Genomic DNA, 173628 nt, shown 5'->3' on the forward strand with positions numbered 1-173628 from the left:
TGCATAGCCTGCAGCTTTTTCTGCTTCTGTTGCATCACGAAGCACCACATTACCATTAGCATCATACTGATAACCAGACTTGATGACACGGTCGCACCACTCCTCTGTACCGATAAAGAGCACTTTATCACGATCAGGATCAGGAGCTGTACCATACGAACCATTATAGGTTCCACCTGTAATAGCAGCCTGTCGCTTATAGTCAAGCAGTTCACCCGCACTCATCCAGTCGGTCAGCGAGTGCAGTGTACTCCAGCTGAAAGTACCATCGTAATTGATCGTAACCTTACCTTTAGCCCCCTTCTTCGTATTCACGAGAATGACACCATTCGCACCACGCGAACCATAAATAGCAGTGGCAGAAGCATCTTTAAGTATCTCGATACTCTCGATATCACTTGGCGCGATATCCGATAGCGAACCAGCTGTAAACGGTATACCGTCTACAACGTATAATGGTGCATTATCAGCCAACAAAGAACGACTACCACGTATAAGTACACTTCCCAGTTCACCAGGACGATTATTTGAACTTACCTGTACACCAGGCGCCTTACCTTGCAGTGCCTGCAATACATTTTGCACCGGGCGTTCTGTCAGCGTTTCGCTGTTGATCTGTGTCAAAGCACCCGTCAGGTCACTCTTCTTCTGCTGACCGTAACCCACGACCACCACTTCTTGCAAGTGATTTAGATTTTCAGATAGATTTACGTCGATACCCTCATTGGTCAGTTCGTACACATCTACCTCCTCTGGATTATATCCTGTATACGAAATAAGAAGAACAGTTGGTGTATTATCCACCTTCAGACGAAACTTACCATCGATATCTGTAACCGATGTCAGCTTATTCGCACTTTTACCTTTTACACTCACCACTGCGCCGATAATAGGCTCACCGGTATGAGCATCACGAACAGTACCTATAATATCTTGCGCCCAGGCTGATAGTTGTACCAACAGACCAGTCAGCAAAATAAGGTCCCTCTTAAGTTGTTGTAGTTGTTGTAGTTTTTTTACTTTAAATTCCATACGCTAACACTTAGATTTATAAAGTTATTCGCAAGCAGTTTATAAATGCTTTTTTCGGTGGTGCAAAGGTACGGCTGTCTGTTTGCCCACACAATCCCGTTGACATGGTAAATTATATCGCTATAATTTGGTAAAATAAAATACCACAAACTAGTTATGACGTTTTCTTTCTTCGTTGCAAAAATCATGAATCAACCGATGAAACATCATCGTGTAAAAAAATATTTTTGTAACTTTGTATCGTTTTTTAGTAAATATGAATCATGATGCCACAATACACTGACAAGGTCTTAACTATCGCTCTGCTAGTAACCTTTTTCCTCGTAACCTCTTGCCGTACGGTTAACCATACTTCCATACCTTATCAGCAGATAACGGGATGGAGCAGACACAGCAATGCTCAGGTAGCCCACTTCCTACAAACAACAGACACGATGAAAAGTCGTAAAGTAGCAGTATTCGATTGTGATGGCACACTTATCGGACAACGTCCGTATTATCTCAACGATGAGGCCTTATTCTCTTATATGGCCGCCTACCGAGGTAAAACTGACGATTTTTCCAAACAGAAATATGCACTCTTCGAAAAATTCTGCAGCGAAAAAGAAACGCTTACTGATGACGAGTATTATCAATATTATGCCCGCATGCTGAGTGGCATGACACGAGAAGAGGCTCGCCAAATCGGTATCCGTACCTATAACCGGTGCTACACTTCTAAAGTCTTCACCGATATGCAGACACTTATCACCAATCTGAAGCGCCACAATTTTGAAATTTGGGTGGTCACAGGTTCTCTAGAACTCCTTTATCAGCAGGTATGTGCCGAAGCCTTTGGTATTCCTGAAGACCATATTATCGGCATACGCATCAAAGAAGGTGCTGATGGCAAACTCATGGACGAATGTGAACGTCCACTTTCGCTCGAAGCTGGCAAGGTGAATGCTATCAAGAAGTATATAGGTGTAAAGCCACTGTTGGCTGCAGGCAATAGCCGTGGCGATTTAGAGATGATGCAATATGCCCAATCGCTAAAGATTATTCTTAATCCGAACGATACTCGCGCTTTAGACGTGCTCGGAGGAAAAACACTCAAAAAATATTGGCAGGCAGATCCTAACTGTATCGTAGAACAAGCTCTCGATATCGACGATGGCTATCCGTATTTCTGCCACACCATCAACCTTCCTCAAAATTAAGAATAGACAAGAGATTTGATACTCTTGATTATCTTCTCGTGTGAAGCAAATTCAAGTCCATTGTCAGTAATGATTTGTTTTATATAGACTTAATTACCTTACATGGGTTACCTACTGCAATAGAGTTCGAAGGTATATCTTTCACCACTACGCTTCCAGCACCTATGGTAACATTGTCTCCAATAGTAACCCCAGGTAGAATGGTAACACTTCCACCAATCCACACATTGTCACCGATGCGAACAGACTTAGACCATTCACGGCGACTATTACGTTCCACAGGGTTGGTACTATGACAAGCCGTATAGATGCTGACATTTGGTCCTATAAAGCAATCATCGCCAATTGTTACTGGAGCTTCGTCGAGCACTGTAAAATTGAAATTAGCAAAAAACCGCTTGCCTATCCTTATCTGCTTGCCATAGTCGCAGTAGAAAGGCTGGATAATCAGAAAATCGTCATCAGCGATGTATCCCAAGAGTCCTCTCAGTATCTCTCTTGCCTTCTGTTTCTCCGAGGGTCGTAATAAGTTATAGTCATGAATAATCTCCTTTACTTCAGTCAATTCATTTATCAGCTGAGGGTCAACGGCAGAATAAATCTCACCAGCCAGCATCTTTTCTTTCTCTGTCATACTCATTATATATTATCAGAACACAAAAGTAGTAAAAAAAACTGAACCGTATGTAAACAGACGCTGCTATTTTAACCTAATCTTCTGTCTTGATATACTTGGAACAGAATATGGTAAGAGCTACAACGATGATAAATATCGTGAGAATGAAAGTCATTTCGCGGATATGATTTAAAGGTTCAACCCATATCTCATTGAAAAAGCCATTACGGGCCATAATCTCCACAAATGTCCAGAACACGATAACGGTTGCCAATGCATAACGTATATTGCGCCCCCAGGCTGCAATATGCAATTCTTTCTTCAGCATCAATATAGAAAATGCCTACACGGATACCACCTTGCAGGTTGCTAAATCTGCGATTTCTTGGCAAACAATGATTCTGCAACCAGTTGATAAAGTCGCATCCCGTCTTAGTGCAGAATACGTAAAAAAGCATGACAACCACCCACGGTCAAGATATCCCCCCTACCCATCGTATGATTGTAAAGTGCGCGAACACTATTCTGAACATTACTGTATGAACGTATATCGAGATTCTGTGAACGTTGCAGTGTCGACTTATCGTACTGATCGAAAGCATATGCCAACTCAACATAGTCATTATCAGTAATGGTCCATTCGCCCTTTATGCCAGCCGAGAAATCGCGATATCTCTCAGGTTCATTGGTTACTCGCGGAACTTGACGAAAATAGTAACTTGCATGTGCCGAAACTTTTAGCCCATCTGTAGAACGAAGCGTAAACTTGTCTTTTACACTGACCACACGATTGCTATAGATCTCACTGAACACACGTGTAACAGGACTAAAGTTTCCCACTTGCCATTTTATAGGCTTTTTCAAATGATTGTATCTTGTAATTTACAGATAAACAATTCATTAACATTTTGCAAACGTAAGTTAATGCTCTATATCAATAGTCTGCTACAGCATCTAATGGTGACAAAGCAAGTAGGATTGCTTCAAGCTCATCAACAGTCTGTGTACCTTCCATCAAATTCTCCATGGTATCAGCCACATTGATGCAGAGTTTTACTGCCAACACGTTAAGCAGATTCTTGATGATCTCCAGTGTACGGCGCCATTGAGTGAGCTCAAACAATTCTCGTCTTGTCTCACGGAACAACTCTCCAAGTGCTTCATACTGGTTGAACCGCTGGCCCAATGTCAGCACCATGTGCGTCATAAGACAGAGCGTGCAGTCGGCAATTTGCTCGTCGAAATCTGTACCCTGGTATGAGCCAAGTCCAAGATATTGCCGGCACTCCTTTATCAGCACTTCTATATTCCAGCGTATTTGGTATATCTCAAAGGCTTCCACAAACTTCATGTGGGTGTCCGTCGTGACAATAGCGTCCCAATTCTTATTCCGTCCGACTCTGATGAAGAATATCTTCACACATGTATCCCCCATCATCACCCGTTGCTCGAAATACATGCACTTATACTTGCGGCACACAACAGCCTCACGCTCGTGCAAGGATATAAGCTCATGAACATTGTATCTGCGTGAGCCGACTGCATACTTGTCCTTTCCCATGGCAAGACGGCCTACGACATGTATCGCTCCACCTGCTATCTTCCTTATAGCGCAAACCAATTGAGGCTTCACAAACCACGTGTCCATCAGTGCATAAGCAGCACAAATGCCAAACTTATAAGCCCTCTCTATCATTTTGGCTACGTTGTCATTCTTCTTGGCATCCAGTTCCTTAAAACGCTCATAGTCAGGATTGCTTTCGCTACGCTCTTTGTGGAACTGCATGGAACGTTCTTTCTTTGAGAGGCTGAAGTCTTCTTTCTTTCCTGCTTCCCGATGCATAGATAAGTCTACTGTATATGTACTGCGTCCATCGAAGAATGCGAGCAGGAGCAGCTTGTAACCGAGTACACACTTGCCAAGGACATGGTCAAACACTCGACTAAGCCCCTCGAAGTGTAGCCCGGTTTTGGTCACAGTTGTGTCATCAACAATATAGCATTTCGGCGCTTCGGTCTCCTCTGCATTTTCTTTGCGTACTATGCTTTGAAAACGCCGTGCCATAGATAGCTGCAGAATCTGCCAGTTCATTTCCGAACGAGCCAACAGACGGTAGAAGCAATTTTTGCCGACCTCAAGAACACCATGGAACTTTGTTAGTGACAAGGAGCCTATTGTCTCACCAAGAATACGGAAAACCATCATGGCCAGAATCTGCTCTGCCATATCTCGCCCGCGCATTTTGTCCAAAGAGTGTTTGGAGAGGATTCTGCCTATGCCAAAACACCTCATGAAGTGCATTATTGCGTCACTAGTCTCACTTTTAACACTCAATATCTTGGTCAACTCACCGATTTTGTTTAATTTTGCAAACATATAAGGAATGTTTAATTGTTTATGTATCAATGATTTATTTGCACTACAAAGATACAAAAACTTTTGGACATTCCTTCTTTTTTCCTTGTGTTTTAAGGCCTTAAGTACGATTTATATGCAAGTGGGAAACTTTAGTACCATTATTGCCTATGACAAAGATCGTACATATCAGGCGCTTTCCCGTCAAGGGTGGTTTCTATGCCATCAACCTCTTCAGTATTATCTTCACCATACAGGAGCTCAGTGCCGTGGAGCTTAACCATGAGCGCATTCATACCGCCCACCAACGGGAACTGTTCTTTGTCGGATTCTATCTTTGGTATGTTGTCGAGTGGCTCTTCCTCCTTGTCAAATTTCGCAATGGCATCAAGGCCTACTTCAACATCCGTTTCGAAAAAGAGGCCTACAACCATCAAAGCGATTTGAACTACCTGAAGCATCGGCATCGGTACCACTACCGATAAGAACAACTCCTCATCAATTAAGTATGAATACTTTTATGAACTGAAGACGATAGCACCTCATTGCAATATAGGAGAAAGATATTTGGCCATGAGATAACCGCCGACAATCAGCCAACCATAGAGGACTGCGGCTAAAACAAACGGTTTGAATCCGGCTTTCTTGAACTTGTCGATACTCGTTTCAGCACCGAGAGCCGTCATGGCCATGGTGAGCAGGAAAGTGTCGAAGGTGTTGATGAGCGACACAGCATTGGAGGGTAGCAGGGAGAGCGAGTTGAACCCTATGACAACAAGAAACAGCAGCGCAAACCATGGTATGGTGATAGTGCTCTTCTGCGCGCCACCACCACGGCTGCGCACGCCACGAGCCACGAAGAAGGCCACGACAAGCAGAACGGGCACGAGCATCATAACGCGGATCATCTTCACGATGATGGCCGTGTTGCTCACCGCCGTACCCATGGCATTGCCCGCACCCACCACGTGGGCTACCTCATGAATGGTGCTGCCGGTGAAGATGCCCATCTCATCGGGTGAGAGATTGAAGATGCCACAACGGTACAATATAGGATAGAGAAACATCGAGAGCGTTCCGAAGATGACAACAGTGGCCACAGCAACAGCGGTCTTATACGGTTTCGGACGTATGGCGCCGTCGACACCCATCACCGCCGCAGCACCACAGATGGCACTGCCACACGATGTGAGCAGGGCGATGCTACGGTCCATCTTCAGCAGTTTGCCGATGATGATACCGAGGCCGATGGTTACCCCAACGACGATGGCATCAATGACGATGGCAGGGATTCCCACCTGCATGACATCCTGAAAGCTAAGCTTGAAACCGTAGAGGATGATACCTAATCGCAGTATACGCTTACTACAAAAGCTGATACCCGGTACCCACGTGTCAGGCAGGTTGTTGCGCAGACTGTTGGCATAGAGCATGCCCAAGACAATACCCACGACCATTGGACTCAGCGACAGAGCCTTGACCCAGTTCATGTCGCCAACATAGAAAGCGGCACACGAGAAGAGTGCCATCAGCAGCACGCCGTGAAGCATACTGCTACGTTGTTCTGATAATCTCATTTTTCTTCTTACTTTATGAATTTTCCGCCTGCAAAGGTAAGAAGAAAAAGCCGCTGACAATTATACAGAATAACTATGACTTATAACTTGAAGTTATGAAGTGCTTGAATTTCGACTGCAACTTTGGTGAGGCTCCCTGTTTCTCAACGAAGCAGAACTGGCGTTCAAATTTCAGATGTTCAATGTCCACAATCTTGAAAATGTTGGCATATATCTGGTCGCGCACCGCCTGTATGCTGACAATGCCCATCGCATCGGTATGCTCCACGTAGTGCTTGATGCCCTCGGTAGTACCAAGGTTCATTTCTATATTCAGATCGGTGAGTGCAATGTGCTTTGTCTCAAGTGCTTTCTGTAACACATCTAGGGAGCCCGAACCGAACTCGCGCAGTACGAGCGGTACTGTCCTAAGTCGCTCCATTGTGATGGTGTCGTACTTAGCCAAACGTCCGCCAGTCCTGACAATGGGCACAAGCTCGTCGTCCATAAACGGATGGTATTTCAGCTCAGGCCGTCTGACAATACCCTCAACCATGCCTAAGTCGATGCGCCCCTCGCGTAGGGCAGTCTCCACCTCCCGACTGTTGCCGCTGAGCATTGTGATGCGAATATCGGGAAAACGCTTGTGGAAGTCGGCGATGATGCCCGGCAAGACATACTGCGATATCGTGGTGCTGGCCCCAACGCGCAGTTCGCCGGCTACCTTCTCTTGTAGGGAGTTCATGTCGTAGTCCATCTGCTGATAGTCCTGCTGTATTTTTCTTGCGTGATCAAGGAGTAGCTGACCGGCATGGGTGAGCTGTATGCGGTTACCCAGTCGGTCGAAGAGCCGGCAGTTATACTCCCGCTCCAGCTCCTGGATATGCTTACTGATGGCGGGCTGACTGATGAAGAGCTCCTGTGAGGCCTTAGTGAAGCTAAGGTTCATCGCCGCGCTTAGGAATACTTTTAGACGTATATCTATCATGTCTCAACGGGTTTGGTTTCTGTGGCAAAGGTAAACATTATTCCAGTGATAGAGGTAAACTTTTCTGTTATTATCGTCTCCTACAGTAATTTTTTGTGGTTTGTCTGTATTTCTTTGTATTTCAACACTATAAAGTTACAACAAATTTCGCTAATCACCAAATTTATAAGCACTTATAATTCATCGAACTCACGTTAACTTATGTTTGCAAAATGTTAAATCATTGATTATCTGCAATTAACGAGATTACGTCATTGGGAAAAGCCCATAAAATGGGAAGTGGGAAACTTTAGTAACAGGATTCGCATTGCTGTTCACCTTGTAGTTATCCATATCACTGAAATTGGTAGAGAGCGTATTAGACCAGTGGTTACGATACATGCTGAAGATGCCTCCATAACGCTGACTGTTGTGGCAGCCCCATCGAGCATCGAGATGCAAATTAAAAATATAAAAAGTGTTAAATCGTTCAAAACGTAACATATGTTACCATCCAATAAATACATAAAAATTACTTTTGCGCCATCTTAAAAAGTTAAATAGGAAAAAAGATGACAGAATTTAAACAAGTAATCAATGAAGCTCAAGAATGGCCTATGAACAAGTTGGTAAACTACATTATAAACAATTACCACGAGGGATGCGTGATGTATGTAGATGCAATGCGACGTGAAGCAGATATGTTGAAAAATTTAGATGGTACCGTAGATATGCAGCATGTGGTAACTCTTTTGAGTGAGAGTTTCAACGACCTATCAAACCATTTCCAGAAGGAAGAGAGCATACTTTTTCCATACATTTGTAAACTCCAGACAACTATAGACAGCGGAAGTGAACCACAGGCATTTCATTGCGGATCAGTACAATATCCCATCCGCGTAATGATGACGGAACACAGTGGAGAACTGGAGCGTTATGATCGTATACTAGGCATTATGAACCAGCAACTAGAACCGTTTGCATCATCAGAGCCATGCATAATGCTTACCAACAAATTGACAGCTTTTGTAGCATGGCTTGGAGAACACATTAAACTGGAAGACGAAATACTTTTTCCTCGTGCCATTGCTGCAGAGGGAATAACAACAATAGAATGAATAAATGCATGAACTGAAGATAAAACGAATCTATGAGCAGGTAGAAAAGACAGACGGCTATCGAATACTGATAGACCGTTTGTGGCCTCGTGGTATCAGTAAGAATACTGCTCATTTAGACGAGTGGGCTAAAGAGGTTGCCCCTACTCCAACACTTAGAATATGGTTTGGGCATAAGGAAGAAAATTTCGAAGAGTTTAAAACTCGATATGAAGAAGAACTGGCAAACAATCCTACAGTCAAGGCTTTTGCCTATCGGTGTATTGAGCTATTACACAATACAGATATAACTCTAGTTTATGGCGCACGTTCCAAGACATGCAACCACGCTATCATCCTTCGTGACTGGATATTGAGATAGGACTTCCAACTTCATCGACATTGTTGCAGATTGCAACAAACTAAACTCACCTCAGTACAATAGAATAGGATGTATTATATTTATAAATAAATATTTAAATACATATGAAAGCAAAAATATTTTTCCGAAAACAACATAAATGGATAGGCATAGTTGTATGCCTATTCATACTTCTATTTTGTATATCAGGCATCATACTGAACCATCGCAAGGCATTTGGCAATGTAAATGTACCTAGAAGTTGGGTACCAGAACAGTTTTAGTATCAGCACTGGAACAACGGTTTGCTTCGAGGTACACTACCATACGCTGATAATAGCGTATTGATATATGGTAAAGGAATCCACGCGGTTATGCAGGTGACCCGGAAAAACACTCAAAAAATATTGGCAGGAAGACCCTAACTGTATCATAGAACAGGCTCTCGATATCGACGATGGCTATCCGTATTTCTGCCACACCATCAACCTTCCTCAAAATTAGGTTTAATTTTATTTTACAAAAGGTGACGTGAGATTCGCATATTATCCACGAATCGTAAGTAGGGAGTGAAATACGGGAATTATGACTGCCTTTATAAACACCTATCAATCAGTGACTTGTATTTTCTTTACATTCTTAATGCTCCAAAACCCAAGGTTCTAGGGGTCAAAACCTAAGAGTTTATTCGATAAGACCATAGAGTTAACGAGGTAAACCCATAGCTAATGGAGGTTAGGAGCTTGGGTTTTAGAGCACGACTAAAAAAAAGGGATACATCTGTAAAGATTCTCTTCTATAAAAGCTCCATTTTTTCTTCTAGATGAGTAGGTTGAGAAGAGGCCTTTTTTTTGATTTTTTCTTTTCAATCTGCAGGATAGCAAGGTTGGCACAACGAATAATATGTGTCTAAAATTAGTTATTTTCGATTACTTATCAAGTTTAGTAAAGGAAAGAGTTCATAAAATGCTTAACCTATTATGCACGAAATATCAAATAAATACTTTACTTTTGATAAAAATAAGTACCTTTGCAAGGTTATAAGTGAGAATTTATACAGGAATGGAATTAAACTGAATCATTCAACCTTAACAAGAATATAACCATATGAAGAAAAAGACATTACTCTTAGTTCTCTACCCTTTGCTGGCCACCGCTAGCTGGGCACAGAAAGTCGTATTTTACACCCCTAACACTGTCCGCATCATCAAGGACAATGGTGTAAAAGAGGAAAAGAAATCACTCGTAGTCATCGCACAACCTAAACCGGTGAAAGTAACCCAAACCAAGAAAGGAACCGCCACCGTGTATCAATCATCAGCTCTCAAAGTTACAGTGCAAGATGGCAAGGTAACCTTTGCCGACAACAAAGGCAATATTCTCACCAGCGAAGGAGAAACCACATTCACCCCTATAACCACGAACCTCGACCGCGGTTCGTTTAAGGTAAAACAAACTTTCGCTGTCGATGCAGACGAAAGTATTTACGGAGTTGGCCTTTTACAAAACGGCAAGATGAGTCAGCGCGGCGAGAATCGACGCATGATACAAAGCAACTTGGAAGACTTTGCCCATTTTTATCAGAGCATCAAAGGCTATGGTATCTTTTGGGATAATTATTCACCTACCCAGTTGATTACCCCAGCCGAAGGAGAAGCAGGTCATGTCGTTTTGGAATCAGAAGTGGGCAAACTCGCCGACTATTACTTTATCTATGGTGGCAATGCCGATGGAGTAATTGCTGAGATGCGACACCTTTCTGGAGAAGTACCTATGCTCCCTCTGTGGACATACGGTTTCCATCAGAGTAGAGAACGCTACAAGACCCAACAGGAGCTGCTGGATGTAGTACACAAGTATCGCGACCTCAAAGTGCCTTTCGATGGTATAATTCAAGACTGGCAATACTGGGGCAGCAACTACACTTGGAATGCTATGGAGTTTATCAACCCAGACTTCGATCGCGCCCAACAGATGATTGACGAGGTACACAAACAGAAAGCTCACATGAGCATCTCTATATGGGCTTCTTTCGGACCCGAGACTAAGGCTTACCGAGATATGAAGAAAAAGGGACTCCTGCTCGACTTCGAGACATGGCCTCAGAGCGGTCTGACACAATGGCCTCCACGCATGGACTACCCAAGTGGTGTACGTTGTTACGATGCCTACAGCAGTGAGGCACGTGATATCTACTGGAAATATCTCAGTAATCTTTACAATATGGGTATTGATGCTTGGTGGATGGACTCCACCGACCCCGACCATCTCAGCTACAAAGAGAGCGACTTAGATCAGCCTACATCCATGGGCTCTTATCGCAGTGTCCGCAATGCGTACCCACTCATGACGGTGGGCGGAGTTTACGACCACCAACGCGCCACAACCCGTGATAAGCGAGTATTCATCCTCACCCGCTCTTACTTTGCCGGTCAGCAGCGTTATGGTGCCAACACCTGGAGCGGCGATATCAGCTCTTCATGGGAGAGTTTTCGTAAACAAGTACCTATCTGCCTCAACTATACCCTCACCGCCAACCCTAACGTGAACACCGATATCGGTGGGTTCTTCGCCGGTTCATATAATACGCAAGGCTTCAACTCAGCCACTCGCAACCCACAATATCAAGAACTTTACGTTCGCTGGATGCAGTTTGGCGCTTTCACTCCGATGATGCGTAGCCATGGCACAGACGTCTATCGCGAACTCTACTATTTCGGTAAATCTGGCGAACCTATTTACGATGCTTTAGTAGATGCCGTGAAACTTCGCTATCGCTTTCTTCCTTACATCTACAGTCAGTCATGGCAGGTAACGAAATACAACGATTCTTTCATGCGAGCTCTTTTCATGGATTTCAAAGATGACAAACAGACATGGAACAACAACCGCCAGTATCTCTTCGGCCATAACGTACTCGTCTGCCCTGTCGTTAACCCACTCTACACCACAGAGAAGATTGTACGCACCGACCCGTTGGGTGGATGGGACCGCAAAGACGGAAAACGCGAGACTTACGCTGCAGTAGACTGGAAAGCGAACAAAACCTTCAGCGTCTATCTACCCGCAGGCGCCATGTGGTACGATTATTGGACCGGTAGACGCTACAATGGTGGACAGACTCTCACTGCCAATGCACCTATCAGTCATTCACCACTTTATATTAAGGCCGGTTCAATCCTTCCACTTGGTCCCGACGTGCAGTATGCCAACGAGAACCACTATGACAATCTTGACATCGTGGTTTATCCTGGTGCTGATGCCTCTTTCACTCTTTATGAAGACGAGGGCGACAACTACAACTACGAGAAGGGTATCTACTCTACCATACCACTCACTTGGAACGACAAAACGAAGACGCTCACCATCGGCAAGCGCAAAGGAACCTTCCCAGGCATGCTACAGACACGCACTTTCCGCGTGAAGGTGATTGGTGGAATAGAAAAGACCGTTACTTACACAGGTAAGGGGATTAATGTAAAATAGAAAGATCTACAGCTATCGAAAACGTCAAGATCAGAAGCAGCTTTTGGCATTTCCACAACAATAGCTAGCGTTAAATTTTATAAAAATAGTTATATAGTATTTTTTTGATTTACAGATTATGTAAATCAAAAAAAAATATTTGTACCTTTGCAAAAAATTTGAGAAGAGTGAAAATATCATTTGGTACAAAAAAGCTTGAAGACTATGCCTCGGACGAAAAAAAACGTATCAAGAAACTCGGCCCATTAAGAGCTCGTTTGTATAAGCAGAGACTAGATGATCTCTACACAGCCAGCACTTTGGAAGAGGTCAGATACTTGCCAGGTCACTACCACGAACTAGTTGGCAATAAAAAAGGCCAATGGGCATGCGACCTGGATCAGCCTTACAGACTAATTTTCACTCCAACGGCACATCCTATTCCAACGGATTCTAACGGCAAGTATATTTGGATAGAGATTGATAGTATTGAAATAGAAGAAATAGACAACTACCACGGCAAATAACATTTAAAACAAAAAGAATATGGCAACAAAGAACTTATATATCCCAGAAAATGTTTCTCACCCAGGAACTACCTTAAATGAGAAAATGAAAGAAATGGGTATGTCTGTTAAGGAGTTCGCAGTGCGCACTTCTAAACCAGAGAAGACTATAATTGCCATTATTAAAGGCATCAGTTCTATTACCCCAGAAATGGCTGTAACTTTCGAAAGCGTCACAAAAATTCCTGCTAATTTCTGGATGAATAGGCAACGCATATATGACGAATGCCTTGCTCGATCAAAGCGTCGAGAGCAAATTGCATCTTTTGCGGAATGGGCTAAAAAATTTCCATATACAGACATGGTCAATCAAGGCTGGATTGAAAAGAAAACTGTTCAAGATGAGAAAACTGCAGTCATTCTTGACTTCTTCGGAGTAAGTTCACCCAGTGCTTGGGAGAATTACTATATGAATCAGCAATTAAAAGTTGCTTTTCGCATTTCCCTGGCTACAACAAAAGAACCGTATGCCATTTCTGCATGGTTAAGAAAAGGTGAACTTCAAGCATCGGAGATCAACATAAAAGTTAAATACTCCGAAAATTTGCTACGAAGTAAACTATCAGCTATGAAAGAACTTATGCGAAAGGAGCCTAATAACTTTCCAAAGCAACTACAATCCTTATGTGCAGAATGTGGAATAAAGCTCATCTACACTCCGTGCCTGAGAAAAGCCCCAATCAGCGGCTCAACAAGATGGATTAACAATATCCCATGCATTCAACTTTCAGGAAGAAGCAAAAGATATGATACATTTTGGTTCTCTTTCTTCCATGAAATAGGACATATTCTCCTACATGGAAAGAAAGACATATTTCTTGAAGACATCGATTATAATGAAGAACAATTGAAAAAGGAAAAACAGGCCAATGAGTTCTCATCAAATGTCTTATTGACAGAAAAGGAAACCAATCTCATTATTGCAAGCAACGATTTTGAATCAACAGCCCTAAAGCATTATGCGGCAACATTCAATACCCACCCTGCTATCATTGTAGGAAGGTTACAGCATCTAGGAATTTTACCATTTGCAATGCATGTAGAAAGTTTCGAACTATTCAATTAGAAAGTAAAGCTTTTTATCAAAGGCAGGAATTTGATTTCCTGCCTTTTTTACTATAATGAGCAGATAAAAAAACTCATCTAGACTTATAATTCTAAATTAAGGAATTGAACAAAATCAGCAGATTTTAATAAGAAATTATTGCTGTCCGCTAAAACTTTTTAATCCACATAAAAATTAAGGTCGGTATCCTCGCTTGGATTCCGACCTTTTTGTTATCTTTGTTTTTGCGACAAAACATCAATAACATGAAAACAAGTTGTGTATCAATAGTCCTTTTTACGTTGATACACGGCTTCTTTGGAAACAAACAATCACCCCAAAAGTTGATTTAAAAATAGGCAAAAGATAATTTATCAATAGTTTTTTGTACCTTCGTATCCAATTTTTAGTTATTAACTCATTTTTGAACCTCAAAACAATTTAATATTGGTAGATGGACAAGATAAAACCATGTCCATAGATTTCTTCAATTATAATACAAAAACCAAGGTTTATTCTGTTCGATATCATGGCAACCCCACATTCTACCATTATGAATGGCATAGAGTAAAATGGATAAAACAAGCTAAAATATTCGAGGGTGAAAAACATAAGGTCATTTACAAAGGTAAATTACTTCAAAATATTGAGTACATTTCATTCTTTCTTGTTAACGGGAAAAAGTATTTTCATGTTAAATTCAACAACGGGAAAATTTTACCGATGTGTGGATTAGAAACTGTAAAACAATGCTTAAAAGATAAGCATAGTCGTGAGGTTTTTACATATTTAATGGAAATAGCATCTTGCAACCATCTTGGTCTTTCTAAGATAACTAATGATGAAGACCAAGAAGCAGAAGATAATTTGGAAAATAACAATATTCTATTAAATTATTATAATGATATCAAAGAAAAAGGTATCGAAAGATGTTTTTTCAAGAAGAATATCAAAAAAAAGAAAAAGCCTATCCACCTAAAATCAAAGATTGGATTAATTCTGGTACCTCACGGTTATTGGAAGCAACGGGCCAGCAGGCCTATTACCGCCATGTGGGCGGGATAGTAATAGTAGAAGAACTTGCCGAGCCACTTCAGCCGTCCTCGCTGGCCGTTGTACATCGCCAGCAGCGGTACTGCCAGCCAGCAGGCCAGGTGGACCATGCCGTAGGTGGGACTGTGGAATATGAAGAAGGCGACGGCGTAGAGCGAGATGATGGCCATCATCCAGAGCATCTGCTTGTGGAAGCAGCCCCGGTTCCGGCCTATCATGAGTATGGCCAGCGGGGCGGCACAACTCCAGTCGGAGGTGCAGGTGAGCAGGCAGGCCACCAACGTAACACCGACCTTCTGCCATCGGGCAAGTCGCTCCATGTCCCATACTTTCAGCAGTATCAGCCCCCAGAGCAGCGGCCAGGCGATGCTCGTGGCATTGAAGAGCAGGTTGCCGAGCGGGTTGAAGCCCGACATGTTGAAATAGCAGAAGGCGAAGTGGCTCACCACGGCCAGCATGAGCAGACGGCGTAGGTAGCGGCGGAAGTCGTGCGTGTGGTGATAGCCCTCGGCCACGAAGAATATCATCATCGGTGCCGTCAGCCGTCCGATGCAGTGCAGGAATATCTGCGTCGGCGTCTCTGCCTGCTCGTAGGTCTCAATGCCCACCCAAGCCAGGTGGTCGATCGTCATGGCGACGATGGCGATGACCTTCAGTGCGTTGCCGCTCAGTCCTTTTTCCGTCATTACTCTAATCATAATGTTTACGATGTTATCCAGTTCTTCATTTTTATGAAAGGAAACGGGGATGTACCCCGTCTCCTCGTCGTGATAGTTATTACTTGATAGTTATCTTTTGTCCGTGATGTATATACACGCCAGGCTGCGTGGGCTTGCGACCTATCTTAAAGCCTTGGAGGGTCCACCAGTCGGAGTCGTCATTGTCGTCTGTGACAATCGAACTGATGCCAGACAGCGCACTGCTCAGGTCTAGGACGTAAGGCTCCCACGATGTGCCGATGTTAGCATCGCTGACGTATGTCTGCGTGTTGTCGATGTCGATGATCTTGCCGTCGATGCAGGTGCGCAGCACCATGGACTGTCCGGCTCCGTCGCCACTGATGACAAGGTAGTAGAGGGCGTTGTCGCTGGCGCGTGTTGCACCGCGGCACTCGTCACCGATGAAGGCGGCCACCTCGGCGGTGTCAACCACAGCGTCTCCGTCACGCAGCTGAATGGCCATCGTCATGTTGCTCGGATAGAGGCCCAGGGGCACGGGATTGAAGATGCGCAGGTCTTCGGTTGCACCCCGTGATGCTGCCATGCGGGTATTTACCCTTGCAGCCGATGCTGCCGTTTCCGTCGGATAGAGGAACGACTTTGTGTCGTTGGCGTTGCTGTAGTACAGGTAGCCGCGTCCACTCTCCAAGGCCTTCAGACTGCCTTCCCAGCCGTATTCGCTGTAGATGGCCACGCCCGTCTGCGACTTCACGATGTCGCCCTTCTGCGGATTGGCGGCAGCCAGCGCTTCATCCACGGTCATCGTCGTCAGCGGTGTGTAGGCTATCCAGTTCCAGCCCTTCGCCAGCGTGACGGCCCTCTCCTTGTCCTCCTTCAGCTGTCGGCCCGACACGGCGAGCAGGCTGTTAGGCTCATCCTGCTTCGTGGTTGGCAGGCGGTCTATCTTCAGCTTGTACATCTCGTTGGCCTTCGCACTCTTGAGCGTGCCGCCGCCCCACTGGGCACCGTTGTAGTCGTTCCAATTATCACGGCTCTTGAGCAGCATGCTCCACTCCGCGTATGCGCCGAACACATGGTCGAGGTAGGTGCTCTGCGGCTCCACGCCGAAAGCTATCCAGTTCCAGTTCTGGTGGATGGGGATGAGCTGCTCCACGTTCTCGCTCTTCGTCCAGATGGCGGGCGTGTCGAAGTCACCCAGTATCTTATCCTGGCCGAAGATGACGGTGGTCACGGTGGAGTCCTTCATGGCAGCGGTCTTCACCGTCACGGCGATATTGGCGTCGGTGTAGGCCACGCCCTTCGATGCATCCCAGATGCGGAAGCTCACTTCCTTGCCCATGTCGTACCGCTTGTTGTCGGTGCCATAGACGTTCATCGTCACGTAGGCCGCGCCGCGCACCTTCTCGGGCGATGCCACGCCTCGGCACTCATTGCCGATGAAGGCGGCCACCATGCTCTCCGGGTTCTCCATCAGGATGCCACCGATATACACCTGTCCGATAATCGACATGTTGTGGTCGTACTTCGTCGGGTCAACGGCCCACTGCGGTTTCTCGCCGCGTACCTTCATCACGATGCGCAGCGGTTCCAGAATGCCGTTGTTGCCCAACAGACCGATGACCACGTCGTAGTTGCCCACGGGCACCAGCGGGTTCACCTCGAAGCGCAGCGTCTTCGTCTTCAGCGGACTCACGTCGTCCGTGCGTTCGCTGTCGACGAGCGAGAGCCACTGCGGCATATTATATAAGGTATATAGCTCGGTGCTGCCACTCTTGTTCTCGATGTCCACGTCGAAGGTATAGTCGTCGCCGTACTTCTTGATGATGTTCACCGAGTCCTTCATCCACGTCAGCGTGTTCTGCTGCACGTAGGCCGTCCAGCGGATGGGCAGCGAGGTGTTGCCGTGCAGGTCGCGGATCTGGTCCACGGTGATGTTGAGCGTGGTGCCCTCGATACGGCGCAGCCGGCTATTCTCTCCAGTGAGGTTGATGATGAGCTTGCGCTCCGAGGCGACGGGTGTGGTGTTAATGGGTGTTTCGTCGGGAGCGTTCTTCAGGGGCGGTGCGAAGCGCGAGAAGGTGGCGAGGGTGGTGTCTATCACGGCGGGTAAACCGCTGAGCGCACTGGGATGAGCCATGTTCTCCAAGGTCTGCACCTTCGTGGAGACACCATTGTCTTTGCCCGTCTTCTCGAAGGGATAGTAGGCCACAAGGCCGCGACTGTAGATGTCGGCGGTGTCGATGGTGTTGTACATGTTCTGCTGCAGACGGCTCTCGCTGAGCGAGGCGTGCCAGATGCGCAGTTCATCGACCCAGGAATCCTTGGCATCCTTGCCCACGACGAGCACGGAGCCTTCCAATGGCGGCACATCGGTCTCGGCGATGACGGCTGTGCGCTGGCCGTTGAGATAGAAGCTGGCTGCCTGGCCGCGCACCACGTTGAGTGCCAGATGACGCCAGTCCATGACTTCGGGGAAGTCCTCGGCACTGGCCACCATGATGGAATCCTTGTCGTAGTTGAGAATCAGGTTCTTCTTCCCGTCGTAGTGCAGCTTCAGTTTGTTGTGCTGCTGCTGGTCTTTGCCTTGGTTGGGCGTGGTCGTCTCGAATACCACATCCTTGCCGTCATAGTCGCTGATTCGATGCCACAACTCTATGGCATAGCTGTCGCCGGGCCTGGTGGTGATTTGTGTGATGTCGATCTTCGCACCCTCGTTGTCGTCCATGCGCAGGCCGTAGTTCACGTTCTCCAAGAGCCAGCGGTCGGGAACGGAGAAGTCGTGGGTGTGGCGCTTGTCGGCGGCCGTGAAGCCGTGGCCCTCGTCAAATGGCCAGTAGTTGGCCAGTCCATAGACGTAGCTGTCCTTGGCTTGATCCTTGGTGGCGGTGGCCTTGTGAACGTCGCGATAGATATTGTAGAGGCTCAGCGAGTGGATGTCGGCGTCGATGCCGCCGAGGTAGAGGTGATAGTCATCGGTATAGCTGAAGGCCTCCAGGTCCTTCAGCTCCACGGGGCGGTCCTCGAACAGCATCACGTTACCGGCCTGGTCTGCCGACGCCTCCATGTCGAAGGTCATGGTACTGGCCTTGTAACTCAGTGCCACGAAGGTCCACTCGTCCTTGGGCATGGGGCGGTCGCTCACATGCTGTGTCCCGCCCACGGTAGCCACCACGTAGCCGTCGTCGCGGACGTTGAGTGCAAATCTCGAATTTGTCTTGCCTAAGGACAAGAGCGTGCCGCTGTCACGGCGGTAGAGCCAGAAGTCGATGGAGAAGTCGCCCTGCAGGAACACGGGGTTCACCGTGCGCGGTGCTTCGCCGAAAGGCATCAGCTGCAGTGCCACCTCATGGTCCACCTGCGTGTCGTTGAGCTTGGCGGTGACGATGACATTGTTGTCGCTCACGTAGCCCGGCACGATGTCCTCGTTGAACTCGATGACCAGCTGGTCGCCGTAGCCCAAGATGCCGTTAGCAGGTGTAGGTGTGAAGATGTTGATGGGTCGGGTGATGTCCTTGACGACGTTGATGACGTCGCTATAGACCTGCACCTGTTCGTTGCCGTAGGGTGTGGTGGTGAAGGCGCGGAACTCGTAGTTGCCCTCGGGGTAGCTCTGGTCGCTAATCATTTTAAGTTCCAGCGGCAGGTCGCCCGTGGCAGGCAGCAGGTTGTAGTTGGCATTGAGCGAGTCGGCCTTGTTGGTCACCCACGTATGCAGGGCCGTCCACTGCGTGTTGCCCTGGAAACGGTACTGCACGCCCACGTTCTTCAGGTTCTTGAACTGGCGGTTGAAGCCCTTCACCTTCATCTCCAGACGGGCACTGTCCGTCTGGCAATTCACCACCGGCTCGGTGATTGCCAGTTCCACGGGCGATGACGAGGGCTTGAAATGTACGCTCAACTTAGCGATATCGTGAATCTTGATGGCCTGATATGCTGACGAGAACCACAGTTCGATGTTCTCATAGTCGAGCACGCTCTGGTCAGTCTGTCGAACGGTGATTACCTTCTTCACCGTCTCGCCGGCGGGGATGAATATGCCTCGTCCATTGGCAGGCACACCGTCCATCAGTATCTCCAGTCCATGCTGGTTGGTGCCTTCCGCAACCGACAGATTATAGGTAAAGTCGAAGCCCTGTGTGGTGGTACTGATGTTCGACAGATGCAGGGTAAACTGCCCTGTCTGTCCGGCGGGTATGTCGGTCAGTACGGCACTCTTGACAGCGATGCCGCCGTCAGTGCTGATTTGTATGTCGGGATTCTCCATCTGTTCCGTTCCGTTGGAGAGAATGTGCTGTCCCGGCTCGTAGTACTGGGTCTTCTCTTCCTTCTGATAGGGATTGTAGCTTTGTCCGCCGAAGATACTGAAGATGTCGCTCCAGCCCGTAGGCGACTTGTAGATATCCACTGAGAAGTCGGTGCCCTTGTTGCCGTCATCAAAGGTGTAGTCGAACTCGGCATAGTCCTTCGTATTCTCGTCGTAGTCGCTCTCAGTGGTGGAGTAAGCCCAACCGTTCTCTGTGTCGACTGACATCTTCGTCTTGAACTGTATGGAAGCGGCCGTGTTTTTCGTTGAGAAACCACCCTTTACGATACCTCCCAGATTGTGCGAATAGTTGTGTTTCACCACTTTGGTCGTATCATTGCGGGCTGTGTAGGAGTAGCCCGATCCACCATCGAACGAGATGTTGCGCTGCCAGTATTTGTCGCGATTCTCAATAGCCGTCACCTTGTCGTATTCGTTGTTGTAGAGGACCTTTTGCCAGCTTTCTATCTGATTGTTGCACCAGGCCACCTTGTCTTCGGCCACAAAATCTGTGAGGCTCTCCCATGCGGCGGGTGTCACCTGCACGTAGGTGCCCTCCTGTCCGTAGCTTGTATCATCCTCCTTGACCCATGTGGCATAGAGCACCTCGCTCGTGTTATTCACGAAAGCGCGGGCTTCGGCCTCAGTATCGAAGTGCTGCGTGAGGTAGCCATTGCGTGTCTCCCGCCACTTCGGAATCATCACCTCTTCAATCTCGTAGGTGGAGTACATGAACTTTGTTGTCACGCTGTCGCCCAGGCTGGTAGCCACATCGTCTTTCAGTTCGAAGGGCGCCGTCTCGTTGTCGCGGAAGAATCCCACCTTGCGGCATTTGCCCATGAGCAGGTTGGTGCTGTAGCCTATGAAGACATCGCCATTCGATCCGCAATAGTCCTTAGTGGCACCGGTGGATACCTGCTCGGTAGCGGTCAGCGTCCACGTCTTTTCGGTCGATGAGTTCTTGTTCCACGTATAGTGAATGCCACCGCCTATATCAGAGGTATTGTCAAGGTCTGTGGTCTCGTAGTAGAGTCCGAAGCCCGACATGAATCTCACCTTCGCACCTAAGTTTGCCTCATACATTATCTTCTCGCTGCCATAGCCTCCGCTGGTGGAACTTCTCACCTTCGTCTTGGTCGAGCCAGTCTTCCACACGGTCTTCGACTTAGCGCCTGGCGGGTCGCGCAGCACCATCAGCACCTGGTCGGGGCCATTGGTGACGAAGTTGTTGCCGATAGGAAGACTGCCCACGACGATGGCATTTATGCCATTGGGGGCGTAGGTACGTCCTTTGCGCTCCAGCGTGATGCCCAGATGACGGGTGTACGGACTGACGACGTTGGGTGCTCCGGCATTCCACTTGAAGGCGTAGCGTCCCAGTGAGTCAAGCATCAATTGGTTCTTCTTCAGGTCGTACACCTGGCCCAACCGGTATTCGGTTTCACCGGGCGGAAGCACGGCCACGATGGTCTGGTCGCTCGACATCTCGTTGGCCACAGTAATAACCTGGCCGGCGAGGGGGATGGTGTCGTTGGCAGCCTCTCCGTTGTCGTAGTTCGTATAGACCTCATAGCCGTAGAGTTCTGTGTGATATTCATCGCCCATCTTATAGATAGGATAACCGTACTTGTAGCTGACGGCACCTTCATCCGTGCGTGTCCACAGGTCGCTGACGGTAAACTTGCCCAGTTCGTCCTCACCCTTGTATTCCTGTATGCCGAAGACGTCCTTGCCACTCTTGGGCTGGCTGATGTCCACCTGAGGTGTGGCAAAGTAGGTTTGCACAAGTTTGGTGTGGTACTTATACTTGTTTAGCACGGAGTCGCCCCGTTCATCCACCTGCCACAACGAGTCGATCTGCTCCTTCAGCACGTTGCTCAAGTCTATCTCTGGCAGGATATTGAACTCTATGTCGGGGTTCTTAGGTATCTCGATGTTCTTCACGATGTACTTCAGCGGTGGCAACTTGGCCGAGAACTCGCCCGTCGCGGGGTCGGTATTGATGAATATGTAGCGTGCGTCGCCGCCTTCGAAGCCTGTCCATGCCGTGCTGTTGATGCTCACAGTGTCGCTCTCCCACGTGCGAATCTGGGTAGCCGATGTTTGGGGCTTGCCCTCCACGCGGTTGAACGATAACGATTCGTTGTTCAGTTTCAACGTGATGGTGGCCGTGCCAATGTTGTTCTTCGACGCTCCGAAGCCCACGGCCAGTGTGTCGTTACGTTCGCCGCCACTGACGCGCCCTACAAAGTTCACGAGTGTGGAATCGGAAAAATTATAGGTCACAGGGGCATTGAAGTTACGCTTACCTTTGATAGGGAAGCGGCCCTGATTGACCATCTTGTGATTGCCCAGCTTGGCTTCGACAAAATGCTCGCCTATAGGAACGGAGATTCTGTAGCGGCCTTGTGCATCGCTCTGCTGAACTTCGCCATCGGTGGTCAGCAGCTGACCATCCACATAGAACTGTATGCCCTCGGCAGGAATGTTCGTGCCGGCATAGTAAACGTATCCCTCCATGGGGAACGACGACACATCCTCGAAGTCGATGTTGTTAGCCGTCAGCGAGGTGGGGCTGACGAACATCGAGCGTGTGACGGGATTGAACTGATGCACGCCGTACAGCGGGGCAATCTCGTAGTTGGTGCCGCCTTGCTGGAACGGAATACCGCGTATGATATAGTTGCCATTCTTGTCGGTCACACCGTAGAGACCCAACTGCTGCGGCACGGTGGCCGACGGCGTGGCATTAAGTCCAACCTCAGGATGGTTCAGCTGGTAGATGCCGTCCTGACGGGCCACGTCGAAGGCATAGTCCTTCACACCGAGTCCCTCGTCGAGCGGCCAGTAGAGCACCAAACCGCCCTCCGTACCGCCGAGGATACGGGTGTAGTTGGCTTCCACCTCTTCTTTGCTCAGGGCTCTGTTCCATAGGCGGATGTCGTCAATATAGCCGTTGAAGAACTGGCCCATACCTGCGTACATGCTTTCGATGCCGCCCACAGCGAGGGTGGGATCGCTGCCAATGTTCCAGTCCTTATACTGAGTGCAATCGAGTGTGTACGACAGCAGCGAGTCGGTGCCCACATAACAAGTCAACATGCCGTGGTCATAGACGGCGGTGACGTGGGTAAAGTCGGTGGTGCTGAACGGCAGGCTCTTATTGAAGTGATGCGAGTTCAGCCTATTGTCATAGTGGATGACTCTGTTCAGATAGAAATGTGTGCCGTCGTCGCTCCTCACGCCCAGCTCCAGTCCGTTGCCTAATCGCAGAATGGTTTGGTTGGCGGCTCCTCCGGCATCCACGCTCTTTGGCCGTGCCCAGAACTGTATGGTGAAGGTGCCGTCACCGCTGAGCACGTTGGCGTACTTCTCCTTGTTAGCAGTCGTCCACTGCAAGCCCTTGCCTGCACCCTCGATGTAGCGCGAGAGGAACTGCGGCTGGTCGGTCTGCTCGTCGGCACTGGCCTTGACGAGGTTCACCTTCACGCCATCGACGGCTGTTCCCGAGCCGTAGGAGATGTGACCAGTGATGGTGCCTCGGGCTTGCGAGAAACCAGGGGCGATGACCTCGTCGGTCTTCACGATCTGCTCGTCGCACTTCGCGCCGTAGGCCTGCACGGAGTATTCATAGTACGAGCCGGCCAGCGGACGGTCATCGGTATAGGTGTATTCCGTGGCCGTGCCATGAATCTCGTCGGTGAGCAGCGTCCAGTCTGTATCGCCAATGACGCGGCGCAGCACACGGAAGTAGATATCGTTTGTAACATCGGCCCGCGCCACCTTCCACTTCACGATGACGGTCTTCTCCTCCGTGCCTGTCGATGCCTTCACCTCGCTGATGTAGCTGCCAGCAGGCAGGTTGCCAGTATAGACGTTAGAGTAGAAGTCGCGGTTCATATAGGTGGTTTTTACACGATAGTCCATCATGTCGCACACCGACCCTTCGGCATCGAAGCTGGCCTCCGATGCCTCCGTATCGACCATCATGCTGCTGTCGAGCACGCGCCAGGCACTGCCTGTCTCTGCCGGACGGTATTCAATCGTCCAGTTCTCGCCCGTGGGGGCAGCGCAGTATTCCCACTTCAGGCGCACGGCTCCGTCGTAACTGCGGTCCTGTGTCAGCTTGATGGGCATCTCAAGCTGTGTGCTCACCTGCTGCTCTATCCAGAAGTTCGTCAGTAGCCTTTCGGGGTTTGCCAGCACGCCACTGGTCAGATGGTCCTTGTCGTATTTGTCTGCCAGCACGACGGGCAGGAAGATGACGCGATAGTTGTAGCGTTTATCGTAGTCGATGTCGCTGTCCTCCACCTTGAGGTCGGTGGCATCGCCGTTCATCTCGGCAATGAGGGTGTAGGTGTCTGCTGCCTGACCATCCTCATAGCGGATGACGTACCACTTGCCGTCCGTGCGGCAAGGGCGTGTCACCATGCATTTCACGCCCCTGCCGCTTTGCTCCTCGTAGCGTGTCCAGCGAATGGTGTTCTTCCTGGTCCATTTGTCAAAGTCCACATTGAGGCTCTTTGCGCAGGTGAAAGGGTCAATGATAATCTCTTTCGTCGGCCGGGTGAGTGTGACAGGCGTGTTGCTCAGGTTGTTGGTATTCCCATACGGTGCATATTCGATGGTGGGGGTAAAGCGAATGCCCATCGGATGGAAGTATGCGCCACATATCAGGTGGTGCCACCTTGCAACAGCGTTTCTTTCAACATCTATCATCCCTCCGTGTTCGCCAGTCACAGTGAAGTCAGATACATTCATTGTTTCGTTGATGTATCTGCCGTCATTGACTTTGTCGCCACTAACTTCCCTGTATGTTGTGTAATACTGCTTGACATTGTTGTTCTGGTTGCGCTTGTCATATACGTTCCTGGCCTTGAGACTGATGCAGTAGTCATCGCTCCAGTCCACCTCCAGGTCGGGTATGGGTTCGTTGTCGGCAAACGCCATGTTGAGGTCCTTCTCATATCGGATGTCACCCTGAGGTACATTCTCATGGATATAGTTTATCCACTCCCATATGTCGTATTCCATCCTGATGCGCTTCACACCATCGTCGAAACACCTTTGTATGGGCTTGAACTGGAGGGTCATGTTGCCGCCGGTACTGGCCAAGTCGTAGCCGCTTACCATGACGATGTTACCCCAAGACTCATCCTTGACACTGAAACTGACATTGTTGCTGTTGGAACTTTTGTACCATTCGGCCACCGTGTGCCACTTGTTGTCGCTCGTCTGCAGGTATATCTTTCCGTGATTCTCAAAATAGGCGTGCTGCATGGCCTTGAACTGAAACTCCCAGTAATAGCGGTCGTCAGCAAAGCTAAAGGTCTCGGTGGTCTTGAAATATTCTTTTATATCTTTTACCCCCTCAGCGTTGGTCCAGAAGGTGTAGGTTCCTCCACCGGGGTCATCGTTGGCCCACGTCGTCGGGCTTCCCCCGATGAGCATCACGAGCAAGAGCATCAGCACTTGCAGCCCGAACGCCCTGCGTCCCAACCGCCTGAATCCTTGTTGTTCTTTTGTCTTCATGGTCTTTATCTTTTTGGTTTATTTCATTGCAGTATTTCTGTTATTCTCGGCACAATCTGTTTACGTGATAGTTCTTCCTTGGAGTAGGTTACACCTTCACGGAGCGACGGTCCGAAGATGGCCTCGGCCACAGCCTGAGTCCCTTCACCGTAATAGATGAAATAGGTGCCGTCTTCCACGAAAGGCGTGTCAGGATCGCTCTCGTCGGGATTGGGTACAAGATTATCGATCTTGGCAAACAGCATGTCGCGCCTGTTGTCGCACATCACCTGGGGCATCACGCCCAACATACGGCTGATAAAGTCATCCATCTCGCTTGCCTTGCAATTAAGCGAACCGAAACCGATAGCCTTGCCACCTATCTCATACTCCTTATAGTCCGAGAGAAAGATCTCGCCATCGCTCATGCCATCGTAATTATTGGCGGCATCGGCCATCTGGCGGTTAATCTCTGCCACTTTGTCCTCCAACTGCAACTGGGCGACCAGCGCCGTCCATGCCACGGAGTCCTCATGCTGAGTGGTAGTCTTGGTGAGATTACGTGTGTCCGACAGCAATCCGGCAAGCAGAATGCGGGCAGTCTCATCGTCGATGTCGACACCTGTCTCCCTGTACATCTCGTAGATGATGGTGCAGGTGGAGCCAATCATCTCTCTGCGAACGTAGGGAATGCCGCTGTCCTGAATGTCGCCCTCTACGTGGTGGTCTATCTTCTGTAGGATGATAGCCTCCCTGGCACCGTCCACACACTGGGCATAGTCGGTGTGGTCGGTCAGTATGAGCCGTGTCTGCGGCACCACACTGCTCTTCAATTCGGGCAGTTCAAAGCCGAACACGCCAGAGATATAGGCTGTCTCGCGGTTGGTCGCACTCGACACCTTTGCCTTGCAGTTGTAGCCCAGCGCATTCATCAGCTTGGCATAACCCAACGACGAACAGACGGCATCCACGTCAGGCGTTTTGTGACCATACACGAATGTCGTGTCTGCTCCCCAGTCGAGCGTTTTCAGCATAGCGCGAAACGCCTTCCCCTGTTCGGGTATCACCAGAGGATCGTCTTCCGACGAGCATGAGGTGAATAGTCCCAAGCCACAGACGAGGATGGTGGCCATCAGCCAAAGTCTATTCTTATTCATAGTCTTTATCTTTTTCCTGTTATTGTTTTGTAAGTTTCAGCCCCGTGGCATCCACGTATTCTCCTTCAACGAGCGTGGCATTGGCCGTGCCGCTATAGGTATTGCCGTTGCCATCACTGACGGTGAAGTTGAAGGTGCTCTGCGCGGCGGTGGGCAGCAGGGCGACATAGACCTCCGTCTGACCAGAGGCAGTAATCGTGAGGGGCGCTGTGATATCTGCACCCGTTGCATGGACATCATTCTGCGCCGTATTGACACCGATGGCCACCGTAGCCGACTGCGGATATTTTCCGTTGTTTGAGTCACCAGTGCTATAACTAATGCTGAGTGACTTGATGGGGATGGCATCGCCCGTATTCTTATCCTTAAACGAGAACTTGCACACCGTCAGCAGGCTCTTCATCTTCCCTATCGTGGCGTTGGCCGTCATTTCGGTCACCTCTGTCACGGTTGCCTTGCCAAAGACGTAGTGGTAGTTGGTGGCGAGCTTGCTGAGCGTGCCGTTCTGTCCCGTGAGCGAGATGGTATAGCTATCGTTCGTCTCGAAAGTCGTGGCTGGATAGACCACCGCCAGGTAGTCACCAGCAAGGCAATACACGTCGCCTGTAAACTGCGAGGTGGCAGCAGTGGAGTTGGCTATCAGCAGGCCGCTGTAGGGCGCATCGCTATTACCACGATCCACTCTGCTCAAATTGCAGTACGTCAGCCCGTCGTCCGCCGTCCACAAGGCGGTGAGGATGCCGTCACCCTCAGCAAGCGAGGCGCGAGTCATTATCTGCCGTGCCGCCTCCTCCTCGGTCTCCGTAATGGTAATGTGTCGTACCTTGACGCCGTCGTCGGCCGTCTGCGGCGCGCTGCCGTCTGTGGCCGTGTCGTCGTCGCCCGAACAGGCCGCCAGCCCGGCCAGCATCATGCCGCCGAGCATCCAAAGCATCAGAAATTGTTCTTTCGTTCTCATAATGGATTAACGTTTTCGTTTTTTTTTTACTTGCTTCAGTCATTGTCCCAGATGCCGCGGCTCTGTGGGGCGTTGCTGCTGTCGCTCTCGTCCTGACTGAATCCGCTACTCGACTTCTGATACCCAGAAATCTCTCCACTCATGCCGAGCAGATGATGCCGCTGCTGGAGGGCTACCACCCTCATCGCCGGTTTCGTGTACGCTTTCTTCATTGTGCTATCTGTTTTTTGAATGTTATAAAAATTGCAAACCTCCAATTCCCCAATTATCAGAATAAAAGAATCAAAAGTGGACGTCCAGTCTTTATGTCCTATTGTGTCTTGCTATGGTGGCATACTCATATATTTTGGTTTTAGGGTTCAACAATATATTCTGTCTATGACAAGTACTCTACAGGCTCATAACATGGAATCTGTGATTTCTCGAAGTCACTTATATTCAGGCACTTGCAATTTGAATCTAATTATTAACTGCGGATATTAGATTTATTATTGTTATTATTATTATTATTATCATTATCAGCAGTGGTGATCACAAATATGTATGGGCAAAAAGCAATCTTCGGTGCAATATACAAAAAATATTGTAATTATGCTCCGATACGGAAGAAAATCTTCTTAAAAGGACGCATTTTGAGGTACTTATGCCTCATCAGTCTGTCATAATGCCCCCTATCTACACGTTTATGAAAGTTAAATACGTTAAATCTGCCCTCACAAGCCAAGGTAAAAAACACACAGAACCACTTTTCTACTGTTTAAGATTTAAATTGCTGATTATCAGCGTTTAAAGTATTCAAGTGTTGATTTATGAGCATCAAATTCAAGAATTAAAAAAAGATTTGGTCTGCATATCATCTCCCTGATAGTTATAATTGTTGTAATACAAGTTTCCTTGACTCCATCATATCTACTATTCCTGATGTACCACAGACCATTCTCAGAGAACATTATCGTTGTCATCCCAAAATAATCAACTTTTGTAATCAAGAATTTTATGATGGAAAACTTATCATCATGACAAAAGACCGAGGCGAAAAAGATGTACTTATGGCTATTATGTCATTACCCTCTTTATATGCTCATTGGCGACATAAGCTCATTACCTCAAAAAGAACACGATTTTGTAATGCATGATACTACTCATCTTGATTTTCTTATTTATGATAAGATTAGCCACCAAACAGTACTCGTTGTTGAAACAGATGGCTACACTTATCATCACGAAGGTACTAAACAAAAAGAACGCGATGACATTAAGGACCGCATTTTAGCTTCTTACAATATCCCAATACTTCGACTTTCCACTAGAGAAAGTGGAGAAAGAGAAAGGATTGTAGCTAAACTTTCAAAAGTATATGCCTAGTTTATAACTTATCATGCATGAGCGAGTTGAACAAATATTCTATTTCCATTATAAGTAAGCTATTAGGCATGTCCAAGTCAACATAAAACGACACATAATTGATAACAATATTTTTTTTTCGTACCTTTGCACACATGAAAAATCCGAAATATACTCACCTGTTCATCGACTTCGATGATACACTCTATGATACTCGTGGTAATAATTCAATCGCTCTACGCGAACTTTACGAGCTCCGTTCTTGGTCTAACATGATTCCTGATTTCGATGCATTCGTTACTGCATACTGGACAACTAACGAGGATGTGTGGGCACGGTATACCCGCAAAGAGATGACACGTGATGTGCTCATCGTAGAACGATTCAGACGCCCTATCCTTGAATGTTGCCTGCCTGGCACAGATACAAGTTGGCTAACTGACGATTTCTGCCGTGAGGTGAGTGACCAATATCTCAATCTCTGCTCTTGCAAACCGGGTACCGTGGAGGGAGCACACCATTTAATGCAGTATCTTCGTAACGAGGGCTATCATCTGTCTATCTGTAGTAATGGCTTTCATGAAGTACAATATAAGAAGCTGCAAGCTTCGGATATGCTCCAGTATTTCGACCATATTATACTCAGTGAAGATGCAGGAGAAAACAAGCCTGGCAAGGGTTTCTTTGATTATGCACTTCATATTACGGGAGCTGACAAGGACTCCACACTCATGATTGGCGATAATTATAATACGGATATTCTTGGTGCACTTGGCTATGGGCTCGATGCCATCTGGTTCAACCGATGGAATGTGCAAAAAGATATGGATTCGCATATTCTGCTGACGACTGATAAACTCAGCCAAATACAAGAAATGCTATAATCCTTAGTTTTTGCACTCGAAATATATACTACTTCGTATATTCCAGCCAATCAATATCTACATATCCCCCTATCGCTCTTCAAAAATTATCAAACATCTATTAAATAGAAACAATTATAACCGTATTACTTTCATTTCAATAGCCAAATAAAAGACAAAGCTATCATTTTGTAACTACTACAAGATATTTAATAAATTATTGCCAATTAACAACGTAAATAAATAACATATTGATTACTTTTGCATACATAACATAACAAAAGAACACATAAACAGCGCTAACACCTTGCACTATGAAAGGTAAACAGCAAATAAAATTAAAAAGAATAAAATAGACTATTCGTTTAACCATCGGAAGAGTGGAAGAAGCTAGGCTTACTTAACAGATTGCGAAGCAAAACATACATAAAATTTCTATTTATAATCATATACCATACTTTTGGTATTAGAATGTAACATAAAAAAGCTATTTTCTAACAAAAAAGAAGAAAAATATTTGTATGTTTAATAAATTTGATTTATATTTGCAACTGTTAAGGATCAAATCGTAAGAATCTTGCCGATTTTGTCTACCTTTATTACTACTTCTGCAAGATGATTTGAGAGAGAAAATGTGAATAATACTTATAACTAGAACATTTAGTTTAAAGAGAGATTTTATGGAAAAAAGACTTACGACAATTTTGGCGTGCTCATTCCTCAGTTGCGGAATAGCAATGGCACAAACACAAGTCCAGGGTACCGTAATTTCTAGCGAAGATGGCTTACCAGTAGTTGGTGCTTCTGTCATCGTCGCTGGAACTAAAACGGGAACACTTACCGATGTTGATGGTAAGTTCTCGTTATCAGTACCAAGTGGTGCAAAACTCGTTATTTCGTATTTGGGAATGCAGCAAAAAACAGTAAATGCCTCTGGTAACTTGCGAATAAGCCTAGATCCAGATAACAAATTATTGAACGAGGTTGTAGTTACAGCCTTAGGCGTTTCTCGTGAAAAGAAAGCACTGGGTTATGCGGTCAGTGAGGTAGCTGGTTCTGATTTGCTGAAAAGCCGTGGTGGTTTGAGCAACCCTGTTAATGCACTTCAGGGTAAAGTAGCAGGTTTGAGTATCTCATCTGGTGCTGGTAGCATGGGTGGCTCGTCTAAGATTTTGATTCGTGGTAACAACTCACTTTCTGGTAATAACCAGCCTCTTTTCGTTGTAGACGGTGTGCCTATCGAGGGTACTGATTACAACAGCACAAGTACCGCTCGCGGTGCTGGTGGTTACGACTACGGTAACTTGGTACAGGATATCAACCCTGATGATATCGAAAATATCTCTGTATTGAAGGGTGCTGCTGCTACAGCTCTTTATGGTAGCCGTGCTGCTAACGGTGTTATCATGATTACTACAAAGCATGCCAAGGGTAAAGACTTACAGGTAGACTTTACTTCAACTGTCGGTTTTGAGTCTGTTACTAAATTGCCTAAACTGCAGAGCGAATATGGTGGTGGTTATGGCGAAGATGATTTCGGCACAGCTATTATCAATGGTAAAGAATATACTACTGTAGATTACGGTATGGATGAAAGCTGGGGTCCAAAACTCGATGGCCGACAGGTACTTTCATGGTATGATCTTGCGAAATGGGAAGCAAATGGTAAAGTAGGCGATCCTACGACATCGGCTTGGAGTCCTGCTTCTTCTGACTATCGTGACTTCTTTAATACCGGTGTTTCTTTCACCAATAATATTGCCGTATCTCAGGCTCTAGACAATGGTTCTTTCCGTGTATCTTATACCAATACTGATCTGAAGGGCTATTTACCAAACAGTAGTCAGTATAAAAATACACTGAATGTTACAGGTAACGTAACCAGCAAGGATAAGAAACTGAATATCTTCACGAATGTGAACTACTTTAATAACCGTACCAAGGGTCGTCAGGATACAGGTTATGGTGATAATAACATCATGGTTAAGTTCACACAGTGGGGTCAGCGTCAGCTAAATATGAACGAGCTGGAAGAATACTATATGTATCCAGACGGAACACAGGCTACCTGGAACCGTAATAGCGTAGATGATCCTACTCCAGCTTACCACAACAATGTATACTGGAGCCGCTATAAGACTTATGAAAATGATGTTCGTAACCGTATTTATGGTAATCTAGGTTTCAGCTATCAGATTCTTCCTGAGTTGAAATTCCAGTATAAGGCTAATCTTGACTTTTATGTAGACAAGCAGTATGAGCGTAATGCTGTCGGTTCACAAGAGGAGTCTAAATATTCAGAGTATAGTCGTCAACAGTATGAAATCAACCACGAGTTTATGTTGCAATATGCTCAGAAATTTAAGGATTTCAGTTTGAGTGCCAATGTCGGTGCCAATATCATGAAGCGCCACTATGAGTATCTTTATGGTACGACAAAGGGCGGTCTTGCTATCGCTGACTTCTATAATCTAGCCAACTCTATATCTACACCAACATCAGATAACTTAAAGCGTGAAAAGGGTACTAACTCTCTCTTTGCTGATGTAACAGTGGGCTATAAAGACCAACTTTATTTGGAGGCTACTCTTCGTGGTGATAAGTCTTCTGCTCTTCCTTCTAGCAATAACACCTACGTATACCCTTCTGTATCAGCCAGTTGGTTGTTCTCTGAGGTTTTGAAGGAAAAAGCACCTTGGTTGTCATACGGTAAGATTCGTGCTGGTTTCTCTCAAGTAGGTAACGATACCGATCCTTATCAGATCTATTCTACCTATACACAGTATACCAATATCGACAGTAATACTCCAGGTTATCGCTTACCTAACACATTAAATAATGCCGACTTGAAACCAGAGTCTACCACTTCATTCGAAATCGGTCTCGAGGCATCGTTCTTGAATAATCGTTTAGGTTTCGACTTCACCTACTATCATACCAATACTAAGGACGAAATTCTTCCTTTGTCTGTATCAGGTACAACCGGTTATCTGTATAAGATGATCAACTCTGGTGAAATCTCTAACAGCGGTATTGAGTTCGCACTCCATGCTACACCTATCAAGAATAGAGACTTTGAGTGGAACACCAACCTCACCCTCTCTTCTAACAAGAACAAGGTGAAGAGTCTTACCGATGGTGTAGATTACTATCGTATCGCCAGCGCTCCATTCGCAGCTGAAATCGGTGCTGTTGTTGGTGAAGAATATGGTGTCATCCGTACGAAAGACTTCCTCTATGATTCAGAGGGTCACAAATTGGTTGATCCAGAAACAGGTCAGTATTTGGCTACCGATTCTTACGTAAGTGTTGCTAACATCTTCCCTGACTTTACAGGTGGATGGAACAACACATTCCGCTATAAGAACTTCGATGCAAGCATACAGTTTGACTTCTCTAAGGGTGGTCACTTCTTCTCTACCACACAGATGTGGGGTACATATTGCGGTATGTTCGAAGAAACTGCAGCTAATGGTGTTCGTGAGAATGGTATCGTAGCACAGGGATATGTTGCTGCTGTAGATGAAAGCGGTAACCTCATCAAGAATGCTGATGGTACATACAAGAGTACTGGTGTAAATACCAAGACTGTAGATGCACGTGATTACTTTGAGAACTATTATACTGGTCCTGGTGCACAGAATGTATTACGTTCTGACTACATCAAACTCCGCGAAATCAACCTGGGTTACACTTTCAAGTTGAATCCAAACTATTTTGTAAAGTATCTTCGCCTCTCTGCTTATGGTCGCAACTTGGCCGTATGGGGTCCTGATACCAAGCACTTTGACCCAGAAATGATTGTCACCTCATCTGGTAACGTTCAGGGTATCGAGGGTGGTGCTACTCCAATGGTAGCCAGCTATGGTTTTACTGTAAATCTCAAATTTTAATTGATAGGGAGAAATGACAATGAATAAGTTTTTAAAGTATATATATGCAGGATGCATCGCTCTTTCTGCCACTGCGTGCAGCGACTTGGAGCAAATGAATGTGAGTCCTAACAATGCATCGGCTGTTCCATCTAATATGTTGATGGAAGGTGCTCAAAAATGGACTATGGATAATATCTACGATGTATGGTTTAGTGGCCGACAGTGTTTGGCTTATGCACAGCAGTGGAGCCAGATTAACTATACAGAGGAAGACCGTTACCAGATTCGTGAATCTGTAAACAACAGTTACTTTAATTATCTGTATCAGGGTATTGCTAACTTTGATAAGGTAATCAAGGAGAATCAGAATAATCACGCTGCTACAAACTCTGCATATGGTGCTAATGCCAACCAGATTGCTGCTGCCAAGATTATGAAGGTGTGGTTGATGGATGTCATCACTGATACATGGGGCAACGTACCATACTCTGAAGTGGCGAAACTGGAAGACGAAGGTATACTCTATGCTGCTTACGATGATCAGAAAGATATTTACACGAATATGATCAATGAATTGACTGAGGCTGTAAATATGATCGATGAGAACGAAGTAGCTTTTACATCGGGCGATATTATCTATAACGGTGATGCATCAAAGTGGAAAAAGTTTGGTAACTCGCTGAAATGCCGTTTGGCCATCCACCTCTCTAAGGTTGATTCTAACTGGAAAACATATATCAAGGAGGCTCTTGCCAGTGGTGTGATGACAAGCAATGATGATGCTGCTAATTTTAAGTATGTAAGTTCTGGTACCGACTATTGTAAGTTATACGAGGGTTACTTCGTTGACAGACGTAACGACTTCAGCTTGAACAAGACTCTTGCTGACTTGCTAAAAGGTCAACCTGATACTTTGAACCAGAAATCACATCCATGGGAAGGTGTAGTAGATCCACGTTTGCAGATTTACTCTTCTCCTAACGCAAATGGTGACTATAACGGTATGGCTGTAGCTACTCAGACTGGTATCCAGGCTAAACTTTATTCTCAGGATAAAGTTACCAGCTGGTACTCTAACCCACCATTGTGTCTGACCAAAAACTTTGCAGTACCATTGATGACTTATGCAGAACAGAAGTTTATCGAAGCAGAGTACAATGGTTATAACAAGAGTGATTACGAAGAAGGTGTACGTGCATCTATCGAATACTGGTCTAACTTAGCAGGTGGCGTTATCTCTGCCGAAGATATAGATACTTATGTATCAGCCGTTTCTGGCAGAGTTGATGCTGAGACCGTAGCTATCCAGAAGTATCTTGATCTCTTCTGCAATGGTACTGAAGCATGGACTGAGATTCGCCGTACAGGTTATCCAGAACAGATTGTTCGCCCTAATGAGTATTCTGCAATACTAGGCACTACCAAGTATAAATTCTCTCCATTGAGCGAAACTAAAGGGGATATCATTTCTCGTGTGAAGTATCCTACCAACGAAAGTACATTGAACGGTGCTAACTGGAAAGCTGCTGTTGCAAAGCTCCAGGATGGTACCAATAATTACTACAGCAAGATGTACTGGGATGTACGTACTTCTACATATGATCACCCTGCTAATAAGTAATCAAAATACTCAACACATCAATTCTATTGATAACGTTGAAAGGCATGAGATGATTATCAAAAAATTATAAATACGAAAAAATTAAATTTCTTAATTATGGAAATTTAATCTACTCTACTTAAAAAGGAGATTGGCAGTGATGCCAGTCTCCTTTAAGTGTATTTATGATTACCGATAATATCACCTATAATCCTCGCTTAATAAGATATACCGTAAACATGGTATATTTTTACATAACAGATAAAAAATAACAGAAAAGCATTTCAATATGAAATCTTTTCAGTAATTTTGAAATCAAAATGCAAGAGGGAAATTACATAAAACCACTGAGTCTTGACGTTATCCATCGATGGGACAATGCAGCGCTAACCATGCTTTATAGGCATTTCTATAAGGCTATGGTTGCTTATGCCATGCAGATGGTGGGTGGTAGGAATATTGCTGAAGATATCGTTCAGGAAACTTTCTATGGATCATGGAAAAATAAAAATACATTCAAAACGATAGGTATGTTGAAGGCCTATCTATTTAATGCTGTGAGAAATGAGAGTATCACTTATCTGAGACGTCAACAGGTTACGCAGAAGCATGCAATCCATGTGGAACAGATCTATCGGGAGATGCAGACAGATGATAACGGTGATTTGGTTCAGCACAAAGAGGAACTGTATCGCCAGTTATTCATGGCACTTGATGAAATGCCAGAAAAACATCGCGAAGTTTTTCTACATATCATGGAAGGAAAAAAGAATCACGAGATTGCAGAGGCGATGCAGATAAGTGTCAATACTGTGAAAAAGATTCGTCTGAGGGGAATTGAGAAAATGCGCAAGTCGCTCTCTCCCGAGGCAGCAGCACTGATGATGATTATATTTGCTTGATTTTTTTTGCACAAACTTGTACCCTTTTTGAGTGTTCATGCGTATAGAGATAAAAAAGGGTTTATATGAACAAAGAAACGCTAGATAACTTGCTCCATGATATTCAAGAACATTGTGGGGAAGACGAGGATCTCGTCAGACGCTACGATGACTATGCCGCGACAGATGCAGAGAAGGCGCTGAAGCAGATGCTGATGAGAACGGGAACCATGACCAGAAGTCCCCGTCTGGAATTATGCAGACGCTACCGATATGCCATGGCTGCCGCTGTTGCTGCGTTTTTGGTATGTGGCCTATTTTGGTGGTGTCAATACACTAAAGTTATCCCACCAACGGTGTCTGAGGAAGTACAGCACGCCATAGCAATGAGTCAGAAAAGTGGTCGACAAGAGGCTTCTGTAACCCCTTTTGTACAAAATTTGGGTACACAGACAGTAAGTGAGAATCTACGCTCAACCTACCATATCCAAGAGGATGAAGTGGTGGAGCAATTGCTTACTGCCAAGCAAGTAACCACGCGTAGTAATAAAGAATTTTGGCTGACACTTCCGGATGGCTCGTTAGTACATCTTAATTATAATACGCACATTATATATCCCGAAAAATTTGTAGGTAATACTCGTGACGTGTTACTTGACGGCGAGGCCTACTTCATGGTAGCCAAAGATCGTCTTCATCCCTTTAGAGTCCACACTCCACATGGTATGGCAACTGCTTATGGCACAGAGTTCAACGTCTCTACGCGAGGCAAGAATAGCACGGAAATCGTTCTCGTAAACGGCTCTGTAGGTGTAACCCCTTCAGGTAGTTCAGAACAACTCATGCGCCCCAAGCAGAAATGTTCAATAAACGATAATCAATGTCTAATGGAAAATATCGATGTAGAGCCGTACGTTGCTTGGAACACTGGACATTTTGTTTTTGAGGACTGTCAACTTTGGCGATTGATGGATGTACTTTCCCGTTGGTATGGCATGAAGGTACAGTTCCTTAGTGAGCCGAGTCGTGAGATTTTGTTTACTGGAATTCTGAGTCGCTACAATGAAATAAATGCCTCGTTAGAGGCTATTGCCACTGTGGCTGAGGTTGATATTCGTACTGAAGGAAATGTGATAACCATTAAATAAATAAAAGATGCAAGTTAAGACAACTATGAGACGGCTTGTATTGGTCTTGATTCTGTTGGCGGGTACGGCGACTTTGCTGCCCGCTACGGCTCAGACGCTCAAAAACAAGCCCGTGACCTTCACCCTGACTAAAGTTGGAGTGAAGGAATTCTTGGCGGAGATGAAGAAACAGACGGGGCTCGACTTCGTCTGTAGCTCAGAACTTATCAGGCAACTGCCGTTGGTGACAATCAGCGTGAAGGATGTGTCTGCAGAACGTGTGTTGGGCGATGTACTCAAACAGCTAGGGTGCAAATACACCATCAATGGCAGTATCGTCACCATCACCCATCGCGACCAGAAAGGGCGTACCCGCCATATTGAGGGCGTGGTACGTGATGATCAGGGTGAACCACTGCCAGGTGCTGTTGTCAGAGTGAAAGACAAGGGTATACAGACGGTAACGGATAATACCGGTCATTACGTCATCAATGCCCCCACGACAGTCTGTCAGTTGGAGTATGCTTATTTGGGCATGCAGACTCACACGTCAGATTTCGCACAGGGAACGGTTGACATAAAACAGAATATCAGGATGATATCAGACAACCGCCTGAATGAGGTAGTTGTAACAGGTTATCAGACCATTTCGAAAGAACGGGCAACGGGCTCATTTACTATTCTGAAGCATAATGATATCGAGAAACGCCATACTGGAAACCTTTCTTTAGCCCTTGATGGACTTGTAGCCGGTATGCAGAGTGTGGTTGATGGGCGCGGTGGTAAAACCTTCACAATCCGCGGCACCTCAACGATGAATGCTGACTATACCCCTCTAGTGGTCATCGATGGCTTCCCTGTGATGGATAATCCCAGTAGTGGAGCATCGACCAACCCTAATTTGAATGCGTTGGAGCGTATCAACCCAAAGGATATCGAGAGTATCACTTTCCTAAAAGACGCCGCTGCCGCCAGTATCTGGGGAGCGCGTTCTGCCAATGGCGTTATTGTAATCACAACAAAGAAAGGTCAGAAAGATGGACAGTGGACGGTGGAAGGCTCTACACAGTTAACGATTGCTAAGAAACAGAATGTACATCAGCTGACTAATCTTGCTTCTGCTTCACAGACGATTAACTATGAGAAATGGCTCTTTGAGAAGAGTATGATCAGTTCGCCATATTCTCGTAATATCACTAACCTCTATTCAGGACTTACCAAGTCTCAGTTACTTCTATATCAAGGATACAACTGGGGAACAATGGATATGGCTGAGATGAATCGTCAATTGGCAGATTTGGCTTCACTCGACAATACGAAACAAATCAGGGACAATCTGTTGCAACGCCCCCTTCAGAGTATGACCAACGTAGCTCTCAGCGGTGGCATCGGCCAGTGGGGAACGCGGTTCTCGGTAGAGTTTATCCATGAGAAAGGGGATTTTCTGGGTAGTCGCAACAACCAGTGGAAAATGGACTGGCAGAACGAATACCAGATTAATAAATATGTCAGTCTGAATCTGGGGCTGAATCTGGTGAATGACAATCGTCACTCTTCACAAATAGGAATCAGCAATCTGAGTATCCTGTCTCCCTATGAAATGCTACTGAACTCTGATGGTTCTTACGCCTGTCACTTCCACGGCAGTTATAACAGTGATGTGCTCAATATGTTCGACTGGAGTGGATTCACTTATCACAACATGAACTACAACCTGCTTCAGGAGGCTCGAAGTCGTCGGCAGCGAGTGAACAACACCCAGTTCCGCTTGCAGGCTGGTTTACAAGTGAATATTATCGACGGACTGCGCTTTAATTCCAAATTCCAGTTTGAGTCAAGTCGTTATACGCAGAAGCGTACAAACGATGAGGAGAGTTTCTATACACGTTACTATGTGAATTACTACACTCCCGGTGACATGGATGGCAATGCCCTGGGCATCTCTGCTGTACCGGCGGGTGATCTCGTCATCAATGACAAAGGTAAGAATCACAGTAACCTTTTCCGCAACGACCTCACCTTTGATAAAGTTCTGGGAGAAAAGCATGCCATCAATGCCGTGATTGGTAATGAGATTAGTAACTATTACTACGAGTCTTGGACGAATCCCTATCTTTGGGGTGTGACGGCAACCAATGGTGGCACTGTTGGTCAAGAAGGCTATGTTGATACGATGGATGGCTCTCAGAGCAGCATCATGGGTGTGCCTCAAAATGGTAAGGAGCATGTCTATGACTCATGGAATCACAACCGTTTCGTATCGTTCTATGGTAATATCGCCTATATGTTTGACGACCGTTATGGTGTGTCGTTCTCTGCTCGTAGCGATGCCTCAAACCTAATAACTTCGAAACCAAAATATCGCTGGAGCCCCCTCTGGTCAGTGGGCGCGATTTGGAACTTGGCCAATGAGTCGTGGCTGAGTAAAACTGATCTGGTAAATCGCCTGACGCTACGTCTCACCTATGGCCAAAACGGAAATGCTGCCACGGCATCTTCTGCGCATACAACGGTCAGTATCTCCTCATCAAGCGTTGACGAGTGGACAGGACAGTACCCTGGCAGTATCTACGACTACGGTAATCCTACCCTGCGCTGGGAGAAGACCGCTATCACGAATATTGGCCTGGACTTTGCTTTGTTGAATAACCATTTGTTCGGTTCTGTTGATGTCTATAACAAAAAGAGTACTGACGTGTTAGGTTCTGTGAATATCGCTGCTGTCAACGGTACGTCGTCGGCTTCCTTCAATAATGCAGAACTGACCAATAAGGGTATCGAACTCTCGTTGGGTGCTCAAGGGGCTATTGGCGATTTTACGTTGAGCGGCAACCTGACGTATAGTTATAATAAAAATGAAGTTACGAAACTGTATACGGAAATAAATAATGTGAGCGATTTCCTCAATTCCAACTATATTCCAGGCTATGCCATGAGCCCGATTTTTACCTTTGAGTACGGCGGTTTGAATAATGGAGTACCTTGTGTGCTTGATACAGAAGGCAATAAGTATAGCATCAATGATGAGTCGCTGTTCTATCTGCCCTGGAAAAGTTTGCTTCACTATCAGGGTACGACGATTGCTCCTCATACGGCAGGATTGAATTTTACCGTACAATGGAAAACCATCTCGCTGAGTGCCTATATGAATGGTCGCTTTGGTGGTAAGATGACAATGCCGCAGTTCAACTATAATTATATCACCAGTTGGGGTGAAAAAAGCAATGTACTTGCTCAGGTTGGTGATCTGATGGACTCTTCGGGCAGTGTGATTACCACTCCGACGAACATGATGCCACTGCCCACCGTCGATGACGATGGGAACCCCATCAGCCTGATGAGCTACTCGGGGTGGAGCATGTACCCACGTTCACTCAACATGGCTGTGGAGGATGCCTCCTATATCTACCTGAGTGAGATAGACCTGAATTATCAGTTGCCTCACAAATGGCTCACTGGACTCTGGCTGAAAGATGTGTCCGTATTTGGAAAACTGGAAAATGTCGGGCTCATTTGGGCGGCCAACTCCAAGAACTATCATCCAGACTATCTGCCTGGCAGTTACCGTCCGGAACTGACATGTACAATCGGCGCAAGTATCAAATTTTAAACAGTATCAGATATGAAGAAAATTATATATTCCATAGTTGTCTCAATGATATTTGTCGCTTGTAACGACTATCTCGACACGGTGCCGAGCAAAGGGGATAATGAGGTAATCAACCGTTCTGAGCAGATTGAAGCCCTTCTCAATAATAGCAGCATCTTTAATGCCAAAACATCTGTTGTTGTTTCATCCTCAGACGACATCGGTCTGACAATTGACATGTTAGATCAGATTGGCTGGCTCTCGGAAAGTTATTTAGGAGGACTGGTTTTCTCTGTTGACGATATTGCCAACAATCAGTGGGGTGATGAAGTTTGGGAGGACGGTTTCAAGAAGGTCTTTACGGCCAACCTTATCCTAAATGACCTCGACAATGTAGAGGATCTGAACGACCAGTCACGGCAGGCTTACATCGCTGAGGCCCGATTCATGCGGGCTATGGCCAACTGGAACTTGGTGCAGACTTACTGTGTGCCTTATGCTCAGGAGAACCTTAACGAACTTGGTCTGCCGCTGAAACAGTCAACGGACTATGAAGAGTCCATGATACGCTCATCCATCCAGGATACATACGCCTTTATTTTAGCCGATCTTCAGGCAGCCCTTGAGACACCTGTCAGTGATGTTGATCTACGATGGCGAGTCAGCAAACCTGCCGTGCAGGCCATGCTGGCACGCTACTATCTCTTCACACAGGATTATGCTCAGGCTGCGCAGTATGCCCAGGAGGCTCTAAAAAGTACAAAGGCAACTCTGCAAGACTACAACTCCCTGAAACTCGTTGAAAACAATCTCTGGAATCCTTCCAGTGGAAAGGAAAATAAGGTTTATTATTCCGAACTGTATCAGTATGCCCCCAACCAGATGGCTGACTACCAGGAGAACTACTATTCACAGTATTTCGCTGTCAACAGCGGCAACTATCTGATTCCCTCAGAGAGTCTCATTGCTCTCTATGATCAGGAGAACGACCTGAGATTCAAGCAGTTCTTTGTGAGATATGGACTATGGGATACGGGATTGAGTGGTTTCGGAGACGATATCCTTTATTGTAAGTTTAAACACTATATCAGTGGCGATGAGGTACAATCGGGTCCCACCGTTCCTGAAATGCTACTGACAGCCGCTGAGGCACTGGCCCGACAGAATAAGGTCTCAGAGGCCATGCAGTACTTGAATAAGTTGCGTCGTGCCCGTATTCGTCAGGGGGCTGAGCTGGTAGACTTGTCTGCTGACAGTCAGGATGAGGCCATCAGTCTGATTCTTGAAGAGCGCCATCGTGAGATGCCCTTTGTGATGCGCTGGTTCGATATCCGCCGCCTGGCTTTTAACGAAACCACTGCTGACGATGTGACGGTAGAGCGCACTTTCTACGCAGCATCCAACAATGTTATTGACTATAGCATGGTTTACAAATACACCCTACCTGTTAAGTCGAAGCGCTACGCTATTCCCCTCACCAACCTCGAAATCACCCGTAGTGGTAATCAGTTGGTGCAGAACAACTACACCGCCGGCGATATCCTAAAGGAGAAAGTTGAAATCAATAAAGACGAAGATGATGAAAGAAATGAAGAAGATTGGAATTATGATGAATAGATTCTACTATATTTCAATGTTTGTGCTACTGGCAACTCTCTCTCTTACAACCAGTGCACAGAAGAATCAGAGTGAGCGTTTTACGATTCCTAATACCTATGATGCTCAGGCTCTGATGGAATATATGATAGCTCAGTTGCCTGAAACAGACTTTGTGAATGGCAATGACTATTTCAGGGAAATGCTGAAAGTAGCTGACCAAAAGTTGGAAAATGTAGAGTGGCGTGAGCGCATCAAAGGCTTTATCGCTACCGACCTGATACAGATGACGACCACCGAGGATCCCAAGCCTATCCTTGATATGTATCTAGCTGCCAGTTCCACAGACTCTATCCGTCAGAAGGTGCGGAATGCCTATGAAGAAAGTGTCCGCCAGAATAGTGCCCTCTATTCTGGCAAACCAGCTCCCGACTTCACATTTACTGATGAAAAAGGAAACATACTTAAACTGACTGATTTCCGTGGCAAATTGCTGTTTATAGACATCTGGGGAACATGGTGCGTGCCCTGCATTGAGGAAATACCTTTCATAGAAAAACTCCAGCAGCGTTACAACCATTGCAGCGACGTACATATCATGAGTATTGCATGTGATAAGAAACGCGAGCGTTGGACGGCTTTCCTTGCCAAACATCCCACTTCATGGCATCAATATCTGGTTACGCCCGAGGGCGATGAAGTGCTCGATAGCACCTATCACGTGATAGGTATTCCACGTTTTATCATCGTCGACAGGCAAGGCCGTTTCATCACATCCGATGCGATGAGACCGTCTTCCCCTGAATTCAATGATTATTTCGATAAACTCGTAAAGAGTAAATAACATGAGATTATTTTCCATCGAAAAAAATTAAATTTCTTAATTATGGAAATTTAATCTACTCTACTTGAAAAGGAGATTAGCAGTGATGCTAGTCTCCTTTAAGTGTATTTATGATTACCGATAATATCACTGACAATGTCATCGATGATATTAGATATATTTGATAACCGGCACATCTAAACATAAAAACACTAGCACATGAATAGCACAACTAATTATAAACAAGAGTTAAAAGAATAGTTAAAATATATGAAGTTTTTTTTATTTCGATAATTAATATTTACTTTAGCATGTCCCTTTTGAGGAACGTTTTTTGCCGATAAATACAAATTAACCGACAATAATTAAATATAAAAAAAACACCAAATTGCATCTCTGAAATCAGTTATGAAAACCTCAAATTTAATTATTTCCCTTTTGGTCATATCGCCTGTAACTCTGTCTGCTCAGGAACAAAAGATTGAGGGAATTGTTTACGATGACAACGGAAATGTCGTTGAATTTGCGAATGTAGTGCAAGTCGATTCTTGTATGCATTTTGTTACAGGAACAACAACGTCCCCAAAAGGAACTTTTTCTTTACCCATTCAAAGAAAGAAAAACACAGGTTATCTTATAACTTCTTATGTAGGTATGTCGTCTGACACCATCAGTTTAGCGAAAACATTTCAACAGCCTCTACATATTATTTTGAAAAATAAATCAACCGAGATAGGAGAAGTTGTCGTGAAAGGAAAGCGCAGTCTTTTTAAAAATGAAAATGATATCATTACTGCAAATGTTCAAAACACGATTTTAGCTAAAGCTGGCTCGCTGGATAATTTAATGAATCAAATACCATTTGTCTCAGGTGGTGGCGGCGAGTACAATATATTTGGTCGTGGTGGGGCTGTTGTTTATTTAAACAATAGTAAAGTTTACGATGCAAATATCCTTAAGACCATCAACTCTGACCGGATAAAAAAAGTGCAGGTGATTACAAATCCCGGATCTCGGTATTCTTCAGATGTGAAGGCGGTTATCAAGATATTTACAGTTGACAACCCAGATGGATTGGGAGGAAATGCATATACAAGTATTACTAAAGGTAGAAAATTCTCCAACAATGAGGGTGCCTCTGTAGTGTATAATTCCGGTAAGTGGCAACTCACAGGAGGAATAGGTCATGCCAACTATAAAACTCAGGAATACACCGAGGATAGAACTTCTGTTATTAGCGAGCCTAATCTATTGTATACCAATAATACGACATTAGACTATGACATGACTTTTCTTGATGGTAACTTAGGCATTACCTATCAACCTTCAGCGCGGCAAACCATTGGCTTCAATACAAGGATTACAAAATATGAGCATAACCATACTATTGATGATGCTATAATTAATCATTACACGGATGGGGTTAATGATTTTCATACAGATGGAGTAAATAAATCAAAAAATGTCCCGATTCAATGGCTTACGAATACATTTTACACTCTTTCTCTTGGCAAGACAAGACTTGACTTTACGGATGATATCTTAGTCGGAACGCAGAGTAGAAAACTATTCTACGGGGAACAAAATGATGTAGAGGTCTCAACGAAAAATAAGTCTCATTATTTGATGAACTCCTTTGTTGCAGACATCAATACTCCGATAACAACCAAAGTCTCTCTTAATTATGGCGGAGAATTCACCTATTCACGCTATAAACAAACTTTCGATTTCAATGAAAATAATATCGAAACAGAAATGAAAAATGCGGAGAATAAAAATGAACAAATTCTTGGAGCTGCTTATGCGAATCTAAATACCCAGATAGGGAAATTCTCCATGAATGCAGGATTGCGTTATGAATATGCTAGCTGGCAGTATTTTGTCGGAAATATGAAGCAGAAATCTCAAAGTCGTGATTATAATGATTTGTTCCCATCATTGAATATATCCTATCATCCAAATGATGTCTCTAATATTTCTTTGGGCTATAGACAAACCGTCAGAAGACCTAACTATGGTGAACTGAATGATAACATAGAATATCAAAGCCGCTACTACTATGTCCAAGGAAATTCCAAGTTAGATTATTCTTATACGAATTCTATTAATATGTTAGCATCGTACAAGAACTTACGCTTGATAGGTTCATTAGATTTCGTTAATGATGATATCGCCATGAAGAGAAGTTTATTGGGAGAATCAAAAGATATCGTATTGTCTCAAGCAACAAATATTTCAAATTATAAACGATGGAATGTTGGAGTAAACTGGTGGCAACATTTTGGTATCTATACGCCGTACCTTGAGATTGGATTAGGTGGGCAAACTTTCTCATATACCTATATGGATACTCCTTATCATTTCAATCATCCATATGTGAATTTCAAAGTGCATAATACTTTCGAGTTGAAAAATGACTTTAGTATCACGCTGTTTGTAGACTACTATGGCAAGAACTATTCTCTCTTTAGGGAGGTTACGGAACAATGGAACACTCAACTCTCTCTTTCAAAAAATATAAAAAGCTGGTTTTTCGAATTATCAGTCAATAACGTTTTGTGCCCTCGCTCACGTACTAGCACGACACGATGTGATTGGATAAATGATGCTTCATACAGCAATAGGGATAACAAAAATGTTTTCCTTTTGGTTTCTTATTCATTTAATTATAAACAAAAAAGACATCAAGCAAATACGAAGTCAAATGAAATACGTCGATTCTAATAAACATAATATGATGAAAAATTCAATAGTTATCATGCTGGCTGCCCTTCTGTTATCAGGATGTGCAAACTCGAATTTCGATTTTACAGACTCTTCAGAGTTAAGTATTCAAGAGAATCCATATGAGATTATCAATTCTAAAACGAATATTAAATATCCGCTGAGGGAAGATTTACTGTCTCCGAATTATACAGGTGGTTATAAGTTGAATTTTATTAACCAATCGAATTATAATCATCAGTATGCAGCTTATGATTTAATTAAAGCAAGCATCAACCAATTGCCATTTAAGAACAAAAGAGTAGAATTCGTATTTGCAGATAAATTCATGGTTTTAAGACTTGACAAAGATAATCATGAATGGGCACCTAACTATTCTTTGAATATCAAGAGTGACTGTGTCGTAGAATTACCAGGTGAGTGGAATAGTAATCGTAAATTGCAGAATGAAGATTTTTGGCGTAACCTTATCATTTCGCCATCGAAAAAGCGAGTGTTATGCGTTGACCGCGTAATGCTGAAAGGAAATTACTACGCTATTGTTTATATTATCCAATCAGATAAAAAGAGTTACCCTTTCCCTGCTCTATATCACTGGGACGCAACACAACCAGAGTTGCTCCCTAACACCTGGATAACTCTTGAGGGGTTTGCTGATATGACTAGAAAAATAATAGTAGCTAATCGATAAAGGGAGGGGATGTGTAAAACGAAAAGAGGTTGTGTCTGCTACTTTTGACACAACCTCATACATATCTTACAATATAAGAAAGAACTGTAGCTCTCCCCTACATATAATATTTATTATTCCTCAACTGGAGAAAAGTCTCCCTTTCCTACTCCACAGAGCGGACATACCCAATCATCTGGAATGTCTTCAAAAGCTGTGCCAGCTGCAATACCACTATCAGGATCACCTACTTTTGGATCATAAATGTAACCACACACATTACATACGTATTTTTTCATAATGTTTTGAATTTAAGGGTATAATACTATTTTTATTAATCTCATTATTGCAAATATAAAAGATTTTATTAATAAGTGCAGAAAAAAAGTGTTAAATAATAAATAAACGATATAAATGTTTTATATCTTTGCATAACATTAACTCATCATTACTCATATAAAAAGAATATTACGATAACATCATGTACGCTCTATATCATCTTATCTGGAGTGTTGTCGGCATTGCGTGGTTGTTAAGTATACTATGCATTAACAAGATGTATGCACAGACATATCGGTTACGAAAGGTAAACGACAGTCTATCTTATTTACAACTCCAAACCGACTCGTCACTCCATGAGTGGCCACTGCCCTATCCGATATATCAAATGCAAACGGCTGATATAGACAATAACGGTACAGAAGAAGTTCTTATCGGAGTGGTCAAAGGTACCCGATTCTATCCCCAGAAAGCTCGAAGGCTCTTTATCTTTAAGAATGTCAATGGTAAAATTCGACCAATGTGGCTAGGATCCCGTCTGGCCGGTAGTCTACAAGATTTTAGATGTGTAAATCATCATATCAGAAGTTTGGAGAAACGGGGGGATAAATGGTTGGTTGCCGAGTTTAAAATGGGACCATTTGGTCCTTCCTTTATCAGATATCTGATTTACGATACTACAGAACAAGAAGCTAAAAAACAATTTAAACGATAATAGTTATGAGAAAACTAAATGCTACTATTCTCACGCTGACCATACACCTCATACTGGGTGTAACCGCAATGGCACAAGGGATTATACTCCCAGGGAAAGCCCACATCAATGTAGAAAAACTGAAAAAAAGCATTGATCTAAATATGGATTTAAGTCAGCTCAATGTATGTGAACTGCGAGTTGTCCGCAATGCCTTCGCAGCCCGACAAGGCTATTGCTTTAAAGATGCTACTCTTCGAGGAGTCTTCAGTAGCACTACCTGGTATAACGATACCATGATGGGACGATTCTTTCGAGAAGATGGCGGTCAAAAACTGCCTTATCATTACTCAAAGGCTGAAATGGACTTTATCAATAGGGCTAAACAGCGTGAAGAGGAACTCTTAAAGAAAAATTTTGTCGCGTCTAACGGTTATCAAGTAAATCTAGATAACCTCATCAATCCTTTCCAACTGGATAAAAGACCTGACAATCTGATGGACAAGCTCGGCCGATACGGCTTTGCTGTCTCACCGGCAAATTATGACCAGCTGTTTCATATTTACGAGAATAATGATTATCGTACTTTCCCTTCTTTTATTACAACCGATTTATTTTTGCAACTTTATCATCTTTACTTCGATTGTGTTTTAAGAGATATCGAACAGCAAAGGCTGTATCCTGCTTTACAGAAACTTTGTCTACTCGGATTCGAGTATTTCGATAAAGCACAATGGAAACAAGCCAATACCAATCTGAAAGCAGGCAGTAAGGAAGCGTTTGAAATCATAGACGATGCTGAATGGTGCAAAACCTATTTTGCAATAGCTCTAGAGCTCTTGAAAGGAACGGCTCCTGAATATGTCAATTTCAAGTCGTATCGCCTCAACGAAAAATACTTACAACTGGCTAAAGAGGAATATTTACATGCCAACAGCAATAGTGATTATCCTAGTCTGTTTCTCGGACCAGACTATTACAACATCAACTTCGCTTACAGTCTTTTTCGTCCACGTGGACACTACATGCGAACAAAGAATCTAGAGTATTACTTCCGGACAATGATGTGGCTGCAAACCATACCGATGGCTGCCGACTATGTAGAGCAAATGCGTAGAGCAATTCTGTTGGCTCAGGCTCTAGAAACACCAGCTATCAAGAACGCATACCAAACCATTGCGGAACCAATAACCTATCTGATGGGAAAACCTGACCATGTGACCATAGAACAGGTGGGGATAGAATGGAATAAACTTGGTCAAAAATTGAGTAATAAGAAAGCCGTTCGCAAAGTAAGTAACATTATCAAAGTTCTAGCCGATAAGCAGATTCGTATACGTCCTCTATTCCAAAAAACAAGTATTTACAAAATTAATCTGATGCCTCAACGCTATCAACCGGATGCCGAGGTTATGCTGAAAATGGTAGATAACAAAACTTTTCCATGTAAACGAGAACAACCAAACGGATTGGATATCATGGCCTCGATGGGATGGGAAGCCGCTGAGAATATTCTTCTCAACGAACTTCAAGAAGCTCAGAAATGGAAGGGATTCACGACAGCATTACAAAGCGCCAAACAAGTGATGCAGACCGTCCCTTGGGAGGCTACAATGACGAATCAGTGGCTCCATATACTCCCGACACTTAGCAAGACTCAAGGTATGCCTTACTTCATGCAGTCACCTCAATGGCAGAAAAAATGCCTGAATAGTGCATTGGCTTCCTGGGCGGAACTGAAACACGACGCTATACTTTATGCCAAACAACCTGCTGGGGCTGAATGTGGAGGTTACGGACCTGACGATCCTATCACCAAAGGCTATGTAGAACCAAATACTTATTTCTGGGAAAATGCTATCGCGTTACTTGATAAGACAGCAAACTTTTTCAAACAGTATAACATGTATACCGAAAAAGTACAAAATGTGACTGAGAGAATACGCGAAAACATGGAATTCTGCCTGAAAATCAGTGAAAAAGAACTGAAAGGAATCGAGCCAACCGACGAAGAGTATGATAACATCAAGGTGATGGGTAGCACTGTGGAATATATCTCCATGGACCTGCTACGACAAAATGAAGAAATACAAGATTGGAATGATATCGTGGGAGCAGACAAGAAAGTCTCGATTGTGGCAGATATCTTTACCAGCAATGGCGATAATATCGAAAACAAACATGTCGTCTATGCTGGTGTTGGACCAGCTTATGAAATCTATGTTGTCGTAGAAATCGGAGGTAAGCTATACCTTACCCGCGGAGCTATTCTTTCTTATCGGCAACTGAATATGCCTTCAGACCTTCCTCGACTTACAGACGAAGAATGGCAAAAAGAGCTGGAGTCTAATCCAAACAAATTTGTTCCAGAATGGATGCAAGAGATTAGTCTGCCTTCACTAAATATGGTAAAAGAAAATGAAGAGATATTTTATAGCTCTGGCTGTTAGCTTATTCGGGGGCCTAGCCTCTATTCAGGCCAAGGTCTCTGCAGACAGTCTTCGAATTATTCTTACCGGCGATATTTTGCTAGATCGCGGTGTGAGACAAATTATTGAACATGCTCCATCGATCGAAATTGCTTTCAACAAACTGCTTGATATTCGCACGGATAGCCTGTTTCATCATGCAGAAAGGGTTATCGGCAATCTCGAATGTCCAGCAACCTCTATCAAACAGCCAGTTTTCAAACGTTACATGTTTCGGGCAGAACCAGAATGGCTTGGCCAATTAGCTCGACATGGCTTCACACATATCAACCTGGCTAACAACCACAGTATCGACCAAGGCAGAAAAGGACTGACTGATACACAAATGCAAATCAAAAAATACGGGATGATTCCTCTTGGAGCCGGACTAAATATGGAAGAAGCCCTTCAGTCCGTCTGCATTGCCGAGTATCCCCGTAAAGTATGGTATATCAGTAGACTCAAGATGCCACTTGAAAATTTTGCCTTTCTTACCGACCGGCCTTGTGTGGCACAAGAATCTATTGACTGTATGGTACAACGAATAGCATTATTACGAAAACAAGATCCAGAAGCCTATATTATCGTAAGTCTGCATTGGGGACAGGAACACACACTAACCCCAACGCTCAACCAACGCAGACAGGCCCACCAGATTATCGATGCCGGAGCCGATATTCTGGTGGGCCATCATACCCATACGCTGCAAACGATAGAAAATTATCATGGACATTCTATCTACTACAGCATCGGAAATTACATATTTGATCAACAAAAGAATCTGAACAGCAAAGCATGTATGGTAAAAATTGTGGTGAAACCTCAAGATGCAGAAGTAAGCACCATACCTGTAAACATCATGAAATGCTGTCCCAAGATGTTGTAATTCCCTTTACAGTTTCATCGATATAACTTATTGTACAATCGCTTCAACAAGATAATATACAAGAGGTATGGTTACAAAGAAAATACCAATGAAGTCGATATAGGCTCCACTCTTGATCATCTTGGTTATTGGAACATAGCCACTGGCATACACGATAGCATTTGGCGGAGTTGAAACTGGAAGCATAAAACCTAATGATGCTGACAATGCTATGGCCACCGATACTGGAACAGGACTAAAGCCAGCACTAATAGCTGCAGTGATGGCAAGAGGACCGATCATGTTAGTAGCTGCTGTATGCGAAGTAAGTTCAGACAATAACAACGCCATTACTGCAAATACAGCGATGAGAACAAGCTGGTTATTGCTGCCACCAATTCCTGCAATAATGATATTGCCGATCCACTCACTCAAACCGGTGGTATACATCATTCCTCCCATGGTAAGTCCACCACCAAAGAGTAACAAAGTACCCCACTCTACGCCATGCACTGCATCTTTCCATCCTAATGTACGTTGACCAGTTCCATGCTTTATAGGCAGGAAGAAAAGCAACAATGCTCCTACCATAGCAGCTACGGACTCTGGAATATATTTATTATACGATTTAAGAATCTCACTATCAGAACCTAAACAGATGCTCAGTATGCCCGGTGCAATCCACAGAATAACAGCCGTAGAAAAAGCGATAATTGTATTCTTCTGGGCACGAGTCCATGGACCAAGTTCGTCTACCTTACTCTGAATAAACTCATGTGCACCCTCGATATGATCACAATCTGACGGATACAATCTACTCAGTACTACATAGGCGATAACGAAGTAAATAATCATCGCTATAAATCCCCAAATCATCCACTCAAAGAAGCCGATATGTATCTGTACCATCTCATCCAAGAACCCCATCATAATCAAGTTAGGTGGAGTTCCGATAGGCGTAAGCACACCGCCTACAGAACATGCATAAGCCGTCATCAACATCAGGCCTGTGGCATACTTATAATTGTGTAAGTCTATATGCTTGCCATTAGCGGCTTGCATCTCACGAATCGCTTCGAGTAAACCCAAAGCGATAGGGAACATCATCGCTGCTGTAGCAGTATTACTAATCCAACCGGAACAGAGCATACAAGCCAAACCGATGGCTAAGAAAATGCGCCTTGGATTATCTCCTACCCACTTCATCGACACAATGCCATAAGCAATACGTTTATCGAGTCCATTTACCATCATAGCCTTCGCCAATATAAAACCTCCCATAAAGAGGAAAATAATCGGACTTGAAAAGGCTGCAAAGGCCGATTTGACTGGTGCTACGCCTGTAAGGACGATCAAGATAGGTGCAAGCACTGATGTTACGGGGATAGGAATAGGTTCGGTAATCCACCATGTACCAATCAGTGCAAGAATGGCAAGCAAATGATGTGCCTCCGGACTTAATGCTTCAATAGGTATAAACCAGGTAAACAAAGCCAAAACTGGCCCCACAATAGAACCTATAATACGTCTCTTTTTATCAAAAGAAGATCCTGAATTTGGTGCCGGATTCACAGTTGCATTTATGTGTTTCTCACTCATAAGCTAAAATTTAAGTTTATAATGCGACAATACACGCAAAAAAATCAGTTACGTTTGATACGATTTGTAGTTTAATGCGTTCTTATGAATAAATACAAACTTAGTAATTTTTAATGATAATGTAAGAGATAAGCAAAGTTTTTCTTGTTAATTATTGTTAACCAATAAAATCCTATGATATACATATTAACTCAGACAAACAGAAAATACCCCTGCACAAAGCCGCAAAAATTGCGTTTTATGCAGGGTTGATAAATTCTTGTAAGTTATATATCTGAAGTTTTTATTTCAAATGTGACCAAAACACATCATTTCGAAGTTCATTTACTTCCAACAATCTTTCTAAGGGCGATAACTAACTTATCCACATCTTCACGAGTATTGTAAAGAGCGAAAGTTGGACGAACGCTCATTTCATAGCCCAAAGCACGCAACGCTGGTTGGGCACAGTGATGTCCAGCACGGACTGCAATACCTTCTTTGTCCAACAAGGTTCCTGTTTCAGGTACTGCGATACCATCAAGTACAAAGCTAACCACCGAGACACGATGTTTAGGGTTGCCGATAAGTGTGAGTCCTTTGATTTGAGCCAATTGCTCTCTTGCATATTCTGTCAATTTATGCTCATGAGCTTCGATATTACGGATACCGAGGTGACGTACATAATCAAGAGCAGCACCCAGACCAATAGCGTCTGCCACATTAGGTGTACCAGCTTCGAAACGAGCTGGTGGCACATTATATTCCGTATGCTCTATAGTAACGTCTGTAATCATGTTTCCTCCACCCTGCCACGGTTGCATCTTGTCGAGGATATCTTTGCGCCCATAAACCACTCCGATACCATTAGGACCATAAATCTTATGCCCACTGAACACAAAGAAGTCAGTACCGAGCTGTTGCACATCAACCGGCGTATGAGCAATAGACTGTGCACCGTCTATCAGCACAGGGATATTATGCGAGTGAGCGATTTCAATGATACGCTTTACATCGTTGATAGTACCAAAGGTATTATTCACATGGCCCACGCTGACAAAACGCGTACGAGGTGTTATGAGCCGTTCGAACTCCGAGAGTACCAAGTCGCCATTCTTGTCTGTCGGTATGGCCTTCAATGTACACCCTTTCTCCTGACAAATACGCTGCCAAGGCACAATATTAGCATGGTGGTCGAGCTCGCTAACAATAACTTCATCGCCAGGTGTAAGATACTGTCTACCATAAGTTTGCGCCACAAGATTAATCCCCTCAGTGGTGCCACGAACAAAGATAATTTCTTCAGAACTAGCAGCATTAATAAAGTGCTGCACCTTTTCGCGAGCTTCCTCGTAAGCATCAGTGGCACGAGCTGCCAACGTGTGGGCACCGCGATGAATGTTCGAATTATACGTCTTATAATAATCCGAAATTTTATCGATGACTTGCAGAGGTTTCTGCGTCGTGGCGCCGTTATCGAGCCATACCAGGTCATGCCCATTCACTTGCTGATTGAGCACGGGAAAATCCTTCTTGATTTCCTCAGAATTCAGGGTATCGACCTCTTCATAGTGCAAAGTTCGGAGTTTATCCGACTCTGGAATACCGATACCGAAACCATTGTCTTGAGGAAGCGTTGTCGTGACCGACTGTTCAGCAGGACTCGAGACTGTTGTATCGTATAGTCCTATCAATGCTGATAAATTCAGTTTTTCATCAGGAATAACAGTCCTTCGCTCGCTTTGCCACTCCTCGGGACAATATTTCTGAGCCACCTGGCGAAGTAACTCGAAGCCAGAGTCATCAATATTATATCCACTTATATTATTGATATCAATCATTATTTCTCTATTTTGTTACGATATTGGTAGTCATGATAGTAACCTACCTCTACGTTCTCAAGAACAGCGATAGCATCGTCGGTGAGTGCGGCGAGCGAGAAATACTTGGTAAGCAAGTAAGAAGCTACACCAAACTTATCGAGACCCATCAAACGGGCACTGAGCGATGGTGCTATTTCACCAGGGATACCACTCTGATGTAAACCGATAACGCCCTGATTCTGCTCACCGGTACGCACTAGAATAATCTTTGTCGTGCCTACACCACGCCCTGTTAGATATTGTCCTTCAACTTCTACCTTATCACTCGGAATCAGTGGAACACCACGCCACAAAATAACCTTTGTACCGAAAAGGTCGGTGGTCACAGGAGGAACTCCTCGCCAAGTACATTCGCGTTCGAAAGCCGCGATTGCACGCGGATGAGCTATAAAGAATGCAGGTTCCTTCCACACAAGACTCAATAACTCGTCTAAATCGTCTGGCGTAGGTGAACCGTAGCGTGCCGAGATACGGTAAGCAGGATTTACAGCTGAAAGCAGACCGAATTTTTTATTATTGATGAGCTCCCATTCCTGACGTTCCTTTATACTTTCAATGGAGAGGCGCAACTGTTCCTCCAACTGGTTGTAAGGATTGTTATAAAGGTCACTAACACGAGTGTGTACTCGAACTACGGTCTGCAGGGTATTAAGACTATACTCTGTAGGATTCTCTTCATAGTCAATATAGGTCTCAGGGATAACGTTATCCTCTTCATGACCGCTCAACAGGTCAATATGCTTCTCACCATTATCGTTAACAGAAGCCTTCAGGCGCAACTGCTTATCGACAGCCTTATTGAAAGTTTCACGAAAATCGGGAACTTCTTTAATAACCTTGATGAGTTCATTCAGTTTCAAGCCAAGAAACGTTGTAGGCGTGACTGCACGAACACTGACTGTTGATATCTGCTCATCGAGAATGTCAGCCTCTCCAAAATACTCACCGTCGCCCAAGAGAGCTATTCGGAGATCTTCGCCATGAGGACCCTTGCTGATAACTTCAGCTTGTCCACTTGCCACGATGAAGAAACGCTGCTTATCCTTACCTTCTTCCACGAAAAATTTATCTACATTCACCTCCTTCGTCTCGAAAGAATTTACCAAGCGGTCTAATGTTTCGTCATCGAATTCTGAAAACAGCGGAATGGCTTTCAAATCCTTGGCCGTAAATGACGGTTGACCGTAGACGAACTGAATAGGCAAACGGTCATTCTTACGAAGCTCTACCTTCGTTCGGTTTACGCGGAAAGTACCGCCGCTCACCTGCACCCAAGGTAATAGTTTAAGTAACAAACGAGGAGTGATACTGCCCATCTGTGGAGCAGTCTTAGTAGTAGTAGCCAGTCTTCTGGCGGTAGCAGTAGTCACACTGCGCTGTAGATTTGATTCTGCCATGTCCTTTTATTTTTTAATGATTACTTTATGAGTAGTCCCTTCCACGTGTTCTACGGAAAGTACGTTATAACCTTGTTCTTTTGCGTTGCGCGGAACATTATCGAGAGGTTCACCCTCAGCCAGTAAAACTTCAAGAATATCACCCGGACTGAGTTTTGATAGTTCAATCTTTGTTTTTACGAAGGTCATCGGGCAATGCTCCTTCGTAATGTCTAGTGTTTTTGTTGCCATAAATGTATTTCCGATTTATCATTGGGTTAAATGAATAATGTTCTTCCGCCTTCAGAAAGTTTCAAGAACGTTGCTACGCCAAGTACATCCTTCACTTCAGAGATAAAATCCTCTTTTTTCAAGCCAAGCACGTGCATGGCCATCTCGCAAGCATAGAGATTGATACCGAGTGCTTTAGCAGCCTCAACAAGTTCTTCAAGTGTCGCAACATTATTTTTTCGCATCAGATAGCGGAATATCCTGGGACCTATACCACCAAAATTGAAACGGCTTGTTGGGGTCACCTTCAGACCGCCCATCATGAAGCCGAATAACTTCGTTAATCCGTTTCCGCCCACGAACGAACGTCCCTGCTTTTTCTTAATCGCATCCAGCCCCCAGAACGTGAAGAAGATGTTTACTTCGTAACCCACTGCTGCCGCACCTGTTGCTAAGGTGAATACTGCAGTTAACTTGTCGAAATCACCGCTAAAAGCGATAATGCTTAGTTTTTTTTTCAATTCAGGATTCATAATTCGCAATTTATAATTATAGGGTGTACTTATTCTGATCAATACTCTATTACAACGGCAAAGGTACAGTGATTCCGGGGTATCTACAATAGCCCATTTGTGGCATTTTAGATACCCATGATATAGTATACCATGTACCATCCATAAGGGAGTATGTGGGGAGGGAAAAAATGAGATATAGCTACTAAGAAAATGTACTATAAATCTAATTCCATGATAATATCGCAACGGTCATAAGTGCTACCGTCCAAAGAAACTTCTTTGAATCCTAAATTTCGATAAAGATGAATGGAAGCAGCCAAATGGGTGTTTCCTTCCAGATAAAGTCTTTTGGCACCCAGTTGACGGGCATATTCTATGAGAGCCAAACCCAACTTGTACCCGATGTGTTTTCCTTGAGCTTTAGGTGAAACGGCCATTTTGGCCAACTCATATATATTCTTTTCTGGATGATTGATTAGCGCGCAACATCCCACAACCTTACCACAACTGTCATCAATAGCAAGAAATATCTGTCCACCATTGTCCAAGATGTAGCTATCGATATTGGCAAAAGTCCGAAGGTCAGACTCCTCCAAACGGAAGTAAGTCTCGATCCACTCTTTGTTCAAGCGAATGAAATCAGCCTGATACTGCTCATGATATGTCTTTATCGTAATCATTTCTAACTTTTTAAACTATTTATCCCGTATCGGTTACATACTTGCAGGGATAAAATATACATTACGAGTGTAAAGTTAATGATTTTCTATAGCTTATGTCAGATTATGCTCATAAAAACATTTATAAAAGCCATTTCAAACCGCAGAATACCTAACTTATGCGAGGAAAAAATCAAATTTTCACATGAATAAAGCAACCTCTCTTGATACGCAACTTGCGTAATATTAAATTACGTCGAACACACATGAATTTAGTATATAAATATTACAATTCTATTAAAAAAACAAAACAAAATATTTTTATATTATTTTATTTATTACTACTTTTGCAACAAAATACGAAAGTATGGCTATATATTATAGCTAAACCATAAAAATATTTACTAAGAGCAATTACCAAATCAGAGATAACAATATGAAAAAATGCTTACTTCTATTCGTTTTTGTCCCGTTGTTTACAATTTATAATAGATAGAAACGATGAATTACAGTAGATTTGAATACATATTAAATGCTATACATTATTGTATTTGGCGCGGTGATATAAAATCTGGAATTGTTATTGATAAAGTTATTCATGCTCTTCTTTCTCCCATACCAAAGTATCTTTTTACGAAGGAATATAAAAAGAAATATTACGAACGTTTTCCTAGAGAAAAGAAGTTACTGGATAAATATTTATATGACAAAGAAAACGGATTTTATATCGGGAGGGCGAACTATATATTTGGCTTTTTATATTCTGGATACCCCTGTTTTTTTTCGTTTATTTTAGGTGGTCTAGAGCTTCGTTTTTTTGAAGACAAATATCCTTTGTTGAATATAATTTTATTAGGTATCCCAATTGGAATAGGATATATCCCAGCGTACAGAGCAGTCTTTACCAAAGATAAATATCTGAAGTATTATAAAAAGTTTGAAAAAAAAGATGCATCGTGGCATAAGAAATGGAAATGGATTACCATCGCTTTTTTCATAGGTTCTTGGATTATGATGGCTATGGGTTGGGCTGTCGCCATGTGGGGTATATTATTACTTTAAAAGCTGCTATTGTTGTCAGCTGATTAGGATCAAATTGTATTGATTATTTCTATGCCTTGACAAGACCAAAGCAAAAATCAGGAGAAGCACGGTGATGTATAGCTTCTCCTGATTGTAATGCCACGCGAAACGCTTTTCGCAGGGGGGTTAACCTAATTATGCCTTAATAAATGTCTATTCTTCCCAGTTAACCATTTCTTCCATCCAGTCGTTGATGGCATGCTGCTCCGTATTATTTTTGCGTTCCTTGTATAAGAAACCACGAGTATGCCATGTACGTTCGTTTTCACGATATTCATACCAGATCGTAAATGCTTTTTGCTCAGGATAATATTTACCACCTCCCTTTATCAAATCGAACTTATCCCAAGATGTAAGTGTTAGTGTATTGTCTGAATGAATACTAATTTTGAATGTGTGAGTAGGACGGTAATCGTTATTTGCTCCTTCTTGCCACTCGTTATTGTAATGGAACATTCTTACGGTTTTTCCATCGTCGGTAGCAACAAGTTGTCGTGGCATAACATATACCAATGAATCATCTGGATTATCTACATTTTTAATAACTCCATTCATATAATATTGGCCAGAGTATTTATTTACGAGATGCAAATTAACCAGAGCAATAGTATCAATCTTTGTTGCCTCGTATGCAGAAGTATTAGTAATCCTGAACCCAAGCATGTATAATGAATCGCATTTTAATTCAGCTGGCTTTACGTAGATAGGAAAAGTCTTATATATTTGTCCTGCTTTTACTGTCACATCGTTGGATGGAATCGTGTAAACACCCTCTGCTAAATGGCGATATTGACGTGCCTGTGCCGAGACTTCGCGCTGGTTATAGTTTTCTATTGCTTCCGGGCATTCAGCAAGGGTAACAGTTACGTCACGATCGAGGGGTCTGTTACCACTTACCGTGAGTGATAAATTGACGGTATCAACATCGTAACTAAGGTCAAGGTTTGCATCTATAATGCGTGAATGTGCTCCAACAATATATACTGTTTGAGGATAAAGATCTGTGTCCATAGGTGCCTCGTCTGCACAGTTGGTTAGCATTATTCCAACTAATGCAGCAAGCGAAAATGATAATAGTTTTTTCATAATGATAGTAGTTTAATCGTTCCAACCAGGGTTTTGACACAAACGAGCATTACGTTGTAGAATAACCTTAGGTATTGGATAGAAATACATTTTGTTTTTAAATACACGTTTCATGGTCTTTTCGGTATTCCATACACGAATAGTATAGAAACGTTCACGTTCAGCCATCTTTGCGCTTACATCAAGACCTGTAACAGGTTTATTCATTGCTTCTGGAGCATCTTTCCAGCGACGAAGATCATAGTAACGATGGTCTTCAAAGGCAAACTCTATCTTCCACTCTTGCTTTATGATTTCTTTCATCTTGTTATAGTCAGAAGCATCTGCGATAGTTATGCCAGGTAAACCTGCACGATAACGAATCTGGTTGAAATAATAAACCATTTGTTCAACATCACGACTAACGGTTATATTGTTTTCTTCATCGGTATATGATTCCGTCATTTCATTCATCGCTTCTACATATCCTAAGAGCACTTCGGCATAGCGCATAATAGGATAGGTTTTGGCCTTGCGTGAACCTTGCCAGTTCATGATGTCTTCCTGATTAACATATTTGCGACAAGTATAACCCAATCGGTTATAGTCAACTTTAACTGTTCCAGTAGGTTGACTATTACCATCTTTGTAATATGTAGCAACAAAGTTCTTTTTAGCCTCAGTACCAGTATATGATGTTGAAGGCCATACACAATAGTTGAAACCTATGCTTGCATAATAACGTGGTTCACGATTATCATCACGATGAGCTCGTTCTGGCGCAAGGACATAGTTTTCCGAAAATGTTTTTCCTTCACCAACTGCTTTCCATGACTTTTCTTCGTCTGTAGCTTCACTATATTGGCGACCATCTGCCATGCGATAAGATTCTATCATATCAACCGTTACAGAATAGCCATTAATTCCACCAAGAGGATTAGGATAGAAAGTCCAGTCGTCAGCATCGCTACGTGGGCAAAAGTATATTAGCTCTTTATTATGCTCTGGTTCAATACTGCCATCAAATATAGACTTATAACTACGATAAGGATCTATATCACCTGCACCATTAGGGAAAGGCTCGCTAGAAACGGTTGCTGGCAAAGGTAATGTTCCTGCGGTACGTGCTGTAGATTGGATTTTTTCGACCGTATTCAACTGATATTTGCCCATGTCAATAATTCGCTTGTAAAGAGCTGCCACTTTACCCCAACGACTCTTATCCTCAACTTGCGAAATAAAGTTGGTACCATCTGAACGTTTCCAATTAGCATAGTAAGTGTTGCCGTTAAAGAGAGGAGAAGCCCAATACAATCTAAGACGAGCTTGAAAGGCTAAGGCAGCACCCTTTGTTGGCAGATACATAAATGCTTTCTCGCGTTGATTTGGAAGTAACTCTGCAGCTTTTTCAAAGTTTTTACATACATACTCCACACAATCATCGTAGCTTGAGCGTTCGTAAGAGGCATCACCCGTTTGGGTGTCGCTGGCAAAAGCCTCATCAGGCAAGATAGGCACTGGTCCATATAAACGCATGAGACTATAATAGAAATATGCACGCAAGAAATATGCACGTCCCATATAGTCGCGTAGTTCAAGGTCGGATAACTCCTTACATTCAGGGATACGTTGAATGAGGACGTTTGCTTTACGAATACCTTTGAATAGATTTTCCCAGTTATCATAACCTTTTACATCATTTACCGAGACCTCATCTATCATGAGGTAAGAACCACGATGGTTCCAATCGGCCCATGGTACGATGGCTTCGTCGGCAGCCAAACCACTTGGAGAATAGGAGCCAGATGAGAAGATTTTTGATTCATCAGGGAGAAAAGATGCGGCACCATTAATGTATTGTAAAACACGTGTTTTGGAAACAAACACGGAGTCGATAGTTACCTGATCGTTGATGTATTCATCAATATCGAGAAAAGACTCACATGATGTAAATGAAAACAAAGCAGCACCGGCAAAAAAAGGTAGTACTATTTTGCTTATTTTCTTTATATGTTGTTTCATTTTTCTTGGAATTAGAATGATACGTTTATTTGAAGAGTAAAAACTCGTTGTAAAGGATAAGCAGCTCCATTACCATTTGCCTGTGATGGATCGAAGATTCCATCTCCGTGATCCCAAAGTGCAAGGTTTTCACCAATAAGGCTTATTGAGGCGTCTGACATACCAACCTTTTTAACAAGTTCTTTGTCGAATTTATATGCAAGCTGAACATTTTTCAATCTTAGATATGCTCCATTGCGAAGCCAAAAGGTAGAATAAACCATAGAGTTGGCATTTTGACCATACGAAAGACGAGGGAATGTTGCGTTAGGATTCTCTGTTGACGGATCGCCAGAGAATGATGCAGCTGTCCAACGATTACGTTGGTCGGCAACAATTTTGAGAATGTTACCTGTTTCGCGTTGCTCAAAAGGAACATATCCAGAACCACCAGCATAATATTGAACGTGTGAAACTCCACCGAAGAGCACACTAAGTGTCCAATTCTTCCAATAGACCTCGGTAGCAAAACCATACTGAATCTCAGGAATACCACTATATTTAAGTGGAATCTGGTCGTCGTAGTTTATGACACCATCTCCATTTACATCTTTGTATTTAATATCACCAGGGAGTACCTCGCTTGCAAAGGTCTGTCGTGGAGAATTACGTATTTCCTCTTCATCTTTGAATAGTCCTAAAGCAACCAGACCCCGCTGAATACCCCATGTGTAACCTGCTGTATATTGATATGGGTAGCTCTTGATAGACTCTTCGAATTCAAGAACTTTATTCTTTGATTGAGTAAAGTTGGCACGAAGAGTAAGTCCAGCTTCTTTTCCTATTGGTTGAAAATAGGTAATATGACCATCAACACCCCAACTCTTCATCTTACCTACGTTAGCATAAGGCATTGAGGCAAGACCCATCTCGGCAGGAATACTTGCACGTTTCTGATAGATTCCTGAACGAATATCTTTAAAGAAATCAACAGAAAGATCAATTCGCTCATTAAAGAGTTTCATATCGATACCTAAATTCTGTTTTACAGCTTTCTCCCAACGAAGGTTGTTACTACCAACCTGAACTTCTGTTATTCCTTCACCTGAATTCCAAGGACCTGAGTTACCACTACCCATTAGCGAGAGATAAGGGAAACGTGACCCCGATATCTGATCGTTACCTACTTCACCATAAGAAACACGGAATTTCAAATAGCTCAACCAAGGTATAAGTTTATGAATAACTTTATATTGAGTTGGAATCCATCCTCCAGAGATAGCAGGAAATGTACCGAACCTATGACCTTTTTCGAAAGCCTCAGAACCTGTATAACCTAAGTTTCCTTCAATAAAGTATGTGTCTTTAAATGAGTAGGTTAGACGACTCGAAAGACCAATGTATCGTTTTGGGATAGCAGTAAGGAGAGTAGTATTGCCTGATGATTTGTAGTCTGACATATAGTAGTGAATAAGTCCACCTACACGATGATCCTTACCAAATAGTCGATCGTAATTAAGGTGTGCCTCAAAATAGTATTTGCGATCAACATATTGACTGTTACTATATTGTTGGCTTTGATAATCACGAACCTTATTAAGATCGAGTTCGCCATCGCGTTTACGCTTTGTTGCATAGAAAAGTGATGGCCACTTTGTTCTATTCTCAGAAAGAGAAGAATTCGTGTCAAAGTTGAAGAGTAATGTTGCAGATAATCCCTTTGTAATACTACTTAAATCTTGATTATAGGCAAGGTTCATCTTGGTGTTGTTACCATAATACTGGCGACTACCAGTCATGTTTAGCAATACATAAGGGCTAATTTTGTTGTTGTCAGAACCATAAGCAGGATATACGCCTGAAGAATAAACCAGAGGAACAGTTATAGGTGTGAGGGTAGAACAAGCCTGCCATAGGGCATCAGAACTATCACCATAGCCTGGATAATTACGATCTTGGATAGATGTTTCAATACCCAGAGTGAGGGTTGATGTTCGAGTGAGGTTTACATCAATATTTGCACGGAAGTTATATTGGCGGAATTTTACATTAGAACTACGTTCTTTGAGTTTTGAATCCTGTTTGAAAATACCATCTTTGTTTAACATACCCAAACTAAGATAGTAACGTGCTACTTGTCCACCACCAGAAGCGCTAAAGTGTGCCTGCTGATACCATGTGTGATGACGAAGAATGACATCATGCCAGTTTACATTAGGATGCAAGTCCGGATCCATTCCATTTTTGAAAAGTTGCATGTCAACATCATTGAAAATAGGGTCAAGACCACGAGAAACAGCCGCCTCGTTAGCTAACGACGCATATTCGTAGGCATTTACATATTCAGGCATGCGAGGAGAATAAGAATAGTTGAAATTAACTTTACCATCAACACGTAATTTTCCTGCTTTACCTCGACGAGTGGTTACAAGAACAACACCATTAGCACCACGTGTACCATATACAGCAGTTGCTGATGCATCTTTTAGAATAGAGAAACTTTCAATATCTTCTGGGTCTAAGCGATTTAGGTCGCCTTCAATACCATCAATAAGTACGAGGGCACTTGAATTTGCACCAAAGGTGCTGATACCACGAATCCAGAACTGTGAATAGTCGTTACCTGGTTCACCGCTACGTGTAACAGATATGATACCAGGAACTCGAGAGCCCAACATATTTGATACTGATGTGGCTGGAACATGGAGGTCTTTCTTGTCTACATTAGTGATAGCACCTGTAACAGAAATCTTTCGTTGGGTGCCTTGACCGACTACTACGACTTCATCCATATTGTCAATGACTTCGTGAAGAATAATACGCATACGTTCGTCGCTCTTGGTTATCTTTTGCTCGTATTTTTTATAACCAATGTACGTAACTACTAGTGTTTGACCTGATTTTATTTCTTTGAGCTTGAATCTACCATCCAAGTCGGTTACTACTCCTTTGCCAGGAACTTCCTTTATACTTACCGTAGCTCCAATGATTTCCTCACCATTTTCCGTCATTACCAAACCGCCAACATTCAGATCGGTTTGAGCCTGAGCGTAAAGAAAAGGGCATAAAAATGCCACTATAATAGCAAATAATATTCGTTTCATTTGATGTACTTTGCTTGATATTATTCAATACTTAGTTTTCTGATTGTTCTGTCCCAGCCACCTGCGATATAGAAATTATCTTCGCTATCAACCGCTATATCCTGTGGCGAATTGAAACGGGCATCAAGAGGTTCTGAATCTGAATTCACCTGACCGCTTTGGCCTGGAGCACCTGCAACGACTTCTACTTGGTCGCCTGAGATACGACTAATGAAGTTTCCTGCGCGATTAATAACATAGATATCACCGTCTGAGGTTACCGTCAAGCCATAGGGCTCTATGAATTGTGCATCTTTGAGCCTATGCCCTGTATTAGCTCCATTACCGTTGAAGCCTGCATATTTTTCAATGCGCCAAGTGTGGTCTGTGTCCTCGTATATTTTGTATATACCAGCCATCTGATAGAAAGATGCGAAGAAACAGTGATGAAATTTGCTATAGATCATCTGACAACGATCACGAAAATTGGTTGGTTTGTCGCCTACAAGGGTTATTATGCGATAGCTTAAATTTTCAAGGTCAACTTCACAAAAATTACAGTTGGAATCAAGATAATAAAGATGGTTGTCGTCATTCTCTCGGAATGCTCCAGACCATATCTGTCCGTTCATATCATTTTTAGAGATATTAATGCCAGTATTCTTTTCAGCATAGTTTTCGGTACGCGAATACGAATAGACAACACGATCGTCAGCCCAATGCTGAACAAGATAGAATTTTTCACGTGTGTTGTCAATCGCTGGTGTACCAAAGCTATGAGATGTAGAAAGTGTCACCACCTGATTGTCTTCTGGCGAAACAAGGCTTACGCGACTATTCCACCACGATTCAACAGCAATAATATTGTCAGAATTGTTACCTTTTACAGTAGCAATATTCGACACCTCTTTGAAACGAGCTGTGTTCAGATCTCCATCTTGATACTTTTCATCACCAAAAGCACCAGCAAGAGTTTTTAGCGACTTAGTTTGCTCGTATTTGAAGAGCACACCATCGCCAACAATACTGTCTTTACCGCAAACAACAGAAATCTGTTGCTTACCTGCGTTAAGTTTAGGTACTAGTCCTAAAATGCTACTACCATTAGTACGAACAAGTACAGCATTCTTTTTTCCAAAATAAACTTTCATTTGAGAAAGACTGTCTCCAAAATTTCCGGTTACAATAAAAGGAGTATTGATGCCACCATATAAGGGCGAAATAGCATTCAGCTCATACCCTTTACTTGCATCATACTCATTTGTGACCGTCGGAAATAATGCAATGTCTTCTTTGCTTTCGCACGAAGCAAATAAAGCTAAAGACAAAGAAAAATAGACAAAACTTTTCTTCATGGTTAGAGTGTTTTTGTTAATAATTAGATAATTAGATTATTCATATTGAGGCCAAAATTACACTTAATATCTACCCTTAACATAAAATTTTATCGAAGAATAATGGCAAAATATCGTCAAATATTATCGTAAGTGCGTTTGCCTTAAAATAAAATAAAAATATACCTACTTTTTATAGGATTTTTGCTTAACTTTGAACATCCATAAATGAAAAATTACAATCTATAACTATATATACTATTTATTACAAATGAATCATTCTATTAAACGTTTACACTTATTAACTCTAAATGTAGGATTTGCACATCATGAAGCCGATTGGAATTGGAAATCTGTTCAGAGCCCCTTTAATCGTCTTTATCTTGTTACAGAAGGTGATGCTTATGTTCAAATAGGCACTAAGGAAATTCATCTAACACCAGAACATCTTTATTTAATACCTGCTTATATGACACACAGCTATAAATGCATTGGGCATTTCTGCCTCTATTATGTTCATATATATGAAGATAATGAAGCAAACCAAAGTATTATGGAAAATTATGAATTTCCTTACGAAATTAAGGCTGATAAACACAGCGAGGAGATGATGAAGAGGCTATGTTATATTTATCCCTTTTTGAAATTGCCAGAATCCAATCCTGATAGCTATAATAATTACAAATCGATGGTAAACAGTATTCAGAAAAATAATGAATGTAGCATGTGTGATAATATTGAGGCACAAGGGATTTTACTGATCTTGATTTCACATTTCTTTTTTCAGGCACGTCAAAAGAACGATGTAAAAAATGATTATATAGCGCAAACTCTTCACTTCATACGCCAAAACCTAGATAAAAAGATAGATATTCAGGAACTAGCAGATAAAGCATGTATGAGTAAAGACTATTATATAAGGTTGTTTAAACAGCAAGTAGGTTCTACGCCTAATGCATACATCACAACAAAAAAAATCGAAAAGGCAGAATTGTTGCTTGTCACCACAAACAAACCGATAAATACATTAGCCTATAATCTTGGATATGATAATTGTTCTTATTTCATTCGGACATTTAAGAAAATAACAGGATACACTCCTTTGCAATATCGTCAAATGAAGTAAGAAACGTTCGAATTATCTCTCTAACAAACAATATAAAGGTACCCCTTATTTGCCAACACGACAAAAAAGGAGTACCTTTTTCATTGGTACATCATGATATGAACTTCTTACACCTAATTCTTATCAACAAATACCATAGCATTACGCTCATCAGCAACAATACAGAGATATCGGTCGTACTCTCGAAGAACATCAGCAATAATCTCTTGCTGACTTAAATACTGAATATCGTTACCCGTACGTCCATCTGTATAATAAGTTACTGGCACATACTGCATACCATTATCTACGTCTGGAGTATTATCCTCATCTATCAGATAATCAGAGAGTTGCTGTTTTTCTGCTGCCACACCATAACGGAAATTGCGAATACGGTCATGTGGAATGTTTAGCTCTATTGAGAGTGGACCGTTCTTTCCTCGTAAGATTTCTGCTTGAATACCATATTGCATAAACTCTTCCTGCAAATCCTTAAAGGCTGGTTCTACTTTTTCGTTGAAGAATCGCTTTATATCTTCCTTTTTGTGGAATGTCACAATCTGCTGCAAACGTAGTTTCCAGTTTTCGCCATTCCAATTTCTACTACCATATGGCATATGAGCCGAATTATAGAGTTCATCAGTACGTAAGGCTTTGAACAGACAGAAACATAGTACGAGCATGATCAATCCAAATGGAAGTGCAGATACAAGGGTCATAGACTGGAGCGATTGTAGTCCGCCGGCATAGATCAAAGCCATCGTGATAACGGCCATAAGTATGCCCCAGAACACATTCTGCCACTTAGGCGAATGAGGATTATTAGCTGTTGAAATACTATTCATAACCAGAATTCCAGAATCAGCTGAAGTGACGAAGAAGATTGCAATCATTGCTATTGCCATCACACAAATAGCCTTTGCCATTGGAAAACTCTCAAAGAAGGCAAAAAGTAAAATATCTGGCTGATGAACCAATTTACTGAGTGCACCATGCAATACATTTCTATCCATCCATATCGCACCATTACCAAATACAGTCATCCATAAGAAGATAAAGAGCGAAGGTACTAACAATACTGCCAGCACATATTCTCGAATTGTTCGCCCTTTAGAGATACGAGCAATGAAAAGACCGACGAATGGTGCCCAACTAATCCACCATGCCCAATACATTACAGTCCAACTGGTAAACCATCCACGACCTGCCTTCTCAAAAGCAAATGTGTCGAAGGTTAAACTGGCGAATTTTTGGATATAATTACCTACTCCTTCTGAAAAAGCGCTCAGCAAGAAGGTTGTAGGACCTAAGAACAATACAAAGAGAAGCAATACAATAGCTGCACCAAGATTGATTTCACTAAGTCGCTTTACACCTTTATTCACACCAGCTACAGCCGACATCGTGGCCATAACTGTAACGACCAAGACTATAATACATTGGAAAAGGAAGGTTGACTGATGAAGAACACCTAAATGCACGAGTCCGGCATTGAGCTGCATCACACCAAAGCCCATAGAGGTGGAAATACCAAAGAATGTACTTATCAATGCAAAGATATCGACGACATCACCCACCCAACCGTGAATTTTGTCACCAAGTATAGGATACAATCCACTACGAATACTCAATGGTAGCTTATAACGAAATGAAAAATAAGCTAGAATAAGTCCCATTACTGCAAAAATGGCCCAGGCATGCAATCCCCAATGAAAGAATGTAGCCAACTGTGAATCCTTGGCATGATTTGTTATTTCTGGTAGAGCCGGATACACATAATGTGACATTGGTTCGGCTACACCGAAATACATCAGTCCAATACCCATACCCGCAGCAAAGAGCATGGATATCCATGAAAAAAATGAGTATTTGGGTTTGGAATTATCGGCACCTAGTCGGACATTTCCCATTTTACTGAATGCCAAAATAAAAAGGAATATCACGAAGAAGGATACCAACAATATATATACCCAACTGAAATCTTTATATATTTTATTCTGTATACTTGTTAGCACACCATTTACCCCATCAGGAAATAATGCAGCTAAAAATGATAAAAGAATTAATACTAGTAAACCAGGATAGGCTACTTTTTTTGTAAATGTTGTTTTAATATTTAATTTGTTCATCATATTTCATTTAATTGTAAGTTAATGAAGTGATGTATTTTTGGATAGAAAGAGTTTTGATGCGTTTCATTTCACAATTATCACAAATATATAAAAAAATAAAAATTACCTTATTGTGGACAAGGTACTTTAATTTTTATTTGTAATTGATAACAGACTCAAGAAACGCTTTACTTTTCTCTAACGAAAATAAGTAGCTTTCGATTATCATCAGTTGCTTCATATCAACCATGACGATATCAAACATACTGTGAATAAAAATCAGAGAAAAAAAATAAGAGAAGGTCTATACCTATATGCAAATAAGCCGAGAAAATTCTCGGCTTATTTGCATATTAGCGTGCGGCTTATTTGCCTGCAGTGATATTCTTATTTACATTTACCGCCATAACTATTGCGGTTACCACTACTGCTAATACAATCACTAATGCTGTCATAATTATTATCCTTTCTACAAATCTTATGAGTAAGCCACTTGGCTACCCTTACATACCTTATAATCCCTATTTTCGAATGCAAAAGTAAGTCATTATTTTGGGAAAAACAAGAAAAAACATGTTATACAACATAAAATAAGCCATTTCTTGACCTTCATCAAACGGATTGAGGACAAAATGAAGTGATTATACGTTTTAACCTAATAAACGTATATACGCTATTCAAAATATGAAATCAAGAATCGTACTGACTACCCTTTTATTGGCCCTTGTTGTGCAACTTCAAGCACAATGGAATGTACCCACACATATCGAACCGATACAGGCTCCATTCGATATGCCTCAACTCTATCGTCCTACATTTGCTGCCTATAAAGTCAATATCCGAAAGATGGGGGCTAAAATCGGCAAGCTATCTACCAAAGCCATCCAGCGAGCTATTGATAAGGTAAGCAACCATGGCGGCGGACATGTCATCATTCCTGCAGGAAAATGGTATACAGGCCGACTTATCCTAAAAAGTCATGTAGACCTACATCTTGAAGCTGGAGCCGAACTACACTTTTCTGGTCGCATTGCAGACTATCTACCCGTGGTGGCTACACGCAATGAAGGTGTAGACCTCTATTCTTTAGGTGCCATGATTTATGCCAACGGAACTGAAAATATTGCAGTTACCGGAAAAGGTAAACTGGTTGCTCCAGATATAGACTGCGAACTCATGCAGCATACAATGCAAGGAGTCAGCGAGGAGTTGCAGCAGATGAAAATGGAAGAACGTATATTTGATGGACAGAAAAAACATACGATAGACCATCAAGAGAAAGCAGAAATATGTCTGCCTACCTTCTTTGGTCCTGTCAACAGCCGTAATGTTTTACTCGAAGGTGTTACTCTCGAACGTTCCGTATTTTGGAATATCGTACCAGTATATTGCGAGAATATCATCATAAGAGATGTAACCGTCAACAGTTTCGGACACGCTCGTACTGATGGCATCGACTTCGATTCTTCTCGCAATGGACTTGTAGAGTATACGACACTTGACTGTGGCGATGACTGTTTTACGCTTAAATCTGGCCGTGGCATGGATGGTGTCAAACGCAACCGCCCTACTGAAAATATCGTGATACGTCATTGCAAAGTAGTTAATGCTGCAGGTGGATTTACCATCGGAAGCGAGACAGCTGCCATGATTCGCAATGTCTATGTCTACGATATCGAAATGGAGCATCCTCGCTTTGCTCTCTATTTCAAGTCTCGTCGTCCTCGTGGTGGTGGTGCAGAAAATGTCTGGATGGAAAATATCCATGCCAAACAGACTAAATATACTGCCATAAAATGGGACTTGCTGGGTTCTCCTGAATATGTAGGAAAACTAGCCGAACGTTTTGCGGTAAAAGAACCGAATGCACTCACGCCTAAATTCCGCAATATTCACTTCAAAAATATCAGCATAGATCAGTGCCCTACTCTGATTAAAATGGTAGGACTTCCAGAACAGCCTATAGAACAGGTTACATATGAAAATGTAAAAGGCTCATCCATGGAAACAATTCTGCAGGATGCAGGAACTGTTTCCTTTAAATAAGACAGAGGCACAAATATAATCTTTTATTGATAAACTCGTATTTTTCAAAAAGATTATGTATTTTTGTCGCACGAACAACAAACAATTACACAAAAACATGATGAAAGTACTACTAGTTAGCGGAAGTGCCGTAAAGAACGGCAACACATTTATCGCGTTATCAGAAATAGCCAAAACCCTTGAAGCAGAAGGTATTGAGACAGAGATTGTAGAGATTGGCAACAAGCCCGTTCGTGGTTGCATTGCCTGTGGTGCCTGCGCCCAAAAAGGAAATAACCGTTGCGTATTCAACGACGATATCTGCAACAGCATTATCGAGAAAGCAGAAACAGCAGACGCTTTTGTTTTCGGTTCGCCAGTTTATTATGGTCAACCTAATGGTGCCCTTTTGGCCCTTATTCAGCGTATGCTTTATGCAGGAGGCAATGCTTTCCGCTTCAAACCCGTTGCTAATGTAGCTATTTGTCGCCGTGGTGGTGCTTCAGCTGCATTCCAGACCTTAAACATGGCGTTCGAAATGATGAATATGCCACAAGTTCCATCTCAGTACTGGAACATCGCTTATGGTCGTACTCCAGGTGAGGCTGCTCAAGATAAAGAAGGTATGCAGACCATGCGACAGCTAGGTCGTAACATGGCATGGATGCTCAAAAAATTCCATGGTGTAGAAGCTGCTGAAAAACCTGAAACTGAAACTTGGAATCCAATGAATTTTATTCGATAATCACAGTTCTTCTTAGATTCTTTTATCGAAATAAGATTCTTTCCTTCAATATATATGGGGAAGAAAACGTTAACATATTCTTCCCCATACACGTTTATACAAATTCATGTTATTAAGTTTTCTGCTTAATAACTCTGATTCATAAAATCGGTTGGCGATTTACCGTAAGTTTGCTTAAACATACGAGCAAAGGAAGAAGCATTACGGAAGCCACAAACGCGCATGACACGCGACACATTATAATGATGCTCTGCTAAAAGTCGAGCCGCTTGTTGAAGTCGTATCTTGCGAACAAGAGCATGCGGAGTGTCATTTGTCATTTCCTTCACCTTACGATACAAGTGGCCTCGACTTATGCCCACACCTTCTGACAAGGTTTCTACTGTCAATTCTGGGTTACTCATGTTATTGCTAATCACAACTAAAATATTTTCCATCAACTTCTCATCATGCGTCTGCAAGTTGATTTCTTGTATGGCTTTTCCTTCTATTTCTCTCACAGCATACTTTTTGATTACAGTATTATACTGACTGATAAGACTATGTATACGTGTACGAAGCATGATAAGCGATACCGACATACAAAAATAATCACTGGCACCTGATGCCAAACTATCTAGACGCTCCTGATCCGAAGGATGATCAGAGAGAATTATAACAGGAATATCATTGACATTAAAATTATTTCGTATACAGGTACAGAGTTGAATACCATTCATAGTTGGCAACTGGCTATTCGCTATGACCAGTGCCGGCTTATGTTCCAAAATCTGTAACATCGCTTTTTGTCCATCTTCACACACTATCACCGGATATTCTTCAGCCAACTGAACCAAACATGAAGAAGTATAGTGACTTTCATCAGCTACAATCACAATTTTTTCAGGCTGTAGCTTTACCGGTTTCTTTTCAGCCTGAGCCTCAGCCGTCACACACTCTTTCTGTGGAAACTCTTCCCGTTCCACACCAAGCATCGAAGAAAAAAATGAAATCCAAGTCATTCGCTAAGTCTATTTTATTGTATAATTCACAAAATTAACCAATAAATAGATGATAAACATAAGTAATCTATTAACTGGTCGATTTTCTCAGCAAACATGAAGAGATATGAAATATATACCAAAATCTACAACATTTAAACACATTAGCCAAGAGCAAAACTCAACTTTTCAATACCAAAAGAGTGTTTTATGAAGAATATAAACTAAATTTGCACTTGCTTGTTGAATTCGCGTTTAGTTACTTTAAGTGAGAACATACAAAAAGTAGCTATGGTATTTATTATTAAAATAGATATATAGACATATTATCATTATAAACGTATTATCTGCCTTTATGGTAAGATAAGATAAATGTATTCTATTTTTTATGAAATCATATAAAGATATAATCAAATGTGTAAAAGATTAAAGAAAATCTCGCAAAGCGCGCTAAGACGCAAAGTTATTAAGAATATAAAGCCTCTACAAAAAAAATCCGTATGTCTCCACAAAATAACGGATACTCTAAAAATCTTTGCATCCTAAAAAAGCTTTGCGTCTTTGCGTTCTTGGCGTGAGATTTTACATCAACTACTCTGTAACTTGCCTATTCGACGCAACTATGCCGGAAAAATATCTTGGACAAAAGAAATTCTCGCAAAGAGCGCAAAGACGCAAAGATATTAAAGAGTATGAAGCCTCTACAAAAAGATACGGATGTATCCACAAAATAAGAGATATTCTTAAACTCTTTGCATCCTAAAAAACTTTGCGGCTTTGCGTTCTTTGCGTGAGATTTGATACTCTTAAACTCTTCGCGCACTAAAAAAACTTGGCGCCTTTGCGCTCTTGGCGAGAATTTTTGACATAATCGGCTCTGTAAGTGGCGAATTCGTCGCAGCTGTGCTGGAAAGACTTAAATTCGCGAATTTTACGGCAGTTTACATCTGCCTGATTATCAGGAGGTTACGCAGTACCATTTTTTTCAATTGGAAAATGGGTGGCAAAACCCAAGCTCCTAGGGGTCAAAACCTTAGGGTTTACTCGATAAGACCTATGACTTTACGAGATAAACCCTAAGCTTTTACACCCTAGGAGCTTGGGTTTTGCCGGAGGTGGGCGTTAACTGCAGTCGCCAGGTAGCAAATGGGCTGACCAAAAGTTGAAAATTTTGAGCTAGATGACGATTTTTCGTGACACTGTTTTTTGTCAAATGATTTAACAAAACACCAGTGTAGAAAATCTCATGCTAAAAAATCTCACAAAGATTACATTTCTGACTGCATGCATTCGAATCCTGAACGTATGTACACTATGCACAATCATAAAGACACCATGCACACACCTCTATCTCTATCAGCATAACCAATAGATTACGAAGTATAATATTGACCATCTAAAAGTATGATGTTTACGTGATAAAAGTATAATGTTTACGTGACAAAAGTATAGTGGTTACATGATCATACTTTTATAGGGCACTTACATAGCTTTGAACAAAAAGAAGAATAAAGACACATAAATTTACTGCAAAGTAACACTTTTCGACACATAAATTCGCTGCAAAGTTACACTTTTCGACACATAAATTTACTGTAAAGCTACACTTTTCGACACATAAATTTACTGTAAAGCTACACTTTTCGACACATAAATTTACTGCAAAGCTACACTTTTCAACACATAAATTTACTGTAAAGCTACACTTTTCGACACATAAAAAATTAAATTGATAGGTATACAATCGACTAATACAACAAAAAAGAAACCGAATTCCTTCTATTCGAAGAAATCCGGTCTATATATTTTGTTTTTAAGAATTTGCTTGTAAGGCTGTCATATAACATCGACAGCTACTTTACCTTTTTTTACTTGTTAGCAGCGATATTGTTGTTTACGTTTACTGCATTTGCTGCTACTGCTACTACTACTGCTAAAACTACCATTAATGTCATCATAATTATTATCCTTTCTACATCTTTATGAGACCCCTATTGGTCTCGTTATACTTTCTTTTATTTCCTTTTTACACTGCAAAGATACGCATTGTGTACGAACACACCAAACAATTCTATGTTTTTCAGCACATTTTAGGTGTATTCTTGACATGTATCAAGGATCAATAGTTATTTCGACTTAAAAAGGGGGTGAGGATTAATCATCCTCACCCGTTTCAGCTTTCTTCATCTCTGACAATATATAATAAGCTCCATTCAAAGCAAACTGTGCATGAAGACTCTGTTTATCTATCAGTTTCAGCTCTACATAGCCGTTTTCTTCTTTCCCCGTGTTTATCTCTACTGGATGAAAAGTGTAAGAGCCCTTACCTCTACTTACCGTAAAGGCATAGGTTTTACCTGCATCAGAGACTATACCCTCTGTAGACAGGGCATACATCTTGTGCGCATCAGAGGCTATTTTTCCACAAAGATAGAGCCCCTCAACAAACTCACATTTCGGTCCTACTATCGTAGCACGCACATGAGCTGCTTTCGGACTATTGTCGAATATTCTGCCTACAGAAGTTATCTTGCCCGTAAATTTATCGCCACAGCCAGACTTCAGTTCGAAATTTACCTTCTGCCCTACTCGTATCTTGGGCAAATCTTTCTCGAATACCAACAGATCTGCATAGATATTACTAAAATTCACAATATGAAACATCGTCATCTGGTTATCGACATACTGTCCGATTTCAGCCGAAATCTCTTCTATAGTACCGGCAATCGGTGCCCGAAGGGCGATAGCTGTTACTGTTTTACCACGGACTATAGATGCCGGATGAATGCCCATCATGCGAAGTTGAGCACCTGTCGTACGAAGTTGTCCCTGAAGCAGACGATACTCTGAAAGAATCTGTTGATAATCTTTACCCGAACCAATCTTCTCACTGTAGAGTTTACGCTGACGTTCATATTCCTTACCTACATAAATAAGACGATTATAGGCGTCAAGATAGCGGTTCTGCACGTCGAGTAAATCGGGATGAGAGAGCAGTGCCAATACCTGTCCCTTGGTCACTTGCTGTCCTTCTCGTACGAGTATCTGTTTTACATTACCACCGGTATAAGGAGATACCGAAGCTTGACTTTGAGGAGCCACAGCCAACTTGCCATTGGCTTCAATCTCTCCTGAAAATTCATGGGTAGGTAAAGCACCAAAAGTTATACCCAACTTCTTCACTTGTGCATCGGTTAGGGTAACATCTGTTACTTCTGACTCGATTTCGGAAGTTTCCTCTTCTTCCACTTTATTCTCCTGATTAGATGAATTGGTACAACTTGTCCATGTCATGGCGGCAAGTGTCATATATAGAAATATTTTTTTCATTTTGATAACTTAATAATATAGCATATTCATACGGTTGCTGAAATATTCGCGATAGGTATCCCAATAGTCAAGTTGCACCTTGATACCCTCCTTTATATTTTGGATAAAGTCCATATACGAGATAGCTCCCTGTTGGTAAGATCGGATAGCGACACGTTGTAATTCATTGGCCAAGGGTAATTCCACTTCACGATAATAGTTCAGTTGCTCACTCCATTTTTCATCACTGGCCTTGAGGGTCTGCAGTTCACTTTGTAACTGCAATTGGGTTTGTTCCAGACGAGCTTGCTCGGCTTCACGCTGCAATTGCCCTGATTTAGCTTTTGCACCCCGAGTTTTGCTAAATAGCGGCAGGCTCACCCCTACTTCATACTGCCAGTAACCCGACTTATCTCCTATTTTTTGGGCGCCACCCTGTACATACAGTTTAGGCAGAAACTCTGCTCTTTCAGCTTTCATCTGCTGCTCAGCAAGCCTTACTTTCTCACGAGCCAGACTCACACTGGGGTGCTCTGCTAATCGAGCATTACTTTCATCTGGCAGAATGAGTTCTTTCGGACAATAGGAAGCCTTTTCACCTAACCAACGGTTTAGATTTTGCAGCGCTATCTTCTCATTCATCAGCGCCTGTCGCATCGCCAACCTATTTTGAGAAGTCTGCTGGTGAGCACTGATATATTCCAGTTGAGAAGTTGCCCCTGTTTCATATCTCCATTTAGCTGCCTTTTCGAAGTCACTATATATCGAATCCAGATGCATATATACCTGTGTACGATGGTGTGCCACCAATGCATGAATATAGTCAATACCCACCTGGCGCATGATCTCACGCTCCAACACTTGCTCTTCAGCTTCAGCCACCTTGACCTGTTGCTGTAGGAAACTTTTCTTGGCTCCAATACTAAAGATATCGAAATTTTGTCGCAGAGCAATAAGCGTGTAAGTTGCTTCGTTACCTTTACCGATTTCTTCACCCCCTGTAGAGAGTTCGGTTTCACCCAGATCGAAAGCTGATGGTGTAAGCGCCTGCTGACTCTGCGTATGGAGTCTAGCAGCTCGCATCGACGGATAATTTTTAAGAGCAATGTCTTGAGCCTCTTTCAGTCCGATGCTTTGGATACTGAGCCTATTTTTATCCAAGGTCTGAGCAGATAATCCGAGGCCAGCAACGAAGAAGCCCCCCAAGAAGACGATAGCCTTCAATATTATCTTATGATATGTTAATACAGAATACTTCATATTTTTTTGTTTTTACCGACTTTTTCTTCGAGTGTATATAATATAGGAACAATGACCAGTGTGAGAACAGTAGCCGTCAAGAGTCCACCGATAACAACGGTTGCTAATGGGCGCTGCACCTCTGCTCCTGCAGATCCGGAAATGGCCATAGGTAAGAATCCGAGCATAGCAGCTGTAGCCGTGATTAGGATAGGTCGTAATCGCTCACGAGTACCCTGAATAACGCGCTGGCGAATATCGCTCATACCTTCTTTTTGCAAAGTGTTGAAACGGTTGATCAAAACCAATCCGTTAAGCACTGCTACACCAAAGAGTACAATAAAGCCAACACCAGCCGAGATACTAAACGGCATACCTCTTAAAGCCAAGGCCAAAATGCCACCGATAGTAGCGAGTGGTACCGCTATATAGATCATGAGAGCTTGCTTCACTGATTTTAGGGCAAAATAAAGCAATACAAAAATGAGCAGTAGGGCTATCGGCATCACAATAGTCATACGATCGCGTGCATCCTGAAGATTTTGGAATTCACCTCCGTAAGTAATATGATAGCCAATAGGCAACTTCAACTGTCGGTCTATCTTATGTCGTATTTCGTCTACAAGCGACTGTACGTCTCGACCACGCACATTCACCCCCACATAGATGCGTCTCGAAGCTTTGTCACGGCTAATCTGCATAGGTCCAGGCTCATAACTGATATCAGCAACTTCTTTCAGAGGAATGAGCGATCCATTGGGCAGGTCAACATACAGATTCTTAATATCCTCGATGCTCTTGCGTTCTTTCTGATCCAGACGAATCACCATGTCAAATCGCTTTTCGCCTTCAAAAATAACTCCAGCTTTGGCTCCAGCAAAAGCTGCACTTACATAGTTGTTAAGTTTGTCAATGTCAAGTCCATAACGGGCGATACGTTGTCTATCGTATTTCACTGTGATCTGTGGCAAACCGGCTGTTCGTTCTAGAGCGACATCTTCAGCACCATCTATCTTTGAAACAATATTAACAATCTTTTCGCCAATAATATTCAGCGTATCGAGATCATCGCCATATACCTTCACTGCTATATCTTCACGCACACCAGTAAGGAGTTCATTAAATCGCAAAGCCACTGGCTGTGAGAAAGAATAGTTCAATCCTGGAAGGGTATTTAACTTCTCAAGCATTTTCTTGATTAGTTCTTCTTTTGTCTTGGCATTTTTCCACTTACTTTTATCCTTTTCGAGTATCACAAATGAGTCGGTATAGTCGAATCCCATCGGGTCGGTCGGGATATCAGCAACACCAATACGGGCACAGATTGTCTTGATTTCTGGGAAATGCTTTAACAACAGACGCTCCACTTCCTCCTCACGCTTAATGGTTTCTTCAAGCGAACTACCAGGACGGAGAAATGTCTGCATAGCGATATCACCTTCATCAAGCTCTGGAATAAATTCACCTCCCATCCGACTAAAGATAAAGCCTGATAGCGTAAAGAGGGCAATAGCTATACCTAACACGAAGCGATTATGCGAAAGCGAAAAATGAAGTACAGGTTCATATATACGCTGTATACGAAGCATTATACACTCACTGCAATGTTTCAAACTATTCTCCATACGCACAATACTGTTGCGAGAATGCCCCACCGGTCTGAGCAAGAGACTACTAGCCACTGGTACATAGGTAAGACAGAGTATTAGAGCTCCGAGCACTGCAAAAGCGAAAGTGTACGCCATAGGCTGAAACATCTTGCCACTTACACCTGTAAGAAATAATATTGGGGTAAAGACGATAAGGATAATAAGTTGTCCGAAAAAGGCAGACCCCATCATTGTGGAAGCCGATTCATAACTAATATGGTCCATATATTTAGAATCGACTTTTTCACCGTGATGATGTACAAGATGGTCTATCTTGTGTACAATACCTTCCACAATAATCACCGCACCGTCTACGATGATACCGAAGTCGATAGCACCCAAACTCATCAGATTAGCCGAGACATGAAAAATGCGCATCAAAATAAATGCAAACAACAGGGCCAGTGGAATTACTGATGCCGTAATGATACCACCTCGTACACTACCCAACAACAGTACAAGTACAAAGATAACAATAAGTGCACCCTCTATAAGATTTTGAGCAATGGTACTGGTAGTACGCTCTATCAAGTTGCTACGATCAAGAAACGGTTTTATCTGAATATCAGCTGGCAAACTCTTCTGAACTTCCTCGATACGGGCCTTAACAGCCTTGACTACCTGATCAGAATTAGCATCCTTAAGCATCAAGATCATACCACCTACAGCCTCGTGTCCGTTTTGGGTAAACGCGCCATAGCGAACCTGATGCCCGAAACGAACATCCTCAGCTACATCACTAATAAGCACAGGTACACCTTCCTCATTTTTTACAACGATATTTTTGATATCATCAATCGATTTCACGAGTCCTTCGCCACGTATGAAACTCGCCATGTGGTCTTTCTCGATATAGGCGCCACCAGTATTCACATTATTTTTAGAGAGAGCTTCAAATACCTCTTGCATCGATACATGACGAGAATTTAACTGTTCTGAACTAAGGGCAATTTCATACTGTTTGATACTACCACCAAACGAGTTGACATCTACCACTCCAGGAATCATAGCAAGTTGTCGCTTAATCACCCAATCTTGCATTGTACGCAACTCTTGAGGGGAATATTTTGCGGTATCTTTAGGTACAAGGGTATATTGATATATCTCGCCCAAACCGGTGGTAATCGGTCCCATTTCTGGTTTACCGAACCCTTCTGGTATCTGTTCTTCTACTTCATCGAGTTTCTCCTTCACCAACTGTCTTGGTCGATAAGTACCCATGTCTTCGCGAAAGACAACCGTTACCACAGACAGACCAAAACGGGATACAGATCGGATATCCTCTACACCCGGCAGATTACTCATAGCAAGCTCTACAGGATACGTTACAAATTGCTCGATATCAAGCGTTGACAGATTAGGTGATGACGTAATCACCTGCACCTGATTATCTGTAATATCAGGCGTTGAATCCACATGAATGGTACGCATGCTGTATAGGCCGCCACCGATGATAGCAACCAATAAGAGCAGTACCATAAACTTGTGGTTTATGGAAAAATGAATGATTTTAGTAATCATATTTACTGCTAAAAAAGTATTTCAAATAGTTTTTATCGTATATTCACGCACATGCTATCACATGTACATTCTACAATTAAAACTATAACGGAGGAGCCCGTAAAGAATGGAAGCCCCGTGTATGGGGAGAATGGTAAAAAGTTGATACTTCTGCATATGCCACTCGGACTGCAGGCTGCATCAAGGCTTTCCGTGATAAAGTTCGGAAAAAGGCATAAAGGGGAACAAAACGCACTGAAACATGTGTCTGTCTCGACACAGAATCATCGGCCTGAATAGTAAGCATATGCTTGATGCAACTCGAATCATGCTCTGCCTTATGATCAGCATGTTCCACCTCTATACATATCTCATCATCATGATGGTGATGAGGTATCACTGTGGTTAGCAACATCAAAAAAGTTGCCAACACCAGATGGTATATATAGAGAGCCTTTTTCATTTTTCGATTGCAAAGATATCATTTTCTTTTTGCAACTCGGTTGCAAAAGGCAAAATAGATGATAATAATCATATATCTTCTACTTTATTCTCTAAAATATTTGGACAGAAGAAAATATATATATAATTTTGGAAAAAAATATAAGAACTGTCTATTCGTCTTCCGATTAAACTTTATATACAGCAAATTACTCGGACTTAATAATTATAAACCAAGATGAAATCGATTATACGAACTATTTTACTGATGCTCTGCCTTTTATGCAGTACATCGTGCGACAAGTTAGAAGATTCGGGGGCCATTAATGATGCCCTACCCGGACTTTGGATACTTGATTACGAGTTGCTCAACAATGATACATCGATAGAAGTAGCCTACCGCTACATCGAATTTGACGAAAATGGCAAAGTTACTTTGAAGGGTGACAACACAGAGGCTACGGGAACCTATCGAGCTGGTGATGCAGCCATCTTTATCACCTATCAAGAGAGTGATGGATCTGAACGTAAACTGGTATGGACTATTCTATCTTTTTCAAATGAACAGCTCATAGCCGAAAGCGAGATTACAGCAGACAACGGAAACACTTATGATGCCGTAGTGACACTAACCAAATAATCTACAGCTCTTTTTCCTAAAAAATAGGCACTTGTTATTTGTGATTATTGATGTAATCAATTATAAAAAGTGTAACTATATCGATAACCAATAAGCTATAATTGAATATTTTTGCTTGTCTACATTTTGCTATCATTTCCGGTTCATCTCTTAGCCTATCGTATTCGTTAAAAATTTCTCTATATCTCTCATTTCGGAATAATACTATATATTTGAATATCATACATAAAATTACACATACCAAGATTGATACTTTATTTAAGAACCTCGGTATGTTAAAGAATAGATGCATAAAATAATCTATTCCATTTATAAATACTAAAGATAACCCACTAATAATTCCGAAAGCATATATAATCGAAGATTCACTGGTTTCTAAATGTCTTCTGTAGTAGCGATATATTACATAATGTATGATATAATAAAATTCCATCATTTGTTATATTTTTATATTATTTGTTCCAAATATCTAAGTCATTATACTCCTTTGCTACCATTGAAATGAAATGCGCTTTCATACAATACATTAAATTCCATCCGTATTTTATTTATTCATGATTATTAAGTTTACCAAAACAGTAAATGTATTTTACGATAGTTATCTGCTTCAAAGGTACTACACATAGCAATATGTTGTTCTTTTTGATTAGATATTTTCACCTATATAACATAAATTATACTCTATTAATATATAATGACTGATTCATATATTTGTTTTCGTACTGTAACTACTCAGCATAGTTAAAAGTGCATACCTCATTGCTATCCTATAATGCAAGGATGGAGAAATATGTTAAAGAAACCAATTTTTTAAAACAAGATTTTTTGTTTAATATTTTTTTGTTATATTCGCAAAAAAAATAGAAACTTTAGTAAACGATTAATGACTATGAAAAAGAAACTATTATTTTTTGTATTTCTTCTTGTTAGTTTACAAGGAAAAGCACAACAGACCATAACATGGGACAGCGATATCGACTCTGTTACACTTGCGTACCCTATTATATTTGTTGATGGTGTTGAAATTGGTGATGAAGATATGGCTAAAATAGATACAGCTGATGTTGTTTCTATAAATATATTGAAAGATGGACCAATCTATGACTTAGTAGCACCTCGCACGGGAAAAATAGTTATGGTAAAAACGAAATCTAAAATTTTTCTAAAGCAGTGGCTACTGAGAAAGCAGTTCATAGATGATATGTATAAAAGAAAACAAGAGAAAATACATCAGAAGGGAATTGTTATAAGGTAAACCATCTGTCAACCCTGTATCCGTCAAGGGTATATTGTTATACCTTTGGCGGTTACCCATGCTCTCTAACTAAGCCTTGATTCTTCCTTGTTGCAATCATAATGTCAATGTGAGGAAAGTGTGACAATTTAGTTCTTATTTGTTGTGTTAAATTACATAAATCTATCGTTTAAAAAGTTAATTAAAAAAAGGGTAAACTTATTTTTTTTGCATAGTTGTTTATTTTTATTACTTTTGGTTTGATATTTGATTTTAAGTAATCTAATGATATAGAGTAAATTTTAATTATCTTTCTTTAATACTTGATATACATGTTAGCGAAGCGTTTTCTGATTATATATTTATTGTCATTACTACTATTTAGTTGCAATTCTGATCATTCATATGACACTTTGGAAGAAGTGGAAACGTTGTTGGATCGTGACGAACTTGATTCGGCTTCTATTACATTAAACCTTGTTTTGAGTGTTGATAGAGATGAAGATAGGGCATTATATAACCTGTTGAAGACAAGAATTGATTATCTTCAAAACAAGGATATTAAGAATGACAGTATGATTAATTACAGTATAGCTTATTATGACAAAATAAAGGACAATAAAAGATTAGCAGATTCGTATTATTATAAAGGTTGTATTTATATTGTTAACGAGAAATATAACATTGCCCTTGAGAACTATAAAAAAGCAGAACTATTGTCTCGTGATATTAACAATCTTTCTTTAAGACATAAAATTCTTGAAGGATTGGCTTATATTAATGAATCAATGGGGGCAAATAAAATTGCAATTTGTTATTCCAAGGAAACCCTTAAGTTGTCTAAGGAATGTAAGAATTTCAATTGGATAGCTTATGCACTGGGAAGTTTAGCAGTCGAATACTATAATATCGGCAGAAAAGACAGTATGAAATATTATCTAGACCAAAACGAGCCTATGCTTAAATATATACCATTAGCTGATCAAGCCTTGTTTTTGGCAAATATTGGTTCTTTTTATCTTAATATTGACCCTCATCTTTCAGAGATGTATTATAATAGGTCTCTAAAACTTAAAAAGAATGCGCCTGCTTATGTTGGCTTATCTAACGTCTATCAAGATGATATGGCAAAGTCGATTAGTCTTCTTAAAAAGGCATATCCTTTGGCTGAATCTAGTGAGAAGATAAAAGTTCTGCAAAGTATCGCTTCTCGACTCAATGATCGAGGGTATTCTTCTGATGCTTATTATTATATGTGTCAGGCTTTAAGTAAAAGTGATTCTATCAATCAGAAAATACAGAGCGATAATATTAGAAACGTTCAATCATATTATGATCTTGTATTTTTAAAGATAAAGTATAGAAGAATTATTCAATTAATTATTATTCTGTTTGTCGTATGTGTTCTAGTATTAATTATATTGTTAGTATATCGAAAATACAAATATAACAAGAATCAGAAACAACTTATGCATGATCAATTATTAATCAGCATGTATAATCAACAAATAGAAGCCTTAAATGCTAATGATAGTGAGAGCCAAAAGACAATTACTATTCTGAAACATAAAATCGATAGTATTCAAAACGATAATAAAACAGTCCTATACAAAGGAAAACAGTTGTATGAGTCTATGAAGAATGAAAACTTTACTGTCGTAAAATGGGGACATAATGAGTTTGTTTGGTTTATTGAGTATTATAAATTGATAGATCTTTTCTATGTAAATCATCTTGAGACAGACTACTCAGGTCTTACGGTAAAGAACCAGTTTTTTCAAATATTATATCATATGGGTAAGAGTGATAAGGAGGTGCAATATATTATGGGAATAAGTCCTAGTACAGTTAGATCCAATAAATCTCGAATAAAATCAAAGAAATATAAAGTTGCAGAGTAGCTATTTGAAACATAAATTTTGAAAAGCTCGAATAATCTTTTTGATAAGTTCATTTGGTAATATATTTTTGTAATGGTTGAGAAACTTAGTACGATTTGGTATGGATTGTTTTTTTATATTAGTAATTTTGATTATATAAATGAATATTAGATGTAGCTTCTTATACAGTATTGAGTAAAATATTTACTAATCTTAACCACTTAATATAAAAATATCAGGTCACTTTTGAGGAACGTCTTTATTAATATTGTAATTTTATTGTTCGTATATTTTTAATTAGAGCAAAATATTTTTTTACTTATAGTAATTATTACCTTTTCACTTTTGTAGCGCTTAAATTAAGTCCGATGCATTTTTGCAACAATCTTGTAAGTTGTTGAATATTAGTTATATATGTTTTTTGTGGAATGCAACATGGTAAATGAAATATTTAAATAATTTCTTGCTTTTAGAGAAAGTTACAATTATTTTTGCAATGTCATCATAACGATAATAAAACCAATTTCAACTTAATTTATGAAGCTTAAATCATTATTAATTATTATATGTGCAATGTTTAGCATGAGTACATTCGAAGCTAATGCAGAAGGTAATCAACCAGACAACAATGTAGTAATTGTCAAGTTGCCTTGGGTCAAGAGAACTCCCAAACGTCAGCAGCCTATAGTACTATCTTATGATTATATCACTAAGAAGGCGAATTTGCACATAATTACTTCATTAAACAATGTTGTTGTTGTCCAATATAAAGATGGTTCACTGTATGATGTAGTCTCTTTGGGTGATGTCGATAGTGCTGATTATCAGTTCAATTTGTCTGATATTGGAACTTATGGATTTGAAGTATATTCTTCTTCAGAAATAGTTTTTCAAGATATTTTAGAGGTAGAAGACTAAGATGCAAAAAGAAGCCTTTACCTGGAATTAGTCAACTGATTACTATATATCGAGTCAACTTGGACTGGAAGATTTCTAAATGGAACAGCAGTGGTAAACAATTTAGGTTGTAAAGTAAAAAACAAGTCCGTGTTTAAATAATGAAATTTTCATATATAATTGACTTCATAAAGGAATTCTTTATGAATGTACATATTGATGGCATCATGCTAACTGGTAGCAGGGCAACTGAAAAATATACAGAAGATTCTGATACTGATTTAGTCATTGTTTCAAAAGATGTTGCAAGACAAACATCAGAAAATTTATTTTATGACAACAAGAAGTTTCATATTATTCTAATACCATTAAATAAGATAGCTTCTGTTATTTTTTCAGATATTTTAAATAGTGAATTCCTCTTTTATCATATGTTCAAAACAAGCATTATTATTTATGATCCAAAGGGGATTTTGGAACATATTAAAACTACGTTAGATAAGAGAGATATATCCTTTGATAATTCTAGTTTACTAATTTTTAGAAGTCAGATAACAGATGCTCTTGAATATATAGAAAAATCAAATGAAACACCTTTATTCACAATTTCTTTTATCATTTCTCTATTGGGTAAATATTACTATCAAAATAAGTATGGAAATGGTAAATATGAAGATAAATCTGCAATAAAACAGCCTTTTTACTATAAGAAATTATATAGTATTTTGCAAAGTTATCTTAATAGCAAGAATAAAATAGATTTTATTGAAGAAATAGATAAAATGCTTGTTCCTTTAGGTGGAAGATTGAAAAGTAGTTCAACAATAAAGTCTACTTTACTTCCCATAAATAAGGATAATTTATTAATATACATACCAGAAGTGCATCCATTCAAGACGAAGAACATAGATGTTAAGGAAATGTACAATATATTTAAATCTTATACATGTGAAATCTTTTATATAGGACAGGCTCAGTTTATGCCAAGAGGGTTATATTTCCGGGTGTCTAACAATTCTGATGATGCAGATTTCTACAAAGTTATTCAGAAATCTATAATTTCCTTAAGAAAGAGACTTAAACATCATATTTGTTTTCCATTTCAGTCTTTTTATAGCGAAGTGTGCTTTTGGGGAAATCAAAATTGTAGCTCAGAACTTCAAATTATTTTTTCAGAACTTTCTGACTATATCGTGAAAGAAAATAATAATGATATAATTTTATTAATATCGTATACCTTTACATATAATCTGCTTTTATTATTTCCTCAAAAAGATTTTGTTGAAGAGTTTATTATGCGACTTTTACCTGAAGTAACAGATACTTTTGGATTATACAATGTATCCCAAATAGTAGATCGAAAAGAAACTATCATTTGTGATATGAGAAATAAGTATAAATCATCGAAGTCAAGATTAAAAAGCTTGGTCGTTAATAATAATGACATTTTTTTAAAGCAAAAAGCATCAGAATTAAATCAAGTTATAGAAAAATACAAAGATTGTGAATTATTTAATAGTTTTTCTTTCTCAAACCCTTTACATGCATTAAGATTTAATGTTTTAAACCATGTACTAGGTATTTATGGGTTGGAATCTGTTGAAAAATTATATATAGTATATAATACTTTCAATTTAATCAAATAGAATGGCATTATTTAATAAATTTCCATATACACATCAGTTAGAAAGCAAAGACTGTGGTCCTTCTTGCCTACAATTAATTTGCAAATTTTATGGTCAATTCTTTGAACTTGAATTTCTACGGGAAATTTGCGGTATAAAAAAAGCAGGTGTATCTGTTTATGATTTAATTAAAGCTGCAGAAAAACTAAATTTGAGAAGTTCTGCTTTCAAATTATCCTTTTGGAAGTTTCGTAATCAAGTACCTCTACCATGTATTGTTCATTGGAAAGGACATCACTTTGTTGTTGTCTATAAAATAACGGATAAACACATTTATGTTTCAGATCCACAGGAAGGGCTTAAGAGATACAACTTAACAGAATTTGCATCAGCATGGCTGGCAAATGTCGAACCAGAACCTGGAAAAAAAACGAAAAAGGGCATCTGTATTGCTGTTGAGCCAACAAATAAGTTCAACAGCGTTGGGAGTACTATAAAATCAAATTCATCAACTTTAGATGTCGCAAAATTCATGTGGGATTACATGAAACTTGATAAAAGAAGCATATTTAAGGTATTTTTACTAACGTTAGTAGTTACTGTCATCAGTGTCTTCTTTCCGATAATAACCCAAAATATTATTGATGTAGGAATTCCTACCAAAGATTATGATTTCATAACTCTTTTAATGGTGTCAAGTCTAGTCCTTACATTTAGCAATTCTTTAAGTTTATGGATAAAACAGTTGATGAGCACTCATTTTGGAGCAAAAATTAAATTGTCTATGCAAGCAGATTATATATCAAAGATGTTTAAACTTCCTCTAAATTTCTTTGAAACACGCTTGATGGGTGATATAATACAAAGGAATAATGATTATGATAGACTAGAAGCATTTATAATGTCTACAGGCTTTGAATTTGTTTTGGCCTTTTTTCAGCTGATTATTTTTGGGATAATACTGGCATATTATAATTTTACGATTTTTATCGTATTTCTCGCTTCTAGCTTAATATATATTATGTGGATCCTATTTTTCTGGTCGATAAGAAAAAAAATGGATATTAGATATTTTGGAAATATTTCCAAGAATCAAAGTGAATGGATAGAGATGCTTTCAAATATGTCAGACATCAAGAGTTACAATTATGGAAATTTTAAGCGTTGGCAATGGGAGAAAATCCAAATAAAATTGTTCAAGACAAGAATCAAGATGCTAAATGCAGACCAGATGCAGAATATGGGCTCTTCATTAATTAATTCTATTAAAAAATTATTATTAATATACATTGGAGCTATGTTCGTTTCCAAAGGACAGATGACAATGGGTATGCTTATTGCAATTCAGTACATACTAGGTCAGTTGGTAACACCAACAGAAAGCCTAATTCAATTTATCGTAAATATTCAGCTAGCAAATATCAGCTATATGCGTGTGTTTGAAATACTTAGTAAAAAATCTGAAGATGAATTAATGCCAAAAGTTGATAATCCAAAGCTAATCGATTTTGATAATGATATCATTTTGGATCATTTATATTATAAGTATGGTGCCAATGATGATTATGTGCTAAAAAATATTAACTGTATATTGCCAAGAGGAAAACTTATAGCGATTGTAGGAGAAAGTGGATGCGGAAAATCAACGTTACTCAAACTCGTATCAGGTTTATATATGCCATGTAATGGTAAGATAAAAATCGGCTCATTAAATCTTAGTTCAATACCGGTTAATGAATGGAGAAGTCGAATTGGTGTTCTAACCCAAGATAGCCAGTTATTAAATGAATCGATACTTGATAATATCGTTTTTGGCCGAGATTTTAATGCAGAAGAGGTTAAAAAAGTAACCATGATGGCAAACGTTCTTAAGGATATAGAGAGCAGGCCTATGGGCTTCGAAACTTATATAAGCGAAAATGGTAAAGGTGTTAGCGAAGGACAGAAACAGAGATTGCTTTTAGCTAGAGCTCTTTATGGTAGTCCACAGTTTTTATTTTTGGATGAATTAACTAGTTCACTTGATTCTAATAATGAATTCTCTGTCATATCCTCTATCAAGCAGTTATCAAAACATCCAACAACCCTGTTAGTAGCTCATAGGATATCGTCAGTAAAAGCAGCTGACTATATTATCGTTATTAAGGATGGTATGATAAAGGAAACAGGTTCCTATTCCAATCTTTTCAAAAAAGGTACATATTTTTATGAACTTTTCAAAAATCAAGAATTTGCACAACAGTACACCAATATCGAACAAAAATCACAGTCTAAAAACACTTCAAAAGAGGCCTTGAAAGAATTGATTTTACAAATGAACATGTATAAAGAAATGAAAAGAAATGAATAGTGAAAATTTACATACAGAGGAATTTTATGACGTTGCTAGAAGAATACCGGAATCCTATACAACATATGCCATATATGGCATCACCATTTTTATTCTTTTAATTTTGACATTAAGTTTTATTATTGAAATTCCAGAAACAGTAATGGCAGAAGTAAAAGTAACTTCTGTAAATCCTCCTATAACGCTCAAAGCAGAATCAAATGGAAAAATCATGTTGCTAAGTAATGACAGAAAAAAACGATGTAAGAAAGGGGAATATCTAGCAGTTCTTGAGAATTCAGCTAACTATAAAGATGTGTTATATCTTAATAAGTGGCTCGCTCAGCATAACATATGGGAGAATAAAAATGATATTTTAGAATTGCTGGAAAGACCATTATTATTAGGTGATATAGAGCATTCGTTTTACACCTTTAAACTGGCCTATATTAAATATCATCTTTTATTAAGTAATAAAAATGACTATGAACATTCTGCCAATATATTGGGAAGTGAACTCATAAAGAATTATCAGACATTAACAAATAGAAAAAAATTATTAGAGTCATATAAGGAAGAGAAAAGAATCAAAGCTAAATATGTGAAGCAGGATTCAATTCTTTATCGACAACATGCCATCACTAAAGATGACATGGATAAAAGTATTCTTGATTATATGAATACACAGAACAAGATAGTTTCGCTTGAGAATGAGATTACTACAGCAGAACTGAATATTACGCAGGGAGGGGCTAAGATTAATCAAGTAGACGACCAATATTATTCAGCAAAAAATGATGCAAAGATTCAATTAAGTGAAAGTTATCATAGTTTGATAATTCAGATTAAGAACTGGGAAAAGTTATATGCCTTTATTGCTCCTGGAAATTGCGTCATTGAATTGGCAAATATTATTTCCAACGGATCATTTATTACTGTCGGAGAGCCTGTATTCAATGTAATTTATGAGAATAGCAAATTCTACGGAACAGCTATGCTTCCAGCTGAGGGGGCAGGTGATGTAAGGTTAGGAGACTCTGTAAATATAAAAATGGCCCTTTATCCTTATCAAGAGTATGGATCATTAAGGGGGTGTGTCAAAGATATTTCTCTTAACTCTATAGACAAAAGTTATCTAGTGTATATCGATCTTCCATTTGGGTTAGTAAGTGATAATGGTATACGTTTGTCTTTTGCTGAAACAATGTATGGACAAGCAGACATAATTACGCAAAAGAAAAAGTTGATATTAAAATTATTCAATCGGCTTAAGGGGGCTACGTCTGCCAGTAGAATAAAAGAGGAACAGCGTGTTAATGAAAAGCAAAAAAATGATAGTCAGCAAGAAAGTTGCGGACAATTGAATAATGATAGAAAAAACATTAACTTTTAAACAATGAAAACAAAAGCACCTAATCTGAAAAAAATACTGAATCTCTGTAATGAAAATAATTTTTTTGATGCAGACACTTTGTATCTAAAACAGAATATCAAAAGCAACATATTCAAATTAATAGCTGTCTGCGGAGATAATGGATTTAAAGGTAAAAAAAAATATAAAACAGAAGATGATGAAATCATAGTTTATTACATTAGCTACAATTCATGTATGAGTCTTATGTTAAATAAAGATATATTGTTCTTTGCATTGTTTTCATCCGTGGTATGTCTCAAGGATGATCTGAGTGCATCAAGAGCATTTTACCAAGCCTTAATCCCAATAAAAAAATATAATAACCTGAAAGGACGTATAAGTTTAGATAATTTGTGGAAAGATAACATATTGAATCGTAAATATGAAGATGAGTTATCTATTCAATTCAGAAATATCTCAAACGAAAATGAGTTTTATCATAATATTTTAATACCTCTATCTTCTTCATTTAAAAATTTACTACATCATAATTCTTCATTGTTACAATTTGAAGAATGTGCAGGGAAATTAAATGCTACTTATACGTTGAAACTCAAAGAAAAAGATAACTATAATAGCATATTAAATAGATTGATTATATATCTTTATAAATACTCTCCGGAATTAAATTTATCTAGAATAGCAATTCCGTATGTTAGAATGAGAAATCGTATGTCTATGGATAGGAAATTATCTTGCTTAATAGCTGATGTTATTACGCAAATTCAGACTGAGATTTTCAGTAAAAAAAATAATGAAGGAATTTCTTCAAATACAGTTATTACAACTTTAATGTATGCATTTATTATTGCAGGTTGTATAATGTATAAAAGTAAGGCTGATTTTAATAAAGTAGTAGAAAAAATCTATAAGAAATACTCTTTCATGGCAGAATCAGATGTGCAAAAATATATGTTATCTTTAGTTGGAATAAATACTGTTCAAAAAAAACTATTTAATGAATTGCATGCTCTTTGTATATCAAATGCTGTAAAACTAAATGTAAACTATGGCAATATAATGAATAAATGGAAAACTTCTGATTTTAATAATGATTTTAAAGATTTTGTTGACCTAATGAGGGAACTTAACGATTATATATTATCAGAGGAATGTTCATTTACAAAAGATCAAGTTTTTGAAGAACTTACAAAAGAGTTATTTCATAGCTTTAATATTCATAACTATTATAAATCATTTATTCTATTCTCGATTAAATTTTTAGCAAATGAAATTTGATGTCAATACATTAAATAAATATGTCGAAGAAACTATTGTATGTTGTGAGAAACATCCAAATGCTGATTTATACATATATGGTTACTATAGTAGTACAGATAAGCCTACAGTATGGGATGAGATAAGTATACACTGTAGAGGTATGATTGTAAATGGCCAAGGTGAAGTGATGGAGCATCCTTTTACAAAGTTTTGGACTTATAAACAGTATCTAAATAAATATACAGTACTTTTGAATGATAATCAAATATTTAAGATTCCTAAAGGTAATTTTCGCATATTAGAAAAAATAGATGGTACAATGTGCACATTATACTGGATAGGTGAAAAACCCTATTTAGCTACCCAGCGTTCCTTTACCAATCCCAAGGCGATAGAAGCTACAAAAATTCTTTATGAGAAACATTCTGATGTAATCGGTAAACTAAATAAGAATTATACATATATTTTTGAAGCAGTTTATCTAGAATCAGATGTTTTAATTGACTATGGCAACACTCGTGATATTTTTCTAATTGGTATGATAGATAAGGTAACAGGAATGCCAATAGAACTCCCTGATCTTGGTTTCCCAAAAGCAAGGGATTTCACTAAAAAATATGGGCATATAAGGGATTTTGATGAATTAGCTGCTCTAAATCTGCCAAATCAAGAAGGATTCGTCTTGTACTTTGAAAATGGCCAAATGATGAAATTAAAATTTCCTTGGTATCTTGAGGCGCATAAATCATTGGATCGAATGGTTGCAGGCGATTTCAAATTATACAGAAATCAGCTATTATTAAAGCAACAATTGGGATTAAAGGAACATTATATCTGCAATTTAGATATTTGGAAAGCATTGAAAAATGGAGATCAAGAACTTCATTCAATTACCAGTCAAATTCCAAGCTATTATTATCTTATGAGTTTTGAATATTGGCTGAAAAAAACAGAGAAAAGACTTAAAAAAGACTTCTCACAAAAAAAGGATTGGAACCTATGTAAACCAAAAGTGGTAGATATATTTAATATAGATGACCGTATGGATAAGGCTCATATTTATGAGTCAACAGTTTGGAACTGGAAAAAAAGATATTTAAAATAATGGAACACATATCTGCAGGTTTATTAGTTATTCGTGATAATAAAATCTTATTAGTACAACAGAAAAATGATCATGATAAACTACATTTATCTATTCCAAAAGGATTAATAGAAAAAGATGAAGATCCACTTGATGCAGCAATAAGAGAGACATATGAAGAGACGGGGTTAAAAGTTTACAGACGTAATATTATTAAAACACCCTACTTAATGAATATAGATAGCTCTTACATAAAGCGACGAATTATTTATTATGTTGCTCATATTCACAGTAATGTGGATGTATCTCCCATTGACAAGGCAGAAATTGAATGGGCAGGTTTTGTAAGTTATGGTTATGCCGAAAAGCATTTACAACCTACGCAGTTGTCTATATTGATACTGTTAAATCCTTTAAAATTATCAAAAAGGGCTATGAATTGGTTGTGCAACTGTGGCTATATAGAGTGTGATTGGCATCCTGAAAGAAGAATTAAAATATTTAATTATACCAAGAAATGCAAAACCGAACAATATTGGGATGAAATTACATTATGGTCACGTGGTTTGATTGCTGATGATAGAAATAACATTTTATATCGGCCATTAAAGAAATTCTTTGAACTTGACCAACTTTATCAGTTTTTCACACCTCATGAAGATAATGGGTTCAAGCTATTTGAAAAAAAGGATGGAGCCCTAGGTATTATGTATTGGATAGAAGATCAACCTTATATAGCTACAAGAGGTTCCTTTTCAACCTCACAAGCCATAATTGGAACAAGACTACTTTATACTAAACATTATGAAGACTTCTGTCACTTCAATAGAAATTATACTTATCTATTTGAGATTATCTCACCAAAAGATAAACATATAATAGATTATGGCGATATTGAGGAACTATACCTCATTGGAGCCTACGACAATAAAAGAATGAGGGATATTTCGTCCGATGAAATACATAACTTAGAAACATTTAAGAAAGTTGAATATTATTCGGAGCATGGTACCATTGAAGCTTTAAGCAGTGAAGACCAGCCTAATCGAGAAGGATACGTAGCCTTGTTTCCAGACGGGAATAGACTAAAAATAAAATTTAAGACATATAAGGAAAACTATGTTTTGCATTATAAAAAATAGATTATTAGCCACTTTGGGCTTAATTTTATTACTCTGCATACATATAAATGCAGAGAAGAAGATATATACCCTTTATGATATTCTTTCCTATAATAAAAAGACAAATGATTACCGTGTGGTTATGGATGACTCTATTATCAATGAACTAAACCACAAGATTTTTACCACAAATCTTTACCCTCAAATTAGATTAAATGCAAATTTACCGAACTATGAAAAGTCAATTAGCTTAACGTCTCAATATGATGGTACATATAAATATAGAAGCCGAACATATGCAAATTCAGAGGTCAATCTGCAGGTTATCCAGTTGATACCCTGGACAGGTGGTACAATGTCGTTTACAACTGGAATTAATCGATTAGACAATTTAACCAATGAGAATAAAACATTTTCATATTATTATAATATCGGTCAAATCACAATAAAGCAAAATGTTTTCGGCTATAATTCATATAAATGGGCTAAAAAACAGGATGAGGCAAATAAGATAATTGAAAGAATTCAACATCAACAGAGTTTGGAGAAAATTAACTATAAACTTGTGGAATGCTTCTTTAATCTATTGATGGCTCAAAGAAGGCAGGAACTTAATAAACAAAATCTCATCCTTTCGAAAGAAATTTATGATCATGCAAAATTGCTGTTCAAGGAGGAACGATTATCAGAACCTGATTTTATTGATACTGAGATAGAATATCTAAAAGAAAAAATGCAAAATAATAATTTGGAAATCAAATTTGCACAGGATGAGTTCAATAAAATTCTACAGTTGCATACAACCGATAATCCAATAGCAGAATTTGACGATACGACAATGGTATTTAATCCCCTTTCATTTGATATTAATGAAATTGCAGAAAAATCAGTTGAGTACAATTATAGTATAATACAGGATTCAAAGGAACTGGACCAAATTATTCAAATTAAGAAAATAAAGGAAGAATGTAGCCCCTCGGTTACTCTTGAATTAGGTGGTGGTTTCAACTCTCAGTTTGAAAAGTTTCGCAATGCTTATGATAACAAGTTAGATAGTCGTCAAATTGCTCTCACCCTAACTGTGCCAATATATGATGGTGGTAAGGGAAAAGCAAAAATAGCTATTAGCAAATATCAGCTATCAAGAATCAAAAATCAATATAATATTGATCGTGACGATGCCAAGAATGGATATATTAAGGATTTGCTCAATATCAATCTAATTATTGAAGCAATCAATAATTATAAGAACACACTTGGACTAATTGATAATCAGATGAAACTAATAAAATATAAAATTGATGGAGATAGACTAAACGTAGAACAATACCTACGTGTAAAGTCTGAAAAAATGAAGGCTTTTGTAAATTATTACGAATTAATTAAAGAATACTATATGTATATTTTTAAGTATAGAAGCCTTGCATTATACGATTTACGCAGTAATAAATCATTGTTAGCAAAGTAAAATAAGTCAATATGGCAAAATTTTAACAAATGAAACAAACAGTAATGTAAGTTTCAATTAATATTATAATACACTACTGTCCCGTTAAAGTGGACTAATTGCTCTTTGAAATAATTGAAATTCAGTCTATTAAGCAGGTTTTTGAAATAAAACGGACTTGATTTTGTATTTTTGCGGCCAAATACAATTGACTGCTATGTTCCAAGACAAATACGTTTTTGCTCAACTAACTGCTTTTCTGAACAGGATTCAGTTTAACAACTACGTTCGCAAGTATGATGGTAATCGCTACGTGAAGCATTTCACCTGCTGGAACCGACTGCTTGTAATGATGTTCGATCAACTGAGTAATCGTGAGAGTCTTCGTGATTTGATTGTTGCTTTTGAAGCACATCGAGCCAAGCAGTACCATCTTGAATTAGGTCGTGAACCTATTGCCAAAACGACTCTTGCGTCGGCCAATCAGAATCGTGACTACAGGATCTTCGAAGACTTTGCTTTTTACATGATGATGGAAGCTTGTGAGAAACGAACGACCAACATCTTGAATATTCCAGAAAAAAATATGCTTTTGACTCAACTACAATCCCGTTGTGTCTGGCAACATTCCCATGGGCAAGATTCAGAAGAAGAAAGGTGGTATTAATGCCCATTTGTACGCACATTTAGATACTTGTTATGTAAAGCAAAAATGAGAAGTAGAATCGTTACGCCCTAATAATCAGATATAATTTTTATGACTTCTGTCACTGATATACTTGTCATATTGGAACGCTCGACCTATGAAGTCTTGCAAATCCTCAGCATATCACTTACGGACAATACTCACCTACGAGACCTGTTTGATAAGACAAATTTCAACGATGTAAAAGATCAATTTGGTCCCCTCATTCCGGGGCTATTTGATTAATATTTAAACTCGTCCCATTTTAACGGGACACAAATGATTATATTTAATAATTTAAACAAATTTAAAATGAAAAAATCTTTAAAAGATTTAGAGCTATCAATGCCAAGTCTTGATAGTTTGAGTGCGAAAACTTTAATGGGTGGTGATGGTTATGCAAGTGAGCTGAATGACACTAATGGAAATTGGATTCCAGAGGTTGTTGTTTATCCAGAAAATATACAATCAGATTTTCAGGATTCTGATGCAGACTTGTTGGAACCAGATAATGGTGATGATTATAATAATAATCTAAATAATTATTATACATCTGATAGTAATGATCCCCAAGTTCATCAAACATTAGATAAAGATAAGGTTAAAAATAGTGAGCCTCAGGTTGGAGCACTCTGTACATTTGCAGCATTGAATGCAGCATTAAATGGTTATGGTAAGGAAAACTCATTAGGAACCCTTGGATTATATGCACAATATACTGGTACTCTAGAATTTTCAAATTTTAATGGCTTGTCGGGCCAAGAATTTGGAAATCTTATAAATGATTATTTTGTGACTACAGAATTGCAAGGTAAAGATGGACTAATCAGTGCACTGGAGGATAATTCTGGTGTATTAGGATACTTGCTATTAGGAGAAGATGTAAATAATGATGGAATGTTGAATGATGGTCATGCTGTTCTGTTTACTGAATATGATTCCGAATCTGGAACATTTGAATATTGGGATCCAGAAACAGGTAATTTAGAAAAAGGTAATGGAGATGGTTTCATCATGGGATGGGATCTTGAAAAAGCTAAATAATATTTTTATATTACTGTATGCACTATTGCATGCTGGAAAAAGCAATTTGTAAGTATGAAAAAGAAACTATTATTTTTTGTATTTCTTCTTGTTAGTTTACAAGGAAAAGCACAACAGACCATAACATGGGACAGCGATATCGACTCTGTAACACTTGCGTACCCTATTATATTTGTTGATGGTGTTGAAATTGGTGATGAAGATATGGCTAAAATAGATACAGCTGATGTTGTTTCTATAAATATATTGAAAGATGGACCAATCTATGACTTAGTAGCACCTCGCATGGGAAAAATAGTTATGGTAAAAACGAAATCTAAAATTTTTCTAAAGCAGTGGCTACTGAGAAAGCAGTTCATAGATGATATGTATAAGAGAAAACAAGAGAAAACACATCAGAAAGGAATTGTTATAAGGTAAACCATCTATCAACCCTGTATCCGTCAAGGGTATATTGTTATACCTTTGGCGGATGTTACCCATGCTCTCTAACCAAGCCTTGATTCTTTCGGTAATAGCGATATATTACATAATGTATGATATAATAAAATTCCATCATTTCCCAATCCTGTACTTAAATCTGTATTGACATTGCTTATAGTTGACCACCAACGGCTCTCTTCAAGGATGGCTTCTCATATTCTGTAATTGATTGACAGTTCTAGAGATTCATCGGTACAGACTCTGAAGAGACCACCAATAGTTTCATATGACTCAAATCGTTTGACGAAAATCTGCATACATATTGGATGATAACCTGTGATATTGAGGCTATTTGTGATTATTGATGTAATCAATTATAAAAAGTGTAACTATATCGATAACCAATAAGCTATAATTGAATATTTTTGCTTGTTTACATTTTTCTATCATTTCAGGTTCATCTCTTAGCCTGTCGTATTCGTTAAAAATTTCTCTATATATATTATTTCGAAAGAATATCATATATTCAAAAATCGCCCCAAGTACAAAACATACCAAAGCAACAGGTTTGGTAACATGAAGTGGAGTTTCTAGAAATAAACACACGAAATAATCAATACTTCCTATTAATATAAATGATAAAGGCATAAGTATACCGCAAGCACGCCCCATCGACATCGTACGGCTCTCAAGATTCTTTCGGTAATAGCGATATATTACATAATGTATGATATAATAAAATTCCATCATTTGTTATATTTGTATATTATTTGTTTCAAAAATCTAAGTCTTTTAGACTCCAATGCCCTTTTCCCTAAAAAATAGGCACTTGATACTGCCCAACCATAGCCAGGAGTAATAGTAAGTTGATTATAATTTTTTATTTTCAAAAAAAGTTCTTTTATCATTAAGATATATATAAGTTAATCTCACGCATTTTTTTACGGTATTTATACTTTACTCTGCAAAGGTAGAAAAAATAATTAAAAAAAAGTACAAAATTCACACAATTATGCTTACTATCTTGATCTTTTTTATTTACTGAGTCCCCTTTAAAAAGTGACACATTTTGATATTACTAGAAATTTCCGTAAATTATGAGACTCATAAATTGATAGCTACAATTTTAATGGATATAAAGAGTATAAACAGAAAACAATCGATACTTTTCGTTTTGGATTATAACCAATCAGGTATCTCTATAATAGAGATACCTGTCAGGATAAGTACACCCCATTCACTCTCAATGGGATATGATATAAAAAGGACTAAATTTTATTTTTGGAAAAGCGGTTGAGTACGAAACGACCGGCAAGACTAAGAATAAGCACAATAATCGTTAGGACTACGGCTGCGGCATAGGCTCTGTCCTGCACTTCTTGCTGTGGAGCACTCAGCTGGAAAAATACACTCAGTGGTAAAGTTGCTGCAGGACGTGAAAGACTATCGGGTATATTATCAGAAAAGCCTGCTGTAAACATTACCCCTGCAGCATCACCGATAGCCCTACCGATAGAAAGCAGGGTGGCTGTTGCTATCGCCGGTGCAATCTGACGTACCACGATACCAATGGTTTCCCAACGGGTAGCACCTAACGAGAAACTAGCTTCGAGCAAATCTTTCGGAATACTCTTGGCTACCTCGTCCATAGATCGGATGAATATTGGAATGATAAGCAACGTAACTACGATAATACCTCCTAAAAGTGAAGCACGAAGACCCAAGAGTACCATGATGGTAAAACCGAAAGCACCATACACGATGGAAGGGATACCGAAAAGCATATCATAACCTAGACGGGCGATAGAACCAAACTTACTGTCTGGTTTGAGATATACATTGAGATAGAATACTACTGGTATAGAAATCAGTAAACCGATAATGGTAGACCCTCCTACTATATATACAGAACCCATAATGGCATTAAGAAATCCACCCTTACCGCCAATATAGAAGCCACCACCCGGAGTTGAAGTTATCATTTCCCAAGTAAGTACAGGCAGACCTCGACTGAATACAGAGAAGATTACACTCAGCACAAAATAGAGTATCAATACTGCCGACAGATACATCAACAACTTGGCTATTTTTTCTTCTATGACACTACGAATCATAAACTTTCACTTTTTAAAAATGCATAATAGGTTACTGTTTAAACTTGCGGAGTACTAATCGTGAGAACAGATTAAATACAAGAACCACAAAGAAGAGTATGAAGGCCGCAAACATGAGAGCTGACTCATATAATGGCATGGACATCATCTCGCCATAGGCATTGGCTATAAGCGCCGGAATCGGATAGAAGGCATCGAGTATCGAATTAGGTACGATAGCCAAGTTTCCGCAGACCATCAGCACAGCGATAGTTTCACCCAACGTACGACTTACAGCCAATACTATGGCGGCTATAATACCCGGAAATGTTTTACGCAAAATAACGTGGATGGTGGTTTGCCAACGAGTAGCACCTAACGAGAGAGATGCCTCACGATACTCATTACCCACATTAGCAAATAGTTCGATAAAAAGACTTACCAATAGTGGTAATATCATTACACCGAGTACTACTGCGCCTGCCAACACCGTATATCCACTGGAAGAGCGTCCCAACGCTGGAGCTACGACACCAGACACCCAAGGCACGATGAGCAGCGTACCCCATACACCATAAATCACAGATGGTAAACCTGCTAGAATATCGAGCAGAGGATAGATAAATCGTCGCACCACACTGCGGGAATATTCTGTAAGATAAATAGCCATGAAAAGCGATATCGGTAGAGCGAACGCTACAGCCAGCAGGGTTACGCTGAGGGTTCCCATCAGAAATGGGAAAAAACCAAAGCGACCACTCATCGGTTTCCATTCTGACGATGAGAGTAAAGTCCATACAGACTCCTTTTCGAGAATAGGCACCGACTTCAGGTAGAGCCCTATTCCCATCGCTACGACAAGAAACAGGGAGGCGATGGTGAGTACTGCCATCACCTTACCTGCTATTTTATCTTTCCATAATCGTGTATTATTCATCCGTAATAAATATAATAATTTACTGTGTATCCGATGGCCAATGTAAATATGGCCTTGAAGAGTACGCTTAAAAACTGTTTCATATTTCGTATAGGCTTACTGTATGGCTACATCTAGTGGGGTGTATAAAAGTAGCCTTATTTGAGTTTCTTCAAACTGCTCTGCAGTTTTTCCTGGCTAATGGTGATATATCCTTGACCCTCGTTAGACTTCTGACCCTGCGTAAGCACATACTTGAGGAAGGCTTTTACTACAGGACTTTTAGGTATGCCATGAGCCACCAAATAGAGGTCTCGTGCAGGAGGTGAAGGGTATTTACCATCAGCTATCGCTTTTACAAGTTGAGAACGGTCAGCATAGAAGTTTTCGTCATCATCGATTTTTCCATTTTCGTTAACATCGATTGGCAAAATGGCAATACCTGGATTAAGTTTACCGCTTTTGCTGTCGTAAGCATAACCGATATTGTTAAGACCTATACCATTCTGATCTTTCTGTACAGCAGATGCCACACCTGGATCACCAAACACGCCAGTACCTTTCAGGTCTTCCTGTTTCTTACCTAAGTATTTAGCCCAAGTCTCAGCAGCACCACAAGCATCACTTCGTGTATACACACTCACCGCTACCTTACTGCTATTGCCTGCTACCTGACCCCAAGTTTTAGTCTTACCTGTAATCCACAAATCAACAAAAGTCTGACGCTTGGCACCTTTGACTACTAAATCTTTATATACAGGATTCTTGGCATTTATTGTTGGTACCACTGCATCCTTAGCAACAGCGAACCCTACAGCACCACGCTCAATTTCAGAAGCATCAAGATCACGACTTACCATACCCAAATCCACCACATCAGAAAGAGCATCGGTAAGTCCCTTACCTGCTCCACCTGCAGAGATATCAATGGAAACGTTCGGATGGAGTTTCTCAAAATCGTTAGCCCATTTTACAGCTAAAGGATAGAGGGCAAAAGCACCAGACAAAGAAATATTACCTGATAGCTCTTCGCCCTTATCACCTGAGTTATGCTTACTATTTGTGTTTCCGCCACAAGCTACAGTGCTTAGGCCGATGATTGCTATCCATGCTAAACTGGCTATGTTTACAATAATTTTTCGCATATTTACTTCCTTTCCTAATGATTAAGTAGTACGTATTGGTTTATATTCTATTTACATCGGCAAAGGTACGGCTAAATAAAGGTATACGAAATACCATGGACGAGGTAAACCATATCACTAACGTTTGTTATATCCGCCCACTACATACAATAAGAGCACCTCCCTAGAAGAAGGTGCTCTGTATTTAGTGCTTTTGATGCAAGCCACATTCGCGATGATCAGGATCTTCCCACCACCAACGACCGGCACGTACATCCTCGCCCGGTTTGATGGCACGGGTACAGGGTTCGCAGCCTATACTTGGGTAACCTTTATCGTGTAACTTATTATAAGGTACATGATTGGTCTTGATATAATTCCAAACATCCTCCTCACTCCAGTTGATCAGTGGATTGATTTTGATCTTGCCATGTATATCGTCCCACTCTACCACCTGCATATCTTTACGGGTAACCGACTGTTCTTTGCGTAGACCACAAATCCAAGCATCCACTCCTTCCATGGCACGCTTCAACGGCTCCAACTTACGAATCTGGCAACAACGATGACGGCTCTCTATACTGCCATAGAAAAGGTTAATACCCTCTTCGCGTACCATACGCTGTACTTCTTTATAATCAGGAAAAAATACCTCGATGTTAATACCATAAGTCATGTTGGTACGATCGATAAGCTGGTAAGTTTCCGGGAAAAGACGGCCAGTATCTAATGTAAAAATACGAGCCTTCTTATCTTTCTTCACTATAATATCGAGGAGTGTCTGATCTTCGATACTCAAGGATGAAGAAAGGGCGATGCGCCCTTGAAAATGCTCAAGGAAAAAACCGACAATTTCCTCAGCTGACGCATCGCTAAAACGTTCATTCAGTTGCTGTATTTCTTGTTCACTCATATCATTCAGAACTGTTTTTGTATTCTTATTACTTGATCATACCAGCTCCTACAGTCTCGTTAGTATCGGGATCGATAAAGATAACAGAACCTGTGATACGATTGTCTTGATAACGGTCGAACACAAGCGGATTAGCTGTATGGATGGTAATCTCTGCGATATCGTTCATCTTGAGTTCGCTTACCCCCTGCTCTTTCTCAAGTGTATTGATATTGCGACGGAAGTTAATACTACGTACGATGGCGAGAGTTTCGCTGGTTGTCTGGCGTACGATATATTTCTTGCGTACTTGAGCTGGTGTCTCATTAAACCAGCATACATCCATGGTTACATCCTGTTCTGTCTGGGGCTGTGGCTCATCAGCCTTAACTAGCGTATCACCACGACTGATGTCTATATCATTAGCCAACTGGATATCGATGCTCAATGGTGATGTTGCCTCTTCTAACTCACGATCAGCCTGACTAATACGGGTAACGGTGCTCTCCTGTCCTGAAGGTAATACACGTACCTTGTCGCCTACCTTAATCTTACCACCAGCTACACGACCTGCATAGCCACGAAAATCAGGGAACTTACTACTGATAGGACGGATAACATACTGTACAGGATAACGAAAATATTCTGTCACCTGCTTGTGCTCTACGGGCACCGTCTCGAGATATTCGAGCAAAGCAGGCCCTTTGTACCAAGACATATTATCGCTGTGGTTAACCACATTATCACCGTCTCTGGCGCTGATTGGGATAAATACCACATTCTTAATATGAAGTATCTCCGACATTTTGGTGTAGTCAGCAATAATCTTCTGATATACTTCCTCAGAATAATCTACGAGGTCCATCTTGTTGATGGCTACTACGATATGAGGAATACCCAGCAATGATGATATATAGCTATGACGCACCGTCTGCTCAAGTACCCCATGACGAGCATCAATCAAGATAATAGACAATCCTGCTGTAGAAGCACCTGTAACCATGTTACGCGTGTACTCGATGTGTCCCGGAGTGTCGGCAATGATAAACTTTCGCTTTGGTGTAGCAAAATAGCGATAAGCTACATCAATGGTGATTCCCTGTTCACGCTCAGCCCGAAGACCATCGGTAAGCAATGCGAGGTTAACCTCCTCATTACCTCTACTCTTACTAGCCTCTTCTACGGCTTCAAGCTGATCTTCAAAGATAGACTTGCTATCGTAAAGCAATCGTCCTATTAGTGTACTCTTACCATCGTCTACACTACCCGCTGTACTGAAGCGGAGTAGCTGCATATCTAAATAACCTCTTGTATCTGGCATAATTTTCTATTTAAAGTGAAAGATGAAGTTTGATAGTTGAAAGCTGAATAACCAACCTTCGATTTAGAAGTAACCGGCCTTTTTGCGATCTTCCATAGCTGTCTCTGAGCGTTTGTCATCCGCACGTCCTCCACGCTCTGTAACACGGGTAGCAGCAATTTCGTCGATAATATCGGCTACAGATGTAGCCTTGCTCTCTGTAAGACCTGTACAAGTAATATCACCGATTGTACGGCAGCGAACCTGCATTTTAACAACCTCTTCAGTAGGTTTACGTGGAATTACTGGGAGTGCAGCCAACCACTGTCCATCTCGCTTGAATACCTCGCGCTCATGGGTAAAGTAAAGACTTGGCATTGGAATATTCTCCAAGTAGATATACTGCCAAACATCCATCTCGGTCCAGTTTGATATAGGGAATACACGGAAATGTTCACCCATATTTTTACGACCGTTGAAGATGTTCCACAACTCTGGACGCTGGTTCTTTGGATTCCACTGCCCGAACTCATCACGATGACTGAAGAAACGCTCCTTGGCTCTGGCCTTCTCTTCATCTCTACGAGCACCACCAATAGCAGCATCAAACTTATATTTCTCAAGACTATCGAGCAATGTGGTAGTCTGTAGACGGTTACGACTGGCATAATAACCAGTTTCCTCTTTCACACGTCCCTGATCAATACTCTCCTGTACGCTGCCTATGATAAGGTCTGCACCCAACTTTTCAACGAGGGCATCACGATAATCGAGTGTCTCCTGAAAGTTATGACCAGTGTCGATATGCAACAGCTGGAAAGGAATCTTAGCTGGATAAAATGCTTTGTATGCCAGATAGGTAACTACGATAGAATCCTTACCTCCCGAGAAGAGGATACAAGGATGCTCAAACTGAGCTGCTACCTCACGAAGCACATATATTGACTCTGATTCAAGTTCACGCAAATGGGTTATTCTTTCTTGGTCCATATATACTTTTATTTTTGTCGGTTTATAATTGATTACACATGGTGTTCGCGTAATGCGAACTGTTGGCCTCTGGCCTTGACGATATCTTCTACACGCTGGTGCATGGTAGCCACCACGTCGCCTACAAGCGCTATGAGTGGTGTAGGATATACTCTGATATCAGTAGCCAGCTCACCGATGGTTGTTTCGAATCGCTGTTCGTCTGCATGCGATACATTGTAGACGAGTATTACTGGGGTATCAGCAGATTTACCTTTACCAAGCAAAGTACGGGCGATGAGTGGCAACTTGGCAGCTCCCATATAGTATACCAAGGTATCAGCATTAGGGGTTTCAGGACGATTGGAATGTCCATTGACCAATGCTACACTAGATGATAACTGGCGGTGGGTAAGACTCACCTTGAGACTGGAAGCCATCGCACTGGCTGTGGTGATACCAGGAATAACACTTACGGTTATACCATAACTCTCAAGGAATTCGATTTCCTCACCAGCATGAGCAAAGAGCATCGGGTCGCCACCTTTTAGTCTTACCACTTCCTTACCGGCTTTAGCAGCCTGAAGAAGAAGTTGGTTAATATCCTTTTGTTCTACTGAATGATGCCCACTTCGTTTGCCCACATATACCTTTTCAGCATCAATCTGCTCTAAATAGTCTTTCGAGATGAGATCATCATAGAAAATGATGTCAGCTGCCTCGATAGCTTTAACAGCTTTGACTGTAAGTAAATCAGGATCACCCGGACCGAATCCTACCAATTTTACCTGACCTGGACGGATGGTTGCTTCATTATCTTGCTGCTTGGTTATATTGTGTAATTTACTCATGCTTCGTTCCTTTCGTTCGTTAGTTTTTACTACAGAATAAGTGTCCTCTCTTAGACCTATTCAATATCTAATTCACCGTTTTCTATAGCTTGTTGTATGCGGTTTCTTACTCGTATACTTCGCTTTACATCGCGTGAGTCACTGCCTACTGCTATTGTAAGGTTATCTTGCCGGTAGATCGCTGGCGAGATGAAATCGCAGGCTGCAGGGTCATCACACACACTCGTCAGTATGCCTCGCTTAGAAGCTAAGTCTTTTATCCGATGATTCAGCTCATGGTCGCCTGTTACCACAAAGAGCAGGTTGATGCCGTCGAGGTCTTTTTCGCGGAAGGGCCGCTCTATGGTGGTAAAAGGCAGGGCCTTAATCTCATCAGAAATCTCCTTAGCGATAACCGTTGCCTTATCGGTAAACCGATGTAGTATCTGTGCCTTATGTGTGGCCACCTTACCTCCACCTACAATAAGGATTCGGGCATCTGATATGCGTATTGATATCGGAAGATATTCCATGTATTTTATTGTTATTTACTTCTTCTTAATACTTACCTTCCAGTAGTTGTCTACTTTTTCGGTAGCAATCACCTCATGACCTTCATTCTTAACACTACCTGGTACATTAGCGATAGGCTGACCGTCATCGAGGAGTATCTCGAGTATCTGTCCACTCTGCATTGGTGCCAAAGCAATCTTGGTTTTCACAAAGTTCATCGGACAAGCGACCCCTCTGAAGTCTTTCTTCACATCTGGCTGGATAGCACTCGCCTTTTTGTCGTCAGCAACTGAGGCTGAAACTGTTTTCTTTTCTTCGGCTGGAGCTACTTCTACAGGAGCTGAGGTTGTGGTCTTAAACTGTAACGAATCGTCCATATTCTTATAGAGATCGCTGAGCAGATCGGCCAGTTCATAGATGAGCGCCTTCTCTGATAACAGAGGCTGGTTGTTTCGAGCCTTATCGGTTAGTATCTGATATTTGGCAGGAACAATGCCGGTGTTGATAAACTCGTTAACGAATCCATGATATACGTCATCGTCTGTACGAGGGTCAAGACCGCGTGTTACCAAAAGCATGCGATTCTCAGAGAACACGATATCGTGAAGTATTTTCTCTGTTTCGTCAACACTGATCGATGTTGCTTCATCGAGCTGCTTACGCTTCTGGGCAATGGTATCCTGATCGATATCGATGATATCAAAAAGACCTGCAGAGCACTCAGCCTGACCGTACTTGATAAGACTGAATTTTTCATCGTCATCGAAATCGAAATAGGTATCTGGTTCCTCGCTATAAGGAGGTACCTCTTTATATTTAACCAGAAGTTCCTTCACCACGTTTTTCCCTCGGTTAGCTACATAGTCATAGTAATCAGCATATTCAGCCAAATGGTTAAGGATATCACGAACGTAGTTTTCTACAAATTCTGGTATGTATTTCGCTGCAATAAAACCTTGTTGCAAGTCGATTTCATTTTTACCAGCAGCAGGTAACCATACCGTATAAGCAGGATATGGATCATCTCCTGTACGACCTACACGACCACTGAATCCAAGGTCAGCCCAAGTAGCATTCGCACAGATATTGGTACATCCGGTCATGCTCAATTGAAGGTCAGGTAATGCATCAAAATTAAGATCGCTTGCCAATAAACGCTTAGTAATGGCGTCGATAGCTCCCTTTGGCAGACAGATACCCAATCGACAAGTATCTGCTCCGGTACAAGAGGTAAGCGCATTGATAAATACAGGATAGTCTACCTGATAAGCACCGAGCTTCTTAAAGAGCTGGTAGATATTTGGGAGATAAGCCTCTGGTATATTACGCACCTGAATCTGCTCGCGCTTGGTGAATCGAATAACATCATTACCAAATGCTTGAAGATATTCGGCTACTTCTGCGAAAAACTCCGGACGGTTGTTACCATGACTTACAGGAAGATAAGCATACCAGAAGTTTTTCTTTTTACCTTCCTCATTCGTCTGCTGGTGCGCATAACGCTTTTTCCAAATCTTGAAACTCTCATGCTTAGCTATGCCTTCAGCTGGAGCAAAGTCGGGTGTAAGATGTTCTACCGGCAGAGCAGGTGCATAAAAATCAAGTGAACCGTCTTTCTTCAGTTTGTCAAACTCCTCAAAATAGAGTCGTTTCGCTTCTTCCTCACCATATTTATAGAATACGTAACGCATACGAGCTTTGTGGCGATTACGACGGTTACCGTAAGCATTAAACCAGTTTTTCAGAGCCTTAGCTGCTCTCAGAAGATCTACTTCGGGTAAGAAGTCGAATACTTCCCATCCTACATGAGGATTAGTGGCGGTACTACCAGCAACGAGAACACGGAAACCGCGCTTACCATCTACCACGCGTGCCTGAAGGCCTAAATCTGCCACATAAGAAGAACTAGCATCTTTCACGTTATGATCTACCGCTATCTTATACTTACGAGGCATAGAGAAGGAGTCTTTCTCGGCGATGAGTCGCGAAGTAAGCTCTACTACGTATGGATACACATCGAAAGCCTCATCGCTAGTAAGACCGCTCAAATCGTTGGCAGTCATGTTACGAACAGTATTTCCACCGCCACCCTGTGTAGCAAGACCTGCCTTCTCCAGTTTACGCAGAGCAGGAATAGCATCGAGGATATCCACATTATGAATCTGAATCTCCTGACGAGTGGTGATATGCAGATGGGATGTAGAAACCTGCTTGCCCACCTGAGCGACAATAGCCAACTGTGCAGGAGTGATAATACCGCCTGTACAACGAATACGAAGCATGTGGTGCTGGTTTTTACGCTGTTCGTAGATACCCATTGGCACACGATTAGACTTCAACTGGCCAGCAGTAATTTCGCCTGCTTTAAATTTTTGTATAAGCTCTTCCGTGTAGCTGATATCGCCAGCTAGCGTTGATGGTATTCTATACATATCTTGTTCCTTTCTAAAATTCTAATATTATTACTCTTCAGATGGTTCCTGTGCGAAATGCACTTCCTTATCGATGACCTCTCCCTCGCGAATGGCAAACGAATTGATATGAATGCCCTCAAAGAGCGAAACGATAGCGTAGCGGATACGTGGATCGAGTGCCATACGAATATCTTCTTGCGATGGTCGTGATGGTGATGCTGGATGAGAATGCCAGTTGGCTAAAATTTTCAGTCCTTTACTGCGTGCATACTTGAGTGCAGCAAACTGATCTTTCGGTGCAAACGAGAAATGTTCTTCGCTATGATCGATATTTTCCATCCAGTAGCTTTCGGTTACCACGTCGTCATTGCCCATCAAATAACCACATGTTTCAATTGGCGCATCTTCTTGAGCCTGTAGTATCATGCGCTCTATTACATCTTCATTGATTTTCATTTTTTCAATTCCTCCTTGACGGGTTTGTATTCGTGAATCGTTAGATTCTATATTAATGGTTTTTCAGATCGCACGCAGCCTGCTCATAATCTATCAAATGATCTATTGTAGGATGACTGCCACAGATTTCGCAGGTATCACGTTTCTTCACGTTGATGGTACGGAAATTCATCGTCTTCGCATCGAAGGTAAGGAGACGGTTGGTCAACAGATCACCTACACCAAGGATGTATTTCAGAGCTTCTGCAGCCTGAATGGTTCCAAGCATACCAGCAATGGCGCCAAGTACTCCGGCCTGACTACAGGTTGGTACGGCTCCTGCTGGAGGCGGTTCCTTAAAGAAACAACGATAGCAAGCAGAACCTGGTATATGAGTAAAGGTTTGACCATTGAAACGGAGGATACCACCATGACTGAAAGCTTTATTTTCAAGGATACAAGCATCGTTGATAAGGAATTTTACAGGAAAGTTGTCTGTTCCATCGATTACAAAATCCCATGGCTTGATTATTTCGCGTGCATTATCAGAGTAGAGAAATTCGTGATAAGTAGTTACCTCTATATCAGGGTTAATGGCGAGCATTTTTTCCTTAGCACTCTCTACCTTCTTTACACCAACATCTTTCGTGAAATGGATAATCTGACGTTGAAGATTACTCAGATCTACCACATCGGCATCCACGATACCGATATGCCCTACACCGGCAGCAGCCAGATACATCGCAGCAGGAGCACCCAAGCCACCAGCACCAACGATGAGAACGCGGGCATTATTTATTTTTTCCTGGCCTTCTACGCCTACATCTTGAAGCAGAATGTGGCGCGAATAGCGTTCTATTTGTTCTTCTGTAAGTTCCATAACAATCTTTTTTTTCGAGATTTCTATTTATGCCTGTCCGCCACCCATGAAGTAAAGGAAGTCTACCTTATCACCTTCCTTGAGTTGTGTGGCATCATAATCTTCACGCTCTACAAACTCTTCGTTAATCTGTACAGTAACCATTTCTGGCTGAAACACACGATTAAGTTTAATCAATTCCGAGAGATTAAGAGGAAGAGTAACTTCCTGTACTTCGTCGTTAACAATAATCTTTGCCATAACTTTTTATCTGTTTTATTGGTTTATATTTCACATGATTTAGAACCGCCGCATATACCTTATAATAACCTTTGCGTTTGTATTTTCGCTAAATATAGAATTCGCTTGTATCTACCAGTCCTGCTCTGAAAGCATATTTTACAGCCTCGTGTGCCGTATTTACTTTGAGCTTTTTGAAGATATTCTTACGATGCGTATTAATCGTGTGTATCGAACTATATCGCTCTGCAGCAATTTCTTTGGTAGTTTTACCTTGAGCGATGCTTCGAAGTATTTCTATCTCCGTACTTGTCAAGTTAGTAGCAGGTTCCTCCTTAAGTTGCGAGTCTATAAGTATCTCGGTAGCACGGTGGCAGATATATCTCCGTTTCTGAACAGCATCCTGTATCGCCTCATGGAGATAACTAATCTGACTATCTTTAAAGATGATGCCTATATTCTTAGACGAACAAATCACTTTACGCATGAACGACTCTGTGAGGTCATCGGTTATCAACAACCACTGCGAAGTAGGGAATCGGTCGCAAAGAATAAGCAAACTCTCTACATCGGTAAAGTCGAAGAGCGTATAGTCTAACAGTATAACGCTGTCGGGAGCTTTTTCAAGCTGTTCTATCAATTCTCGCTTATAGGAAACAATTACGCTGCTATGGGGTTCTACCTTATTAATAAGAGCAGTTAGTCCTACCTGCGTAAGTTCCTGATTATCGGCTATTATAAAATTCGTCATATTATCGTCTTTCTTTAATTGAGAATAATCAGTGGCTTAACTCTGGTGCAAAATTATGACAAATATTGGGGTTGTACAATAAGCCAAATATGGTATATGGTATACCATACATTAGGTATACTAACTAACACATTAGAAACACATACCTAACATATGGTATCAAAATGCCTATAAAATGGTATTTTGAGAATCATTTTTATGCTTTACCTTTGCAACCGTGAACCAAATAATTAGACAAGGAATTATGAACATAGCAATATCATCAGTTACTAATAAAGTATTCGGGCTTGCCCCAAGTTTCGGATGGAACAAGACCGAACATTTTGTAGTAAACGCAAAGTTTAAGCGCGAGCAGAATGTTAATCTTTCGACTAAAGGATTAAACGTATCTGTAAAAGGTGCAAAGATATTGAAAGACGTAAATGTAGAAATACCTCAGCACAAAATTACCTGCATTATAGGTCCAAGCGGTTGCGGTAAGTCTACCCTACTCCGTACCTTCAATCGTCTTAACGATGGTGTAGAGGGGATGAAGATATCAGGTGAGGTTATTCTAGGTGAACACAACATATTAAAGGCATCGAGCAGTGAACTTACTCAGCTGCGTCGTAACATCGGATTGGTTCCACAGCGTCCTTGTCCGCTACCGATGAGTATCTACGACAATGTAGCCTATGGCTGCCGTATTCATGGTATCCGTGGTAGGAAAAAGCTCGATGCTGTTGTAAAACACTATCTACAGCAGGTAGGTTTGTGGGATGAGGTTAAGGATCGCCTGCATAGTCCAGCCAACCGTTTGAGTGGTGGTCAACAGCAACGTCTATGCCTTGCCCGCAGCCTAGCTGTAGAACCTAGCTATCTGCTGGCCGACGAGAGTACAAGTGCTCTCGATCCTATCTCGAGCAAAAAGGTAGAGTCACTCTTCACAGAATTAAAAAAAGATTATTCTATCGTTATGGTAACTCATACTCTTCGACAAGCCCTTCGCTTAGCAGACTATGTCGTCTTTATGTATCTAGGCGAAGTGATTGAAGCAGGCCCTGCCGAGCAGGTGTTTCACCATCCTAAGAATGAATTAACCAAGAAATATTTAGAGGGAGCTTTTAGTTAAAGCTTTCTCTTTTTTTTGCGACAAAATATTCGTCATAATTTGCATATTATTCAGACAGATCTAATGCGCGTACTCAAATACAAGAATTACGAATAGTCTTGATAACTAATGTCGGAGCAAAACTCACGCTCCTGAGTTAGCATCCCCTAATACGCATTTTGTAACTGTCTTAGTGACAATTACCGAATGAACAGTTACCATAGTAACCCCATTCTGCTCCTCCGTATAATTCGTCGGCCTGCTCTTCGTTCAAAATAATGCAATCTTGATCGATTTCTTTCAACATGGACTCATCAAGGAGCTTTTTTAAATTAATTTCTGCCATAAGGCTAAAAGTATTTAATAACGTCTACTCTTTTAAAGATTTTCGACATCCTCTTTATCTTGTACGTGAATTTATATTTATCTGCTACTTCGTAGTTGGCACAATGCCTGCATCAGTATCAGAGTTATGAATACGTTGGTTCACCTCAGAGCCATGCTTTCCAAAGTTCAGGTTGAAATGAAAGTCTATGCCGAAAACTTTACATAGATTTCTCGACCATACCATTTGATTGTAAGGAGCAAGGTGGGAAAAATTTTCTACAGACATTTCATAACGTGAACTGAAGATGTTCTGCAACTGGAGTTCTATACCCCATTTTTCTCTATTGTACCCAAAGACTATACTATGTGATTTCTCATTTTTGTTAAGTGTCTCCCCCCACAGGCTATGAAAACTTGTCTCAAGATTGGCTCCTATGTACCAATTCTTGTACATTCCCATTAAGTTGGCGCGTACCCCCCAGTTGGTATGTGCATGCGTATAAGTATTGCCATTACTGATATAGCGATTGACAAATGGGGCTAATTGAATGGATATATAATCCTTCCAAGGTCGTATTTTTAGATTTATTTGAGAGTTCAGTCGATGGAAGCCTCTTTGATTGGCATAACTCCTAACATAGAGGCCATTCGTGTAGATTGTTTCTTCCATATATGGCTTGTTGTCATAGCTGTAACGGGTAAACCATTCTGCACTGATATACTTTGTTCCTACGCTAATTGATAGTTCATTAGAGAAAAAACTGACCGCCTGTAGATTTGGATTTCCACGGCGTATTTGGTAAATGTCTATGTGCTGTTCAACATCGCTTAATTCGGCAAGTGAGGGTGCGTACCCTCCCATGTAGGCTTTGTAGCGTATTGACAGATAATTGTTGAAACGGTATCCCAGCTGAATAGTCGGGCGAAATATATATTTTACCTGTTTTGCATTTCCTTGGCTGGCATAGGTCCTCATTACACCAATACCTACCGTATAATCCAGTTTCCCTAACGTTGAAGCCCATTCTCCAAAAGCATAACTCTCAGCTGTATTCATCTTAACGCTTGAGGATGTGTTTCCATCATATGCGTTTTTTGTGTACATCTGCTGATGTCGCAGACCGAATGACAACCGCGAATCCTTGATTTTCTGCTCGTAAATAACTTCAGCTATGGCCGAATATTTATTCCCATCGACATGGGAAGTTATTTCCTGCACAGCATTCCCCTGAGATTGGCGATATAAACGGTCGTTTTTAGTATAGATATATGTTCCTATCAGGTCAAAGAACAGATGCCTATCCTTGGTAAACTCATGCTGATAATAAATATCTAACGATGGATTGTTGCTCCTTGACTTGGTGCGGTCCTTGATATCGAATGTGTTGCTGGCCTGAATAAGCCTGGAGTTTCTGTCAGATACCGCATGAGGGGTATTGTTATATAAATCACGAAAAGTAACACTCAATATGTTTCCGCTATGTATGTAATCGTAGCCAATGGATAGATTGATGTTATCGTATCGTGCCTTTGTCTTTTGCCCTATCTCATAGTTGCTGATACCGGGTGTCGTTGCATTGAAGGCCTCCATGTTTTCACGTAACCAGTTTACATTACGCCGATTCCAGTTTACAGATGCCTTGAAGTTTGAATTACCTACATGATAATTACCCGATAGCTGATAATCTCCTATACCTAAAGGATTGATAGTGTTCATCAACTCTCCGGAGATGCTTCCTCCATTCTTCTTTTCCTTTAAAATAATGTCAATTACGGCAGCTACATTTCCGTATCTTAGACCAGGATTATCATGATATTCTATTTTCAATACATCTGCCGGCAGGAGAGCCTTCACCTCCTGTATCTCCGCCTTTACGCCATTAATACGCAATTCTACGGCATCCCCCATAGTAGTAGTTACCTTACTGTCAAGCGTATTTACTGAGATGCGTGAAAGCTGAAGATGCTGCAACAAACCTAAACCATTGCTTGATGTTTTTCGCTGAAGCTGATTAGGGATGATAATTTGTCGGTCAGCTTTTTGTGTTACGCTATTGGCTGTCACGGTTACACCATTAAGCATCTTACTGTCCGGTTCCAACACTATTGTACCCAACGATAGGTGTTTAGAAATGTTTTGGCATTTAACTTCCTGCGTAGAATACCCTACAAAGGATATCCTTATTCTATAGTTCTCTCCTTCATGCGTATTCAGTTCAAAGCCGCCATTTATATCAGTTACCACTCCACTAATCATCTTATTTTCGCTTTCACGAAATAACGAAACCGTTGCAGCTGGTAATGGTTGCTTGTTTTCATCTACTACCGTTCCCGTAGTTTGTGCAACAAGGATACCGGAGCAGCCAGACATGAGCAATGTGAGAAGTTCCTTTTTCATAAACATTATCTTATTTATTATTATTTATTATATGCATTGTCTTATTATAATTTTGGAGTCGGCATCATGATATGCCGACAACTTTTCTTGTCTTTCGATGTTGCAAATGTATTGTCTTCTCCAAATCTTTTCACTACACAAAAGTGTAATTCTAAGTTTATTGGCTTAAATATTACACAAAAGTGTAATCATACAGCCTTGCAAAGTTCACCATACTTTGAAAAGAAACCCTTGATACCTCTTTTACTGGAACATACAGGAACGGTCTCCGATGTCAGGTAGTCTATGGATTTTCCTATTTGGCGTGTGCCAAATCCCAAGACCTTCATTACTTTCAATAGTTTGCTGTCAATCTCTGCAATCATATAACTGTACTTGTCCTCTACTATCGGCTTTACAGCCAATGCCATTAACCGCTTGAACAAAGTCAATGTAGATATTCCCGAATCTTTAGCAATAGCAAAGCGTCCAATATGCCAATATTCCGCATATTTTTCATGAGATATTGTCTTTAAAGGATTAATACCATACATCTTTTCTATAGGAAGTTCTTTTTTTCTATCCCATTTGAAAACTCTTATTGAACCTATTATTTTATGATCATATCGAGCTATATATATATTTGATGTATCGGAATATAATGCCTTTTCTTCATTATATACAGTCATGATGTCCGATTCCAGTTTTTCCTTACTTGGAGGATTTGTTGAATGATGCTTGTAGTTCTCTTCAACGACAAAACGAGATAATTCTTTTAAGCATTCCTGATTTGCAATGCTTATCTCATACTTTGGCATAACATTAATAATTTTCTCCATACCTAAAATTTTTCTCCAAAAGTATAGAGAGATTAGCACTTTTTCACTACCCGAAAGGGTAATTAGGTTAAAACTCCTTTAATATTACCCTTTTGGGTAAATACCACTTGATATTATAGATTATTTTTTTTTATCTTTACACCCAAAATCATAATCAAATGGATATTAGAGTAGAGGATTTCTTTATAGAAGCAAACTCAGTAGATTCTGTAACAGAAGAAAATTACAGAGATTTGGATGTGTTACTTCGAGGCGTGGATTCATTTTCGCGTTCGACTTATCAAAGTGTCTATGTAATCGACTACTTTAAGAAGGGATTTCTTTATGTATCTGACAATCCACTTTTCCTATGTGGATATACTCCTGAAGAAGTGTTGGAAATGGGCTATTTATTTTATATCAGCAATGTGCCTAAAGAAGAACATAGCATGTTAGCAGAGATAAACAAGTCTGGATTTAATTTCTTTAATAAATTCCCACTAAGTCAAAGGCGGAAGTGTATTATCTCATACGATTTCCATATTCTGAATGGAAAGCACTCCACATTAATCAATCATAAGATAACTCCTCTCGTTATGACGGAAGATGGAAGGACATGGTTAGGGTTATGTGTTGTCTCATTATCACCTCACACTTCCGCCGGACACATAGAATTCCGTATGTCTGGCGATGATCGTATATGGGAGTATTCTCGTCTCTCACACAAATGGAAAGAAAAAGAGAAAATAGAACTAACTTCCGAAGAAAAAGATGTATTGGTTTTGTCGGCACAAGGATTTAACCGTGACGAGATAGCCGATCACATGTGCAAGTCTGTAGATACAATTAAATTCTATAGACGCAACCTTTTTGACAAGTTAGGTGTAAAAAATATCACAGAAGCATTATCATACACTACAAGCTACGGATTGTTGTAAATTATAACCAACTCAATTCCTATCTTCCAATAATGAAGATAAATAGAACTTAGGAAAGTACTTCACTTCCTTACCTGTCGCTAAATTGTACATGGCATTTACGCAAAAACCAGCCGTAATCCATGAGGCAATAGCCAGTTGGGGAGGAGGTAGAATATCCTTTTCTTCTTTGTATGTTTCAACTATTTTTTCTAACCATTCTTTAGAATCATGCCAAAATGCTCCATAGCCAGTGACATAATCAGCAACTTTCAATTCAAAACCGATTGGCGAATCAGAACTTTTATTCAATTGCGAAAGTTGTAATCCGTCTGGCCTAACGATTGACATAAAACCTGCCCATCCGAAATTGTAAGGATGTAACACTGGGATATTTTGTTCTTTACAGATTTCATCAAAAACAAATGGCGTCTCATCTTTAAAATCCAAAGCATTAATAGCAATGTCACAGTCCTTCATAAAATCTCTCACATTTTCTTTCGATAGGAATGTTGTGTGATACTTGATCTTTGCTTGTGGATTAATTGTAAGCAATCTTTTGGCTAAACTCTCAGCTTTGTATTCTCCAAGATCATTCTGTGTGTAGTTTTGCCGATTCAAGTTGCTTAGTTCAACCTTATCTCCATCTATAATCGTAATGTTCTCAAAGCCGAATCGCAAGGCACATTCCGCAATAATACTTCCAATACCAGCCCCACCAAAAAGGAGTTTGGTATTCCTTACTACTTCCTGTTCTTGTTCACTCACATAAATCCGATTTCTGCTATACCTTTCTTCCATTGTGTATTATTTAAATTTGGATGCAAAGGTAGATGCATAAAATGAAATAATCACTACCCGAAAGGGTAATAATTGCTTGGAATCTTGTTTTTAAAAGATTTTATAACAGGTTCTGGATAAGTGTGATTTTTAGGAACCTCAATACGTTTCATAGTCCTGGGTATTTCTGGCGCTTCTTGAAGAGAGAAGGTAAGGTGTTCTGAAATGTTCTTAGGCTGCTGACTTCACAAATCCTTTAGTCGTCCACTTTAATGAGCGCCATCTACGCTTCAAGATAATACCTCGAATATTTTCATCGAGCGCAAATCCTACCCACATACCTATAAGTCCGAAGCCCATAGGTATACCAATAACATAACTTACACCTACGGCTATACTCCACTGGAAAATGATACCAATTATAACCGGATAGACAGCATCACCTGTAGCACGAAGTGTTCCACAAGCAAAGATATTAGATACACGACCGTATTCCAAGAATAGATCTACTACAAGCACCCAAAAGCCCATAGAGATGATGTCTGGATTATTGGTCAGCATCGAAAATAAGGGCTTACCAAAAATGGCCATAATAGCTGAAGCTGAAAGGGTTACAACCAACGCCAAATGGTAGAAATAATTACCTAACACGAAAGCTGCACGATGGCGTAACTGCCCCACGAGATGCCCAACTAGTATATCACCAGCCTGTGTTATGCTTACGCAAAAGAGATAAACGAACATGATGATGTTGACACAATAGGTACGAGCTGCAAGGGCTTCATTGCCTATCTTATTGATAAAATAGGTGATGGCTACCTGGGATAAACCGTAGGATAACTCCTCACTCATCGCTGGCACACCGATATGTAGCAAATTCTTAAACTCACTCCACGGAAATGGTCTGAAATAGCTAAACGGAAATTTTGGAATATGCACCCGAAAATGGATGGTTGCCAATAGAAGTGTTGCGATAGCACGACTGATGGCTGTTGAAATCGCTGCTCCTTCTACACCTAACTGCGGAAATCCCCATTTTCCGAATATCAGAACATAGTTACCAAAAATGTTGAGAATGTTTACTATACCCGTTACCGTCATCGGATATACTACTTTTCCGGCACTTCTAAGCGAAGCTGAAAAGGTGAGGGATAATGCCTGAAAAAAGGATAATGCACCTGTTATTTTAAGATATACCAGTCCATCGCCCATCAGTTCCTGACGTAGTCCCATCAACTGTAGCATCTGTGGAGCAAAGAAATACAGTAGTATACTTACAGATAACCCTAAAAAGAAATTCACTAGCAACGCTACACCTACGACCTGAACCAACCGCTTCTGCAGATTAGCTCCTATATACTGAGCACATAGTATAGCTGCACCCATAGAGAAAAACTGATAAACTAGAAATATAAGCGACATCAATTGATTGTCGAGTCCTACAGCTGCTACACTGTTGTCACTATATCGACTTAACATCACCGTATCAACGGCTCCAAGCAACATAACAAGGGCTATTTCAATAAAAACAGGTACAGTCAACACCTTAAGCTGACCTTTAAGCGATTTCTGCGATTTCATTATCCTAAAAACACATATTCAATTTACGGTGGCAAAGTTACCACTTTTTATTATAATTCACTATCTTTGCAGATGTTAAACAAAAATAAATAAATAAATATGAATATGAAGAATGTTTTGATAGCTGTTTGCCTTCTGGCTGCTTCTACCATTCAAGTTCAAGCTAAAATCGAACGCCCAAAATTGGTTGTGGGGCTGGTAGTCGACCAGATGAGATGGGATTATCTGTATTATTACTACGACAAATTTCAGGAGGGCGGATTAAAACGCTTGGTTGACCAGGGATATAGTTACGAAAACACAATGATAGACTATATTCCGACGATTACAGCTGTTGGCCATTCTTCTATCTATACAGGTACATGTCCAGCTTTTCACGGTATTACCGGTAACAATTTTCATGTAGACGGTAAAAATGTGTACTGCTGTACTGATACCAATGTACAGGGGGTTGGCAGCAAGAGCAAAGAGGCTCAGATGTCACCTCATCGCTTGAAGTCTACAGGTATTGGTGATATGCTTAAAATGGCAACTGATCAGAAGGCCAAAGTTATCGGTGTTGCTCTGAAAGACCGTGCTGCTATTCTTCCTGCAGGTTTCAGTGCTGACGGTGCTTACTGGTGGGATACTTCAGCTGGACACTTTGTTACCTCTACATATTATTGTCAGGAATTACCTGAATGGGTAAAGAAAATCAATAAAAAGATAGGTACCAAACCAGGATTCGATGTCAAATCATCGAATATGGGCGTTACCAAGACTTTTGAGATGGCTGAAGCTGCTATCGAAAATGAACAAATGGGACAAGATGATATCACCGACCTTCTCGCTGTAAGTGTCTCTTCTACCGATGTCATCGGCCATGCTTACGGCACTCGTGGAAATGAGAATGAAGGGGTATATATGGAACTCGATAAGCAACTGGCTCATTTCTTTGAAATACTCGACTCTAAAGTGGGTAAAGGTAACTATCTACTCTTCCTTACTGCCGATCATGGTGCAGAACACAATCATAACGTACTAAAATCGCATAAGATTCCTGCAGGCGGCCTACAAACTAAGACTTTCATTAAAGAAGTGAATAAGACTATAGGTGAACAACTCGGAACGAGTGAGCAGATTATTAGCGATGAAATTGCTGGTAGCGTGTATCTGAATCATTCTGCTATCGAGAAAACAGGCAAAACTGTCGATGAAGTCAAAGCGATGGTAATTGCTGAGTTTAACAAAAATCCAAATATTCTCTTTACTGTAGATTATAATAAGATATTAACCTCGCCAATACCTCAGCTGATTCGTGAGCGTGTTATCAATGGTTACATGCCTTCTCGAAGTGGTGATCTGCTCTATATTGCACGAGAGGGTTGGGAGAATGTTTCTAATAAACCTGATTATACTGGTACTACACACGGTATGTGGAACCCAAGCGATTCTCATATCCCATTCATACTTTATGGCTGGCATGTAAACCATGGCGAAAGCTCAGAACCTACGAAGAATGTAGACATCGCACCTACTATCTGTGAGATGCTTCACATACAAATGCCAAATAGCTGTGTAGGTAACGCGAAATTATCGCATAAATAGGGATTATCCACCTTTTTGCCCCTTTAATCCACTTCATAATAAGGTTTATATTGTATCTTTGCCAGTAGAATTCATATAAATCTAATATAATCAATTAAACCTAAATTATGATACGAAAAGGATTACTTTTCTCAGCTTTGCTGGGTATGACAACTCTGACTCAGGCGCAAGTAAATATTCATATTGATACTCAAAATCCTGGGGTCAGAGTTTCACCAAATCTTTATGGCATTTTCTATGAAGATATTAATCATGCTGCAGATGGCGGTCTGTATGCCGAACTGGTAAGAAACCGTTCTTTCGAAGATAATGATAAAACAGTAGAGGCTTGGAAAACTTATCAAGGGGCTACTATGACCTTGGTTAATTCGGCCAAGAAACAACTAAATCGAGCACAGAAAAATTATCTGGAAGTCAACTTTACCGGTAAGGGTACCTCGGGTATCAGCAATGAGGGATTCTGGGGTATCAATGCCGTTAAAGGCAGAACTTATAAACTCTCTTTTTGGGCTAAGGGTAAACTGAATGGTAATCTGAAAGTTTATCTGGGCTGTAATTGTGGAAAAAAGATGTTTGCCGTTGCCAACATCAATGAAAAGATTACAAACAAGTGGAAGAAATACACTGCTGAGTTTACTGCAACGACCAATCATGAAAAGGCTCGTCTCTGGATTACTTCTGAGGGCAAAGGTACTGTAGATTTTGATGTAGTAAGTCTCTTCCCTCCTACCTTTAATAATCGCGAAAATGGATTGCGACCAGACTTGGCTTCTATGCTCAAAGCACTTCATCCCAAATTTTTCCGCTTCCCTGGAGGCTGCTTCGTTGAAGGGCAACAGAGTCCTGATAATGCTTTCAGATGGGAACGTACTATCGGACCTATCGAACAGCGTCCTGGCCACTGGAATGTAAACTGGGGGTATCGTACTACCGATGGTATCGGCTTCGATGAATATCTACAAATGGCAGAAGACCTTGGCGCCAAACCGCTCTATGTTGTAAATGTCGGTATTTGGCATGGAGGATTCACACCCGTAGACAGCATACAGCCATGGATAGATGAAGCGCTCAACGCACTCGAATATGCCAATGGCGATGTTACCACAAAATATGGTGCCCTCCGTGCTAAAAACGGTCATCCAGAACCATACCATATCGAATATATCGAAATAGGTAACGAAAATAATCAGGAAGATCCTACCCAGCAGAGCGACCAGTACTACAAACGTTACCAACTCTTCCGAGATGCTATTCTAGCTAAATATCCGAAAATGCATATTATCGGCAATGTGGTAGCGTGGGGTAATGATCATCCAAAATGGAACTCTGATGAGCAGGTAGAACTCTTGGATGAACACTACTATCGTAACCCGGCATGGTTTGCTAATAATTTTCATAAATACGATTCATATGAACGTGGTAAACACGATATCTATGTGGGCGAATATGCTGTAACACAGGGATTCGGTGTAAACGGATCACTTGATGCTGCGCTTGGTGAAGCGGTGTATATGATGGGCATCGAAAATAATAGTGACGTGGTAAAGATGGCAAGTTATGCCCCTATTTTCGCGAACCTTAATGATTTAAAATGGCGCCCTGATATGATTCAGTTTAACGCAAAAAGTGCTTTTGGTACACCTTCTTATTACGTACAAAAGATGATGGCTGATCACATCGGAACACGTGTTCTCCACGTTGCTCAGGATAATCCATATCAAACTGATCTCGAAGCTAAATTGGTTTCGCCAGAAAAGAGTAAACTGGGATTCGCAACATGGGCTACTCAAGCTTCATATCAACTGGTAAGTGTAAACGATAAACCTGTTGATCAGAAATATACAGCCCTAAAGGGTGACTGGCACCATGAGGACAACATCATCAGCCAGAAAGGCAACGGAGAATCTTGTCTGAATATCGGCGATATGTTAGTAAGCAACCACTCTACCATTAAATTGCGCGCTCGTAAAGATAGTGGTGCTGAGGGCTTTATGCTGGTATTCAATTATATCGACGAAAACAACTACAGTTGGGTTAATTTCGGCGGATGGGGAAATACTCAACATGGCATCGAACAAGTGGTTAACGGTGCTAAGATGCAGATTGCCACTAAGACTGGCAAGGTGGAAACCGGTAAATGGTACGACATAACCTTCGAACAAGATGGCGACAAACTCAAAGCATGGCTGAATGATGAACTCATTTTTGATACTAAACTACAACAAAATACTACTCCAGGTATTTTCTCGACGGCTACACTTGATGAACTCCAAGGTGATGTTATCGTGAAAATAGCAAATACCAGCGAGGAGAACACCACATGTCAAATCGATCTTGATGGCTATCAGGTAAAACAGGGTGAAGTTATCCGCTTGTCATCAGCTAAGGGCATTCATGAAAATTCTATTGACACCCCTACTCTGGTCGTGCCTATGTCTGAAACCGTTTCTCCACATCATGATAAACTACAACTGACGATTCCTGCATTCTCTCTCAATATCGTGAGATTGAAGAGATAATTAATTCACCCATCGGCCGTAAGGTCGTTATGAGCGTTTCAGGACTAGCGCTGACAGCATTCCTTCTTTTTCATGGTGGTATGAACTTGACATTGGTTTTCTCTGAAGAAGCCTACAATACTATATGCCGCCTACTTGGCGCTAACTGGATACTACCATTTACCATCGTCGTGGTATATTACATGTGTGTTAATATCAGTATGATCTTTAAATAAAAAAACATTTATACATCTATATATTTATAACAAATGGTGAGGGGCAGACTTCGGTTTGCTCCTCATTTTTATTTAGAAAAATACCAACATTATACACTTACATAAAATTAAAATCATAATTTTTAGGTAAAGTAACAGTAACAGGTAATGGTAGTGTATCTACCGTCAACAAAAGTGCTTATAATGGCTTTGCTGTCAATACCCAACAGATGCAAAACTCGACCAAAACCTTGAGCGATGCCTTACGACAGATACCTGGATTAAAACTACGCGAAACTGGTGGCGTAGGTGGTTCTGCTAATATCATGCTCGATGGTATGGACTCGAAGGGTGAAAATGATTGCACATGAAACATCCGTCATTTACAGAATAAAAAGAGCCATTAGTTGAAAGTATTTGAATAATCAGACTGAAAACCTTTACTTTGCAACGAAAACAGGTGATCAAAACAAGATTGACATAATATTTATTAGAATAAAAATAATACTGAGAGTTATGAAGAAATTAATGATGACAATGCTTGCAGCCATGATGATTGTTGCTGCATCAGCACAGCAGGTAAAGACTAATATTAAGGTTAACGGTTATGAAAGCAAGGCTAAAATTGAAGCTGCAGCCAAAGCCGCTCCAGGTGTTAAGCAGGCTATATATAATGCCAAGACCAAAACTGTAGTAGTGGTATATGACAAGAAAAAAACTGCTCCTGCGAAAATTCGCACTGCTGTCTTGAAGGTAGACAAGAAACCTGTTGTTCAAGCCAAGAAAACTGTAGCCAAGAAGAAAGTAGTAAAGAAGAACATCAAAAAATAAATGCTGAAAGCATTATATAAACTATCATAGGGAGTTAATCCTATGTGAAGACACGACATAAATTCATAGGATACAAAACTTATGATTTCTAAAAAAAAGCATTAAAATCTCCCCCTAAAATATAACTTGGGGAGATTTTATACGTTATAATAAAAAAGGTCCTGGTAGGGTCCTTGCCATATTCTCAAAATATGCAGAATTAACACCAATATACCATAACTACGATATATTCATGAAAAAAATGTAACTTTGCATCACTATATGGAGGATAATTTCATCGTATTGAATATAGGACATGCACAAACCGTACACAAATGGATGAATGAGGATATCTCATCACCATTTGTGCGATTATTTTATGTGATAGGATTTTGTTGTATTCCTAATAGGACAAAATAGGCTTAATCAACTTATATCGCATGATTTTATAGGATATTTTTTCACTTTCCCGATTCTTATCGTATTTTTGCATTTATAAAAATATTAACGACCGAAATGATTAAAGATTCCAATAAGATTGCGATTATCTCACGAGAAAAACAGGTTACGTTCTCGGAGTTGCTCGAACATATTTATGTGTATGCACAAAAGAATCCTAGGGCAAAAGGCGAAAGAACTTTGATTTTTGCCGAAAATAGTACCGGATGGATTTATGCCTTCTATTCGATATGGGCTAACGGAGGTATCGCTGTACCTGTAGATGCTTCAGCTACCATAAGCGACGTTGCTTACATTCTCAACGACAGTAAGCCTACAAGTATCTGGACGAATGCCAAACGAGTGGAAATCGTACAAGCTGCACTACAAGAAGTAGGTCAAAAGGCAGATATCTTGCAGGTTGAGGATTACGAGTCAGAAACTGCAAATGGAGAAAAAGCGAAGATCGCTTACCAAGAAGAAGACACTGCTGTGATTATCTACACTAGCGGAACTACCGGTTCTCCTAAAGGTGTTATGCTATCCTTTAAAAATATACTCGTCAATATTAAGGCTGTAACCCAAGAAGTACCTATCTTCACACCAGACCGTCGCACTCTCGTCTTACTACCACTACATCATGTATTACCACTTGTCGGAACGGTAGTGATGCCACTATTTGCAGGTGGCGGCATTGCCATCTGCCCTTCTATGTCGGGTCCAGACATTATGGATACCCTTCAACGGGGTAAAGTTGCCATTATGATTGGTGTTCCTCGCTTATGGCAGACCCTTTATGGAGGAATCAAAAAGAAAATCGATGAGAAATGGATTACCCGTAAGTTGTTCGATTTCTGTGCAAAGGTGAACCAGGTAAGTTTCTCACGCTTTATATTTAAGGCCGTTCATCAGAAAATGGGTGGAAACATTCGTTATTTTGTCAGCGGTGGTGCACCACTCGACCGAGAGATAGCATTGGGCCTGCAAACACTAGGACTTGAACTTCTGGAGGGATACGGTATGACCGAGGCTGCACCAATGATTGCTTTCACTCGACCAGGCGACTTAGTACCTAATTGTGTCGGACTCCCACTTAACGATTTAGAGTGTAAAATTATCAATGGTGAGATATGTGCCAAGGGACCAAACATCATGCAGGGCTATTATAATCGACCTGAAGAGACTGCAGCTGTTATCGATCAAGACGGATTCTTACATACAGGCGATTTAGGAAGAATAGATGAGAAAGGGCGCATCTATATTACTGGCAGAAGTAAAGAGATTATCGTACTTTCCAATGGAAAAAATGTTCAGCCTGCTGAAATAGAATACAAACTCGAGAAGTATACCGAGCGTATCAAAGAAGCTGCTGTTGTACAAGATGGTGACTTACTCAAGGCAATCATTGTTCCACAAAAAACATGGGCTGAAAACCTTACGGATGAAGTGGTAGAAAATGCACTGAAGCGTGAGGTTCTGGAACCTTATAATCGTAGCGTAACCAACTATAAGAAGGTTATGAGTCTTATGGTGTACCGTGGCGAATTACCTCGCACGAAACTAGAGAAACTGCAACGATTCAAACTGAAGGATATTCTTAGTGGTGCAAAATCTGTCACTACCGAAGTCACCATCGATGAACCCAAATCAGAGGAATACCAGATACTCAAGGATTACATTCAAAGCGAAAAGAAAATTCAGGTAAAGCCAACCGATCATATCGAGACCGACCTAGCCTTAGATTCTCTTGATATGGTAGCACTCGAAGGTTTTATCGAGCACACGTTCGGCACTCATATTAAAGCTTCTGTTTTCCCTTCCTATAAAAATATAGAAACTTTGGCACAAGCCATTGCCGAGAGCAAAACCCGTATGGATGTTGAGAAAGAAGACTGGCACACCTTCCTTCATTCAGACACAAGCGCTGTAGAGATACCTAAAGCATCCTTCCTACTTCCACTGTCTAGAGGACTATCTAAAGCCTTTTTAAAATGCTATAATCGAATGGAAGTAAGAGGTATCGAAAACCTACCACTCGACCATGCCTGCATCATTGCACCTAACCATCAGAGTTTTCTCGATGGACCATTGGTAGCTGCTGCCATACCTACTCAAGTACTTTCACACTCTTACTTCTATGCTAAAGAAGATCATGTGAAGAATGCTTTGAGCAAAGCATACGCTCGCAATACCAATATCATTCTCATGGAAAGAAGCAATCTACGCAACTCTCTGTTGAAATTAGCTCAGGTACTAAGGGATAATAAAAATTTGATTATCTTCCCTGAAGGTAGCCGAACTCACCATGGCAAAGTGGGAAACTTCAAGAAGAGCTTTGCGATATTATCTACCGAACTTAACATTCCGATTATTCCGGTTCGTATTACAGGAGCCTACGAAGCCTGGTCACGTTCCAGTCTCCTTGTGAAACCACACAAGATTATTTTGGAATTTCTGCCTGCCATCATGCCAGAAGCCAATAACACCTATGAGGAACTAGCCGACCGAGTAAAAGAAGCAATAGCTAAAGGGATATCGTAATTATAGTTAATTATGATATCCATAAAATAAACAACATTTACCTACATAACCTCGTAGTTATGTAGGTAAACTAAAAAGCAGACAAACTTCACAGTTTGTCTGCTTTTGCAAATTTGATAACATAATTTATTCAAAACGAAATTTTATTTCAATCGGCGATAACCATAGGCAGCAATCTCACCAAGCTCTTCCTCGATACGGATAAGCTGATTATATTTAGCCATACGGTCTGTACGAGAAAGGGAACCAGTCTTGATTTGCCCAGAGTTTGTAGCTACAGCTATGTCGGCTATCGTAGTGTCCTCTGTTTCACCAGAACGGTGAGAAGTCACTGTGGTATAGCCATGACGATGTGCCATTTCTATAGCTTCCAAGGTCTCTGTAAGCGAACCAATCTGGTTCACCTTAATTAATATCGAGTTTGCAGCTCCCATCTTAATTCCTTTCTCCAGGAATTTCGTGTTAGTTACAAATAAGTCATCACCTACAAGCTGACAACGATCACCTATTTTCTCTGTCAGTTTTACCCAATTATCCCAGTCGTTCTCATCAAGACCATCCTCGATAGAATCAATAGGATATTTGGTAATCAGCTCTTCAAGATAAGCTATCTGCTCATCAGCAGAAAGTTTCTTGCCATTAGGATCTTTCTTTGCACCATTCTTAAGCTGGCGATAATCATAATACCACTGGCCATCTTCGCAAGTAGCAAACTCAGAAGCGGCACAGTCCATAGCAATCTTCACATCCTTGCCAGGCTCATAACCTGCTTTCTTAATAGCCTCAACAATCGTATCGAGTGCATCCTCGATACCATCGAAATTAGGAGCATAGCCACCCTCATCACCTACAGCCGTAGAGAGGCCACGTGCTTTCAAAAGCTTAGCCAAATGATGGAACACCTCAGCACCCATACGGATAGCCTCACGCTCACTGCTGGCACCTACTGGACGAATCATAAATTCCTGGAAAGCAATAGGAGCAGCAGAGTGAGCACCACCATTCACGATATTCATCATCGGAACTGGAAGAGTGTAAGCATTGCTACCACCGATATAACGATAAAGTGGCATATTAAGTGCTTTAGCTGCAGCCTGTGCACAAGCCAGTGATACACCAAGAATAGCATTGGCACCCAACTTAGATTTAGTAGGAGTACCATCGAGAGCCAACATCTTGTAATCAATAGCACGCTGTTCAAAGACGCACTCGCCATGCAATGCAGGAGCAATCACTTGATTCACATTATCGACGGCCTTGAGTACACCCTTACCTAAATAGCGGTTCTTATCACCATCACGAAGTTCGAGAGCTTCATTTTCACCGGTAGATGCACCAGAAGGAACGGCAGCACGACCCATAACACCATTTTCAAGAGTTACCTCTACTTCTACTGTAGGATTACCTCTTGAATCAAGAATTTCTCTTGCATGAATTTTTTCGATTTTCATATCTGATAGTATTTTTTGTTTAATACAATTTTCGCTGCAAATATAGATATTCCCAGCGAAAAAAACAATACCTAAAAATAATGAAACTGCATCAGTTTTTTTAAAAACAAATATAAAGAAAAGGTATCAATATCCGATTGTTTATAAACATTTTTTAAAAATTAACGTTTTAATAAGCCTTTTCGTTTTTTTTATTACCTTTGCACCTGATATAATTTAAAACTCATGAAACAACTTAAAACCTATTTTCTAACATTAACTGCGCTGGCATCGACTACGACTCTCTCAGCACAGTCACAAAAACAACTATTCGATTTCGGTTGGAAATTTACTCACAATGGAACCACACAATTGGTAGACTTACCTCATGACTGGGATATTCTTGAAGGTCCCCACTCTGGCAAAGGAGCCACAGGTACCGGTGGTGGATGGTTCGAAGCCGGTAAAGGTGAGTATCGTAAGTTATTTGCGTCACCTAAAGGCGAAGTGGTAAAACTACATTTTGAAGGTGTATATCAAAAATCAGAAATCTTCGTCAACGGACAGAAAGTGGGCCAACACCACTATGGATATACACCGTTTACTGTAGATATCACTAAGATGTTGAAAAACAAAGGCATGAACGAGGTAGTTGTCAAAGTAGACAACAGCCAGCAACCTAACTGTCGATGGTATTCCGGTTCGGGTATCTATCGCCATGTCTGGTTAGAAAGCATGCCTGCCCTGCATATCGCTGAGAATGGTGTCTTTGTGACTACGCCTGAAGTTTCAGATAATCAGGCACTGGTACAAGTAGAAGTAAGCGTTGCGAATGAGTCACCATCCAACCGTAATGCCATAATAACAATCGGCGGAAAGGAACTAACGGTTAACCTTGCTGCAGGAGAGACCCAAACAGTACGTACCCAATTCACCGTGAATAACCCAAGTTTATGGTCAACGGAACATCCTACACTCAACAACCTTAGTGTGCAACTCAAGGAGAAAGGCAAAATTCTTGATACGCAGACCGTGAAATATGGTATACGCTCTTTCTCATTCGATGCAGAAAAAGGGTTTATACTCAATGGAAAGAAGGTACTCATCAATGGAGCCTGTGTTCACCACGACGATGGAGTACTGGGAGCAAGCGCTTTCGACGATGCTGAAATACGAAAGGTACGTCAGATGAAGAATGCAGGTTTCAACCTCATCCGCACGAGCCATAATCCTACTACACGTGCATTTCTCGATGCATGCGACTCTATCGGAATGCTCGTTATCGACGAAGCTTTCGACGGTTGGCGCACACAGAAAAATCCATACGACTACTCTACCGTAATCGACTCCTGTTTCCGGAGCGATATACAGTCAATGGTGTTGCGCGACCGCAATCATCCAAGCATTATCTCCTGGAGCATTGGTAATGAAGTGATTGAACGTAAGGATATCCGGGTGGTATATACTGCTCGACAGATGAAAGCTGCTATTCATGAAAAAGATACCACACGTCCTGTCACAGAGGCCCTCTGTGCTTGGGATAGCGACTGGGAAATATATGATCCTCATGCAGAGGTGCTCGATGTTGTGGGCTATAACTATATGCTCTTCAAACACGCCGATGACCACAAGCGCGATCCGAAGCGCGTAATATGGCAGACCGAGAGCTATCCTCGTGATGCCTTCAGAAACTGGGCTACAGTACACGATTTCCCTTATGTAGTAGGTGATATCGTCTGGACGGGCTTAGATTATTTAGGCGAAAGTGGTATCGGCCGTACCTATTATAAAGGTGAACGCGAAGGTGAATCATGGATCAAAGGTGGACAACCAGAATGGCATGGCGCACCATGTGGCGATGTCGATATCACAGGTTGGCGCAAACCAATCAGCCACTATCGTGAAATGCTATGGAACGAAAACACTCCTCTTTATATGGCAGTGAAAGAACCAGAGGGATATCATGGCGAAATTAAACAAACCATGTGGAGCGTATGGCCTACCTATGAATCTTGGACTTGGAAGGGTTGGGAAGGAAAGCCTGTAGAGGTGGAAGTTTACACCCATCAACCAAAAGTGAAACTCTATCTAAACGATCAACTCATTGGTACCAAGGAGGTAAATCGCAATACTGAGTATAAAGCAGTATTCACTGTACCTTACCAAAAAGGAACACTTCGTGCAGAAGCTGGCGAAGAAAGCGTTACGCTGAAGACAGCTGGCGAACCAGCTCGTTTGAAACTTACTCCTGATCGAACCGTCATGAGAGCTGATGGTCAATCACTCACCTACATCATTGTCGAAGTAGTTGACCAAGACGGCAACCTTGTACCTGAAGCAGAGATACCATGCGAAGCTACCGTGAAGGGAACCGGAAAACTTCTGGCATTTGCTTCTGCTAACCTGAAAGATGAAGAGCCTTATCCATCAGTACACAGCAAGACCTGGAAAGGACGTGCAATGCTCGTGGTTCGCAGTTCACAAAAGAAAGGCACTGTCAATGTAAGCATCAAGAGTAAACTGCCTATCGCAACACTCTCGCTGAAGACCAAATAAAGATCTTAAAATAGATACATCAAAATTAATAATCCGATATTTCTGCTTTGGGTAGAAATATCGGATTATATGCTACAAGGATAATCAACAAAGACAGTCGTGAATACATCGAAGACATGCATAAGTGGGCAAAAGCCAATGACTGCCCAGAAATTCGTGAAGCATCTGCTGACTTTGCCAAGACTTTTTCTTGAGGAAGCTGAAACTGAAGTAAGTAAAATTAGAGAAAAGCTGGATAAAGATACCTATTCTTTACTCCCTATTTCATACATTGCCAAAAATTATTTCGGCAAAAGCACAGCATGGCTACAACAGAGAATTAATGGCTACAAAGTTAAAGGCTCATATGCTTAAAAAATATTAATTTCTGAGATATTTAACACTATTCTAAAAAATAGTGAACATATATTTCGTAGCAACAAACTACTTTTGTTGCAAATTAATAATTTAAAAATTATATATATGAAATTCACTGATTTTACGGGATTATATTCCCTTTCCAAAACATTACGTTTCGAACTCAAACCTATAGGTAAAACCCTTGAGAACATCAAGAAAGCAGGTCTTCTTGAACAAGATCAGCATAGAGCTGACAGCTACAAGAAAGTAAAAAAGATCATTGATGAATACCACAAAGCATTTATCGAAAAATCTTTATCAAACTTCGAACTGAAATACCAAAGTGAAGACAAATTAGACTCACTCGAAGAATATTTGATGTACTATTCCATGAAACGCATTGAAAAAACAGAAAAAGATAAATTTGCTAAAATACAAGATAACCTAAGAAAACAAATCGCTGATCACCTGAAAGGGGATGAATCTTATAAAACTATTTTCAGCAAAGATCTTATTCGTAAAAATTTACCTGATTTTGTCAAATCTGACGAAGAACGGACATTAATAAAAGAATTTAAGGACTTCACCACTTACTTTAAAGGTTTTTATGAGAATCGTGAAAACATGTACTCTGCTGAAGATAAGTCTACAGCTATATCACATCGCATAATTCATGAGAATCTTCCTAAGTTTGTTGATAATATTAATGCGTTTTCGAAAATAATTCTTATTCCTGAACTCCGAGAAAAATTAAATCAGATTTATCAAGATTTTGAAGAATACTTAAATGTAGAAAGCATCGATGAAATATTCCATCTTGACTATTTCAGCATGGTGATGACACAAAAACAGATAGAAGTTTATAATGCCATAATTGGTGGTAAAAGTACCAATGATAAGAAAATTCAGGGTTTAAATGAGTACATTAATCTGTATAATCAGAAACACAAGGATTGTAAACTTCCAAAACTAAAGCTGTTATTCAAACAGATTCTAAGCGATCGCATTGCAATATCATGGTTGCCTGACAACTTTAAGGATGACCAAGAAGCGCTTGACTCTATTGATACATGCTATAAGAACTTATTGAATGATGGCAATGTTTTAGGAGAGGGTAATTTAAAATTATTACTGGAAAATATAGATACTTATAACCTGGAAGGAATATTCATTCGCAACGATTTACAGTTGACAGACATTTCACAGAAAATGTATGCTAGTTGGAACGTCATTCAAGATGCTGTCATTCTTGACTTGAAGAAGCAGGTTTCACGCAAGAAAAAAGAATCAGCAGAAGATTATAATGACCGCTTAAAGAAACTCTACACTTCACAAGAGAGTTTCTCCATCCAGTACTTAAATGACTGTTTACGTGCCTATGGAAAAACTGAAAACATACAAGATTACTTCGCAAAACTAGGAGCAGTTAACAATGAGCACGAACAGACCATTAATCTATTTGCACAAGTAAAAAATGCATATACATCAGTACAAGCAATACTTACTACACCATATCCTGAAAACGCGAATTTAGCACAGGACAAGGAGACCGTAGCATTAATTAAAAATCTCCTTGACTCTTTAAAACGATTACAACGTTTCATCAAACCATTACTTGGTAAGGGTGATGAAAGTGATAAAGATGAGCGCTTTTATGGTGATTTTACACCTTTATGGGAAACGCTTAACCAAATAACTCCTCTTTACAATATGGTTCGCAATTATATGACTCGTAAACCATATTCACAAGAAAAAATTAAACTCAATTTTGAAAATAGTACTCTTTTAGGAGGATGGGACCTGAATAAAGAGCATGATAACACAGCCATTATTCTTAGAAAAAACGGTCTATATTATTTGGCTATCATGAAGAAAAGTGCCAATAAGATATTTGACAAAGATAAACTAGATAATTCTGGAGACTGCTACGAAAAAATGGTATATAAATTACTACCAGGTGCAAACAAGATGTTACCAAAAGTTTTCTTCTCCAAGTCTAGGATTGATGAATTTAAGCCTAGTGAAAATATTATTGAGAACTACAAAAAAGGAACACATAAAAAAGGTGCCAATTTCAACTTAGCTGATTGCCATAATCTAATTGATTTCTTCAAATCATCAATATCCAAACATGAAGACTGGAGTAAATTCAATTTCCACTTTTCTGACACCTCTTCTTATGAGGATCTCAGTGATTTTTACCGCGAAGTAGAGCAACAAGGATATTCTATAAGCTTCTGTGATGTATCTGTAGAGTATATTAATAAAATGGTAGAGAAAGGTGATCTATATCTCTTCCAAATTTATAATAAGGATTTCTCTGAATTCAGCAAAGGTACACCGAACATGCACACACTATATTGGAACTCTTTATTTAGTAAAGAGAATCTTAATAATATCATTTATAAGTTGAATGGACAAGCAGAAATCTTCTTCCGTAAGAAAAGCCTCAACTATAAACGCCCAACTCATCCTGCTCACCAAGCTATCAAGAATAAAAATAAATGCAATGAGAAAAAGGAAAGCATATTCGATTACGACTTGGTAAAAGACAAGAGATATACTGTGGATAAGTTCCAATTCCATGTACCTATAACTATGAATTTCAAGAGTACGGGAAATACTAATATCAATCAGCAAGTTGTAGACTATTTGCGCACAGAAGACGATACCCATATTATAGGTATAGATCGTGGTGAACGTCATCTTTTATATCTTGTCGTCATCGACAGCCACGGCAAAATCGTAGAACAATTTACCTTGAACGAAATTGTAAATGAGTATGGTGGCAATATTTATCGTACAAATTATCATGATCTTCTTGACACAAGAGAACAAAATCGAGAAAAGGCACGTGAAAGCTGGCAAACAATTGAGAATATCAAAGAACTGAAAGAAGGCTATATTTCTCAAGTAATCCATAAGATAACTGACTTGATGCAAAAATATCATGCCGTGGTTGTTTTGGAAGATTTGAACATGGGATTCATGCGTGGTAGACAAAAAGTAGAAAAACAAGTTTACCAGAAATTTGAAGAAATGTTGATTAATAAACTAAATTATCTAGTCAACAAGAAGGCAGATCAAAATTCTGCAGGAGGACTTTTGCACGCTTATCAACTTACAAGTAAGTTTGAAAGTTTCCAAAAATTAGGAAAGCAAAGTGGATTCTTATTCTACATCCCTGCCTGGAATACTTCAAAAATAGATCCTGTAACTGGATTTGTAAATTTATTCGACACACGATATGAAAGTATTGATAAGGCAAAAGCTTTCTTTGGAAAATTTGACAGTATCAGATATAATGCCGATAAAGATTGGTTTGAATTTGCTTTTGACTATAACAACTTTACGACAAAAGCAGAAGGAACTAGAACCAACTGGACAATTTGTACTTATGGTTCACGCATAAGAACTTTCAGAAATCAAGCTAAGAATTCCCAATGGGACAACGAAGAGATTGATTTAACGAAAGCTTACAAAGCGTTCTTTGCCAAACATGGAATAAATATCTATGATAATATTAAGGAAGCAATTGCTATGGAAACGGAGAAGTCCTTCTTTGAAGATTTACTACATTTGTTGAAGTTAACACTTCAGATGCGAAATAGCATTACTGGTACAACCACAGATTATTTAATATCTCCTGTTCACGATTCTAAAGGTAATTTCTATGATAGTAGAATATGTGACAACTCACTTCCAGCTAATGCTGATGCTAATGGAGCATATAACATTGCCCGTAAAGGTTTAATGTTGATTCAACAGATTAAAGACTCAACCAGTTCTGATCGCTTCAAATTTAGTCCTATTACCAATAAAGATTGGCTTGTATTTGCTCAAGAAAAACCTTATCTTAATGATTGATAAAACATGGATGACTATATTGCTATAGCCACTCTAAATGATTACATCTTTTGTCCGTACTCCATATATTTGCATAACGTATATATGGATACGGACGAAGGAATGTATAAAGCTACACCACAAATAAAAGGTACTTTAGTTCATGAGGGTGTAGACCATAAAACGAGTAGCACAAAAAAAACTGATATTTTTTCTATACATGTTTATAGTGATACGCTGGGTGTGTCTGGCAAAATCGATGTATACAAAACTGATAAGAAACAATTAATAGAAAGGAAAAATAATCTTAGAAGACTAGAAAAAAAGATAATAAAACTATAGATGCCATCCAACAATGTAAGGCTGCATTGACAACAATTGAAGACATAGAAGATTACAATCTTTTGATGGGGTTGGAAGGAACAGTAGCCAAATGCTTCTTTTCTGCTTATTTTCAAGACTTTAACTGGAAAGGACGTCATCCAAGAATGAAAAGTGATACACTAAACGTTACATTGGATATCGGATACACAATACTTTTCAACTATATGGAATCATTCATGCGCATGTTTGGATTCGATTTATACAAAGGTGTATATCATCGGTTATGGTATCAACGCAAATCACTAATTTGCGATATCATGGAACCATTCAGATGTATTATTGATCATACTATCTTATTGGCTTTTCATAGAGGTCAATTCAAAGATAAAGACTTTATAAAACTTAAAGGTGAAATCCATTTAAAGTATGAAAAATCATCAGTGTATTATAATGTATTCTTTAAAGTACTAATAGATTACAAAACTGAGATTTTTAAGTATGTTCAACAATACTACCGATGTTTCATGGGTAAAAAATCAGCCCAACAACTTCCTAATTTTGTATATCAATGAAAATAATTAGTTATGATATCTCCAATGACTTTTGGAGAGGGAAATTTGCAAAAATGCTAAAACAGCATGGTGCAATCAGGTTACAATATTCAGTTTATGAAGTAATCAATACAAACAGGATTACAGACAATCTAATGACCAAAATCGAAGCTTGGTCAAAACATTTTTCTGGTGACGACAGTATTATCATATTCGATGTTGATCAAAAAGATTTAATAAAATACGGTAATGCCATTCATCGGGATAAAGCCATTGTTTTTCTTTAATACAAATATACGATATTATGTTTTAGCCTACATTTTCATAAAGTCCTGATATCAAGCACATTATAAACTTTTATATAACAATCAAGAAGCTGACGGGGAGATAAAAACTCAAAAATAATTATCCACAAAATGCTTATATATCAGTACTTTTTTATATCTTTGTAAAAAATAAGAGGCTATAAAGCCTATTTAATTTCTACTATTGTAGATTCGAGATACCTATTCCAGACGGAGACAGGCTATAAAGCCTATTTAATTTCTACTATTGTAGATGGCGATTGAGATAGGCTTGTTTCTCTACATGCTATAAAACCTATTTAATTTCTACTATTGTAGATCAAGATAGGACGAGGGAGAGGATGCGCCAGGCTATAAAGCTTATTTAATTTCTACTATTGTAGATCCGATTGACATACTTAAGGCAAGTTAGGGGCTATAAAGCTTATTTAATTTCTACTATTGTAGATGAAAATTGCATACCTCATTATGCAATTTCGGCTATAAAGCCTATTTAATTTCTACTATTGTAGATTAGCCTAATGTATTTAGGTCGGAAGATAGGCTATAAAGCCTATTTAATTTCTACTATTGTAGATCCGATTGACATACTTAAGGCAAGTTAGGGGCTATAAAGCTTATTTAATTTCTACTATTGTAGATCCACATAGAACAAACCGCTTGTCCATAGGCTATAAAGCTTATTTAATTTCTACTATTGTAGATATTACCTAATTGGTCAAACAGGTCTGTGGCTATAAAGCTTATTTAATTTCTACTATTGTAGATAGAATTACTCATAGCCATGGTTTTAATGGCTATAAAGCTTATTTAATTTCTACTATTGTAGATAGTCAATTGCTGATGAAGCGGGAAAAGGTGGCTATAAAGCTTATTTAATTTCTACTATTGTAGATTTCAATAACTTGCTTATTAATCTTGATAGGCTATAAAGCTTATTTAATTTCTACTATTGTAGATGAAGCATATAAGAATGGTACTAAAGTTGGCTATAAAGCTTATTTAATTTCTACTATTGTAGATGAAAATTGCATACCTCATTATGCAATTTCGGCTATAAAGCCTATTTAATTTCTACTATTGTAGATTAGCCTAATGTATTTAGGTCGGAAGATAGGCTATAAAGCCTATTTAATTTCTACTATTGTAGATCCGATTGACATACTTAAGGCAAGTTAGGGACTATAAAGCTTATTTAATTTCTACTATTGTAGATTATTCCTGCACACGCCTATAAAGTTAATTGCGTATCTATTAGCAGTTATTAACATATATAGCATAAGATTATATGCAGAATCATCACATAGAGTTGCTATTTCAACAAACTTTCTGAAGTCTGAAATATTATATGTAATATCTTTGTAACTTATTCTAAATCAAGTACTTGATACTAATCAAGAAAAAGATTGTTTTCTCATTAAATATCTCATGTTACATGGTCTCTTACTGTTTTGTGCTTACCTTTGCCGAAGAAAAATAAGTATTCAGGATATTATTGATTAAATTTAGGATAACAAATTATGAACATGTTGAGAGCAATGAGAAAAACAATGAAGAGAATCGTTAACTTGTATGCCAAATGTTTGGTGATTTGGGGTGAAGCCCTTTTGAAATCAACTCCATACGGTATGGCATAATGGAAATAGAAATAATCCCTGAGGGGATATCTCTCAGGAATTCATAAAAGGCGTCAGTTCTGCTTGAACTGACGCCTTTTATATATGCAAGTCTTTATTTCTTGACGCTTACTTTCTTCCCATTAAGTATGTAAATACCACTCTGGGTTGGGGCTTTGATGCGCACACCACTCAGGGTATACCATTTCTCTTCTACAGAGGCGTCAGACTGTACATCGACTATTCCTGTTACGGCATTGTCGATGATATTACTCTTGGCATTGGCCGTCTGGCTGATGGTACCATAGAGTTTGATATTAGCAAAGGCCATCTGCTTGGTAATACCTAAGTTGTAGACGTTAAACGTCAGTTTATGACCTTTCTCCGGATTGGTAGTCGTTACGTTATAACAATATGTGGTGTATTCTGGATTCTGGGCATTACGGGCCGGACGAAGACCGGAAGCTATTTTATTGCCACACCAGCTCACATCTATATTTCCACCATCGGTGCCGATACGGGTGGCGGTAAAGTCGATACGGGTGATGTTCAGACTGTAACCAGATAAAGGTACGATATTAAAAGATAATTTGTTGTTGTCGTCTGGTGCTGGATTATTATCCACGGTTACTCCTATTCGGGTCTCAGTAAGGTCATTGAGCTCCTTGACACCACCATAAGTCAGCCCCGAACCGATGGTAACATCTGTGGTGACATAATTCTTCAGATCATCACCGACCACAGCCAACTGATGAGCGACACCCTGTTCAAAAGGCCAGAGAATAACACCATTCTGAGGAACCACCGCTGGCATTGTTGCCGATGAAGAAGAAGAGTCATCCTGAACCGTAATAGAACTGTTGGCTATAAAGCCTGCAGCAGCATCAGGCAAATAGTAACCCAAATGAGGTGGCTGATTATAAGCCGACTGTTGCCAAGCAACAGCCATACGGTAAGTATGGTCGTGCATCAGACATGGCACACGATAATTGGTAGCCTCTGTTGAGGTAAAAATAGTGAGAGTCGTATTGTCATCACCACTGTACTCCACGATTTCCTCGCGCCAGTCACCAAATATATCGGCTTGCAAACATGGAGTAGCCTTGGTCGTGTTACAAGTCTTGGAATTACTGTAATTCCCTGGTGAGAATATTGTGGTGGCTGAGCTGCCATTCCATTTGCTCACATTCGTATCAAACCAGTTATCTTGTAGACTTCCATCCCAATAGATGCGAAAATTACAAGACGTACCATTAGTGGTAATTATACTATTGTCGACGGCACTTCGCAAACTTCTGTCACCATACGATGAGAATTGTCCTCCACGCTTATTCGCCACGAAGCAACCTGCCATACCTCTTCCATTATCACCGCTGGTTGTAGCCGAATAAAGAATTTGTCCGGTTTTGGCATCATGCAAATCCCAACCGTATGGACTCTCTTCATGTACCTGGAATACTTCCAGACCTGCTCTATCTGGATTAAAATCGCCCACATGAATAGCATCACCATGACCGTAACCTGTGGCATAGAGCAGATAACCATTGTTATCCAGAGCACCCGATCCATAGATAATCTCATCACAGCCATCTCCGTCGATATCGGCTATCGAGAGATTATGGTTACCATTACCATAAAGGGTATGACTTCCGCGGTTTGCTGTACTTGAGCCATAGCTCTTGGTTGTGGTATTGCCATTGGCATCGGTCACACTGGCCGATGTGCTGGAAGTAGAGGCATGAAGCCACCGGGTACTCAACTTCTTTCCGTCAAAGTCTACAGCCCATACATAAGCTCGGGTATAGTAACCTCGACAGAGGATGGCACTTGGTCTATTACCGGCTCCATTGAGATAAGCTACTGCCGATAGATAACGGTCGCATCGGTTACCATAGGTATCACCCCAGAAGCTCTTCGAAGGCATACTGGCTGCACCCGATGCTCCTCCAGCACGGTTCGGATTATACCATACGGTATGTATAGCTGATCCGGTCTGTCCATTGAATACGGTCAGGAACTCTGGACCTGACAGGATATAGCCACTGCTGTTACGATAATTGGTCTGTGAGGCATTTTTGATATTGCTGTCGGTAGCTGCTGCTGTTACATACTGCCCCTTACCGTCCTTGGTCAACGGAGCGGTCTTACAGATTACTTCTGCTTTGCCGTCACCATCAAAATCGTACACCAGATGTTGGGTATAATGGGCACCTGCACGAATATTATAGCCTAAGTCTATACGCCACAGACGTTGGCCTGAGAACTTATAACAGTCAAGAAAAACGGCATCTGTCTTGCCACTTTGGCTGTTATCCTTGGCATTCTCTGGATTCCACTTCACGATAATTTCATATTCACCATCACCATCTACATCACCCACGCTACAGTCGTTAGGTGTGTATTGGCTTCCGGGACTACTGAGTTTTACCTTCAGATATTTATCACTCCAAGGGGTGACAACTGCCGATGTCTCTGTTTTGACACCGTTAACTCGGGTTACTATCTGATACTTGCTTGAGGCATTTCCATTTGTATCGAGATAACTGGTTACATTCTTCAAATTAGACGCTATGGTCTGTCCGTCGCGAAGCACATCAAAGGTGGTTGTTTTGGCATTGTCGGTACCCAACAGTCTCCATGACACAAATTCACCTGTAGCATTCATGGCTGGTACAGCAATGATTCCTCTGGTGATTTTCTCCATTTGCGAGACTGGCGTATTCTGCGCTTGTATGGCTAACGGGGTTGTTGTGGCTGCCAGTAAGCCGGTTAGGGCCATAGCCCTCAGTTGGTTTTTCATTTTTGATATCATTTAGGTTATTCGTTTTTCTTTATTTCTTGACGCTTACTTTCTTCCCATTAAGTATGTAAATACCACTCTGGGTTGGGGCTTTGATGCGCACACCACTCAGGGTATACCATTTCTCTTCTACAGAGGCGTCAGACTGTACATCGACTATTCCTGTTACGGCATTGTCGATGGTATTACTCTTGGCATTGGCCGTCTGGCTGATGGTACCATAGAGTTTGATATTGGCAAAGGCCATCTGCTTGGTAATACCTAAGTTGTAGACGTTAAACGTCAGTTTATGACCTTTCTCCGGATTGGTAGTCGTTACGTTATAACAATATGTGGTGTATTCTGGATTCTGGGCATTACGGGCCGGACGAAGACCGGAAGCTATTTTATTGCCACACCAGCTCACATCTATATTTCCACCATCGGTGCCGATACGGGTGGCTGTAAAGTCGATACGGGTGATATTCAGACTATAACCGGATAAAGGTACGATATTAAAAGATAATTTATTGTCAGCATCTGGTGCTGGATTATTATCCACGGTTACTCCTATTCGGGTCTCAGTAAGGTCATTGAGCTCCTTGACACCACCATAAGTCAGCCCCGAACCGATGGTAACATCTGTGGTGACATAATTCTTCAGATCATCACCGACCACAGCCAACTGATGAGCGACACCCTGTTCAAAAGGCCAGAGAATAACACCATTCTGAGCCGAGACATTAGGCAGGGTAGCTGTTGCTGTAGAGCCCGAAGTCTGTTGTCCGGCAGAAGCCCCATCTACATAAAAGTTAAAGGTTCGGGTAAGCGACACACCATCTTGCGTAGCTTTCACCTGAACGGTAAAAAGAGCCGAAGCAGTGCCATTGTAAACCGTCAGCGTACTACCATTGATACCAGCTACCGCACCTTCTGCACATGCTACCACCTGATAGCGGGCATTAGTATAACCAGCAAAATAGGTAGCCAAGTCGATGGTTATCTTGCCACTCATCGTGAAATGAGGATCGGCCATCCAATTAAGGTATTCTTCCAGATTCGTATAGTTATCGCCATTCAGATCGCTATTATGATCAGCTGAATTGGCATTAGTACCATAAGCCTTCTCCCACCAATCTGGCATTCCATCCTTATCCGTATCCCAGTTAGAAGGGCGCGATGCTGTAGTAATATTTAGTCCACCAAAACCTTCGGCATCACTTTCACGGTCGATAAGGCCTTTCTTTCCGGTATAATACCCCGTCTTGGAATAACTTCCGCTAAGAGTTTCCTTTACCATACGCTGGTCGTGATTATCCAGTTCAGGCAGGTTACAACCTACATCGGATAGCACATTCTTATAGGCAGCCTCAGCACTCTCAATAGTAGCATAGCTATCAAAAAAAGGCGCACTCTGAAATACGGTCCAATTCACAACCTGACCGTTGGTTGCACGTTGTCTTCGCAGTTCACTCTGATTGGTTGTTTTGCTTCCATCAGTATTTTCCCGGATATTACCAGCCACATAATAACTCTGTGTACCTGTTCCTGTACCTTCCAAATCGGCTGTCAGAAGATACTTCTCTGTACTGGCCGGCCCCATCTTGTAATAGTTGTTCACAAAGTTGCCCTCATGGGTTCCACCATCAGTAGTACGGTCACCCCAGTTGTAGCATACATTATTAAACATATCAAGGGCACCTGCATAGGCGCCATCACTTAGTCCACCGCTCATACTCCAGTTTCTACCGTTATTATGTGCCAGCAGATTGTGGTGATAACTACCTACGCCATCCGGATAGCCGCCACCGATAGTGGCAGCATAACCATGCTCTACATAGCGACCGGATTGCTCTACATAGTGACTATGACCAGCATAATTCAACTCTTCCGAAATCAGAGTATGTTGCAAGGTAAGATTACGACTGTTTCTACTAGAAAATCCCTCATCAATGGCCCATCCTATACTACAGTGGTCCATAATAGCATGATTGTTACCAGCCATACCCATACCATCTGACGTATTGGCATTGGCACCACTTCCACTCCAGCTGTCGCCACCACCGAGACGCAGACGAATGAAACGGGTAATACCATCGCTGGCAACACCCAACGGACTCGATTTAAACATAATGCCTCTACCGGGAGCTGTCTGTCCGGCAATCGTGATATATGGATCGTTAATGGTAAGCCGCTCTTTCAAGGTAATGACACCGCCCACATCAAAGACAATAGTGCGAGGACCACTCAGTTGGGTAACACCATAACGGAAGGTACCATAACTACCGTCATCGGCCAGACTGGTAACATGATATACCTGTCCTCCACGACCACCGATAGCCCATTTGCCATAACCTTCAGCACCAGGGAAAGCAAGACGTCTTGGCTGGAATGTCCATACCTCGCCTCTATAGACTATACCATTTTTGGTATTGTCGATACGCCAATAATAGGTCTTTAACGGAGAAAGCCCCGTAAGTTGGCGCGAATGTGATGTACTATTTAGATTAATACAGGTACCTCCACCATTGGCAATGGTATTTTTATCCGTACCCCAATATAGTTTTTGTCCCTCAGAACCGCTGGCTGCCACCTTCCAGTTTAGCCAGATACTTCCACCGTCGGCATTAGCATGCAGATCGTTATCGGCTGGCGAAGGACTGGTGGCTAAAACATCAGCATTAGTCACATCCAATTCTAGTGAATTGATAAAAAAATCGGTAGAACTACTATAGGTAATGGTAGCCGATGTGCCACTGAAGGTAACATAACTCTTAGCTGACGCTGCCGTGTTAACAGCTCTTGAGGTAGGTGTTACTGTTGTCTGTTTCGTGCCGTTGACGGCTACATTGATACTGCCCATACCTGATAATCCCTCGGGATTATTATGATAAGCCTGAAGTGTGTGGGTACCGTTGCTTAGTCCACTTATGGTTACGGTTATGCTCGTGGCACTCTTCGGAGAGCCATCATGGTGAATACCATCATTGATGAGTTTATCATTGGCGATGGCAGCCTTGTACCAACCAGAACGCAGACTATAGGCTGAGGTGGAATTCTGAATGGTCACCTTGACATTACCAAAAGTTTTGGTTTCACTCTGATTAGCCGTTAACTCGTTCACCTGCCAACTGGAGAAATTGTCCATCGTCACCTCTGTAGTATTTCTACCACTCTGATCAAGATCAATTTTTTGGGCTTGTACCATCATGGACAGCGACAATGCGCCCAAGAACAATACCCTTCGCTGCCATACGGCATGAGAAATGTTCTTACTTTGTTTAGATTTCATTTAGGTTAAAATTTTTAGATATGTTTTATAATGCTTAGGTTATACTTTCTCGTTATTAGTTTTCACGACTACAAATAAAGTAAATAAGAAATAAAGAAAGGAGCAAAATTCTGCAAAAAAAGTCATAAATATCAGAATATCACCTTTTTTTGTTAAAAATTCCACCTTTAAACCCTTCGATACCATGGTTAATCTAACTAATACAAAGAGATCGTTTCTGTTACTTTTGAAGTGCCCTCATGTATATTTACCTTTATGCCATATGATAAGGTGTATTCAACAGGGAATCAACTCTTTTTATTGTTACATCATTAAATCGTCAAGTTCTTGATATAAAACAAGTTATAATGTTATTACTTTACAAAAGTAATTCATTTCTTCCTTTTTCGTTTCGTACTATTTTTTCATCTTTGATTTCCATTAATAATTATATACGATATATGTTAACAACTGATAATTTACAATACTCGTATGCGATAATTTATTAAAACCAGTTAATAAGTTATCTGAATCGTTTGCGATGCTAAATATTATTTCTATCTTTGCATCGCAAACGAGATAATGTGTAATAAATTACCAACAGGAAAGGAGTATTATATGGTAATGACTATTTTATATATGGCAATGATTGTCCTTGGTGTAGGTCTAGTAGCCTTAATCAGTACTCAAGCTTAAAAGCTCCAAATATACAATAGGTTAGCTCTAGTGAAAGAAGGGAAAAAGAAGGAAAAAAGAAGGAAAAAAGAAGATAAGAGAATTAAAAATTTTGGATTTAAAGAATTAATGAAAGGGCATGACACTGACGATGGCTAAAGCCATAAGATGTAACATGCCCATTTTTTTAAATGATACGAAAGGGCATATTTTCAAAAAGGTTTAGTATCTTTGCAATAAAAAAGAACATACGTTATTATAACGTGTAGATAAAAACAAAAAATATAAGTAATGAATCAGAAAATAGCTATTCCAACATGTGAAGGAAAATTGTGGCAACATTTCGGTAAAGCACCACAAGTAACATTTGTAACCATTGAAAACGGAAAGGTAAAAGATTCTGTCGTGATGCAGGCTCCGGAGCACGAACATGGTGCCATGCCTAAGTTTATTGCTGCTCAAGGGGCTACCGATGTTCTTTGTGGCGGTCTTGGCCAGGGTGCAGTAAATATGCTCCAACAGTTGGGCATTAAGATTCATGGCGGAGCTCCTACCATCGCTATCGAAGAAGTACTTACACAGTATCTAAACGGTACTATCGTGTATGGCGACAGTAGTTGTCATCATCATTGTCATCATCATGAGGAATAATACCATAAGCCCAGAATTTGAAACACGTGTAGAACATGCTGTCGATTATTTCATGCAAGGTTACGGTTGCTGCCAGAGTGTGGTAGCTGCTTTTGCCGATTTGTATGGTTTAGATCATCAATTAGCTTTAAAGATTGCAGCAGGCTTTGGTGGTGGCGTAGGCAGAATGCGTATGATGTGTGGGGCTGTGTCGGGAATCGTGATGCTCGTTGGCTTGGAAGAGGGACAGACTGATGGTGCCGACCGTGAAGGCAAATCACATTGCTATATGATCGTTCAACAGTTACTGGAAGAATCCAAACTGCAGAATGGTTCTATTATCTGTGCGGAGATATTAGGACTCAACGGGCATGATAAAGCAGCCAACAGTTATGTTGCCTCTGAACGTACTGCTGAATACTACAAGAAGCGGCCGTGTGTTGCTAAAGTTGAGAGTGCTGCCAGAATCTTTGCAGAATATCTGACGAACAAAAAGGGAAAGCATTAATGCCTTCCCTTTTTTGTTTCATGCGATTCTCACAACACTTTTTGTAAAATGTCACCTAAATATCTTACCGTAATTTGCAAGAAGAATTCCAAAAAGACGGCTAATGAATGGATTACCGAGTATACTGTGGCTGATATTATCCATTATCTACAGAACACAAATATGACGATTAAGGAAATAGCCGATAAAGTAGGTTTTCCGAATACCAGTTTCTTCGGAAAATACGTTAAAGAACATTTAGGATGTACACCGATAGAATATCGTTATAAGTAACCCTGCTACGTCGCCTCAGGGTTACTTTTTACGTTTCATAAGCCAAATCACACATCCGGTTATCGGTAAAGAAGCTGCAATGATACTCAACAAGAAAGCGATCAGCTTGCCAGGTATGCCTGCAATAGCTCCAGAATGGATATCATAGGACATACGAAACAGGATGTCACCTCCATTCACCTGGGACTGGGACAAACCATAGACTCCTCCGCCAGCTAATTCCCGAAGAGAATAACGGTCGTAAAAATGATAGTCATTAGAGTAATTCTTACCAGGTTTCGGATTAAAGACCACTGTATAGACGCCCGTGTTTCCCATCGGGAAATCGAAACGTACAGAACTCGTTTTCATATCTGGCTTTCGCATTAACACTTTATCCCACATAGCCTCATCATTGATTTTCGCTGTATCGACATGTGTCGTGTCGGATACAGGCATGCTCCATTCATGATAAGTTTTACTAGAAAGTAAGGTATAGTAGCCTTTGGCTAGCAAAGGAAAACTCCAGGTTAGTCCGGTAAAGGTTATGGCCAATATAGGCAACAAAATCAGTCCGCCCAAAGAATTATGTAAATCATAAAAAAATCGGCGGTGCCCACCATTCGTTTTCACGGTTAATCGCTGACGAATGGCTTTTCTATTCCATCGGCGCGGAAACCAAAGTATCAACCCCGTAAGCAATTCGATAACAAAAATAACCATACTCCATCCTATAATCAGCCGACCAATGGTTGGTGGAAGCCATAATGAACGATGACCAGCCATGACCCAGTTGAAGAAATCTTCACCCGTTGGTTTACCCAAAATTTCAGCCGTATACGGATTGATATATACATTACCATAACTCGTATTCTGAGAAGAATAGGTTAACATACTCGGTTTTGGTGCAGGCTGATAAGTTACACCATAAGCCACGACATCGCCCCCCTCTAACTTACGCAGTTCCGGTACAAGAATTTCTTTGAGTTGCCCTGGGGTATAAAGTATGTCACCTTGAGGATTAACGGCCTCAATACCCACAGTCTTAATCTCCTCTGCGAATGCATATAATGCTCCTGTGATAGCCATGATGACAATCACGATCCCTGACAGGAATCCAAGCCACAAGTGAATCTGTAGAATCTTTTTTTTCATATATAGTTTGCAAAGGTACGTAGACGATACAATATACACAATACCTAAAAGTTGTGATATTGCAAAAATACAGTAAATAGAGATACTGAACTATAGCGAAAATGTCGATTGATATAAAATGGAAAAGCTGCGTTCTACTCCTATTCAATGTCCCCCCACTTTCTCCATACATATTCTAACACAAATAAGAGTGGTTATTTGTGAGTTTCACATCTTTTTTATAATTTTGAAACAAAATAAATACATCAAACTGAATTATAAAGATGAAAAAATACATACTCCTTTTGCTGATACCACTTTTGCTGACATGTTGCAACAAGTCTACCTCTTATTATACGATAGGTGTAAGTCAGTGTTCAAGTGGCAAATGGCGTGAAAAGGTAAATCATGAAATGTTATCAGCACAACATCTCTATGATAAGGAAGTAAAAATCTCGATTGCCAACTGTTATGATAATGCTCAAAAACAAGTTCAACAAATAGACAGCCTCATCGATGCAAATGTCGATTTGTTGGTTATCGCTCCTTATGAATATTCACACATTACCAAAAGCATAGAACGAGCACGACAAAAAAATATTCCTGTCGTCTTGTTCGATCGAAAAATATCTCCCAAAAACTATACTGCTTATATTGGTGGTGATAATGTGGAAGCTGGCGCTTGTATCGGCCGATATGCGCTGCAACTGGCCGATCGTCTACAATCACAAAATAAAGGCAGAAAAACAAGCGTGCTCGAATTAACGGGTCCGATGGAAATGTCACCAGCACGAGAACGACATAAAGGTTTTGCGCAAACCATCACCCAAAATACGCTGATAGATTATCAGTTCTTGATAACCAATTGGACACCAGAAGATAATTACAAAAAGATGATGGCTTATCTGAAAGCTGGTAAGCGACCGGATATTGTATTTTGTCATAGCGATATCGATGCCTTAGGAGCTTATCAGGCCGCAAAAGAGTGTGGACTGGAAAAAAGTATCAGTTTTCTCGGTATCGACGGATTACCTGGAAAGGGACAGGGCCTGGAAGGTGTAAAAAGTGGGAAATTAGCTGGTACTTATATCTACCCTACTCATGGCGAGGAGATTATTCTTTTAGCACTGAATATTCTGGAAGGCAAAAAATATAAACAAAATAATACCATCCAGAGTTTTGTGGTTACTCCTACCAATGTAGATGATATCATGATTAGTACACAAGTCATGATGCAACAGAATGACTATCTGATAACCATCCAAAATAAACTTGAAAATTATTTAGGACAGTATCACACACAACAAATGGTGCTCTACTTTCTTGCTTTCGCTTTTCTCATTTCGCTCGTAGCAATTCTTTTGATTGGCCGTGCTATCCAATCTACACGGCGCGCAAACCATCAGATGAAAAAAGCTAACAACAAAATGAAAAAACTAAATGAGGAACAAACTTTATTCTATACGAATGCCAGTCATCAGCTCAAAACGCCACTAACATTAATAGCCGGTCCGGCTAAGGAATTGCTTGCTAATTGTTCACAGAAAAAAGATCGTGATAAAGAACTGCTCGAAATTTTGAATCGAAATGTCAATCTTTTGGAGCAAGTCGTTTATCATGTCTTAAATTTTAAGGAGCAGGTGAAAAAAGCGATGGCTGAGGATACACTTCTGTCTGTAAGTGATGGTGCTATCCCGAATAGTCAGTTGCTTGCGGATGAACAGCATGAAGATAAGTCTGTCACCAACGATATTCAGAAGGGCCATCAGAAGATGTTGCTGAAATTAGATACAGATGAATTGCCTACCATCCTGGTGGTAGACGAAAATAGTGATATGCGAAAATTTCTACACACCCTATTTGCTGATAACTATTATGTTATTGAAGCTGCAGATGGACAAAGTGGACTGAAATTGGCACGCGAGGGAGTGCCAGACTTGATTGTCAGTGATATCATCATGCCTGTCATGAATGGTCTGGAGTTTTGCAAACGAATCAAAGAGGATCCTATCACAAGCCATATCCCTGTTTTACTCCTATCAGCCCAAAGTACAGATCATCAACTTATCGAAGGTTTCAAGAACGGTGCCGAAGCATATATCACCAAACCGTTTAATGCACAACTACTCATCAGTCATATAGAAAGTTTACTTTATAATCGCGAGAAATTACGCCTACAGTTTGCGAAATCCGCAAATGTAAACCTCAGTACTACTCCTCATCATAAAGATGATGCGCAGAAAAAGGAAGCCAATGAACATAAACAAGAGATTCCTGCCGTACAAATGAGCACTGCCGACCGTCGTTTCATCGATAATCTGAAAACAGCAATTCTTGAAAAAATGGCAGACTCACATCTTAAAATGGAAGACTTAGGAGATGAACTCGGACTAAGCCGTGTACAACTATACAGGAAAGTAAAAGCACTCACAGGTCTTACTCCAGTAGAACTGCTCCGAAAGATGCGTCTCCAACAAGCCTACGCCCTATTGCTTAATAGTGATAAAAGTGTATCAGAAATATGTTACGAAGTGGGCTTTGGAACCCCTAGTTACTTCGCCTCTTGCTTTAAAAAGGAATTCGACATCTACCCAGCTGATCTTAAGAAAAATAACAAATAATACCCGTTATCGAACACAACTACAAGAGGTTACACTACGACATTATAACATTTTTGACTATAATTGCAAAAAATGTTGCATGTAACATTTTTGCTATCTAACGAACGATATCAATTGCTAATCCTTAGATTTTTGTTGTAACTATGCAAAAGTAAATCTAATTAGTAACTAAAAATCGTATCGAATGAAAGATCTGTCAAAGACTATTCTGAGCATTTTGTTCATGATGGTATGTACTATCGTTAATGCACAGAAGATTGATGTCAGTGGTACCGTACTAGATCCCCTAGGTGAATCTGTTATTGGTGCTACGATTATGGAAAAAGGTACCACAAATGGTGTCGTTACAGACTTAGACGGCAACTTCTCCTTAAAAGTTAACAAAGGTGCCATAGTTGTTATCTCTTATGTAGGCTTCCAGACTCAGGAACTACCTGCTACTCCTAACATGAAAATCACAATTCATGAAGAAGCAAATGATTTGAACGAAGTAGTAGTTACAGGTTACACCACACAGCGTAAAGCTGATTTAACTGGAGCCATCTCTGTAGTAAGTGCCAGTGATATTGCAAAGCAAAACGAAAACAACCCTATCAAGGCTATGCAAGGACGAGTTCCTGGTATGAATATTTCTGCCGATGGTTCTCCTGCTGGTAATGCTACTGTACGTATCCGTGGTATAGGAACCTTGAATAACAACGACCCACTCTACATTATTGATGGTGTGCCTACCAAAGCTGGTATGCACGAACTTAACGGAAACGACATCGAGAGCATTCAAGTACTCAAGGATGCAGCTTCTGCTTCTATCTATGGTAGTCGCGCTGCTAATGGTGTTATCATTATTACTACAAAGAGTGGTAAAGAGGGCAAAGTTAAGGTAAACTTTGATGCGAGTATCGCCGTACAGACTTATGCCCACAAGATGAAGGTGCTCAATGCCAAGGAATTCGGCCAAGTCATGTGGCAGGGCTATGTAAACGATGGACTTGATCCTAACACAAATGGTTTGGGCTATCACTATGACTGGGCTTACGATGCTCAAGGATATCCAGTACTCAACAATATCACGATGCAGAAATACATCGATAATGCTGGTACTACTCCTGCTGCTGATACTGACTGGTTCAAAGAGACTACTCGTACAGGGTTGATTCAGAATTATAATGTATCACTCAGCAATGGTGGTGAGCGTGGTAGCTCTTTCTTCTCTCTAGGCTACTACAAGAATAAGGGTATTATCAAGTCTTCTGATTTCGAACGATTCTCTGCTCGTATGAATACAAGTTATAAACTTATTCAAGTAGGCAATCGTAATGTGGTGACAGTAGGTGAGAACTTTACCTTAAACCGCACTTCTGAAGTTCAGGCTCCAGGTGGTTTCCTAGAAAATGTACTTCAGTTTAACCCTTCTCTCCCTGTTTATACTCGTAACGGTGAATATGCAGGTCCTATCGGTGGCTACCCTGATCGTGAAAACCCTGTAGCTCGTCTCGAACGCAACAGCGACAATCGCTATTCGTATTGGCGTATGTTTGGTGATGCTTACGTGAACATCAATCCTATTAAGAACTTGAATATCAAGACAACTTTCGGTCTCGATTATGCACAGAAACAGCAGCGTATCCTTACCTACCCTGTTACTGAGGGTAACGTAGCTAATCCAACAAATGCTTCAGAGGCCAAACAGGAGCACTGGACGAAGTGGATGTGGAACGCTATCGCTACCTATAACCTGGAAACTGGTAAACATCGTGCTGACTTCATGATTGGTACAGAGTTAAACCGTGAAGATGATGTTTCTTTTAGCGGTAAAAAATATGACTTCTCTATCTTGAATCCTGATTATATGTGGCCTAATGCCGGTGTAGGAGAGGCTGAAGCATATGGTACGGGTGAAGGTTATACATTAGTTTCATTCTTTGGTAAGGCTAATTATTCTTACGACGATCGTTATCTTGCCAGCTTTACTATCCGTCGTGATGGTAGTAGCCGATTCGGTAAGCATAATCGTTATGGTACCTTCCCGGCTGTCAGCGCCGGCTGGCGTATTAATCAGGAAAACTTCATGAAGAAGGCTACCTGGATAGACAACTTGAAATTACGTTTCAGTTGGGGTCAAACTGGTAACCAGGAAATCTCTAACATCGCTCGTTATACACTCTATGAGAGTAACTATGGTGAGGCAGGCTTTGGTGGACAAAGCTATGGTACAAGCTATGATATCACCGGTAGTAACGGTGGTACTACACTTCCTAGTGGTTACAAACGTAATCAGCTTGGTAACGATGATTTGAAGTGGGAAACAACAACACAAACCAACCTGGGTCTCGATTTCGCATTCCTCAAAAACTCGATCTATGGTTCCTTCGAATGGTACTATAAGAAAACCAAGGATATCTTGGTATATATGCCAGGTATCGCTGTAATGGGTGAAGGTAGTTCACAGTGGATCAACGCTGGTGAAATGGAAAATAAGGGTATTGAGCTTAATTTGGGCTACCGTGGTCAGATTCACGATTTCCAGTATGACCTCTCTGCTAACCTCGGTACATATCGCAACAAGATTACCAAACTTCCTGAAACGATCGCTGCTAACGGTACCTTTGGTGGTAACGGCGTAGAGAGCGTTGTAGGTCATCCTATGGGTGCACAGGTGGGTTATGTTTTCGATGGTATCTTCAAGAGCCAAGAAGAGATTGATAACCACGCTACTCAGAATGGTGCTGGTTTAGGTCGTATGCGCTGGAAAGATTTAGACGGCAATAATGTCATCAACGAGAAAGACCAAACTTGGATCTACGACCCTACTCCAGATTTCACATGGGGTCTTAATATTTACCTACAGTACAAGAATCTAGACCTTACGATGTTCTGGCAAGGTGTTCAGGGAGTAGATGTCATATCTGACCTCAAGAAACAAACTGACCTTTGGAGTGGTTTGAATATCTCTAACTTGAATAAGGGTGAACGACTTCTTAACGCTTGGACTCCTACCAATATGGGTAGTAATATCCCAGCAGTGAGCACCATGGATAATAATAACGAAAAACGTGTAAGCAGCTACTTCGTAGAAAATGGTTCATACGTAAAACTTCGTACTATCCAGTTGGGTTACAACTTCCCTAAGAAGCTAGCCGAGAAGCTCTATATGGAACGTCTCCGCATATATCTCTCAGCTCAGAACTTGCTTACAATCAAGTCTAATAAATTCAGTGGTGTAGATCCTGAGAATCCAAACTTTGGCTATCCTATCCCATTGAACGTAACCTTCGGTCTCAATGTTTCCTTCTAACTTAAAACGATTAACAATATGAAAACCAAAATATATTCATTCATCTTAGCCGCATGTGCCGTAACCGGTTTTTCATCATGCGACAGCTTCTTAGATGAACACACTCCACAGGGTTCTCTCAGCGAAGATCAGGTGAAAAAGCCTGAAAACGCTGATGCAATGGTTACTTCTGCATATGCCATCTTTACGTCTGCAGAGGATATCAACTCTTCTTTCTCTATGTGGAACTTTGATGTACGCAGTGACGATGCGTATAAAGGTGGTAGCGGTACTAGTGATGGTGATGTTTTCCACCAGCTTGAAGTACAGCAAGGAGTTCTTACTACCAACTGGAATATTAATGATATGTGGGTACGTCTTTATAACTGTATCTCTCGTGTCAACTCTGCTATCGCACTGCTTCATTCTACAGACAATAGCTATAGTCTCAAGCAGGAGCGTTTGGGCGAAATGAAATTCCTTCGTGCTTATGCTCACTTCCTCTTGAAACGTCTTTATAAGAATATTCCTTTTATTATGAATGAGAATATGACGTATGATGAATATAATCTTCTTTCGAATACAGAATATTCTAATGATCAGGGATGGCAGCTTATTATCGATGACTTGACTGAAGCCTACAATAGTCTGCCTAAGACTCAGGTTGATAAGGGTAGACCTACTCAGGCTTCTGCTGCAGCGTTCTTAGCTAAGGTGTACTTATATAAGGCATATCGCCAAGATGATCCAAAGAGTAATCAGGTTACTTCTATTAATAAGGAAGATTTGCAGAAGGTTATCGAATATACGAACCCTGCTCTTTATACCAATTATGGTTTGGAAAGTGATTTCCACAACAATTTCCGTCCTGAGGAACAGTATGAAAATGGTAAGGAGAGTATCTGGGCTATTCAATACTCTAAGAATGATGGTAGCACCTTTGGTAACTTGAACTGGAGTTATGGTCTTATCGTCCCAAATATTCCTGGTACTACAGATGGTGGTTGCGACTTCTACAAACCTAGTCAGAATCTGGTTAATGCCTATCGCACAGGTGATAATGGTCTTCCTTTGATCGACTCATATAATAATCAGAACTATGATATGACTGCTGATAACGCAGACCCTCGCCTCTTCCTCACTGTAGGCATCCCTGGCTTACCTTACGAGTTTAATAAGAACTATATGATGGAGAAGAGTAGTATCTGGAGTCGCTCTAACGGTCTTTATGGGTATTATGTTACTTTAAAACAGAATATAGATCCTGCGTTGGTGGGTACTTATCTGATTAAGGGTTCTTACTGGGCTAGTTCTATGAACCGTATCGTGTTCCGCTATGCTGATGTTCTCTTGGAGCGAGCTGAAGCTTATGCACAGTTGGGGAATAACGAACAGGCTATCCAGTTGGTTAACCAGATTCGTGAGCGTGCTGCTGGCAGTACACAGATGATTAGTAACTATCATAGCACTTACGGAGTTAATCCTTATATCAAGACCTATACTGGTAGCTATTCTCAGGAAGAAACCATCAAGATAGTCAAGATGGAACGTCGATTGGAATTGGGTATGGAGAGTGAACGCTTCTTCGACTTGGTACGCTGGGGGGAAGCAGCCACTGTACTGAACAAATATTATCAAGAGGAGACTAATGACTGTTCTATATACAGCAGCGCTCACTTTACAGCAAACAAGGATGAATATTTACCAATACCTTACTCTCAGATAGCTGCTTCTAACGGCCACTATACCCAGAATATCGGTAACTGGTAAGCACTAGCCTACAGTGAATAGTAAACATTAATACTAATCAGGAATAATATGAAAACAATTTTCAAATATATACTCTGTATGGCCGCCATTCTTTTGTCGGCCTGCAGCAATGATAACGTGAGTGATCTGCAGCTCGCAGGAGACTGTATGGTTGAAAGTATTAAGCTCGATGACTTTGAGGGTACTGTCAATCTAACCAATCGTACCATTACTGTACGACTTCCTGAGATTTACGATGCTTCAGCTATGAAGGTTACAGAGTTGACACTTTCTGATGGTGCGACTTGTGATATTCAAGCTGGCCAAACGCTTAATATGGAAGCTGCTAAAGTGCTCCATGTTAAAAATGGTGATGTGTATATCGACTGGACTCTTCAGGTAGTCAATGACGAAGCCCGCATCAAGCAGTTTGTCATCAATGATATCTATACCGGTATTATCGATCAAGATAATAGAACCATTACATTGTATGTACCTAATTCTCTTGATATTGCAAATCTGGTTCCAACCATTACCTATAGCGATGGTGCAACCATTACTCCTGCTACAGGTGTAGCTCAAGATTTCACAAATCCTGTTACTTACGAGGTAGTTAACAATTCTGCAAAGAGCACTTATACCGTTACCGTAAATGCCATTGACAAACCAGCTGCACTCTTCATCGGTGAGGCTTCTAATCTGAATGGACTCGATCCAGAAGCTAAGGAAGCTTGTCTATGGATGTTGGCTAACGTACCAAACTCACTCTATGCATCATTTGCTGATATCGAGAATAATACTATCGATCTCTCTAATTGTAAAGTGATGTGGTGGCATTACCATGTAGATGGTGGTGTAGACGGTCACGATGTCTTTGCTGCTCGTGCTACCAAGGCACTCGCTGCTAAGAATCAACTACGCTCTTTCTATGAGAACGGTGGTTCATTCCTTCTTACTCGCTACGCTACCAATCTACCTTCATTCATCGGTGTTACAGGTGATGATGAATGGACAACACCTAACAACTGTTGGGGTCAGGATGAAAGTGGTGCCGAACTTTGTGGCGGTCCATGGACATTCAGAATGTATGAAGGACAGGATGGACATGCCTTGTACCAGGGACTCATTAAGGGCGACAATACTAACGAAGTATACTGTACCGATGCTGGTTACCATATCACCAACTCTACTGCTCAGTATCACATAGGTACCGACTGGGGTGATTATCCAGACTATAATGCATGGACCTCTCGCACGGGTGCTACTATCCTCGGTGTTGGCGGTGATGGCGCTATCGTTGCTTGGGAATACCCACGCACAGCTACTAAGGGTGGTATCATCTGTATCGGTTCAGGTTGTTACGACTGGTATTCTTATACCTACGAAGCAGGTTATACGGAGAATTACCACAAGAACATCGCTACGATGACCAAGAACGCAATCAATTACTTAATGAAATAATAACAATGAAAACAATGATATATTCATTCGCACTTGCGCTGTCAGCTTTATCGCTGACAGCTTGCAGCGACGAGAAATTCGAAGGTGATCCTGTTCGTGACTTGAGCACAACGACAGAGGTATTTAATTCTGTAGACGAGAATCATTTCTCTACATATTACCAACCGGCTATCGGCCGTGTTGGCGACCCTATGCCATTCTATGATCAGAAGGCTGGTGAGTTTAAGGTGTTGTATCTGCAGGAATACAATATCAATGATGCCTATATGTTTCATCCTTTCTGGGGCTTAGCTACGAAAGACTGTGCTAACTATACTTCCCTTGGTGAGGTGCTATCTACGGGTAAGTCTGCACTGGCTCAGGATGCTGCGCTGGGTACAGGATGCTGCTATTATAACGAGGCAGATGGTCTTTATTACATTTACTATACAGGACACAATGGTCAGTTGAAGAATGTAGAAACGGTTATGCGTGCTACTTCTCCTGATTTCAAAACCTGGACGCGTGATCATGTATGGGAGCTGAAAGGTGATGACTATGGCTTCTCTTCTATCGATTTCCGTGATCCGCAGATTTTCAAGACTGACGATGGTCTGTATCACATGGTTATCGCCAGCAAGAATAAGTTTGCCGATTTCACTTCTACTGACTTGAAGAACTGGACTCCTGCTGGTGGCTTCAATATGGTATGGGATCGTATGTGCGAGTGCCCTGATATCTTCAAGATGGGCGATTACTGGTATATCGTTTACTCTGAGGCTTACAGGGCTGAATGGAGCCGTAAGGTGAAATATATGATGGCTAAGAGTTATGACGAATTGAAGGCTTGTTTCAATGACCCGGGCGCTAACTGGCCTAAAGATGGCCGTGAGGGTGTTCTCGATAGTCGTGGCTTCTATGCCGGTAAGACAGCCAGCAACGGTACAGATCGCTTCATCTGGGGCTGGAATCCATTCCGTTCAGGTGCAAACTATATGGAGAAGAATGTAAATACCGATAACGGTGGTGAACCAAACTGGAGTGGTGCTTTAGTTTGTCACAAGGTGGTTCAGCATGCTGATGGAACACTTACCTTAGGTGAAGTTCAAGGTATTAGCGAGAAGTATAATCAGGAGAAGAGCGTTTCTGTTGTAGACCAGCAGGGCCTGTCACAGACTGGCGAGGACTACACCCTTACGGGCGATAATGCGTATGTTCTCTTCAATCGTCTAGGCTATCACAACAAGATTTCGTTTACCGTAAAAACCAGCAATAACTGGGATAAATTTGGTATTTCACTCGTTCGTGGTGGTAGTGATACGAAGAAGTATTACACGATGGTTGTTAATCCTGAGAATGAGAATACTCGTAAGATAAACTTCGAAGAAGAGGGTACAGAGGGTAAAGGTTTTATCGCTGCTATCGATGGTTATAACTTTACTCGTCCGGCTGATAATACTTATCATGTTACCATCTACACGGATAATAGTGTTTGTGTGATGTATATTAACGATAATGTTTGCTACACCAACCGTATCTATGGCATCCAGAAGAATACCTGGAGTATTAATAACTATGGTGGCTCTATCAGTATCAGCGATGTCAAAGTGAGTGAATACTAAATAGGTAAACTTCAGATTTGATAATTCTTACACCAAGAATATTCCCCAATCCTTCTTTGGATTGGGGATTTTTTGGGTCAACTACTCTCTTTTTTTGTTAGTATTCTATTTTTTTTTATACTTTTGATACGAAATTAGGAAATACGTCAAAATATTTATCCCTTCATGAAACCTTTTTTTTCTCTTTTTCTCCTCCTTCTTCTACTGCTTGCCAGTTGTGGTAAATCAACGAAAACGTATACTATCGGTGTGAGCCAGTGTGTAGGCGGACCGTGGCGTGAAAAAGTAAATATGGAAATGCGGTCGGCACAACATTTGTATAATGCTGACGTAAAACTGATCATCAGGGATGCAGATAATGATACCGAATTGCAGGGGAGACAGATAGACAGTCTGATTCGTATGGGAGTTGACTTACTGGTCGTTTCTCCAAACGAGAATGGTTCGCTTACTCAAGTCCTACGCCGCGTAGTAGCCAAAGGGATCCCGGTGGTCTTCTTCGACCGTGAAATCAATACGATAAAGTATCATGCCTCGATTGGAGGTGATAATGTGGTAGCAGGTAAGGCAATGGGTGACTATGCTGTACATCTGGCGCGACAGACCGTAAAACCAGCCAACCGTAAGCCCGTGGTGGTAGAGTTGACCGGCGAAATGAAGAATTCACCGGATAAGGAGAGGTATCTTGGCTTCAGTAGTGTCATGAAACGGCATCCCGAAATAACATACCGACATATAACCACGGAATGGTCGTATGAAGGATCGTACCAGACCCTAAAAGAAATGCTGGCCAAAGGTGACGAAATGGATATTGTATTCTGCCATAGTGACCATGCGGCAATGGGGGCCCGACAGGCTGTAGAAGAAGCACACCGCGAAAAGGAAATCAAGATATTAGGTATCGATGGTTTACCGGGTAAGGACGAAGGCTTGGAAGCGGTACAAAAGGGTATCCTTGCTTGTACATATATCTATCCTACACATGGCGAGGCCATCGTAGAACTGGCTCTGAAGATTCTTGAAGGTAAACCATATCCTAAACATACACATCCTGCAGGACAGGTGGTTTCACCGGATAATGTTGATGGGGTTATCCTTGGTACACAAGCAACGCAACAACAGGCTCAACATCTCATTACGATTCAGGATAAACTGGAGAGTTACTTGGGTCTCTATCAACTGCAGCGCAATCTCTTGATGGTGGCATTGGTTACTATCCTGCTACTCATCATCAGTATACTGCTCATTTGGCGGGCTGTGCAACAGATTCGGAAGGCTAAACGACAAATAGAGCAGAGTAATCAGGAACAAACGCTGTTCTATACGAATGCCCGACATCAGTTACGTACACCATTGACGCTCATCGACGGACCGCTTAAGGAATTGCGTGACCATGGTCATCTAAAGGATAAGAATAAGGAACTGGTCGATATACTCTACCGGAACGTACAACAGCTCCATGATATCATTTTCGGCGTGCTCAACTTTAAAAACGAGAATACCAGACAGATTACGGATGTAAGTGTCCAGAATGTCATGAAGGATTCGGATATCCAAAACGGTATTAAGAATATGTTGCTGAAAACAGACCATGATGAACTGGCTACGGTGCTTATTGTCGATGATAACAAGGATATGCGCCAATACTTACATACTTTGCTGAGCGCAAACTATTATGTACTCGAAGCGGCTGACGGACAAAGTGGACTGAAACTGGCGCGAGAGAGTGTACCGGATATTATTGTGAGTGATGTAATGATGCCGGTCATGGATGGTCTGCAGTTCTGCCAACATATTAAAGAAGATGATATAACAAGCCATATTCCAGTTTTACTGCTCACAGCCAGAAGCACAGAAGAGCAGTTTATCGAGGGATATGAGCACGGAGCTGATGCATATATTACCAAACCGTTCAGTGCCATGATGCTTACCAGCCGTATACAGAATCTTTTGCAAATCAGAATCAAACTGCATGAAAAGATCAGACTGCAGACGGAATTAGAAAAGAAAAACAATGACAAGGATATACTGGAACTCAGTACCCCTGATCGTAGATTTATGGATGCTTTCAAAGAAGCCATCACGAAAAATATGGGTAACTCGCATCTTAAATTGGAAGATCTTGGTGCCGAATTGGGCATGAGCCGAGTACAGTTGTATCGAAAGGTAAAAGCACTGACAGGTCTTACACCTAAAGACCTGCTTAGACAAATCAGACTGCAACAAAGTTATTATCTTCTGCAACATACAGACAAAACTATCAACGAAATTGCGTACGAAATTGGTTTCGGAACACCAGGTTATTATTCTTCCTGCTTTAAAAAACAGTACGGGAAATACCCTACAGAAGTAAGAAAATAAATAAAAAGGATAAAAACTAAACAAATTCAACAAAAAACTTAAATTTTGATACATGTAACATTTGTCATATAGCGTGAAACATTTATGATAGGCGCATTCATGCATGATTTCTACTTTTGCGATGTTCAAAATCTAATAACTTAATCCAAAACATTACATGGAACATCTAATCAATAGAATCATGCTCAGTACAGCACTTTCTACTGCATGTATCTGCGCACAAGCTCAAAACACCAATGTAAGCGGAACGGTTATCGATAATTATGGAGATGCGATTATCGGTGCTACGGTGATGGAAAAAGGTACGACAAATGGTACGGTTACCGATATGGACGGTAAATTCCATCTCACCACAAAACCTGGCGCTACTCTTGTCATCACGTATATTGGTATGAAGACACAGGAATTGCCTGCTGCCACTAATATGCAGATTAAAATGTCCGAAAATAGCAATGACTTAAATGAGGTTGTTGTTACGGGTTATACGACACAGCGTAAGGCAGACCTGACGGGTGCTGTATCTGTAGTGAAGACCGATGCCGTGAAGACATCTCCTGATGCCGATCCTATGAAAGCACTTCAGGGTCGTGTAGCAGGTATGACCATTACTGATACAGGGTCTCCTGCAGGAACGGCTACCGTGCGTATCCGTGGTATCGGTTCTTTCAACTCTTCACTAGACCCTCTTTATATTGTTGATGGCGTGCCAATGACAACGGGCATGAATACGCTCAACGCAAACGATATCGAGAGTATGCAGGTATTGAAAGATGCAGCTTCTGCTTCTATTTATGGTTCACGTGCTGCTAATGGTGTCATTATCATCACAACCAAACAGGGGCAGAAGGGACAGAAGGTAAAGGTAGATTTCACGGCTAACGTTACAGCTCAGTTCTATACCAACCAGAGTAAGATGAAATTGCTCGATACAAAGGGTTATGCAACTGCTATGGCTCAGGCCGCTTTGAACGATGGTATGGATCCTGTTGCTTATGCCAGTAACTATGGTTTAAATCTCAATGCGCCTCAGGGTATAGGCATCCAGGTTTGGAATCCAGCAACAAATGCTTATGAGAACTATACTGTAAACGGTCGCTACAATGGATTTATCAATGCTAAGCAAACCATGGCCTTCTCTGATACTGACTGGGTGGATGTCATTTCACGCACGGGTTTCTCTCGTAACTACAGTATATCTGTTTCCGGTGCTACCGACAAATCTACATCTATGGTTTCTGTAAGCTATAAGAAGAACGACGGTATCTTGAAATACACCGATTTCTCTAGCCTCCAGGTTCGTATGAATAACTCATACAAGATCAATAATATAGTAAAGGTCGGTGAAAACTTCACTGTAAGCTACAACAAGCAGGTGGATAGCGCTCCTATGGAGAATGCTCTGAAGATGAGTCCAACTGTTCCTGTGTATGAAAAAGATGGAGTTACTTTCGCTGGTCCTGTTGGAGGTATGAGCGACCGTCAGAACCCTATGCGTGAGTTGTATCACAACAAGGACAACCATCTCGATTTCTGGCATCTCTTCGGTAATGCTTATTTGGATATTACTCCTATCAAGGGACTACTCTTCCGCAGTAACTTTGGTGTCGATTTTACAACTTCTTTCATCAATGCACTGACACATACTTTTGCATCAGACATTGTCAACAATAATATTGCACGTACTGACCTCGGTCAGACGAACAACACCAATTATACTTGGTCTAACACACTGAACTATAACTTCGATCTTAAGAAGGTACATCATTTCAATGTACTCCTTGGTTCTGAAATCAACAAGCAGAGCTATATAGACTTCCACGCACTCTCTGAGGAATATGCACTGGAGTCGCCGGAGTATATGTGGCCAAATGCTGCGACAGGTACTACTCGCAACACAGGTGCAATGGTAGGTTATCGTCTTGCTTCTTTCTTCGGAAAGGTTGACTACAACTACAATGACCTTATCCTTGCCTCTTTCACCTTGCGTCATGATGGTTCAAGCCGATTCGGCAAGAACAACCGTTGGGGTAACTTCCCGGCTGCATCACTCGGTTTCCGTATTTCACAGTTGTTGAAGAAGAACTGGCTTGATGACTTGAAACTTCGTCTCTCCTGGGGTAAGACGGGTAACCAGGGTATTGACAACAATGCGCACTATGGTCTTTATGTTGCTGACTATGGACTCGACCGTACCACATCAACGGCTTATGACCTCAATCTCGCAGGTAGCGGTACATTCCCTTCAGGATACCGCGCTACACAAACTGCCAATGAGAACTTGATGTGGGAGACAACTACTCAGTACAATATGGGTCTGGATTACGCTTTGTTCGGCAACAGTCTCTATGGTACAGTAGATTTCTATATCAAGAACATCACAGATATGCTCATCAACCCAGGCTACCTTGCAGCAAAGGGTGAAGGTGGTAATCAGTGGCAGAATGGTCCTTCTCTCCGTGATTGGGGTATGGAGTTCACGGTAGGATATCGTAAGACTTTCGCTAACGGTCTGGGGCTCGACCTCAACGGAAACCTTGATTTCTTCCGTAACTATGTAACCTCTCTTCCTGAGACAACAACTGGTTCTTATGCCCATACTTCTAAGGAAAACCTGGTACAGGCAAAGAAACCTTATGGTAGCATGGTAGGATATGTTGCCAATGGTCTTTTCCAGAATCGCGAAGAAGTCTATGCATCAGGGCAACCAAACGCACGTGTGGGTGGTATCAAGTATGCCGATCTCGATGGTGATGGTCGTATCACAGAAACAGACCAAACATGGATTCTTAATCCTGTTCCGGCATTCTCTTATGGTCTGAATATCGCATTAACCTATAAGAACTTTGATTTCAGCATGTTCTGGCAGGGGGTGGTAGATCAGGATGTGTACAACAATCAGAAGTTCCAAACAGACTTTTGGAGTATCACGGATGCCGGCTCTAATAAGGGAAACCGTATGCTTAATGCTTGGACAACAGCCAACACCGGGTCTTCTATCCCTGCTCTTACAACCAACAACACAGCTGATGAAGGACGTGTTTCTACATATTATGTAGAGAACGGTTCTTACCTGAAACTTCGTACCTTACAGATAGGCTACAATCTTCCTGTGAAGTTTATCTCTAAATTGAAAATGTCAAGTGTAAGAGCTTACCTCTCTGGTCAGAATCTTCTAACAATCAAGAGTAGCAGTTTGACTTGCTCTGATCCAGAGAATCCAAACTGGTCTTACCCTCTCGCAACATCAGTTTCATTCGGTTTACAGGTAGGCTTCTAATTTGGATTAGACATATAAGATATTAAGGATTGGAGTTTACAAACTAAGAATTAAAGAATATTATTATGAAATCAAATATAATATATACAAAAGTAATGAAAGTTGCTCAAGTTCTCCCTTTTGCCCTTTCACTCCTTACATTAACAGGATGTAATGATTACCTCGATTACAAGCCTACAGCTGTTGTCGATGAAGATCAGGCATTCAAAAATCCTGACCAGATGGTTACCAGTGCATATGCGCTCATGGGGGACGACTGGTATACTTATCCTTTCAACCTTTGGCCTTATGGCGACTTGGCATCGGACGATGCACTAAAAGGTGGTTCCGGTACTACCGATACCGACTATCATCAGGTAGAGGTATTCACCTCACTCGTTCCTACTCTCGGTCACCTGGATGAACTTTGGTATCATCTTTATATTGGTGTAAGCCGCTGCAACCGTGCTATCGTTGCACTTCAGGATAATGGGGAAGCGAAACTTGGTGCTGAACTGACGAAGCAGCGCATGGCAGAAGTGAAGTTCTTACGTGCTCACTTCTATTTCAAACTGAAAATGATGTTCAACAAGATTCCTTGGATTGATGAGGAAGTATATCGTAATGACAGCCAGGAACAGATCAAGAATGATGTATTATCATCTGAGGAAATCTGGGATAAAATCATTACTGACTTCAAGGAGGCTTATGATGTATTGCCAAGTGAACAGAGTCAGGGAGGTCGTACCAATAAAATTGCTGCTGCAGCTTATCTTGCCAAGTGCTATCTTGAGAAAGGATGGGGTGATGGTTACGAGAAGAGTTCCGGTGACAATTACGTGAATGAGGAAGACATGAAGAAGGTGGTGGAATATACCGATGTCGTGAAAAACTCAAGATATGGGTATCTCGAGGATTATGGTGATATCTTCCTGCCTGAATATAAAAACAGTAAAGAGTCTATCTTCGCTGTTCAGCACTCTGACTATGAGGACGATAATACGGCTTATGGCCGTGCAAACTGGTCTAACATGCTGAATGGTACATGGGGTATCTGGTCATGCGGCTGGGACTTCCACAAGCCATCTCAGAACTTTGTCAATGCATTCAAGACTCGTGATGGTCTTCCACAGTTTGATGACTATGCGAAAGAGAATGCTCATCCTGTAAACGGTGTTCCAACATCTCAGAAGTGGGATCCACGTTTGTTTCACACTGTAGGTATGCCTACATTCCCTTATAAGTATGAGGAAGCCTACACCTTGACCACAGCAAACTCTCGTACTCCTAACACGTATGGTTATTACACTTCGTTGAAAGAAGTGCCACAACGCTCTAAGGGTGAAACGTATAACAGTCCATGGCAAGCCTTCGCGATGAACGATTACGTGATTCGTTACACACAGTCTATGCTCGATCGTGCAGAGGCTCTCATTGAACTCGGCCAGTTTGCAGAAGCTCGTGAAATTATCAACGATATCCGCAACCGTGCCAAGAACTCTGTCGCTAAACATATCAGCTATGCAGCCAACCAGTGCGAGATTGCTCTTTATCCAGAGTCATACTTTCAGACCAAGGAGTCTGCTCGTAAGTGCTTGCGCTGGGAGCGCCGTCTGGAAATGGGTATGGAGCATGAGCGCTTCTTCGACCTTCGCCGCTGGGGTCTGCTTTCGTCTACGCTTAACAACTACTTCAAGTTGGAGCAAAATGATGAGTACGATGGGCAGAAATATGCACAGTACTTGAAGGATGCTCACTTCACAACTGATAAGAATGAGTACTTCCCTATTCCTTATCCACAGTTGTACTATATCCCAGGTCTTTATAGTCAGAATAAGGGGTATTAAAAAAGGAATAAGGGGTTTACTTCTTAAAAGTATAAAGGCATAAGAGTTTAACTAATAAAAAGGAGTTCCTCCGTGAACTCCTTATAAAAAAACAAAAACGTAAGAATATGAAAAAAATATCAACCATATTACTGGCATTGATTGCATTCTCCTTTACTGCTTGTCAGGATAAGGATATTGATGTAACGCCTATGGTACTTCAGGCTATTAATGCCGATGAAATTTCAGGTAGTCTTCAGGGCGACGATTACACCTGGACATGGCCACAGCTACCAGCAGAACAGTCTATGCAAGTAAATATTTACGAGGGCAGTACCATGGTTTCTTCAGAGACGGTAACTGGTAATACATATACACATCACCATGTACAGACCAATGTACCTTTTGTTTATGTTTTCAAGATCAGTGATGGTACTAACTTATCATCTGGCGCTGTAAAGCATTACATGCGTGAAGGTGCAACTCAGATCTCAGGCCTTGCTATGGCACAAATCGAGAAGAGTGCTGGTTATGATGCTTCCGTAACTTGGAATAAGGCTGTAGATGCTTCTACTATTGAATTTACGGCTACAAATGGCACCAAGACTATCCAGGAGTCTCTTCCGGGTACGACTACAAGCTATACGATAGAGGATGTTGTTAACGGTGAGAACTGGACTGTTATACTTCGTGCCGTAAACGAAAAGGGTTCTTCAATGGCCACTACCGGTAACTTGAAGATCGGTAAGACGGCTGTTGCATTCCTCAGTACTTATGCTACTCCTGAAGAACTCATTGCCAAGGGTGATGATGATGAAGCATCTGCTTGGCTTTGGATGCACGAGACTTATCCTAATGCTCAGTTCCTTCCATTTGCTAAGATTAAATCGACAGAGACTATTGAGCCTTTCCGTGTACTCTTCTGGTTGCGCGACCTTGAAGGTGTTGGTGAGGATGCGGTTTGGAATATGCCTACTGATGTAGCTGCTGCAACTCCGTTCATCAAGAAGTGGTATATGGATGGTGGTAGCATGCTACTCTGGAGCCATGCTACTGTATATGCTGGTGTTCTCGGTCGACTGAATATCGATGATATGAAGAGTAATGATCATACCATCGGTACCAACGAAGGTGGCGTCAACAATGATACTTGGAAGATGGCTGTAGGACTTAACCCTGGTGGCCGATTCTCTAAGGATGCTTCTACTCATCCTATCTTCAAGGGATTGGCAGTTGAATCTAACGACCGAACCAAACTCATTGCTTTCAAAGGTCCAGGTTGGACAGAGGACCACAACTGCTTGTTCTTTAATTTACCTTCACTTCTCACAGGACTTGGTAATCAGGAAGAGGCTTGCTATACACAATTAACACAGACCTACGGTATCTATCCACTGGGTACTTGGGATAGCCAGATTGACTGGGTAAGCCAGTTGAACGTGTGGGAAGCTCAGCAGGGCAACACCGAGTTTAAGGGTACTCTCCTCTGCATCGGTAACGGTGGTTGCGAGTTCTCTATGAAGAATGCAGACGGTACACCTGACAAGAGTGCTCATCCCAAGAACAATAGCTATCAGGACAATGTGCTTCGTCTTGCCAAAAACGCTATTGAGTATCTGAAAACACGCTAAAGGAATAGCTTATTTTAAGCGACACTAAAAATAAAACTTGATCAAGAAGGCTGCTGCAATAGCAGCCTTCTTGATCAAGTGATTCTCAGGAAAATACTAAATTTTGTATTATTCATATCAAATTCGTTACATGAAACATATTTAGCATGATATGAACGTTTATTTTCAATATAGCCAACTATATATTGTTAAATTTGCGAATACAAATCAATTTGGAAACAATCGAAAACCAATGACTACAAACAAGAAACTTATAACAATGTTATTTGCGGGTATGATGGCCTTATCTGCAAATGCGCAGGAGCTCAAAGTTTTGAGCGATACGCACGCAATGCTTCGTATTCCTGCTAACTATAAATATCTTCTGATGCCGGTGGAGGAAAGTCACGAAAATGACTATATCCGTGTATCTATGGATAATAAGTTGGTGAAGGAATTCAATTGTAAACTGGCTATTAACAAAACCGATTATACCGTACCTTTGGATTTAGGCCGTATTCGTAAGAATGAGAAAGGCAGCGAAAATGCAGCTGGCGAAATCGTTCTTGATATTACGATTCACAGAAGTGCAAATAATGGTAACCGAGGTGGTCAGCTTTCTATCAAAGACTTTGCTTGCTGGAATGGCATGAAGGTTTCTAACACTTTTGACACGACTAATCGTGAGAAATATCGCCCGGTATATCATCATACTCCTACTTGGGGCTGGATGAACGATCCAAATGGCATGTTCTATAAGGATGGGGTATGGCATCTGTATTTCCAACATAATCCGTATGGCTCTCAATGGGAGAATATGACTTGGGGACACTCTACTTCTACCGATTTAATCAACTGGAAATTTGAGGATGATGTTATCGAACGTGATGCTTTTGGTACTATCTTCTCGGGCTCTTCTGTTGTCGATCATCATAATACAGCTGGTTTTGGCAAGGGCGCCATTGTCACTTATTATACCTCTGCCGGACAGGCACAGACACAGAGTATGGCCTACTCTACTGATAATGGTAATACCTTTACGAAATATCCAGCTAACCCTGTGTTGACTTCTGAAATTCCTGATTTCCGCGATCCAAATATTATTTGGCATGAAAAGTCACAGAAATGGGTTATGGTGCTCGCTGAAAAATCGCACATCAATATTTATTCTTCTAAAGATCTGAAGAACTGGACATTTGAGAGCCGCTTTGGTGAAGAGTATGGTAGTCATGACGGTGTATGGGAATGCCCAGATATTTTTGAGATAAACGGCAAATGGTTTATTTTACTAAATATCAACCCTGGGGGACCGTTCGGTGGTAGTGCAACACAGTATTTTGTAGGTGATTTTGATGGCCACAAGTTTACTTGTGAGGATGACAAGACTGAAACGAAATGGCTCGATTATGGAAAAGATCATTACGCTACCGTTTCATTTAACAATGCACCTGATGGTCGTATCGTCGTTCTGCCATGGATGAGCAACTGGCAGTATGCCAATGAGGTTCCTACCATGCAGTATCGCTCTGCTAATGGTATTGCTCGCGACTTAGGTACATTCAATTACAAAGGAGAAACCTATCTCAGTGTAAAACCAAGTCCTGAGGTGATGAAAGCTTTCTCGCCTAAAGCAACCGGCAGACTCACCGATGCTTGTCGTGTAGATGTACAGCTCAGAGGAAATAGCACGATTACACTAACAAACGACAAGGGTGAACAGGTGGTTATCGCTTATGATAACAAGAAAGAGGAGTTAAGCATGGACCGCACGAAGAGTGGTATAACAGACTTTAGCGCAGAATTCCCTGTAGTCACCAAATCTCCAACTTACGGAAAAATAAAAACGCTTCAAATCTTCATAGACAAATCAAGCATTGAAATCTTTGATGCTGAGGGCAAAGTGGGAATGACAAATATCGTCTTCCCTACAGAAGCCTATAATAAGGTGGTCGTTAAGGGCGGTAAAGCCAAAATCTATCCACTGAAATAAGTAAACGAAAAGAAAAAACAATAATAATCGGGGAAACTGTAAAACACAGTATGCCCCGACTAAACAATCTAACAGCTTTAAAATGAATAAGACAACTAATAAACTAGCCTTAATCCCGGTGATGCTATGTTTCTTCGCCATGGGCTTTGTCGACTTGGTAGGTATTGCTTCTAACTATGTGAAAGAAGATCTTCAACTGAGTGATACAGTAGCCAACACGTTACCTTCTTTGGTATTCTTTTGGTTCCTAATCTTCTCTGTTCCTACCGGTGTATTGATGAACAAGATAGGTCGCAAAAAGACGGTATTGTTATCGCTCGTAGTAACAATTATATCACTCTTACTTCCTATATTCACGGAGAATTTTCCAATCATGCTCATCTCTTTCTCCCTCTTAGGTATTGGTAATGCTTTGATGCAAACTTCACTCAATCCTTTGGTATCTGTAGTGACCAAAGGACATCTGGCTTCTACACTCACCTTCGGACAGTTTGTGAAAGCGATAGCTTCTTTCATGGCTCCTTATATCGCTATGTGGGGTGCTTCTGCTACTATTCCAAGTTTCGGTCTTGAGTGGCGTGTTCTCTTCCCTATTTATATGGTTATTGGTATTGTAGCTTCTTTATTGCTTGCCTCTACTCCTATAGAAGAAGAGATTTTAGCAAACACTCAAAAAGAGGAAGTCTCTGTGACACAACAGTTTACAGACTGTTTCAAATTACTCCGCAAACCTATTGTTCTCTTGAGTTTTGTTGGTATTATGTGTCATGTTGGTATCGATGTCGGCACCAATACTACAGCTCCTAAGATCTTGATAGAACGCTTGGGCATGTCGCTCAACGAAGCCGCTTTTGCTACAAGTTTGTACTTTATCTTCCGTACCATAGGATGTCTTACGGGTAGTTTCTTCCTTCGTGTCATGAAGACTCGCTACTTCTTCATTATCTCTGTCATGATGATGGCACTCAGTATGGCAGGACTTTTGGTGGGTACTAGCAAGGCTACACTCTATATTGCTATCGCTCTTGTGGGCTATGGCAACTCTAATGTATTCTCTATGATCTTCAGTCAGGCACTTCTTGCCCTACCAGAAAAAAAGAATGAGGTTTCTGGACTAATGATTATGGGATTGTTTGGTGGTACTGTATTTCCGCTGCTCATGGGCTTTGCTTCTGATACCATCGGACAGGCAGGCGCAGTTATCGTCATGGCAGTTGGCGTAGTATACCTATTTACTTATATGAAGCAAGTTAACGCATAAATCATAAAAGATGGAAAATGTAATTGTTGGCCTCGGAGAGGCGTTATATGATGTATTACCTGAAGGTGCAAAATTGGGGGGTGCTCCAGCAAACTTTGCGTATCATACTACTCAGTTTGGCCACAACGCTGTGGCTATAAGTGCGCTGGGTAATGATGCTCTTGGTGATCAGGCGATTAAGGAGTTTAACGAGAAAGGGGTAAAGCATATTATGCCTCGTGTTGACTTCCCTACAGGTGTAGTTAATGTGGAACTCGATAATGAGGGTGTTCCTACTTATGATATCAAGACAAATGTGGCTTGGGATAATATTCCGTTTACACCCGAAATCGAAGAAATTGCCAAAAATTGCCGTTGCGTTTGCTTCGGTTCATTGGCTCAACGCAGCAAAGTTTCGCATGAAACTATTCAGCGATTCTTAGCTAATACTCCTAAAGAGTGTTTAAAGATTTTTGATATTAATCTCCGTCAAAATTTCTATACAAAAGAGATTATCAAGGAAAATCTAAAACAAGCAAATATCTTGAAAATCAATGATGAGGAATTGGTGGCTATCGGCAGATTGTTCGACTATCCTGGTCTTGATATGGAGAATAAATGCTGGTTAATCTTAGGTAAATATGATTTGGATATGCTTGTTCTTACTTGTGGCGTAAATGGCAGTTATGTCTTCGCTCCAGGAATAAGCAGTTATCAGCCTACACCTAAGGTGGAGGTTGCTGATACTGTTGGTGCAGGCGATAGCTTTACCGCTTCTTTTGCTTCGGCAATTTTGGCTGGTAAGGATATCCAAGAGGCTCACGAACTGGCTGTAAAGGTAAGTGCGTATGTTTGTACCCAAAAGGGTGCTATGCCTAAGATTCCTCAAGAATTCCTAGATCAGATTAAATAAGAGTTTATACAACTTTATAGTTAGAATTATAGCAGATAAGAGAGAGAGGATGAACCTTTTCGGGGTTCATCCTCTTATTGATTTCGTCCTTTTGGGATATTATACTCGTAATTCATTCGGACCAATACCAAATTCATCTTTAAAGCATTTCGTGAAATAACTCGAAGAACTGAAACCTACGGTATAGGCTATCTCGGATATCGTCATATCTGTGGTTTCTATAAGTTTACGTCCTCGAGTCAAGCGAGATGTCCTAATCAGTTCTACTGGCGATTTACCTGTGAGAGCTTTAACTTTGCGATAGAGTTGTATTCGACTTAAACCTATCTCTGCTCCTATCTGTTCAACACTAAGATCGGAATTTCCTAGATTATCCTGAATGCTCTTACGCAATAGCTCAATAAACTTGGTATCTTTATCAGTTGGTTTTAGCTGACTGGATGTCTTAAAATCATCTGTCTTACTCTCGTTCAAAAGAGTCGCAGAAGTGGACATCATGGTATGAGATGGTAAATCAACTGCCCCTTGTTGACTTTGCAACATCAGTTTATGCAAGTGCTCTCTACTCTTCAACAGATTATCAATGCGAGCTATCAGTACATCAGCTTGGAATGGTTTGGTAATATAAGAATCGGCACCTTCTTGGTAACCTTGCACTTTTTGCTCATCAAGACTACGAGCTGAAAGAAGAATAACAGGAATATGACTGGTTACGGTATCTTTTTTCAGCGCTCTTGTAAATTCAAGTCCATCCATTACAGGCATCATAATATCGCATATAATGATATCTGGCACTTGCTTGCGAGCCATAGATAGACCAATTTTTCCGTCTACAGCTTCAAGCACATGATATTGTGCCTTCAGTAAGATACGCAGATATTCGCGCATATCGTTATTGTCATCAATAATCAGGATTTCTGGCTTGTCATTTTCTTCTTCTGTCACGATATCACTCAGATGAACATCCTGATTAACAGGACCATTGATACATTGCCCCTCTAAAGTTTCTTTCACACTTACCTTGGCAGAAGTATCTGTGACGTTTTTACTATCAGTAACCATAGCATGCACCATTTCTCCTTCAGTCTGAGTTTTCGGCAAACGTATGGTGAAGGTTGAACCTTCATTTTTCACACTAGTTACAGATGCTGTACCATGATGTAGGAGGGTATAAGCTTTCACTAGAGCCAAACCGATACCCGTTCCTCCGGCCGACATCTTACCTTGATAAAATTTATCAAAAATATGTGGTAAATCTGCAGCCGCTATTCCAACACCGGTATCTATCACCTGAATGACGTAAGTGTCACTTTCTTCTGACAAACAGGTGGTTACACTTTGGCCTGAAGGGGTATACTTCAGGGCATTACTCATCAAATTATAATAGATGTGCTCCAGTTTATACCGGTCGGCAAGAATTTTACCGTCTGTAGTAACACTGTTGCTCAACGTAATAGTTATCCCTTTCTGATCAGCAATACTTTTGAAGTCATTCATCCAAGTTTCCAAAGCAGTTACCATATTAAATTCACTCAACTTCAAAGTCATCTTGCCATTTTGTATCTTACGAAAATCAAGAATTTCATCAACGAGTTGCTTGAGCACATTCGTATTGCGAATGCTCATATCCAACAGTTGTAAACTTTCTCCTTTTATATTTTGGCATGCTCGGAGACGGTGCAAAGGGTCTGATATTAAAGTAATTGGGGTACGCAACTCATGACTAACATTGGTAAAAAAGGAAAGTTGCGCCTGAGTCATCTCTTCTACTTCCTGACTAAGTCGCTGCAACTCATCGTTACGCTCTTTCAACTTCTTGTTAAACTGACTCTTAGCGAGTATCGTTCGATACAAAACGACCACAGTGACAATCATCATAACGATAATAAGCACAAAGAGGATGATCATAATGCGTTGAT

At 40.8% G+C, this 173628-nt stretch carries 123 protein-coding genes and 2 pseudogenes (2 of these 125 running past the window's edge); 71 read left to right on the forward strand and 54 right to left on the reverse strand.

The window, feature by feature from the left end:
- A protein-coding gene (locus L6471_RS03070; protein WP_237796804.1) for a SusC/RagA family TonB-linked outer membrane protein crosses the window boundary here: on the reverse strand, positions 1–1032 show its beginning. 2295 nt of this gene lie to the left of the window's left edge; 1032 of the gene's 3327 nt are visible here — the first part of the coding sequence; its start codon is at positions 1030–1032; its stop codon lies beyond the left edge, outside the window.
- Positions 1033–1295: 263 nt separating this feature from the next.
- Between L6471_RS03070 and L6471_RS03075 the strand changes: the two genes are divergently transcribed.
- Positions 1296–2231 (forward strand): HAD family hydrolase, encoded by a 936-nt coding sequence (locus L6471_RS03075; protein ID WP_237796805.1) that lies wholly within the window; start codon positions 1296–1298, stop codon positions 2229–2231.
- Between the two features lie 79 nt (positions 2232–2310).
- Here the strand turns inward: L6471_RS03075 and L6471_RS03080 are convergent, their stop codons facing one another.
- The 8 genes from L6471_RS03080 to L6471_RS03115 form a co-directional block, all read right to left on the reverse strand.
- Positions 2311–2871, reverse strand: coding sequence for a sugar O-acetyltransferase (locus tag L6471_RS03080; protein ID WP_006281503.1), 561 nt, complete (start codon positions 2869–2871; stop codon positions 2311–2313).
- A gap of 70 nt (positions 2872–2941) precedes the next feature.
- Complete coding sequence (locus tag L6471_RS03085) at positions 2942–3175, reverse strand: hypothetical protein (protein ID WP_094447877.1); 234 nt, start codon at positions 3173–3175, stop codon at positions 2942–2944.
- A 104-nt stretch (positions 3176–3279) separates the two neighbouring features.
- A complete protein-coding gene (locus tag L6471_RS03090; RefSeq protein ID WP_144263785.1) occupies positions 3280–3711 on the reverse strand; it encodes a hypothetical protein in 432 nt (143 codons plus the stop codon).
- Between the two features lie 70 nt (positions 3712–3781).
- Positions 3782–5224, reverse strand: a complete 1443-nt coding sequence (locus L6471_RS03095; protein ID WP_094447879.1) for an IS4 family transposase — start codon at positions 5222–5224, stop codon at positions 3782–3784.
- Positions 5225–5364: 140 nt separating this feature from the next.
- On the reverse strand, positions 5365–5694 hold the full coding sequence (locus tag L6471_RS03100; protein ID WP_179226423.1) for a hypothetical protein: 330 nt from the start codon (positions 5692–5694) through the stop codon (positions 5365–5367).
- 51 nt (positions 5695–5745) lie between these two features.
- Complete coding sequence (locus L6471_RS03105; protein ID WP_094447881.1) at positions 5746–6780, reverse strand: YeiH family protein; 1035 nt, start codon at positions 6778–6780, stop codon at positions 5746–5748.
- A 73-nt stretch (positions 6781–6853) separates the two neighbouring features.
- Positions 6854–7747: a LysR substrate-binding domain-containing protein gene (locus L6471_RS03110; protein WP_094447882.1), complete on the reverse strand. Its 894-nt coding sequence runs from the start codon at positions 7745–7747 to the stop codon at positions 6854–6856.
- 246 nt (positions 7748–7993) lie between these two features.
- Positions 7994–8230, reverse strand: coding sequence for a hypothetical protein (locus L6471_RS03115; protein WP_144263786.1), 237 nt, complete (start codon positions 8228–8230; stop codon positions 7994–7996).
- A 68-nt stretch (positions 8231–8298) separates the two neighbouring features.
- Between L6471_RS03115 and L6471_RS03120 the strand changes: the two genes are divergently transcribed.
- The 7 genes from L6471_RS03120 (at position 8299) to L6471_RS03145 (ending at position 15325) form a co-directional block, all read left to right on the forward strand.
- Positions 8299–8844 (forward strand): hemerythrin domain-containing protein, encoded by a 546-nt coding sequence (locus L6471_RS03120; protein WP_074548944.1) that lies wholly within the window; start codon positions 8299–8301, stop codon positions 8842–8844.
- 4 nt (positions 8845–8848) lie between these two features.
- On the forward strand, positions 8849–9205 hold the full coding sequence (locus L6471_RS03125; RefSeq protein ID WP_006281499.1) for a DUF488 domain-containing protein: 357 nt from the start codon (positions 8849–8851) through the stop codon (positions 9203–9205).
- Positions 9206–9309: 104 nt separating this feature from the next.
- A complete protein-coding gene (locus L6471_RS14230) occupies positions 9310–9468 on the forward strand; it encodes a PepSY-associated TM helix domain-containing protein (protein ID WP_144263787.1) in 159 nt (52 codons plus the stop codon).
- 823 nt (positions 9469–10291) lie between these two features.
- Positions 10292–12670: a glycoside hydrolase family 31 protein gene (locus L6471_RS03130; RefSeq protein ID WP_237796807.1), complete on the forward strand. Its 2379-nt coding sequence runs from the start codon at positions 10292–10294 to the stop codon at positions 12668–12670.
- A gap of 167 nt (positions 12671–12837) precedes the next feature.
- Positions 12838–13176 carry a type II toxin-antitoxin system RelE/ParE family toxin gene (locus L6471_RS03135; protein WP_237796808.1) on the forward strand — a complete coding sequence of 113 codons (339 nt, stop codon included), beginning with the start codon at positions 12838–12840 and terminating at the stop codon, positions 13174–13176.
- Between the two features lie 19 nt (positions 13177–13195).
- Complete coding sequence (locus tag L6471_RS03140) at positions 13196–14281, forward strand: ImmA/IrrE family metallo-endopeptidase (protein ID WP_237796809.1); 1086 nt, start codon at positions 13196–13198, stop codon at positions 14279–14281.
- Between the two features lie 426 nt (positions 14282–14707).
- On the forward strand, positions 14708–15325 hold the full coding sequence (locus L6471_RS03145; RefSeq protein ID WP_237796810.1) for a hypothetical protein: 618 nt from the start codon (positions 14708–14710) through the stop codon (positions 15323–15325).
- Here L6471_RS03145 and L6471_RS03150 read toward each other — a convergent pair.
- The 4 genes from L6471_RS03150 to L6471_RS03165 form a co-directional block, all read right to left on the reverse strand.
- Positions 15274–15999: a TraX family protein gene (locus tag L6471_RS03150; RefSeq protein ID WP_094447892.1), complete on the reverse strand. Its 726-nt coding sequence runs from the start codon at positions 15997–15999 to the stop codon at positions 15274–15276. The genes L6471_RS03145 and L6471_RS03150 overlap by 52 nt on opposite strands.
- Positions 16000–16090: 91 nt before the next feature.
- The gene (locus tag L6471_RS03155; RefSeq protein WP_237796811.1) at positions 16091–25828 is read right to left on the reverse strand and encodes a LamG domain-containing protein; all 9738 of its coding nucleotides are present in this window, start codon (positions 25826–25828) and stop codon (positions 16091–16093) included.
- Between the two features lie 23 nt (positions 25829–25851).
- Entirely contained in the window at positions 25852–26964 is a 1113-nt protein-coding gene (locus tag L6471_RS03160) for a DHH family phosphoesterase (protein ID WP_237796812.1), read from the reverse strand.
- Positions 26965–26983: 19 nt separating this feature from the next.
- Complete coding sequence (locus tag L6471_RS03165; RefSeq protein ID WP_237796813.1) at positions 26984–27922, reverse strand: hypothetical protein; 939 nt, start codon at positions 27920–27922, stop codon at positions 26984–26986.
- Positions 27923–28857: 935 nt separating this feature from the next.
- On the opposite strand from L6471_RS03165, the gene L6471_RS14235 reads away from it, so the two are divergent.
- The 12 genes from L6471_RS14235 (at position 28858) to L6471_RS03220 (ending at position 47035) form a co-directional block, all read left to right on the forward strand.
- Positions 28858–29058, forward strand: a complete 201-nt coding sequence (locus tag L6471_RS14235) for an AAA domain-containing protein (protein ID WP_404830156.1) — start codon at positions 28858–28860, stop codon at positions 29056–29058.
- Positions 29000–29287: a DUF2726 domain-containing protein gene (locus L6471_RS03170; RefSeq protein WP_237796814.1), complete on the forward strand. Its 288-nt coding sequence runs from the start codon at positions 29000–29002 to the stop codon at positions 29285–29287. Before L6471_RS14235 ends, L6471_RS03170 begins: the two co-directional genes overlap by 59 nt.
- 134 nt (positions 29288–29421) lie before the next feature.
- Complete coding sequence (locus L6471_RS03175; protein WP_237796815.1) at positions 29422–30150, forward strand: YjjG family noncanonical pyrimidine nucleotidase; 729 nt, start codon at positions 29422–29424, stop codon at positions 30148–30150.
- 659 nt (positions 30151–30809) lie between these two features.
- Positions 30810–34022 (forward strand): SusC/RagA family TonB-linked outer membrane protein, encoded by a 3213-nt coding sequence (locus L6471_RS03180; RefSeq protein WP_237796816.1) that lies wholly within the window; start codon positions 30810–30812, stop codon positions 34020–34022.
- Positions 34023–34041: 19 nt separating this feature from the next.
- Positions 34042–35625 carry a SusD/RagB family nutrient-binding outer membrane lipoprotein gene (locus L6471_RS03185; protein WP_027453981.1) on the forward strand — a complete coding sequence of 528 codons (1584 nt, stop codon included), beginning with the start codon at positions 34042–34044 and terminating at the stop codon, positions 35623–35625.
- Positions 35626–35924: 299 nt separating this feature from the next.
- Complete coding sequence (locus L6471_RS03190; protein ID WP_074803014.1) at positions 35925–36506, forward strand: RNA polymerase sigma-70 factor; 582 nt, start codon at positions 35925–35927, stop codon at positions 36504–36506.
- A gap of 65 nt (positions 36507–36571) precedes the next feature.
- Positions 36572–37633 carry a FecR family protein gene (locus tag L6471_RS03195; protein WP_237796817.1) on the forward strand — a complete coding sequence of 354 codons (1062 nt, stop codon included), beginning with the start codon at positions 36572–36574 and terminating at the stop codon, positions 37631–37633.
- 25 nt (positions 37634–37658) lie between these two features.
- Complete coding sequence (locus L6471_RS03200; RefSeq protein ID WP_237796818.1) at positions 37659–41222, forward strand: SusC/RagA family TonB-linked outer membrane protein; 3564 nt, start codon at positions 37659–37661, stop codon at positions 41220–41222.
- Between the two features lie 12 nt (positions 41223–41234).
- The gene (locus L6471_RS03205; RefSeq protein ID WP_237796819.1) at positions 41235–42818 is read left to right on the forward strand and encodes a RagB/SusD family nutrient uptake outer membrane protein; all 1584 of its coding nucleotides are present in this window, start codon (positions 41235–41237) and stop codon (positions 42816–42818) included.
- A complete protein-coding gene (locus tag L6471_RS03210) occupies positions 42790–43641 on the forward strand; it encodes a TlpA family protein disulfide reductase (protein ID WP_237796820.1) in 852 nt (283 codons plus the stop codon). Before L6471_RS03205 ends, L6471_RS03210 begins: the two co-directional genes overlap by 29 nt.
- Positions 43642–44028: 387 nt before the next feature.
- A complete protein-coding gene (locus tag L6471_RS03215; RefSeq protein ID WP_237796821.1) occupies positions 44029–46344 on the forward strand; it encodes a TonB-dependent receptor domain-containing protein in 2316 nt (771 codons plus the stop codon).
- 10 nt (positions 46345–46354) lie between these two features.
- The gene (locus tag L6471_RS03220) at positions 46355–47035 is read left to right on the forward strand and encodes a hypothetical protein (protein WP_223918729.1); all 681 of its coding nucleotides are present in this window, start codon (positions 46355–46357) and stop codon (positions 47033–47035) included.
- 113 nt (positions 47036–47148) lie between these two features.
- On the opposite strand, the gene rd is transcribed toward L6471_RS03220, so the two are convergent.
- A complete protein-coding gene (gene rd / locus L6471_RS03225; protein WP_074548930.1) occupies positions 47149–47313 on the reverse strand; it encodes a rubredoxin in 165 nt (54 codons plus the stop codon).
- A gap of 182 nt (positions 47314–47495) precedes the next feature.
- Between rd and L6471_RS03230 the strand changes: the two genes are divergently transcribed.
- From L6471_RS03230 to L6471_RS03240, 3 genes are read left to right on the forward strand one after another with little or no spacing between them, the layout of a single operon-like run.
- Positions 47496–48008 (forward strand): hypothetical protein, encoded by a 513-nt coding sequence (locus L6471_RS03230; protein ID WP_237796822.1) that lies wholly within the window; start codon positions 47496–47498, stop codon positions 48006–48008.
- A 5-nt stretch (positions 48009–48013) separates the two neighbouring features.
- Positions 48014–50437: a DUF3160 domain-containing protein gene (locus L6471_RS03235; protein ID WP_094448862.1), complete on the forward strand. Its 2424-nt coding sequence runs from the start codon at positions 48014–48016 to the stop codon at positions 50435–50437.
- Positions 50406–51341: a CapA family protein gene (locus tag L6471_RS03240; RefSeq protein ID WP_094448863.1), complete on the forward strand. Its 936-nt coding sequence runs from the start codon at positions 50406–50408 to the stop codon at positions 51339–51341. Before L6471_RS03235 ends, L6471_RS03240 begins: the two co-directional genes overlap by 32 nt.
- Before the next feature lie 27 nt (positions 51342–51368).
- Here L6471_RS03240 and L6471_RS03245 read toward each other — a convergent pair whose 3' ends face one another.
- From L6471_RS03245 to L6471_RS03270, 6 genes are all read right to left on the reverse strand, one after another.
- The gene (locus tag L6471_RS03245; protein ID WP_237796823.1) at positions 51369–52919 is read right to left on the reverse strand and encodes an SLC13 family permease; all 1551 of its coding nucleotides are present in this window, start codon (positions 52917–52919) and stop codon (positions 51369–51371) included.
- 320 nt (positions 52920–53239) lie between these two features.
- Positions 53240–54451: a cysteine desulfurase gene (locus L6471_RS03250; protein ID WP_143067147.1), complete on the reverse strand. Its 1212-nt coding sequence runs from the start codon at positions 54449–54451 to the stop codon at positions 53240–53242.
- Positions 54452–54738: 287 nt separating this feature from the next.
- Positions 54739–56178: a family 2B encapsulin nanocompartment shell protein gene (locus L6471_RS03255; protein ID WP_094448866.1), complete on the reverse strand. Its 1440-nt coding sequence runs from the start codon at positions 56176–56178 to the stop codon at positions 54739–54741.
- A 6-nt stretch (positions 56179–56184) separates the two neighbouring features.
- A complete protein-coding gene (locus L6471_RS03260) occupies positions 56185–56409 on the reverse strand; it encodes a sulfurtransferase TusA family protein (RefSeq protein WP_006283848.1) in 225 nt (74 codons plus the stop codon).
- 26 nt (positions 56410–56435) lie between these two features.
- Positions 56436–56963, reverse strand: a complete 528-nt coding sequence (locus tag L6471_RS03265) for a DsrE/DsrF/DrsH-like family protein (RefSeq protein WP_237796824.1) — start codon at positions 56961–56963, stop codon at positions 56436–56438.
- A 155-nt stretch (positions 56964–57118) separates the two neighbouring features.
- Complete coding sequence (locus tag L6471_RS03270; RefSeq protein WP_094448867.1) at positions 57119–57583, reverse strand: GNAT family N-acetyltransferase; 465 nt, start codon at positions 57581–57583, stop codon at positions 57119–57121.
- Between the two features lie 480 nt (positions 57584–58063).
- On the opposite strand from L6471_RS03270, the gene L6471_RS03275 reads away from it, so the two are divergent.
- On the forward strand, positions 58064–58624 hold the full coding sequence (locus L6471_RS03275; RefSeq protein ID WP_237796825.1) for a hypothetical protein: 561 nt from the start codon (positions 58064–58066) through the stop codon (positions 58622–58624).
- Between the two features lie 174 nt (positions 58625–58798).
- Here L6471_RS03275 and L6471_RS03280 read toward each other — a convergent pair whose 3' ends face one another.
- From L6471_RS03280 to L6471_RS03295, 4 genes are read right to left on the reverse strand one after another with little or no spacing between them, the layout of a single operon-like run.
- Entirely contained in the window at positions 58799–59731 is a 933-nt protein-coding gene (locus L6471_RS03280) for a BT_3044 domain-containing protein (RefSeq protein WP_173652245.1), read from the reverse strand.
- A 12-nt stretch (positions 59732–59743) separates the two neighbouring features.
- Positions 59744–61732, reverse strand: a complete 1989-nt coding sequence (locus tag L6471_RS03285; RefSeq protein ID WP_027453969.1) for a RagB/SusD family nutrient uptake outer membrane protein — start codon at positions 61730–61732, stop codon at positions 59744–59746.
- Between the two features lie 11 nt (positions 61733–61743).
- Positions 61744–64815 carry a SusC/RagA family TonB-linked outer membrane protein gene (locus L6471_RS03290; RefSeq protein ID WP_237796826.1) on the reverse strand — a complete coding sequence of 1024 codons (3072 nt, stop codon included), beginning with the start codon at positions 64813–64815 and terminating at the stop codon, positions 61744–61746.
- A gap of 20 nt (positions 64816–64835) precedes the next feature.
- Positions 64836–66149 (reverse strand): IPT/TIG domain-containing protein, encoded by a 1314-nt coding sequence (locus tag L6471_RS03295; RefSeq protein ID WP_237796827.1) that lies wholly within the window; start codon positions 66147–66149, stop codon positions 64836–64838.
- Between the two features lie 250 nt (positions 66150–66399).
- Here L6471_RS03295 and L6471_RS03300 point away from each other — a divergent pair, with 250 nt between their 5' ends.
- Entirely contained in the window at positions 66400–67254 is an 855-nt protein-coding gene (locus tag L6471_RS03300; RefSeq protein ID WP_027453966.1) for an AraC family transcriptional regulator, read from the forward strand.
- Positions 67255–67367: 113 nt separating this feature from the next.
- On the opposite strand, the gene L6471_RS03305 is transcribed toward L6471_RS03300, so the two are convergent.
- Entirely contained in the window at positions 67368–69365 is a 1998-nt protein-coding gene (locus L6471_RS03305) for a BCCT family transporter (RefSeq protein ID WP_237796828.1), read from the reverse strand.
- 663 nt (positions 69366–70028) lie between these two features.
- Here L6471_RS03305 and L6471_RS03310 point away from each other — a divergent pair.
- Together L6471_RS03310 and L6471_RS03315 are read left to right on the forward strand one after the other, a co-directional pair.
- Positions 70029–71390, forward strand: a complete 1362-nt coding sequence (locus L6471_RS03310) for a glycoside hydrolase family 28 protein (RefSeq protein WP_237796829.1) — start codon at positions 70029–70031, stop codon at positions 71388–71390.
- Between the two features lie 100 nt (positions 71391–71490).
- Positions 71491–72114 carry a flavodoxin family protein gene (locus L6471_RS03315; protein WP_027453963.1) on the forward strand — a complete coding sequence of 208 codons (624 nt, stop codon included), beginning with the start codon at positions 71491–71493 and terminating at the stop codon, positions 72112–72114.
- Between the two features lie 125 nt (positions 72115–72239).
- Here the strand turns inward: L6471_RS03315 and L6471_RS03320 are convergent, their stop codons facing one another.
- The 5 genes from L6471_RS03320 to L6471_RS14240 form a co-directional block, all read right to left on the reverse strand.
- A complete protein-coding gene (locus L6471_RS03320) occupies positions 72240–73115 on the reverse strand; it encodes a helix-turn-helix domain-containing protein (RefSeq protein WP_237796830.1) in 876 nt (291 codons plus the stop codon).
- Between the two features lie 2133 nt (positions 73116–75248).
- A complete protein-coding gene (locus L6471_RS03325; protein WP_237796831.1) occupies positions 75249–76424 on the reverse strand; it encodes an efflux RND transporter periplasmic adaptor subunit in 1176 nt (391 codons plus the stop codon).
- A gap of 9 nt (positions 76425–76433) precedes the next feature.
- Positions 76434–77663 carry a TolC family protein gene (locus L6471_RS03330; RefSeq protein WP_081657122.1) on the reverse strand — a complete coding sequence of 410 codons (1230 nt, stop codon included), beginning with the start codon at positions 77661–77663 and terminating at the stop codon, positions 76434–76436.
- Entirely contained in the window at positions 77660–80812 is a 3153-nt protein-coding gene (locus L6471_RS03335; protein WP_237796832.1) for an efflux RND transporter permease subunit, read from the reverse strand. The genes L6471_RS03330 and L6471_RS03335 overlap by 4 nt, the downstream gene beginning before the upstream one ends.
- 82 nt (positions 80813–80894) lie before the next feature.
- Positions 80895–81254, reverse strand: coding sequence for a DUF6769 family protein (locus tag L6471_RS14240; protein WP_027453957.1), 360 nt, complete (start codon positions 81252–81254; stop codon positions 80895–80897).
- A 216-nt stretch (positions 81255–81470) separates the two neighbouring features.
- Here L6471_RS14240 and L6471_RS03340 point away from each other — a divergent pair, with 216 nt between their 5' ends.
- The 15 genes and pseudogenes from L6471_RS03340 to L6471_RS03410 all read left to right on the forward strand — a co-directional run bounded on the left by L6471_RS03340 (position 81471) and on the right by L6471_RS03410 (position 98273).
- On the forward strand, positions 81471–81872 hold the full coding sequence (locus L6471_RS03340; protein WP_237796833.1) for a hypothetical protein: 402 nt from the start codon (positions 81471–81473) through the stop codon (positions 81870–81872).
- 889 nt (positions 81873–82761) lie between these two features.
- Positions 82762–83127, forward strand: a complete 366-nt coding sequence (locus tag L6471_RS03345; protein ID WP_237796834.1) for a hypothetical protein — start codon at positions 82762–82764, stop codon at positions 83125–83127.
- Positions 83128–83438: 311 nt separating this feature from the next.
- Positions 83439–85007 carry a helix-turn-helix domain-containing protein gene (locus L6471_RS03350; protein ID WP_237796835.1) on the forward strand — a complete coding sequence of 523 codons (1569 nt, stop codon included), beginning with the start codon at positions 83439–83441 and terminating at the stop codon, positions 85005–85007.
- Between the two features lie 561 nt (positions 85008–85568).
- Positions 85569–85904, forward strand: a complete 336-nt coding sequence (locus tag L6471_RS03355; protein ID WP_237796836.1) for a hypothetical protein — start codon at positions 85569–85571, stop codon at positions 85902–85904.
- 182 nt (positions 85905–86086) lie between these two features.
- Positions 86087–87529 (forward strand): nucleotidyltransferase domain-containing protein, encoded by a 1443-nt coding sequence (locus L6471_RS03360; RefSeq protein ID WP_237796837.1) that lies wholly within the window; start codon positions 86087–86089, stop codon positions 87527–87529.
- Between the two features lies 1 nt (position 87530).
- Positions 87531–89858, forward strand: a complete 2328-nt coding sequence (locus tag L6471_RS03365; RefSeq protein ID WP_237796838.1) for a peptidase domain-containing ABC transporter — start codon at positions 87531–87533, stop codon at positions 89856–89858.
- The gene (locus L6471_RS03370) at positions 89851–91230 is read left to right on the forward strand and encodes an HlyD family secretion protein (RefSeq protein ID WP_074614186.1); all 1380 of its coding nucleotides are present in this window, start codon (positions 89851–89853) and stop codon (positions 91228–91230) included. Before L6471_RS03365 ends, L6471_RS03370 begins: the two co-directional genes overlap by 8 nt.
- Before the next feature lie 3 nt (positions 91231–91233).
- Positions 91234–92490, forward strand: a complete 1257-nt coding sequence (locus tag L6471_RS03375) for a hypothetical protein (RefSeq protein ID WP_237796839.1) — start codon at positions 91234–91236, stop codon at positions 92488–92490.
- A complete protein-coding gene (locus L6471_RS03380) occupies positions 92480–93577 on the forward strand; it encodes a hypothetical protein (protein WP_074614188.1) in 1098 nt (365 codons plus the stop codon). Before L6471_RS03375 ends, L6471_RS03380 begins: the two co-directional genes overlap by 11 nt.
- Positions 93547–94698: an NUDIX domain-containing protein gene (locus L6471_RS03385; RefSeq protein WP_074614189.1), complete on the forward strand. Its 1152-nt coding sequence runs from the start codon at positions 93547–93549 to the stop codon at positions 94696–94698. Before L6471_RS03380 ends, L6471_RS03385 begins: the two co-directional genes overlap by 31 nt.
- The gene (locus L6471_RS03390; RefSeq protein WP_237796840.1) at positions 94676–96145 is read left to right on the forward strand and encodes a TolC family protein; all 1470 of its coding nucleotides are present in this window, start codon (positions 94676–94678) and stop codon (positions 96143–96145) included. Before L6471_RS03385 ends, L6471_RS03390 begins: the two co-directional genes overlap by 23 nt.
- A 196-nt stretch (positions 96146–96341) precedes the next feature.
- A complete protein-coding gene (locus L6471_RS03395) occupies positions 96342–96791 on the forward strand; it encodes a DUF4372 domain-containing protein (RefSeq protein WP_237796841.1) in 450 nt (149 codons plus the stop codon).
- A 120-nt stretch (positions 96792–96911) separates the two neighbouring features.
- Positions 96912–97055 (forward strand): annotated as a pseudogene (locus L6471_RS03400) (IS4 family transposase); the annotation flags it as partial.
- Between the two features lie 66 nt (positions 97056–97121).
- Positions 97122–97853: a hypothetical protein gene (locus tag L6471_RS03405; RefSeq protein ID WP_237796842.1), complete on the forward strand. Its 732-nt coding sequence runs from the start codon at positions 97122–97124 to the stop codon at positions 97851–97853.
- 54 nt (positions 97854–97907) lie between these two features.
- On the forward strand, positions 97908–98273 hold the full coding sequence (locus tag L6471_RS03410; protein WP_237796843.1) for a hypothetical protein: 366 nt from the start codon (positions 97908–97910) through the stop codon (positions 98271–98273).
- 351 nt (positions 98274–98624) lie between these two features.
- Here L6471_RS03410 and L6471_RS03415 read toward each other — a convergent pair whose 3' ends face one another.
- The 14 genes from L6471_RS03415 to L6471_RS03480 form a co-directional block, all read right to left on the reverse strand.
- A complete protein-coding gene (locus L6471_RS03415; RefSeq protein WP_237796844.1) occupies positions 98625–99026 on the reverse strand; it encodes a hypothetical protein in 402 nt (133 codons plus the stop codon).
- A gap of 518 nt (positions 99027–99544) precedes the next feature.
- A complete protein-coding gene (gene pstA, locus L6471_RS03420) occupies positions 99545–100390 on the reverse strand; it encodes a phosphate ABC transporter permease PstA (RefSeq protein WP_237796845.1) in 846 nt (281 codons plus the stop codon).
- 31 nt (positions 100391–100421) lie between these two features.
- The gene (gene pstC, locus L6471_RS03425; RefSeq protein ID WP_006283818.1) at positions 100422–101306 is read right to left on the reverse strand and encodes a phosphate ABC transporter permease subunit PstC; all 885 of its coding nucleotides are present in this window, start codon (positions 101304–101306) and stop codon (positions 100422–100424) included.
- Between the two features lie 137 nt (positions 101307–101443).
- On the reverse strand, positions 101444–102430 hold the full coding sequence (locus L6471_RS03430; protein WP_237796846.1) for a PstS family phosphate ABC transporter substrate-binding protein: 987 nt from the start codon (positions 102428–102430) through the stop codon (positions 101444–101446).
- Between the two features lie 184 nt (positions 102431–102614).
- On the reverse strand, positions 102615–103322 hold the full coding sequence (locus L6471_RS03435) for a phosphoadenylyl-sulfate reductase (protein ID WP_006283815.1): 708 nt from the start codon (positions 103320–103322) through the stop codon (positions 102615–102617).
- Between the two features lie 28 nt (positions 103323–103350).
- Positions 103351–104622 carry a sulfate adenylyltransferase subunit 1 gene (locus L6471_RS03440; RefSeq protein WP_094448882.1) on the reverse strand — a complete coding sequence of 424 codons (1272 nt, stop codon included), beginning with the start codon at positions 104620–104622 and terminating at the stop codon, positions 103351–103353.
- 63 nt (positions 104623–104685) lie between these two features.
- Positions 104686–105591, reverse strand: a complete 906-nt coding sequence (gene cysD, locus L6471_RS03445; protein ID WP_006283813.1) for a sulfate adenylyltransferase subunit CysD — start codon at positions 105589–105591, stop codon at positions 104686–104688.
- A gap of 32 nt (positions 105592–105623) precedes the next feature.
- Positions 105624–106421: a uroporphyrinogen-III C-methyltransferase gene (gene cobA / locus L6471_RS03450; RefSeq protein WP_074614195.1), complete on the reverse strand. Its 798-nt coding sequence runs from the start codon at positions 106419–106421 to the stop codon at positions 105624–105626.
- Between the two features lie 56 nt (positions 106422–106477).
- A complete protein-coding gene (locus L6471_RS03455; protein ID WP_074548888.1) occupies positions 106478–106933 on the reverse strand; it encodes a precorrin-2 dehydrogenase/sirohydrochlorin ferrochelatase family protein in 456 nt (151 codons plus the stop codon).
- A 15-nt stretch (positions 106934–106948) separates the two neighbouring features.
- Positions 106949–109345: a sulfurtransferase TusA family protein gene (locus tag L6471_RS03460; RefSeq protein ID WP_237796847.1), complete on the reverse strand. Its 2397-nt coding sequence runs from the start codon at positions 109343–109345 to the stop codon at positions 106949–106951.
- Between the two features lie 30 nt (positions 109346–109375).
- A complete protein-coding gene (locus tag L6471_RS03465; RefSeq protein ID WP_006283808.1) occupies positions 109376–109783 on the reverse strand; it encodes a M67 family metallopeptidase in 408 nt (135 codons plus the stop codon).
- 52 nt (positions 109784–109835) lie between these two features.
- On the reverse strand, positions 109836–110642 hold the full coding sequence (locus tag L6471_RS03470; protein ID WP_006283807.1) for a HesA/MoeB/ThiF family protein: 807 nt from the start codon (positions 110640–110642) through the stop codon (positions 109836–109838).
- 27 nt (positions 110643–110669) lie between these two features.
- Positions 110670–110882, reverse strand: coding sequence for a sulfur carrier protein ThiS (gene thiS, locus L6471_RS03475; protein ID WP_006283805.1), 213 nt, complete (start codon positions 110880–110882; stop codon positions 110670–110672).
- A gap of 88 nt (positions 110883–110970) precedes the next feature.
- A complete protein-coding gene (locus tag L6471_RS03480) occupies positions 110971–111612 on the reverse strand; it encodes a response regulator transcription factor (protein WP_006283803.1) in 642 nt (213 codons plus the stop codon).
- A 244-nt stretch (positions 111613–111856) separates the two neighbouring features.
- On the opposite strand from L6471_RS03480, the gene L6471_RS03485 reads away from it, so the two are divergent.
- Entirely contained in the window at positions 111857–112723 is an 867-nt protein-coding gene (locus L6471_RS03485; RefSeq protein ID WP_039871295.1) for a phosphate ABC transporter ATP-binding protein, read from the forward strand.
- Between the two features lie 169 nt (positions 112724–112892).
- Here the strand turns inward: L6471_RS03485 and L6471_RS03490 are convergent, their stop codons facing one another.
- The 3 genes from L6471_RS03490 to L6471_RS03500 form a co-directional block, all read right to left on the reverse strand.
- Complete coding sequence (locus L6471_RS03490; protein ID WP_009434700.1) at positions 112893–113048, reverse strand: hypothetical protein; 156 nt, start codon at positions 113046–113048, stop codon at positions 112893–112895.
- An 84-nt stretch (positions 113049–113132) separates the two neighbouring features.
- Positions 113133–115427 carry a TonB-dependent receptor gene (locus L6471_RS03495; protein WP_027453940.1) on the reverse strand — a complete coding sequence of 765 codons (2295 nt, stop codon included), beginning with the start codon at positions 115425–115427 and terminating at the stop codon, positions 113133–113135.
- 188 nt (positions 115428–115615) lie between these two features.
- Positions 115616–116245: an N-acyl amino acid synthase FeeM domain-containing protein gene (locus L6471_RS03500; RefSeq protein ID WP_094448884.1), complete on the reverse strand. Its 630-nt coding sequence runs from the start codon at positions 116243–116245 to the stop codon at positions 115616–115618.
- Between the two features lie 158 nt (positions 116246–116403).
- On the opposite strand from L6471_RS03500, the gene L6471_RS03505 reads away from it, so the two are divergent.
- Positions 116404–117162 (forward strand): response regulator transcription factor, encoded by a 759-nt coding sequence (locus tag L6471_RS03505; RefSeq protein ID WP_074548878.1) that lies wholly within the window; start codon positions 116404–116406, stop codon positions 117160–117162.
- Between the two features lie 12 nt (positions 117163–117174).
- On the opposite strand, the gene L6471_RS03510 is transcribed toward L6471_RS03505, so the two are convergent.
- Together L6471_RS03510 and L6471_RS03515 are read right to left on the reverse strand one after the other, a co-directional pair.
- Complete coding sequence (locus L6471_RS03510) at positions 117175–117942, reverse strand: ThiF family adenylyltransferase (protein ID WP_094448886.1); 768 nt, start codon at positions 117940–117942, stop codon at positions 117175–117177.
- A gap of 210 nt (positions 117943–118152) precedes the next feature.
- Positions 118153–119502, reverse strand: a complete 1350-nt coding sequence (locus tag L6471_RS03515; protein WP_006283784.1) for an MATE family efflux transporter — start codon at positions 119500–119502, stop codon at positions 118153–118155.
- A gap of 105 nt (positions 119503–119607) precedes the next feature.
- Here L6471_RS03515 and L6471_RS03520 point away from each other — a divergent pair, with 105 nt between their 5' ends.
- From L6471_RS03520 to L6471_RS03545, 6 genes and pseudogenes are all read left to right on the forward strand, one after another.
- On the forward strand, positions 119608–121089 hold the full coding sequence (locus tag L6471_RS03520) for an alkaline phosphatase family protein (RefSeq protein ID WP_039871329.1): 1482 nt from the start codon (positions 119608–119610) through the stop codon (positions 121087–121089).
- A 107-nt stretch (positions 121090–121196) separates the two neighbouring features.
- Entirely contained in the window at positions 121197–123608 is a 2412-nt protein-coding gene (locus L6471_RS03525) for an alpha-L-arabinofuranosidase C-terminal domain-containing protein (protein ID WP_237796848.1), read from the forward strand.
- Between the two features lie 29 nt (positions 123609–123637).
- A pseudogene (locus L6471_RS03530) lies at positions 123638–123757 on the forward strand (succinate dehydrogenase/fumarate reductase cytochrome b subunit); the annotation flags it as partial.
- Positions 123758–124032: 275 nt separating this feature from the next.
- On the forward strand, positions 124033–124173 hold the full coding sequence (locus L6471_RS03535; protein ID WP_143031330.1) for a TonB-dependent receptor plug domain-containing protein: 141 nt from the start codon (positions 124033–124035) through the stop codon (positions 124171–124173).
- A gap of 145 nt (positions 124174–124318) precedes the next feature.
- Positions 124319–124633: a hypothetical protein gene (locus L6471_RS03540; RefSeq protein ID WP_237796849.1), complete on the forward strand. Its 315-nt coding sequence runs from the start codon at positions 124319–124321 to the stop codon at positions 124631–124633.
- A gap of 495 nt (positions 124634–125128) precedes the next feature.
- Complete coding sequence (locus L6471_RS03545; protein WP_237796850.1) at positions 125129–127591, forward strand: AMP-binding protein; 2463 nt, start codon at positions 125129–125131, stop codon at positions 127589–127591.
- A gap of 143 nt (positions 127592–127734) precedes the next feature.
- On the opposite strand, the gene eno is transcribed toward L6471_RS03545, so the two are convergent.
- Positions 127735–129042, reverse strand: a complete 1308-nt coding sequence (gene eno, locus L6471_RS03550) for a phosphopyruvate hydratase (RefSeq protein ID WP_006283776.1) — start codon at positions 129040–129042, stop codon at positions 127735–127737.
- A 225-nt stretch (positions 129043–129267) separates the two neighbouring features.
- Between eno and L6471_RS03555 the strand changes: the two genes are divergently transcribed.
- The 6 genes from L6471_RS03555 (at position 129268) to cas2 (ending at position 136924) form a co-directional block, all read left to right on the forward strand.
- Positions 129268–131577, forward strand: a complete 2310-nt coding sequence (locus tag L6471_RS03555; protein ID WP_237796851.1) for a glycoside hydrolase family 2 TIM barrel-domain containing protein — start codon at positions 129268–129270, stop codon at positions 131575–131577.
- Positions 131578–131715: 138 nt separating this feature from the next.
- Positions 131716–131931: a DUF5053 domain-containing protein gene (locus L6471_RS03560; protein WP_237796852.1), complete on the forward strand. Its 216-nt coding sequence runs from the start codon at positions 131716–131718 to the stop codon at positions 131929–131931.
- A gap of 108 nt (positions 131932–132039) precedes the next feature.
- On the forward strand, positions 132040–135783 hold the full coding sequence (gene cas12a, locus L6471_RS03565; RefSeq protein WP_237796853.1) for a type V CRISPR-associated protein Cas12a/Cpf1: 3744 nt from the start codon (positions 132040–132042) through the stop codon (positions 135781–135783).
- 6 nt (positions 135784–135789) lie between these two features.
- Positions 135790–136104, forward strand: coding sequence for a type V CRISPR-associated protein Cas4 (cas4, locus tag L6471_RS03570; RefSeq protein WP_237796854.1), 315 nt, complete (start codon positions 135790–135792; stop codon positions 136102–136104).
- A 26-nt stretch (positions 136105–136130) separates the two neighbouring features.
- Complete coding sequence (cas1, locus tag L6471_RS03575) at positions 136131–136658, forward strand: CRISPR-associated endonuclease Cas1 (protein ID WP_237796855.1); 528 nt, start codon at positions 136131–136133, stop codon at positions 136656–136658.
- On the forward strand, positions 136655–136924 hold the full coding sequence (cas2, locus tag L6471_RS03580) for a CRISPR-associated endonuclease Cas2 (RefSeq protein ID WP_237796856.1): 270 nt from the start codon (positions 136655–136657) through the stop codon (positions 136922–136924). The genes cas1 and cas2 overlap by 4 nt, the downstream gene beginning before the upstream one ends.
- 1749 nt (positions 136925–138673) lie before the next feature.
- On the opposite strand, the gene L6471_RS03585 is transcribed toward cas2, so the two are convergent.
- Both L6471_RS03585 and L6471_RS03590 read right to left on the reverse strand, forming a co-directional pair.
- Positions 138674–141358: a rhamnogalacturonan lyase gene (locus L6471_RS03585; protein WP_237796857.1), complete on the reverse strand. Its 2685-nt coding sequence runs from the start codon at positions 141356–141358 to the stop codon at positions 138674–138676.
- A 31-nt stretch (positions 141359–141389) separates the two neighbouring features.
- Positions 141390–144629, reverse strand: coding sequence for a hypothetical protein (locus tag L6471_RS03590; protein ID WP_237796858.1), 3240 nt, complete (start codon positions 144627–144629; stop codon positions 141390–141392).
- A gap of 945 nt (positions 144630–145574) precedes the next feature.
- On the opposite strand from L6471_RS03590, the gene L6471_RS03595 reads away from it, so the two are divergent.
- Genes L6471_RS03595 through L6471_RS03605 form a run of 3 tightly spaced genes read left to right on the forward strand, consistent with a single transcriptional unit; the run spans position 145575 to position 146694 of the window.
- Positions 145575–145934 carry a NifB/NifX family molybdenum-iron cluster-binding protein gene (locus L6471_RS03595; RefSeq protein WP_074614219.1) on the forward strand — a complete coding sequence of 120 codons (360 nt, stop codon included), beginning with the start codon at positions 145575–145577 and terminating at the stop codon, positions 145932–145934.
- Positions 145888–146421: a C-GCAxxG-C-C family protein gene (locus tag L6471_RS03600; protein ID WP_006281703.1), complete on the forward strand. Its 534-nt coding sequence runs from the start codon at positions 145888–145890 to the stop codon at positions 146419–146421. Before L6471_RS03595 ends, L6471_RS03600 begins: the two co-directional genes overlap by 47 nt.
- Before the next feature lie 48 nt (positions 146422–146469).
- Positions 146470–146694, forward strand: coding sequence for a helix-turn-helix domain-containing protein (locus tag L6471_RS03605; protein ID WP_027453912.1), 225 nt, complete (start codon positions 146470–146472; stop codon positions 146692–146694).
- Between the two features lie 21 nt (positions 146695–146715).
- On the opposite strand, the gene L6471_RS03610 is transcribed toward L6471_RS03605, so the two are convergent.
- Positions 146716–147828: a PepSY-associated TM helix domain-containing protein gene (locus L6471_RS03610; RefSeq protein ID WP_237796859.1), complete on the reverse strand. Its 1113-nt coding sequence runs from the start codon at positions 147826–147828 to the stop codon at positions 146716–146718.
- Positions 147829–148091: 263 nt separating this feature from the next.
- Between L6471_RS03610 and L6471_RS03615 the strand changes: the two genes are divergently transcribed.
- From L6471_RS03615 to L6471_RS03670, 12 genes are all read left to right on the forward strand, one after another.
- Positions 148092–150428, forward strand: a complete 2337-nt coding sequence (locus tag L6471_RS03615; RefSeq protein ID WP_237796860.1) for a substrate-binding domain-containing protein — start codon at positions 148092–148094, stop codon at positions 150426–150428.
- Positions 150429–150612: 184 nt separating this feature from the next.
- Entirely contained in the window at positions 150613–153723 is a 3111-nt protein-coding gene (locus L6471_RS03620; protein WP_237796861.1) for a SusC/RagA family TonB-linked outer membrane protein, read from the forward strand.
- Between the two features lie 18 nt (positions 153724–153741).
- Positions 153742–155472: a RagB/SusD family nutrient uptake outer membrane protein gene (locus tag L6471_RS03625; RefSeq protein ID WP_237796862.1), complete on the forward strand. Its 1731-nt coding sequence runs from the start codon at positions 153742–153744 to the stop codon at positions 155470–155472.
- Between the two features lie 48 nt (positions 155473–155520).
- On the forward strand, positions 155521–156912 hold the full coding sequence (locus L6471_RS03630; RefSeq protein ID WP_237796863.1) for a DUF4960 domain-containing protein: 1392 nt from the start codon (positions 155521–155523) through the stop codon (positions 156910–156912).
- Positions 156913–156917: 5 nt separating this feature from the next.
- Complete coding sequence (locus tag L6471_RS03635) at positions 156918–158513, forward strand: glycoside hydrolase family 32 protein (protein ID WP_094448904.1); 1596 nt, start codon at positions 156918–156920, stop codon at positions 158511–158513.
- Between the two features lie 165 nt (positions 158514–158678).
- Positions 158679–160874 carry a substrate-binding domain-containing protein gene (locus tag L6471_RS03640; protein ID WP_237796864.1) on the forward strand — a complete coding sequence of 732 codons (2196 nt, stop codon included), beginning with the start codon at positions 158679–158681 and terminating at the stop codon, positions 160872–160874.
- 157 nt (positions 160875–161031) lie between these two features.
- Positions 161032–164151 (forward strand): SusC/RagA family TonB-linked outer membrane protein, encoded by a 3120-nt coding sequence (locus tag L6471_RS03645; protein ID WP_237796865.1) that lies wholly within the window; start codon positions 161032–161034, stop codon positions 164149–164151.
- Between the two features lie 95 nt (positions 164152–164246).
- Positions 164247–165977 carry a RagB/SusD family nutrient uptake outer membrane protein gene (locus L6471_RS03650; protein ID WP_237797181.1) on the forward strand — a complete coding sequence of 577 codons (1731 nt, stop codon included), beginning with the start codon at positions 164247–164249 and terminating at the stop codon, positions 165975–165977.
- A gap of 107 nt (positions 165978–166084) precedes the next feature.
- Positions 166085–167587, forward strand: coding sequence for a DUF4960 domain-containing protein (locus L6471_RS03655; protein WP_237796866.1), 1503 nt, complete (start codon positions 166085–166087; stop codon positions 167585–167587).
- A gap of 232 nt (positions 167588–167819) precedes the next feature.
- Entirely contained in the window at positions 167820–169556 is a 1737-nt protein-coding gene (locus L6471_RS03660) for a DUF4980 domain-containing protein (RefSeq protein ID WP_237796867.1), read from the forward strand.
- An 82-nt stretch (positions 169557–169638) separates the two neighbouring features.
- Complete coding sequence (locus L6471_RS03665; protein WP_237796868.1) at positions 169639–170817, forward strand: MFS transporter; 1179 nt, start codon at positions 169639–169641, stop codon at positions 170815–170817.
- A 10-nt stretch (positions 170818–170827) separates the two neighbouring features.
- Entirely contained in the window at positions 170828–171709 is an 882-nt protein-coding gene (locus L6471_RS03670; RefSeq protein ID WP_094448909.1) for a carbohydrate kinase family protein, read from the forward strand.
- Positions 171710–171808: 99 nt separating this feature from the next.
- Here the strand turns inward: L6471_RS03670 and L6471_RS03675 are convergent, their stop codons facing one another.
- Positions 171809–173628: the 3' portion of a hybrid sensor histidine kinase/response regulator transcription factor gene (locus L6471_RS03675; protein ID WP_237797182.1), read on the reverse strand. Its footprint extends 994 nt past the window's final position; 1820 of the gene's 2814 nt are visible here — the last part of the coding sequence; the start codon falls outside the window, past its right edge; it ends in the stop codon at positions 171809–171811.

Source organism: Segatella bryantii, assembly GCF_022024215.1.
Taxonomy (GTDB): Bacteria; Bacteroidota; Bacteroidia; order Bacteroidales; family Bacteroidaceae; genus Prevotella; species Prevotella bryantii.

Bases quoted from the DNA above. Each gene is read 5' to 3' on its own strand.
- L6471_RS03625 (WP_237796862.1), top strand. From the start codon at position 153,742: ATGAAAACCAAAATATATTCATTCATCTTAGCCGCATGTGCCGTAACC.
- L6471_RS03595 (WP_074614219.1), top strand. From the start codon at position 145,575: ATGAATCAGAAAATAGCTATTCCAACATGTGAAGGAAAATTGTGGCAA.
- L6471_RS03190 (WP_074803014.1), top strand. From the start codon at position 35,925: ATGCAAGAGGGAAATTACATAAAACCACTGAGTCTTGACGTTATCCAT.
- L6471_RS03560 (WP_237796852.1), top strand. From the start codon at position 131,716: ATGACTGCCCAGAAATTCGTGAAGCATCTGCTGACTTTGCCAAGACTT.
- L6471_RS03545 (WP_237796850.1), top strand. From the start codon at position 125,129: ATGATTAAAGATTCCAATAAGATTGCGATTATCTCACGAGAAAAACAG.
- L6471_RS03520 (WP_039871329.1), top strand. From the start codon at position 119,608: ATGAAGAATGTTTTGATAGCTGTTTGCCTTCTGGCTGCTTCTACCATT.
- L6471_RS03370 (WP_074614186.1), top strand. From the start codon at position 89,851: ATGAATAGTGAAAATTTACATACAGAGGAATTTTATGACGTTGCTAGA.
- L6471_RS03155 (WP_237796811.1), bottom strand. From the start codon at position 25,828: ATGAAGACAAAAGAACAACAAGGATTCAGGCGGTTGGGACGCAGGGCG.
- L6471_RS03670 (WP_094448909.1), top strand. From the start codon at position 170,828: ATGGAAAATGTAATTGTTGGCCTCGGAGAGGCGTTATATGATGTATTA.
- L6471_RS03615 (WP_237796860.1), top strand. From the start codon at position 148,092: ATGAAAAAATACATACTCCTTTTGCTGATACCACTTTTGCTGACATGT.
- L6471_RS03150 (WP_094447892.1), bottom strand. From the start codon at position 15,999: ATGACGGAAAAAGGACTGAGCGGCAACGCACTGAAGGTCATCGCCATC.
- L6471_RS03210 (WP_237796820.1), top strand. From the start codon at position 42,790: ATGAAGAAGATTGGAATTATGATGAATAGATTCTACTATATTTCAATG.
- L6471_RS03200 (WP_237796818.1), top strand. From the start codon at position 37,659: ATGAGACGGCTTGTATTGGTCTTGATTCTGTTGGCGGGTACGGCGACT.
- L6471_RS03440 (WP_094448882.1), bottom strand. From the start codon at position 104,622: ATGCCAGATACAAGAGGTTATTTAGATATGCAGCTACTCCGCTTCAGT.
- L6471_RS03120 (WP_074548944.1), top strand. From the start codon at position 8,299: ATGACAGAATTTAAACAAGTAATCAATGAAGCTCAAGAATGGCCTATG.
- L6471_RS03220 (WP_223918729.1), top strand. From the start codon at position 46,355: ATGATGAAAAATTCAATAGTTATCATGCTGGCTGCCCTTCTGTTATCA.
- L6471_RS03515 (WP_006283784.1), bottom strand. From the start codon at position 119,502: ATGAAATCGCAGAAATCGCTTAAAGGTCAGCTTAAGGTGTTGACTGTA.
- L6471_RS03300 (WP_027453966.1), top strand. From the start codon at position 66,400: ATGAATCATTCTATTAAACGTTTACACTTATTAACTCTAAATGTAGGA.
- L6471_RS03320 (WP_237796830.1), bottom strand. From the start codon at position 73,115: ATGACTTGGATTTCATTTTTTTCTTCGATGCTTGGTGTGGAACGGGAA.
- L6471_RS03180 (WP_237796816.1), top strand. From the start codon at position 30,810: ATGGAAAAAAGACTTACGACAATTTTGGCGTGCTCATTCCTCAGTTGC.
- L6471_RS03635 (WP_094448904.1), top strand. From the start codon at position 156,918: ATGAAAACAATGATATATTCATTCGCACTTGCGCTGTCAGCTTTATCG.
- L6471_RS03395 (WP_237796841.1), top strand. From the start codon at position 96,342: ATGTTCCAAGACAAATACGTTTTTGCTCAACTAACTGCTTTTCTGAAC.
- L6471_RS03650 (WP_237797181.1), top strand. From the start codon at position 164,247: ATGAAAGTTGCTCAAGTTCTCCCTTTTGCCCTTTCACTCCTTACATTA.
- cobA (WP_074614195.1), bottom strand. From the start codon at position 106,421: ATGAGTAAATTACACAATATAACCAAGCAGCAAGATAATGAAGCAACC.
- L6471_RS03270 (WP_094448867.1), bottom strand. From the start codon at position 57,583: ATGATTACGATAAAGACATATCATGAGCAGTATCAGGCTGATTTCATT.
- L6471_RS03105 (WP_094447881.1), bottom strand. From the start codon at position 6,780: ATGAGATTATCAGAACAACGTAGCAGTATGCTTCACGGCGTGCTGCTG.
- L6471_RS14230 (WP_144263787.1), top strand. From the start codon at position 9,310: ATGAAAGCAAAAATATTTTTCCGAAAACAACATAAATGGATAGGCATA.
- L6471_RS03080 (WP_006281503.1), bottom strand. From the start codon at position 2,871: ATGAGTATGACAGAGAAAGAAAAGATGCTGGCTGGTGAGATTTATTCT.
- L6471_RS03505 (WP_074548878.1), top strand. From the start codon at position 116,404: ATGGATATTAGAGTAGAGGATTTCTTTATAGAAGCAAACTCAGTAGAT.
- L6471_RS03235 (WP_094448862.1), top strand. From the start codon at position 48,014: ATGAGAAAACTAAATGCTACTATTCTCACGCTGACCATACACCTCATA.
- L6471_RS03140 (WP_237796809.1), top strand. From the start codon at position 13,196: ATGGCAACAAAGAACTTATATATCCCAGAAAATGTTTCTCACCCAGGA.
- L6471_RS03245 (WP_237796823.1), bottom strand. From the start codon at position 52,919: ATGAGTGAGAAACACATAAATGCAACTGTGAATCCGGCACCAAATTCA.
- L6471_RS14240 (WP_027453957.1), bottom strand. From the start codon at position 81,254: ATGAAAAAGGCTCTCTATATATACCATCTGGTGTTGGCAACTTTTTTG.
- L6471_RS03305 (WP_237796828.1), bottom strand. From the start codon at position 69,365: ATGATGAACAAATTAAATATTAAAACAACATTTACAAAAAAAGTAGCC.
- L6471_RS03255 (WP_094448866.1), bottom strand. From the start codon at position 56,178: ATGGCAGAATCAAATCTACAGCGCAGTGTGACTACTGCTACCGCCAGA.
- L6471_RS03085 (WP_094447877.1), bottom strand. From the start codon at position 3,175: ATGCTGAAGAAAGAATTGCATATTGCAGCCTGGGGGCGCAATATACGT.
- L6471_RS03435 (WP_006283815.1), bottom strand. From the start codon at position 103,322: ATGAGTGAACAAGAAATACAGCAACTGAATGAACGTTTTAGCGATGCG.
- L6471_RS03660 (WP_237796867.1), top strand. From the start codon at position 167,820: ATGACTACAAACAAGAAACTTATAACAATGTTATTTGCGGGTATGATG.
- L6471_RS03280 (WP_173652245.1), bottom strand. From the start codon at position 59,731: ATGAAAAAACTATTATCATTTTCGCTTGCTGCATTAGTTGGAATAATG.
- L6471_RS03240 (WP_094448863.1), top strand. From the start codon at position 50,406: ATGAAGAGATATTTTATAGCTCTGGCTGTTAGCTTATTCGGGGGCCTA.
- eno (WP_006283776.1), bottom strand. From the start codon at position 129,042: ATGAAAATCGAAAAAATTCATGCAAGAGAAATTCTTGATTCAAGAGGT.
- L6471_RS03165 (WP_237796813.1), bottom strand. From the start codon at position 27,922: ATGAGAACGAAAGAACAATTTCTGATGCTTTGGATGCTCGGCGGCATG.
- L6471_RS03285 (WP_027453969.1), bottom strand. From the start codon at position 61,732: ATGAAACAACATATAAAGAAAATAAGCAAAATAGTACTACCTTTTTTT.
- L6471_RS03665 (WP_237796868.1), top strand. From the start codon at position 169,639: ATGAATAAGACAACTAATAAACTAGCCTTAATCCCGGTGATGCTATGT.
- cas12a (WP_237796853.1), top strand. From the start codon at position 132,040: ATGAAATTCACTGATTTTACGGGATTATATTCCCTTTCCAAAACATTA.
- L6471_RS03460 (WP_237796847.1), bottom strand. From the start codon at position 109,345: ATGTATAGAATACCATCAACGCTAGCTGGCGATATCAGCTACACGGAA.
- thiS (WP_006283805.1), bottom strand. From the start codon at position 110,882: ATGGCAAAGATTATTGTTAACGACGAAGTACAGGAAGTTACTCTTCCT.
- cas4 (WP_237796854.1), top strand. From the start codon at position 135,790: ATGGATGACTATATTGCTATAGCCACTCTAAATGATTACATCTTTTGT.
- L6471_RS03600 (WP_006281703.1), top strand. From the start codon at position 145,888: ATGGCGACAGTAGTTGTCATCATCATTGTCATCATCATGAGGAATAAT.
- L6471_RS03110 (WP_094447882.1), bottom strand. From the start codon at position 7,747: ATGATAGATATACGTCTAAAAGTATTCCTAAGCGCGGCGATGAACCTT.
- L6471_RS03185 (WP_027453981.1), top strand. From the start codon at position 34,042: ATGAATAAGTTTTTAAAGTATATATATGCAGGATGCATCGCTCTTTCT.
- L6471_RS03645 (WP_237796865.1), top strand. From the start codon at position 161,032: ATGGAACATCTAATCAATAGAATCATGCTCAGTACAGCACTTTCTACT.
- L6471_RS03470 (WP_006283807.1), bottom strand. From the start codon at position 110,642: ATGGAACTTACAGAAGAACAAATAGAACGCTATTCGCGCCACATTCTG.
- pstA (WP_237796845.1), bottom strand. From the start codon at position 100,390: ATGATTCGTAGTGTCATAGAAGAAAAAATAGCCAAGTTGTTGATGTAT.
- rd (WP_074548930.1), bottom strand. From the start codon at position 47,313: ATGAAAAAATACGTATGTAATGTGTGTGGTTACATTTATGATCCAAAA.
- L6471_RS03160 (WP_237796812.1), bottom strand. From the start codon at position 26,964: ATGAATAAGAATAGACTTTGGCTGATGGCCACCATCCTCGTCTGTGGC.
- L6471_RS03605 (WP_027453912.1), top strand. From the start codon at position 146,470: ATGTCACCTAAATATCTTACCGTAATTTGCAAGAAGAATTCCAAAAAG.
- L6471_RS03410 (WP_237796843.1), top strand. From the start codon at position 97,908: ATGAAAAAGAAACTATTATTTTTTGTATTTCTTCTTGTTAGTTTACAA.
- L6471_RS03335 (WP_237796832.1), bottom strand. From the start codon at position 80,812: ATGATTACTAAAATCATTCATTTTTCCATAAACCACAAGTTTATGGTA.
- L6471_RS03125 (WP_006281499.1), top strand. From the start codon at position 8,849: ATGCATGAACTGAAGATAAAACGAATCTATGAGCAGGTAGAAAAGACA.
- L6471_RS03590 (WP_237796858.1), bottom strand. From the start codon at position 144,629: ATGAAATCTAAACAAAGTAAGAACATTTCTCATGCCGTATGGCAGCGA.
- L6471_RS03315 (WP_027453963.1), top strand. From the start codon at position 71,491: ATGAAAGTACTACTAGTTAGCGGAAGTGCCGTAAAGAACGGCAACACA.
- L6471_RS03295 (WP_237796827.1), bottom strand. From the start codon at position 66,149: ATGAAGAAAAGTTTTGTCTATTTTTCTTTGTCTTTAGCTTTATTTGCT.
- L6471_RS03215 (WP_237796821.1), top strand. From the start codon at position 44,029: ATGAAAACCTCAAATTTAATTATTTCCCTTTTGGTCATATCGCCTGTA.
- L6471_RS03230 (WP_237796822.1), top strand. From the start codon at position 47,496: ATGTACGCTCTATATCATCTTATCTGGAGTGTTGTCGGCATTGCGTGG.
- L6471_RS03130 (WP_237796807.1), top strand. From the start codon at position 10,292: ATGAAGAAAAAGACATTACTCTTAGTTCTCTACCCTTTGCTGGCCACC.
- L6471_RS03095 (WP_094447879.1), bottom strand. From the start codon at position 5,224: ATGTTTGCAAAATTAAACAAAATCGGTGAGTTGACCAAGATATTGAGT.
- L6471_RS03170 (WP_237796814.1), top strand. From the start codon at position 29,000: ATGCTCATTGGCGACATAAGCTCATTACCTCAAAAAGAACACGATTTT.
- L6471_RS03405 (WP_237796842.1), top strand. From the start codon at position 97,122: ATGAAAAAATCTTTAAAAGATTTAGAGCTATCAATGCCAAGTCTTGAT.
- L6471_RS03355 (WP_237796836.1), top strand. From the start codon at position 85,569: ATGAGTACATTCGAAGCTAATGCAGAAGGTAATCAACCAGACAACAAT.
- L6471_RS03360 (WP_237796837.1), top strand. From the start codon at position 86,087: ATGAATGTACATATTGATGGCATCATGCTAACTGGTAGCAGGGCAACT.
- L6471_RS03535 (WP_143031330.1), top strand. From the start codon at position 124,033: ATGCAAAACTCGACCAAAACCTTGAGCGATGCCTTACGACAGATACCT.
- L6471_RS03455 (WP_074548888.1), bottom strand. From the start codon at position 106,933: ATGGAATATCTTCCGATATCAATACGCATATCAGATGCCCGAATCCTT.
- L6471_RS03465 (WP_006283808.1), bottom strand. From the start codon at position 109,783: ATGAAAATCAATGAAGATGTAATAGAGCGCATGATACTACAGGCTCAA.
- L6471_RS03260 (WP_006283848.1), bottom strand. From the start codon at position 56,409: ATGGCAACAAAAACACTAGACATTACGAAGGAGCATTGCCCGATGACC.
- cas2 (WP_237796856.1), top strand. From the start codon at position 136,655: ATGAAAATAATTAGTTATGATATCTCCAATGACTTTTGGAGAGGGAAA.
- L6471_RS03390 (WP_237796840.1), top strand. From the start codon at position 94,676: ATGTTTTGCATTATAAAAAATAGATTATTAGCCACTTTGGGCTTAATT.
- cysD (WP_006283813.1), bottom strand. From the start codon at position 105,591: ATGGACCAAGAAAGAATAACCCATTTGCGTGAACTTGAATCAGAGTCA.
- L6471_RS03540 (WP_237796849.1), top strand. From the start codon at position 124,319: ATGAAGAAATTAATGATGACAATGCTTGCAGCCATGATGATTGTTGCT.
- L6471_RS03490 (WP_009434700.1), bottom strand. From the start codon at position 113,048: ATGGCAGAAATTAATTTAAAAAAGCTCCTTGATGAGTCCATGTTGAAA.
- L6471_RS03195 (WP_237796817.1), top strand. From the start codon at position 36,572: ATGAACAAAGAAACGCTAGATAACTTGCTCCATGATATTCAAGAACAT.
- pstC (WP_006283818.1), bottom strand. From the start codon at position 101,306: ATGAATAATACACGATTATGGAAAGATAAAATAGCAGGTAAGGTGATG.
- L6471_RS03275 (WP_237796825.1), top strand. From the start codon at position 58,064: ATGAATTACAGTAGATTTGAATACATATTAAATGCTATACATTATTGT.
- L6471_RS03640 (WP_237796864.1), top strand. From the start codon at position 158,679: ATGAAACCTTTTTTTTCTCTTTTTCTCCTCCTTCTTCTACTGCTTGCC.
- L6471_RS03495 (WP_027453940.1), bottom strand. From the start codon at position 115,427: ATGAAAAAGGAACTTCTCACATTGCTCATGTCTGGCTGCTCCGGTATC.
- L6471_RS03075 (WP_237796805.1), top strand. From the start codon at position 1,296: ATGATGCCACAATACACTGACAAGGTCTTAACTATCGCTCTGCTAGTA.
- L6471_RS03290 (WP_237796826.1), bottom strand. From the start codon at position 64,815: ATGAAACGAATATTATTTGCTATTATAGTGGCATTTTTATGCCCTTTT.
- L6471_RS03115 (WP_144263786.1), bottom strand. From the start codon at position 8,230: ATGTTACGTTTTGAACGATTTAACACTTTTTATATTTTTAATTTGCAT.
- L6471_RS03630 (WP_237796863.1), top strand. From the start codon at position 155,521: ATGAAAACAATTTTCAAATATATACTCTGTATGGCCGCCATTCTTTTG.
- L6471_RS03585 (WP_237796857.1), bottom strand. From the start codon at position 141,358: ATGAAAAACCAACTGAGGGCTATGGCCCTAACCGGCTTACTGGCAGCC.
- L6471_RS03350 (WP_237796835.1), top strand. From the start codon at position 83,439: ATGTTAGCGAAGCGTTTTCTGATTATATATTTATTGTCATTACTACTA.
- L6471_RS03380 (WP_074614188.1), top strand. From the start codon at position 92,480: ATGAAATTTGATGTCAATACATTAAATAAATATGTCGAAGAAACTATT.
- L6471_RS03415 (WP_237796844.1), bottom strand. From the start codon at position 99,026: ATGATGGAATTTTATTATATCATACATTATGTAATATATCGCTATTAC.
- L6471_RS03480 (WP_006283803.1), bottom strand. From the start codon at position 111,612: ATGACGAATTTTATAATAGCCGATAATCAGGAACTTACGCAGGTAGGA.
- L6471_RS03510 (WP_094448886.1), bottom strand. From the start codon at position 117,942: ATGGAAGAAAGGTATAGCAGAAATCGGATTTATGTGAGTGAACAAGAA.
- L6471_RS03610 (WP_237796859.1), bottom strand. From the start codon at position 147,828: ATGAAAAAAAAGATTCTACAGATTCACTTGTGGCTTGGATTCCTGTCA.
- L6471_RS03485 (WP_039871295.1), top strand. From the start codon at position 111,857: ATGAACATAGCAATATCATCAGTTACTAATAAAGTATTCGGGCTTGCC.
- L6471_RS03525 (WP_237796848.1), top strand. From the start codon at position 121,197: ATGATACGAAAAGGATTACTTTTCTCAGCTTTGCTGGGTATGACAACT.
- L6471_RS03205 (WP_237796819.1), top strand. From the start codon at position 41,235: ATGAAGAAAATTATATATTCCATAGTTGTCTCAATGATATTTGTCGCT.
- L6471_RS03365 (WP_237796838.1), top strand. From the start codon at position 87,531: ATGGCATTATTTAATAAATTTCCATATACACATCAGTTAGAAAGCAAA.
- L6471_RS03340 (WP_237796833.1), top strand. From the start codon at position 81,471: ATGAAATCGATTATACGAACTATTTTACTGATGCTCTGCCTTTTATGC.
- L6471_RS03175 (WP_237796815.1), top strand. From the start codon at position 29,422: ATGAAAAATCCGAAATATACTCACCTGTTCATCGACTTCGATGATACA.
- L6471_RS03325 (WP_237796831.1), bottom strand. From the start codon at position 76,424: ATGAAAAAAATATTTCTATATATGACACTTGCCGCCATGACATGGACA.
- L6471_RS03555 (WP_237796851.1), top strand. From the start codon at position 129,268: ATGAAACAACTTAAAACCTATTTTCTAACATTAACTGCGCTGGCATCG.
- L6471_RS03310 (WP_237796829.1), top strand. From the start codon at position 70,029: ATGAAATCAAGAATCGTACTGACTACCCTTTTATTGGCCCTTGTTGTG.
- L6471_RS03655 (WP_237796866.1), top strand. From the start codon at position 166,085: ATGAAAAAAATATCAACCATATTACTGGCATTGATTGCATTCTCCTTT.
- L6471_RS03430 (WP_237796846.1), bottom strand. From the start codon at position 102,430: ATGCGAAAAATTATTGTAAACATAGCCAGTTTAGCATGGATAGCAATC.
- L6471_RS03345 (WP_237796834.1), top strand. From the start codon at position 82,762: ATGAAAAAGAAACTATTATTTTTTGTATTTCTTCTTGTTAGTTTACAA.
- L6471_RS03500 (WP_094448884.1), bottom strand. From the start codon at position 116,245: ATGGAGAAAATTATTAATGTTATGCCAAAGTATGAGATAAGCATTGCA.
- L6471_RS03620 (WP_237796861.1), top strand. From the start codon at position 150,613: ATGAAAGATCTGTCAAAGACTATTCTGAGCATTTTGTTCATGATGGTA.
- L6471_RS03375 (WP_237796839.1), top strand. From the start codon at position 91,234: ATGAAAACAAAAGCACCTAATCTGAAAAAAATACTGAATCTCTGTAAT.
- L6471_RS03330 (WP_081657122.1), bottom strand. From the start codon at position 77,663: ATGAAGTATTCTGTATTAACATATCATAAGATAATATTGAAGGCTATC.